Source organism: Burkholderia ubonensis, from assembly GCF_001718695.1.
Classification (GTDB): domain Bacteria; phylum Pseudomonadota; class Gammaproteobacteria; order Burkholderiales; family Burkholderiaceae; genus Burkholderia; species Burkholderia ubonensis_B.
Genome location: NZ_CP013420.1, coordinates 967,122 through 1,197,807, shown reverse-complemented (window position 1 = coordinate 1,197,807; position 230,686 = coordinate 967,122). Strand labels below are relative to the sequence as shown.

The following is a 230,686-nucleotide window of genomic DNA, read 5'->3' as shown; positions in this document are numbered from 1 at the left end:
CCGCAGCTCGCGCGGGAATCACGGTCATCAATCGCGATGGTAGTACTAGGCGAATACGTGGTGCCACGGCGTCGGTCGGAACATCGGTGGTCGATGTCTTTTTCGATCCAGAACTCGGCACGTACGTATGGACAGTCGACGGGATCGAGCGAGGCGTCGAGTGGGTGCGATGGTTTCTAGAGGCTGAGTAGCGCTTTTTGCCTTGCCGGAGCGCGCGAGTCTGGCGATGCACTAGGTCGCCGCCGTCTAGGTGGTTCGACGGTCTGTCGTTGCGGGTGATGATCGTTCGGTTTCGCTGCAAAAAGAGAAGGTTAGGATACGGCGGCGTGCCTTCCGGCACGCCCCATCCTTTATTGGATCGTCAGTTGCAGTTGCGCAGATCCTGTTGATCGAAGTCCGACAGCTTTGCCCAACCGATGACTTTGCCGGCGACGCTGTTCGGATTAGGCAGATCGTAGTTTGGCACGGTGACGAGCTTAACGAAGCCGCCGGGCGCTTCGGCCTTCACGGTGAAGGCCGCGAACGCGGTTAGTGCGCGTTTCTGGGCAGTGGCATTTGGCGCATCGAGGACATAGATCGGATGCTTGAAGACGAGGTTGCCATTGGCTCCGACCTTGGTTTTCGGATAAACACACTGACCGATGTTGTTCGCCGCGTATACGGGCAGCGAGAGCAGAAGAGCGATCGAAAGGGCGACAGCGGATTTTTTCATTCTAGGGCTCATTGAAGATGGGCGGCTCGTGTCACAAGGACGGACCGACCGGGTTGTGCGCACGTGATGAGCGCAGGAAAAGACAGCGGATTGAGGTCAGTGGAACGTGAAATTGAACGTGCCGTCGTCCGTGGTAATCGCAGCCTTCGAGACGCGTTCACACGACGACAGGATGTCGACGGTATCGCTCGTGCCTTTCGTGATGGTTCGCGGAAAGCGTTCCACCATGTTCAGCGGGCAATCCCCATCATTGATCTCGACACCGTTGACGGTCACGTTCTGATCGACGGCCGTGAGTCGCAGGCGTGGAATATCAGGAAAGGCAGGGTTGTTGGTCAGCTTGATCTTCAGGTGACTGTCCGAGCAGCCGGCCAGTGCGAGTACGGCGCACAGCGAGGCAATAAGCTTTTTCATGGGGCTTCCTTGGTTGACGATTGCGAAGTACGTGGATTGCGGGACGAGATCGGCCCACGGAATAAAAAGGGCCGACCGGCGAACCGGCCGACGAAATGGTTCTGGCGATCCGAGGGTGATGTTTGCCAGAACCAAAGGCACTAAATGGTGCGCAAGCATGCGGACAGGCGGCCATGACCACCGGTCAGCGACGCAGGAGCGGCAGGAACTGCTTGGCGACGAGCCCGTTTCCGTAATCGGACAGGTGATCGCCGTAGCTGTAGAGGTAATGCCCGTCCATCGTCATCGGGCAGACACCGCGCTTCGCGTCGCACAGCGCGGCCGCCGGGTCGTAGACGAGCAGTGCCGGATGGCGACGTTTCAGGTCGTCGACGAGCGCCGTGAACGGGGCCATGCGCGTCACGTGGTCGCGGTAGCCGATCGCGCAGCGTTGTGCTGCGCTCATGTCCGTCACGCCGAGAGCGTGTCGCACGAAGGGCCACGCGAGCGGGCGGCGGTCCATGCACTGTCGCGGATCGCGTAGACGCGGGTTGTCGAGCACCAGCGCCACGCGCCGGCCGGCGTGTTCGAGCGCCGTCACCACCTGGTCGACGCCATCGAGCGCGGCTCTGGGGCTGGCGCTGGATTGCCCGTCGACGGCGAACGTCTGCCCGATCACGTCGCGGTCGGTCATCACGAGCACGACGGTCTTGAGTTCGGGCGTGCCCAGCAACATGCGCAGCGCCTCGTCGTTGGCGGCGCGACACAGCGCCGGATCGTCACCGGCGTTCGACGACGTGCGCCAGACGCCCGCCATCGGTGCGCAGCTCGGGCGCGCAATCAGCGTCCAGCCTTCGCCGGGTGCCGATTCACGCACGAGGCCCCAATACAGCGCGTCGGCTTTGCTGTCGCCCCACACGGCGAAATGGGAGCGCACGCGCTTGTCGGTCGCGCAGAACGGAAACAATCGCTGGTCGTCAGGTGACACGCCGCACATGGCGTTGACGAACTCATGACCTGCGCCGAGCTTGGCAGTCGTCACGTCGGCATCCGGGCTGTAGCCCTTGCGAAAGCCCAGACCGCCGCGCACGTACGTCATGCCGCCGAGATAGGCGATGCCGAGCATTAATAGGCACGGCGCGGCGATCTTCCACACCCTTGCCGGACCGAAGCGCACGGGGCGCTCGACGATCATAGTCGTCAGCCATGCCAGCACGACGGCGGTAATCAGTAACGTGCCTCGCACGGCCGACGAGGGCGTCCGACCCGCCACGATGAACGCGAACGACAGCAGCGGCCAGTGCCACAGATACAGCGCGTAGCTGATCCTACCGAACCAGACCGATAGGGGATGCGCGAGCACGTACCGGTTGAACCAGCCATCTCGACCGGCGGCAACGAGCCCGACTGTGCCGGCGACGGGTAACAGCGCCCGCCAGCCGGGGAACGCCGCCTGGGAATTCACGAACGCGAACGACGAAAGACACAACAGGGCGCCGGCACCCGACAGCACATTGGCCCAGCCGCCAATAATCCGGACGTGCGCGGCACTGATCGCCAGCGCTGCGCCGGCCAGCAGTTCCCACATGCGCGTGATCGGCCAGTAGAAGGCGGCAGACGGATGGTGGCCGACAAGCGCGACGTTCATGACGAACGATGCCAGCCCGATGGCGGCACACACCCATCCGATGCGTCTGGCCTTGTAGGCTGCCCACAGCAGGAGCGGCCAGACGATGTAGAACTGTTCCTCGACGCCCAGCGACCACAGGTGCAGCAGCGGCTTGGCTTCTGCCGCCTGATCGAAATACCCGGCTTCAGTCCACGATGCCCAGTTGGACACAAACCCTGCGCCAGCGACGATGTGTTTGGCGAGCTCGCGATATTCGTCGCCGTACAGGCTGAACCAGCCCATCCCATAGGTCGCGAGCAGCACCACGATCAGTGCCGGGAAGATCCGACGAATCCGCCGTGCGTAGAAATGGCGGAAGGAGAATCGGTCTGTCCCTAGATCGGCGAGCAGGATGCCGGTGATCAAGTAGCCGGAAATGACGAAGAAGACGTCGACGCCGACGAAGCCGCCCGGTAGCACGGACGGAAATGCATGGAAGACGACAACAGCGAGCACCGCGAAGGCGCGCAGGCCGTCAATGTCCGGCCGATAGACGAACGTGCTGGCCGCCGCCGTGGCCGGTACTGAAAGGGTTTTGGTCATGGTTGTTCTTGTCAGGTGCCGCGTGTGGTTTGTAGTGTCTACTCGACAATGGGGGGCGTGACGATGCGCTCGGCCACGAGTGGCAGAGGACGATCCGGCATCCCGGCGATCAATTACCGGGGAATTGTAGAGTAAACACGACCAGTAACGTTGTGTATACTACGTCGTGAATCAGTCGACGGCGCGGCATCCTGCACGCCATGACTGTGAAGCGCTCAACCCCTTCTGCAACACGACCGGCCCCGATCTCGATTGCCCTGGGCAAACGGATCAAGGAGTGCCGGCATGCGGCCGAAAAGTCTCAGGAAACGCTTGCCTTCGAGGCGCTCGTTGACCGTACGTACATTTCTGCGATTGAACGGGGCATCGCGAACCCGTCCATCGAAACGCTCGCGAACATCTGCTATTCGCTGAACGTGACGCTGGCGGAACTGTTCGCGCCACTGAATGGGGTGTCACTGAAGCCGACCGGCGAGCGCCGCGCGAACGCGGCGACGCCGCCGGAGATCAAGCGTCAGCGGTTGCGTTGATCGAGACCGTTGCTACGGGCTTGTTGAGGGCCAGATCCGATGCATGACGGGCAACTGAAGGTCGCTTGCCGGCCATTTACAGACTTCCGCGTACGCTGTGACATGGACGTGGAAACGTCCGCTATCTCTCGGGTGGCGGTCTGTCGCACGCCAGAAATTACTAGGGCACCAGGGACGCAGCTATCGAGTCCGCCCCGCTGCACGCCTAAAGTAAGCATAGGTTCTGGGAGACAGGAAATGTGGACACCCCTTACAATCGCGGGCAACGGCCCTGACTCTCTGGGTGGAACTCGGAATGCTCAAGTGTATCGCCTTCTTTTCTCCACACTTCCATGTTGATATCGTCCCTGTTGCTACCGCCAAACGACTTTCCCGAACTTGGCCTTCAAGAAATACGAATGACTCGTCTCGGTCGTATGGTCGCGATAGCCGGACAGAATGGCGCGGGGAAATCACGATTGCTTCGTGCGCTAGAGGCCGTCGTTTCTCTACGTACCGCGGACAACCTAAAAAATCCCGAAGGGCATCGTTCTCAGGCCGAATTCTGGCAAGCTGCTATCACGAAAGACCCATATTCTGAAAATGTCGGGTTTTGGACGCAGCAACGCCGCAAAGAACGGCTGATCTACGCCGCCTGTACCGAACTCGTGGGAACACCCGAGGTGGAACCATTTCGAGCAGTCAGATTCGTGCCGAAAGTGTTGCAATTGGATGATCCTCGAAATGAGAAGCATGGTGAAATCGTCAAGCGCTCGCAGGATGCGACCGACGTTGGGCATAACACATTTCACTCCACCACGCTTTTCTACATTCAGCGCCTCCTCAATGAATATCACGACGTAACGCACTCGGATTTTGATGGATCAAGTGAGGAAAGAACTCGACTTCAGGATAGACATAGTTCCTTCCAAGAGATTGTGGTGCAGATGTTGGGGCAGCCAATTCGTCGGCAAGTGTCCACTGGTTATCCACTCATCTTTGGCATGGTGCTGGGAGATGCAAATCTTTCTGATGGGCAAAAAGTCCTGTTGCAGTTGTGTGTCGCCCTGCATGCCCAAAGTCAGAACCTTGAGCGCACCGTTCTGATCTTTGACGAGCCGGAGAACCATTTGCACCCGTCAGCAGTGGTCGATGTCGTCAAGGCAATATACAACAGCACAACTTCCACCCAGATCTGGGTGGCGACCCATTCCGTTCCACTGCTTGCATATATGTCTGGGGTTGATTCCAAATGCCTTTGGTATATGGATAAGGGAGCAATCGCACATGCCGGGAAGAATCCTGAGATCGTTCTGAAAAGCCTGCTAGGTGGTGAGGACGGGATCGCTGAACTCAGTGCGTTTGCCAGCCTTCCCGCGGAATTGGCTTCAGTTAAATTCGCAAGTGAAAGTCTTCTGCCGCCGCAAGTGATTGGTGACGGGGTGGGCGACCCTCAAGTGACACAGGTCCAACGACAGCTACAGTCGTTGAAAAGTGAGCAGCCGCTTTCGATTCTAGATTTTGGCGCTGGCAGAGGGCGGTTGTTGGATGGGCTGGCAGCGATGATTTCTGAAAAAAATCAATCGCCAGAAGACATCCTCGATTATTATGCTTTCGATGAATACACAGACAATCACAACCAATGCATTAATGTTATTGCTGAGTATTTTGAGGGGAAAAATCGTCTCTTCCACAAAGAAGATGATTTTTTCGCTGCAAAAGACAAGGGTTGCATCTCAGTCGTCGTGATGACTAATGTATTACATGAGATACCTCCAAGAATGTGGGCTGGCCTTTTTCGGAAGGATTCCCTTATTGAGGGATGTCTGGCCGAGGACGGTTATTTACTCATTGTTGAGGATCAGAGGATCCCAACAGGCGAAAAGGCACACGAGCACGGGTTTCTTGTGCTTGACACCGTACATTTAAAAACCATGTTCGGTGCAAACGAGCAAGATCTTCTTGAAAAACGCTTTCTCGTTGACGATGCACGCGGCGATGGAAGACTGAAAGCTCATCTAATCTCGAAAAAGCTCTTCGCTAATGTCTCAGCGGCTAGCGTGAGGGATGCAATCGAACAACTTCGAAGCACGTCGAAAAGGGAAATTCAGCGACTGAGACGTTGTGAACCGTCGTATCACAATGGTCAGCTCCACGGATTTTGGACTCAGCAGTTTGCGAATACGGCGCTGGTACTTGAAGAATAGTTCGCCGAAACCCTAAGCTCAGACTTTCCGCGTAGTTCCCGGCATCAACGACGCTTCGCTCAGAGCTCGCCCGATGGTCGTCCGTTTGACGCCGGAAACCGCCCTTGACCTTTGCGCGTTTTGGCGGACCGCTATGGGTCGACTTCGGAAATCCGATAGATTGTCGCGTGCCGGGGGGCACCGCGCGAACACGGCGCCCGTCCACGATCATGCAGCAGCGGTGGCGTCTTCAGTCACGATTTCGCCCATCGACACGGCGCCTTTCAGGCAGATGGCTCGTGCGGCGTAAGACGACCGGTAAATCACGCCTTCGTCGCCATGCCGGTCCAGTCTCGCATTGAAGCCTGCGAGTGCGGGCGCATCACCCGCCGGATCCAGCAGCAGGAGCGAATGCGGTTCGAAGGGTTGCCCGTTCTGGCGTCCTTCGATGCCCACGACGAGCGCCGCATGTGCGCTTACCGGATGCGGCTGGTTCCAGCCCACGATCACTGGGTTGCCGGCGGCGAGTTCCCTCTCGCTGAAACGCGGGATCGCTGGAGCGTTGCCGCTGCACAGCACAGGCCGCACGCCAATATTGAGTTCGGCGATGAAGCTTGCCAGCTCCGACAGCGTGAGCCCGTGCAGGTAATGCTGCCACGCGTGGTCCCACACGCTACGTTCTGCGCCTTCCTTGTGATACGGCAGCCACACCGGATCACCGATCCTGCCGAGCAGCGTGAGCGCCATCGCGACACAGTGCAGGGTACTGCCGCCGTCCCAGTGACCCTGACGGCTGAAGAGCTTCGCGCCGGTCGCGGCGACCGCAGGCGACTCGCCGGGATACAGCGCGGCATGGAATTTTTGGATCAGCATGTCAGTAGTCTCCCGGCAGGAGGAAGGTGGTCGCGGAGCGGTCCCACTCGGTAATGACCCATACAGTGTGGCTGTTGGGCAGCACGTAGCTCGACAGCAGACGCAGTCCTGCGTCGACCGACAGATCGTTCTGTTGGCGATCGGATTCGGACAGGTCGCCCCAATCGCCACGCATATGGCGGATCAGCAGGTCGATGATCGAGATGCGCGCGCCGGCGATGACCTCCAGCGCGGCGGGCGTGGCGAAGATCCGGCCGAGCTTGAAGCGCGGGCCGGCGTGAACGGTGGATGGCAGATTCACGAAATTCTCCAGGTATTGGACGAACACGAGCCTCCGGATAAGCCGGATACCGAGTTCGCTGAATGGATAAGGGGAAGACGAGACGCAGGACGCGTCCCGGACCTACCGGGCTTCGGACGCGAGGGCGTTCGGGTAGTGCTTCGCGAGAATCAGGTTCATTCTGTCGACCAGATCAGCGCGTTTGAACGTCAGGTGGCCGTTGCCGTTCTTGAACCAGCGCAGGTGGAAATAGCCGTGCTCGGCCTCTGCCTTCCGTTGACGCTGCGCCTCTGAAATGAGCGTCGACATGCCATGCCGATGATCCGGCTCCGGCTTGCCATCGAGCACGCTGAACACTCGCATCAGATCGTCCAGTTCGTTTGTCACGTGGTAGTTGGAGCTGCCTTGCGAGAGCAGATACCGGACGATGATGCGTTTGCCGAACTTGAAAGGCTGATTGGTCTTGTAGTCCCACGACAGCCGCTGGAAGCATTGCAGCACGCCGCGTTCGAACATGTCGCCGCGTGCTCCGTAGAGCTGCGCGAAGGTGGCTTCGATGTTGGCGACGGTCAGTTCGGGCACTTCGCCTTCGGCAATTTGGTGACTCCACTGGTCGCGAGCTTTCGCATCCATGAAGGTACGTAAGCCCGATTCCGACAGCAGGTAATCCCAGCCGCGTATGTCGACAATGCGGATCATCGCGGCTTCGGCCTCGTCGCGTTTCGCGTAGTCACCGGTCACGGTCGGCCGGCCGCGACAGCCGTAGCTTTCGTCAAGGACGAGCCGGGGGACGCCGAGATGCGCAGCTTTGGCAAGCCGCTGGGCTTCGCCGAGCAGGTCGAGTGCGGCGCGCACGCGCTCGACGACGGCGACGCGCTGGTTGGCGAGGTTCACGATGCTGATACTTGGAACGAGTGTGGTCGAGTCCATGGCGCATGACAGAAATGAAGTGGAATGAGGCGACAAGAAAAAGCCGGGCGCGAGGCCCGGCTTTATGCCGTTGAGGTGAGTTCTGCAAGCTGGCGGCGCAACTCTGCCGCGCGTGATTGCGAACAGCCAAAATGGCGGCGTATATCCGCTACCGTGGGACGGACGAGTCCGGCCGCGACATCTCGGAGTAGTCGAGAGAGATGGTCGTCAATGGGAGCCGTCACCGGTAACGCCGTGCTCGGCGCGTCGCGTGGCGCATGACCGCCGCTCGTCCGGTCGTGACTCGGCGTTACGGAATTGCGACTAACGGTCTCGGCGTCGTGACTCACTGTGACGGGCATGACTACCGGCTGAGTCATGTCGGTGGCGTTCGTGACTGGCACCTCGCCAGGTGGAGTCGCGGCTGGCGTTGCCGTGACTGCCGATGGCGAAATGTCAGTCACGTTGGGTAACGGCTTCGGTAACGGCAACCGAAGCGCGACGGTCCACAACAGACAGGCGACGCCTTCGAGCACAGCGGCGAATGCAAGCCCGGTCAGCAGATCGATCCTGGTCGCGGTCGTACTGAGTAACGCGGCGAGTCGCGACGTGACTGGATCGACGCGTAACGCGTCACGTTGTACCGTGACGCGATCCGCAGCGGCCTGCTGGCGCCGCACCTCATCGGCTTCGACGTTCAGCGCATCGAGTCGCGCACCGAGCGTCGTTCGGCGCGCGTCCAGCGTTGCGCAGTTGCCGACGCAGTAACGGGCGTTCGCCGTGGCAAGTTGCGCGGCGATGCGCGCGCGCTCCGCCATGACGACCGTCAGGCTACGCGACGGTACCGGCGCCGGTACTGTAACCGCCGCCGCGCGTTGCTCCCCGGCATGCTGCTGTGCCATTACGAAAAACTGCGCGTGACCGAAGCAAGCCGTCGCCAGACACGCGCCCCATAACACGCTACCTATACAACGCACGACGATCGGCGTGTCCCGGAGGAGTGCGGGTAACAGGTGCACGCTCGAGACGAGCACCAGACCAATCGCGACCCAGACGAGCCGCTCGGGGAGCAATCCGTCGCGCTGCCAGCCGGCGAGCACCGACAGGCAGAGCGCAGTGGAGGTCGCGCCGGTTGCCAGGGCGAGCGCCAAGCGACGCGAACTCATGCCGCTTTGCCGCCGAGCAGCACGGCCTTGCGTTCGAGCTTGTCTCGCAGTGTTGACTGAGGCGTACCGGCTGTTTCGTCGGCACCCCCATCGCCAGCACTCTGACGATTCGGCGTCGGCTCGGGATAGAACTCTTCCGCGACGGCCGCTCGTTCATCGGGACTATCCTCAAATGCACCGTTGGCGAAGCCGCGCCGCGCTGCCGCGTCGAGCGCAGCTTGATCGAATCCGGCCGCACGGCGGCGCGTGTCCAGTTCCTTTGCCTCGATCAACGCTTGTTCGAGCTTGTTTCCCGAACGTACACCGAGGTCGACGTAGTAGATGGCGGACCGAAAGCTTTGTGTAGTCGACTTCCCACGCAGCTTCAGTTCCAGCGGGAGGCAGGCGAGCAGGTTGCCGGACACCGCGCGGAAGTAGTGCAGACGGGCTGCGAGCGTCCGGATACTGTTGTAGGACGTGGTGCGCAGGATGAACGAGCCCATCTCGTCATCGTCCCCGACAATGACATTCAAGCGTCCATAGGGCTTGCAATTACCCTGACGGCCGAACGTGCAGCCATCCGGCGAGGGGCAGGGCAGTGCTTCGATGCCGGCGTCCGTTACACGCCGACACGTTTCGCCATTGCCGACACATACGGGCCGTCCGGTATCGCGGTCGAACAGGGAATATTCCGACCGGAGGTTCAGGTCCGGATCATTGAACAGCACGCGGACCGGAATTGCGCGCAGCTTGCCCGAGGTGGCCTTGCGCAATGTCTCGTTCAGCGGGTGCAGCATCCACTCGCCGCGCTGCTGTACCTGGGTCGTGAGCGTGAACTGATCGTCTTTCTCGGGGAGGCGTTTGCCGTTCTTCTCGACAATTTTTCCAATAGTAATGCGGCCGATGACGGGCGGCGTGATGGCGAGTCCTTTGAGCATGGTGGTCCTCAAAATAGAAATGGGGGGAAGAGAACTGCGAGCGGTGCGGCGGCTACCGGGAAAAGTGCGCTTCGAGCTTGTCGTGGATCTCGCGGGCGACGCCCTGCCACGCGTGGACGCTGACGAGCGGGTGAGCGCCGAATTGCTCTTGCAATTTTTCGGAGGGCGCGGTGGCAACACGTTCGGCGTGCTTGCTCAGCGCATCCATCACGAATGCTTGTGCGAGCGCGCCGTATCGGGAGAACGTCATGATCTCCGTGAGACATTCGAGGTTGGTCATGGGGAACGAAATCAGGTGGAAATGAGAAAGCGACGGGAACCCGGCTTCGAGGTGGCGTACTGCGTTTCGAACTCGGGGTGATCGGCCAACAGTCGAGCCAGGTCGACCCCGGACGAATCCTTGCTACGCTTGAACGACACGGAGCCGGTTTCGAATACGGCCCGGATTGCGTCACCCATGGCCTCCTGGATCATCTGCTTGAACTGCGCTTCGAGTTGCTGGCGCGTCTCGATCTCGACACGCACGGCGACCAGATCGGCGAACGTGGCTGACAGCAAGCGGTCGTTGCTGAAGTTGATCGTTTCGCCATTGCCCGGATACAGGTGGCGCAGCGCACGATCGGCCGATTCCGATCCGTCGGCGGGCGGCGGTGCATCGGTCTCCACGTATCGCCAGAACCGCGCTTCGAGTTCGATCAGCCGACCGATCAACGCGTCGTCGCGCTCGATCCGATGGACTTCGAGCGCTTGACCACAGAGCAGCACGGCGACGTGCGCCGCAGACTTGCCCGTGACGGCCAACTAGTGCTGTACCTAAATCTGCACGTACTCGGGCACGCCATCGCGCCAGAGTCGCGCGCCGAACTCGCCGGCTGTCTTGCACTCGAGAACCTGCACGTCGCGTGCGTCGACGATTTCCCGGTCGATATTCGCCAACATAAACGGCACTGTTGGATGCCGCAGCACGGCATTGACCCGCCGCACGCGATTCCCCGTCTGCTTCGTGTACGAGGCGGCGACGATGGGTTCGAGCAGCGTGCCCCAGTACGTCGGCAACGTCGTATCGTCCGGATCGGGGCGGGGAAGGCCGTCGGCACGACCGGTCTTGTCAAGCCACAATTCCAGTGCGCTCATGTATGGGTTGAGGCTGACCGCAGCAGCAGCATCCGATCCGCCGATGCCGGTTCGGCGCACGGCTAGCCAGTCGTCGCGACTCAGCTCTTGCGTCTTGACGAGCTTCAGTGCGGGCTTGCGAACGCGCCGTGGTTCGGGATGAGGGGTATTCATGGAGTCTCGCAAAATAAGAAAGCCCGGCAGACGAATCTGGCCGGGCCACAGGTGAGGGAATATGGGGGCTATGTCGAACGGGCACGTCGGAATGCGTCTTGCAGTGCGTCGCCTGCGAAGGTTACGAGCTTGCCGTTTCCGAGGTGGACAGTCGTACCCTGAGGTTTGATTTGCAGGATCGTGGCGTAACGGTCGCCGAACCGTAACCCTGCTCCGCGCGGAATCTGAATTCGCATGTCGACTGCCAGAGGCGGGATCGGATTGGTCATGCGACAAGCTTCATCGCCTCGCCCCACGCGCGCTCTTTGAGTGTTGCGCCAGCACCGAACCAGGCTGCATCGAGGCGATGGTCATCGCTACGGGCACGGCGGTGGTGATCGACGTATTCCGTGACAGCGTTCAGCAATCCCCACGCGGTGCCCGACGCAGAAGCCAGATCTGAACCCTTCCCGCGTCCGGCATAGAGCTGGCCCACTGCCTTGATCGCGCGTTCGTTGACGGCGACCGTTTCGCGATCCGGAAGATTGGCGGTCGAGTAGGTCAGCACGCGGCGCAGGAACGCTTCGGCCGCGGAGTCCGTCACCTTGCGTTCGGACACCGCCTTGGTGCGGGCCATAAAGGCATCCCAGGTGGAAACGGCGATACCGAGCTGCCGTTTGACAGCGGCTGCATCAAACTGCGAACGGTGCGAGACCTTGATCGCGCCAGCACTGTTTCCCAAGGCGATTTGCAGTGTGTTGTTGCAGACGACTCTGATCGACGTGAACTGCGCCGTCGTCGCGAGCGTGCCATCGCATGCCGTGGCGAGCAGCAGGTAGCCATTCGCCTCGTCTTTGCCTTTAAGCATGCCGGACTGACCGGTGCGGGCGAGCGCCCAGAGCTTGCGGCCCTGCCGTCTCGAGCTGGAAGCCGCCGATCTCCGTGAGGTCTCGATAAAACTCCAAAATCTCTTCGGGCTGCACGACCTGATAGCGTGCGGAGACGACGGACAAGGGTGCTTTGGTGTCCGATCGGTACAGCACCTTCTGTTCGGGAAATGCGTGAATTGAGCCGAGATTTCGATTGCCGGCGGCGACGAACCGGACTTCAGCTTCCTCGATGGTCCAGTCCATGCCGGCGGCACGCTTCCAGACTTCGAGCGGTTGTTTCGGAGCTAGTTTGTTTCCGAGGCCGTGCCAGGGTTCGGCGCCGGAGTAGGCCATCGTTTGGACGAGATGCATGAGCGAAACTCCTATTCAAAAATTACAGTGCATAAAGCCCGGCCGAGGCCGAGCGGAACGAAATCAGTGAGGGGAATGACCCGAACGGCGAATTAGCGGGGCTGGATGCTGAAGGTGCGCCCGCACGCAAGACAGCGCCAGTTGTCGAGGATCTTTTGGTCGACGGCTTCGCCAAAGGCGGCCCCAGTTGCACACCCAGCCGCGCCGGCGATCAGGCTGGCGAGAATCGCACCGGCCACACCACCGCATGCCGAGCCGATCGGACCTGCGATCAATCCAGCCGTTGCACCGGCTTCCGCGCCAGACAAGGCGATAGCGACGGCGCCGGTTGCGCCGGCCGCGGCCCCGATAGTCCCACCGATGCGACGGGCGACATGGCGAGGCTCCGTTCGGGGTGACTGGCATGTCGGACACGGATAGATTGGCCCTGCGCCCGGACGGTAGTGTGCGGATTCAGTGGCGTCCGATCGTGACGAGTGGGTAGCGCCGAATTCCTCGTCGTCGAACGGGGAATGATCATGCATGGGCCGAGACCTCCTTGCGGATCTTTCGGATGTGTTTGCAGTGGCACGCAGCCACGAGTGCGCCGCCCACGAATGCGAGTGCAAAGGCGGCGAGGTAATCGAGGGGAGAGGGCATGGTTGATTTCCTGAGAATGGACGAACGCGACGCGATACATCGGCATACCGACGCTGACCGATGGTTCGGTAATTGAGCGCTTTCGGCCGGTTGTGCGGATCAGACGGCACGGACGGGGCTCAGCGAATGGTGGAGCCGAAGCTGTGGTCGCATGTCAGACATCGATAGTTGTCCAACACGTTGTCGTCGAGCACTGCGCCGATAGTGGAGCCGGCGACGGAACCGGCTGCGCTGCCCAGCAGGCCGGCTACGACCGCGCCCGCTAGTCCGCCGAATACAGCGCCGACCGGTCCGCCGATTGCGCCAACAGCTGCGCCAGCTTCGGCACCTGACAACGCCATGGCGAAACCGCTCGTTGCGCCGGCGACGCTGCCGATCGTGCCGCCGGTCTTGCGACCGACATTGCGCGCTTCGATATGCGTCGAGCCGCACTGCGGACAGCTGTGTGCATCCGGTTGGGACGGTGTGGCGTCTGTCGTCGGTGACGGTGCGTAGGAGAAGTAGTCGGAGGGCGACGACATTGGCGGCTCGCGCGGCGTCTCTGGGGAAGGAAATACAGATTGGAAAGGGCGCTCGTCATACTCTGGTGAAGCGAACGATGCGCAAGACGACCCGATAGAACTCGACGATGCCGGTGCGAAATCATGAAGGGCTTCAAGTGCATGGTCGGGATACGGTGCATGGGCTTCACATTCGTCATGGCCACCATCGATGGGCGTGAACGAGCGCGAGGGCGGGGGCGGTGTTTGGTGCGTGGATCGTCGGTCCTTGGTAGCGAGCCAATAGAAACCGAACCCGAACATGGCGACGAGGACGAGTCCGAGGCAAATCTGGAGGGCGAGGTAGAGGGTGGGATTCACGCAGACTCCTGAGCGAAGTGCGCCGATGCGGAAGTGCATCGGCGGAGCGGCCAGCATGGGCCGTGCTCAGATAGGTCATATATGTCTGAAATTTTCTTGAATCTGCAGGAAGAGCGGCTTATCCGGGGGCACCGCAGATCAGCGGACCTTGTATGACGTGAATTCCGCCGAGCCCCACGCTGCACATGCATGGAATGTCTTCCATGACGGGACACTTCTGGGTACGCGTCATCAGAACGAGCAATGAAACCGTAGAGTGTTGCATATTGGCAACATGGTCAGATGATGCCCGACGTTTAGATATACGAGACAGCCAATTTTCATTTGTTTACGACTCGGTCTTTGTGGGTGATGTGGGGAATGTTAAATAAAATGTTTTGCAGTGTTGATAATTGTTCTTGGAGGTGATGAGATTGATTTATAAATAAACTCGCTTCTATTTTCCTGCATGTGCTCACGCGAGAAATGGCTGGCACTAATCGATGCGTGCGCTGCGCGACTGGATAACGTTCTGAGAGGTTGATGCGTACGGACCCATGCGCAGCAAGGTGTAGCGGTATGGAACCTATTGATTCGGCCGTCGTATGGGGCGGGCATTGTTAGGCCGGAATTCGAATGTTTGCCAAATGTCGTTTTTGAGACGGGTGTTGTATTTATTGAAATATTTCGTTGGTGGCTGGTGAAGATAATGGCCTCACTCCTTTCATTTTTTACGATGCGCTATTGCGTGGCACCTGACAATTATTGACGGTGCATCGGTTTGGCTTGTGTTAGACTCCGCCAAAATTCCGAGAGAGACCTGCCATGCGCCGCATCACGCGCGATATAGAGGCTCGGCTTGTTCAACGGGGGACAGCCAAGCAAACGATTATTTTTGACAATGCTTCGCTAACAAGTGAAGGGCATGCGCTGTGGGTTAAGGCCACGGCTTGGATTATGACGGTCGTGATGTACTTTGCACCGACCGTCTTGCTCGCGGATCAGACTGCACACGCAGCGCCAATCATCGATCCTCGTGCACCGATCACGTTCCAGCCGTCGGTAACGCAAACCAGCACGGGCATTCCCGCTATCAATATTCCCGCAGCGAACGCGAATGGAATAAGCGTTGGGCAGTATCAATCGTTCGGAGTGGGTCCCGAGGGCCTGGTACTCAACAACAGTACCGTGGCTGGTTCCCCATTGCTCGGCGGCACACTGGGCGCCAACCCGAACTTGAACGGGCGGCCGGCAACGACAATCATCAATCAAGTTACGTCCAACGCGATTGCTACGCTTAACGGGCCTCTTGAGGTTTTCGGATCTCCTGCATCCGTCATCGTGGCTGCGCCAGGGGGCATCTCCGTAAACGGGATGGCGCTCACGAACATTCCCGGCTTGACGTTGACGACCGGGACGCCTCAGTTTCTGATGGGTGTCGGAGGCGCATCAACCGATTTTGCGCACGCAGGTGCGGTGGCCTTCGATGTGCGCTCGGGCAACATTTCGATCGACGGCCCGGCGGGTGTGAATGGTCCGGGTGCTGGCATCGAAGGGACTGTCGGCAACATCGACTTAATCGGACAAAGCGTCAGTTTGGCGGCGCCGCTGCGGGCGGATCAGCGCCTGAACGTAGTAACCGGTAATCAGATCGTGACGCCGACCGCGATGGGCGTGAGCGGCAACACGTATGCGACGAACTCCAGCGGCGCGACCAACACGGCGGCTGTCATTGGGAAGGCAGTTGCCGTCGATGCAAGCCAGTATGGGTCGGTCACAAGCGGTACGGTGTATATCGTGTCCACAGCGGCTGGCATGGGCGTAAACATGCAGGGCACGCTGTCGGCGACGGCGGGCAATGTAGTCGTCAATTCGAACGGCGACATTGCAGTCGGACAAACTTTTGCCAATCAGAACGTCGCCGTGGCGAGTGCAGGCAATTCGACGATCAGCGGTACCGGACTCGCGAACCAAAACTACACCGTCAATGCGAACGGCGACATCAACGCGATGGGTTCGGTGTCGGCTGGTCAGAACGTTGCGATGACGGCAGGCGGCAACCTGAATGCGGCATCGGTTGCTGCGAATGGTTCCGCAAATCTGACGGCGGGGCAGTCGATGACGATTGGCTTGCTGTCCGCGCACGACATCGCGTTGCAGACGACAAACGGTGATCTGACGGTGGCTGGTCTGAGCGCACCCGGTGCCGTATCGGCTAAGGCAGGGCGCGATCTGACCGTCGACGGCGCGGTGCAGGGCGGCAGTACGGTTGCGCTGACGGGCGGTCGAAACGCCACCGTGAACGGCTCCGTTTCCGGCGTCGGCAACACGACGATTGCTGCACAAACCGGCTCGGCGCAAATCAATGGCGATGCAGTTACCAATGCAGTGCTTTCGATTGCCGCCGGACAAAGTACAACCGTTGGCGGCAACGTATCGGCCCAAGGGCCGCTGTCGCTCACGTCGAGCGCGGGCGATACCACGATTTCAGGTACGGCCGTCACGCCCGATGCGCTGACGGTTCAAGCAGGCGGGACGACAACGCTCGGTGGACAGACGCAGGCTGCAACAGCCAACGTGTCCGGCGGCAACGTCGCGGTGAACGGGGCGTTGACGACGACCGGTGACGCGACGCTGACGGCGACGAATGGCAACCTGACTGGTACCGGTGCGATTGGCACGACACAGGGCAACGTGAGCCTGTCGGCGAGCCAAAACATCGCCTATAACGGTGGCGTGCAAAGTGGCGGCGCGGTGACGGCCACGGCCGGTCAAGATGCGACGCTGGCGAATGTCTCTGCACCGGGCGCGATCACGATTCAGGCGGGCCGCGACGCAACCGAAACGGGCAATCTGGTCGGCGGCAGCACGGTGCAAGTGACGGCTGGCCGCAATGCGTCGGTCGATGGTTCCGTCGCCTCGGTTGGCAATACGACGATCACGGCACAGAGCGGATCAGCTACCGTAAACGGCAACGCGCGATCCAACTCGGCACTGACAGTTTCCGCCGCGCAGGATGCGACGATCGGCGGCACGGCGCAGGCGCAAGGGCCTGTGACGATCGCCACGCAAGGCGGTTCGATCACGGGGCAGGGTAACGTGACGTCCTCGCAGGGCGCGGTGAACCTTAATGCCGGACAAGCCATCGCCCTGAATGGCGCGGTGCAGAGCGGCAGCACGATCGATGCGACGGCGGGCACCAACGCGAGCTTCGGCGGAACGGTTACGGCACCGGGTGCGGTGACGATTCAGACTGGGCAGAACACGACCTTGGGCGGTGACGTCACGAGCGGCGGCCATCTCAGCGTGACCTCGGGCGGTAGCACGCAAGTGAATGGCAATGCCGCGTCGATTGGCGACATGACGCTTGCCGCAAACGGTGGCACGCTCAGCACGACGGGCAACGCCGTGTCGATGGGCGCATTGAACGCGACGGGCCAGCAGGGCGTGAACCTGGGCGGTACCGTCTACAGCGGTAGCAATACGTCGATCGGATCGAGCGCAGGCAGCGTCTCAGTCGCCGGAGCGGTTTTGACGCCGGGCGCGCTGAACATCAATGCCGGACAGGATGCAACCGTCGCCGGTTCCGTACAGAGCGGCCAGAACACGACGATTTCGGCGGGGCGTGACGCGAATCTGAATGGCGGTTTGTCGGTTAGCAATGTCGGTAACGCGGGAGTGACAGCGGGCCGAGACGTGAACGGCACGGGCGTAATTAGCGTCGCGAACGACACGACGCTCAAGGCCGGCAACAACATCAATGTCTCCGGGACAATTCAGACCGGCAATACCCTCTCCGCGACGGCGAATAACAACCTGTCGGTTGGTGCGACGACCGCCGTCGGTTCCAGCACGCTGACTGCCACGAACGGCAGTGCGACGTTGGTGGGTGACGCACTATCGGGCGGGGCGATGACGATCGCGGCCGGGACGGATGTGAGCGCGCAAGGTAGCGTCAAGAGCCTGGGCGACCTGGCGATCGATGCGACGTCGGGCAACGTGACGGCCGCCGGCGCGGTTGCAAGTGCAGGCAACGCGACGCTGAATGCCGGCCAGAATCTGACGCTGTACGGTCAAACCACGGTGTCGAAGGGCGCGACGCTGACCGGCAACAACATCACGACGCAGGGCGTCGCGGTGGGCGGCAACCTGACGGCCACGGCAACGAACAACCTCGATACATCCGCCGGTCAGCTCCACGCACAGTTCGACGCGAGCGCGCCTGCACTGTCGGTGAATGGTAACGCCTCGCTGAAAGGGGCGAATGTCACGACCGCAAACGCGGTGGTTGGTGGCACGACTCAGATTGCGGCATCGCAGAACCTTACGACAGGCGGCACAGCCGCGTTCAGGGGCGACGCCAGCCTGAGCGGCAACACGATCACGAACGTCGGCACGCAGATGGCCGGCGGCAATCTGAACGTCTCGGGCTTTAACGTCACGAACACCGGAAGCCTGTCGTCGCTGCAAACCGCGACGGTCAACACGACGGATCTGAACAATGGCGGATCGATTTACGGTCCGACTGCGAACATCACTGTCGGCAACGCGACGATCAACTCGGGTTCGTTGCTCGCCGCGAACGCGTTGAACCTGACGACGAGCAGTCTCAGCAATTCCGGGTTGATCTTCGCGGGAGATGTCCGGAATCCAACGACCGCGACAGGCGACACCACCGTCACGGTCACTGGTGGCAACGGGTCATTCGACAATACTGCGGGCAAAATCCTCGCCCAGAACATCGCGACGCTGAATCTGCCGAATCAGACGCTTGATCCGTCGACCGGAATCCTTGGGACGATCGACGGTACGAACGGCGTTAATCTGTCCGGGCTGTCGGTGAATAACTCAGGTACGTGGACGTTACCCGCCAGGGCAGTAACCGTTACGGCTGCTCAGGGCATCACGAACGCAGGGACGATCAATCAGGGCACGGGTTCGCTGACGCTGAATAGCACTGTTGGCAACACTGGCACGATCAACGGTAACGACCTGACGATCAATGGATCGCTGGTGAACGCGGCAAGCGGAACGGTTTCAGCCAACGCACTGAGGCTGAACGGATCGGGAACAAACGCCGGTCTCGTGCAGGCGAACAACACGCTGGCGATCTCGGGTACGAGTTACGACAACTCTGGCGGCACGACGCGGGTTGGCACGAACAATGGTCCGGCCGGTAGTGGCAACGCGACCATCAATCTGTCGGGTGATCTCGGCAACGCAGGCGGCACGCTGACTGCAACGAACGATCTGACGATCGCTGCGAACAACGTTAACAACTCAGCGGCAGCCAACATCTCGACGACTACAAGTACATCGACAGTCATCAACTCGCCGCTGCTGATGTCGACGGTGATCGGCACGGAGGACTTCTATTACATTGATTCCGGAGCGGACGGGACGCTCAGCTGGTATGTATATCCGCTGACCTCTACACTTGGCGGGTTGCTGTCTCCAGGCGGTAATTCGACGATGGTGCCGGACCCGCATCCGTCATGGATTGTGCAGCTCGCCCATGCAGCGGGGGCTCCGCTTCCGACGGTCAATCTTGCAACCTATTATTCCCCGGCACCGAACGCCAACCATATCGCATCAGGGCCGACTGCCTTTCAACCCGTGGCCACCTCGGGGACCGTGACGTTCGTACGCCTGCCGTACGCCGTCAATAGCGGTGGCGGTGCTGGACCGCTCTATACGTGGGTAGTGCAAGACGGCACTGTCCCGACAGGGGGTTCGGACGGCCCGTATCAAACGCAGACGTTCTCGATTCCGACCGTCACGGAGACGCGCACGAGTGTGTCGGGCAGCAATACGCCCTCGGTGATCGCGGCTGGTAACAACCTGAGCCTGACTGCGAACACGCTCAATAATCAGGGAGGCACGATAAGCGCTGGTCATGACGCTAACTTGAACGTTCAGACGTTGAACAATGGCGGGGTGACCTATACGTCGAGCGTAACCGATACGGTCGACAGTGCGTCGTTGCAGGCATTCATGAGCGGCATCATCGCGTTGAAGTCAACTTTGCCAAGTTGGAGTGGATTGCCCACAGAACAAGTGTCGGTACGCGGCAGCGGCAACATGTATGGGACGTATTGCGATAGCTCGGGTTGCGACGTTGGGTCACCGAATCCGCCCGCGAAGTTCAACTTCCTTGCACCGAGTGCGGTGACGGTGCAATCCGTATCGTCGAGCACGACGCTTCAGACGCCTGCCGGTCAGGTGCTCGCCGGTCATGACATCAATCTGTCGGGCGGCAATCTGGTCAATGCGGGCTCGCTGACGGCGGGCAACAACGTCAACATCAATTCGTCGAGCTTTACGAATCAGGGTGTCAACAACGGCTCGAAGACCGTCACGGCAGGGTGCCCGTCGGGCTTTGCTGGGTGTAGCTCTGCGACGACGACGAATGGGAACTCGGAGACCTACAGCTATCAGCAGACCAACAGCAGCGTGACAGCTGGGAACGACCTCGTCATCGCTGCAAATCAGGTCAGCAATACCTACGGCAATCTGGTCGCGCGGAATAATGTCGTGATCGGTGGCGTAGGAACGACTGAGACCGCGCCGACGCAGGCATCCAGTGTGACCAATACCTCGGGCGCGATCGAGGCGGGTAACGACGTCACGATCAATGCTGCGACGCTCACGAACACGATCGCAGTGCCGGCACAGGTACATCAGAACTACGGCACGGCTGCGCCGTTCACTGGCTGCACGAGCAACTGTGAAGCGTATGTCGATGTGAAGTCGGCCGATCCGGGCACGATCACCGCGAACCACAACGTCAATTTGACGGCAGGTGCGTTCAGTAATATCGGTAGTCTTGTTACCGCGCAGAACGCGGTGACGATCAATGCAAGCCAGTCAGCGTCGAATGGTAACCAGTATCTGAATGCGTACTGGCGTTCGAGCGTGCCGTTCCAGGGCTCGAACTATGTCGCGTGGGGCTGCGCAAATAATCCGTCGTTGTGTGCGAACCTGTACGGCAGCGCCTACAACGCCGGCGATGCGCAAGACCCGGCAGGGCTGCCGTCATCGGTCGGTATGTCGGATTTCGTGCCGGGCACGATCCAGGCAGGTAACACGTTGGTGGTCAACTCCCCGACCCTGACAACCACGGGGAATGTGATTGGGCCGAATGTCGCCTTGACCGGTGCCACGCTCGTCAACGGCCTCACGAACCCGAATGTCTACACGCCGCCGCCAGCCGTATCGGGGCAGGTGATTTCGCTCGGGCCGGTGTCTGTTTCGAGCTACGTTGCATCGACGGTCGATGCTGCGGGATTCGTGACGAACGCGAGCGGCCAACGCACGTCCGTGACCGGTGCGGCGGGGCTGCCGTCGAATTCGCCGGTTGGGGTGCAGACGGTTGGTAAGCCGACACTGCCGGTTATCACGACAACCAGCTCCCCGTCCGGCTCCGCGGCAGGTAACGCCTCCGCGGGCACGGTGAGCACGCCGACGACTACGACTGTTAAGACGATCGCGGGCGAAACGGTGCAGGTCAACTATTTGACCAACAATCCGGCCGGGCAACTCGTCGATTCCGTGTCATCCGCGTCATTGATTGCCGCGCTGCCGGCCACTTTGCGTCCGGCAGGCGTGCCGTTCTATTACGACCCATACACCGAGAATCAGCAGATCGAGCAGGCCGCGCAGGTAGCGACGGGCAAGAGCAGTTTCTATAGCACGCCGAGCGCGACTGACAGCACGAGCCAAGCATCGGTAAGCAATCGGGACAAGATGGCGTTGTATGGCGCTGCGCTCGAATATGCCGAGAAAAACAATGTCGCGCTCGGTACGCAACTGAGCCAGGCGCAACTGGCTCAGATCAATGCACCGATGCTGTGGTACGTGGAGCAGACCGTGCCTGAGCCGGGCTGTACGGCAACGGGGAATGGATCGTGCCCGACGGTGCGGGCATTGATGCCGGAGGTGCTGCTGCCACAGAACTTTGCGGTGGTGAATGCGGACGGTGAAATCACTGGAACCAACGTTGCGCTGAACTATGCGAACAGCATCCTCGATACGGGGACGATCACCGCACAGAATCTCAGCGTTCATACGAGCAGCCTGACGCTCGAGCAGCGCTCGACCAACGTCGGGACCATCTATGACGCGCTCACGGGGGGCGAGGGCGTGACGGCCACGAGCGGCACGCTGGTGCAGCAGGGCGGCTTCATGACTGCCGCCAGTTACGACATGGATGTGCAGTCGATCAACCAGATCGGCGGTGCGTTGCAGCAGGTCGGCGCGGATGGCATCGTCGATGCTGCTGGTACGCAGGCCATGCTGGCGAATCTCAAGAGCCAGCTCGGTAGTGATTTCACTCAGTCGACCGTCAGCAACAATTTGCACACCAGCACGGTGGCGAGTGCCGATGATGGATTCGGCCTGCAAATCATATCGATTGCTATCGCTGTCGTTGCGGCAATCATGATGCAGCCGGAAATTTCGGTTGGTATCGCTTCAATGACAGGTGCAACGGAGGCCGCTGCTGACGGTGCGTTCATGGCTGCTGCTGCGGGGGCAGAGGGAGTTGGCATTACGGCGGCAGCGAGCGTGGCAGGAGGAACGCTTGCGGTTGGAGGTCTCGCCAATACGGCACTGTCGGTTGGTTTGAGCAGTTTCTTGTCAAGCGCTATTGGACAAGTTGTTGGAACAGGACAAATTGATTTTGGTTCTGCGCTGCGCAACGGACTGATCGGTGCCGTGACGGCCGGGCTGACAAACGGCATTACGTTTGACCCGAATACACAGACGATCGGCTTTAGCGTCGATGCGTCGGTGCAGGGCGTCACTGCGCCGAGTCTGTCGCAACTGGCGGGTGTTCAGAACGTCGGGAATACAGTCGTACCCCAGGCAGGGGCGTCAGTAGCAGCGACGTTACCGCAGCAGGCTCTTGCGATTGCTGGCGAGGCAACTCTCCAGGCTGGCGTTCAGACGGCGTTGCAGGGCGGAAGCTTCCTGACGAACCTGCGCAACAGCGCAGCGACGAATGCTGCGGCGTCCATTGCCTACACAATCGGTAACCTGAGTCAGGACGGCACGCTGACAGGTGCGGCGTACGTGGCGGCACATGCTGCACTCGGCTGCGCTGCGGGCGCCGCAACGGGTCAAGGGTGCGACGGAGGGGCGATTGGCGGGGCGATCAGCGCTGGACTGAATCCGATCATCGATGCGAACGGCAATATCCCGGCTCCTGCACTGACGGCGATCGAAACGCTGGTGAGCGGTAGCGTTGCCGGCGCGCTTGGATTCAATGTGCAGGGCGCGATGACGGCGGCTCAAAACGAAACGCTGAATAACTGGCTGAATCACGTTCCCCCGAGCAAGATGCTCCTGTCGGAACAGCAGCGCTACGACAACGCAGTGGCAGCGTGCAACAACGGCGATTCGCAGGCATGCGACACGAAGACTGCCCTCCAGACGTTGTCGCAGAAGCTTGATGCCGCGCTGGCCGGCGCATGCGCCGGAGGCTCGACCAGTCCCGCGTGCAAGGCAGCGGTGACGGCTGCCCTTGCCGGTGGAAACACGGTGCAGTTCATCAACGGGACGGCCTATGCGTTTGATCCGAACGCGCCGGCGATCAAGGCGGTCGGCGACCCGTATCAGATAGCCTATGCAAATTCGCTCGACGGCCAACTAGCCCAAAGCACGGCTGATGCCTTGCAGTTTGCGCCAATCGAGATTCCCGGCGTTGCCGCTGGGGTTGGCGCAATCAGCAACGTAGTGCGGTCGCTGATTGGCGACAGCGGCATCATCGATGCAGGAATCCAGTGGGGTAAGGGCATCGCAGCGCAAGGTATGCCGTGGGAGGATTACCTCGCGACTCAGCTACCTGCCGGATCGAGACTGCCACCGGGTTTTAGAACCTTCGATTTTTACGATGAAGCTACGGGCGTTGCCGTGAGTGCCAAGACGCTGGATACCACGACCGCAGCTAAGATAGCCAATCCGGCGCAGGTCTATTCGTCACTTAAGGGTAATATTGACGCAGTGGCGAATTTTATGGAAGCCAGCCTTGGAACCAGGACGTTGACAGCGGATGAAATTACTGCGCGACAACTGCAAGTGGCCGTGCCTTCTGACACGACGCCGGCACAGTGGCAGCAAATCAACCGAGCGATTCAGTATGGTCAGAGTCAGGGCGTCAAAGTTATCGTTACACCGGTGAAGTGATGGCGAGTGAACCAAATTGGAAGAGCCGGGTGACGGCTAAAATCACTGAGAAATTTATTTGCCTTGTGCCTCAATCTGGCTATCGGTTGGCTATGTCGGAGCCGACGGCTACGGAGTACCTGTTGGCTCCTGATGTCTCGGACGATGTATTAGGCGAAGCGATTCGAAGTGCACTAACTGAAAGTAGATTCTTGTCTCTGGAAGAGGCAAATGCGCTGCGGTTGACGGCTGATTCACGCTACACGGAGTGGGTGCGATCGTTGACAGATCGTTATGGGTACAAAACCAAGCAGGCGCTGTTCAGAAATATGCGGAGTTGTAGCATTGCGCTGTCTGGGGATGAGTTGGTTCTATCCCCAAGTCACCACGATAAGTTGGATAGCTGGAGCCGAACCAAAGGCGACGGAATTGAGGATGTAATCATTTCATTTCGCAGTTCTTCTGGTGAGCTTGGCGCGGCGTTGCGTTTGGCCTTCAGCCGTTGCACTGGTTAGACCCATTACCATGACGACAGCAGCAGCAGCAGGATAGGCCCGTGGTGCCAAATGTATGACACCCCCTGCGCGTGTGGGATGTGTTTCTGACGTGCATGGAATATGCCGGCGACGTTCCTATGTGCCGGCCACGGTGTTCCTTCGGCGTACCGACCGGGCTCACCCGACGTTCGTGCAAGGTTCCGTCAGCGCGTGCCTGTTGGCGATTCGATCTGCAAACTTAACGATAGTTGACCGACGGGCACGGCAGGCAGCGCTACATTAAGCGCATTCGCGCGTAATAACCGCTGCGCCTAGTTATTTAAAGAAGTGCGTGCGTCGAGTTGAAGAGCGCACCTTGGCGAAAACTGAGATAACGAACTGCATCTTAGCGGCCGCTGCCGGAGCCGCACCCCGTCTAGGGTTGCGGGTGTGTTGATAGCGCGAGCGCCTAAGGTGCTGGAAGCGGCGCTATTGGCAGGGTGACAAATACCGTTCTGTCGCCGATGGAGCGAATCAGAAGAATGCGAATTTTCAATCCCCATTTAATCGTAGGGGCTATGCAGCCGACAAGACTCTCCCAGTACTTGATCGTTGTTTGGGCAAGCCTTGCAGGAGCGGCCTACGGGGCTGGCGTCGTACCGGACGGAGGCACCGCGACGGCAGTGTCGATCGGTGCGGGCGGTCGACAAACGATCAACATCGCGCCAGCAGTCGGCAGCGTCTCGAACAACACCTATTCGTCGTTCAACGTTTCGAAAGCCGGTGCCGATTTGAACAACATCGGCATCAACGCGCGCACGATCGTCAACCAGGTCACAAGCACAAACCCGACATTGATCCAGGGCAACATCAACGTCCTCGGCCCACGCGCGAACGTGATCCTGGCGAACCCAAACGGTGTGACGGTCGACGGCGGCAGCTTCACGAACACCGGTCACGTCGTGCTGTCGACCGGTCAGGTGAGCTTCAATGACATTACGACCACGCTGAACGAGATTCAACGGAACATCACGCTGACGACGAACCGTGGGGCCATCACCATCGGTCCGGGTGGCTTGTCCGGTACGTTGGTCAACCTCGATCTGCTTGCCAAACAGTTGAACGTCAATGGTCCTGTTACGAATCCCTATACCTCGTCAACTGGAGGTATTCGAGCGATCGTCGGCGACAGTACGGCAAGCTACGATACTCACTTCTCCCCGGAGGACAACGGCCACGATTGGCTGATCGGTACCTCGACGCCCGGTACGAAGAGCGATGCCGTTGCCATCGACATCACGGTCGCAGGCGGGTTGACCGCCGGCCGCGTGCAACTGATTGTCACCGATCAGGGTGCTGGCGTGCGCAGCCTTGGCAAGATCTACGCAAGCGCTGGCGATGTTGTTCTTACGTCAACCGGAGACGTGACTGTCGTAGACGGTTCCATCAAGGGCGAGCGAGATGTCTCGATCGCAACGTCTGGCGCCGTCACGCTGCAAGGGGCGCAACTGAGCGCAGCGAACAACACCACGGTCCAGGCCGGCAGCATCACGCTGTCCGACGATGCATCGGGTCGTTCCTTTGTGAGCGCCGGCAATACGGTCAGCCTGACGAGTAGTGGAGCAATCTCCAACACCGGCAGCCAGATCCAGGCGGGTACGACGGGTACCGACGGTACGGTGAGTGGCGGAGATGTTGTCCTTAAGGCGGGCGGTGACATTACGAATCGTTCGACTGAGAGCAACGTCGCGGCCGTTGTTGCCGATAATGGCAATACAACGCTGGACGCCGGTGGCAGCATCGTCAATAGCAATGCTCGCGTGCAAGCGAACGGAACCGCTGCCCTAACTGCGGCAGGCGATGTCAGTATTGCGGACGGCTCGATCAAGGCAGGCGCTGACATTTCGATCAAGACTCCCGGAGCGCTGTCGATTCAGGGGGCGCAACTGGGCGCTGGCCACAATGCGACCGTTCAGGCGGCCAACGTAGTCTTGTCCGAGGACGCATCTGGTCCGTCGACCCTCAGCGCAGCGAATACAGTGTCTGTTATCAGCAATGGCGCAATCACCAATACTGGCAGCCTGATCCAGGCGGGTTCTGTCGCAAGCGATGGCTCGGCTATTGGCGGCGATGTGATACTCAACGCCGGAGGCGATATTACCGACCGTTCGACGCCGAGCAACCTGGGTATTGTCTTCACAGCCCATGGAGATACCAAGCTGACTGCCGGCGGCAACATCATCAACGACAACGCTCGCTTCCTGTCGAATGGCGCCATCGAGATGAATGCGGCCGGTGACGTGCAGAACATCATCGACCACACGGACGGCGCGAACGGTGGCCAGCCCACTGCATACTCGAATCGCGGCGGCAGCTTTCTCTTTTTCACGCACACGAATAGCGGCTTCAGTGTCGACTATGGCACCGTGGCGCAACCGAATCAGCTCGCGTACATCGCGGCCACGCACGGCCCGGTGACGATCAACGCACGCAATTTCAACAACTCGGGCGGCATCGTCCAATCGAACGACTCCGACGTCACGATCACGGCGCAGAACGTGTTCACGAACGCTGCGGTATTCAGCGGGCAGGCGAGCTACACGCGTAGCTGCTGGATTTTCTGTCATGCCGATGCGTCGAGCAACGTCACGCCGCACGGCGGAACGATCCAAGCCGGTGGCAACATGAATATCAAGGCCGGTACCGTCGCTCGCAACATTGGCGGCAATGTGTTCGCGACGGGCGACATCAAGGTCGACGCGCCGATCACTTACGCACAAGGAGTGACAGGCTATTCGGCAATCAATCAGCATCGTGGCCTCAAGGCATTCTTTGGCAGCACATGGGCACAGATCATCGCGATGGACATCGGCGGCGGCTTTACCGCGAATGGCAGTGTGACTCTGACGGGCGACGGCGTAATCGACGGCGGGAGCTTCAGCGGCGGGAAGGGCGTAACGGCAGCCGGTGGCATTACGACCGTGCGAGCGCCGTCGCGTACGCCGGTGCAGATCGACCAGCATCTCGGCTTGACGACGTGGTGGTGGCGATGATGAGTCGTGATGTGATGGCTGTACTGTTCTCGATGTCTGCGGCATCGCTCGCGACGCTCTTCATCGTACGGGTGATCACTGGGCCGCTGACTGTGAAGCCCATCGCGTCGGCTGGCGCGCATCACCACGTCGGCCAGGAGTGACGATGCGAGTTTCGTTCAAACGGTGGCTGGGCGCGCTCCCGGCAGTCGCGGTAATGCATGCGCCGGTCTTTGCGCAGACATCCCCGGCACCGGCAGGGCGGCCGGTTCAAGACCCGGCGCAACTGATCATCGAACAGCAGCGCGAACAGGCGCGGCAACGTCAGCTCGAACAGCCGCCAGCCTCGATTACGGTCGCACCACCTGCGTCGGACGTGACGCTCGACTACCCATCCAATACGCCGATCAGCGCCATCAACGAATCTGGCCCGACCTTCGCGGTGAAGCAAGTCGTACTTGTGATGCCGAACGGCCAGCCGTTCGAAGCGCCCAGGGGAATGCCGAGCGAGCGCCTGGATGCTGTCGTGGCACCATTCATTGGGCAGGACCTGGGCTCCCACCGCATCAACGTGCTGCTGAAGCGGCTGACGGATGTGTTCGTTGAACGCGGTTTCGTGACGACACGTGCATTGCTCGGTCCGCAGAATCTGAGTATGGGTTTGCTCAAGGTCACGATCCAGATGGGCCTGATCGAGGCATACACCATCAACGGCAAGCCGATCCGTCGGCTTAAACCCAACGAAGCCTCATCCGGAGGGGGCTGGATTACTGACGCTGGTTACGAGAACGCATTCCCGACTTCTTCTGGCGGCCCGCTGCGCTTGTCTGACATTGACCAGGGCGTCGCACAAATCAACCGCTTGCGCCGCAATCAGGCAACGGTGCAAATCCTCCCCGGTCAGAACGCGGGCGAGTCGGTCGTTGATGTTGCAAACAAGCCAGGCGATCGCCTGTACTACAACCTCGGCGTCGACAACTATGGCAGTTCCGCCACGGGCGCGACGCGCTATCGCGCAGGCGTTGAAGCCGACAACGTGCTCGGACTACAGGAAGCGCTGAGCATCAATTTTCTGGATAGTCTCGATAGCAACGCGATCGTGGGCTCGTTCGCGGTGCCGTTTGGCCGTCACACGTTCAGCTACACGATCTCCGACTCCGAATACCAGCAGGTGATCGGTACGACCGCACTGGAGTACGGACGCACGCTGTCGCACATCTTCGGCTGGAATTATCTCGTAAGCCGTAGCGTCAGCGACATCACGAGTGTCGACGCCACTCTGTCGTGGCGGCGCACCGACCGGGAAGTCAATGGGATCGATCTCGATCCGCAGCGCCTGGCTGTGTTCCGTCTCGGCGCAAACTGGCTGCACAAGTTCGTGATGAATGACGCGCAGGGCAACTTCACGATCAGCGCCGGACTGTCGCAGGGGTTGCCGTGGCTGGGCGCCCATCACGACATCCATGGCATTGCTCGCGAAGATGCTCATAGCCAGTTCACCAAGATCGACGCGACCGCTGCATTCACTTTGCCGCTGCCGAAGCTTGGGCAAGCAATGCTGGCCTACCGAGGTGTGCTGGGCGGCCAGTTCACGAACGCAGCGCTGTTTGGCTCCGAGCAGCTGTATCTCGGGGGGATGGACACCATCCGTGGTTTCCGGTCCGGCGAAATCGCGGGCGATCGTGGTTTCTACTCACGCAACGAACTCGCATGGCTCAACGCACCTGCCTGGAAGAACGGCCGCATCGAGCCTTACATATTTGTTGACGCAGGCAAAGCTAACCTGATCGCGGTAGCGGGGTTCCCAACGTTGGCAGGCGCGGGTGCGGGTGTGCGTGTTCAATGGCAATGGGGAAAGCAACTGTTGTCTGGCGAGTTGCTGGTGGGTCGTGCGCTGGTGCAGCCCGCAGCCCTTGGCTCCAAGCCCACGCTGGTGCTCGGGACAGCGAATTGGTGGTACTGAAATTTCCTCGTGTCATGACTATTCCGCTAGGTCTAGGCACTTTGCGTGGCGCTCTTTGGTGCCGCGCGCTTTTATTGGGTCGTATCTGGCTTTCTCTCGCCAGGTACTTTTTTGCGTGGCGGATCAAGTTGCCACGCCATTTTTCTTCAGGATGCTTGAGCTTCTTAGCTTGAGTCATCTGGAGCAGCGCTAATGCTTGATGAACCGTCCAATCTTCAAAGGAACGCCACGATGAAATTCTCGATTAACCGAGTCCTGATCGCTACGGCACTGGCCTGGCAATTGTCGGCGCCGGCTCACGCGGACACCACTGTCAACGGTACACCGATCACCGATGCCGAAGTCAACGCGGTGCTGCAGGCTTCAAAGCAGCCCGATACGCCGCAGATCCGCCAAGCGATCAAGAACCAACTGATTGCACGCGTGCTGATCCAGCAAGCAGCCGAAAAAGCGAACTATGGCGATAAACCCGAAGTGCAGGCTGCCGCGCAAGCGGCGAAGTCCAATGCCGAAGTGCAGCTGTATTTGAAGGACAACATCAAGCCGATGCCGGTGACGGATGCGCAGGTCAGGTCACGCTATGACGAGATCGTCGCGTCGCTCGGCAAGGATGAGTTCAAGCCGCGCATCATTGTGACGAAGGACGCGGCGACCGCGACGACCGTGCTGGCGCAACTCAAGTCGGGCCAGTCATTCGAAACATTGGCGCGGCAGTACAGTCAGGCGCCGACCGCTGCGGCTGGCGGCGAACTGCCGTGGGTAAGCTTCAAGACGCCGGTGACTGAAGGGAAGACTCAGGGCTTGCCACTTGCGGTTGCGCAGGCCATTACGCAGTTGCCGGCTGGTGGTGTGACGCCGCAATCGATCGCCCTTGGCAGCGATGTGAATGGCCCGCGCGCAATCGTCAAGGTCGATGCGAAGCGGCCCACGCAGGTGCCGTCTTTTGACGCGGCGAAGCCGACGATCCAGCAGCAGTTGCAGGTGCTCGCGCTGGAGAAGGCCACGGCCGACTTTGTCGGCGGCTTGATGAAGGGCGCGAAGATTCAGCAGTGAGGAATGCCACAGTGAAAGAGGAAGTATGCAATCCGGAGAAAGATGACGAGGTACAAGTGCCGCCTCAATTGGCACGGTTGAAGGCTGCGGCGGAGTCACTTGGTTGGCGTACCACGGCGAGTACCTGGTCGGGATATGCAGCCCACTATGAATTTGTCTGTGCTCACGGCCATCATTTCAAGCGGCAAAGGACGTATATGCTGTACGGAGAGCGAGCAAGCATGCTGTGTCCACGGTGCCGCTTGGTCCAACAGTACAACATGGCCATTGATGAATGACGGAGATTCGAGTGGTACGTAACCTGCGTATGAGACAGCGCTACGGTGTTTATTTGCGAAAACTGTCACGAGCGTCCCAGGTGTCATTCCAGGGCGTTCGCGCCAGCCATCGGAAAGTACGTAGCGTGGTGATCGGGAGCTTGTTGATGCTGTCCGCTACTTCAGCGTTTGCTGAGTATCGCGAGTCGTGGGTAAGTCCTGCCGAGTTGAAGAATCTGGACGCAGAGCAGAAGAAATCGAGCGCGAAGGCATCCACCAAACCTCCAGTAAAGCCGAAATTGATGTCGCAGCGTCCTGGTGATCAAAAAGCTCGCGCATCGGAGAAGTTGTCGTCAGATCCGATCGCCGCTTTTGCGCATGATGGCGGCGGTGCTATCTTGCCTCGGAAATCACGCGCGGCGCCGCCACCACATAGGACGAAGATAGCGCGGCAGAAGGTTGGGGAGCGTGCTGGCAATATCCATCACATGAAGACTGCTACCGCGTCGATGGTGTGATGGATGATGAAGTGCGAGACAGGTCCGTTGTCGGTTCAGTTGGTTGTCGTGGGGTGCGACGCGGTACAACCATTGGTTGCCATTGGCTACTCGGTCACGTTGCTGAACACGCAAGGAATTAGCGATGTCGTGGTGTTGTGATGTCGCTGATAGCTGAGGGTAGGCGAGCACGCGCTCGCCCCGATTCCTCCGTGAGTATTCCTGGGCAGGGAGATAACAGAAAGAAGGGCGAACGTGTCTGAGACTGACAAACCACCGCTCGCAGGAATGCGCCGCGCCAATTGTGAGGCAACGGCGGTACGACGCTTTGATGCTACGGTCGGTGCGATCACCGCCAAGGAACCGGTCGATGATGCGCAGACCGAAGACCGGGATCTGACAGATTACCTAATGCGGGCATGGTACGACCTGATTCAGCCCTCGCCGACGCCGGTGCCGCGTTGTCCGCATTGTGATGGGCTTCATATTCGGGCCGAGCGGCCGTCGGGTAAGAGCAAGCTACCGACCTATTTTTGCCATACGTGCAAGAAGAGTTTCAACCGTTTGACCGGCACGCCATTTGCGAGGCTCCAGAATCTGCCAAAGGGCACGGAGATGATTCCGCTGCTGTCGAGGCAGATGTCGTTGCTGCAGGCGGGCGAACGGTTGGGTCGCACACAAAAGGCGATACTGTCGTGGTTGCTGGCGTTTCGACGCTACTTGCTCGATCTCGATCCATCGGGCCAATGGGAGGCTCGTGTCCGGCTTGGCGTGCGGGTCGCACCACGAGCACGTTGTGCGAGATGCAGCTTTGAGGGCGGGTTCTCGGCTGGCGGATTTGATGCTCAGCGGCGGCGACGGATTCGTTGCCCGAAGTGCGGACGTAGCCGACTCCTGGATGTATTGCAGGATCAGGGGCAGGGCGTCGAGGGTGAAGTGACGCATGACGCGATCGACACGGCAATTCGAGCGCGTCAGAAGGTGCATCCGAAGATGGCGGTGCCGGTCGTGGCGCGCGCGGCTAGTGTCAGTGATGCAGCGCTGGAAGTGAAGGCGCAGGATCGGGCTCTCTGGAGGGATCTGGAACTGCCTGAGCGTCGATTGCCTCCCGGCCCCGTCGAAAGAGTCGAAGACGCAGTGCTATCCACGTTCTTGATCGAGCGGATCGAGGAGGTACTTTGCCAGAGTACAGCCGCAGTGCCATGCCCTTGGTGTAGTAGCGAGCACACTGAATACTATCCTCAACAGCGTCCCAACGGACTGCCGGGCTTTCGGTGTCGCGCATGTTTGTCGTACTTCACGCGAATATCGAACACACCGTTGAATGGCCCGCACATGCGCAAGCATGCTCTGCAACTGGCGCGGATGCTGGGATGGCGGGAGACTGCTAAGGCTGCTGCCCTTGAGCTCGGCGTTGAATCGGCTGTTGCCAATCGTTGGGTGTATGGGTTACGTCAATGGTTGCTGGTGCTCGATCCGACTGGTCGTATGGAAGCACGGGTACGGCTGGGCATTGGGCGGAAACCTATCGTGCGAATGTGCGAGAAATGCCGGCACACCGGACCGATCCTGCTACTGGGACCGACGAATCGCCCGTTGGCGACGAACGGGGATCGCCAATACAAATTCCGGTGTGGCAGTTGTTTACGCCATAGTCGGACGTGGCTGTCGTCTACTGACAGTGGGGCTGCTCCAGCTGCATCGTAGAGCGTAAGCAAGAGCTAACTGATCCGGCGTATGTTGCTATCCGCGAAATCGGACACGACCAAGGCGATACGGTACGCGCTGACCCGCTGGCCGTCGCTGATCTACTACTGCAGCGACGGGCGTGCAGAGATTGACAACCTGATTGCTGAGCGAGCGCTGCGTGGTGTCGCGATCGGGAGGCGCAACTACTTGTTCGCCGGCGCCGACACTGGCGGCGAACGCGCGGCTGCGATGTATAGCCTGATCGGCACGGCACGCTTGAACGGCCTCGATCCGGAGGCGTATCTCGCTTACGTGCTCGAGCGCATTGCCGACCATCCGATCAACCGCATCTGCGAACTGCTGCCGTGGAACGTGGCGTCGTCACTGCCGTCTACTGCCCACGTCGAGCCCATCCGCTAGCATCCGCCAATGTGGCCATCAACGAATAGCGGATGGAAGCGGAACTACGTGTGGTGCATACATCATGGGGCGTACCTTCCATCCCTTTGCGGTTGCCACAAGTTCAATTGAACGCAACTCCTTGTTTTGTCCCGCAACGACAGGCCAAATATGGCCTCCTGAATATGTGCTGTCTTCAGCGGCTTGGCGGAGTTCTGGATCCTGTGCCCATTTTGCGAGATTGTCGATCCGATAGGTAAAGAAAACTCTCGTAACCTTCTCATTGGTGGGCGAAGTAAACTCACTCGAACCTTGGACCTGAATGAGCCGAAGTCGCCCGTATTGGTAGCAGCCGTGGATGGTTCGCGGCGAAGACGAACGAAATGGAACGAATGACGGATCGTTTTCATGGGTCAGCCGCCAGAGCTTGAATGAATTGCCTGATGGGGACACTGTACCTCTCTCGACAGGATCCGGACCATTGTAGGATTCGACGATCCCCGCTCGCGCCATTGCATGAAGCTCCGCGTAATTTTCGGCCGGGTATGGGCTATCGGGGTACGGAAGCTCGTCGACCATCGCACAAAGGCGCCCGCTATCGCCAGCAAGTTCTCGCTTGATGATTGATGCGAACTCGCGAACTTGATCTCGGTGGGAGGGCACGCACGCGGCAAGCATCGATACAATAATGCAAGCCGATACGCCGGGAACTGTCAAAACGGGCCGATTTACCAGCACCTTGGTATCCGAAACGAAGTAAGGTGCCGGCAAGTTTATCTCGATGTAGTCGACAGGTCCGCAGAACAACGTCAGAAGGAGACGAAAAATTCCAGTGGTGCACTGACCAGCCGGTACGACCGCGGCCGGTTCGGTAAAGTCGTGGCACATCGCGTCGTTGATGTTGATTTTACCGTCACGAGCCCCTTCCCACACCGTCAACCATTTGCGCAATCAACGCTATTTCCTACGGTATTGATCGCGCGCTTACGTTTGTCTCATCGGCCGCGAAAATTGCGGCCGTGCGCTAACCGCTGAATGCATACCTCTAAATATGACGATGCCCTATCAGATCATCGACGACCTAGCGGCCACACTCGCCAAGTTGTCGGACGCCGAAGTGCTGGACAAACTGGTCGCCGTTCCACCACTGGCCGATGAGGCCGGCCCATGTTGGAATGACAAAGAGTATTGGCACCAGGTCGCTTACCCGTACGCGGCATTGTGGAGCGTGGCAGCGGAACGGAAGCTGCGGGCCGCCGTTCCGCTGATTCTTGATCGGGCTTGTTTGGGCGACCCTGGCGAGGTTATGCGAAACCTGTGCCATGCGCTCGAGGCAATCGTCAGCCAGACTGGCCGGCACTCACGTCCCCGTGTGTTGCTGCACTTGTGTCGCCACGGCCCGGCACTCGGTACTGGGCTGCATTCGAGTTGGGGCGACTGCGGGACCCGGCGGCAATCCCGGCTTTGGAACGAGCATCCGGGGATTCTGTGTCGGAGGTGCGGGAGGAGGTAGCGTCAGCGCTAAAGCGCACACGAAACTGAGCGCCATAGCGCTCTCGGGCTTGCCAATCGATATTGAACTGGGCAAGACGGTCTCGATCGGGTGCTTACGCAGGCCCAACTGACGGACCAACAGAACGCCGAAGACTAACATTGCCTTTGGCACTGAAAACCGGGACCGTTCAGAAAACGAACTTTACTAGACTCCGGCTCGCTCTGTTTGCAGGGGAGGGCAGGTCACTTGCTCAATTGCGGAGGGGCGTTTGTGCCTCGAATGCGCTGTCAGTGCGCGACGTCTAGTCAACAGCTGGCTTGAAGAGTATCGCGCTATCTCGAGTGCGTCCAAGCGATTCTGACGTCGAGAGCCTCAGGTAGCTCTATAGCTAGCAGCGATACCGATCCTTGATGAAGTTGTTGTAATAGCTACCCATAGAAGGCGCGCTCATTAATCCCCCGTGGACGTTGGCGGGAACGCGACAGAAGTCGTAGCTATGTCCTTGCATGAAAAGAATCCTCAGCCGCATGGTGCTTGGGTCGTAGCCCACTGCGCGAATAGCGCTGGACCTTACTGGAATCATTTCCATTGCTACCCCGATTCTCGATGGAGTTGTCTAGGCTGCCAATTTGCTTTACTTTCGGGGATAGCATACTTCATCTCACGTCTTGGATGGCTCGAACCTGATCTTCGCTTGCTCTAGCATCCACGATTCAATTTTGTCGTGCCACATGCGCAGAAGATCGAGCGGCCGACGTCGATAGTGTTTCTCGGCCAACGCGGACGGTTTGTGCCCTTGGATCTGCGCGACGACGCCAACAGGGACTTCAACCCATTCCGAAAGCGTACCGAACGATCGTCGCAGTCCGTGTAATGTCAGGGGAGGCAGAACGGCGGCCTCGAGTGCGCCGTTGTGGGCCTTTCTGGGCTCGGCGAGCTTTCCGTCCTCCGATCTGTTGCTGGTGAACACCCATTCAGAGGGCGACCAAGATTTTCCCTTTTCGGCGAGGCTGGCCAACTGCCGTCTGTTCGGCGGTATCTCGTTCATCTGCTTGAGATTCGTCAGGAGGCTCGCTAGGTACGGTGTAAGTGGGATAGTGCGGCCGCCGGTCCCCTCGATCTTGTCGTTCATGGTCAGGCTGCGCCAGCGGAAGTCCACGTCCTTCCAGCGCAATGCGGCGAGCTCTTCACGGCGAGCACCAGTAAGGAGGAGCCCCTGCAAGTATGCGCTGATAACCGGATTGCCTATCTGACGCACGGCCGTGAACCACGCAAGCAGCTGCTCTCGCTGTAGGCAGTCACTTTTTGCCTTGGTGCGCGGTACTGCTGCGCGCACGGCCCGAGCGGCATACGCAGTTGGAGCAATAGATCCTGAGTATTCCGGCTTGTCGTTGCACCACCGAATGAATGCGCGCAGTTTGCGGTAACTCTGCTCAGCGTTCGTAGGCCGCTTTTCTGCTTCGGCTTCAAGCCAGGTAGCCACTCGCTCGGCGTTGAGATCTGTCAGCTTCAGCGGCATTAGTGTCGCCAGCGGCCCAGGAATCGTAGTCCCACGTCCACGCTTCCAAGGAAGGCCGCCCGCTTGTGCGAGCTTCTCGTGATCGTAGTAGTGTCGATCGCTCCATTTGCCGCGGTGTGCGTTCAGATAGGCGGACCATGCTTCCGATACAGTCGCGTTTTGCCTGAGGGATTCGAGTTTGCGGGCTTCATGCTGAGCGCGCTGTTCTGCTCTTTCTTCACGGGGATCAATGCCGCGATCCATCAGCGCTTTGAGTCGGGCCGCTTCCTGTCTCGCTCCGAGGCGCTCGATCGTTTTTCCCGTTGCTGCGTCGGTCGTGGCGTGTCGCTCCAGCAGCCACGCGTTCGGCGAGCCAATGGTGATGCGAACGGTCTTGCCAAACAAGCGGCCCTCGAATACATAGGACTTCACGCCCGAAGCCGTCACGCGAAGACCGAGTCCTTGCTGCTTCTTGTCCCAGTAGATCGTCTGTTGTCGTCCGGGTACGCACTCGTAACCCGCCACACGTTCGGTCGTGAAATTTTCCTTGATCACCTGTAGTCCCCGTTTGTAGCGTAGCGCCGTGTAGGCACCATGTAGGGGAATTCTACGGATGTCAGTCAATTCGAGTCAACATCGAAGTGCTATGATTGACAAAAATATCGTTTAATTTCAAGTTGATATGGGTGTATCGGGATGTCGATCAATCTCGATCCGGCCGATAGACTGCGGCCTTCTAAGCCGTAGGTCACACGTTCGAATCGTGTAGGGCGGGCCAGTCAAATCAAGCACTGGCGAAAATCCCCCTTGAGTCAATGCCGTCGAGCCGTAGACCATGTAACCATGGTGTAACCGGATTTGGTCAATTCGAGATAGCCGCGTTGCTACTTCGGCGAAGCAAAGCCAAGAATCACCCAGGCGACCGCTTTTGCCTGCGCCTCACGATACGGGAGGGAGGTGTCCATACCATTTCTCGAAAGAGTTGGGACCTCCACGAAACGTGAGATGGTTCGGCCTGTCGCCGATTGAGTTTGAGCGACGCCATGCGCTAAACGGCTTGCGATTGTCGATGAAGCTCCGGCCGGGCCAGTTTGAACGCGCGAAGGCCGCTGCCACCAGATCGCTCGAGCATCTCTCCCGATGCGCTGTACCGGCTGGGTACATGGCACGACTTGACGGTCACGGCACGGACCGAAAAAAGCTCGGCGCGTCCCCCGCGCCATCGCGCTCCACTGCACGCATGTCCGGACGCGCATGCGCATGTGCTCGCCGATATTCGATCGGGGTCTTGTCGAAGTGCTGGCGAAACAGGCGCGCGAGATGCTCGCCGCTGCCGAGCCCGCAACGTCGAGCGATCGAGTCTGCTGGGAGCGCGGTGAAGGCGAGCATCGCACACGCGCGTGCCAGCCTGACACGCATCAAATAGGCGCTGGGTGCCATGCCGATCTCGCTCGTAAAGTGACGCAGCAGGGTGCGCTCGCTCATCGCGACGAGATCGGCGGCCTGTCGAACCTTGACGGGCTTGTCGAAGTTGCACGCGATCCACTTGGCCACATGCTGCATTTTCTCGGACATGGGCCGCTCGTTCAGCGGAATTTTCATGGCGGCGTGGTTGATTGCCCCGTCATTGAAGTCGAGGTCGTCAATCAGCGGCTGGCCGCGCGCTGCATCGACGCGAACCTGTACTTTGTTATCGGAATCGTCTTTCGCGAGGCGGTTCTCGGCCTGAAACGTCGAGCGCCGCATGTCCGAAGAGAATGGCATCGAGAATATCGTCCTGTGGTTGTCGAACGGGTATTGTCGACGCCCGTTCGGACATACGGTGTCTTGATGCCGCATGAGGTCATGCATCCCCGGCGCGGTCGTGACGATCGTTGCATGCACATCGATGTTCACGCCGCCGCGGAAGTGAATCCGTCATCGGGACACCAATTGTCCGAACCGCACGGCACACTCGCGTCCGGCACGAGTTCGTCTGCGTGAATATCCGATTCGGCATGCGCTGGCACCGGCCTGAGTCTGCGCCCGATGGGTCCGCTCGAGCACGTGCTGTGTCACCTGAAGGGCTTGCTTCGCGCGAAGCGTGGAGGCGAGGCGCTCAAGAATGGCCATCGCCGGTCGATATACCGTGATCGACTCTTTGCGAGCAACGCTTACCCATCATGTCCGATCTCGATCGCGAAATCATGCGCGCGCTTCCCGACGCGGCAACGCACGACGACTACATCAGCACCCCCGATATCCACCGCTGGCTGTCGCGGACCGCGCTCGACACGCCAACCGTCAGGACGATCAACCGGCGCCTCGCGAAGCTCGAGCGCGACGGGCTCGTCGAGGTGCTCGAACGAGGCACCGCGCTGGTGTGGCGCAAGAAGGCGGGTGCGAGCGGCATGGCCGCCAAGGCTGGCTCGATGATGACGTTCGACGAGGCGCTCGCGCTGCAGACGTTGCGGCGCTTTTCGTCGCGCCAGATTCCGGAACTGGTGGCCGAATCACTGTCGTCGATGTTCGACGTCGCGGAGGCACGGCTGCAGCGGACGAGCAATGAAACCGAGCGGCGCTATTCGCGCTGGGCGAGCAAGGTCGCGGTCGAAAGCGGCGGCTTCTCGCTGCATTACCCGGTAATCGACCGGGAACTGTTCGGCATCGTGTCACGCGCACTCTTTGAAGAGCGCAAGCTCGAAATCGTCTATCGCCCGCGTCACAACACCGACAACGACCGGGCCAGGATCATTCTGCCGCTCGGGTTCGTGGAGGTTGGCGGGCTCGTCTACCTGGTCGGCGGTACGCCGGGCAAGACCGAACCGACGATGTACCGCATGGACCGTTTCACGCGTGCCAGCGCGCTGCTCGAAACGTTTGACTATCCGCCGACCTTTTCGCTCGATGCCTATGTGAAGCAACAGCGTCGCTTCGACTTCATGGTCGAGAAGGAGGTGATGCTCAAGCTCAAGTTCCTCAACGGTGCCGGCGAGCATCTGCTCGAAGCGCCGATGTCGAAGGATCAGGCACATACCCGCGACGGCGACGCACTTTTCGTCAAGGGCACCGTGCTATTGAGTCAGCGCTTGCGGTGGTGGTTGCGCTCGTTCGGGCCGAACGTCGAGGTGCTTGCGCCCGCCGGCTTGCGTGCCGAGTTCGTGCGAGAGGCGAATGAGCTTGCACGCATGTACGGCAAGCCGGCGGGTGCAAGCCGCGCCGATGAAGCGGGGCGTCCGGAATGACCGCCTGACGTGCGCAGGCATTCGCCGCAGGAGTAAAAGCAATCGGGCGGCGGTGCGGCGTTCCGTCCGCGACCGCCGCGCGAGGCCGTTCATGCCATGTCGAGATCATGCGAGATCAGGCGCATCAGCGCGCGTCGCACCGGCGGCTGCGTCTGCCGCTGCGGCGCGGCACAGGCCGCGATCAACCGGCCGAGCCTTGCAAGTGCCGCGGCCGGCGGCAATGCCCCGGCGGCGACCCAGTGACCGACGCGCTCGGCCGGCATCTGCTCCGAAGCGCCGATCAGAAGAGCGAGCTCCGTGCCGCAGGCCGCAAGCGATTGCCTGAGCGCATAGTTTGCACCGATGCCGTTCCAGCAGAACTGCCCGCGCGCTGCCGGCGCCGGCCTGACGACGTGGACCACGATATCCGCGCCGGGCGCCCGTCGATCGGTCGCGAGCTCCCACGCGATAGCCCGATCCAGTGTAGGCAGTGCGTTGATCCACGACTGGACGACGCAGGCATCGAATCCCCACGGGCGCAATGCGATACGCAGCGTTGCGGAATCGTTGCGGAGGCAACGAGATGATCGTGCCAGGTAGGCGCGCTCGTGGCTCGCCGGTTTCGTCATGCGGGTATTCACGTGTGCATCTCCTGTTCCTGTTCCTGTTCCTGATTCTGATGGACAGTGTGCAACGTGCTTGAGACATACCCTGTCGCGAATCACGCAATCGCTTTCCGTTCGGTTGGACATGGGGCTGTCGGCGAGAGGCGGCATGGGTTCGCTGACGGCCCGTCACCCGGACCCTTCGGAAATTCCGTGCACCAACGTCCGCTTAGAAACCTCATCCACCTCACCCCGGCAACGAAATCACGAACCGCGCGCCGCCGAGCGGCGAATCCTCCAGCCGCACGTCGCCGCCGTGCACGAGCGCGACGCGCCGCACGATCGCCAGCCCGAGACCGAACCCGCCCGTCTGGCGGTCGCGGCTCGAATCGAGCCGCTGAAACGGCTCGAACACGCGCGCGCGGTCGGCCGCCGGAATCCCCGGGCCGTCGTCGTCGACGGTCAGCACCAACGCGCCCGACGCATCGCTCGCCGCCGACAGCAGCACCGTACGCGACGCGTAGCGCGCGCCGTTGCGGATCAGGTTCAACAGCGCCCGCGCGACGAGCTTCGGGTCGCATACGTGCGAGGCGGGCGCCCCCGTGGTCGACACGTCGAGCGCGAGCCCGCGGTCGGCGACGTCGTTCGCGATGCTGCCGGCGATGCTGTCGATCAGGTCGGCCACGGCGACCTGCATCGGCGCGAGTTCGCTTCGTCCCTGCTCGAGCCGGCCGATCGTCAGCAGCTCGGTGACGAGCTCGTCGAGTTCCCGCACGTCGCGTCGCAGCGCGTCGCAACGTGTCTGCATCCGGCTGCTGTCGTCGGCGTCCGCGAGCAACGCGAGCCCGAATTCGAGCCGCGCGAGCGGCGTCTTCAATTCATGCGAGATGCCGTGCATCATCTCGCGCTGCTGCTGGATCGATGCTTCGATCCGCTGCGCCATGTCGTTGAACTGCTGCGACAGCTCGTAGACGTTCGACCGTGCGGACAATCGCACGCGCGTCGACAGCTCGCCCGCGCCGAACGCGTGTGCGGCAGTCTGCAGCTTGCGCAGGTCGCGCCAGTGATGTGACGTCCACAGCGCAACGGCGAACAGTGCGGCGAGCGCGATCATCCCGTTCGCATAAATCTTGACGTCGAGCATGGCCGGCTGAATCGGACGAGCATGCAGCACCGAACCATCGGCGAGCGGCATGTAGTAGTTCCTGCGGTCGTAGCTGATCGCAATCCGGCCGGCGTCCAGATCGCGCAGCGGCGCGTCGGACAATTGCGCGCGGGCGTCGGCCATCGACATGAAACCGAATCGCTCGTTGCCGTGCTGGCCGAGTTCGCTGAGCGCGAGCGTACGCTTCGCACCCGGATGGCGTTCGAGGTAATCGTTCAGCACGAACGCGTAGGTGGTCAGCGAATCGCGTGTCGCCTGCGCGCCGCGCTCGTAGAAGATCCGGTCGAACGACCATTGAACGAATACGACCGCCGCGGCACAGCTGACGATCACGATCAGATAAAGCCTGATCAGGGAGCGCAGCATTCACGCATCCCACGCGGAAGGGCTGAACAGATAGCCGCGGCCCCAGATCGTCTTGATCTTGTGCGGCTCCGACGACGCGTCCTCGAAGCGGCGGCGCAGCCGCGAGATGCCGGAATCGACCGAGCGGTCGAGCCCGTCGAACTCGATGCCGCGCAATTGCTTCAGGATGTCGTCGCGGCTCAGCACGGTGCCGGCGGCGCGCGCGAGGATCAGCAGCAGGTTGAACTCGGCGGTCTTCAGGTCGACCGGCTCGCCGCGCCACGTGACCGTGCGGTTCGGCGGCGAGATCGTCAGCTCGCCGAACTGCAGCGCCTGCACGGGCGCAGCGTCATCGGTCCGCGGTTCCGCAGGCTGCGCGCGCCGCAGCAGCGCGCGGGCGCGGGCGACGAGCACGCGCGGCTCGATCGGCTTCGTCACGTAGTCGTCGGCGCCCGTCTCGAGGCCGGCGACCTGGTCGTACACGTCGGCGCGCGCGGTCATGATCAGCACCGGCACGTTCGAGAATGCGCGAATCCGGCGGCAGACTTCCATGCCGTCGAGATTCGGCAGCATCAGGTCGAGTATCACGAGCGACGGCTGGTGCTCGCGCACCGCCGCAATGGCGAGATCGCCGCGCCGCACGACCGTCACCGCGAACTCGTAGCCGTCGAGATATTCGCGAACCAGCTGCGCAAGGCGGTCGTCGTCCTCGATCAGCAGGACACGGTATTTGAGCGGGTCTTCGTTCATGGTCTCCTCGGAATGCGCGCCTTCTCTTTCAGGCCAATGCGGGCGTGGCGCGGCACGCGAATTCTATCCGGCGTTGTAGCGGCCCGCGAGGCCTCACGACAATCGGGAACACTCGAACACAATTGAGCACACATTTTCCGCAGATTGCGGACAGTCGTGCCGCGCGGGCGCTCCTAGACTTCGGGCTCCGTCACTCTCGTTCCGATATCGTGCGTCCCTCCATTCGTTCGTTGCGCTATTGCATGCCGCTTGCCGGCCTGACCCTTGCCGCCGCTGCTCATGCGGAGAACGAATACACGATCTCGCTCGGCGGCGGCTTCGCGCCGCGCTACCAGGGCAGCAGCCAGTATCGGGGTGTCGTCGCGCCGTCGTTTTCCGCGACGTTCGACAACGGCTTCTTCGTCGACAGCAGCGCCGGCGCCGGCTATCGCCTCGCGCTGCCGAACGGCGCGTTCGTGTCGGCCGCGCTGGGCTACGACGCGGGTCGCACCGACGACGATCGCTTCGGTCGTGCGGGCTCCGATCATCTGAAGGGAATGGGCAGGGTGCCGGGCTCGGTGCTGTTCGCGATGCACGCAGGCGTGAAGCTGCCGGACGGCGGCGAGCTGAGCCTTGCGATCGATGCGCCGGTCACGCATGGGTCGCGCGGCGTGTCCGGGCAGGTCGATCTCGCGGTGCCGGTGTTCGAGCGCGGACGGCACGCGCTGGTCGCGACGGCCAGCGTGCATGCCGGCACGGGGCGCTATATGCAGACCTTCTACGGTGTGACCGATGCGCAGTCGCGGGCGAGCGGGTTCGGCCCGTATTCGACGAGCGGCGGCGTGGACAGCGCGACGCTGTCGCTCACGTGGAACTGGGACCTGTCGCGGCATTGGGCAGTGCGCGCGACGGGCGGCTTCACGCGCCTGCTGGGCCGCTACGGCGACAGCCCCATCGTGCAGACGCGCAGCAACTACTACGGGATGGCCGGCGCGACCTACCGGTTCTGACCGAACCGCAAGCGACGCCTGCACTGCACGATTTGCCTGCGGTAACATCGGCGCGAAGCCGGCACACTGGCCGGCCGCAACAAGGAGAAGCGGATGAATAAGACGATCACGATGCTGGCCGCGCTCGTTGCGAGTGCAACCATTGCCGGCTGCGCGGATACGGCCACACAGCATCGCAACGCCACCGCCGGCGGCGCGGTGCCGATCGCCGTGCCATCGGGCGCCGCGAACGCATGCAAAGCTGACGCGATGCCCGACGACGCGCTGATCGGCAAGACCGAAGTCGATGCGGCCGCGCTGCTCGACGGCTGCCTGTGGCGCGTGCTCGAACGCGACGGCCGCTCTCTGCCGGGCACGATGGATTACCGCGCGGTGCGGCGCGATCTTGGCGTGCGCGACGGGAAGGTGATCTGGGTCCGGCGTGGATGACGGACGGCGCGTGCGCGGCGCAGCCGTAGCGCGCCGGCCCGCTGCGCTACTTCGAGATGTACCAGAGCGCGTCGGCGCTCGCGCGCGAATCCTGCGTAGCCGCAGCCGGGGCTTGCGGCGCGGCGGCCGGCGGCGTGTTCGACGTGACGGCAGTCGGCCACGTCGCGGGTGTGTTCGACGCGGTCGACACCGCGGGATTGTTCGCGCTGCTGCCGGTCGATGCCGAACCCGACGTGCCCGGCGTGTTCAGATACCACAGCGCGTCGGTGGAAGCCGTCCGCGCGGTCGGCGCCTTTGCCGGCTGTTTCGTTGCCGGCGCCGCGCCCGGGCGCGTCGTTGCCGCGCTTGCCTGCGCAGTCGTCGCGCCGCCGCCACGTTGCGCGCGCGCCTCGAACGGCCCGAGCTGGAAGATCAACGTTTGCGCGGAACGCGTCACGACGGCATACGGAAACTGCAGTTCCCACGACATCAGGACGCGCCCCGACGAAGTCTCCGTGAAGATCGCCGGCACGCGCTTCATGTCGCTGAACTGCACATAGACCTTCGCGCCGTCGTCGAACACCTGGATCGGCTTCGCCTGATCCGCGCCGGTCACCGTCCAGCCGAAATTGTACGCGCCGGCCGGCCCGGCGGGGCCGCCCTGCGAAGCAGGCGGAGCGGCCGGCGCGAGCGTGCGCGTGCGCGCGACCGGCGGCGCCGACACGCTCAGGCTCGCGAACGGGTTGTACGACTGCGGCGGCGTATAGGACGGCGGAAGGATGGGCATGGGAGAGTCCGGCGTATCCGGAATGGTTTGGATCGCATCATAGACCTTGCGCGCATACGCAAGGCGCTTGTCGGGCGACGCCGAGTTGTACGCACCGATGGCGTTCCAGGTCGGCCCGAGCTGACGGATGTTCTGCGACAGGATCCACGCGCCGACGAACGCGTTGGTGCACGGGTCGTACAGGCTCTGCTCGCTGATGCCCTCGCGCGAGAGCGTCGGCAGCCACGAGCTGTTGATCTGCATGAGCCCGATGTCGGTCGTGCCGTTGGTGTTGGTGTTCACGGCGTTCGTCTTCATGCCGGACTCGACCATTGCGATGCCGCGCATCAGGCTGACGTTGACATGATGGAACGCGGCGGCGTCGTCGAGACAGTCCGCGTGCGCAAGCGTGGGCAGCGCGCACGACAGGGCGAGCGCCGCGGCGAGCGTCGGCATGGCGTGGCTGATCGAACGGTTGGTCTGACGCGGCATGGCAGGTTGGGGCACATTCCGGGCGCCCGGTGCAAGGAAATCACGCAAACGCGAAGTGTGCCATAGCATTCGGTCAAATGGTTCGCGTCAAACTTTCCTTTGCAATTGTGCGGGCATTTTGGCCCGAATTTCCCCGCGTTTTCGTGAATTCCGCCCCGCTGAAATCGGTAAAAAAGACGATCTGGCGCATCTATGCCGACGAGCCGTTGCTGCCGCGCACGGAGATGACGCGGCGCGTCAATTCACCACAAAATGCGGCCATGAAAGACGGCAGCCCAAGGCTGCGGCCAATGGGCCTTGGTAAATGGCGGCGGCGCGCGGCCCGTCGTGCCCCTCAGAAGCGATGGCGCAGCCCGAGATTGACGATCGTCTGCGAACTGGTGCCTGCGTAGCCGTACGAACCGATCGATGCCTGCGCGGCCATCGATTCGCCGTTGCCGTCGCCGGTCTGGCCGCTCGCGTGCTGGTAGGCGGCGGTCAGGTAGACGTCGGTGCGTTTCGACAGGTTGTAATCCGCGCCGACCGACACCTGGTGATAGGTGGCCGACGTATCGCCGCCCGAACGCGTATAGCTGTAGCCGAGGCCGACGAGCAGCGCATTGGTCGCCTGATAGTTCACGAAGCCCTGACCGGTGTTGTAGTGCTCGTTCGAGCCGAACACCGAGCTCGCATCGCGGCGGTATTGCGCGTTGCTGTAGCCGACGCCGAAGGTGAACGGGCCCGCGACGTACTGGCCCGCGATGCGTGCGATGCCGATCGAATGCGCGCTCGCGTAGCCGCTGTTGACCGGGCCGTCGAAGGTGCCGTCGGACGAGCTGGTCCAGCCGTTGCGCAGCCCGTTCGACGCCGCGCTGTTGGTCGCATGGAAGTAGCCGCCCGCGACGCTGAACGGTCCGTTGCCGTAGGTGACCGCCGCCGAGTACGACTGTTGCGCGCCGGTGCTGCCGGCGATCCCGCCGAACGAGTACATCGCCGCGAACTGCAGGCCCGAATAGACGGCCGACGTGTATTTCACCGCGTTGTCGACGCGGAAGCTGTTGTCGTAGTTGTCGAGGTCGCCCGGCGTCGAGAACACGCCGCCGAAGTAGCCGTCCTCGGTCAGGCCCTGCACGAGATCGACGACCGGATCGTACTGGCGGCCGAACGTGAGCGTGCCGTATTGGTCGCTGGTCAGCCCGACGAACGCCTGGCGGCCGAACAGCCGGTTGCCCTGGCCGAGCCGGCCGTTGCTCGGATCGAAGCCGTTCTCGAGCTGGAACAGCGCGGAGAGGCCGCCGCCGAGATCCTCGATGCCCTTCACGCCCCAGCGGCTGCCGGCGAGATTGCCCGCGCTGCTGTTGCCGAGCATCCACGCGTTGTCCTTGCCCTGCGCGTGATTCACGTAGGTGACCGACGTATCGATCACACCGTACAGCGTCACGCTCGATTGCGCGTGCGCGGCGGGAATCGCCGCGAACGACGCGAGCGACATCAGCGAAAGGGCCGTGCGTTTCATCTCATCTCCTTGCGTATTGGTTTTTTCACGAAAAGCGGAATGGCAGGAGACTACCGAGCGCATCGCGCATCGGCAAAAACGAAATACTCCGATGTGACCTAAAGCCGACATGTGCATTCTGCGGCAAGGTGCATTGAGAGATTCAGATTATTGATAAACGTGAGTCAATCTCGGTGAAATAGGCGCGCATATAAGGTTTGCGTTGCCGGATTTGCGATAATTCCACGCGAATTTCACACCGAAACGCGTTTGTCGCCGATTCGTCAATTAATTATTTAATGAATCGAATGCCGGAAAGCGTACGGGATGTGTTATTTGCACGCCGCATTCGCGCCGGCCGGTGCGCGCCGCATCGGCACCGATCGCCCGCAACAGCTCGCAACCCGCTCCGAGAACACCATCATGACCGTCCCGTCTCCAAAGTCGCGCCTGCAGCTGTTCGCAGCAGCCTTGGCACTCCTGTCTGCCCTCTGCGCGGTTGCACCCGCATACGCATACGCGGACGCGCCGGCTGCGCTCGAGCGCGGGCTGCACGCGTTCATCCGCGACACCTACGGCGCGTGGCGCGCCGACCGCAAAGGCTGGCAGCCGGCTGCCGGCGACTCGATCTATTCGGCACGCGGAACGTTGCGGGTCGCGACGGCCGACGGTCCACGCATGCTGCTCGCGATGTGCGGCGAGACCGACGCGGCCGTCGCCAACGGGATGCCGGGCATGGGCTCGGACGGCACGCCGGGCACGGTGCGCATCGAGCGGCTCGGCCCGCATCTGTTCGGTTTCGTGATCGGCGACGGCACCACGTTGCAGGGCTATACGCAGACGAGCCAGTCGATCCGGCTGCCGTACCGCAACGCGCTCGTCGAAGCCGCGCCGCGCATCAACGAAGCGCTCGACAACGGTGGCTCGCTCGATTGCGCCAACGCGAAGTCGCACTGCGAGCGCCGCACGTTCGCGATCGCGCCCGACACGACGGCCACGGACGACGTCTATCCGTTGACGGTCATCGAGACGGGCCGGCGCGGCAGCCGCGAGATCCATGCGCGCTACACGGTGAAGTTCGACGCGGCGCGCGGCCGCTACGTCGTGCCGAAGGCGCTGCAGGAAGGGTATTGAGCCGGGGGCGCGCATCACGCGAGGCGGCACGTCGTGCGCCCGCGCGTCACACGTACAGATACCGGACGAGGTGGAAGAACACCGGCGCAGCGAAGCAGATCGAGTCGACGCGGTCGAGCATCCCGCCGTGGCCGGCGATCATCGAGCCCCAGTCCTTCGTGCCGAGCGAGCGCTTGACGGCCGACAGCACGAGCCCGCCGACGAAGCCCGCGATCACGATCGCGAGCGAGATGCCGAATGCCGCGCCGAAGCTGAACGGCGTCACGCGATACAGCGACGCGCCGCACAGCGTCGCGAGCAGGCCGCCGCCGACGAAGCCCTCGACCGTCTTCGACGGCGACAGGCGCGGCGCGATCTTGCGGCGTCCGAACAGCTTGCCGACCACGTACTGCAGCACGTCGCTGATCTGCACGACGACGAGGAAGAAGAACAGCAGCAGCGCGTTCTGGCCGGCGTAGCGCGGAATGTCGAGGATCAGCACCGCGGGCGCATGGCTCAGCCCGTACACGCAGACCATCAGCGCCCAGTTGATCTTCGCGTTGCGGCTCAGGAACTCGCGCGTGTCCTGCGTGAGCGCGGACACGAGCGACATCGCGAAGAACAGGTGCACGGGCACGAAGATCGAATACATCCCGTACCAGTCGATCGCGAGCAGCAGGTACTGCACCGGAATCGCGACGAAGAACGCGATGAACAGCGTCGTGTGGTCGCTCGCGGTGGTCGGCGTGAGCGTGATGAATTCGCGCAGCGTCAGGTACGACAGCAGCGCGAACACGAGGTAGGTGACGTTGTTGCCGAGGCCGATCGCGATCACCATCACCGCGATCATCGCCCACCACGCGCGGATGCGCTGGTTCAGGTTGACGATGGTCGCGCTCGCGCCGCCGCTGCGCGCGCCGAGGATCGCGCCGATCACGGTCGCGACGGCCAGGAGGGCCGTGACGCCCGCGACCAGTTCCCAGAAAAGAGTTCGCATGTCGATGTCCGGATGAGGAGGGTGGCGCCGCGTTCAGCCCGCGGGCCGGTGCGGCGCGAGCGCGACGATCGCGTCGCGCATGCGGGCGAGGAACGACGCCTTGTCTTCCTGGTCGGCAAGCGCCTCGTTCGCGCCGAAGTGCACCTTGCAGATCAGCGGCACCGGCCAGATCGCGCCTTTCGGCATGATCCGCTGCAGGTTCTCCAGGTAGACCGGCGCAAGCGCGACGTTCGGGAACTCGCTCGCGAGATGGAACAGCCCGCTCTTGAACGGCTGCGGCAGCGCTTCGGCGCTGCGCGTGCCTTCGGGGAAGATGATGATCGAATGGCCCTGCGCGAGCGCGTCGCGTACGGGGTCGAGCGGATCGCCGCCGGTTTCGCGGTGGCGGTCGATCAGCACGACGTTCAGCAGCTTCTGCGCGATGTGGCGCTTCAGGTCGCTGCTGTCCCAGTAGTCGCGCGCGGCGACCGGCCGCACGACCGCGCGCACGTCGCGCGGCAGCGCGGCGAGGATCGCGAGCGTGTCGATGTGGCTCGTGTGGTTCGAGAAGTAGATTTTCTGCGTCGGCGAGGGCGGCGCCTGATGCCAGACCGGATACGCGCCGGCGACGAGGCGCACGATCGACAGCAGGAAATCGCGTTGCCACGCATGCAGGATGTTCATCGGCGACGCGCCTCCTGTTCGCATGCCTGCCGCGCCGCATCGCTGCGGCGGGCAGGTTCCCGGAATGCCGGCGTGCTGCGTGGCGCGCCGGACGGCCCATATTTGACTATTTTCAAATTTGTGAATGCCTGTCGCGGGTCCGCGATGATCGGCGGAGGCCGCGATGAACGGCGTGAATGACCGCTATTGGACAGGTGCGCGAATGCGGCGGGCACGAGGTGGCGCGGCATTCGGGCCAGCGGATTATCGCGAGTTTCCGCGAAAAACACCAGAATGCCGCGCCGCGGCCCGCGGCGTCGGGCGTCGCGTGACACCTTTCGGCATGCTTGACGCACGATGGCCGCTCGGCGACGATTACGACCGTCCATTGATGCGACGTCTCAGCCGTCCGGGGCATGACCGGCGAAGACGTCCCGCAAGCCGTGCGAATAAAACGATGAGCCTCTACGCACTCAAACCCAAATTCCAGAACTGCCTGCGCCCGCTCGCGGATTCCCTTGCCGAACGCGGCGTCACCGCGAACCAGGTCACGCTGTTCGCCGCCGGCGGCTCGATCGTCGTCGGCGCGCTCGCCGGGCTCGGCGGCTTCGCGAAAGCGCTGTTCCTGCTGATCCCGCTGTGGCTGTTCTTGCGCATGGCGTTGAATGCGATCGACGGCATGCTCGCGCGCGAGCACGGGCAGAAGAGCACGCTCGGCGCGTACCTGAACGAGCTCGGCGACATCGTGTCGGACGTCGCGCTCGTGCTGCCGTTCCTCGCGGTGCCGGCGTTCGCTCAAGCGGACGTCTGGCTGTTCGCACTGCTGGCGGTCGTCGTCGAAGGCGCGGGGCTGATCGGGCCGCTCGCCGGCGCGAGCCGCCGCTACGACGGGCCGTTCGGCAAGAGCGACCGGGCGCTCGCGCTCGGCGCGTTCGCGCTGTGGATCGGCGTCGGCCTGCCGGTCGGCGGCATCGCCGCATGGCTGTGGCGGCTCCTGATCGTGCTGTCGGTCGTGACCGTCGTGCGGCGCGTGCGGGCCGGCGTCGCCGAAGCGGGCGGCTGATGGCTGATGGCTGACGATTGACGGCACGCGCGTGAGACCGGCGCCGGGGGCGGCGCCGCATGATTCGAATAACGAAACGAGAGAGATCGCATGAGCGCACGCATCGCCCGCGAAGCGGACTTCACCACCCACGACGGCGAAACGCTGTTCTACCGTCACTGGCCCGCGACGCTCGCACGCTGCCGCGGCGCGATCGTGCTGCTGCATCGCGGTCATGAGCATTCGGCGCGCGTCGCGCACCTCGTCGACGAACTCGACCTGCCCGAATTCGCGTTCTTCGCGTGGGACGCGCGCGGCCACGGCCGCTCGCCGGGCGCGCGCGGCTACAGCCCGAGCGCGGCCGCGTCGGTGCGCGACCTGCAGACCTTCGTCGAGCACATCCGCGACGCGCACGGCATCGCGATCGAGGACATGGCGGTGGTCGGCCAGAGCGTCGGCGCGGTGCTCGCGGCGACCTGGGCGCACGACTACGCGCCGCCGATCCGCTGCCTCGTCGTCGCGTCGCCGGCGTTCCACATCAAGCTCTACGTGCCGTTCGCGCGGCCCGGCCTGCGGCTGATGCACAAGCTGCGCGGGCTGTTCTACGTGAACAGCTACGTGAAGCCGAAATTCCTCACGCACGACCCCGAGCGGATCGCGAGCTACACGGCCGATCCGCTGATCACGCGGCCGATCGCGGTCAACATGCTGCTCGACCTGCACGACACCGCGCAGCGGATCGTCGCGGACGCCGCGGCGATCACCGTGCCGACGCAGCTGCTGATCTCCGGCGCGGACTGGGTCGTCCATCGCGGCCCGCAGGACCGCTTCTACGAGCGCCTCGGCGCGGCGCGCAAGGAGCGCATCGTGCTGCCGGGCTTCTATCACGACACGCTCGGCGAGCGCGACCGCGCACAGGCGCTCGCGCCGCTGCGCACGTTCGTGCTGCGCGAATTCGATGCGCCGAGCCCGCGCGTGTCGCTTGCCGACGCCGACCGGCGCGGCGCGTTCCACGACGAATACGCGGCGCTCCAGCGGCCGCCCGCGAATCCGCTCGCGCGCGCGTACTGGGCGATCACGCGTGCAGGGTTGAAGGCGGGCGGCGCGCTGTCCGACGGCATCGCGCTCGGGCTGAAGCTCGGCTTCGATTCGGGCTCGACGCTCGACTACGTGTATCGCAATCACGCGCAGGGGCGCCTCGGCGTCGGCCGGCTGATCGACCGCACCTATCTCGATTCGCCGGGCTGGGCCGGCATCCGCCAGCGCAAGGTGCACCTGCAGGAACTGATCGGCACGGCGATCGCGCGGCTGCGCGGCGCCGGCGCGCCGGTGCGGATCGTCGACATCGCGGCCGGGCACGGCCGCTACGTGCTCGACGCGATCGCGTCGGCAGCCGAGCGCGACGGCGCCGCGCCCGACGACATCACGCTGCGCGACTACAGCCCGCCGAACGTCGAGGCAGGGCGCGTGCTGATCGCGCAGCGCGGCCTCGAGCCGATCGCGCGCTTCGAGCGCGGCGACGCGTTCGACGAGGCGTCGCTTGCGACGCTCGAACCGCGTCCGACGCTCGCGATCGTGTCGGGCCTCTACGAGCTGTTCGGCGAGAACGCGCTGATCGAGCGCTCGCTGCGCGGGCTCGCGCAGGCGGTGCCGCCGGGCGGCTATCTCGTCTACACGGGGCAGCCGTGGCATCCGCAGCTCGAGTTCATCGCGCGTGCGCTGAACAACCACCGCGGCGACGCGACCTGGGTGATGCGGCGCCGCTCGCAGGCCGAGATGGACGAGCTCGTCGCGCGCGCCGGCTTCCGCAAGCTCGACCAGCGGATCGACGAGATGGGGATCTTCACGGTCAGTCTCGCGCAGCGGGTCGACGCGTGATGCGCGAGCTCGGCGGCAGCGCACGCGGCCTTTCTGCACCTGCACCGGCGGCGGCCGGCGCGCGTGGCGCGTCGTTCGCGCTGCGCCTGCGCTGGCTCGCGGTGATGGGCGCGGTGTTCTTCTCGACCTACGGCTTCGCGAACTGGCTCGCCGCGCGTCGCGCCGCAGTGCCGACCTTCGCGTTCGGCTGGGAGCATGCGATCCCGTTCGTGCCGTGGACGATCGTGCCGTACTGGTCGATCGACCTGCTGTACGCGCTGTCGTTCTTCTTCTGGACCCGCCGCGACGACCTGCTCGATCACGTGAAGCGATTGCTGACCGTGCAGCTGATCTCGGTCGCGTGCTTCATCGCGTGGCCGCTGCGCTTCGGCTTCGAGCGGCCCGACGCGGGCGGCGTGGCAGGCGCGTTGTTCACGCTGCTGATGGGCTTCGACAAGCCGTTCAACCAGGCGCCGTCGCTGCATATCGGCCTGCTCGTCGTGCTGTGGGCCGTCTATGCGAAGCACCTGCGCGGCACGCCGGCGCGCGCCGCGCTGCATCTGTGGTTCGCGGCGATCGGCGTGTCGGTGCTGACGACCTACCAGCATCACGTGATCGACGTGCCGACCGGCGCGGCGGTCGGTTGTCTCGCGCTGTTCCTGTTCCCGCTGCGCGACGCGGCGGGCCACTCGCGCAGCGGCGACGCTGCGCCGTGCGCGGCGAGCCGCGCGCTGGCGCGCCGCTACGCGCTCGGCGCGGCGACGTTCGTGCTGGTCGTACTCGGCTGTGTGCCGCGCGCGCCGGCCGCGGCGTTGCTCGCCGGGTGGGTCGCGCTGGCGCTCGCGTGCGTCGCATGGATCTATTGGCGCGGCGCGCCGGGCGCGTTCCAGAAGGACGCCGACGGCCGGTTCCCGCCGTTCATGCAAGGGCTGCTCGCGCCGACGATCGCCGGCGCGTTCGTCAACTCGCGCGCGTGGACGTTCCGGCGGCCCGCGCCCGCGCGGCTCGACGAGCGCGTGTCGATCGGCCGCACGCCGACCACGCGCGAGCTGCGGCGGCACGGCTTTACCGGCGTCGTCGACCTGACCGCCGAGATGCCGCGCTGGGCCGCGACGGACGCGTCGTGCGCGTATGCGACGGTGCCGCAGCTCGATCTGGTGGTGCCGAGCTGCGCGCAACTCGCGGCGGCGGTCGAGGCCATCGAGCGCCTGCATGCGCAAGGCCGCGACGTGCTGGTTCATTGCGCGCTAGGCTACGGGCGCAGCGTGCTGTGTGCGGCCGCGTGGATCGCGATGCGGCGCGGGCTGCACGATGCGCGCGACGCGCTGGCCGCGGTGCGGGCGGTCCGGCCGCGCGCGGTGTGGCCGGATGAAGCGGTGGCCGTGCTGCAGGACTGGATCGACCGCCGCGCGGCGGGGCGCGCATGAGCGGCGCTTCGTCGGCGCCGTACCGGATCGCCGCGGCTCGCGGCGCGCTCGATGCGGGCGCGTGGGCGGTCGCCGTCGCGCTCGTGGCGGCGGGCGCGGGCGGATGGATCGCATCGGGCTGGCCGCCGGCGAGCATCGCGCGCGCGGTGCTGGCCGTCGTCAGCGCCGGCTCGGCGATCGCCGCGCTGTGGTACGCGGTGCGCATCGAGATCGATCGCCGCTTGTTCGCCGCGCTCGCGCACGCGACGTCGGACGACGGCGACGACGAGCTCGGCCACGCGCTCACCGCGCTCGATCGCGCACTGGCCGACCTCGGCTGGATCGATCCACGCAGCGCCGCGCGCGGGCTCGACGCGCGCGTGCGCGGCGCGGTCCGGTTATGCCGGGCCGGCATGCTCGTCGCGATCGTGCAATGGGTCGTGGTGGCGGTCGCGATCGCGGTGCCGGTGGGCCATTGACGGCCATCTCGGCGCATTAGCGGCCCGTTAGCGACCCATTAGCGCCCGGCCGCGCCACACGATCGCGGCGCCGCCCGCGACGCAGCGCAGCAATGGCCCGAACCGCGTGACCGAACCGCGGAATCGATTTGATATAAATCAGCTTTGCGCGAAGAAATCCCGACGTGCGGCGCACGCTTGCGGTAGCATACGCGCCGCCTACGCGGCAGCGCACATTTCGGGCGGCCCGCAAGGAGCCGCAATCCGTCTCCACGCACACCTGCCGCACCGACTCGATGCTGGCAGGCCGATCGCCAGCCCTCGTGCAAGTTTTGCCATTCAATCGCTGCACGCAGCATTTCCGACCGAATTGAGTTTTTTTCGCTTCGGCATTGCTGAATCGTGCGGCTTTCGTCCTATTTTTGAGATAGTGTGACGAATGGGGTAGCGCCGGTGCCAGGCGCTCGCGTAGACGTGCGACCGGACAAAGAAGCCGCGTCGCCGTTCAGATAAATGAATTCAGGCCAGATAGATTATTGAGGGGAAGCAGTGGGGATGTGCACTTACGGGCATAGCTGCTTTGCGCGCGCCGGTCGCGGCGCGCTGGATCACCGGACGTTCGAAACGATGCGGGGCCGAGCATGAGGCCGGCCGCGTCGTTGTTCATGCTGTCCGCTGCGCTGTTCGGCGCATTGCATACCGCCGCGCTGTCCGCCGCGCCGATGCCGGTCGCGTCGGTGGCGTCGGCCGGGGCGGCCGTGCCTGCGGTTGCCGGCGCCGCGTCCGCGCCCGCCGATGTTGCGCGCGCGCTACAGGTTGCCGCCGCATCGGGCGCGGCCAGCGCGGCCGCCGCCGCGGCCGGCGGGCCGGCCATCACCGTGCGCCTGCCGTTCTCGACGGTCGGCGCGTTCGATCCGCTGCGCCTGCGCGGCGCCGACGACGCGCGCACGATCAGCGCCGGCGTGCGGCTCGACCGCGTGGTGACCGCCGCGCGGCTGCGCCTGACCTACGCGTATTCGCCGTCGCTGGTGTTCCCGCTGTCGCACCTGAAGGTGTCGATCAACGGCGAGGTGGTCGCCACCGTGCCGTTCGACCCGCCGCGCGCGGGCCGCACGGTTACGCAGGAAATCCCGATCGATCCGCGCTATTTCTCCGACTTCAACCAGATCGGGCTGCGGCTGATCGCGCACTACTCGCTCGATCACTGCGAAGACCCCGCGAACTCGGCGCTGTGGGCCGACGTGAGCCCGACCAGCGAGCTGATCCTCGACGAGACGCCGGTGCGCCTGCCGAACGATCTCGCGCTGCTGCCCGCGCCGTTCTTCGACCGCCGCGACAACGGGCGGGTGCGCCTGCCGTTCGTGCTGCCCGCGTCGCCCGATACCGCGACGCTGCGCAGCGCGGGTGTGCTCGCGTCGTGGTTCGGCGCGCTCGCGGACTACCGCCATGCGCGCTTCCCGGTGTCGTCCGCGCTGCCGGCGAACGACCACGCGGTGCTGATCGGCCCGGTCGCCGCACTGCCGCCGGGCCTCGCGCTGCCGTCCGTCAACGGCCCGACGCTCGCGGTCGTCGACAATCCGGCCGCGCCGGAGCGCAAGGTGCTGGTCGTCACCGGCCGCACGGCGGCGGAAGTCGACGACGCGGCCGCAACGCTGGTGCTCGGCCGCGCGGCGCTGTCGGGGCCGTCGGCGACGGTCGCGCATGTCGACGTCGGCGCGCCGCGCAAGCCGTACGATGCACCGCGCTGGCTGCCGGTCGACCGGCCGATCGCGTTCCGCGAACTGGTGGCGGACCCGCGCGAGCTGGAAGTGCGCGGCACGTCGCCGGACGCGATCCGGCTGAACCTGCGGGTGCCGGCCGACCTGCATTCGTGGAACGGCGCGGGCGTGCCGATCACGCTGCGCTACCGCTACACGGCGCCGACCGTGCAGGACAATTCGACGCTCGCGGTCGAGATCAACGACCAGCTCGTGAAGTCGTACCGGCTCGGGCCGTCCCACGCCGAGGACGCGCGCGGCCGCATGCAGCTGCCGTTGCTGTCGGTGCCGGAAGGGCGCGTGACGAGCGACGTCGACATTCCGGCGTTCCGCGTCGGCAGCGGCAACCAGCTGCAGTTCCGCTTCACGCTCGATTCGCAGAAGACGGGCCTGTGCTCGAGCACCGCGACCGAGCCGCAGCGCGCGGCGATCGACCCGGATTCGACGATCGATTTCTCGCACTTCGTCCATTACGCGCAACTGCCGAACCTCGCGTACTTCGCGAACAGCGGCTTCCCGTTCACGCGCTTCGCGGACCTGTCGCAGACCGCGGTCGTGCTCGCCGACCGGCCGTCGCCGCAGGAGCTCGAGGCGTACCTGACGATGCTCGGCCACATGGGCGAGTGGACCGGCTACCCGGCGCTGCGCGTGCAGGTCGCGCGCCCGGGCGACATGGCCGCGCTGCGCGACAAGGACCTGCTGGTGATCGACGGCGCGCCGTCGTTCCCGCTGCTCGCGCGCTGGCGCGCGGCGCTGCCGCTGTCGTTCGGCGAGCAGGGCGGCGCGGGCGGCGCGCGGGTCGCGTTCACGGTCAAGGAGCGCTGGCGCAACGGCGTCGGCATGGCCGAGGGCGGCGCGCACATCGAGCAGACCGGCTCGCTCGCGGCGCTCGTCGGCTTCGAGCTGCCGGACAGCCGCGGCCGCAGCGTCGTCGCGCTGACGGCGACCGGCCAGCCGCAGCTCGGCACGCTGCTCGACGTGTTCGAGAACGCCGGGCTCGTGTCGCAGCTGCAGGGCGATCTCGCGGTGGTGCGGCCGGGCACGGTCGACAGCATGCGCGTGGGCGAGCCTTACGTGGTCGGCTTCGTGCCGTGGTATGCGCGGCTCTGGACGCATGCGGCGCGGCATCCGGTCGTGCTCGGCGCGGTCGGCGTCGTCGCGGGCCTGCTGCTCGCGCTCGGCGCGTTCAGCGTGCTGCAAAGGATTGCCGCGCGGCGACGGGGGATGTGACGGATGGCGCAGGCAACGGCAAGGCGGCGGGCGAGCCGGACGGCGTGGCGCGCCGGCGCGGCGCTGGCGCTGGCGGTTTCGACGGCCGGCATGGCCGCGAGCGCGCCGGCCGCGGGCAAGGACGCGGCCGACGGGGCATGCGCGGCCGCGTGGCCGCGCTGGGACGCGTTCAAGCGCGATTTCGTGTCGGCCGACGGCCGCGTGATCGACGTCGGCTCGGACGATGCGCGCACGGTGTCGGAAGGGCAGGGATACGGGCTGTTCTTCGCGCTGGTCGCGAACGACCGGCCCGCGTTCGACCGGATGCTCGCGTGGACCGAGAACAACCTCGCGCAGGGCGACCTGAGCGCGCACCTGCCCGCGTGGCTGTGGGGGCGCGCGGCCGACGGCGCGTGGCGGGTGCTCGACGCGAACGCCGCGTCGGACGCCGATCTGTGGATCGCCTATGCGCTCGTCGAGGCGGGCCGCCTGTGGCGCGAGCGCAGCTATACCGCGCGCGGCGCGCTGCTCGCGAAGCGCGTGCTCGACGACGAGACGGCCGCCGTGCCGGGGCTCGGGCTCACGCTGCTGCCGGGGCCGGTCGGCTTCCGGCTCGCGAACGACCTGTGGCGGGTCAACCCGAGCTATTCGCCACCGCAGGTGATCCGCGGCCTCGGCGCACGGCTGCCGGACGACCGCCGCTGGGCCGCGCTCGCGGCCAGCACCGGGCGCGTGCTGCTCGACACCGCGCCGAAGGGCTTCGCGCCGGACTGGGCGCTGTTCCGCGCGGGCGCGGGCTTCGCGCCCGATCCGGCCACGCACGCGCAGAGCGCGTACAACGCGATCCGCGTGTATCTGTGGGCCGGCATGCTCGATCCGGCCGATCCGCTCGCCGCGCCGCTGCTCGCGCGCTTCGCGCCGTTCGCCGAGCACATCGCCGCGCACGGCGCGCCGCCGGAGAAGGTCGACACGACGACCGGCGCCGCCGGGCCGAACGACGGCAACGGCGGCTTCTCCGCGGCGGCGGTCCCGTTCCTGGACGCGCGCGGCCAGCATGCGCTCGCGGACGCGCAGGCGGCGCGTGTCGACACGCTCGCGCGACGCTCGCCGCCGGGCTACTACACGAGCGTGCTGACGCTGTTCGGCCTCGGCTGGCGCGACGCGCGCTACCGTTTCGCCGCGGACGGCACGCTGGACGTGCGCTGGGAGGGCCGTCCATGCGCGGCACGATGAAACGCGCGGCGCCGCGCGTCGCCCGGTTCGCGTGGCTCGCGTCGTCGATCGGTGCGGCCGTGCCGGCCGCCGCCGCTGTCACCGTGGCTCCGGCGCAGGATGTCGTGACGTCCCAGCCGGCCGCGACGCTGAGCGCGGCCGATCGCTCGGACGCGCGGCGGCTGCTGGCGACCGCGCGCATGTGGGGCGTCAAGCATCGCGACGATCTCGCGCGCGACGCGATCCGCAAGGGGCTGCTGATCGCGCCCGGCGATCCGGCGCTGCTCGCCGAGCAGGTGCGCGTGCTGCTGCGCCTGGGCGATGCGAAGGGCGCGCAGGCGGCGCTGGCGCGCCTGAAGGCGCAGGCGGGCGGCGCGCCCGCGACGCGGCGCGCCGACGACGAATACCGGGTCGCGACGAGCGGGCGCGAGGAGATGGCGCAGATCCGCCTGCTCGCGCGCAGCGGCCGCGCGGACGAGGCCGCCCGGCGGATCGTCGCGCTGTTCCCGAACGGCGCGCCGTCGGGCGCGCTCGGCGCCGAGTACTACCAGATCGTCGCGAACGGGCCGGGCGGCCGGGACGCGGCGATCGCGGCGCTGCGCCGCGCGGTCGCGGCCGATCCGGACGACGTCGACGCGGCGCTCGGGCTCGCGAAGCTGCTGAACCAGCGCGGCGAGACGCGCGCGGAAGCGAACCGGCTCGCGTGGGCGCTCGTGCGGCGCACCGACGCCGATCATGCGGAAGCGATGGCGGTGTGGCGGCGCGTGCTGCAGTCGGCCGATGCGGACCCGGCCTACCTCGACGCGATGCGCGCGTACCTCGCGCTCGTGCCGGACGACACCGAATTCCGCGACAAGGCCGCGGGGCTGGAGCGGCAGCGCGACGCGCAGCTGCGCCTCGAACGCGACCCGAACTACATCGCGCAGCAGCGCGGCCTGCAGGCGCTCGCGCGCGGCGATCTCGCCGCGGCCGAGCCGCTGCTGACGCAGGCCGCGCGCGCGCGGGCCGGCGACGCGGACGCGGTCGGCGGGCTCGGGCTGCTGCGCCTGCGGCAGGGCCGGCACGACGACGCGCGCGCGCTGTTCACGCGCGCCGCGGCGCTCGCGCCCGACCGGCGCGGCAAATGGGACAGCCTCGTGCGGACCGCGCGCTTCTGGGGCACGCTCGCGCAGGGCCGCGCGGCCGCGGCGGCGGGGCGGCCGCAGGACGCGGAACGCGCGGCGCGCGCCGCGCTCGCGATGCAGCCGGACAGCCCGGACGCAACGCTGCAGCTTGCCGACGCGCTGCTCGCGCAGCGCGACTGGGCGCGCGCGGAGCCGCTGCTGCGCGGCCTGCTGGCGGCGCGCGCGCCGAGCGCGTCGGCGGTGCGCAGCACGGCCACGCTGTACGAGAACACCGGCCGCGCGGATCAGGTCGGCCCGTTGCTCGACGCGCTGCAAGGCCGGGTCGCGGGCCGCGACGACCGGCGCGCGCTCGACGGCCTGCGCGCCGACCTGCTCGCGCGGCAGGCGCGCGCGCTCGCGGACAAGGGCGAGCGCGGGCCGGCCGCGCAGCGCTACGAAGCGGCGGTGCGCGCGGCGCCCGACGCGGCGTGGACCCGCTTCGCGCTCGCGCGCCTGTATCGCGACATGGGGCTGCCGCAGCTCGGCCGCACCGTGATGGACGAAGGGCTCGCGCAATCTGATGAGCCGGAGATGCATTACGCGACGGCGCTGTACCGCAATTCGATCGACGACGTCGCGGGCGCGCAGGCCGCGCTCGCGCCCGTTGGCGACGCGCGGCGCTCGGACGGCATGCGCGCGCTCGCCCGCAAGCTGGACGCGGAAAGCGCGCTCGCCGACGCGCGCGGCGCGCTGGTGCGCGGCGACAGGGCGGCGTGTGCAGCGGCGCTCGCGCACGCGCAGGCGTTCGCGCCGGACGATCCCGACATGCTGGCCGCGATCGGCGCGCAATGGATCGACGCGGGCGAGCCCGAGCGCGGCCTCGCGCCATTGCGCGACTGGATCGCCGCGCATCCGCGCGACGCCGATGCCGACGTGCGGCTGCGCTACGGCGACCTGCTCGGCGGCGCGGGCCGCGACGGCGAACTCGCCGCGTGGCTCGACGCGATCCGCCGCGAGCCGCCGCTGACGGCCGCGCAGACCGCGCGGCTCGAAGACCAGTCGCTGCGGCTGATCCTGCGCCGGGCCGACGACGCGATCGCGCAGCAGGACTACGCAGCGGCGCGCCGGCTGCTCGACCGCGCGAGCCCGGCGGCCAAGGCGGACCCGCGCCACGCGCTCGAAGCGGCCGACCTCGAGCGCGCGCAGGGCCGCTACGACGCGGCGCGCGCCGCGCTCGCGCCGGTCGTCGCGCGCACCCCGGACGACGCCGATGCGCAGCTCGCGCTCGCGCGGATCGACGAGGACAGCGGCGACCGTGCCGGCGCGCTGGCGCGCGTGCAGGCGGTGCTCGCGCGCGCCAGCGCCGACGACGTCGACACGCAGCTGTCGGCGGTGCGCCGCCTCACCGCGCTGCGCCGCGCGGACGACGCGGCGGACGTCACCGGCCGGCTGCAGGCGGCCTATCCGGCGCGCGCGGACGTGACGGTCGCGGCGGGGCGGGTGGCCGAGGCGCAGGGGCGCTACGACGACGCGGCGTCGCTGTACCGGCTGTCGCAGTCGCAGGAGCGCGCGAGCGGCGTGAGCCCGCGCCGTGACGGCCGCACGCCCGCGCAGGCCGCGTTCGCCGATCTGGAGCAGCGCCGCGACCCCGAACTCGAGATCGGCTGGCTGCCCGCGTACAAGTCGGGCGACCAGGGCGTGTCCGCGTACCGCGCGCAGCAGGTGCCGATCTACGTGCAGATGCCGGTCCGCTACGACGGGCATGCGTTCCTGCAGGTCGACACCGTGCATCTCGACGCCGGCACGCTCGACACGAGCAATCCGGATGCGTATGCGCTCAAGACATTCGGCCTGCATTCGGCGCTGAGTTCGCCGAGCGCGAATCCGCCCGGCTCGCTGCATCAGTCGGCGACGGGCGTCGCGCTCGGCGCGGGCTACCGGTCGGATGCGTGGCGCTTCGACGTCGGCACGTCGCCGCTCGGCTTCCCGGTGCACTACGTGGTCGGCGGCGTGCGCTACCGGTTCGACGCCGGGCCCGCGAGCGTCACGATGAACGCGTCGCGGCGGCCGCAGACGAGCAGCGTGCTGTCGTATGCGGGCATGCGCGACCCGTGGACCGGCGCGGTGTGGGGCGGCGTGCGCCGCGACGGCGTGGACCTGCGCGCGGCGCTCGACGTCGGCCGCGCGAACCTGTTCGCGGAATTCGGCGCGGGCGTGCTGACCGGCCGCAACGTCGAGCGCAACACGGCGGTCACGCTGCGCACCGGCTTCACGATGCCCGTGTACGAGCGCGCGACGATGCGCGTGCGCACCGGCCTCGTCGGCAGCGCGTGGCATTACGCGCAGAACCTGCGCTACTACACGTACGGCCAGGGCGGCTACTACAGCCCGCAGCGCTACCTGTCGCTCGGCGTGCCGGTCGAGTGGGAAGGGCGCCGGGACGCGCTGTCGTGGGACCTGACCGTGACGGGCGGGATCTCGAACAGCTACGAGCGCGATTCGCCGTATTTCCCGATCGGCGTGCCGAACGTCGCCGGCCTGCGGCCCGCGTCGGATTACGCCGGGCAGGCATACGGCGGCAGCTCGACGCGCGGCGTGTCGTTCTCGTATGGCGTGAACGGCCTCGTCGAGTACCGGATGAACCCGCACCTGAGCGTCGGCGCGCAGTTGAAGATCGACCGTTCGCACGACTACGCGCCGAGTTCGGCGATGGTGTACCTGCGCTACGCGTTCGACGCGCGCGCGCCGCGCACCGGCCTCGTCACGCCGACGCCGGTGCGGCTCTATTCGGATTTTTAGCGTGAAGGGGATGCGTTAACGTGAACACCGACTTCGAAGCCACTCGTCCCGCGCTCGGCGCCGCCGGCATGTTCGCTCGCCTGCGCGCGCTGCTGCGCATGGGGCCGGCCGACGGCCGCGTGTCCACGTTGAGCCGGCTCGCGATCGACGGCCTGCCGGACGAATGGACGCAGCTCGAGGCGGGCGGCCTGTATGCGGTCTATGCGGCCGCGCGCACGCCCGCATGCGACGCGCTCATGTGGGAAAGCGCGCGCCAGGCGCGCACCCGCGACGTGACGGTCGTGCTCGCGCGCGACCACGCGAGCGTCGCCGCGCAACTGGGCGAGCGGGGCTTCGCGGGCGCCGCGCTCGCGCCCGGCTGGCCGCGCAACCTGAACGTGCTCGCGATGCCGCCGGCCGCCGCCGACGCGCAGCCGGACGCCGCGCACGCCGCGCCGGGCCCGTTCGCGCGCCTGACGGGCGGGTTCCGCGCGATGAAGCGCTTCGGTTTTCACGCCCGCTCGCTGTATTTCGTCGAGGGCGCGGAGCGCTGGTTCAGCTGGAACGATCCCGCCGCGCTGGCGGAAGAAGGGCGCGCGTTCGCCGACTGGTGCCGGATGCACCGGATCGCGGTCGTGCTGCTGATGAACCCCGACGCCGGCCACGCGGGCGCGGACGACGCGGGCGCCGACGACCTGCCGCTCGTGCGCGATGCGCGCCGCACCCGGCGCAGCGCGTTCCACAGCGTCTGCGCGGGCGTCGCGCAACTGCAGCGCACCCACGGCGAGCTGCTGTGGGTCGTCGATTTCTGGCGCGCGGGCGACACGCTCGCCGCGGGCGAGGTGCGGCCGCTGCGCTTCGCGCCGAGCGGCCGGCTGTCCGCGATCTTCGATGCCGATGCGCTCGCGCAGCCGCGCCAGATGAAGCTCGCGAGCGACGAGGACCGGGTGGTCGTGAGCCGCGCGGTGGTCGACGGCGAGCGCTGGGTGCCGAACGACTGGGAGATCGTCGACGACAACGCCGCGGTGGTGGCCGCGTGCGCGAAGGCGCAGGCGGCGACCGCCGTGCTCGCGTTCCGCACCCGCACGCAGCTCGAGGCGCTGTGCGCGGACGTGCACACGCTGCGGCGGCAGTGCGGCGGCGCGCTGAAGATCGCGATCGTCGAGCGCGGCGAGGTGCTGCGCCATCAGTTCGAGATGCTGGTGCTGAGCCTCGGCGCGAACAGCGTGATCGGGCGCGACCTGCCGTTCTCGCGGCTGCAGGCCGCGGTGCGCTCGCTGCACGGCCAGCTGCAGGCGCGCCCGGTCGCGGCCGATTACCGCGCGGCGCTCGCCGCGGCGCTCGGCGACACGGTGCTCGGCTACCTGCCGGTCGGCGCGTTCTGCCTGCGGACCCGCGCGGTGCTCGATCGCGGCGCGGTGCTCGCACTGTCGCACACCCTCGTGAAGATGACGCTGCTGCCCGGCGTCGCGCACGTCGACGCGCTCCGGCACTGCCTGCCGCGCCGCGCGGGCGACGTGGTGACGGCCGACGCGGAGCACCTGTACGTGTTCCTGTTCGCGTGCGAGCCGGCCGACGCGGACGAAGCGCTCAAGCGGATCTTCGACGTGCCGGTCGACACGCTGTCCGACCGCGTCGTGCACCTCGCGCACGGCAGCATCGACGCGGAGCTGAACGCGCTGAAGGCGGAGAACCGGCGCGCGCCGATCGCCGACTACAGCGACCTGTTCGCGGCCGTGCATCCGGCGGGCGGCGCGGGGGCGGATACGGCGACGCCGACGCAGGCAATCGATGCCGCCGGCGACGCGCCGGCACAGTCCGCCGTTGCCGCACCGCCGCCGGACGATCCGTCCGCCGCGCCGGCCGCGCCCGGCCCGCACCCTGTCGTTGCCGCGCGCGCGCGCGGCGCCACCCGCAGCGCGATGCCGCTGCGCAAGCCGGAGGCCCCATGATTGCCGACATCGTCATCGGTTTCGTCGTCGGCATCGCGATCGCGGTGCCGGTCTGGATCATCGCGCGGCACCTGGGCCTCGGCCGCGGCTTCCGCGCGCCGCGCCGGATCGACCCGCACGACGTGGTGCCGTGCGAGATCGTGCCGGTCGCGCTGCGCGGCCGGCTCCTGCCCGGGGCCGCCGACGTCGCCGCCGCGGGCCGCGAGGAGGCGCGATGAAGACGATCGCCGTCACGTCGACAGCCGGCGGCGCGGGCCGCACGACGCTCACCGCCGCGCTGGCCGTGCTGCTCGCGCGCCGCGGCCGGCCGGTGGTCGCCGTCGAGTTCGATCCGCAGAACCTGCTCGGCGCGCACCTCGGCCTCGACACGCTGTCCGGCGGCGGTCTCGCGCAGAGCCTGCTCGGCGACCCCGAGCCGTGGCATGCCCATACGTGGCGCAGCGCCGACGGCGTGCTGTTCGTTCCGTACGGGCACGTCGATGCGGCGCAGGCGGCCGCGTGCGACGCGCGGCTCGCCGCCGATCCGCAGTGGCTGTCGCGCGCGCTCGGCGAGATCGCGCTGCCGGATGACGGCGTCGCGCTCGTCGACGCGGCGCGCTGCCCGTCGCTGCACGCCGAGCACGCGATCCGCGGCGCGGACCTGACGCTCGTCGTCGTGCCGCCCGAGCCCGCCGCGTGCGCGACCGTCGCCGCGCGCCTCGACGCGCTGAAGGCGGGCGGCGGCGCGCTGCAGATCGTCGTGAACCGGCTGAATCCGGCCCGCGACATGCAGCGCGACGCGCTCGCGATGCTGCGCGAGGCGGCAGGCCCGGCGGCGATCCTCGACCAGCGCATCCATCTCGACGCCGCCGTGCCCGAATCGTTCGCGCGCGGCAGCTGGATCTTCGACGACGCGCCGTATTCGCAGGTGTCGCACGACCTGCACGGCGTCGCGAACTGGGTCGACGCGTGGCTCGGCGCCGCCGTGGCGGGGCGGATCGGGGGCCGGCGATGAAACCCGCCGCATACGTTGCCACATTCGCCGCCGGATTGGCCGCCGCCGCGCGTACGTTCGGCCGCCGCGCGCTCGACTGGCTCGCGCGCGGCATCGGGCTGCCCGCCGAGCGCACGCTGCTCGACTGGGTCGTGCGGCTGTTCTTCCACGCGCCGCGGCCCGGGCGGCCCGATCCCGTGGGCCGCCGTGCGCGCGCGGCGTTCCTGCGGCTGGCCGCCGACTGGGGCGTGCTGCAGCCGCTCAGCCCGCGCGAGTGGCTGTGGCGCGCGTTCGTGCGAGCGCCGCGCGCGGCCGGCAGCCGAGCGGCGCGCGATCCGCTCGCATGGTTCGACAAGACCGTCGTCCCCGTGTACGTGTTCGTCCGCGCGATCGGACGGGGCGTCGGCGCGCTCGTCGCGCGCCTGCCGTGGGACCGCTGGGGCGGCTGGATCGACGCGCGCGCGCAGCGGGTCGGCCGGCGCCGCTGGCTCGCGCCGCTGCTGCTCGCGGCCGCCGGCGCGCTGCTGTGGGCGGCGGCCGGCATGTCGCCGCTGATGCCCGGCGCGCAGTTCGCGTTCTTCGTGATCGTCGCCGTGCTCGCGCTCGGCCTGCGCCGCCTGCCGGGCCACATGCCGACGCTCGCGCTCGCGTCGCTGGCGCTGCTCGCGATGGTGCGCTACGTGTGGTGGCGCGCGACCCAGACGCTCGATTTCCGCAGCCCGCTGGAGGCGTGGGCGGGCTACCTGCTGTTCGCGGCGGAAGCCTATACGTGGCTGATCCTGCTGCTCGGCTTCATCCAGACCGCGTGGCCGCTCGACCGGCCGGTCGTGCCGCTGCCCGACGATCCGCACGCGTGGCCGACGGTCGACGTGTACATCCCGACCTACAACGAGCCGCTGTCGGTCGTGAAGCCGACCGTGTTCGCCGCGCAGAGCATCGACTGGCCGAGCGCGAAGCTGCGCGTCTACCTGCTCGACGACGGCAAGCGGCCCGAGTTCGAGGCGTTCGCGCGCGAGGCCGGCGTCGGCTACCTGACGCGCGACGACAACCGCCACGCGAAGGCCGGCAACATCAACCGCGCGCTGCCGAAAACGCACGGCGAGTACGTCGCGATCTTCGATTGCGATCACGTGCCGACCCGCTCGTTCCTGCAGACGACGATGGGCGTGTTCCTGCGCGACCCGAAGTGCGCGCTGGTGCAGACGCCGCATCACTTTTTCTCGCCCGATCCGTTCGAGCGCAACCTCGGCACGTTCCGCCAGGTGCCGAACGAGGGCACGCTGTTCTACGGGCTCGTGCAGTCCGGCAACGACCTGTGGAACGCGACGTTCTTTTGCGGCTCGTGCGCGATCCTGAAGCGCAGCGCGCTCGAGGAGATCGGCGGCGTCGCGGTCGAGACCGTGACCGAGGACGCGCACACCGCGCTCAAGCTGCACCGCCGCGGCTACACGTCGGCGTACCTGCCGACCGTGCAGGCGGCGGGCCTCGCGACCGAGAGCCTCGCCGGCCACGTGAAGCAGCGCACGCGCTGGGCGCGCGGGATGGCGCAGATCTTCCGCATCGACAACCCGTTCCTCGGGCGCGGACTCGGCTTCGTGCAGCGGATCTGCTACGGCAACGCGATGCTGCACTTCTTCTACGGCATTCCGCGGCTGATCTTCCTGACGATGCCGCTCGCGTACCTGTTCTTCCACCTGTACTTCATCAACGCGTCGGCGGTCGCGCTCGCGAGCTACGTCGTCCCGTACCTCGTGCTCGCGAACATCGCGAACTCGCGGATGCAGGGGCGCTTCCGCCATTCGTTCTGGGCGGAAGTCTACGAATCGGTGCTCGCGTGGTACATCGCGCTGCCGACGACCGTCGCGTTCCTGAGCCCGAAGCACGGCAAGTTCAACGTGACCGACAAGGGCGGCAAGATCGAGGAAGGCTACGTCGACTGGTCGACGTCGAAGCCGTACCTCGTGCTGTTCGCGGTGAACGTGATCGCGATTCTCGCCGGCCTGTCGCGCCTGATCGTCGACCAGGGCGACGAGGCGTCGACGATCCTGATCACGATGGGCTGGACCGTCTACAACCTCGCGATGCTCGGCGCCGCGCTCGCGGTCGCGCGCGAGGCGAAGCAGGTGCGGGTCACGCACCGGATCGCGATGCGCGTGCCGGCGACGCTCCTGCTCGCCGACGGCACGACGGCCGCGTGCTTCACCAGCGACTACTCGGCGGGCGGCCTCGGGCTCGAGGCGGTGCCGGGCCTGACGCTCGCGACGGGCGACACGCTGACCGTGTGCGTGACGCGCGGCGACCGGGCGTTCACGTTCCCGGTGCGCGTGTGCCGCGTGAGCGCGGCGCACGTCGGCGTGAGCTTCGACGCGCTGACGCTCGAGCAGGAGCGGCAGCTCGTGCAGTGCACGTTCGGCCGCGCGGACGCGTGGCTCGACTGGCACCAGGGCGAGCGGCCCGACACGCCGCTGCGCGGGCTGAGGGAAGTGCTGAGAGTGGGCGTCGACGGTTACGTGCGCCTGTTGAAGGGCGTGTCGCACAGCGTGCAGGCGATGCTGGCGCTCGACCGGGCGCGCGACTGACGCCGCCCACGATGGAGTTGTCTCGATGACGTTCTGGAACCTGTATTTCATCCTCAAGTTCGCGCTGTACGCGACGGATCGCCTGCAGCCGCTGTGGCTCGCGAACCTCGCGTTCGCGCTGGCGCTCGCGGCGAGCGCGCCGATCCGGCGGCGCGGCTGGCGCATCGTGCGGCAGGTCGCGGCGTTCGCGATCGCGGTGGCGCTCCTCGCGCGCGAAGCGCACGCGCCGCCGCTCGCGCGGCTCGCCGACGCGCTGCGCGAAGTGAGCACGTTCCGGCTCGAGTACTGGATGGAGCTCCTGCCGCGCCTGCTGCCGCCGATGCTGCTGTTCGTCGTGGCCGGTGTGCTCGTCGCATACTTCGTCGTCAACCGCTGGCTGCGCGTCGCGACCTTCGTGCTGATCGCGCTCGTCGCGCTGCCGCTGTGGCAGGCGGGCAACGGGCTCGTCGCGCGCATCGCGTCGAACGCGCAGGCGCAGGCGCCGTCGGCCGGCGCGGCGCGCGCCGGCCAGCCGGAGGATCACAACGCGGCGCTCGCCGCATTCCGCGCGCAGGAATCGCAGCGGCAGGCCACGTTCGGCCATCTCGGCAACGATCCGGCGACGCAGTTCGACGTGATCGTGCTGCACGTGTGCTCGCTCGCGTGGGACGACCTCGACGCGGCGAAGGTGCGCAATCATCCGATGCTGAGCCGCTTCGACTACCTGTTCACGAACTTCAGCTCGGCCGCGAGCTACAGCGGCCCCGCGGCGATCCGCGTGCTGCGCGCGAGCTGCGGGCAGGAGGCCCATGCGGACCTGTACAAGCCTGCGCCGCGGCAGTGCCAGCTGTTCGCGCAGCTCGCGCGCGCCGGCTATACCGCGCAGTCGCTGCTGAACCACGACGGCCACTTCGACAACTTCCTGGAGCTGATCCGCGACAACCTCGGCGTGCCCGGCGCGCCGCTGGTGTCGAACGCGGCCGCGCCGGTCGCGATGCACGCGTTCGACGGCTCGGCGATCAAGGACGACTATGCGACGCTCGCGAACTGGTACGCGCAGCGCGCGTCGGTGCCGGGGCCGGTCGCGCTGTACTACAACACGATCAGCATGCACGACGGCAACCGCGTGGTCGGCAGTTCGCTGACCAGCATCGACTCGTATCCGCAGCGCGCGACGAAGCTGATGAACGACTTCGACCGGCTCGCCGACCTGATCGCGTCGTCGGGCCGGCGCGCGGTGATCGTGTTCGTGCCGGAGCACGGCGCGGCGCTGCGCGGCGACAGGAACCAGGTGGCCGGCCTGCGCGAGATCCCGACGCCGCGCATCGTGCACGTGCCGGTCGGCGTGCGGCTCGTCGGCTTCCCGGGCAACCACGGCACGACGACCGTGATCGACCAGCCGTCGAGCTTCCTCGCGCTCGCGCAGCTGCTGTCGAACCTCGTGTCGAACAGCCCGTTCAAGCCGGGCGCGACGCTCGCGCAATACGCGGCCGACCTGCCGCGTACGCGGCTGGTCGGCGAGAACGAGGGCACCGTGACGATGCAGACGGCCGCGGGCTACGCGGTCAAGACTCCGGATGGCGTATGGATCGACGAAAAGTGACCGCACCCGACGGCGACGACGCGCGCCTGTCGCAGCCCAACGACGTGATCGGGCTCGCGCGCCATCTGCCGGCGCTCGATCCGGATCGCTACGTCGACGAGCAGGCGCGCCGCGCGTATCTCGACGCGCTCGACCGGTGGCCGGCGCTCGCGAAGCTGATGGGGTTGCGGGACTGACGCTGCGGCCCGCGCAATGAAAAAGGGCGGCCGAAGCCGCCCTTGCCACGCCGCCGGCATGGCCGGCGGTGCGCCGGCCGATTGCGCCGTTACAGGTTCGGCGACAGCGTGAGCGCGTTGGTCAGGTCGCCCATCGGCTGCGCGCCGTTCTGCTTCAGCGCGTCGTCGCGCTGCTGCAGGCCCGCGAGGCGCGGCAGCGCGTAGCGGCGCGTGATGAAGCGCAGGATCGAGCCCGTGTCGTACTGCGTGTGGTCGACGAAGCCCTTCTTCGCGAACGGCGACACGATCAGCGCCGGGATGCGCGTGCCCGGGCCCCAGCGGTCGCCGGTCGGCGGCGCGGCGTGATCCCAGAAGCCGCCGTTCTCGTCGTACGTGACGATCACGACCATGTTGTTCCACTGCGGGCTCTTCTGCAGGTGCGAGATCACGTCGGCGATGTGCTGGTCGCCCGACGTGACGTCCGTGTAGCCCGGGTGCTCGTTCAGGTTGCCCTGCGGCTTGTAGAACGTCACCGCCGGCAGCGTGCCCGCGTCGATCGCCTGGATGAACGCCGCGCCGTTCGCGCCGCCGTCGAGCAGGTGCTGCGCGCGGCTCGCGGTGCCCGGCGCCTGGTTCGCGAAGTAGTTGAACGGCTGGTGGTGCGGCTGGAAGTTCGGCGTCGACAGGTCCGGGCCGTAGATCACGCCCGACGTGCCGCTCTGGCTCGCCGCGAGCGCCTGGCCCCACGCGCCGCCGTACCACGCCCACGACACGTTCGCGTTGGTCAGCAGGTCGCCGATGTTGGTCGCCGTCTGCGGCGGCATCGTCGACGCGTTGGCCGGGTCGGCGAGCAGCGGGTCGCCGCCCGCTGCCGGCTTGTTCGCGCTCGGCTGGTACGGCGGCTGCATCGTGTTGACCGCGTAGAAGTCGGGCGTGAGCGCGCCGTCGTTGACGAACTTCGGCGGGCCGCTCAGCGCGGAGGCGGGCGAGTTCGCGGCGACCTTCAGCGACTTGCCGTCCGCGTTCAGCACCGCGATCTTGCCGGCCGCCGGGCTCGTGTTCGCATTCGCGTAGAACGGCGCGCATGCGCAGATCAGGTACTGGTGGTTCAGGAACGAGCCGCCGAACGCGCCCATGAAGAAGTTGTCGGCGAGCACGTACTGCTGCGCGATCTTCCACAGCGGCAGCTTCGACGGGTCCGGCGTGTAGTGGCCCATCGTCAGGCCGCCCGCGTCGGTCCATGCGGCGTACATGTCGTTCTTGCCGCCGTTGATCTGCATCTGGTCCTGGTAGAAGCGGTGCACGATGTCGCGCGTCGCGATGCTCATCGACTGGTTGAAGCCGTTCGGATCGTCGATCGCGAACGGCGCGTTCGGCAGGTTCGCCGTCATCGCCTCGGTGACCGCCGGCGTGATGCCGGTCGCGGTCAGGCCGCCCCAGACCTTCGGCAGCGTCGCCATCGTCGAGCCGTCGCGATCCTTCTGCGCCGAGTTCGCGGCCGTCACGTTCTGCAGGCCGTTCGCGCCCGGGAAGTTGCCGTACAGGTTGTCGAAGCTGCGGTTTTCCGCATAGATCACGACGACGTTCTTGACGGCCGACAGGCCCTGCTGCGTGACGTCGTCGCCGCCGCAGGCGGTCAGGCTGAGCGCGGCCGCGAGGGCGATCGGCGTGTAGCGAATCCAGGCGTGCTTCTTCATGCGGTGTTCTCTCTTTCGTTGTTTGTCGCGTGTGGGAACCGGGTTGTATTGGAGCCGGCGCGAAAGGTGCCGGGCGCCGACCGGCTGCGCGCATTATCTGGAACCGATTTGACACGCGGGTGTAGAGGCGCTTTCAATTCACTGTCGATGGAACGTCACGCAACGGTCACGGAACTGACATAAGCTCCGGCCGACTTCCCACCGCTACAAGAAGAACGACGATGCACAGCCTTCCGAACTCCCGCGCGTCAGCGCGATCGTTGCTGCCGGCCATGGCGGCGCTGCTCGCGGCCGGCGCGCTCGCCGCCCTGGCCGGGTGCGACGCGCGGCCCGCCGCGACTGCCGTGGCCACAGCGGTCATTTCCGCCGCCCAGGCCGCGCCGGCCGCGCCGACGCTCGCACCGGCGGTCGCGCCGGCCAGCCAGCCGCAGACGCGCGCGCAGGTGTTCGAGGGCGTGAAGCAGATGGCGGCGCTCGGCAGGCAGCTGTTCTTCGATCCGTCGCTGTCGGGGTCCGGCAAGCTCGCGTGCGCGTCGTGCCACAGCGCCGAGCATGCGTTCGGGCCGCCGAACGCGCTGGCGGTGCAGCTCGGCGGCGACGACATGCGTCGCGCGGGGTTCCGCGCGGTGCCGTCGCTGAAGTACCTGCGCGGGATTCCGCCGTTCAGCGAGCACTTCCACGATTCTCCCGACGAGGGCGACGAAAGCGTCGACGCGGGCCCGACGGGCGGGCTGACGTGGGACGGCCGCGTCGACACGCGCGACGCGCAGGCGCGCATTCCGCTCACGTCGCCGTTCGAGATGAGCAGCTCGCCCGCGAAGGTCGCGAAGGCGGTGCGCGCGGCGCCATACGTCGACGCGTTCCGCAAGGCGTTCGGCGACAAGGTGCTCGCCGACGACCAGGCGACCTTCGACGCGGTGCTGCGCGCGCTCGACGCGTTCCAGCAGCAGCCGGCGCTGTTCGATCCGTACACGAGCAAGTACGACGCGTACCTGGCCGGCCGCGCGCAGCTCACGCCCGCCGAGCTGCGCGGGCTGCAGCTGTTCAACGACGAGAAGAAGGGCAACTGCGCGAGCTGCCACCTGAGCCAGCGCACGCTCGAAGGCGGCCCGCCGCAGTTCAGCGACTTCGGGCTGATCGCGATTGGCGTGCCGCGCAACCGCGCGCTGCCCGTCAACCGCGACCCGCGCTTTTACGATCTCGGCGCGTGCGGGCCGGAGCGCACCGACCTGAAGGGGCGCGGCGAGTTCTGCGGGCTGTTCCGCACGCCGTCGCTGCGCAACGTCGCGACGCGCAAGACGTTCTTCCACAACGGCGTCTACCACTCGCTCGAGGACGTGATGCGCTTCTACGTCGAGCGCGACATCCATCCGGAGAAGTTCTATCCGGTCGTGCACGGCAAGGTGCAGCGCTTCGACGACCTGCCGAAGCGCTACTGGGACAACATCAACCGCGAGCCGCCGTTCGACCGCAAGCCCGGCGACCAGCCGGCGCTGAACGAGGCCGAGATCAAGGACGTGATCGCGTTCCTGAACACGCTGACCGACGGCTATCAACCTGCGGCCGATCACGCGGCGCGCTGAGCGCAGCGCACGCGGCACGCATGCTATGCTCGCTCGCTGACAGGCGTGGCGAGTGGCGCGTGCCGGTTCGGCGGCCGCCGGTTTGCCGGCTGGCCAGCCACCGGCGCACCGGCCGCGCGCCGCGCGGTTCGAACGATCAGCCAAGGAGAACAACATGTCGATGCGTGCATCCCTTTCCGTCGTCGCGCGCCTGCTGGCCGGCGCCGCGTGCGCAGCCGCGCTGCTGCCCGCCCATGCGCAAAGCAACCTGGGCTTTCTGAACGACACGCCGCTGACCTATTTCAGCAACGCCGACCAGGAGTCGCTGGCCGACGCCGTCGCGCACGCGCGCGACACCAGCAAGGACGGCCAGACGTCGACGTGGCGGAGCAGCAGCAGCGGCACGCAGATCGTGGCGAAGCTCACGCCGTCGACGAGCCACAGCGACGGCCGCACGTGCCGCGAGGTCGTGACGGAAATTGCCGCGAAGGGCCAGTCGATGACGCTCAAGCCCGTCTACTGCAAGACCGCCGCGGGCAAGTGGCAGCTGCAGAAGCGCTGAGCGCAGCGCAGATGACAGCGGGCAGCGCGCCGCGCACGGTGTCGTGCGGCGTCGTGATCCTCGATGGAGCGGGACGCGTGTTCCTCGCGCACGCGACGGACACCACGCACTGGGACATCCCGAAAGGGCAGGGCGAGCCCGGCGAAGCGCCGATCGACGCGGCGCTGCGCGAGCTGCTCGAGGAAACCGGGATCGTGCTCGCGCCGGAGCGGCTCGTCGATCTCGGCCGCTTCGTCTACCGCCAGGAAAAGGATCTGCACCTGTTCGCGGTGCGCGTCGCCGACGACGAGCTGGACCTGGCCCGCTGCGTGTGCACGTCGCTGTTCCCGAGCCGGCGCGACGGGACGATGATCCCCGAAATGGATGCGTTTCGCTGGACGGCGCCCGGCGACGTCGACGCGTACGCGAGCCGCAGCCTCGCGCGGCTGTTTCACACGGCGTTGCCGCTCGCGGATGTGCAGCGCCGGCTCGCGGGCGGGTGACACCGGCGGCGCGGCCTTGTGTGCAGGCAATGAAAGAACGGCCCGAAGGCCGTTTTTTTTCGATCGTGCGACATGCGTCGCGGCGATCGCGCGATGTGCGCCGCAGGCCACCGGCCCGCGCGCGCAACGGCCCGTCAGGCCGGCTTGCCCCAGCTGTCGCGCAGCCCGACGATCCGGTTGAACACCGGCTTGCCCGGCTTCGAATCGACGCGGTCCGCGACGAAGTAGCCGTGGCGCTCGAACTGGAGGCGGGTTTCCGGCGCGACGTCGCCGGCGCCCGGCTCGACGTACGCGTGCACGACCTTCTTCGAATCCGGGTTCAGCGCATCGAGGTAGTTCGCGCCGCCTGCATCCGGATGCGGCTCCTTGAACAGGCGGTCGTAGATCCGCACTTCGGCCGGCTGCGCATGCTTCGCGCTGACCCAGTGGATGTTGCCCTTCACCTTGTAGTTGTTCGCGCCGTCGGTGCCCGACTTGCTGTCCGGGAAGTAGTTGCAGTGCACGGCCGTCACGTTGCCGTCGGCATCCTTGTCGAAGCCCGTGCATTCGACCACGTAGCCGTAGCGCAGCCGCACCTTGTTGCCCGGGAACAGGCGGAAATAGCCCTTCGGCGGCGTCTCGACGAAATCCTCGCGCTCGATCCACAGCTCGCGCGAGATCGGGAACGTGCGCTGGCCGCGCTCCGGATGGTGCGGATGCACGGGCGCCGTGCACGCTTCTTCCAGGTCTTCCGGGTAGTTGTCGATCACGAGCTTCAGCGGATCGAGCACCGCGACCGTGCGCGCGGCCTTGGCGTCGAGGTCGTCGCGCAGCGCGCCTTCGAACACGCTCATGTCGATCCACGAATCGACCTTGGTCACGCCGATCCGCTCGCAGAACAGCTGGATGCTCTCCGGCGTGAAGCCGCGGCGGCGCACGCCGACGATCGTCGGCATCCGCGGATCGTCCCAGCCGTCGACGTGGCCTTCGGTGACGAGCTGCAGCAGCTTGCGCTTGCTGGTGATCGCGTACGTGAGGTTCAGCCGCGAGAATTCGATCTGCTGCGGCAGCGGGCGGGTGAACACGCCGGCGTCGGCCAGCTCGTTCAGCACCCAGTCGTACAGCGGGCGGTGATCCTCGAATTCGAGCGTGCACAGCGAGTGCGTGATGTTTTCGAGCGCGTCCGAGATGCAGTGCGTGTAGTCGTACATCGGATACACGCACCACGTGTCGCCGGTGCGGTAGTGGTGCGCGTAGCGGATCCGGTAGATCACCGGGTCGCGCATGTTCATGTTCGGCGAAGCCATGTCGATCTTCGCGCGCAGCACGTGCTCGCCTTCCTGGAACTCGCCGGCCTTCATCCGGCGGAACAGGTCGAGGTTCTCGTCGGGCGTGCGCTCGCGATACGGCGACGGCTTGCCGCCTTCCGTCAGCGAGCCGCGGTTCGCGCGCATCTCTTCCGCGCTCTGGCTGTCGACGTACGCCTTGCCGCGCTTGATCAGCAGCTCGGCGAATTCGTAGAGCTTGTCGTAGTAGTCGCTCGCGAAGTACTGGTGGTCGACCGCGTCCTTGCGCCAGTCGAAGCCGAGCCAGCGCACCGCGTCGACGATCGAGTCGACGTATTCGATGCTTTCCTTTTCCGGGTTCGTGTCGTCGAAGCGCAGGTGGCACACGCCGCCGTAGTCGCGTGCGACGCTGAAGTTCAGGCAGATGCTCTTCGCGTGACCGATGTGCAGGTAGCCGTTCGGCTCCGGCGGGAAGCGGGTTTCGACGCGGCCGGCCCATTTGCCCGTGCGGTTGTCGTCGTCGATGATGTTGCGGATGAAATTGGAAGCCGCGGGGGCGTCGTTGCGTTCGGTGCTCATGCGGATAGCGTCAGGTTGTGTCGGCGCGTCGCGCCGGTTTAATCCTGCAATTCTACCTGACCGGGGTCCGTCCCGCGCGGGTTGCGGCGCCGCCCGCGCCGGTGCGCGCCGCGCAACCCAGTATCTCGACATTGTGTCTGCTGTAACACGACGTAAATCGGATTGCCGCGCGTGTTCGGCTGTTTCTATGATGGCTTTACCGATTCGACGCCGCCATTCGTATTATTTGCCGGCGAAAGGAAGCCAACAATCATGATGAAGCAGACCACTTTTCTCGTTCGTACCGCGGTGATCGTCGCGGCCCTGTCCCAGCTCGGCGCATGCGCGATGACGCACACGCAGCGCAATGCCGGCATCGGCGCGGCCGCGGGCGGCGCACTCGGCTACCTGATCACCGGCGGCCCGATCGGCACGGTCGCGGGCGCCGCGGCGGGCGGCATCGTCGGCGCCGGCGTGCGTTGAGCGAAGCCGGCGCATGAGCGCTGACCGCTCGTGACGGCGCGCGCGGCACGCGACGCACCGGTTTCCCGCGCATCCATTCCGCAATTCGACAGGCAGCAATCAGGGAGGAACGGATGTGCGACACTTCGTCGGCTTCACATAACGATTTCATTCGTCGACGAAACCTTCATGAGCGATTCACTCGTATTCGTGTTGCCGGGCTACGGCAATTCCGGCCCGCTGCACTGGCAGAGCCGCTGGGAGCGCGATGACGCGCGCTTCGTGCGCGTCGCGATGCCCGACTGGGAGCGCGCATTCCGCAACGGCTGGTGTCTCGCGCTCGACCGCGCGGTCGAGGCGGCGCGCGCGCCGGTGCTGATCGCCGCGCACAGCCTCGGCACGCTGACGACGGCCTGGTGGGCGACGCGCTATGCGCGCCCGGCCGCGCTCGCGAAGGTCAGGGGCGCGCTGCTCGTCGCGCTGCCCGATCCGGCCGGACCGGCGTTTCCGGCCGATGCGCACGGCTTCGGGCCGGTGCCGCGCGAGCGGCTGCCGTTCCCGACCCGGGTGGTCGCGAGCCGCGACGATCCGTACGGCTCGATTTCATTCGCACGCGGTTGTGCGCAGGCGTGGGGCAGTGTGTTCCACGATCTCGGCCCGCGCGGCCACATCAACGCGGACAGCGGGCTCGGCGACTGGCCTGACGGGCGCCGCTGGCTCGACGCGCTGGGCGGTGGGGCGGAACGCGGCTGACGCGTGCGTGCCGAGTGCCGAGTGCCGGCCGTCGCGCCGGCCGGGCGCGAACGGCGGATCATCGGCTGGGGAACACTACGCGCCGCTCGCACCGCAACGGATGAGCTGGCGCTCGCCTTGTGCTTCACGCTGCGACGGGTCGGCCGGCGCTCGCCATGCGGCCACGTTGCGACGCACCGGTCGGCTCCCGCGCGCGGCTAACACTACGAGCGCCGCGCCGCGTCCGCGACATACTCAGATCGCCTGCTTCGCCTTCAGCGCCGCGATCCGTTCGTCGTCGTAGCCGAGCAGCTCGCGCAGCACGGCGTCCGTGTGCGCGCCGAGCAGCGGCGGGGCCGAGCGCGCGTCGGGCGGCGTCGCGCTCATCCGGATCGGATTGCGCACGAGCTTCACGTTCGCGCCGCACGGATGCGGCAGCTCGACCTGCATCCCGCGCGCGACGACCTGCTCGTTGTCGAACACTTCCTCCAGATCGTTGATCGGCCCGCACGGCACGCCGGCCGCCTCGAGCGCCGCGATCCACGCGTCCTTGTCGAGCGTCCTCACCATGTCCGCGAGGATCGGCACCAGCGTCTCTCGGTGGCGCACGCGCGCGGGATTGGTCGCGAAGCGCTCGTCGTCGGCGAGCTCGGGGCGGCCGCCGGCCTCGACGAACTTGCGGAACTGCCCGTCGTTGCCGACCGCGACGATGATCCAGCCGTCGCGCGTCTGGAACGTCTGGTAAGGCACGATGTTCGGGTGCGCGTTGCCCCAGCGCACGGGCGGCTTGCCGCTCGCGAGGAAATTGGTGTTCATGTTCGCGAGCAGCGCGACCTGCACGTCGAGCAGCGCCATGTCGATGTACTGGCCTTCGCCCGTCCGGTCGCGATGCGCGAGCGCGGCGAGCACCGCGATCGTCGAATAGAGGCCGGTCGCGAGGTCGGAGATCGCGACGCCGGCTTTCTGCGGGCCGCCGCCGGGCTCGCCGTCGCGCTCGCCGGTGATGCTCATGAACCCGCCGATCCCCTGGATGATGAAGTCGTAGCCCGCGCGGTGCGCATACGGGCCGGTCTGGCCGAAGCCCGTGACCGAGCAGTAGACGAGGTCGGGCTTCACCGCGCGCAGCGAATCGTAGTCGAGCCCGTATTTCTTGAGCTGGCCGACCTTGTAGTTCTCCAGCACCACGTCGCTTTGCGCGGCGAGCTCGCGCACGATCTGCTGGCCTTCGGGCGTCGCGATGTCGACCGTGACCGAGCGCTTGTTGCGGTTCGCGGCAAGGTAGTAGGCGGCCTCGGCGGTGTCCGCGCCGTTCGCGTCCTTCAGGTACGGCGGCCCCCAGTGGCGCGTGTCGTCGCCGGCGCCCGGGCGCTCGACCTTGATCACGTCGGCGCCGAAGTCGGCAAGCGTCTGCGCGCACCACGGGCCCGCGAGCACGCGGGTCAGGTCCAGCACGCGGATATGGCTCAGGGCACCCATCGTCGATTCGTCTCCTTTATGGCTTGGCCGTGCCGCGCGGCGCGGGCAAGGCGTGCGGCATGGCGAGCATCTTAAGGCGAATCGCGCGCGCGTGGCCCGGCAACCCCGCGATCGGGGCGGAATCGGACAAATGCGGCCCAAAGCGGGCCGAAACCGGGCTCGAGTCTGATGAAACGCGCGCCGGCCGGGCCCGCCGGCCGCGCACCGGGATCTATCCCGTATAATCGATCGTTTCAGAAACCTGCCGCCGTGCGCCCGCGAGGGTCGCCGGCGTTTGAAGGTCTTAGCCAGACCGTCCCCGCACGCCATGAAAGCTGCCGAAATCCGCGAGAAATTCCTCAAATTCTTCGAATCGAAGGGCCACACGATCGTCCGCTCGTCGAGCCTCGTGCCCGGTAACGACCCCACGCTGATGTTCACGAATTCGGGGATGGTCCAGTTCAAGGACGTGTTCCTCGGCACGGAATCGCGCCCGTACACGCGCGCGACCACGTCGCAGCGCAGCGTGCGCGCGGGCGGCAAGCACAACGACCTCGAGAACGTCGGCTATACCGCGCGCCACCACACGTTCTTCGAGATGCTCGGCAATTTCTCGTTCGGCGACTACTTCAAGCACGACGCGATCAGGTTCGCGTGGGAGCTGCTGACCACGGTCTACCAGCTGCCGAAGGAAAAGCTGTGGGTCACCGTCTACCAGGAAGACGACGAGGCGTACGACATCTGGGCGAAGGAAGTCGGCGTGCCGGTCGAGCGGATCATCCGGATCGGCGACAACAAGGGCGCGCGCTATGCGTCGGACAACTTCTGGACGATGGGCGACACGGGCCCGTGCGGCCCGTGCACGGAAATCTTCTACGACCACGGCCCGGACGTGTGGGGCGGCCCGCCGGGATCGCCCGAGGAAGACGGCGACCGCTACATCGAGATCTGGAACCTCGTGTTCATGCAGTTCAACCGCGACGCGCAGGGCAACATGACGCGCCTGCCGAAGCCGTGCGTCGACACCGGCATGGGCCTGGAACGCCTCGCCGCGGTGCTGCAGCACGTGCACAGCAACTACGAGATCGACCTGTTCCAGAACCTGATCAAGGCAGCCGCGCGCGTGACCGAGATCGACGACCTGAACAACAACTCGCTGAAGGTGATCGCCGATCACATCCGCGCATGCTCGTTCCTGATCGTCGACGGCGTGATCCCCGGCAACGAAGGCCGCGGCTACGTGCTGCGCCGGATCGTGCGCCGCGCGATCCGCCACGGCTACAAGCTCGGCCGCAAGGGCTCGTTCTTCCACAAGCTGGTGGCCGATCTCGTCGCCGAGATGGGCGTCGCGTATCCGGAGCTGAAGGAAGCCGAGCAGCGCGTGACCGACGTGCTGCGCCAGGAAGAAGAACGCTTCTTCGAGACGATCGAGCACGGGATGTCGATCCTCGAGGCCGCGCTCGCCGAAGTCGAAGCAAAGGGCGGCAAGGTGCTCGACGGCGAACTCGCGTTCAAGCTGCACGACACCTACGGCTTCCCGCTGGACCTGACGGCCGACGTGTGCCGCGAGCGCGGCATGACGGTCGACGAGCCGGCGTTCGACGACGCGATGGCGCGCCAGCGCGAGCAGGCGCGCGCGGCCGGCAAGTTCAAGGCCGCGCAGGGCCTCGAATACACGGGCGCGAAAACGACCTTCCACGGCTACGAAGCGATCGCGTTCGACGACGCGAAGGTCGTCGCGCTGTACGTCGACGGTTCGTCCGTCAGCGAAGTGAAGACCGGCCAGGACGCGGTGGTCGTGCTCGACCACACGCCGTTCTACGCGGAATCGGGCGGCCAGGTCGGCGACCAGGGCGTGCTCGCGAATGCGTCGACGCGCTTCGCGGTCGGCGACACGCTGAAGGTGCAGGCCGACGTGATCGGCCACCACGGCACGCTGGAGCAGGGCACGCTCAAGGTCGGCGACGTGCTGCGCGCCGAGATCGACGCGCACCGCCGCGCGCGCACCCAGCGCAACCATTCGGCGACCCACCTGATGCACAAGGCGCTGCGCGAGGTGCTCGGCTCGCACGTGCAGCAGAAGGGCTCGCTCGTCGACGCGGACAAGACCCGCTTCGACTTTGCGCACAACGCGCCGATGACCGACGACGAAATCCGTCGCGTCGAGCAGATCGTCAACGACGAAATCCTCGCGAACGCGCCCGGCATCGTGCGCGTGATGCCGTACGACGAAGCGGTGAAGGGCGGCGCGATGGCCCTCTTCGGCGAGAAGTACGGCGACGAAGTGCGCGTGCTCGACCTCGGCTTCTCGCGCGAACTGTGCGGCGGCACGCACGTGAGCCGCACGGGCGACATCGGCTTCTTCAAGATCGTCGTCGAAGGCGGCGTCGCGGCCGGCATCCGCCGCGTCGAGGCGATCACCGGCGACAACGCGGTGCGCTACGTGCAGGAGCTCGACGCACGCGTGAACGAAGCGGCGGCCGCGCTGAAGGCGCAGCCGTCGGAACTGACGCAGCGCATCGCGCAGGTGCAGGACCAGGTGAAGTCGCTCGAGAAGGAGCTGGGCGCGCTGAAGTCGAAGCTCGCATCGAGCCAGGGCGACGAGCTCGCGCTGCAGGCGGTCGAAGTCGGCGGCGTGCACGTGCTGGCCGCGACGCTCGACGGCGCGGATGCGAAGACGCTGCGCGAGACCGTCGACAAGCTGAAGGACAAGCTCAAGAGCGCGGCGATCGTGCTGGCGGCCGTCGAAGGCGGCAAGGTCAGCCTGATCGCGGGCGTCACGCCGGAAGCGAGCAAGAAGGTCAAGGCCGGCGAGCTCGTGAACTTCGTCGCGCAGCAGGTCGGCGGCAAGGGCGGCGGCCGTCCGGACATGGCGCAGGCGGGCGGCACCGAGCCGGCGAACCTGCCGGCGGCGCTCGCGGGCGTCAAGGGCTGGGTCGAAGAGCGGCTCTGATCGGCCTGGCCGGCGCGGCGCTCGCCCGAGCGTCGCGGGCCCGGTCCGGCCGTGTGATGCGCGACGGCCGCTCGGTGGCGGGGACCGAATGAAACGACCCGACCGGCACAGGCCGGTCGGGTCGTTTTGCGTTTACGCGCCGCGAGCCTGCGGGGCGATCCTTCAGGCCGTCGCCGCCGCGCGCCGCTTCCCGGCATCGGCCGGCGGCCGCGCGGCCGCCTCCAGTGCGTCGCGCAGCGCGCCGAGTGCCGCCGACGCGTAACCCTTGCGCCACGCAAGCACCGTGTCGATCCCTTCGAATTCGGCGATCGCATGCGCCGCGACGTTGTCGGTCCCGGGCTGCAGGTCGAGCACCGAACGCGGCGCGACCGCGACGCCCGCGCCGGCCGCGACGCACGCGACGATCGCGTGGTACGAGCCGAGTTCGAGCACGCGCGCCGGCTTCGTCCCGTGCGCCGCGTACCATTGCTCGACGTACTTGCGATACGTGCAGCCGCGCTCGAATGCGACCAGCGTTGGCAGGATCACGTCGCGCGGCGTGCGCACCCGAGGATGGCCGCGCGGCGTGAGCAGCATCAGGTTTTCGCGGAACACCGGCACCACCTCGAACGTGTCGGGCAACTCCTCCGGCGCGGGCGGGCGCGCGAACAGCGCGGCGTCGATCGCGAACTCGCGCACCTGCTCGATCAGGCAGCCCGTCGTGCCCGTCAGGAGTTCGAGCGACACGTCGGGCCACGCATGGTGATAGCGCGCGAGCAGGGCCGGCAGCCGGCTCGCGGCCGTGCTCTCCATCGCGCCGAGCCGCAGCCGGCCGCGCGGCCGGTCCTCGCGCACCGCATGACGGGCCTCGTCGGCAAGCGCAAGCAGGCGCTCCGCATACGTCAGCAGCGTCTGCCCGGCAGGCGTCAGCACGAGCCGCCGGCCGTCGCGCACGAACAGCGCCGCGCCGAGTTCCTCCTCGAGCTGCTTGATGCGTGTCGTCACGTTCGACTGCACGCGATTGAGCTTCTCCGCCGCGCGCGTCACGCCGTTTTCGCGCACGACAGCCCGGAAAATCGCCAGCGCCGCCAGATCCATGATTCTCTCCGAGCGATGAATCGATTCTGAATTATTCATTTTTAGAGAACGGTTGGTCAAGCTACGATGAAGGCATTCCGATTTCCGTTCAGGCCGGCGCGCCGCGCGCCGGCCGTACGCTGCCGCCATGTCCCGTTCCGATGCCTCGTCCGCCGCCCGCGCGTTTCCTTCATGCGATAGCGACCGCCGCGCCCGCACGGTCGCACTCGCCGGCATGACCGGGCTCGCGGTCGCGCTCGGCGTCGGCCGCTTCGCGTTCACGCCGCTGCTGCCGCTGATGCTCGCCGATGGCGCGATCGGCCTGAAGGCCGGCAGCTGGCTCGCGTCGGCGAACTATGCGGGCTACTTCGTCGGCGCGGTCAGCTGCGCGGCGTTGCGCGTCGCGCCCGCGCGGATGGTCCGCTTCGGACTTGCAGCAACCGTGCTGCTCACCGCCGCGATGGGCGTCGGCCATCTGCTGCCCGTGTGGCTCGCGGTGCGCTTCGTCGCGGGTGTCGTCAGTGCGTGGACGTTCGTGTTCATGTCGCAATGGGGGCTGCGCCGGCTCGCCGAGCTGCACGCGCCGGAATGGAGCGGCGTGATCTACGCGGGCCCCGGCGTCGGCATCGTGCTGACGGGGCTGATCGGGAGCGCGTTGGCCGGCCAGCGCGCGGCGTGGGGCTGGCTCGGTTTCGCGGCGCTGTCGGCCATGCTGTCGGTCGCGATCTGGCGCACGTTCGGCCGCGCGCCGGCACCGGTGGCCCCAGCCGCAGCCGCAGCCGCAGCCGCGTCGGTGGTGCCCACCGCGCACACGCCGGCCGCCGCGGTGACGCCTGCCGCAGTGCCAGCCACCGCCGTGCCGGCCACCGCCGCGCCAGCCACCGCAGTGCCAGCCACCACCGCGCCAGCCCCCACCGCGCCGCCCGACGCACGCCGCCGTCGCGCCGACGCGGCCTGGCTCGTCGTGCTGTACGCGATGCCGGGCTTCGGCTACATCATCACCGCGACGTTCCTGCCGGTGATCGCGCGCGCGGCGCTGCCGGCCGGCTCGCCGTGGCCGGACCTGTTCTGGCCGATGTTCGGCGCCGCGCTGATCGCCGGCGCGGTCGCCGCCGCGCGGCTGCCGGCGCAGTGGGACAACCGGCTGCTGCTTGCCGGCGGGTGCGTGACGCAGGCGCTCGGCATCGCCGCCGGGATCGTCTGGCCGAACGCGGCGGGCTTCTCGGTCGGCAGCGTGCTGCTCGGCCTGCCGTTCACCGCGATCACGCTGTTCGCGATGCGCGAGGCGCGGCGCCTGCACGGCGAGCGCGCAGCGGGGCTGATGGGCTACGCGACCGCGTCGTACGGCGTCGGCCAGATCCTCGGGCCGCTCGTCGCGGCGCCGCTCGCCGCGCGGTTCGGGTCGTTTTCGCCGGCGCTGTGGGTCGCGGCCGGCGCGCTGCTGGCCGGCGCCGCCGGCTTCGCGGCCCGCGGCGCACGCCCGCGCGCATGAGCGCCGCACGCTCGCCGTCGCACCCTCTGCGGCGCGGGCAAACTCGCTAGAATGAAGCCTTTCCCGCGCCGAGCGGGCGCGCGAGCCGCCTGCGGGCGGCCTCCCTGGCGTCCGCCATGTCCATATCGATGACCACCGCCGACTATCGCTTTTGCCCGCGCTGCGCGCGCCCGCTGACCGAGCGCGCCGATTCCGAACACGAAGGCGGCCGCGTTCGCCAGGTTTGCCCCGACGACACCTGCGGCTACGTGCACTGGAACAACCCGCTGCCCGTCGTCGCCGCGATCGTCGAGCTCGACGGCAAGATCCTGCTCGCGCGCAACGCGGCCTGGCCCGAAGGGATGTTCGCGCTGATCACCGGTTTCCTCGAGAACGGCGAGACGCCCGAGGACGGCATCGCGCGCGAGGTGTTCGAGGAAACCGCGCTGAAGGCCGAGCACGTGTCGCTCGTCGGCGTCTACGAATTCATCCGCAAGAACGAGCTGATCATCGCGTACCACGTGCGCGCGTCGGGCACGGTCGCGCTGTCGCCGGAGCTGCTCGAATACAAGCTCGTCGATCCGCCGCTGCTGCGCCCGTGGCGCGCCGGCACGGGCGTCGCGCTCGCCGACTGGATGCGCGCGCGCGGCCTCGATTTCGAATTCGTCGACCGGCCGGGGCAGTGACGGGCCGCGCCGCCGCCCGTCCATGCTCCGCCGCGTCGCATCGCGCCGTGCCGCCCGCGAGCGTCGCCACGTCATCCTCCCTCTGACCATCACCGCCATGTCCGACAAGCCGCAGCCGCGTTCCCGCGACGCCTACCGCCACTTCCTGCCGATCACGACCCGCTGGATGGACAACGACGTCTACGGGCACGTGAACAACGTCGTCTACTACAGCTACTTCGATACCGTCGTGAACGAGTACCTGATCCGCGCGGGCGTGCTCGACATCGAGCACGCGCCGACGATCGGGCTCGTCGTCGAAACGCAGTGCAACTACTTCGCGCCGCTCGTGTTTCCGCAGTCGGTCGACGCGGGGCTGCGCGTCGTGAAGCTCGGCACGTCGAGCGTGCACTACGAGGTCGGGCTGTTCGCGCAAGGCGACGCATCGCCCGCCGCGCAGGGGCATTTCGTGCACGTGTACGTCGATCGCGGCACGCGTCGCCCGGTGCCGCTGCCGGACGCGCTGCGCGCCGCGCTCGACCCGCTCGCCGCCTGACGACGCGCGGTGCAGGCGTTCGCGCTCCAGGCCTTCAACGGCCTCAGCTACGGCTTGCTGCTGTTCATGCTGTCGGCGGGCCTCACGCTGATCTTCAGCGTGCAGGGCGTGCTCAACTTCGCGCATGCGAGCTTCTACATGCTCGGCGCGTACGTCGGCTACAGCATCGCCGCCCGCGCGGGCTTCTGGCCGGCGCTCGTGCTCGCGCCGCTCGCGGTCGGGCTGCTGGGCGCGGGCTGCGAGCGCTGGCTGCTGCGCCGTGTGCAGGCGCACGGGCACACGAGCGAGCTGCTGCTGACGTTCGGGCTCGCGTACCTGATCGGCGAGGGCGCGAAACTCGTCTGGGGCCTCGCGCCGCTGCCCGCGCCGGTGCCGCCGCTGTTCGACGGTGCGCCGGTCACTGTGTTCGGCGTCGCGCTGCCGCGCTACCGGCTGTTCATGATGGCGATGTCGGCGGCGATGCTGGTCGCGCTGGCGGGCCTGCTGCGCGCGTCGCGCATCGGTCTCGTCGTGCGCGCGGCGCTCACGCATCGCGCGGCCGTCGAGGCGCTCGGCTACGACGTGCCGAGCCTGATGACGGGCCTGTTCGGCGCGGGCACCGCGCTCGCGGCGCTGGCCGGCGTGATCGGCGCGCCGCTCGCGGTGATCGAGCCCGCGCTGGCCGAGACGGTCGGCTCGATCGTGTTCGCGGTCGTCGTGATCGGCGGGCTCGGCTCGCTCGGCGGCGCGTTCGCCGCGTCGCTCGCGGTCGGCTTCGCGCAGACCTTCGCGGCCGCGAGCGACACGTCGCTGCGCGAGCTCGCGCAATGGGGCGGCTTCGTGCTGCCGGACAGCGTCGCCGCGGTGTCGTTCGCGCAACTCGCGCCGCTCGTGCCGTACCTGCTGCTCGTCGCGGTGCTGGTCGTGCGCCCGCGCGGACTGTTCGGCGAGCGCGCCGATGCGTAGCCGCGCGTTGGCGGGCGTCGTGCGCTGGACGCTGTTCGCCGGCAGCCTCGTGCTGCCCGCGTGGCTGTGGCCGCACGGCTGGATGCTCGGCTATCTCGCGCAGACCGCCGCGCTCGTCGTGCTCGCGCTGTCGTACAACCTGCAGCTCGGCACGACCGGCCTGCTGTCGTTCGGGCATGCGGCGTTCGCGGGCCTCGGCGCGTTCGCGGCCGCGCACTGGTTCAACCGCTTCGGCGGCCCGCTGCCGCTGCTGCCGCTCGTCGGCGGCGCGGCGGGCGCGGCCTTCGGCCTGCTGTTCGGCGTGCTCGCGACGCGCCGAGCGGGCACCGCGTTCGCGATGATCACGCTCGGCCTCGGCGAGTGCGTCGCGGCGGCCGCGTGGAGCGTGCCCGCGTGGTTCGGCGGGGTCGGCGGCGTGCCGATCGATCGCGCGAGCGGCCCGCCGCTCGGCGGCTGGCAGTTCGGCGCGCCAGCGCACGCGTATGCGCTGATCGCGGCATGGTGCATCGGGTCGGCGCTCGCGATGCACGCGCTGACGCGCACGCCGCTTGCGCGGCTCGCGAACGCGGTGCGAGACAACCCCGCGCGCGTCGCCGCGCTCGGCACCGAGCCGCGCCGCGTGCGGCTCGCGATGGTCACCTGCGCGTCGTTCTTCGCGGGCGTCGCGGGCACGCTGACGCTGATCGACGTCGAGATCGCGACGCCCGACAGCATGTCGATGGCGCGCTCGGCAACCGTGCTGATCGCCGCGGTGATCGGCGGCACCGGCGCCTTCTTCGGGCCGGCGGCAGGCGCCGTCGTGCTGACCGCGCTGAGCATCGTCGTCGCGGGCGTGTCGCGCGCGTGGGCGCTGTATCTCGGCGTGCTGTTCGTCGCGATCGTCGTGGCGGCGCCGCGCGGGATCGCGGGTAGCGCGGCGGCGCTCGTGCACGCGCTGCGCCGCGGCGCGCCGGCGGCCGAGCGGTGGCGCATGCTGTGCGGCGTCGCCGCATGCGCGTTCTGGGGCGTCGCGCTCGTCTGCGCGGCCGAACTCGGCTACGCGTGGCGCTTCGCGCAGGACGACGGCGCAAGCGCCGGCACCGCGTTCGGCGCGTGGGGCATCGACGCCGATACGCCGGCCGGCTGGGCCGTCGCATGCTCGGCGGCCGGCATCGGCGCGCTGCTGTGGGGCTGGCGCGCGCGGTTCGTGCCGGGCGGGCAGGACGGCGAGCAGAGGGGCGGGCGATGAGCGGCGACGCGATCGAGCTCCACGGCATCGTGCAGCGTTTCGGTGCGCAGACCGTGCTCGACGGCGTCGAGTTGCGCGTCGCGGCCGGCGAGCGCCATGCGCTGATCGGGCCGAACGGCGCGGGCAAATCGACGTTGTTCGGCGTGATTGCCGGCGCGACGCGGCCGACGCGCGGGCGCGTGGTGCTGCACGGCGTCGAGCTGCGCGGGCGCGGGCCGGTCGCGGCGAGCCGCCTCGGCATCGGCCGCAGTTTCCAGCAGACCAGCGCGTTCGCGCGCCTGAGCGTCTTCGACAACCTGCGTTGCGCGGCGCTGCATGCGCCGGCCGAGCGGCGGCGCTGGTGGAGCCGGCTGCGCGAATCGGCGTCAGTCGATCGTGCGGCCGCGCAAGTGCTGCGCGACATCGGGCTCGACGCGCGGCGCGACACGCCGGCCGCCGAGCTGAGCTATGCGGAGCAGCGCGCGCTCGACCTCGGGATCGCGCTCGCGAGCGGCGCCCGCACGCTGCTGCTCGACGAGCCGACGGCCGGCATGAACCGCGCGCAGGCGGCGCGGATGCTCGCGCTGATCCGTGCGACCACGCAGGGCCGTACGGTGCTGATGATCGAGCACGACATGGACGCTGTGTTCGGCTTCGCCGAGCGCATCACGGTGCTGGTGCGCGGCGCGGTAGTTGCGACCGGCGCGCCCGACGCGATCCGCGCCGATCCGGCCGTGCGCGCCGCCTATCTCGGCGAGGAGGATGTCGCGTGAGCGTGCTGCTCGACATTCGCGGCCTGCATGCGTGGTACGGGATGCAGCCCGTGCTCGACGGCGTCGATCTCGCGCTCGCGCCGGGCGAGACGCTGGCGCTGCTCGGCCGCAACGGCGCCGGTCGCTCGACGCTCGCGAAGGCCGTGATGGGGCTCGTGCGCACGGCCGGCTCGGTGCGGGTCGCCGGCGCCGAATGCGCGGGCGCGCGCACCTTCGAGATCGCGCGGCGCGGCGTGGCTTACGTGGCCGAAAGCCGCGACGTGTTCCCGCTGCTGAGCGTGCGCGACAACCTGCGGCTCGGGTTGCGCGGCGTCGGCGGCGCGGCGGAAGGAACGGGCGGCGCTCGAACGGCTGCTCGCGCGCTTTCCGCTGCTGGCCGCGCGCGCGGACGTGAAGGCCGGCCGGCTGTCGGGCGGCGAGCAGCAGGTGCTCGCGCTGGTGCGCGCGCTGGCCGGCGGCCCGCGCGTGCTGATCGTCGACGAACCGGCCGAAGGGCTCGCGCCGCGCGCGGTCGACGAGGTCGGCGCGTGCCTGGCCGCGCTGCAGGCCGACGGCGTCGCGATCGTGCTGATCGAGCAGCGGCTGCAGCTCGCGCCGCGCTTGACGCGGCGCGCGGCGGTGATGGGGCGGGGCCGGATCGTCTATGACGGCGTGCTCGACGGCTTGCGCGGCGAGATCGCCGACGCTTGGCTGAGCGCCGGCTGATCGTGCCGGCTGAGCGCGCCGGTGATTGTTCGGCTGGCCGCGCCAGTCAATTCGTGTCGAGCCGCTTTATCGTCGCCGCGCGAACCCCTACATTGCCAGTCAGGCCGGTGCGCCGCGAACGCGGCAACCGGCGCCCTCCATTGAAAGTCTTTTGAATGAGGAATGACATCATGAGCAAGCTGGCAGACAAGGTCGCGATCGTCACGGGCGGGTCCAAGGGCATCGGCGCCGCGATCGCGCGGGCACTGGCCGCCGAAGGTGCGGCGGTCGTCGTCAACTACGCGAGCAGCAAGGCCGGCGCGGACGCGGTCGTGAACGCGATCGTCGAGGCCGGCGGCCGGGCGGTCGCGGTCGGCGGCGACGTGTCGAAGGCGGCCGACGCGCAGCGCATCGTCGACACGGCGATCGACACGTATGGCCGCCTCGACGTGCTCGTCAACAATTCCGGCGTATACGAATTCGCGCCGATCGAGGCGATCACGGAAGAGCACTACCGCCGGCAGTTCGATACGAACGTGCTCGGCGTACTGCTCACGACGCAGGCGGCCGTCAAGCACCTCGGCGAGGGCGCGAGCATCATCAACATCAGCTCGGTGGTGACCAGCATCACGCCGCCCGCGAGTGCCGTCTACAGCGGCACCAAGGGCGCGGTCGACGCGATCACCGGCGTGCTCGCGCTCGAACTCGGCCCGCGCAAGATTCGCGTGAACGCGATCAACCCGGGGATGGTGGTGACCGAAGGCACGCACAGCGCGGGCATCATCGGCTCCGATCTCGAGGCGCAGGTGCTCAAGGACACGCCGCTCGGCCGCCTCGGCGAGCCCGACGACATCGCGTCGATCGCGGTGTTCCTCGCGTCGGACGATGCGCGCTGGATGACCGGCGAGCACGTGGTGGTGAGCGGCGGGTTGAACTGACCGGCGCGCGGGATCGCGCGAACGGTGCGCGTGCGCCGTTCGCGCCTTTATGCGTCGACGCGCACCGTGATGCGCGCATCGCCAGCGCGGTCGCGCCGACGTGCCGCCGCAAACATTCGACGACGCGCGAGTTCGCCGATTCGACGCGCGACGGCCGCATTGAAGTGCGGCAGCGCCGGGCTCGACGCATCGTCGTCGAACGCATCGAGCGCGTGCGATGCGAGACGAAAGCTGGTCGTCATCATGACGGCTCCGTAGCATTGCCGGCTGCGCAGGCTCATGCGCATACCGGCCGTCCCATCGTCACGGGCCGCACAGCCCACGTTCCATTCACTGCTCGGACGTTTCCGCACGTCAGCGCTTCGGTGCCGCGTCGAGCATCCACTCGTGCGCGGGGTCGTTCTTGAACGCCCACGCGCGGCTCGGCCCGGCCATCACGTTCAGGTAATACAGCTTGTAGCCGTGCGGCGCGACCACCGGGTGATAGCCGCGCGGCACCATCACCACGTCGTGATCCTCGACCGCGCACGCTTCGTCGAGGCTGCGGTCGTCCGTGTACACGCGCTGGAACGCGAAGCCCTGCGGCGGATCGATCCGGTGATAGTAGGTTTCCTCGAGCGAGGTTTCGTCGGGCGCCGCGTCGCGATCGTGCTTGTGCGGCGGATAGCTGCTCGAATGGCTCGCCGGCGTGACGACTTCGACGACCAGCAGCCGCTCGGCGGCCGGGTTGTCGCCCATCAGGATGTCGCACACGTAGCGCGTGTTGGTGCCTTGTCCGCGTACCGAGCGGCGCATCCGCTCGCCGTCGAGGCGCAGCACCGGCTTGTCGCCGGTCGCGTACGGCGCGGTGCACAGCGCGATCTCCGCGTCGCGCATCGCGCTCAACGTGACGCGCTTGCCGCCCGGCACGTACAGCGCATCCGGCGACACGTCTTCGAAGACGCTGTCGCGCTTGCCGAGCGCGTCGTAGGTCCGGCCGTCGACTTCCGCGCGCACCGTGCCGGTGAGCACGACGACGCACAGTTCGCGCGAGCCGGTATCGAGCGTTTCGGTGTCGCCGGCCTTCAGCCGCAGCGCGCGAAAACCGACATGCTTCCAGCCGGCCGACTCGGGCGTGACGTTGCAGATCTCGCGGTCGGGCGATGCCTTGACCAGCAGGGGAGAAATCGTCATGGAACAGGGCTCCGCAATAGGGTGGGGCTCAGGCGGTCGAGCATTCACGCGCTCAATCGGTCGACGATCGCGCGCAGCGATTCGTATCCCTTCTTCGCATACTGATAGCTCGGCGCGACGGCCGGGTCCTGCTCGGCCTCGACGACGAGCCAGCCTTCGTAGCCGGCGTCGCGCAGCGTGCGCAGCGTCGCGTCGTAGTCGAGCGCGCCGTCGCCGGGCACCGTGAAGGTGCCGTTGATCACGCCGTTCAGGAAGCTCCAGCCGTCGTTGCGCGCCTGCGTGACGACCTTCGGCCGCACGTCCTTGCAGTGCACGTGAACGACGCGCGCCACGTGTTTCCTCAGGAGTGCGACCGGGTCGGCCGCGCCGCCGAAATACGCATGGCCGGTGTCGAACAGCAGGAATACCTTCGCCGGGTCGGTCAGCGCCATCAGGCGGTCGACATCGTCCGGCGATTCGACGTACGCGCCCATGTGGTGATGGTAGGCGAGCTTGATGCCGTAGGTGTCGAGCAGGTGCGCGCCGAACGCGTCGAGGCGCGCCGCGTAGCGCCGCCACGCGGTGTCGTCGACGAAGCGCGGCCGCTTCGCGACCGGCGTGTCGATGCGCCCCTGGATCGTGCCCGCGCATTCGCCGTAGACCACCACCTTCACGTCGTTGTACTGCAGCTTCGTCATGTGCGCGCGGCAGCGTTCGATTTCCGCGGCCACCGCATCCGCGTCGCTCATGCCCGGCTCGACTTCCGCGAGGAAGCCCGAATACCAGCCGGACACGCACACGAGCCCGAATTCGGCGAGCTTCGCCTTCAGCTCCGGGCCCGTCTTCGGAAACTTGTTGCCGAGCTCGAAGCCCGCGTAGCCGATCTCGGCGCCTTCCTGCAGCGTCGTCTCGAGCGGCGTCTCGCCGCCGAGCGACGGCAGGTCGTCGTTCATCCACGACAGGGGGTTGATACCGATGCGAACGTTCCAGCTCATGACGTGGCTTCCTTGGTTCGAAGGTTGTTGGCGCGATGCGGGTTCTTGGGCGGACGGCGACGTCAGCGCCGTTGGCGGGTCTTCGCTTCCAGATACGCGTGGTGCGCGCGCTCGACGTCGGCGCGCGCGGACACCTGCGGCACCGCGACTTCCCACCATGCGCCGCCGTCGTCGGTGGTGCGCCGGTGCGTGGTGTCGATCACGAGCACCTGACTCGTCTTCGCGGCGCGCGCGCGCCGCATCTCGCTGCGCAGCTCGCCGACGTCGCGTACGTGCACGGCCTCGGCGCCCATCGCGCGCGCATGCATCGCGAAGTCGAGCGTCGAGCGTTCGCCGCCTTCCGGCACACAGTCGTCGAGCATGTTGTTGAAGCTCGCGCCGCCGCAGTTCAGCTGCAGCCGCTCGATGCAGCCGTAGCCGCGGTTGTCGAGGATCACGACGATGATCTTGCGGCCGAGCATCACGGAGGTCGCGAGTTCGGCGTTGAGCATCATGTACGAACCGTCGCCGACGATCACGATCACTTCGCGCTCAGGCCGCGCGAGCTTCGCGCCGAGGCCGCCCGCGACCTCGTAGCCCATGCACGAATACGCATAGTCCATGTGATAGTTGCCCGGCACGCCGCTGCGCCACAGCTTGTGCAGCTCGGCCGGCAGCGTGCCGGCCGCGCACACGACGAGATCGTCGCGCGCGCTGTCGCGTCCCGCGTCGGCCGCGGAGTCGCGCACCGCGCCGATCACCTCGGCGTCGTACGGCAGCGTGTCCTTCGGCACGCGCGTCGTGAGTGCCGCGACGCGCGCGTTCCACGCGGCGGCCTGGTCGCGGTTGGCGGCCGTCCAGGCGGCGTCCGCGCGCCAGCCCGCGAGCGCGGCCGACAACTGGCCGAGGCCGGTGCGTGCGTCGGCGACCAACTGCCGGCCGCGTTTCTTGCCCGCATCGAACGGCTGCACGTTCAGGCTCAGCAGCGTCGCGTGGCCGTACAGCGCATGCGAGCCGGTCGTGAAGTCCTGCAGCCGCGTGCCGACCGCGAACACGACGTCGGCCTGCGCGGCCGCGCGGTTCGCGGCGGGCGAGCCGGTCACGCCGATCGCGCCGAGGTTCAGCGGGTGGTCCCACGCGAGGCTGCCCTTGCCGGCCTGCGATTCGGCGACCGGCACGCCGTGTGTGTCCGCGAACGCGCGCAGCGCGTCCCACGCCTGGCTGTACAGCACGCCGCCGCCGGCGACGATCAGCGGCTTCTGCGCGGCCTTCAGCACGTCGAGCGCATCGGCGAGTTCGAGCGCGTCGGCCGGCGGACGGCGCATCCGGATCAGCGGCGGCGCAAAGAAGTCCGCCGGCCAGTCGTAGGCGAAGGTCTGCACGTCCTGCGGCAGCGCGAGGCACACGGGGCCGCATTGCGCGGGGTCGGTCATCACCTGGATCGCGCGCGGCAGTGCGACCAGCAACTGCTCGGGCGACGTGATCCGGTCGAAGTAGCGGGTGACCGGGCGGAAGCAGTCGTTCGCACTGACGTCGCCCTGTTCGAAATCCTCGACCTGCTGCAGCACGGGGTCGGGCAGGCGCGACACGAACACGTCGCCGGGCAGCAGCAGCAGCGGCAGCCGGCCGACGTGCGCGAGCGCGGCCGAGGTCAGCATGTTGGTCGCGCCGGGGCCGATGCTCGACGTCGCGGCCATCATCCGCTGGCGGAAGTTCGCTTTCGCGAACGCGACGGCCGCGTTGGCCATCCCTTGCTCGTTGTGCGCACGCAACGTCGGCAAGCGGTCGCGCTCGGCCTGCAGCGCCTCGCCGAGCCCGGCCACGTTGCCGTGGCCGAAGATCGCGAACACGCCGCCGCAGTACGGCAGGATCTCGGTGCGCCCGTCGGGCTGGACGACTTCGGCGCGCAGGGCGGCCAGATGGCGCACGAGCGCCTGGCTGACGGTCAGTCTTACGGTGGTGGTCATCGTCTGTCGATCAAGAGGAGTCGGGGGGCATCACGGGCACATGTATCAGGCTGCCGCGGCGGCGCGCGCGGCGGCCCGGCGGCCGAGCCACGCGTCCACGAGCTGCGCGAAGTTGCCCGCGACTTCGTCGATCAGCGCCTGGTCGTCGATCCGGCCGGCGAGCCAGTTCAGCGACGCATCGGCCCACAGCGAGCGCCCGACCATGAAACCCTTGACGATCGGGTCCGTCGCCGAGCGGAAGCTGTCGACGAGATATTGCAGCGGCTGGTTCAGCCCAAGGATCACCGCGCCGCGGCAATGGCGGTCGCGCTCGGCGACGAGCGCCGCGAGCCGCGCCCAGCCGTCGGCGCTCATCGGCGCGAGCTTCCACCACTCGGGCATCACGCCGAGGTTGTAGAAGCGCGCGACGGTGCGCAGCACCGCGTCGTCCTCGGTGCCGGCCGGCGTGACCGCGCGCGGCGGAATGATTTCCAGCAGCAGCTCGTTGCCGCTTGCGCGGGTGGCTTCCCACAGCTCCAGCACGCGCTGCTCCTGCGCGACGCGCAGGTCGACGTCGTCGTCGGGGTGGTAGTGCACGAGGCACTTCACGACCTGCTCGGTCGGCCAATGCGCGAGCGCGGAGCCGACCGAGCGCGTGTCGTCGAAGCGCAGCGGCCGCGAGCCCGGCAGCTCGACTGGGCGGCCGACCCACCAGCCGCGCCCGGTGGCCGACGCGAGCGCGTCGCTGCCGTAGGCGCCGCCGTCGATCAGCACGCCGACGTGGCCTTCGATCCGGCGGTCGCGCTCGACCTGCTCGGCCGCGCGCACCAGCAGGCGCTTGAGCGTCTTGATCCGCGCTTCGTCCGCGCCGGCCTGCACCGCGAGTTCGTAGAACTGGCTGCGATGGTCGAACGCCATCACGCACAGATCGTCCCATTCGCGGCGCGGCACCGTCACGCGATGCAGGTGCGCGAGCGTGCGGTCGGCGTCGACCGCGGGATGGCGGCTGCCGCCGAACCAGTGCGCGAGTTCGGCCGGCGTCGGCATCGCGGCCGAGCATGCGTGGCGCGACACGACGATCGCGCCGCACGCGTTCGCGATGCGCGTCGACTCGGCCCAGTCGCGGCCGCGCAGCAGCCCCGACAGCAGGCCCGACAGAAACGCGTCGCCGGCGCCGAGCACGTTGAGCACCTCGACGCGTTCGCCGTGGAAGGTCGGCGCATCGTCGATGCGCGCGGGAATCGCGCCTTCGATCACGCAGCAGCCGAGCGCGCCGCGCTTGACCACCAGCACCGCGCCGCTCGCGCGGCGCACGGCCTGAAGCGACGCGATCAGGTCGTGCGGCACGCCGCCCGCGATCAGGAATTCCTCCTCGGTGCCGACCAGCAGGTCGAATTCGCCGAGCACCTGTTGCAGCTGACGCGTCACCTGTGCATCCGGCACGTAGCGGTTCTCGCCCGCGCCGCGCGCGGTCAGCCCCCACAGCACGGGCCGGTAGTCGATGTCGAGGACGCGCACGACGCCGTGGCGGCGCGCATAGCCGAGCGCGGCCAGCGACGCTTCGCGCGTGCCCGGCGTGGACAGATGCGTGCCGGTGATCGCGAGCGCGCGGCAACCCGCGATGAAGTCCTCGCGGATCTCGTCGGCGCGCACGGCCATGTCCGCGCAGTTCTCGCGCACGAACAGCAGCGGGAACGTGTCGCGATCCTTCAGCCCGAGCAGCACCAGCGCGGTCAGGCGTTCGGGGTCGGTCTGCAGCTGGCTCGTGTCGCAGCCTTCGCGCTCGAGCGTCTCGCGCACGAAGCGGCCCATCTGCTCGTCGCCGACGCGCGAGATCATCGCGGTCTTCAGCCCGAGCCGGGCGACGCCGAACGCGACGTTGCCCGACGAGCCGCCGAGATACATCTGGAAGCTGCGCGCGTCCTCCAGGCGGCTGCCGTACTGCTGCGCGTAAAGATCCACGGCGACGCGGCCGAGGCAGGCGAGATCGATGGGGCGGTCACTCGGAAAGTTCAACGGGCTCATATCACGTTCACGATCGCGGCCGGCGTTCGGCCATGCCGGCAGATTGGGGGACCGGTCCTGGGGCGGGGCGGGCGCCTGTACTGCACGACACGAGGCCGCCTGCCGCAAGGAATCGGGCTACGGACGCAGTCTAGACTTTTTGGAAATACAGTTCCCTAGGTGAAATCACGTAGAAATAAATTTCCAAATTGTCGACGAAGTGTTCTACAGTTTCATCCGGATGCTTCAGTCCGTATCGGACTCGGCGCCGGCGGTGCGCAACGCGCCGTTTTCCGCCCCCCCGGAGATGAGGAGACAGATTGATCATGAAGACCAAGCTGATGGCCGCCGCGGCCGCCGCGATCCTGGCCATGCCGCTCGCGCATGCCGAGAAGATCGGCGTGACCATGGCGTCGTTCGACGACACGTTCCTGACGATCCTGCGCAACAGCATCGCCGATGCCGCGACGAAGGACGGCGCGACCGTGCAGATCGAGGATGGCGGCAACGATGTCGGCAAGCAGTTGAGCCAGGTCCAGAACATGATCGCGCAGAAGGTCGACGCGATCATCGTGAACACGGTCGACACCGACGCGACGCCGAAGATCACCAAGATGGTGACCGCGGCGAAGATCCCGCTCGTCTACGTGAACCGCAAGCCGGTCGATTTCGACAAGCTGCCGGCCGGCGTCGCGGTGGTCGCGTCCGACGAGAAGCAGTCGGGCACGCTGCAGGCGCGCCAGGTGTGCAAGCTGCTCGGCGGCAAGGGCGACATCCTCGTGCTGATGGGCGAGCTGTCCAACGAATCGGCGCGCGCCCGCACCAAGGACATCGAGGACGTGATCGCGACCAAGGAATGCGCGGGCATGAAGATCGTCGACAAGCGCGAGGGCAAGTGGAGCCGCACGCAGGGCCAGGACATCACGATGAACTGGCTGAGCTCCGGGATGAAGTTCGATGCGATCGTGTCCAACAACGACGAAATGGCGATCGGCGCGATCAACGCGCTGAAGGCCGCGCGCAAGCTGACGCCGAAGACGGTCGTCGCGGGCATCGACGCGACGCCGGACGGCCTTGCGGCGATGAAGAGCGGCGAGCTGAAGGTGTCCGTCTACCAGAACGCGGCCGGGCAGGGCGCGCAGGCCGTCGCGACCGCGCTCAAGCTCGCGAAGAAGCAGAACGTCGAGCGCTATGTGAACGTGCCGTTCGAGCTCGTCACGCCCGAGAACATGAACCAGTACGCCAAGCACTGACCGGCGATCCGCTGAACGGCGCGAGCCCGGTGTGCCCGGGCTCGCCCGCGACTTTCGAGGAACGTCCATGTTTACAGCCAGGATGGCGCGCCCGACGGCCGGCGAGCATGCGCCGGCCGCTTCCGCCGGTGCGCCCGCCGCTTCCGACTGCCTGCTCGAGGTGCGCGGCGTCGGCAAGTCCTTTCCCGGCGTCGTCGCGCTCGACGGCGTGCAGTTCCGCGTGCGCCGCGGCACCGTCCATGCGCTGATGGGCGAGAACGGCGCCGGCAAATCGACGCTGATGAAGATCATCGCCGGCGTCTACACGCCCGATCAGGGCGAGATCCTGATCAACGGCGAGCCGGTCGTGCTGAACGGCCCGCTCGACGCGCTCGATCGCGGCATCGCGATGATCCATCAGGAACTGAACCTGATGCCGTACATGACGGTCGCGGAAAACATCTGGATTCGCCGCGAACCGAAGAACCGCTTCGGCCTGATCGATCACGCGGAACTGCGCCGCCGCACCGCCGCGCTGTTCGAGCGGCTGTCGATCGACATCGACCCGCAGGCCGACGTGCGCACGCTGACGGTCGCGAGCCGCCAGATGGTCGAGATCGCCAAGGCCGTGTCGTTCGATTCCGACGTGCTGATCATGGACGAGCCGACCTCGGCGCTGACCGAGAAGGAAGTCGTCCACCTGTTCCGGATCATTCGCCAGCTGCGCGAGCAGGGCAAGGGCATCGTCTACATCACCCACAAGATGAACGAGCTGTTCGAGATCGCCGACGAGTTCTCGGTGTTCCGCGACGGCAAGTACATCGGCACGCACGCGTCGACCGACGTCACGCGCGACGACATCATCCGGATGATGGTCGGGCGCGAGATCACGCAGATGTTCCCGAAGGAGGAAGTGCCGATCGGCGACGTCGTGCTGTCGGTGCGCAACCTCGGCGTCGACGGCGTGTTCCGAGACGTCAGCTTCGAGCTGCGCGCGGGCGAGATTCTCGGCGTCGCGGGCCTCGTCGGCTCGGGCCGTTCGAACGTCGCGGAGGCGCTGTTCGGCGTCGTGCCGGCGACGTCGGGCGAGATCCTGATCGACGGCAAGCCGGTGCGGATCGCCACGCCCGCGCAGGCGATGAAGCACGGGATGGCGTTCCTCACCGAGGACCGCAAGGACAGCGGCTGCTTCCTGAATCTCGACCTGCTCGCGAACATGGAAGCGGCCGTGCTGCACAACCGCTACGTGAAGTTCAATTTCGTGCGGCAGGCGCAGCTGAAGCGCGACTGCGAGGAAATGAGCCGGATGCTGCGCGTGAAGTCGCCCGGGCTGCACGAGGAAATCCAGAACCTGTCGGGCGGCAACCAGCAGAAGGTGCTGATCGGCCGCTGGCTGCTGACCCAGCCGCGCATCCTGATCCTCGACGAGCCGACGCGCGGCATCGACGTCGGCGCGAAGGCCGAGATCCACCGCCTCGTCAGCGCGCTCGCGGGCAAGGGCGTCGCGGTGCTGATGATCTCGTCGGAGATGCCCGAAGTGCTCGGCATGAGCGACCGCATCATGGTGATGCACGAAGGGCGCATGACCGGCATCGTCGAACGCAAGGACGCCGACCAGGTCCGCATCATGGATCTGGCCTCGCGCTGAGCCGAAACAAGCATGGAGACAACTGAAATGGGCAACCTGAATCCGGCCGCGGACGCGCAGGCCATCACGATCAAGACACGGCACGCGAAGTGGCCGCCCGAGCTGAGCATCTTTCTCGTGCTGGTGGGCATCAGCCTGTTCTTCGAGGTGATCGGCTGGATCGTCGTCGGCCAGAGCTTCCTGTTCAACGCGGAGCGGCTCGAGATCATCGTGCTGCAGATGGCGGTGATCGGCATCATCGCGGTCGGCGTGAACCTCGTGATCATCACCAGCGGGATCGACTTGTCGTCGGGGTCGGTCGTCGCCGCCGCGGCCGTCGTGTCGGCCAGTCTCGCGCAGGTGTCCGACTTCCCGCGCGCGGTGTTTCCGCACCTCACCGACCTGCTGGTGATCTGGCCGGTGCTGGCCGGCGTGTGCGTCGGGCTGCTGGTCGGCTTGCTGAACGGCTCGCTGATCGCGCTGACCGGCATTCCGCCGTTCATCGCGACGCTCGGCACGATGGTGGCCGCGCGCGGCTTCGCGAAGTGGTTCACCAACGGCATGCCGGTGTCGATGCTGACCGACCCGTTCGCGGCGATCGGCGCGGGCGCGAATCCGGTGATCATCTTCGTCGCGGTCGCCGCGATCTTCCACGTCGTGCTGCGCTACACGCGCTTCGGCAAGTACACGTACGCGATCGGCGCGAACCGCCATGCGGCCGTCGTGTCGGGTATCAACGTGACGCGTCACCTGATCTTCGTGTATGCGATCGCGGGCCTGCTGAGCGGCATCGCGGGCACCGTGACGGCCGCGCGCGCGATCTCGGGACAGTCGGGCATGGGCGTGATGTACGAGCTCGACGCGATCGCGGCGGTCGTGATCGGCGGCACCTCGCTGTCGGGCGGCCTCGGCCGCGTGACGGGCACCGTGATCGGCGTGCTGATTCTCGGCGTGATGACGTCGGGCTTCACGTTCATCCGCATCGATGCGTATTACCAGGAGATGGTCAAGGGCGCGATCATCGTCGCGGCCGTGATCGCCGACCAGTATCGCAACAAGAAGTCGCGCCGCTGAACGGCGGCATGCGAGGCCGCATGCGTGCGGCGCGCCGCGCAACGGCTTCGGCGCGGCGCGCAGATCGACGATCGAACCGGCGCGGCATGGGTCGCGCCGTTGAACAACGATAGACCGGAGATAACAGGATGACCTTGCAAATCGGCGTGATCGGCTGCGGCGCGATCGGCCAGGACCATATCCGCAGGCTTACGCGCACGCTGTCCGGCGCACGCGTGGTGGCCGTCAACGACATCGATCCGCAGCAGGCGCGCGACGCGGTGACGAAGTACGGGCTCGACGCGGAAATCTACGGCGACGGCCACGAAGTGGTCGCGGCCGCCGACGTGCAGGGCGTGCTCGTCACGTCGTGGGGGCCGACGCACGAAGCGTTCGTGCTCGACGCGATCGCACACGGCAAGCCGGTGTTCTGCGAGAAGCCGCTCGCGGTGACGGCCGAAGGCTGCATGCGCATCGTCGAAGCCGAGGTCGCGCACGGCAAGCGGCTCGTGCAGGTCGGCTTCATGCGTCCGTACGACGAAGGCTATCGCGCGCTGAAGCGCGTGATCGACGGCGGCGAGATCGGCGCGCCGCTGATGCTGCATTGCGCGCACCGCAACCAGTCGGTCGGCGAGCGCTATACGACCGACATGGCGATCACCGACACGCTGATCCACGAACTCGACGTGCTGCGCTGGCTGCTCGGCGAGGACTACACGAGCGCGCAGGTCGTCTACCCGAAGAAGACGCGCCATGCGAGCGCGCATCTCGCCGATCCGCAGATCGTGCTGCTCGAAACCGCGAGCGGCGTGCGGATCGACGTCGAGATCTTCGTGAACTGCCAGTACGGCTACGACATCCAGTGCGAGGTGGTCGGCGAGAACGGCATCGCGAAGCTGCCCGATCCGCCCGCGGTCGGGCTCAAGCACGCGGCGCGGCGGTCGGTCGAGATCATGACCGACTGGAAGGAGCGCTTCATCGCGTCGTACGACGTCGAGTTGCAGGCGTTCATCGACGGCGTGCGGCAGGGGGCGCTGACCGGCCCGTCCGCGTGGGACGGCTATGCGGCGGCGGTCGCGGCCGACGCATGCGTGCGCGCGCAGCAGAGCGGGGCGGTCGAGCCGATCGCGATGGCCGAACGCCCGACGTTCTATCGCGGCTGAGCGGTGGGGCGACGCAGGCGTGACGGAGTGAGCGGCGTGCTGCTGCAGCGTCGATGTCGATGCAGGCGTTGAGGCGAGCGACTCGCGCCCGCAGTGTCGTGCCCGGCTCACCGCGCTTCAGCACAAGAACACGGACAGGAACACGACAATCATGATCGACGGACAGATTCTGCTCGGACATTCGATTCGCTGGGGCATGGTCGGCGGCGGGCTCGGCAGCCAGATCGGCTACAGCCACCGGTCGGCCGCGTTGCGCGACGGCAGCTTCCAGCTCGTTGCCGGCGCGTTCGACATCGATGCCGAACGTGGCCGGCAGTTCGGCGTGAAGCTCGGTGTCGACGCGGACCGCTGCTATCCCGACTACCGGACGATGTTCGACGCCGAGGCGAAGCGCGCGGACGGCATCCGCGCGGTGTCGATCGCGACGCCGAACAACACGCACTTCGAAATTTGCCGCGCGGCGCTGAACGCGGGGCTGCACGTCGTGTGCGAGAAGCCGCTGTGCTTCACGACCGAGGAGGCCGAGGCGCTGCAGCGGCTGTCGGTCGAGAAGAACCGCATCGTCGGCGTCGCGTACGGCTATTCCGGACACCAGATGATCGAGCAGGCGCGCGAGATGATCGCGCGCGGCGATCTCGGCGAGATCCGCATCGTGCAGATGCAGTTCGCGCACGGCTTTCACAGCGAGGGCGTCGAAGCCGCGAGCGCGGCCGCGCGCTGGCGCGTCGACCCGAAGTTCGCGGGGCCGAGCTACGTGCTCGGCGACATCGGCACGCATCCGCTGTACATCTCCGAAGTGATGGCGCCGGAACTGAAGATCAAACGGCTGATGTGCTCGCGGCAGAGCTTCGTGAAGAGCCGCGCGCCGCTCGAGGACAACGCGTTCACGATCATGGAATACGACACGGGCGCGATCGGCTACGTGTGGTCGAGCGCGGTGAACGCGGGCTCGATGCACGGACAGAAGGTGCGCGTGATCGGTTCGAAGGCGAGCGTCGAATGGTGGGACGAACATCCGAACCAGTTGCGCTACGAGATCCAGGGGCAGCCCGCGCAGGTGCTCGATCGCGGGATGCCGTACCTGCATCCGAACGCGACGCGCGAAGACCGCATCGGCGCCGGGCATCCGGAAGGGCTGTTCGAGGCCTGGTCGAATCTCTACGCGCGCTTCGCGCTCGCGATGGACGCGGCCGACCGCGGCGATACGGCCGCGCTGAAGCGGATCCGCTTTCCGGACGTCCACGCGGGCGCGGAGGGCGTACGATGGGTCGAGCACTGCGTGCGTTCCGCCGACGCGGGCGGCGTGTGGGTCGACTATCGGTGACCGTCGCAGGCCCGCGGCGGCAGCGTATCCGTCACGCGCCGCAACGGCCGCCGGCATCGGTAGACACCCTGATCTTTACGCTGCCGCCGGCGCGTCGGACAATCGTTGTCAGTCTTGCCGTGGAGCGTGTACAAGCGATGATCGAGCGCGTGGGAGCGAGCGCGCGGCGCGGGCCGCGCCGCAAACGTGATTAAATTCGCCCTTCATGCATGGTTACAGGTGAGTCCCGGGCCGCGCGCCGGCAGTGCGCGCGAGAGCAACGGGGCCGTCAACTTCGCGCTATCCGATGAGTTCATCCGAGAAACCTCCCGCCACCGTCGAGCAGTTCCTGCAGCGTCTGACGCACGAGTACGACGGCCTCAGCAATCGTCTCAAGGTCATCGCGCGCCACGTGGAAACGCATCGCGACCAGCTCGGTCTGGAAGGCATCCAGTCGCTCGCGGAGGAATGCGGCGTGCAGCCGTCGGCCGTCGTGCGCTTCGCGAAGCATTTCGGCTTCTCCGGCTTCTCCGAGATGCAGCGGCTGTTCCGCGAAGGGCTCGCGCAGCAGATCGCGCCGGGCCGTGCATACAGCCTGCGGCTGCGCGACGTGATCGAATCGGGTTCGTCGAGCCTGCAGCCCGAGCAGATCGCCGACGAATTCATCAAGGGCAGCATTGCCGGGATGCAGCAGTTGCGGCAGACGCTCGACCCGCAGGCGCTCGCGCAGGCCGTCGACCTGCTCGCCGACACGCAGGCGATCTGGATCGCCGGCTCGCGTCGCGCGTTTCCGATCGCCGTGTATCTCGACTATGCGCTGCAGCACACCGACAAGCGCATCGGGCTGTTCAGCGCGCTCGGCAGCATGCATCTCGGGCAGATCCGCTCGGTGCGCAAGGGCGACGTGATGATCGTGATCTCGTTCATGCCGTATGCGGAGGAGACGGTGCAGGTCGCGCAGCAGGCCGTGCAGCGCGGCGCGCGCCTGATCGCGATCACCGACAGCCGGATGAGCCCGATCGCGCGGGACGCGGAAGTCACATTGATGGTGGAGGAGAGCGCGACGTTCGGCTTCCGCGCGCTGACCGCGACGATGGGCCTCGCGCAGAGCCTGTTCGTCGCGCTCGCGTACCGGCTCGAGCTGTCGTACCTGCCGACCGCCGACGGCGCGCACGGCACGAAAGCCGGTTGATTCCGATTGCCGGTGCGCCGCGCGCCGTCCGCCGGACGCAGCGGCGGAGGGCGCACCGGCCGGCTTACTTCGCGGTCGGCATCGCGAATTCCGCACCCTTGCCGATGCTCGACGACCAGCGCTGCATCACCGACTTCTGGCGCGTATAGAAGCGCACGCCTTCCTCGCCGTACGCGTGCATGTCGCCGAACAGGCTCTTCTTCCAGCCGCCGAAGCCGTGCCACGCCATCGGCACCGGAATCGGCACGTTGATGCCGACCATGCCGACCTGGATGCGCCGCGCGAATTCGCGCGCGATGCCGCCGTCGCTCGTGAAGCGCGACACGCCGTTGCCGAACTCGTGCGCGTTGATCAGCGCGACCGCTTCGGCGAAATCCTTCACGCGCACGCAGCCGAGCACCGGCCCGAAGATTTCTTCCTTGTAGATCCGCATGTCGGGCGTCACGTGGTCGAACAGCGTGCCGCCGGTGAAGAAGCCTTGCTCGCGGCCCGGCACGCTGAGCCCGCGGCCGTCGACCACCAGTTGCGCGCCTTCGTTCACACCTTGCTCGATATAGCCCTCGATGCGCTTCAGCGCGTCGCCGGTGACGATCGGGCCCATCTCGACCTCGGGCGACATGCCGTCGCCGATCACCAGCTTGCGCGCGCGCTCGGCGATGGCCGGCACGATCCGGTCGGCCACGTCACCGACCAGCACCGCGACGCTGATCGCCATGCAGCGTTCGCCGGCCGAACCGTACGCTGCGCCGATCAGCGCGTCGACGGCCTGCTCGAGGTTCGCATCGGGCATCACGACGAGATGGTTCTTCGCGCCGCCGAGCGCCTGCACGCGCTTGGCCGTCTGCACGGCGCGCTGCTGCACGTAGGCCGCGATCGGCGTCGAGCCGACGAAGCTGACCGCCTGCACGTCCGGGTGGTCGAGCAGTGCGTCGACCGCGCCCTTGTCGCCCTGCACGACGTTGAACACACCGGCGGGCAGGCCGGCCTGCGTGAGCAGGTCGGCGATGAACAGCGCCGCCGACGGGTCGCGCTCGCTCGGCTTCAGCACGAACGTGTTGCCCGTCGCGATCGCGACCGGGAACATCCAGCACGGCACCATGCACGGGAAGTTGAACGGCGTGATGCCCGCGACGACGCCGAGCGGCTGGCGCATCGTCCAGTTGTCGATGCCGGTGCTGACCTGGTCGGTGTAGTCGCCCTTCAGGAGCTGCGGAATGCCGCATGCGAATTCGACGATGTCGATGCCGCGCGCGACTTCGCCTTGCGCGTCGGAGAACACCTTGCCGTGCTCGGCAGTGATGATCGCCGCGAGCGTGTCGCGGTGCTCGTTCATCAGCTGCAGGAAGCGGTGCAGCACGCGCGCGCGGCGGATCGGCGGCGTGGCGGCCCAGGCCGGGAACGCGGCATGGGCCGACGCGACGGCCTGCGCCACTTCGCTGCCGTCGGCGAGCGCGACGCGGCGCACCGCGCGGCCGAGCGCCGGATTGAGGACGTCCTGGAAGCGGCCGCTGCGGCCGGCCGCGGGCGCGCCGTCGACATAGTGGCCGACGTCGGCGTCGGACGTGTACGCGGGAACCGGATTCATCGTGTCTCCTGGGGGATGGGGGTACGACGGCTAGTCTAGGCAAAGCGGCGGGGCGGGAGAAGGCCGCGCAGCTTGATTCACTGTTCAGAATTCTGAATAATCGACGGATGAATCAGCAAAATGTCCAGGCGCTCTGGCCGCATATCCATTCGCTGACGGTGCTGGCCGCGGCCGGCAGTTTCACGGCCGCCGCGCAGCGGCTCGGCATCAGCAAGGCCGCGATGAGCCAGCGCATCGCCGATCTCGAGAAGGCGGCCGGCGTGCCGCTCGTGCGCCGCACGACGCGCAGCGTGCGGCTCACCGATGCGGGCCAGACGCTGGTCGACAGCACGCGCGACGCGTTCGAGTCGATCGGGCAGCACTTCGCGCGCGTGAAGGAGCTGGCGGGCGAGCCGCGCGGCCTGCTGCGCGTGACGGCGCCGGTCGCGCTCGGGCGCCAGCAGATCGTGCCGCACCTGCCCGATTTCCTGCGGCAGCATCCGGGCGTCCACATCGAGCTCGACCTGTCCGACCGGCTGCATTCGCTGACGCAGGAGGGCTTCGATCTCGCGATCCGCCACACCACGACCGCGCCGCAGACCCACGTCGCGTGGAAGCTGTGCGATACGCGCTCGTTGCTCGTCGCGAGCCGCGATTACCTCGACGCGCGCGGCGCGCCGCGGCATCCGAGCGAACTCGTCGACCACAGCTGCCTGTGCTACCTGCGCGAGCACGAGCCCGCCGCCTGGAGCTTCGAGCCGGACGGCCGGCGACGCCAGCGCGTGAGCGTGCCGGTGCGCGGCAGCTTCGCGGCGAACAACAGCGAGGCGATGCGCGAGGCCGCGCTCGGCGGGCTCGGCATCGCGCTGCTGCCGGATTTCAGCGCGCGGCGCGATCTCGACGCCGGCCGGCTCGTCGCGTTGCTCGACGGCTGGCGGCCGTCGGGCGCGTTCGGCGAGCACATCTTCGCGATCCGCCCGTACAGCCCGGTCGTGCCGAGCGCAGTGCGCGCGCTGGTGCGGCATCTGCGCGAGCGGCTCGCGGGCGGGTTCGGCGGCGCTTGAGGGGCGATCGGGTCGGGCCGTCGCCGGGCAGCCGGTGAGCATTCGGCGGCATACCGACGACCAACCGACCACCAGCCGACCACCAGCCGACCACCAGCCGACCACCAGCCGACCACCAGCCGACCACCAGCCGACCACCAGCCAACCACCAGCCGACCACCAGCCAACCACCAGCCAACCACCAGCCAACGGCCAGCCAACGGCCAACCGACGTGCATTCGACGGCTGAGGCCGGTCGGAAAAAATGGAAGCCAACGTTTCGTAAAATCGAGAAACGGAGGCATGGATGAATCGAATTCCAAGAGCGGTCTATACGAAGGAGCTTCGCGACGAAGCGGTCAAGTTGGCGTTGGCCGAAGGTGTGGGGGTATCGGAAGCTTCCCGGCGCTTGTCGATCCCAATCAAGACGCTGGCAAACTGGGTGCGCGCGGCGAAGGCCGGTAAGCTGAAAGATGTCGGCCGGCACCAGAGGCCACTGACGGAAATGGAGGCCGAGCTGGCGCAGGTCAAGCGCGAACTGGCCGAGGTCAAAATGGAGCGCGATCTGCTAAAAAAGTTCGCGACGTACTTCGCGAAGGAGTCGCGGTGAAGTACGGCGTGATCGAACAAATGCGACAGGACTATCCCGTGCCGCCGATGTGCCGCGTGCTGGGTGTATCGGTGAGCGGCTACTATGCGTGGCGCAAGCGCGGGCCGTCCGAAAGAACGCAGCAGGAGCCTCGCCTGGAAGCGGAGGTACTTGCGGCACATCAGCGAACTCGGGAAAGCTTCGGGCCCGAGCGCCTGAAGCAACATCTCGATGAACGTGGCGTGCGAATCGGCGTGCACCGGATCAGGCGACTGCGTAGAAAACTGGGACTGCGCTGCAAGCAGAAACGCCGGTTCAAGGCCACGACGAATTCGAAGCACGACCTGCCTGTCGCGCCGAATCTGTTGAACCAGGATTTCTCAGTGACCGCGCCCAATCAGGCCTGGTGCGGTGACATCACCTATATCGCGACCGACGAGGGCTGGCTGTATCTTGCCGGCCTGAAGGACCTGTACAGCGGCGAAATCGTCGGCTATGCGATGAGCGAACGTATGACGAAAAATCTGGTCATGCAGGCACTGTTTCGCGCTGTCGCAACCCGACGACCGCCGGCGGGCCTGATTCATCATAGCGACCGTGGGTCGCAATATTGTGCGCTGGCTTATCAAGCACTCATCGGCCAGTTTGACATGCGCGCGTCGATGAGCCGCCGTGGCAACTGCTACGACAACGCGCCCATCGAATCCTTCTGGGGAACGCTGAAGAATGAACTGGTCTATCATCAACGCTTCGCCACGCGCGAGCAGGCGCGCCTGGCGATCAGCGAATACATCGAAATCTTCTACAACCGGCAGCGCACGCAGGCGCGTCTGAACTACCAATCGCCTGTCGCGTTCACGCAGCGCTTCTATTTGAATCAGATCGCTGCTTAACCCGTTGGCCTCCACGAATTCCGTCCGACCTCAGGCCAATCGACCACCGACCGACAAGACCCTCGACAGCCACCCGCCAAACCCCCATCACCCCCACACCGCGCGAGCGCCCATTGCCGCCCCCCGCAGGCGCCCACACGCGCGCTGCGGTAAAATCCCCGCTTCCTCCAGCGCCGCACGAGGCGCGCCATTCGAAGGTCGAAAGCCGATGCAGATTCACAAGGAAGTGGATGCGCGCGGGCTCAATTGCCCGCTGCCGATCCTGCGCGCGAAGAAAGCGCTCGCTGACATGGAAAGCGGGCAGATCCTCAAGGTGCTTGCGACCGATCCCGGCTCGCAGCGCGATTTCGCCGCGTTCGCGAAACAGACGGGCAACGAGATCGTCGAATCGACGACCCAGGACAAGACCTTCGTGTTCCTGATGCGCCGCCGTTGACGGCCGCACATCACGCGCCTCTCACGGCATCCGGGGCGGGCGATGCGCCCGCGTCTCGCCGTCTCTGACAATTCTTAAACCTCGTCCCGCGGCCGCCTGCGTATACTGGCGCGGCCGGTCGTCCGTCTCGGACCGATGCGCCGGCCGCGGTACGTCGATTCGAGGCGGGCACGGGGGCCATGCCTGACGCTGCCGTCGTACACGGGGAGAGGACATGCCCTTCAGACCAGGGGCCATTCGCAGTCCATCCGGTTCGGAACGCAGCGCGCCGGAGTCGAGCCGGATCGAGCTCGACCCGCGCCGGGATCGCCACGCGCGCGCCGCGCTGGAAGCCTATGCGGATTCGGTCGCGGCGGAGATGCCGTGGCTGGCCGAATCGCTCGACGAACAACTACGCGACGCCGCACGCGGCGATCACACGGGCGCAACGTATTGCGGCGCGACGATCGAACGCGTGTTCGAGCTCGCGCACGCGTGGGCAGCGGGGCAGCCCGACTATGCATCGACGGCCTGGGAGCGCGTGCGCGCGCAGCTGCAACGGATGCTGCAGGAGCCGGCGCCGGGCGCGCCAGCCGCGTTGGCCGCCCACATGGCGGGCGCCGATTAGCCGATTCACCGACTGATTGCGCGAGCGGGCGCGCAGAACGATTATTCGAATAATGGGCCGTGGGCCGCGCAATTTCCCGGCAGATTTCGTACTACTATGACGAAATCGCCGATTGGTCCGCGCCCCATTTTCGAGATGGCGGGCAAGGCGACGCGTCTCGCGCGTTGCGCGGGCGGTCAACGGCGGTTCGCCGGCCGGAGTCCGAAGTCGCGTGTGCTACGCGGCGGGCTGAACGTGCAGAGCCGGGCTGGACGAACCGATTTGGATTTGCGGGGTGCTATGAGAATTGCTGTACTGGATGACGACCCGGCCCAGACGGACTTCGTCAGTCAAACGCTGACGGCCGCGGGCCATACCTGCTACGCCTTCAAGGAAGGCAAGGCGCTGAAGAAGCGCTTGCAACGCGAAACCTTCGATCTGCTCGTGCTCGACTGGAACGTGCCCGACATGTCCGGCGAGGAAGTGCTGAAGTGGGTGCGCGCCAATCAGACCGAGCACAGCCTGCCGATCATCTTCATGACGAGCCGCGACGACGAAGCGGGAATCACGCAGATTCTCAACGCCGGCGCGGACGATTACGTCGTCAAGCCGGTGTCCGGGCCGATCCTGCGCGCGCGCATCGGCTCGCTGCTGCGCCGCGCGTATCCGGTCAACGTCGAGGCGGCGGTGCGCGAATTCGACCAGTTCCGCTTCGACGTGAACCTGAAGCAGGCCTACGTCGGCGACAAGCCGGTGAGCCTCACGCAGAAGGAATTCGAGCTCGCGCTGCTGCTGTTCCAGCACCTGGACCGGCCGCTGTCGCGCGCGCACATTCTCGACCTCGTCTGGAAGCAGGCGACCGACATCCCGTCGCGCACGATGGACACGCACATCTCGATGCTGCGCACGAAGCTCGGCCTGCGCCCGGAGAACGGCTACCGCCTCGCGCCGATCTACGGCTACGGCTACCGGCTCGAGCGGGTCGGCCAAGGGGAATCGGAGTGATCATGGGGAGCGCCCAACGCATGTCAGGCGCGTCGAGCCTGCGCGCGGCGCGTTTGCGCGCCGCGGCCCTCGGTGCGGCGTGCCTGCTCGCGGCGGCCGTCGCGGCCCAGCCGGCGGCCGCGCAGTCGCGGCCCCGCGCGGCCGGCAAGACGGTCGTCTATACGACGCGCGCAGGCGACACGCTGTATGACGTCGCCGAGCGCTACCTGCAGGGTCCGGACGACTGGCAGGTGCTCGCGCAGATGAACGGCGTGCCTGCGCCGAAGCGCCTGCAGCCCGGCCTCGCGCTGAAGCTGCCGGTCGCGCGGCTGCGCAAGGAGAAGCTGTCCGCCCGCGTCGTCGCGGTGCGGGGGGGCGCCGAGCGCGTGTCCGGCGAGGCGTTCGCGCCGCTTGCGGTCGATGCGACGCTGACCGAAGGCGACCGCGTGCGCACCGGCGCGAACGGCTTCGTGACGCTCGAGCTCGCCGACGGCACGCACCTGAGCCTGCCGCCCGACAGCCAGCTCGACCTGAAGACGCTGCGCCGCACCGTGCTGACGGGCACCCTCGACCGCGAGTTCGAGCTGACGCGCGGAACCGTCGACAGCGAAGTTACCCACCTGAAGAAGCGCGACGACCGCTTCCAGATCCGCTCGCCGTCGGTCGTGGCCGGCGTGCGCGGCACGCGCTTCCGGGTCAACTACGACGCCGCCGGCAACGCGACGACGCGTGTCGAGGTGCTCGACGGCGCGGTGGGCGTCGCGCGCAGCCAGCGTCCGGCCGACGCGACGCTCGTGCCAGCGAACTACGGCAGCGTCGCGACATCGTCGGGCGCGATCGGCGCCCCGGTCCAGCTGCTGCCCGCGCCGGCGCTCGCGGCGCCGGCCAAGGTGCAGGACGAGCCCGACGTCGCGTTCGAGATCGCGCCGCTCGACCGCGCCCGCGCGTATCACGTGCAGCTGGCGCGCGACGCCGGGCTGCTCGACCTGTTCAGCCAGACCCGCACGGATACGCCGCGCGCGGTGTTCCGCAACGTGCCGAACGGCACGTATTTCGTGCGGATCGCGGCGATCGACGAGAACGGTCTCGAAGGGCGGCCGCGCACCTACGCGTTCGAGCGGCGCCTGATGGGGCTCGACGCGACCGCGACGCCCGGCCCCGGCGGCTACGAGTTCCGCTGGTCGTCGAACGGCGCGGCCGCGAATGCGCGCTACCGGTTCGTGCTGTCGAGGTCGAAGGACCTGAGCGCGCCGGTCGTCGACGAGGTCGGCCTGCGGGCGCGGCAGATCACCGTCGCGCACCTGCCGCCCGGCGAGTATTTCTGGGCAGTGATCGTCGAGGAATTCGACGGAGGCCGCTTCTACGAGAAGACGAGTCCGGTCGCCGCGTTCACGCTGTCGCGCTGACCCGCGGCGCATGAAACCCGACTCCGTTTCCCCGCGGCGGCGGCTTGGCCGCCGCTTCCTCATCGAATGGATCGCGATCGGCTGCCTCGGCATCGCGGTGATCCTCGCGTGCGCGCTCGGGCGCGCGTCGACGAGCGTCGACGGCCTGATTTACGACCGCCTGCTGATGCTGCGCAGCCTGCCGCTGTCGCCCGACATCGTGGTGGTCGACATCGACAACCAGAGCGTCGCGGCGCTCGGCCGCTGGCCATGGCCGCGCGACGTGCATGCGCGGCTGCTCGACGCGCTCGCGCGCGCGAAGCCGGCCGCCGTGGTTTACGACGTGCTGTTCACGGAGCCGTCGGCGGACGATCACGCGTTCGCCGACGGGCTCGGCCGGGTGCCGACCTTCCTGCCGATCCTGCTGAGCCCCGAGCGCGCGGACGGCACGCGCACCGTCGATCCGCCGGTGCCGGCGCTCGCGGCGCGCGCCGCAGGCCTCGGCCACATCAATCTCGAAGTCGATCCAGACGGCATCGTGCGCAGCGTCGCGCTGTTCGAAAGCGACGGCCGCACGCGCTGGCCGCAGCTGATGGTGCCCGTGTACGGCGCGATCCGGGCCGGCCGCCTGCCGCCGCTCGGCGGCGCACGCGGCGCGAACGTGCACGACCTCGCGCGCGACGCGGCGGACGAAGGCCGCTACCTGATCCCGTTCAGCCGCAACACGCCCGCGTATCCGACGCTGTCGTTCGACGACGTGCTTGACGGCCGCGTGAAAGCCGCCGCGCTGCGCGGCAAGATCGTCGTCGTCGGCGTGACCGCGTCGGGCCTGTACGACCGTTTCGCGACGCCGGTGTCCGGCGACTTCGGGCCGCTCGCGGGGGTCTATATCCATGCCGGCGTGCTCGACATGCTGACGACCGGCCGGGCGATCTCGCCGGTGTCGCGCGCGGGCCTGTTCGCCGCGTCGCTGCTGCCGCTCGCGGTGCTGCTGGCCGGCTTCCTGATGCTGTCGCCGTGGCGCGCGCTGCTGCTGACGCTGAGTCTCGCGGGGCTGGCCGTCATCGTGAGCGCGGCGCTGCTGTACGAAGGGCGGCTCTGGCTGTCGCCCGCGCCGGCGATCTTCGGGCTGATCGCCGTGTATCCGATCTGGAACTGGCGGCGGCTCGAGATGACGATGGCGTACCTGCGCCGCGAGCTGCAGCGGCTGGCCGACGAACCGCACCTGCTGCCGGAGGCGCCGCGCAAGCGCAGAGCGTCGGCGGCGACGTGCTGGAGCGGCAGATGGCGCTGATGGCGCAGGCCGCGCAGCGCGTGCAGGACATGAAGCGCTTCGTATGGGACAGCCTCGACAGCATGCCCGAGCCGATCTTCGTCACCGACCTGGCCGGCACCGTGCTGATCGCGAATCACGCGGCGAAGCGCTACGGGGCGCGGCTCGCGCTGCCGCTGCCGGAGGGGCGGCCGCTGCGCGCCGCGCTCGGCGAGCTGGCGTTCGTGAAGACGGTCGACGGCAACGCCGAGCACGACGCCGCGATCAGCCGGCGCTGGCCGGCCGCGCTCGACCCGACGCTCGAGGCCGACAACGACGCGATGGAGCGGGGCATCGAGGTGCGCGATCGGGACGGCCTCGATCATCTGCTACGCTACGCGCCGTGCACGAACGCGCAGGGGCGCGTGACCGGCTGGATCGCCGGCCTCGTCGACGTGACCGAGCTGCATGCGGCCGAGCGCCAGCGCGAGGAAGCGCTGCACCTGCTGTCGCACGACATGCGCTCGCCGCAGTCGTCGATCCTCGCGCTCGTCGAGATCGAGCGGCAACGCGTCGAGTCCGACGACGTGCGCCGGCTGCTCGCGCGGATCGAGCGCTATGCGCACCGCGCGCTGTCGCTCGCCGACGAGTTCGTGCAGCTCGCGCGCGCGGAATCGCAGGCGTACCAGTTCGAGGCGACGAGCTTCGTCGACGTGCTGATCGACGCGAGCGACGAGGTGTGGCCGCAGGCACAGGCCAAGCGCATCCGCATCGACACGGACATCGGCGGCGAGATGTGCTGGGTGCGCGCGGACCGTTCGCTGATCACGCGCGCGTTCGTCAACCTGCTGAACAACGCGGTCAAGTACAGTCCGACGGATACCGTGATCGCGTGTACGCTGTCGATCGGGCACGCGTCGAAGCGGATGTTCTGTACGATTCGCGATCAGGGATACGGCATTGCGCCGGAAGACCAGCGGCATCTGTTCGAACGTTTCAAGCGGTTCCATGCCGGCGAGCGGCCCGAGATTTCGGGTTCCGGGCTCGGCATGGCATTCGTGAAGACGGTCGTCACGCGCCATGGCGGCAACGTGACGGTCGAAAGCGAAGTGGGCGTCGGCACCGCGGTGACGGTGGCGCTGCCCATGATCGACGAGCCGTCCGCCTGACAGGGCCGGGCGCGGCGGCAAGCAATGGGGAATGTCATGAAACACGAATGGGCGGCGGCCGCGCTGGCGGCGGCGCTGTTGACGGGTTGCGCCGGCGTGACCACCGGCGTGAGCGCGGTCGGGCAGCCGGACGCATTCGCGTCGGGCGCGCACGGCTACGGCTTCGTGCGCACCGACGCGCAGGCGGGCGACGAGCAATACCGGCAGATCGAAGCGCTCGTGCACGACGAGCTCGCGCGGCGCGGCTTCGATGCGCAGCCGCTCAAGGACGCGCGCTACCGGCTGTCGATCGCCTATGCGACGCAGCCTGCGGCGGTCGCGGCCACGGCCGAGCGGTGCGGCGGCGCGAGCAGCGCGTGCGTCGCGGTCGACGGGCCGGCGCCGTTCGGGCTGCCGCTCGCCGGCAAGGTCTATCGGCACGTGCTGACGCTGCGGTTCGTCGACGCGAAGTCGGGCGCGGACGTCTATCGCGTGTCGGCCGCGCTGCGCGATCGCGAGCCGGGCACGCAGCGCGCCGCGCCGGCGCTCGTCACGAGCGCGCTCGCGAAGCTGCCGTTCGAAGCGGGCGGGGGCTGGCTCGTCGAGACGAAAACGAAAAAAGACGACGCGGGCGGCATGCCGGGCGTCGTCTCGGTGAAGCCGGCTGCCGCGCGCTGAACGCGCCGGCAGCCGTGCCGGGTTGCGGGGCCCGCGGCGCCGCGGGCCCGTGCCGCCGTTACGCGGCGGGCTGCGTCACGCCGCGCGTGCGCAGGTACTCGTCGAATTCCGCGCCGACTTCCGGGTGGCGCAGCGCGAATTCGACGGTCGCCTTCAGGTAGCCGAGCTTGCTGCCGCAGTCGTAGCGGGTGCCCTGGTACTTGTACGCCAGCACCTGCTCGTCGGCGAGCAGCGCCTCGATCGCGTCGGTCAGCTGCAGCTCGCCGCCCGCGCCCGGCTTCAGCGCGCGCAGGTGCTCGAAGATCCGCGGCTTCAGGATGTAGCGGCCGACCACGCCGAGGTTCGACGGCGCGACTTCCGGCGCCGGCTTCTCGACGATCGCCGACATCTTGATGATCGACTCCTCCCATTCCTTGCCGTCGACGATGCCGTACGACTTCGTCTCCGACGGCGGGATCTCTTCGACGCCGATCACCGAGCTGTGGTAGTGGTCGAACACGTCGACCATCTGCTTCATCACGGGCGGGTTGCCGTCGAGCAGGTCGTCGGCGAGGATCACCGCGAACGGGTTGTCCGCGACGAGCTTCTCCGCGCACAGCACCGCGTGGCCGAGGCCGAGCGCTTCCGGCTGGCGCACGTAGAAGCAGTCGACGTGGCTCGGCTTGATGCTGCGCACCAGGTCGAGCAGCTTCTCCTTGCCGCGCGCCTCGAGTTCCGCTTCGATTTCGTATGACTTGTCGAAATGGTCCTCGATCGCGCGCTTGCTGCGGCCGGTGACGAAGATCATTTCCGTGATGCCGGCGGCGATCGCTTCCTCGACCGCGTACTGGATCAACGGCTTGTCGACGACGGGCAGCATCTCCTTCGGGCTGGCCTTCGTCGCGGGCAGGAAGCGTGTTCCGAGGCCGGCGACCGGGAATACTGCCTTGGTGACTTTCAACATGATCGGACCCTTGTTCCTGTAATCGACACTGCGGGTTATGTTCGCGCCCGCATTATAGTGAGCGCAAACAGCCTTACGGATTGTTACGCAGGCAACCGTTCGAGCTGCGCGCGCAGTTTCTCGAGCGTAGTCTGGAATTCGGCGAGGCGCTTCTGCTCCTGCTCGACGACCGCGGGCGGCGCTTTCGCGACGAACGCCTCGTTGCCGAGCTTCGCATTGCACTTCGTGATCTCGCCCGTCAGGCGCGCGACTTCCTTCGACAGGCGCTCGCGTTCCGCCGCGACGTCGATTTCCACCTTCAGCACCAGCTTGTTCTGGCCGACGATCGCGATCGGCGCGCCGTGCGCTTGCCGGTCGAGCGCGGCTTCGTCCGCGAGGATCTGCACGTCGGACAGGCGGGCGAGCGCCTGCACGTACGGCGCGAATCCGCGCAGGCGCTCGGCTTCGCCCGCCGCGAGCAGCGGCACCTTGGTCGCCGGCGACAGGTTCATCTCGCCGCGCAGGTTGCGGCACGCGTCGATGATCGCCTTCAGGTCGGCCGCCCATTGCTCGGACGCCTCGTCGATCTTCTCGAGATCGGCGAGCGGGTAGGCCTGCGTCATCAGCGACGCTTCGCCCTCGGCCTTGCCTTGCGGATAGCGGCCCGCGAGCGGCGCGACCTTCTGCCAGAGCGCCTCGGTGATGAACGGGATGATCGGGTGCGCGAGGCGCAGCACCGTTTCCAGCACGCGCAGCAGCGTGCGGCGCGTCGCGCGCTGCTGCTCGGGCGTGCCGTTCTGGATCTGCACCTTCGCGAGCTCGAGATACCAGTCGCAATACTCGTCCCACACGAACTTGTAGATGCTGTTCGCGACGTTGTCGAAGCGGTAGTCGGCGAAGCCCTTCGCGATATCGGCCTCGGTGCGCTGCAGCAGCGACACGATCCAGCGGTCGGCCGCCGAGAAGTCGAGATAGCCGCCCGGGCCGCAGTCGCCCGCGCCGCAGGCTTCCGGCTTGTCGAGCCCGCAGTCGTGGCCTTCGCAGTTCATCAGCACGAAGCGCGTCGCGTTCCACAGCTTGTTGCAGAAGTTGCGGTAGCCTTCGCAGCGCGCGAGGTCGAAGTTCACGTTGCGGCCGAGCGTCGCCATCGACGCCATCGTGAAGCGCAGCGCATCGGTGCCGAACGCGGCGATGCCGTCCGGGAATTCCTTGCGCGTCTTCTTCTCGATCGTCGCGGCCTGCTTCGGGTTCATCAGGCCGGTCGTGCGCTTCGCGACCAGCGACTCGAGGTCGATGCCGTCGACGATGTCGATCGGGTCGAGCGTGTTGCCCTTGCTCTTCGACATCTTCTGGCCTTCCGAGTCGCGCACGAGGCCGTGCACGTACACGGTGTGGAACGGCACCTTGCCCGTGAAGTGGGTCGTCATCATCACCATCCGGGCGACCCAGAAGAAGATGATGTCGAAGCCGGTGACGAGCACCGACGACGGCAGGAAGTGCTTCAGTTCAGGCGTTTCGTTCGGCCAGCCGAGCGACGAGAACGGCACGAGCGCCGACGAGAACCACGTGTCGAGCACGTCGTCGTCGCGCTTCAGCGCGCCCGTGTAGCCCTTCGCGGCGGCCTGCGCGCGCGCGTCTTCCTCGCTGCGCGCGACGAACACCTCGCCGTTCTCGCCGTACCACGCGGGGATCTGGTGGCCCCACCACAGCTGGCGCGAGATGCACCAGTCCTGGATGTTCTCGAGCCACTGGTAGTAGGTGGTCGTCCAGTTTTCCGGGACGAACTTGATCTGGCCGTTGCGCACGACGTCGAGCGACGTCTCGGTGATCGACTTGCCGGGGGTGAACGTGCCTTCCGGCGCCGGCTTCGTCATCGCGACGAACCACTGGTCGGTCAGCATCGGCTCGATCACGACGCCCGTGCGGTCGCCGCGCGGCACCATCAGCTTGTGCGGCTTCACGGATTCGAGGAAGCCCTGCGCGTCGAGGTCGGCGACGATCGCCTTGCGCGCGTCGAAGCGGTCGAGGCCGCGGTATTGCTCGGGGCCGTTGTCGTTGATCTTCGCGTCGAGCGTCAGGATCTCGATCGGCGCGAGGTGGTGGCGCAGGCCGACCTGGTAGTCGTTGAAGTCGTGCGCCGGCGTGACCTTCACGACGCCGGTGCCGAATTCGCGATCGACGTAGTCGTCGGCGATCACCGGGATCTCGCGGTCGGTCAGCGGCAGCTTCACGAGCCGGCCGATCAGGTGCTTGTAGCGCTCGTCTTCCGGATGGACCATCAGCGCGACGTCGCCGAGCATCGTCTCGGGGCGGGTGGTCGCGACGGTCAGCGTGCCCGAGCCGTCGACGAGCGGGTAGCGGATGTGCCACAGGTGGCCGTTCTCTTCCTCGCTCGCGACTTCGAGGTCGGACACCGCGGTCAGCAGCACCGGGTCCCAGTTGACGAGGCGCTTGCCGCGGTAGATCAGGCCCTGTTCATAGAGCGTGACGAACACGTCGCGCACGGCGGCCGACATCTTGTCGTCCATCGTGAAGTATTCGCGCGACCAGTCGGTCGATGCGCCGAGGCGGCGCACCTGGCCGGTGATCGTCGAGCCGGACTGCTGCTTCCATTCCCACACGCGCTCGACGAACTGCTCGCGGCCGAGGTCGTGGCGCGACACGCCCTGCGCGTCGAGCTGGCGCTCGACGACGATCTGGGTTGCGATTCCCGCGTGGTCGGTGCCCGGCACCCACAGCGTGTTCTCGCCGAGCATCCGGTGGTAGCGGGCGAGGCCGTCCATGATCGTCTGGTTGAACGCGTGCCCCATGTGCAGCGTGCCCGTGACGTTCGGCGGCGGCAGCTGGATCGCGAAATCGGGCCGGCCCGGATCGAACGCCGGGGCGGCGTAGCCGCGTTTTTCCCACTCCGGCCCCCATTGGGCCTCGATGGTGTGGGGCTCGAAACTCTTCGCCAGCGTGCTGTCGCTCATGGTCGGAAATCTGCTGAAAAATGCGTGAATTGGATACGTAAACCGTGAATTATAAATGGTTGCGCATCGGCCGGTCACCGCCGGGCGCGCCGACGGGGCGCGCAGCGCCGATCCCGGCAAGTCGCACGGCGGATTTATAATGGCGGGCCTACGTTCCACCGCACGCCCGTTGCCACTCCATGCCCGATCTGCTCGCGAATCTCAACCCTGAACAACATGCGGCCGTCACGTTGCCGAACGAACCGGCGCTGATCCTCGCGGGGGCGGGCAGCGGCAAGACGCGGGTGCTGATCACGCGGATCGCATGGCTGATCCAGCAGGGCTACGCGTCGCCCGCGACCGTGCTCGCCGTCACCTTCACGAACAAGGCCGCGCGCGAGATGATGGCGCGCCTGTCGGCGATGATGCCGATCGATACGCGCGGGATGTGGATCGGCACGTTCCACGGCCTGTGCAACCGGATGCTGCGCGCGCACTACCGCGACGCGGGCCTGCCGCAGACCTTCCAGATCCTCGACACGTCCGACCAGCTGTCCGCGATCAAGCGGCTGATGAAGGGCGCGAACATCGACGACGAGAAATATCCGCCGAAGAACGTCCAGTACTTCATCAACAACGCGAAGGAGCAGGGGCTGAGGCCCGACAAGGTCGACGCGACCGACAGCTTCAACCGCAAGTTCGTCGAGATCTACCAGGCGTACGACCAGCAGTGCCAGCGCGAAGGCGTCGTCGATTTCCCCGAGCTGCTGCTGCGCTGCTACGAGCTGCTCGCGCACAACCCGCCGCTGCGCGCGCATTACCAGGCGCGCTTCAAGCACATCCTCGTCGACGAGTTCCAGGATACGAACAAGCTGCAGTACGCGTGGCTCAAGCTGCTCGCGGGCGGCCAGAACGCGATCTTCGCGGTCGGCGACGACGACCAGTCGATCTACGCGTTCCGTGGCGCGAACGTCGGCAACATGCGCGACTTCGAGGACGAGTTCCGCGTGCGCAACCTGATCAAGCTCGAGCAGAACTACCGGTCGCACGGCAACATCCTCGACGCGGCGAATCACCTGATCTCGAACAACGCACACCGCCTCGGCAAGAACCTGCGCACCGACGCCGGCCACGGCGAGCCCGTGCGCGTGTACGAGGCGACGACGGATTCGCAGGAAGCCGGCTGGATCGTCGAGGAGGTCCGCTCGCTGATCAATACCGGGATGGCGCGCAGCGAGGTCGCGATCCTGTATCGCAGCAACGCGCAGTCGCGCGCGATCGAGCACACGCTGATGACGGCCGGCATCCCGTACCGCGTGTACGGCGGCCTGCGCTTCTTCGAGCGGCAGGAAATCAAGCACGCGCTCGCGTACCTGCGCCTGATCGACAACCCGAACGACGACACCGCGTTCGCGCGCGTCGTGAACTTCCCGGCGCGCGGCATCGGCGCGCGCTCGATCGAGCAGCTCGCCGACGCGGCGCGCCTGTACGGCTGCGCGATGGCCGCCGCGATCCCGTACGTGACCGGCAAGGCCGGCACGAGCCTCGGCGCGTTCGCGAACCTGATCGCGAAGATGCGCGCCGACACGCAGCAGATGAGCCTGCCGGAGACGGTCGAATACGTGGTGCGCGCGAGCGGCCTCGCCGATTTCTATCAGGGCGAGCGCGAAGGCCAGGACCGCCTCGAGAACTTGCAGGAACTCGTCAACGCGGCGACCGCGTTCGTCAGCGAGGAAGGCTACGGGCTCGACACGCCGGCCCGCTCGATCCCGCTGCGCGCGGGCGCGATCGCGGCGCCCGAGCTCGGCGCGGCGCCGGACGGCGCCGTCGTCGACGTGCTCGACCCGGCGGCCCCGGGCGACCCGGCGCAGAACCCCGACACGATGACGCCGCTTGCCGGCTTCCTGTCGCACGCGTCGCTCGAGGCCGGCGACAACCAGGCGCAGGCCGGCCAGGACGCGGTGCAGCTGATGACGGTGCATGCGGCGAAGGGCCTCGAATTCTCGGCGGTATTCATCACCGGCCTCGAGGAGGGGCTGTTCCCGCACGAGAACAGCGTGCTCGAATCCGACGGCCTCGAGGAGGAGCGCCGCCTGATGTACGTCGCGATCACGCGCGCGAAGGAGCGGCTCTACCTGTCGTTCGCGCAGAGCCGGATGCTGCACGGGCAGACGCGCTACAACGTGCGCTCGCGCTTCTTCGACGAGCTGCCGCAGCACGTGCTGAAGTGGCTGACGCCGAAGGTCGAGGCGGGCGCGCGCTGGGGCGGCGGCCGCAGCGACAACGCGGGCTGGGGCCGCGACTGGTTCGCGCGGCCGGGCGCCGGGCGCGAGCAGATCGTCGACGCGGCCGTGTCGGCGCCGCTGCCCGCGTTCGCGAACCAGCAGCGCGCGGCCGACACCGGCTTCCGGGTCGGCCAGCAGGTGTTCCACACCAAATTCGGCGAAGGCACCGTCACCGCGCTCGAAGGCAACGGCGCGGATGCGAAGGCCCAGGTGAAATTCAAGCGGCACGGCGAGAAATGGCTCGCGCTCGCGGTCGCGAAACTGCAGGCGGTGGAATGAGCATGGATATCAAGGCTTCGTCGCCGGGCAAGCCGCTCGGCATTCTCGCCGCGCTGCCCGAGGAACTCGGCGACCTGATCGCCGCGATGCGCGCCGAGGGCGCGGTCGAGACGGTCACGCTCGGCCGCCGCGACTATCACGTCGGCACCGTGCACGGCGCGGCGTGCGTCGTCACGCTCGCGCGGATCGGCAAGGTCGCGGCTGCCGCGACGGTCAGCGCGCTGATCCACGTGTTCGACGTAGCAGGCGTCGTGTTTACGGGCGTCGCGGGCGGCGTGGCCCCGGCGGTGCGGGTCGGCGACGTCATCGTCGCGGATACGCTGCTTCAGCACGATCTCGACGCGTCGCCGCTGTTCCCGCGCTACGAGGTGCCGCTGCTCGGCGCCACGCATTTCGATACCGACGCCGAACTGTCCGCGCGCCTGAAGGCCGCGTGCGCGCAGTTCATCGCGGAAGAGGGCGGCGCGCTTGCCGGGCGTTTCCGGCTGGCCGGCGCGCAGTTGCGCAACGGGCTCGTGATCAGCGGCGACCGCTTCGTGTCGAGCGAGCGTGAGGTCGTCGCGCTGCGCGACGCGCTGCCGGACGCGCTCGCGGTCGAGATGGAAGGGGCGGCGATCGCGCAGGTGTGCGTCGAGCACGGCGTGCCGTTCGCGCTCGTGCGCACGATCTCCGACACCGCCGACGATCACGCGACCCAGTCGTTCTCGCATTTCCTGTCGGAAATCGCGAGCAGCTATTCGTCCGGCATTCTCAAGCGTTTCCTGACGCTGCACGCGGCGACGGCGGCCTGAGCGCCGCCGTCGCCCGGTCTCCCGCGAGGCCGGCGCGCATCGCCGCGCGCCGGCCTCGCGCATTTCACGTCACGCCTGCTATGCGCGCCGGCTGCCTTCGAGGTTCGGCAGGAACACCGTCAGCACGCCGATGAGCGGCAGGAACGAGCACACCTTGTAGACGAACGCGATGCTCGTCGCGTCGGCGAGCTGGCCGAGCACCGCCGCGCCGACGCCGCCGAGCCCGAACGCGAGGCCGAAGAACAGCCCCGCGACCATGCCGACCTTGCCGGGCATCAGCTCCGTCGCGTACACGATGATCGCGGCGAACGCGGACGCGAGCACGACCCCGATGATCACCGTCAGCACGCTCGTCCAGAACAGGTTCGCGTACGGCAGCAGCAGCGTGAACGGCGTGACGCCCAGGATCGACACCCAGATCACGTACTTGCGGCCGATGCGGTCGCCGATGGGCCCGCCGATCAGCGTGCCGGCGGCCACGGCCGCGAGGAACACGAACAGGTGGAACTGCGCGGCCTGCACCGACAGGTGGAACTTGTCGATCAGGTAGAACGTGAAATAGCTGTTGATGCTCGCGAGATAGAAGTACTTCGAGAACACGAGCAGCACCAGCACGCCGATCGCCGCCAGCACGCGCCCGCGCGAGAGCGTCGGATGGCCGGCGGCCGCCGCTTTCTTCTTCATCGACGGGTGCTTCCTGTACCAGTGGCCGATCCGCGTGAGCACGACCATCGCGACGAGCGCGGCGGCCGAGAACCACGCGATGCTCGGCTGGCCGTGCGGGATCACGACCAGCGCGGCGAGCAGCGGCCCGAGCGCCGCGCCCGCGTTGCCGCCGACCTGGAACACCGACTGCGCGAGCCCGTGCTGGCCGCCCGACGCCATCCGCGCGACGCGCGACGATTCCGGATGGAACACCGACGACCCGCAGCCGACGAGCGCCGCGGCGACCAGCAGCGCGCCGAAGCTCGGCGCGACCGACATCAGCAGCAGCCCCGCCAGCGTGAAGCCCATGCCGACCGGCAGCGAGTACGGCTGCGGGCGCTTGTCGGTGTAGAGGCCGATGAGCGGCTGCAGCAGCGACGCGGTGATCTGGTAGGTCAGCGTGATCAGGCCGATCTGCGCGAACGACAGCGCGAACTGGCTCTTGAGCATCGGATAGATCGCGACGATCAGCGACTGGATCATGTCGTTGAGCAGGTGCGAGAAGCTGATCGCGCCGAGCACCGGATAGACGGTGCGGGCCGCGGGGGCGGCAGGCGCCGCGTGCGGCAAGGGGGCGGCCGGCGCGGCCTGGCCGGCAGCGCGCGTGTCGAGGCTGGTTTCCATGTGAGCTGAGCGGGTTGGGGTGGCAGGACGCGCTCGGTGCGAGACGGCGCGTTTGGATCGTTGCAGCGTCAAGCGAGTGTAATGTGGCGCGTTGTGAATGTCCGGCCAAGTTTTGTCGCAAATCAGACATTGAGGGGCGCATCGCCGCTCGCGCGCCTTTTTGGCCGGGTATAACGCTGGCGGTGTGCGCCGTGTCGGGCTGCGTCGTGCCGGATGCGCGTTTCACCGGACTCAAGGAATGCCGCCGGCTGCCGTAGAACCGACGAAGCAACCAGACGGGCGCGCCGCCCCGGACGCCGGCCACGAGCCGCGCCGGGGCGGACGCGCGGGCGCGACAGCCATCGCGGTGACGCCGGAGCGCCGGCCGCCGGAACCGACCTTTCCGGCAGCGTGATCAAAATGGGGACTCTATCGATGAATGCAGCTTCACTGCGTCCGCAGGCGGGCGCTCCTGTCGACGCGCCAAGCGACGGCGCCAAGCGTGCCGCCCGGCGTGCGCGCCAACCCTGGAGCGTCAAGGCGACGCTGCGCGCCGCGTTCGCGGTGCTGCTGGCCGGCACGCTCGCGATCGGGGTGTTTTCGCTCGCGCAGATCAGCCGCCTGAACGGCTCGATCGCGTCGGTCTACGAGCAGGGGCACGTCGCGAGCCGCGCGGCGCAGGAAGTGCGGGCCGAAGTGCTGCGCGCGAGCCGCGCGCAGAAGATGCTGCTGACCGCGACGACCGCGAAGGAGCGTGACGAGCTCGGCGCCGAGATCGACGCGGGGCTCGCGTCGATCGGCAAGGCGCTCGGCGCGCTGCAGCGCGACGCGGACCCGGCGGACGCGGACGATTCGGCGCGGCTGCGCGCGTTCGCGTCGGCGGTCGGCGGCTGGAGCGGCCATCTGCGCGACTTCGTCACGCTGGTGCGCGCGCAGCCGCTCGACCTGTCGCAGATGAACTGGCAGGTCGGCACGCAGGACGTGTCGCTGCTCGTCGAGACGGGCAAGCTCGAAAAGCTCGTCGCCGAACTCGTGAAGACGCGCGGCACGAAATCGAAGGCGACGCTCGATGCGTCGTCGACGATCTTCTCGTCGTCGTTCGCGATGATCGCGGCGTCGACCGTCGCGCTGATCGTGCTCGCGATCGTGATCGCCGAGCGGGTCGTGCGCCGCCTCGTCGCGCAGCTCGGCGGCGAGCCCGCGTACGCGAAGGCGATTGCCGCGGACATCGCACGCGGCGACCTGACGCAGTCGATCGCGCTCGACAGGCGCGACCGCGACAGCATGGTCCGCGCGCTGTCCGACATGCAGGCCGGGCTCGCGACGACGGTCTCCGAGATCGCCGTCAGCGCCGAGGCGATCGCGGCCGCGTCCGGCGAGATCTCGATGGGCAACCTCGACCTGTCGCAGCGCACCGAGCAGCAGGCGGTCGCGCTCGAGAAGACCGCGGCCAGCATGGAGCAGCTGACGTCGACGGTGCGCCAGAACGCGGAGAACGCGCGGCAGGCGAGCGCGCTCGCGGAGAACGCGTCGACGGTCGCGGAGGCGGGCGGCGAGGTGGTCAACCGGGTCGTCGCGACGATGAGCGAGATCGACGAGAGCGCGAAGAGCATCCGCGACATCATCGGCGTGATCGAGGGCATCGCGTTCCAGACCAATATCCTCGCGCTGAACGCGGCGGTCGAGGCGGCGCGCGCCGGCGAGCAGGGGCGCGGCTTCTCGGTGGTGGCGGGCGAGGTGCGCTCGCTTGCGCAGCGCGCGGCGACCGCGGCGAAGGAAATCCGCGCGCTGATCGGCGCGTCGGTCGAGCGCGTCGCGAACGGCGCGGCGCTCGCGCACGACGCGGGCCGCACGATGGGCGACGTGGTGCGCGCGGTGAAGCGCGTGACCGACATCATCGGCGAGATCTCGGCCGCGTCGAGCGAGCAGAGCGCGGGCATCGACGAGATCGGCCGCGCGGTCACGCAGATGGACGCCGGCACCCAGCAGAACGCGGCGCTCGTCGAGCAGGCGGCTGCCGCGGCGCGCGCGCTCGACGATCAGGCGCAGGCGCTGAAGGCGCTGGTCGGGCGCTTCCGGTTCACGGCGCCTGCCGGCGCCTGACGCGCGCCGGCAGGGTATTGCGGCGGCCCGGCGGGCCGCCGCGCGTTACGACTTCTTCCGCTTGTCCGGATCGATGATGACCGTGCAGGTGGTGCCGGCCGACAGCAGCACGCCGTCCGGCACTTCGTCGATCTTGATCCGCACCGGCACGCGCTGCGCGAGGCGCACCCAGTTGAAGGTCGGGTTCACGTCGGCGACGAGGTCGCGGCTTTGCGGATTGTCGCGGTCGTAGATGCCGCGTGAGATGCTTTCGACGTGGCCCTTCAGCACGCCGCCGCTCATCAGCCGCATTTCGGCCGGCGCCCCGACGGTCACGCGCGGCAGCTTGGTTTCCTCGAAATAGCCGTAGACCCAGAACGACTGGCTGTCGACGATTGCGAGCTTGGCCTGGCCGGCCACCGCGTAGTTGCCCTTGAACGTCTGCAGGTTCGTGATGTAGCCGTCGACCGGCGCGACGACGCGCGTGCGCTCGAGATTGAGCTTCGCGGCGTCGAGCGCGGCGAGCGCCTGCTGATACTGCGCGTCGGCGCTCGTCGCGCTGTGCGCGGCGTTCTCGCGGTTTTCCTTCGACACGACGAGCGCGTCGAGGTCCGCGCGGCGGGCCGCGTCGTCGCGGCGCATCTGCAGTTCCGCGCGGCGGGCGGCGACGGCCGCCTGCGCCTGCTCGACCGCGATCCGGTAGTGCGACGGGTCGATCTGCATGATCAGGTCGCCTTTCTTCACGAGCTGGTTGTCGTGCACCGGCAGCTCGACGATCGCGCCCGACACGTCCGGCGCGACGTTGACGATCTCGGCGCGCACGCGCCCGTCGCGCGTCCACGGATCATCCATGTAGTGCACCCACAGTGAGCGCCCGATCAGTATCGCGACGATGAGGATGACGGCCGTCGCGACGAAGCCGAAGAGTTTTCGCAGGATCATGATGGTTGTGGTTCAACGGTAAACGGCGAGGCTCAGCCCGCCGCAGATGCAGACGAGAAGGCAGGCCCGGAACAGCGACGGGTGCCAGACGAGACGGTAGAGCCCGGTATAGGCGAGCAGCCGGTCGACGGCCCACGTCGCCAGCGCGCCGATGACGAACATCAGCACGACCGTGGGCATGTAGGCATCGAGGATGGCGAGTTCACGCGGCATCATGACGAGGTTCCTTGTTGGGGGCGCGGCCGCGGTTCAGCGACGCGAGCGGCGATTCGGGATCGAGCAGCGCGGTGCGCACGAAATGCAGCTGGCTCAGGATGCGCTGCAGCCGGTGGCGTTCGTCGCGCGGCGGCGCAAGCGCGATCAGTGCGGCGAGCGCCTGCCGGGTCGCGTCGATCGCCGCGTTGGTGGCCGCGAGCGACGCGTCGAAGCGGTCCGCGGCCGGTTTCTCGAACAGCGCGGAAAGGGTGTCGCGCATCGTGTCGATCGCGCGGCGCCACGGCGTTTCCGGCGCGTAGTGCGGGTCGGCCGGCAGCGCGACGAGTTCGTCGCGCAGGTCGATCGCCGCATTGCCGGCCTCGAGCACCGTGAACATCCAGCGCAGCGCGTCGCGCTGCACGTCCGGCTGATCGGCCGACAGCGTGTGCGCCTGGTGCATCAGGTCGCGCGCGCCGCTCTCGAAGCGCGTGCGCAGGCCCGCGAGCCGCGCGTGGCAAGCCGCGACGGCCTGGTGCCGCAGGTCCGCGAACAGGCGCTTCTTCAGCCACGGCGCGGTCGGCGGGAACAGCACCGCGAACGCGATCGCCGACACCAGCATCGACAGCACGAGCGCGAGCGCGTCGTTCATGAAGCTCGACGGGTCGTAATGCGTGATGCTGTCCGGGCCGGCAAGGAAACAGAAGAAGATCAGGTAGCCCATCCCGTAGCCCGCGAGCTTCGGTTTCAGCGTCATATAGATGCCGATCGCGAGCAGCGGCGCGAGCGCCGCGCACAGCAGGACGAAGCCGTCGATCCGCGGGTAGATCCCGAACATCAGCAGAAAACCCGTGCAGACCGCGAGCGCCGTGCCGATAGCCATTTGCGCGGACATCGCGGTCGGGCGCGGCGTCGACGACGCGAGTGCGCAGGTCGCCGCTGCCGTCAGCACCAGCGTGACGCCGTTCGGCCAGGCGCTCTCGATCCAGAACCAGCCGAGCGCCAGGATCACCGTCGCGGTGCGGATGCCCGCGATCACGGCGGCCGTCAGATTGGTGCGCGGCTCGTAGCGCTCGATCCAGCGTTCGCGCTCGTGCGTCGCGGTCGCGAGCGACGCATAGGTCGCCGCGTACTCCTGCAGGTCGGTGATGAAGCGGTACAGCAGCTCGGCGGCCGTGTCGAAGTCGAGCAGCGGGAAGTCGGGCTGCGTTTCGAGTTCCGCGCGCGTTGCGCGGATGCGGCGCGGCAGCGCATCGCGCCACGCGAGCAGTTGCTCGGCCGAGTGCGCGGCGTCGGCCGACGTGCGCACGGGGCTGCCGTTACGCGTGAGCAGCGGTGCGATCTCGCGGAAATACGGTTCGATCGCAGCGATCGCGGCCTGCGCACCGGCCGCGTGCAGCCGGTTCATCAGCTGGTGCAGCGCGTGAAAGCGGCTCGATGCGCTCATGAACTCGCTGTTCAGCCGCGCGAGGCGGCCGCTGCGCATGCGCGTGTCGGGATCCTCGAACACGGCCATGCTGCGCGCGGCCTCGAATCCGACCACGTCGGCGACGAAGCGGGTATGGATGGTTTCGATGTGCGCGCGGTCGAGCTGACCGGACAGCGCCGACGCGACGTAGTCGACGAAACTTCCGAAGCGCTTGCGTACCGTCGTGCGCATCTGCTCGCCCGTGTACTGCGGAAACACGAGTGCGCTGACGACGCCGGCCGACACGATCCCGACGATCACCTCGGAGACGCGCGTCATCGCGCTCATGAATGCGCCGTCCGGGTGTTGCGATGCGGGCAGGCCGATCAGCGCGGTCGTATAACCGGCGAGCAGGAAGCCGTAGCTGCGGAAGTTGCGGTTGCGCGCGGCGCCGGCCGTGCACAGCGCGATCCACAGCGCGATGGACAGCAGGAACAGCTGCGGCTGCTGCGGAAACAGCGAGACGAACGTGAGCGTCGCGAGGAGTCCGAAGATCGTGCCTGCGACCCGGTAGAAACTCTTCGCGAACACGGCGCCGCTTTGCGGCTGCATCACGATGAACACGGTCGTCATCGCGGTCTTCGGCGCCGGCAGGTCGAGGCGCATCGATACGCCGAGCGCGATGAACGCCGCGAGCAGCGCCTTGACGAGATAGAGCCAGGCGACGCCGTCGGTGCGGGCCCAGTCGCCGAGCGCGGCGAGCCACGCGGACGGCGGATGGCCGGCGGGCGGGGAGGCGGAGGAGGTGGCTGGCATGACGAGCGCTCCGCGTTACCGGGCCGCCGGCGCGTGGGCCGCGTCGGCGCGCGCGAGCGGCGCGGCGCCGGCGGCTTTCGGATTCGACGCAGCGGCAGCCGGCGCCTTGGCGCCTGAGGTGGTGGCCGATGCTTTGGGGCCCGACGTAGCGGCGCCCGACGCTCCGGCGCCCGGCACATCCTCACCCGTCTCGACGCCGCCGCCGAGCGCGGCCATCAGCGCCGCGTGCGCGGACAGGCGCTCCGCGTCGATCCGCGCGGCCGTTTCCTGCGCACGCAACAGCTGCTGCTGCGCGACCAGCACGTTCACGTAATCGGTCAGGCCGCGGCGGAAGCCTTCGCGCGACAGCTGATAGCTGCGGTCGTTCGCGGCCACCGAGCGTGCGGCATCCTTCTTCTGCGTATCGAGCGAGCGGATTCGCACGACCTGGTCGGCGATGTCCTTGAGCGCGCCGACGATCGTCTGGTTGTAGCGCTCGACCGCCTGGTCGTAGCCGGCCGACGCCGCGCCGAGCTGCGCGCGCAGCCGGCCGCCTTCGAAGATCGGCAGCGACAGCGCCGGGCCGGCGGTCCAGCCGCCGTTCATCGCGCGCAGGAAGTCGGCGAACGGCGCGGTCACGCCGAAGCCGCCGACGGTCGCGAGCAGGTCGATGTTCGGATAGAACGCGGCCTTCGCGACGTCGATGCCGCGCGCTTGCGCGTCGACCGTCCAGCGCGCCGCGACGACGTCCGGCCGGCGGCCGAGCAGGTCGGCCGGCAGCGCGGACGGCAGGCCGGCCGGCGCGTCGAGCGCGAGCTTCGGCCGCGCGATCGAGTCGCCCGCGCCCGGCCCCTTGCCGGCGAGGGCGGCGAGCTGGTGGCGGGCGAGCTGGATCGCTTCCTCGTACGTATCGATCTGGCGTTCGTAGTCGGGCAGCGTCGATTCCGCCTGGCTGACCTCGAGCTGCGTGCCGAGGCCGGCCTGCAGCCGCTTGCGCGCGAGATCCGCGAGCGCGCGCTGGCGCTCGAACGTGTCGTGCGCGAGGTCGAGCAGCGCGTAGTTCATCGACAGCCCGACGTAGGCGCGCACGACGTTGACCTCGAGTTCGAGACGCGCCGCGCGGGCGTCGGCCGCGCTCGCGTGCGCGACGTCGAGCGCGCGCTCGGTCGCGTTCTTGTCCTTGCCCCACAGGTCGAGGTGATACGACAGGCCGAGCGTGCCGGTGTTGTTCCAGGTGTCGGCGTTCGCGAGCGGCCCCGGGCCGTAGAACACGTTGTCCGGCCAGTGCTGGCGCATCAGCGACAGGTTGCCGTTGATCTGCGGCAGTTCGGCCGAGCGGGCGACGCGGGCCATCGCCTGCGCCTCGCGCACGCGCGCCTGCGCGGCGGCGAGCGTCGGGTTGCCGGCCTGCGCGGCGGCGATCCACGCGTCGAGCTGCGGATCGCGATACGCGCGCCACCAGTCGGCCGCGGGCCAGCCCGCGTCGCGGTCGGCCGCACGGATGGCCGCCCCGGCGTCGAGCGCGCCCGGGTCGACCCCTGCGTGGACTGCGGCTTGTTGTCGCCCATGCTCGCGCATCCGGCCATTGTTAATGAGACTGCAAGAACCGCGAGTGCGAGCGTCCCTTTTATTGCCGGAGACTGCACGATTTTCTCCCTTTCGGATATAGATGAGCCGACAAGGATTATATTTTTAGGCAATTGCTGAATATACGGACAACGGTGCAAGTCATTTTTACAAAAGCTGAGATAATATTTGTTGGCGAGCGTGTAACAATCCTCCCCGATTCTCACGGGTAATGGCATGGATACGTTACAAAACATGCGGGTATTCATGCGCGTCGTCGATGCGGGCAGTTTCACCGCGGCCGCGCAGCAGATGAATTCGACGACCGCCTATACGTCGCGCGCCGTCTCGGACCTGGAGGCGCACCTGCGCACCCGGCTCCTGAACCGGACCACGCGCCGCATCGCGCTGACCGAGGCCGGCGAACGCTATCTGCAGCGCTGCGAACAGATCCTCGCGTATGTCGACCAGGCGGAAGCGGAGGCGAGCGATGCGCATGCGCGCCCGTCGGGCAAGCTGAAGGTGCACTGCTTCACGAGCCTCGGCCAGCACTATACGGTGCCGGCCGTGTCACGCTATCGCGAGCGCTATCCGGACGTGCACGTCGACCTGACGCTCGCGCAGCGGATGCCCGACCTGCTCGACGAGGGCTACGACGTCGCGATCGTCGTCGGCCGCGACCTGCCGGATTCCGGGCTCGTGTCGCAGCGGCTCGGCGAATCCTACAGCGTCGTCTGCGCGTCGCCGCGCTACCTCGAGCGGCACGGCGTGCCGCAACAGCCGCAGGATCTCGCGCGTCACACCTGTCTCGGCATGGTTGCGCCGGGCTTTCACTACGACGACTGGACGCTGTCCGGGCCGAACGGCGACGAGCACGTCGCGCTGTCGGCGCCGCCGTTCCGCGTGAACGTCGCCGAGGCGCTCGCGGTGGCCGTGCGGGAAGGGATGGGCATCGGCGTGCTGCCGATCTACTCGGCGATCGCCGGCCTGCGCAACGGCCATTTCGTGCGCGTGATGCCCGAGTACCGGTCGCACGTGATGAACATCTACGCGCTGTATCCGTCGCGCCAGTATCTCGACGCGAAAATCCGGACCTGGGTCGATTTCCTGCGCGACGAGCTGCCGGCGACGCTCGACGCCGACGAGGCCGCGCTGGAGCAGTTCACGCGCGCGACATGACGTCGCGGGATCGCGAAATCTGACGAGATTTGTCGTTCGCGCAACACTTTTTTACGGTCGTCCGGCGGACAGTTTGATACTGTCTGGCTCAGAGTGATCTGCAGCAATACGGAGAAGCAATGGATACGCACCTGATGATCGGCCTTGGAATCCTGTTCGGCGTGATCGGCGCCGTCGCGTCGCGCGACCTGCTGCGCGCAATGAAGGCGCGGCTGCAGCCGGCGCCGGTCCGGGTGCGGTCGGCGTCGGAAGCCGCGCGCCGCCTCGGACGCTGAAGCGGCGGGGCGGTCTAGTGGTTGGCCGCCTCGCGGTCGGCCGCCCCGTCAAGCACCACGACCTTGTCCCACGCGAACGCGGTGTTTTCCAGTTCGCCGGTGCGCCGGCGAATGTAGCCGCGCGGATTGCAGACGACGCGCGTGCCGCCTTCCGTCACGTAATCGAATGAAGTATGCGTGTGGCCGTGCGCCCAGAGCGCGACCGGCGCGCGCACCAGCCCCGCCAGATCGTTGACGAACCCGGCCGACACCGGATCCTGCGCATAGCGCTCGGCGAGCGAGCGCCGGTGCGGCGCATGATGGGTCGCCACGATCGTCGTGCCGGCGAACGGCGCAGTCAGCTGCGCCTCGAGCCACCCTCGCGAGCGGCGATGCAGCGCGAGCGCATCGGCCGGCGTGAAATCGCGTTCCGCGCCCCGTGCCGGCGCGTCGCCGCCCGCATGGACCGCCGCGTCGTGCGGCCACGTCACCTGGATCAGTCCCTTGAAATCGAGCATCACGCGCGACGCCGCATCGATCGCGCGCGCGACGCTCGCGTCATCCGCGCCGAACAGCGCGAAGTCGGTCCACAGCGTCGTGCCGAGCACCCGGAAGCGCCCGGCCGGATCGACGTAGGTGTCGTTGTTCAGGTAATGCACGTTGTCGAGCGCGCGCGCCGCGTCGCGCATCGCCGCCTCGAGCGCGCCGAACTCGCCGTCGTAGTACTCGTGGTTGCCGGGAACGTAGATCACCGGCACCTCGGGATCGAACGTCTCGGCGGCCCAGCGCAGGCCCTCCGCGTGGTTGTGGATGTCGCCGGCCAGCACGACGAGATCCGCGTCGGCATGGGGGATCACGTCGGGCAGGTTGCTTTCGAGATGCAGGTCGGACAGCACGCGGATCTTCACGAACGTCGCTCCGAAACAAGTGGCTTCAGCGTAGCACTTTGCCGGGGTTCATCAGGCCGCGCGGATCGAGCGCGGCCTTCAGCGCGCGCATCAGCCCGATCTCGACCGGCGACTTGTAGCGCTGCGCATCGTCGATCTTCAACTGACCGATCCCGTGTTCCGCGCTGATCGTGCCGTGATGGCGGTGCACGTTGTCGTAGACGATCCGGTTGACCGGCGCCTGGTATTCGGCGAGGAACGCCTTCGGGTCGCCGCCTGCGGGCGTCTGCACGTTGTAGTGGAGGTTGCCGTCGCCGAGATGGCCGAACGTCACCATCCGCGCGCCCGGCGCCGCCTGCTGGATCGCCGCGTCGGTCTCGTCGATGAAGCGCGCGATCGACGAGATCGGCACCGCGATGTCGTGCTTGATGTTGAGCCCTTCGTCGGCCTGCGCGAGCGGGATGTGCTCGCGCAGGTCCCAGAACGCGCGCGACTGCGCGAGGTTCTCCGCGACCACCGCGTCGACCACGATGCCGGCCTCGAACGCCTCCTCCATCAGCTTCTCGAACAGCGCGCGCGCGTGCGCTTCGCTCTCGTTGTCCGACAGTTCGAGCAGCACCGTTTGCGGATGCGTGCGATCGAACGGGTAGCGCAGCTGCGGATAATGCTTGCCGACGAGCTGCATGCAGAAATCCGACATCAGCTCGAAGCCCGTCAGCAGCGGCCCGGCCGCGCGCTGCGCGAGCGCGAGGAAGTCGAGCGCCGCATGTGGCGATTCGAGCGCGGCGAGCGCCGTGACCTGCGCGGCCGGCAGCGGGTGCAGCTTCATCACGGCGGCGGTGATGATGCCGAGCGTGCCTTCGGCGCCGATGAACAGGTCGCGCAGGTCGTAGCCGGTGTTGTCCTTGCGCAGCCCGCGCAGGCCGTCCCAGATCTCGCCCTGCGGCGTCACGACCTCGAGCCCGAGGCACAGCTCGCGCGCGTTGCCGTAGCGCAGCACCGCGGTGCCGCCGGCGTTGGTCGCGAGGTTGCCGCCGATCGTGCAGCTTCCCTCGGCCGCGAGGCTCAGCGCGAACAGCCGGCCGGCGTCGCGCGCGCGGGCCTGCACGTCGGCGAGGATCACGCCGGCCTCGACGGTGATCGTGTTGTTGTGCGGATCGAGCGCGCGCACGCGATTGACGCGCGCGAGGCTCAGCACCGCCTGCCCGCCGCTCGCGTCGGGCGTCGCGCCGCCGGCCAGGCCCGTATTGCCGCCTTGCGGCACGAGCGCGATGCCGTGCGCGTCCGCGAGCTTCACGAGCGCCGCGACTTCGGCGGTGCTCGCCGGTCTCAGCACCGCGCACGCGGACCCTTTGTAGCGGCGGCGCCAGTCGGTCAGGAACGGATCGGTGTCGTGCGCGTCGGTCAGCACGTAGTCCGCGCCGATCGCGTCGCGGCAGGCTGAAACGAAAGCTTCGGAAGAATTCATGGCGGTCGGTCGCGTAAGGATCAGGGCGCGGCGCGCGATTTTTTCGCCGCGCGTTTGAACGGCGCGACGTACGCAAGCGCCGCCGCGAAGAAGCCGGCGGCAAGCGCGGTCTCGCACCAGCCGAGCGTCGCGGACAGGCCGCGATCCGACATGCCGCGCACGACGCCTTCGGCGAAATAGACGAGGATCAGCATGCTCGCCCATTGCATCGTATAGATGTTACGCCGCCAGACGCCGGGCAGCGCGAGCGCGAGCGGCACCGCCTTGAGCATCAGCGCGGACCCGCCGGGCCGCAGCGGCGCGAGCCGCAGCTCCCACGCGAGCGACAGCGCGATCAGCGCGACGAGGCACGCGGCGGCGGCCAGTGCATAGCACGGCCGGGCGGCCGGAGCGGGGCGGGCGGCGGATTCGGGCGGATTCATGCGGCGGCCTGCGCGTCGGCGAGGGCGCTGGCCGTGCGGGCCAGCCGGGCGCCGAGCGCGGCGGCGAGCGCCTTTTCGTCGGCGGACAGCCCGCCGGGCGCGGCGCGCTCGTGCCGTGACACGTGCGACGCGCCGTACGGCGTGCCGCCCGTCTGCGTCGTGGTGAGCGCGGATTCGGTGTACGGGATGCCGACGATCATCATCCCGTGATGAAGCAGCGGCAGCATCATCGACAGCAGCGTCGATTCCTGGCCGCCGTGCAGGCTGCCGGTCGATGTGAACACGCACGCGGGCTTGCCGGTCAGCGCGCCGGACAGCCATTGCGGCGTCGTGCCGTCGAGGAAATACTTGAGTGACGCGGCCATGTTGCCGAAGCGGGTCGGCGAGCCGAGCGCGAGGCCCGCGCATTCCTCGAGATCGCGCAGTTCGGCGTACGGCGGGCCGTCGTCCGGGATCTCGGGCGCGGTCGCCTCGCACACGGCCGACACGGGCGGCACGGTGCGGATGCGCGCCTGCATGCCCGGCACGCTGTCGATGCCATGCGCGATCGCGAGCGCGAGGTCGCGCGTCGCGCCGTGACGGCTGTAATAAAGCACGAGGATGTCTTTCATGGGCAAAGGGGCGTTCTCGCGGCGGCGCATGTGCGCGCCGTGCGCGAACCGCCCCTGCCGGATTGAGCGGCTATTATAGGGGCTGAAGCCGTCGCGCGAAGCGACGGTGCGCGCCCGCCGTATGGCGCAGCGCATGTCGAAGGAGGAAAACCGTTTGCCGAAGTTGAGCGTCGATCTCGACACCATCAAGCGCCTCGCGCGCTTCGCCGCGAAACGCAGCGCCGAGGACCGCATCCCGCAGGTGGCGGGCAGTCTCACGTTCACGACGATGCTGGCGCTCGTGCCGCTCGTGACGGTGGCGTTCGCGCTGTTTACCGCGTTCCCGATGTTCGCGTCGTTCCAGATCGCGCTGCAGGGGTTCCTCGCCGATCACCTGATGCCGGCGCAGTTCAACATCCAGATCTTCAAGTACCTGAACCAGTTCGCGTCGAAGGCGAAGGGCCTGACCACGGCGGGCCTGATCGTGCTCGTCGTCACGTCCGTGATGACGATGATGACGATCGAATCCGCGTTCAACCTGATCTGGCGGGTGCGCAAGCCGCGGCCGTTCGCGCAGCGGGTGCTCGCGTACTGGGCGCTGATCACGCTCGGGCCGCTGCTGTTCGGCGTGAGCCTGTCGATCTCGTCATACCTGTTCACGCAGTCGCTCGCGTTCACCGGCGCGGCGCCGACGACGTCGGTCGTCGAATGGCTGCTGACGTTCGCGTCGCTGCCGCTGACGGTGCTCGCGTTCACGCTTCTTTACGTTTATCTGCCCAATTGCACGGTCGCGTGGCGCGACGCGGTGGTCGGCGGGCTGTTCGCCGCGATCGCGTTCGAGCTCGCGAAGCGCGGCTTCGGGTACTACGTGAGGCGGATTCCGACCTACACCGCGGTGTACGGTGCGTTTGCCGCGCTGCCGGTGTTCCTGCTGTGGGTGTATCTGAGCTGGTTCATCGCGCTGCTCGGCGGGATGGTGACGTCGGCGTTGCCGGCGATCCGCGTCGGTCAGTTCCACCGCATCCACTATCCGGGCAGCGACCTGCTCGATGCGCTGGAACTGCTTGCGCGGCTCGCGGAGGCGCGCGCGGCAGGCAAGCCGGCCTATTCGGCGCTGCGGCTCGCGGCAATGCTGCGCTGCGACATCGAGACCGCGCAACGCTTGCTGGCGCTGCTGGAGGAGCGCGAGTGGGTGGCGCGGCTGGAAGGCGGCGACGGCGCGCAGCGCTACGTGCTGCTCGCGAATCCCGAGCAGCTGACGCTCGCGCAACTGTTCGACGTGCTGGTGATCGACCGGACCGAGCTGACCTACCAGCTGCAGCGGCGCCGCACCCATGTCGACGGCGCGGCCTTGCTCGCGGTGCTGTCGAGCGACCGCTTCGATGTGTCGCTCGCGTCGCTGATCGCCGCGCGCGCGGCCGATGGCGCGCAGCCGGCCGCGCCGGCGTCCGGCTCGCTCGCCGGCGCGGCGCCCGACCCGCACGCGCGTCCGCCGAAAACGGCGTGACGCCGCGCCGGAAGGCGTGCGTTACAGCGGGATCTTGCCGGTGCAGATGTCCCTGAACATCACCCAGTCGCCCATCAGGCTGTAGATCGGGTGGCGGAAGGTGGCGGGGCGGTTCTTCTCGAAGAAGAAGTGCCCGACCCACGCGAACGCGTAGCCGCACACGACGGCGGCCGGCAGCCAAAGCCAGTCGCCGGTCGCGATCGCCATCGCGACGCAGCCGATCACGCCGAGCGAGCCGATGAAGTGCAGCCGCCGCGACGTCAGGTTCTGGTGTTCGTTCAGGTAGTACGGGTAGAAGTCAGCGAAGCTGGCGAAATGCTCCGTATGCGAATGCGCCATGGCCGTCTCCTCGGGCCGCTGTCCATGAAGCCATTGTGCGGCGAGCGGCGGGCGGCCGCAAGCGTGCCGGCTGGCCGGCCTCCGCTTTCCTTTTGACAGGCTTTCCGATAGGATCGAAAGCCGGTTTTGCATATATGCATGAGGGGACTACGATGCGCGTCAGCGATATTCTGAAAGTCAAGGGCAACACGCTGTTCACGGTGACGCCCGATACGCCGCTGCGCGAAGCGGTTGATACGATGGCCGAACACGACATCGGTTCGCTCGTCGTGATGGAGTACGGCGATCTCGTCGGGATGCTGACGTTCCGCGAGATCATTCTGCGCCTGCGCGAAAACGGCGGCGCGATCGGCGAGGTCCAGGTCCGCAAGGTGATGGACGAGCCGCTCACCTGCACGCCCGAAACGGACGTCAACGAAGTGCGCCGGATGATGCTCGAGCGTCACGCGCGCTACATGCCGGTGCTCGACAAGAAGGTGCTGATGGGCGTCATTTCGTTCTACGACGTCGCGAAGACGGTCGTCGAGGCGCAGAGCTTCGAGAACCGGATGCTGAAGGCATACATCCGCGACTGGCCGGAGCCGGAATCCGAAGCCCGCAAGCCGGTCGCCGGCTGAACGCCGCGCCCGCGCCGTCCCGTCCGGCGCGGGTGCCTCCGTCCAGCGCGGCGGCGCGGGCCAGGCCTGCGCCTGCGGCGCTGCCTTTCCTCCGATAACCAGGGCCCGCGCAGCTTCGCCGAGACGACGCGCGCGTATTCCGCATGAGCGATCACACGTCAGTCTCGTCAGAGCGCCGCAGCGAACGGCGCGCGCACGCCTCCCAGTTCGACCTGCTGCGCGAACGCCGCTTCGCGCCGTTCTTCACGACCCAGTTTCTCGGCGCGTTGAACGACAACGTCTTCAAGATCGGCTTCACGTCGCTCGTCACCTATCACACCGCGCGGTTTTCCGGCGTCGACGCGAAGACCGCCGCGTTCCTGATCTCCGCGATCTTCATCCTGCCGTTCGTGTTGTTCTCGGCGACGTCCGGGCAGATCGCCGACAAGTACGACAAGGCGCGCCTCACGCGCTTCGTGAAGTCCTTCGAGATCGTGCTGATGCTCGTCGGCGCCGCCGGCTTCGTCACGCACAGCGCGGCGCTGCTGTACCTGTGCACGTTCATGATGGGGATGCACTCGACGCTGTTCGGGCCGGTCAAGTATTCGTACCTGCCGCAGCACCTGGGCGAGCACGAGCTGGTCGGCGGCAACGGCCTCGTCGAGATGGGCACCTTCATCGCGATCCTGATCGGTACGATCATCGGCGGCGCGGCCGCGGGGCTGGCCGGCCGCGGCGAGCTCGTGCTCGCGGTCAGCTGCGTCGCGATCGCGCTCGCGGGGCGCGTCGCCGCGCAGCGGGTGCCGCCGACGCCCGCGCCGCAGCCCGATCTCGTGATCAACTGGAATCCGGTCAGCGAAACGTGGCGCAACCTCGGGCTCGCGCGCCAGAACCGCACCGTGTTCCTGAGCCTGCTCGGCATCTCGTGGCTGTGGTTCGTCGGCGCGACGTTCCTCACGTCGTTCTTCAATTTCGCGAAGGACGTGCTGTCCGCGAGTCCCGACGTCGTCACGATCCTGCTCGCGACGTTCTCGGTCGGCATCGGCATCGGCTCGCTGCTGTGCGAGCGGCTGTCGCAGCGGCGCGTCGAGATCGGCCTCGTGCCGCTCGGCTCGATCGGCATCAGCGCGTTCGCGATCGAGCTGTATTTCGCGAGCCATGCGCTGCCCGCACCCGGGCACCTGCTGTCGGTCGGGGAATTCCTGGCCGGCGCGCGCCACTGGCGCATCCTCGCCGACCTGTTCCTGCTCGCGATGTTCGGCGGCTTCTACAGCGTGCCGCTCTACGCGCTGATCCAGAGCCGCAGCGCGCCGACGCACCGCGCGCGGATCATCGCCGCGAACAACATCCTCAACGCGCTGTTCATGATCGTGTCGGCGGTGATGGCGATGGCGCTGACCAAGGCGGGCGTCGGCATCCCGGGCATCTTCCTCGTCACCGCGCTGCTCAACGTCGCGGTCGCGGCCTACATCTACCTGCTCGTGCCCGAATTCCTGCTGCGCTTCGTCGCGTGGGTGCTCGTGCATACGTTCTACCGGATCCGGCTCGTGCACGCGGAGCGGATTCCGGAAGAAGGGGCGGCGGTGCTCGTCTGTAATCACGTCAGCTATGTCGACGCGCTGGTGCTTGCGGCCGCGAGCCCGCGTCCGATCCGCTTCGTGATGGATCACCGGATCTTCAGGACGCCGTTCGCGAGCTGGGTGTTCCGGCACGCGAAGGCGATCCCGATCGCGCCGCGCCACGAGGATCCCGAGATGCTCGCGCGCGCGTACGACGCGTGCGTGGCCGCGCTGCAGGAAGGGGAGCTGGTCTGCATCTTCCCCGAGGGCAAGCTGACGAAGACGGGCGACATCAACACGTTTCATCACGGCGTGACGGAGATCCTCCGCCGTACATCGGCGCCGGTGATTCCGATGGCGCTGCGCGGCCTGTGGGGCAGCGTGTTCTCGCGGCACGCGGACGCGCGCTGGCCGCGGCCGGTGAAGCGCGGCGTGATGAGCCGGCTGACGCTTGCGGTCGGCGAGCCGGTGCCGGCGGTGCTCGCGACGCCGGAGGCGCTGCAGGCCGCGGTGGCCGAATTGCGGGGCGCGCGCAAGTAGCGGCGGGCAGGGCGGGGTCGCATCGCGCGGCCCGCTCCGCCGGGACGGCTGGCATAATAGCGGTTTAGCTAAACCTTTCGACCGGCGAACGATCGATCTGCCCGCGTTCCGGCGGGCGGCGCATCAGTTTGCCTATCTCTCTTTGGGCGGTTCCACCATGTCCGGCAATACCCTCGGCACGCTTTTCACTGTCACGACCTTCGGCGAGTCGCACGGCCCCGCGATCGGCTGCGTGATCGACGGCTGCCCGCCGGGCATGGGGCTGACCGAGACCGACATCCAGCACGAGCTCGACCGCCGCAAGCCCGGCACGTCGCGGCATGTCACGCAGCGGCAGGAGGCCGACGAGGTCGAGATCCTGTCGGGCGTGTTCGAAGGCGTCACGACCGGCGCGCCGATCGCGCTCCTGATCCGCAACACCGACCAGCGCAGCAAGGACTACGGCAACATCGTCGAGACGTTCCGGCCGGGTCATGCCGACTACACGTACTGGCAGAAATACGGTGTCCGCGACTATCGCGGCGGCGGCCGCTCGTCCGCGCGCCTGACCGCGCCGATCGTCGGCGCGGGCGCGGTCGCGAAGAAGTGGCTGCGCGAGCGGTTCGGCGTCGAGGTGCGCGGCTGCATGAGCGCGCTCGGCGAGATCGACGTGCCGTTCGTCGACTGGTCGCACGTGAGCGAGAACCCGTTCTTCGCGCCGAACGCCGACGTCGTGCCGCAGCTCGAGGCGTACATGGATGCGCTGCGCAAGGACGGCGACTCGATCGGCGCGCGCATCGACGTCGTCGCATCCGGCGTGCCGGTCGGCTGGGGCGAGCCGGTGTTCGACCGTCTCGACGCGGACATCGCGAAGGCGATGATGAGCATCAACGCGGTGAAGGGCGTCGAGATCGGCGCGGGTTTCGAGAGCGTCGCGCAGCGCGGCTCCGTACACGGCGACGAGCTGACGCCGGACGGCTTCGTCGGCAATCACGCGGGCGGCGTGCTCGGCGGCATCTCGACCGGGCAGGACATCACGGTATCGATCGCGATCAAGCCGACGTCGAGCATCCGTACGCCGCGCCGGTCGATCACGAAGGCAGGCGAGCCCGCGATGGTGGAAACGTTCGGGCGTCATGATCCGTGCGTCGGCATCCGTGCGACGCCGATCGCGGAATCGATGCTCGCGCTGGTGCTGATCGATCATGCGCTGCGCCATCGCGCGCAATGCGGCGACGTCGAAACGCAAACGCCGAAGATCGCCGGCAGCGCGACCTGATACGACTCGGGCGCCGCTGCGCAGGAGGCCGGCCGTCGAATCCATGTAAAACGGGGTGCTGCGTCGAGCAGCACCCCGTTTCGTTTGAGCGGCGAAAAAAACGCCGCTCGAGGCGGCGTTTTCCGGCACGTCACATGTTCGGGTAGTTCGGCCCGCCGCCGCCTTCCGGCGTGACCCATACGATGTTCTGCGTCGGGTCCTTGATGTCGCAGGTCTTGCAGTGCACGCAGTTCTGCGCGTTGATCACGAGGCGATCGCTGCCGTCGTCGTTCTTCACGAACTCGTACACCGCCGCCGGGCAGAACCGGCTTTCCGGCCCCGCGTACGTGCGCAGGTTCACGTTCACCGGCACGTTCGCATCCTTCAGCGTCAGGTGCGCCGGCTGGTTCTCCTCGTGGTTCGTGTTCGAGATGAACACCGACGACAGCCGGTCGAACGTCAGCTTGCCGTCCGGCTTCGGATACTCGATCGGCTCGCACTGCGACGCCGGCTTCAGCATCTCGTGGTCCGCGTGCTTGTGGTGCAGCGTCCACGGCACGTTGCCGCCCATCACCTTCTGTTCGAGGCCGACCATCAGCGTGCCGAGATACAGCCCCTTCGCCATCCACTGCTTGAAGTTGCGTGCGCGGTACAGCTCGGTGTACAGCCACGACTGCTTGAACGCATCCGGATACGCGTTGAGCTCGTCCGCCTGGCGGCCGGCCTGCACCGCGTCGAACGCGGCGTCGGCCGCCAGCATCCCGGTCTTGATCGCCGCGTGGCTGCCCTTGATCCGCGACGCGTTCAGGAAGCCCGCGTCGTCGCCGATCAGCGCGCCGCCCGGGAACACCGTCTTCGGCAGCGACAGCAGCCCGCCCGCGGTGATCGCGCGCGCGCCGTACGACACGCGCTTGCCGCCTTCGAGGAACGCGCGGATCGACGGATGCGTCTTGTAGCGCTGGAATTCCTCGAACGGCGACAGGTACGGGTTCGTATAGCCGAGGCCGACCACGAAGCCGACCACGACCTGGTTGTTGTCCATGTGGTACAGGAACGAGCCGCCGTAGGTGTCGGCCTTCAGCGGCCAGCCGGCGGTGTGGATCACGAGGCCCGGCTTGTGCTTGGCCGGATCGATTTCCCACAGCTCCTTGATGCCGATCCCGTACGCCTGCGGATCGGCGTTCGCATCCAGCTTGAACTTCGCGATCAGCTGGCGGCCGAGGTGCCCGCGGCAGCCTTCGGCGAACAGCGTGTACTTCGCGTGCAGTTCCATGCCGAGCTGGAAGTTCTCGGTCGGCTCGCCGTCCTTGCCGATGCCCATGTTGCCGGTGGCGACGCCCTTCACGGAGCCGTCGTCGTTGTACAGGATCTCGGCGGCCGGGAAGCCCGGGAAGATCTCGACGCCCAGCGCCTCGGCCTGTGCCCCAAGCCAGCGCGTGACGTTGCCGAGCGAGATCACGTAGTTGCCGTGGTTCTTGAAGTTGTCCGGCAGCGCCCAGTTCGGCGTCTGCATCGCGCTCTTCTCGGACAGGAACAGGAAGCGGTCCTCGGTCACCTCGACGGTGAGCGGCGCGCCCCGTTCCTTCCAGTCGGGGAACAGCTCGCTGATCGCGCGCGGGTCCATCACCGCGCCCGACAGGATGTGCGCGCCGATTTCCGAGCCCTTCTCGAGCACGCACACGCCGATCTCGGCGCCTTTTTCAGCGGCGAGCTGCTTGAGCCGGATCGCCGCGGACAGCCCGGCAGGGCCGCCGCCGACGATCACGACGTCGTATTCCATCGATTCGCGCGGGCCGTATTGCTCGATGAGGCTTGCGGGGGTCATTGGCGTTCCTCTAACCGTTAGAATGCTTTTATTCGGGAGCGTATTGTCTGCGAAACGAAACGCTTGCCGCAACAGCATATGCGGATAGATTAGCACGATCGTTCTATTTTTGTGCTAGGGTTATGCCGCGTGAGCCAGGCCGTCCGCGGCGGAGAAACGACATCGAAAGGGGTGTGCAATGGGTCGGTCGATCAATCTGGAAGGCAAGGTCGCGTTGGTGACGGGCGCTTCGAGCGGGCTCGGCCAGCGCTTTGCGCAGGTGCTGTCGCAGGCGGGCGCGAAGGTCGTGCTCGCGAGCCGGCGCGTCGAGCGGCTCAAGGAGCTGCGCGCGGAGATCGAGGCGGCGGGCGGCGCGGCGCACGTGGTGTCGCTCGACGTCACCGATGTCCAGAGCATCAAGGCGGCCGTCGCGCATGCCGAAACGGAAGCGGGCACCATCGATATCCTCGTCAACAATTCGGGCGTGTCGACGATGCAGAAGCTCGTCGACGTGACACCCAGCGAATTCGAGTTCGTGTTCGACACGAATACGCGCGGCGCGTTTTTCGTCGCGCAGGAAGTCGCGAAGCGGATGATGATGCGCACCAACGGCAACGGCAAGCCGCCTTACCGGATCATCAACATCGCATCGGTGGCCGGCCTGCGCGTGTTCTCGCAGATCGGCCTGTACGCGATGAGCAAGGCCGCGGTCGTCCACATGACGCGCGCGATGGCGCTCGAATGGGGGCGTCACGGCATCAACGTCAACGCGATCTGCCCGGGCTATATCGATACGGAAATCAATCACTACCTGTGGGAAACCGAGCAGGGCCAGAAGCTGCAGTCGATGCTGCCGCGCCGGCGCGTCGGCAAGCCGCAGGATCTCGACGGGCTGCTGCTGCTGCTCGCGGCCGACGAGTCGCAGTTCATCAACGGCTCGATCATCTCCGCGGACGACGGCTTCGGCCTCGCGTGACCGGACGATTCACAGCAACAGCAACACTCAGCAACAAAGATGACTGCAATGAGCGATTACTCCCCTGTTTTCGAGATGTCGATGCCGATCCGCTGGGGCGACATGGACGCGTTCGGACACGTGAACAACACGGTCTATTTCCGCTACATGGAGCAGGCGCGGATTTCCTGGTTCGAGACGCTCGGCGTTGCCGGCGGCAACGGCGAAACGCAGGGGCCGGTCATCGTGACCGCGTCGATGGAGTTCCTCAAGCAGCTGCATTACCCGGGCGACGTGATCGCGAAGATGTCGGCCGCGAAGCCGGGGCGCAGCAGCTTCGACACCGGCTTCGAGCTGACCCGCGCCGATGATCCGCACCACGTCTACGCGCGCGGCAGCGCGCGCTGCGTGTGGGTCGACTATGCGCTCGGCAAGTCGGTGCCGTTGCCGCAACTGCTGCGCGACACGATCGAGCGCGCGCTCGCCGCCAGCATCGGCTGAAGTCCGGGCGCGACGGCCGTTGCGTCGCGCCGCTCAATGGCCGAGCAGACGCTGCAGCAGCTCGGCCGTATTCCCCGTCCCGTACTTGCGCATCAGCCGCGCGCGATAGATGTCGACCGTGCGCGAGCTGATGTCGAGCACCCGGCCGATCTGCTTGCTCGTCTTGCCGGTCGCGAGCTGCGCGGCGATCTCGCGCTCGCGCGGCGTCAGCGCGACGGCCACCGGGCGGGTCGCGCTCAGGTCCTCGAACGTCCAGACGCCGGCCGCGAGCGGCGCGGTGCGATCCAGCGCGCGGCCCGTCACGTGGCACCAGAACAGCTCGCCGTCGGCGCGCTTCATGATCCGGTCGTCCGCGTAGCTGCCGTTCACGACCATCACCCGCGAAATGCGCTCGCCGATCCGCTGGAATTCGTCCGGCGACGGGTAGAGCACCTCGTACGATTTCCCGATCAGGTCCGCGCGCGCGCAGCGGAAGATCGCCGCGACCGCGTCGTTGCAATCCTCGATCACGCGGTCGCGCGACATGACGAGGCCGATCGGCGCGAGATGGAAGGCGGTCTGGTAGTCGAGGGCGGGCATGGCAGCGGGCGAGCGATGGCAAATGCTTATGTATTTTTGCGTATTGTGCCGCATCCGCGCCGCATCGTACCCTTTCAGGCATCTCGCGGCGCTTGCCGCGGCACAAGAAGAAGCGCGTCGTCACGGCAGGCCTTGCCGTGCATGCATAGAATGATGCGGCGGGCCCGCGAGCCACGCCGGCGCGCGAACCCGGTTTCGCTGGTTTCCATAGAGGAAGGGACATACAGATGAATAAAGTCTATCCAAGCGCGGCGGCCGCGCTGGAAGGGATCGTCCAGGACGGACAGACCTTCGCGGTGGGCGGCTTCGGCCTGTGCGGCATTCCCGAGGCGCTGATCGGCGCGTTGCGCGATTCGGGCGTCAAGGGCATCACCTGCATCAGCAACAACGCGGGCGTCGACGGCTTCGGTCTCGGCCTGCTGCTCGAAACGCGCCAGATCAGGAAGATGATCTCGTCGTATGTCGGCGAGAACAAGGAGTTCGAGCGCCAATACCTGGCGGGCGAGCTGGAGCTGGAATTCACGCCGCAGGGCACGCTCGCCGAGAAGCTGCGCGCGGGCGGCGCGGGCATCCCCGCGTTCTTCACCAATACCGGCTACGGCACTGTGATCGCGGAAGGCAAGGAAACGCGCCAGTTCGGCGACCGCCACTACGTGCTCGAGCCGTCGCTGACGGCCGACGTCGCGCTCGTGAAGGCGTGGAAGGCCGACAAGTCGGGCAACCTGATCTATCGCCGCACGGCGCGCAACTTCAATCCGATGTGCGCGATGGCGGGCCGGATCACCGTCGCCGAGGTCGAGGAGATCGTCGAGAACGGCGAGCTCGATCCGGACCAGATCCACACGCCGGGGATTTTCGTGCAGCGGCTCGTGCTGAACGCGACGCCCGAGAAACGCATCGAACAACGCGTCGTGCGCGCGAAAGGAGACTGACATGGCTTGGAATCGTGACCAGATGGCCGCGCGCGCGGCGCAGGAACTGCAGGACGGCTTCTACGTGAACCTCGGCATCGGCCTGCCGACGCTCGTCGCGAACCACGTGCCGGAAGGCGTCGAAGTCTGGCTGCAGTCGGAGAACGGCCTGCTCGGCATCGGCCCGTCGCCGACCGAGGACGAAGTCGACGCCGACCTGATCAACGCCGGCAAGCAGACCGTCACGACGCTGCCGGGCTCGTCGATCTTCTCGTCTGCCGACTCGTTCGCGATGATCCGCGGCGGCCACATCAACCTCGCGATCCTCGGCGCGATGCAGGTCAGCAAGCAGGGCGACCTCGCGAACTGGATGATCCCCGGCAAGATGATCAAGGGGATGGGCGGCGCGATGGATCTCGTCGCCGGCGTGAAGCGCGTCGTCGTGCTGATGGAGCACGTCGCGAAGGGCGACCAGCACAAGATCCTCGAGGAGTGCACCCTGCCGCTGACGGGTGTCGGCGTGGTCGACCTGATCATCACCGATCTCGGCGTGATCGAAGTGACGCCGGCCGGCCTCAAGGTGATCGAGCTCGCCGACGGCGTCAGCGTCGACGAGATCCAGGCGAAGACCGGCGCACCGCTCGACGTGAGCGCGGTCGCGTAAGCGCGTCGCGCGCGTCCGGCGCACCCTTCGGCGCCCCGCATTCCCGACGGAATGCGGGGCGCTTGTCGTTCGGGCGCAGCGAATGAGCGGCCCACCGGCCGCGGCGTGCGTCACGCAATCGTGCCGCCGCCGTCGACCAGCACGGTCGAGCCGGTTGCGTAAGGCGTCGTCGCCAGATAGACGATCGCGTTCGCGACGTCTTCCGGCCGGCCGACGCGGCGGGCGGGCAGGCGTTGCGCGGCGTTCGCGAACAGTGCGTCGCGCGCGTCGGGGGCGAGCTTGTCCCACATCGGCGTCGCGATCAGGCCCGGCGACACGGTATTCACGCGCACCGGCGCCAGTTCGAGCGCGAGGCCGCGGGCGAGCGCCTCGAGCGCCGCGTTGATCGCGCCCTGCAGCACGGACGACGCGCTCGGCCTTGCGCTAAGGAAACCCGACACGAACGTCAGCGAGCCGCCCGGCGCGATGTCGATCGCGCGTGCGACGCGATACGCGCCCCAGAACTTGCTGTTCATCGCGGCTTGCGCGTCGTCGAACGGCAGCGACCGGACCGGGCCGGAGGCCGTCCGGGCGGCGGAGATCACGACGTGGTCGAACTGGCCGGCCCGCGCGCAGAACGCGTCGACGGCCGCGGTATCGGTGACGTCCAGCGTTTCGCGGCGCACCGCAGCGCCTGGCGCGGCCGCCGCGCCGGCCCGCTCGGGGTGGCGCGACGCGATCGTCACGGTCGCGCCGCGTTGCGCGAAGGCTTGCGCGGCGGCGGCGCCGATGCCGGAGCTGCCGCCGACGACGAGGACTGTCCTGCCATTGAGTGAATCGTTCATGATGGTCGGTTCGGATGAGAAAGGGCGGTCGCTCAGATCGTTTCGGTTTCGCGCAGCGTCGACGGGCTGCTCAGCGCGTAGCGCGCGATGTCGTCCTTGCGCATGAAGGCCACGCCCGGATGCGAGCGGGCGTAGCGCAGGAACGCGTCCCACGCGCGCACCATCTGCGGCGTGCCGCTGATCCGGTCGTGCGCGCTGATCGACATCAGCCGGCGCCGTTGCCCGGCTTCCGCGTACAACTGGTCGAAATCGAGCTTGATCTGTTCGAGGAACATCGACGGCGAATAATTGCGGCCCTCGATCAGCAGGATGTCGTTGTTGCGCAGCGTGTACGGCACGACCACGAAGTCGCGTCCGTTGACCGCCTCGATGAACGGCTCGTCGCGGCTGACGTCGTCGATGTGATAGACGTAGCCGAGTTCCTGCAGCAGCGACAGCGTGTTCGGGCCGCGCCGCAGCCAGTTGCAGTTGTAGCCGATCGGCCGCTGGCCGGTCGCGGCTTCCACCATGTCGCGGGCGTCGAGCAGGAAGCGCCGTTCGTCGTCGCGGTTCATCGCGAATTGCGAGCGCCAGCTCGGCCCGTGCGCCGAGGCCTCGTGACCGCGCGCGACGATCTCGCGCGCCAGCTCGGGGCGGCGATGCCGGACCGCCTCGCCGATCATGTGCGACGTGACCTTGACGTCGTGCCGGTCCCACAAATCGAGCAGGCGCGGGATGCCTTCGCGGTAGCCGTACGCGAACCAGGTGCCGGACGCGAGGTCGGCGGGCACGGATGGCGGGAACGCGACGGGCGGAAACGGGCTGTCCGCACCCTTGGGCGGCTGGCCGCCCGCTTCGAACTGCATCGAGATCGAGATCACGAGGCGGATGCCGTCGGGCCAGAACGGTCCCGCGCCGTGCGGCGCGGCAGGGGCCGTGCCGGCGGTCGCGGTGCCGGCCGGCGTGGCGGCCGCGCCGAGCGCGAGGCCGGCGGCCAGTCCCGCGCCGGCGCCTGCCTGTGCGAGAAACGTGCGCCGTCCGGGGCGCATGGAGGGATCGATGGGCGTCATCGCGGCATCCTCAGTTGGCGAGGCCAAGCTGGCGCATCAGCGTCAGGTTGTCCTCGATGTGCCAGTTGTCGGCGATGCGGCCGTCCGCGATCCGGTAGATGTCGGTCGCGATGAAGTCGACCGGCTGGCCGTGCCCGGCGGTGCCGTTGAAGGTCCCCGTGAAGTGTCCGCGAAAATGCAGGTGAACGACGACGCGATCGCCGGCCACGATCATCTGCTCGATCTCGCAACGCAGGTCCGGCACCGCCGCGCGCATCGTGCGGGAGGCGGCGAGCGGGCCCGGCAGCCCCTGGGCGCGTCCGGCAGGCAGCGTGCGGTCGGTGAAATCGGGTGCGAGCGCCGCGCGGGCGAGCGCCGCGTCGCCGGTGTCCCAGAACGTGCCGTAACGGCGCGCGGCGAGAACCTGTGCGCTTGCCTGCGCGGCGGGCAGGCCGGCGGCGACCGTCAGGTCGCGCGGCGTGACGAGTTCGTCGGCTTGCGCAGCCGTGGGCGGCAGCGCGGCCGCGACCAGCGCGGCGGCGAGCAGGCGGACGGTCAGGCGGCCGGCCGGGGGGAAAAGGGCGGACATCGGATTCTCCTGTTCGTGAAGAGGCGTCGGGTCAACGCGTGATGGTCATGGTAAGTTTCCGTTTTGGATGTAAATACGGGCTGATCGCGAATGGATTATTCGAAAATTGGAAAGGTGAGCGAAATGCGAGGGCAGTGGTGCTGATCGACGACCTGCCGGCGCTCGAAACCTTCGCGCGCATCGTGTCGGCGGGCAGCCTGTCGGCGGCCGCGCGAGAACTCGACCTGTCGCTGTCGGTGGTCAGCAAGCGGCTCGCGCACCTCGAGTCGCGGCTCGGCGTGCGCCTGCTGCACCGCACGACGCGGCAGCAGACGCTGACCGACGAAGGCGCGCAGTTCCACGCGCAGGTGCTGCGCATCCTGGCCGAAATCGAGCAGGCCGAAGCGCTGATGCAGGATCGGCGCGGCACGGTGAGCGGCCTGCTGCGCGTGACGGCGCCGGGCGAGCTCGGCCGCCTGCGGCTTGCGCCGCTCGTCGCTGAATTTCAGCGGCGGCATCCGCAGGTGACGGTGCAGCTGATGCTGACCGATTCGGTCGTCGACCTGCTCGCGCACGAGATCGACGTCGCCGTGCGGATCGGCAGCCTGGCCGACTCGTCGATGATCGCGCGCGCGCTCGCGCCGAACCGCCGCGTGCTGTGCGCAGCGCCGAGCTACGTCGCGACGCACGGGCTGCCGGCCCATCCGGCCGACCTGCGGGCACACCGATGCATCGTGCTCGGCGATCAGCCGCGCACCGAATGGCGGTTCGACGGCGCCAACGGCAGCGTGGCCGTCGACGTCACGGCCGCGCTGCTCACCAACGACGGCGGGGCGGCCCGGTCGTTCGCGCTCGAAGGCGCGGGCATCGCGCTGAAATCGATCTGGGACGTCGACGCCGATTTCGACGCCGGCACGCTCGTGCGCGTGCTGCCGGCGTTCGCGGCGCCGGCCGCGCCGTTGCACGCCGTGTATCCGGGCGGGCGGCACGTGCCGTTGCGCGTGCGCGCCTTCGTCGAGTTCCTGCGCGAGCAGTTGCGCGACGCGTGGCAGCCCGGCGCGTGAGCCGAGGCGGGGCGAGCGATGCGCGCGAGGGTCGCGGCTTGCGCGACGCGCCGCCGCGGCGAAGCGGTTTACAATCGATCGCACCGGCCGGCACGCGCCGCCCGCGCTCGACAGGATGCCCACGATGCCCATCATTTCAGCGAATCCACCGGTTCCCCGCCAGCGGCGCGTGCAGTGCGCGAGCGCTGCCGGCCTTCACCACGTCGCGTACACCGAATGGGGCGATCCCGCCAATCCGCGCGTGCTGGTCTGCGTGCACGGGCTGACCCGCTCGGGGCGTGATTTCGACCGGCTCGCCGCGGCGCTTGCCGATACGTATCGCGTCGTGTGCCCGGACGTCGTCGGGCGCGGCCGCTCGGACTGGCTCGCGGATCCGCGGCTCTACGCGATTCCGCAATACGTGGCCGACATGGTTACGCTGATCGCGCGCCTCGACGTCGAATCGGTCGACTGGTTCGGCACGTCGATGGGCGGCCTGATCGGGCTCGCGCTTGCGGGGCTGCCGGGCTCGCCGGTGCGGCGGATGATCGTCAACGACGTCGGCCCGCGGATCGAGCCGGATTCGCTCACGCGCATCGGCGAATATCTGGGCGTGCAGCCGCGCTTCGCGACCGAGCAGGAAGGCATCGATTACCTGACGTCGCTGTCGCTGCCGTTCGGCGCGCTCACCGGCGACGAATGGCGCGAGATCAACGCACCGCTGCTGCGCGAGCTGCCCGAAGGCGGTTGGACGATCCGCTACGACCCGCGGATCGCGGAGCCGTTCAAGGCGACGACGCCCGAGCTGGCCGCGCTTGGCGAGGCCGCGCTGTGGCGCGCGATCGAAACGACGGACGCGACGCTGCTCGTCGTGCGCGGCGCGGCGTCCGATCTGCTGTCGCGCGAGACGGTCGCGGAAATGACGCGGCGCGGCCGGCATGTGTCGCACGCGGAAATTGCCGGCGTTGGCCATGCGCCGGCGTTCATGAGCGCGGACCAGATCGCGCTCGCGCGCGGGTTTTTCCTCGAAGAGGGCGCAACCGCGTCATAATATATGGTTCGGCGGCGCGGGCCGTGCCGCCGGGCGAATCATCCATTCTTTCAAGCGGAACATTCCATGGCAGTTACTCGTCACCACGTCGGCGCCCGTCTTTCCGAAATCGCGATTCACAACGGCACCGTGTACCTTGCCGGCCAGATCGCCGAAGACACGACCCAGGACATCAAGGGCCAGACGCGCGAAGTGCTCGGCCACATCGACCGCCTGCTCGCGGAGGCGAACAGCGACAAGGCGCATCTGCTGTCGGTGCAGATCTATATTTCCGATCTGGCGAACTTCGCGGGCATGAACGAAGAGTGGGACGCATGGGTCGCGCCGGGCAACACGCCGCCGCGCGCCACCGTCGAGGCGAAGCTCGCGGATCCCGCGCTGCTCGTCGAAATCGTCGTCGTTGCTGCGCAGCGGAGCTGACCTGAACCGAGTGTCGTCGCTGACGACCATGCTTCACCGGGCTGCATGATGACCGCCGATACCGTTTCCGCTTCCTCCGCCGCGTCGCCGTCGTTCGACGACGTGCTCGCGTTCGTGCGCGAGCATGCGGGCGACGCGCGCCTGTCGTCGGGCGAGCTGCTCGCCGACCACGCGGCCGGCACGGCGTCGATCATGGGCAAGCTGAACGTCGATCCACCCGCGGTGCAGGCGGCGGCGCTGTTTGCGCTGACGCCGCACCTGAACGATCCGGAGCGCGAGCTTGCCGCACGGTTCGGCGACGAAGTCGCACGCCTCGTGTCCGACGTGCGCAAGCTGCTGCGGCTCGGCACGGTCAGCCTGCGTGTCGCCCAGAACGCGGCGCCGGAGGCCGGACGCGACGCCGCGGCCGAGCGCCGCGCGCAGATCGAGGCGCTGCGCAAGATGCTGCTCGCGTTTGCGCAGGACATCCGCGTGGTGCTGATCCGGCTCGCGTCGCGGCTGCAGTCGCTGCGCTACTACGCGGCCGCGAAGGTCGCGCCGCCGCCGGACGTCGCGCGCGAAACGCTCGAGATCTACGCGCCGCTCGCGAACCGCCTCGGCATCTGGCAGCTGAAATGGGAGCTGGAAGATCTGGCGTTCCGCTTCGAGGATCCGGTCACGTACAAGCGGATCGCGAAACTGCTCGACGAGAAGCGCGTCGAGCGCGAGGCGTATGTCGCGGAGGCGATCGGGCGCCTGCAGCGCGAGCTGGCGGCCGCACACATCCAGGCCGAGGTGAGCGGCCGGCCGAAGCACATCTACAGCATCTGGCGCAAGATGCGCGGCAAGGAGCTCGACTTCTCCGAGCTGTACGACGTGCGCGCGTTCCGCGTGATCGTGCCGGACATCAAGGATTGCTACACGGTGCTCGGCATCGTGCATCACCTGTGGCAGCCGGTGCCGAAGGAGTTCGACGACTACATCTCGCGTCCGAAGCCGAACGGCTACAAGTCGCTGCACACGGTCGTGATCGGCGACGACGGGCGCGCGTTCGAAGTGCAGATCCGCACGCACGAGATGCACAGCTTCGCGGAATACGGCGTCGCCGCGCACTGGCGCTACAAGGAGGCCGGCGCGCGCGGCTACGGCGGCCAGTTCTCCGCGAGCGACAAATACGACGAGAAGATCGCCTGGCTGCGCCAGCTGCTCGCGTGGAAGGACGATGTCGAGGACGGCGGGGGCGCGGCCGGAGGCAAGGCATGGGCGCAGCTGCGCGAGACGACGCTCGACGACGACCACATCTACGTGCTGACGCCGCAGGCGCGCGTGATCGCGCTGCCGCAGGGCGCGACGCCGGTGGATTTCGCGTATCACCTGCACAGCGAGCTGGGCCACCGCTGCCGCGGCGCGCGCGTCGACGGCGCGATGGTGCCGCTCAACACGCCGCTCGCGAACGGCCAGACGGTCGAGATCGTCGCGGTGAAGGAGGGCGGGCCGTCGCGCGACTGGCTGAATGCGCAGCTCGGCTACCTGAAGAGCCCGCGCGCGCGGCAGAAGGTGCGCGCGTGGTTCAACGCGATCGAGCACGAAGAGAACATCGCGCACGGCCGCGCGCTCGTCGAAAAAACGCTGCAGCGCGAAGGCAGGACTTCGGTCAATCTCGACAACCTGGCGGCGAAGCTCGGCTTCAAGACGCCCGACGAGCTGTTCTCGGTCGTCGGCAAGGAGGAGTTCAGCCTGCGCAACGTCGAGCAGGCGCTGTCCGATGCGCCGCCGCCCGAACCCGCGCCCGAGGCGCCTGCCGATTTCGAGAAGCGCAGCAGCGGCGCGAGCGTCGCGCACGGCGCGTCGACCGGCGTGCTGGTGGTCGGCGTCGATGCGCTGCTGACGCAGCTCGCACGCTGCTGCCGGCCCGCGCCGCCCGATCCGATCAGCGGCTTCGTCACGCGCGGCAAGGGGATGTCGATCCATCGCAGCGATTGCGCGACGTTCCGCCGGATGGCGGAGCGGGCGCCGGAGCGCGTGCTGCAGACCACCTGGTCCGCCGACGTGCTGGGCGGCCGCGGCGCGTCGGTCTATCCGGTCGACCTGATGATCGAGGCGACCGACCGGCAGGGGCTGCTGCGCGACATCTCCGAAGTGTTCGCGCGCGAGAAGCTCAACGTCGTCGGCGTGAAGACGCAGACTCGCCGCAATGCGGCATTCATGCAGTTCACGGTGGAGATCTCGAACTCGGCGCAGGTGCAGCGCGCGTGCACGCTGCTCGGCGAGGTGCAGGGCGTCGTCCGGGCGGGCCGGAAGGCGTGATGCCGGGGCCGGATCGGTATTATTTTGCTGCGATTGCATAAAAACACTTGCCAAGTGAATTACAGCTCCATATAATTTCAGCTTCTTCAGGCTCGTAGCTCAGCTGGTTAGAGCACCACCTTGACATGGTGGGGGTCGTTGGTTCGAGTCCAATCGAGCCTACCAACGAACAGGAGCATCCGGTTTTCGGATGTTCGAAGCAGTAAAAACTCAACGCGTACAAGGCGAATACGGTTATGACACCGCGAACGTTGACCGAAACCACTTCGGAGCGACGCTAGTCGAGGAACGTTTTCGCCCTTGCGGTTTGAGTGAAGTATCGAATGCGGCCCCTCGAAAGCGGGGCCGCATTTTTTTTGTCGCGAAAATTTCGCGCGTGACTTTCATCGCGTGCTTGGTCTGCCGCCCACTGACGGCATCACGGAGATTGCTATGGTTTCGATACGCTTGCCTGACGGCTCAGTTCGACAATACGAGCATCCGGTGACGGTCGCCGAAGTGGCGGCCTCGATTGGTCCCGGTCTCGCAAAGGCTGCGCTCGGCGGCAAGCTCGACGGCGAACTCGTGGATACGTCCGCGGTGATCGACCGCGACGCGTCGCTCGCGATCGTCACGGACAAGGACGCTGACGGTCTCGACATCATCCGCCACTCGACGGCGCACTTGCTTGCCTATGCGGTCAAGGAGCTGTATCCGGACGCGCAGGTGACGATCGGGCCGGTGATCGACAACGGCTTCTACTACGACTTCTCGTACCACCGGCCGTTCACGCCGGAAGATCTGGAAAAGATCGAAAAGCGCATGCAGGAGATCGCGAAGAAGGACGAGCCCGTGACGCGCCGCGTCGTGTCGCGCGACGAGGCGGCGGGGTACTTCCGCAGCATCGGCGAGAAGTACAAGGCCGAGATCATCGAGTCGATTCCGCAAAGCGACGAGATCAAGCTGTATTCGCACGGCGGCTTCACGGACCTGTGCCGAGGCCCGCACGTGCCGTCGACGGGCAAGCTGAAGGTCTTCAAGCTGATGAAGGTCGCGGGCGCGTACTGGCGCGGCGACTCGAAGAACGAGCAGCTGCAGCGCATCTACGGCACGGCCTGGACGAAGAAGGAAGATCAGGACCAGTACCTGCACATGCTCGAGGAAGCGGAAAAGCGCGACCACCGCAAGCTCGGCAAGCAGCTCGACCTGTTCCACATGCAGGAAGAGTCGCCGGGCATGGTGTTCTGGCACCCGAAGGGCTGGGCGCTGTGGCAGCAGGTCGAGCAGTACATGCGCCGCCGCGTGAACGAGGCCGGCTACCTCGAGATCAAGACGCCGATGATCATGGACCGCTCGCTGTGGGAGGCGTCCGGCCACTGGCAGAACTACCGCGAGAACATGTTCACGACGGAGTCGGAGAAGCGAGACTACGCGATCAAGCCGATGAACTGCCCGGGGCACGTCCAGGTGTTCAAGCACGGCCTGCGCTCGTACCGCGACCTGCCGCTGCGCTACGCCGAATTCGGCTCGTGCCACCGCAACGAGGCGTCGGGCGCGCTGCACGGCCTGATGCGCGTGCGCGGCTTCGTGCAGGACGATGCGCACATCTTCTGTACCGAAGATCAGTTCATCTCGGAATCGATCGCGTTCAACACGCTCGCGATGAGCGTGTACAAGGATTTCGGCTTCGATCACATCGACATCAAGCTGTCGCTGCGCCCTGACCAGCGCGCGGGCACGGACGAGACGTGGGATCGCGCCGAGCAGGGCCTGCGCGACGCGCTGACGGCCTGCGGCCTCACGTGGGAAGAGCTGCCGGGCGAGGGTGCGTTCTACGGCCCGAAGATCGAGTACCACATCAAGGATGCGCTCGGCCGCTCGTGGCAGTGCGGTACGCTGCAGCTCGACATGGTGCTGCCTGAGCGCCTGGGCGCCGAGTACGTCGCGGAAGACAACAGCCGCCGCCGGCCGGTGATGCTGCACCGGGCAATCGTCGGCTCGATGGAGCGTTTCCTCGGCATCCTGATCGAGCACCACGCTGGTGCAATGCCGGTCTGGCTCGCGCCGTTCCAGGCAATTGTGCTCAATATCGCCGAAAGTCAGGCCGAATATGCGCAATCTTTAGCCCAAACGTTGCAAAAACAAGGGGTTAGGGCGGCGGCCGATTTGCGCAACGAGAAGATTAGCTATAAAATACGCGAGCACACGCTGGAAAAGGTGCCTTATCTGCTCGTCGTGGGCGACAAGGAGCGTGATGCGCAAACGGTAGCCGTGCGTGCCCGTGGCGGCGTCGATCTTGGCGTGATGCCGGTCGAAGCCTTCGTTGAGCGTCTGCAGGAAGACCTGCGCTCGTTCAAGTAACCGCCCTGGCAGCGCGGCTCGTTTTTTTAATTTTTAGAGGAAACGTAACATCGCTACTGATAAGTCGTCGCATCGCATCAACGGTGAAATCACTGCGCCGGAAGTGCGTCTGGTCGGGATCGAGAACGAACCGCTCGGTATCGTAAAACTCGCTGATGCTTTCCGTAAATCGGAAGAACTGGATGTTGACCTGGTGGAAATCGCGCCGCAGGCGGTTCCCCCGGTTTGCCGTCTGATGGATTACGGCAAGTTCAAGTACCAGGAATCCAAGAAGCAGCACGAAGCGAAGCTGAAGCAGAAGGTCATCCAGGTCAAGGAAGTCAAGTTCCGCCCGGGTACCGATGACGGGGATTACAACGTCAAGCTGCGTAACCTCGTGCGCTTCCTCGAGGAAGGCGACAAGACGAAGATCACGTTGCGTTTCCGCGGCCGCGAAATGGCTCACCAGGAGATCGGCATGCGGATGCTCGAGCGTCTGCGCACGGATCTCGAGGAAGTCGGCCAGGTCGAGCAGATGCCGAAGATGGAAGGGCGCCAGATGATCATGGTGCTCTCGCCGAAGAAAAAGAAGTAACGGGCCGGCGCGCGACGCGCGCGCGGGTTTCGAAGTGGTTCGGCGCGTGGCCCGGTCAGGGCGGCGCGCCAACGATGACGGCGGCTGCGCAAGCGGTTCGCCGTACACAAGTGGACTGGGTTTCGAAGGGCGGGTCAAGGGCGCAAGCCAACCGCACACCCATCGCCATCTAATAAACTGGAGTTGTTCGTCATGCCTAAGATGAAGACCAAGAAGAGCGCTGCAAAGCGCTTCGTGGTGCGTCCGGGCGGTACCGTCAAGCGCGGTCAAGCCTTCAAGCGCCACATCCTGACCAAGAAAACCACGAAGAACAAGCGTCACCTGCGCGGCGCCACGGCAGTTCATGATTCCGATCTGAACTCCGTCCGCGCGATGCTTCCGTTCGCGTAACCCCTCAATCGATACTCAAAGGAGAGAAACATGCCTCGAGTCAAACGTGGGGTAACCGCACGGGCCCGTCACAAGAAGATCATCAACCTGGCCAAGGGTTATCGCGGCCGCCGCAATAACGTCTACCGCATCGCCAAGCAGGCGGTGATGCGCGCTGGCCAGTACGCGTACCGCGATCGCCGCAACAAGAAGCGTGTGTTCCGCGCACTGTGGATCACGCGTATCAACGCGGCAGTTCGCCAGCACGACATGACCTACAGCGTGTTCATCAACGGCCTGAAGAAGGCGTCGATCGAACTCGACCGTAAGGTGCTGGCCGACATGGCGGTGTTCGACAAGGCTGCTTTTGCTGCGATCGTCAAGCAGGTGAAAGCCGCCGTTGCAGCCTAATTGCGAAATTAGCACTGCGTGGTTAGTTGCAGCGATGTTCCGGTAGTCTCGGCCGCTGCAGCGAAAACGGGGCTCTTCCGAGCCCCTTTTTTGTTTGGTGGAGCGATTTCGCTCGCCAAGACCGAATGACGTTGGAAATGATGGGATCTATGGATCTGGACCAGATTGTCGCCGACGCGCAGCAGTCCTTCGAACAGGCTGCCGACATCACCACGCTCGAAAACGAGAAAGCCCGCTTCCTCGGCAAGTCGGGTGCGCTGACCGAGTTGCTGAAGGGCCTCGGCAAGCTCGATCCCGAAGCACGCAAGACCGAAGGCGCACGCATCAACGTCGCGAAGCAGCAGGTCGAAGCCGCGCTGACCGCGCGCCGCCAGGCGCTGGCCGACGTGCTGCTGAACCAGCGCCTCGCCGCCGAGTCGATCGACGTCACGCTGCCGGGCCGCGGCGCCGGTGCAGGCAGCCTGCACCCCGTGATGCGCACGTGGGAGCGCGTCGAACAGATTTTCCGCACGATCGGCTTCGACGTGGCCGACGGTCCCGAGATCGAGACCGACTGGTTCAATTTCACGTCGCTGAACAGCCCGGAGAACCATCCGGCGCGTTCGATGCAGGATACGTTCTACGTCGACGGCAAGGATGCCGACGGCCGTCCGCTGCTGCTGCGCACGCACACGAGCCCGATGCAGGTGCGTTATGCGCGCATGAACCGCCCGCCGATCAAGGTGATCGCGCCGGGCCGCACGTATCGCGTCGACAGCGATGCGACCCACTCGCCGATGTTCAATCAAGTCGAGGGGCTTTGGATCGACGAAAATATCAGCTTTGCCGACCTCAAGGGCGTCTATACCGACTTCCTGAAGAAATTCTTCGAGCGCGACGATATCCTCGTGCGCTTCCGTCCGTCGTATTTCCCGTTCACGGAACCGTCGGCCGAGATCGACATGATGTTCGAGCACGGCAAGAACGCCGGCAAGTGGCTCGAGATCTCCGGCTCGGGGCAGGTGCATCCGACCGTGATCCGCAACATGGGCCTCGATCCCGAGCGCTACATCGGCTTCGCATTCGGCAGCGGCCTCGAGCGCCTGACGATGCTGCGCTACGGCGTGCAGGACCTGCGTCTGTTCTTCGAGAACGACCTGCGTTTCCTGCGCCAGTTCGCGTAACGCGAGCCCGCCGCGCCGACTTGTGCCCGTGCGCGCTTCGCAGCGAGCCGGGCGTCGATCCAACCCGTTTCGAACGTAGACATCCATGCAATTCCCTGAATCCTGGTTGAGAACCTTTGTCGATCCGCAGCTGACGACCGACGAGCTGTCGCATGCACTGACGATGGCAGGGCTCGAAGTCGAGTCGCTGAGCAAGGCCGCGCCGCCGACGTCGAAGATCGTCGTCGGGCGGGTGCTCGAAGTCGTCAAGCATCCGGATGCGGACAAGCTCAATGTCTGCCAGGTCGACGCCGGTACGGGCGCGACGCTGAACATCGTCTGCGGCGCGCCGAATGTCGCGCCGGGCATCAAGGTGCCGGTCGCACTGGTTGGCGCCGAGCTGCCGCCGGCCGAAGAGGGCGGCAAGCCGTTCGCGATCAAGCTGTCGAAGCTGCGCGGCGTCGAGAGCCAGGGGATGCTGTGCTCGGCGCGCGAGCTGAAGCTGTCCGAAGACCACAGCGGCCTGCTGATCCTGCCGGAAGACACGCCGGTCGGCCAGGACATCCGCGACACGCTGAACCTCGACGACACCATCTTCGAAATCAAGCTGACGCCGAACAAGGCCGACTGCCTGTCGGTGTTCGGCATCGCGCGCGAGACGGCAGCGATCACCGGTGCGCCGCTCACGCCGGTCGACATCCGTCCGGTGCACGTCGAGCTCGACGAGACGCTGCCCGTGCGGATCGCCGCGCCGGACCTGTGCGGCCGCTTCTCGGGCCGCGTGATTCGTGGCGTGAACGCGCGCGCGAAGACGCCGCAGTGGATGGTCGAGCGCCTCGAGCGCGCCGGCCAGCGCAGCGTGTCGGCGCTCGTCGACATCTCGAACTACGTGATGTTCGAGCTCGGCCGCCCGTCGCACGTGTTCGATCTGGACAAGATCCACGGCGGCATCGAGGTGCGCTGGGGCAAGCGCGGCGAATCGCTGAAGCTGTTGAACGGCAACTCGGTCGAGCTCGACGAGACGGTCGGCGTGATCGCCGATGACGCCCAAGTGGAGAGCCTCGCGGGCATCATGGGCGGCGATAGCACGGCCGTCACGCTCGACACGGCCAACATCTATCTCGAAGCGGCGTTCTGGTGGCCGGACAGCATCCGCGGCCGCGCGCGCAAGTACAACTTCTCGACCGATGCGGCGCATCGCTTCGAGCGCGGCGTCGACTACGCGACGACCGTCGAGCACGTCGAGCGCATCACGCAGCTGATTCTCGATATCTGCGGCGGCAAGGCCGGCCCGGTTGACGACCAGGCCGTCAACCTGCCGCAGCGCGCGCCGGTCAAGATGCGCGTATCGCGCGCGAACCGCATCATCGGCGTGAAGATCGATGCCGACGAGATCGCGAACATCTTCACGCGCCTCGGCCTGTCGTTCGAGCGCGACGAGGACGTGTTCTCGGTCGCGCCGCCGTCGCACCGCTTCGACATCGAGATCGAGGAAGACCTGATCGAGGAAGTGGCGCGCATTTACGGCTTCGAGAAGATTCCGGCGCGTCCGCCGGTCGCGACGAGCGAAATGCGCGCGACCAACGAGACGCAGCGTTCGATCCACGCGATTCGTCACGCGCTTGCCGCCCGCGATTACGCGGAAACGGTCAACTTCAGCTTCGTCGACGCGGAGTGGGAGCGCGATTTCGCGGGCAACGACAACCCGATCCGTCTGCTGAATCCGATTGCGAGCCAATTGTCGGTGATGCGCACGACGCTGTTCGGCAGCCTGATCGCCGTGCTGCGCCACAACCTGAACCGCCGCGCGGACCGCGTGCGCGTGTTCGAGACGGGCCGCGTGTTCCTGGCCGACTCGTCGGTCACGTCGGGCGAACTGGCGGTCGCGGGCTACGCGCAGCCGAAGCGCGTCGGCGCGCTGGCCTACGGCCCGGCGCTGGACGAGCAGTGGGGCGCGCCGACCCGCGCGGTCGATTTCTTCGACGTGAAGGGCGACCTCGAGGCGCTGCTCGCGCCGACGTCCGCCCGTTTCGTGAAGGCCGAGCATCCGGCGCTCCATCCGGGCCGCAGCGCGCGCATCGAAGTCGACGGCCGCGCGGTCGGCTGGATCGGCGAGCTGCACCCGCGCCTGATGCAGAAGTACGAGCTGCCGCACGCGCCGGTGCTGTTCGAGATCGACGCCGACGCGCTGATCGCGCGTGCGCTGCCGGCGCCCACCGATGTGTCGAAATTCCCGCCGGTGCGCCGCGACATCGCGGTCGTGGTCGATCAGGCGGTCGAGGTCCAGGCGCTGTTCGACGAGATGAAGAAGGCGCTGGCCGACGACGCCTGCCGATTCGTTCAGAAGGTTGTACTCTTCGACGAATTTCGTGCAAAATCAAATACTTCCGGTGGACTCGCCGCGCACGAGAAGAGCCTTGCCTTCCGCGTGACGCTGCAGGACGCGGCCGGCACGCTACAGGACGAGGTCGTCGATCAGGCGATCCAGACGCTTGTCGAGCGGATGGTTCGTGTGGGAGCGCGCTTGCGCGGCTAAGGAGCCCAGGTTGCCCGGGTGCGATGTCGCCCGGGCGGCCGGCTCCCCATCGTGAGTTTTGATTTAACGCGCTGTATGGCAGATATGAACGACATGACCTCGAGTGAATTCGAAGCCCTCCTGACGGCGCAACGCAGCGCCATGAACCGCGACGTTTCGGCGCCGGCGTCCACGGAGACGCCGACCCTGACGAAGGCGGAGCTGGCGGAGCTGCTGTTCGACAGCGTCGGGCTGAACAAGCGTGAAGCGAAGGACATGGTCGAGGCGTTCTTCGAAGTGATCCGCGACGCGCTCGAGAACGGCGAAAGCGTCAAGCTGTCGGGGTTCGGCAACTTCCAGCTGCGCGACAAGCCGCAGCGTCCCGGCCGCAACCCGAAGACGGGCGAGGCGATACCGATCGCCGCGCGTCGAGTGGTCACGTTCCACGCAAGCCAGAAGCTCAAGGCACTGGTCGAAAACGGCGCGGAGCCAAGCCCCGCGCGCTGACGTCTCCCGCGCGGCCGCCGCGCACCTTTACCGATGGTTGACTGACGATGACCACGACGGTTGAGAAAGTCGTCTTGCCTCCGATTCCCGCGAAGCGCTACTTCACGATCGGTGAAGTCAGCGAACTGTGCGGCGTGAAGCCGCATGTGCTGCGCTATTGGGAACAGGAATTCACGCAGTTGCGGCCGGTGAAGCGGCGCGGCAACCGGCGGTATTACCAGCACCACGAGGTGCTGCTGATCCGGCGGATCCGCGAATTGCTGTACGAGCAGGGTTTTACGATCAATGGTGCGCGCAACCGGCTCGATGCGCCGGGCGGCGAACGCGGCGCCGGGGCAGCGCCCGCGGGCGACGAGCGCGTCGCCGACGTACAGGCTGCGGGTGAGGCCGGTGGGGCGGTCGACGTTGCCGCGTTGCGGCAGGCGCTGCTCGACGTCATCGACGGACTGAAACACGACTGACCGCAGATTGGTCGGCAAATGAAATGCCCGGTTGGCGCTGCGTCACCGGGCATTTTTCATGGCCGCCGCCCGTGCGTGTCAGCGCGCGGCGAGCGGATTCGGCTTGCCCATGTCGACGACCAGCGTGCCGTCCGGCAGCATCCGCACCGAGCCTTGCGCGACCTGATTGCGGTAGCCGTACAGGTCGAAACGCATCGGGCCGGCGTCGGCCGAATTCTGGATCAGCGCGCGCATGTTCAGTTCGAGCACGTTGAACATCTTCATGTCGCCGCCTTCCATCCACATGTAGCTGGGCGCGGAGATAGGCGGGCGCTTCGGCGCGGGCGCGTCCGGCACGCGCCGGAACGTGAGGCGCAGGCCATCGCGCTCGACGGCGGCCGTAGCGAGCTTGCCGTTCAGCACCGGCGGCGGGAACACGGTGTACTGGTCGAGCACGAGCGAGTCGCCGCGCAGCTCCGCACCGCGCCGCCGCAGCGGCGTCAACGACGCGAGCTCGATGCCGAGCGAGCGCAGCAGCTTCGCCTGCGGGATGCCGAGCACCGACACCTCGGTCGGCGAGAACGCCAGATGGCGGTCGTCGAGCACCGTGAGCGAGCCCTTCATGTCGGTCGGCAGCCAGACGCCCGGCACGTGGTTCCACAGCTTGACGCCGCCTTGCACGCGCAGGTTCCGGCCGTCGGCGCTCAATTGCAGGCGGTTGAGCGAGCGCGGCGAGTAATCGAGCAGATAGTCGTTGAAGAGCGCCGACATCGCCTTCCACGATGCCACGACCGTGCCGCCGAGAATGCGGATGTCGTACTGGTTCGGGTCGTCGAGGTCGACGGGCTCGCCGGAACGCTTCGCGACGAGCTGCACGTCGAGCTCCTCGACGTGAAAGCCGATGTCGCCGGAAAGGTTGAATTCGACGTTGCGCAGGTGGATCGCCGGACTGCGGTTCGACACGTGCCGCTCGTCGAACGGCGCGTTCGTGCCGCGGCGCATCGCGACCTTCTGCATGCCCGTCCGCGCCGCGTCGCCGGCCACGAGCGCATCGGCTTCCCAATGCTGGCGCACGTCGCGCAGCGCGCTTTGCTGCGCGGCGAGGAAGCTGTCGTTCAGGCGCGCGGCGGGATTGCCGAGCGCGGCGCCGCTTGGCGGGCCCGCATACGACGGCATCCGGATCGCCATCGCGCCGCGCTCGTCGAAATTGAAAAAGCCCGCGGAGACCTGCTCGCGGTAGTGGTACAGGTCGAAGACGAAATTCTGGCCGGTCTTGGCGGGATCGACCTGGCTGATCAGGATGTCGGCATTCATCGGCATCGAGCGCATGAACTTCACGTCGCCGCCTCGAATGTACATTGCCCGCTGCGGCGCGTTCGCCGGCATCGCGAAACCCGCGCGCGTGCCGTCGTCGAGCGTCAGGTCGAGTCCGGCGGGCGTCACGCGCAGCGCCGTGATCGTGATCTTCAGGCGCGGCGGCGGCATCAGCCTGTCGACCGACATCACGAGGTCGTCGCCGGAAAGCCGCGCGATCGGCGTGTCGACCTTGAGCAGATCGGCCATCTTTACGTTGGCGGCGCGCATCACCGGCTGCGCGTCGAGGCCCGAAACGCGCACGCCGGTCGGATGGAACACGAGCTGGCTGCCGTCGCGGATCGCGAGCGTGCCGCTCAGCGAGAACGGCACCCAGCCGTCGCGCTGCATCTCGCCCTGCAGATGGATCACGCCGTCGCCGGTCGAGACGACGAGCTTGCGCAGCGGCGCGTTGCGATATCCGAAGATGTAGGTGTTGAATAGCGCCGTCAGTTTCGCGCTGTCGAGCGTGACAGCGCCCTGATGCACGTCGATCTCGAAACTCGTCGGGTCGTCGAACACGATCGGCGCGCCGGCCTGCGTCGGTACGAGCGTCGCCGACAACTGGTGAATGAAGAAGCCGAGATTGTTGACGATGCGGAAGTCGACGTCGCGCAGGAACGTCATCGCGCCATTCTGGCCGGAGTCGCGCAGCGTGAACGGGCGCGGCTGCGCGAGCCGGATCGATGCAAGCGACGGCACCGTGCGCGCAATCTGCTGTTCGCGGGCGAGGCGCTCGGCCTTGCTGCGCTCGATTCGCGTCGAGGCGGTCGACGCATTGCCGTCGCGCTGCGTGGCCGGTTCCGCGCATCCGGCACAGACCAATGCGACGGCCAGCATTGCGCCGCCGAGCGCACGGGACGCACCGTGCAACGCACGACCGGCCGCGTGCCGCGAGCCGGACCTCCAGTCGAAAATTGCCAAAGGCGAGCGATGGCCGCGCCGGACCGCATTCCGCATCGTCTGTCTCCGTATCTTGTCTTGATCGACGAGGGCGCGCCGTCAGTGCAACGCGCGTCCGTCGATGCCGAGCAGTGTGGCATAGCTCGCTAGAGCGGCGTCACCAAACAGCGACGGCGTATGCCGCAGTGCACGATGCGCGACGGCGCAATGGATTCGGGCCGGTGGGGCGGTGCGGTCAAACGGCCGTTTGGTTTTCGGCCCGACCTGTGGGCGACCGGTGGTCCGCGTCACATTGGCGCGCGTTCGGCCGGCGCGGCGCGGTAAGATCGCGATCAGGAGCCGTAGAAATCAAAGCATGGTGGCCGACACGGGGGGCGTCATGGATTTGAAGGAACTCGACGTATTGGGAGCCGATGTCGGCGATCACTGGTACTACGCGTCGAAGGCAGCGGCGATCCGCCGCTTCCTCGGCACGCGCGACGCGAAGCGGATCCTCGACGTCGGCGCAGGCTCCGGATTCTTTTCCAGGCACTTGCTCGAACGCACGCGGGCCACGGAGGCTTGGTGCGTCGACACCAGCTACGTCGACGATTCAGACGGCGAGGCCGCGGGCAAGCCCGTTCACTTTCGGCGAGCCGTCGATCGGTGCGACGCCGATCTCGTGTTGCTGATGGATGTCCTCGAGCACGTCGACGACGATGTCGGGCTGCTGGCGCACTACGTGGCCGGCGCGCCGGGCGGCAGCCGCTTCCTGATCACCGTTCCCGCGTTCCAGTTCCTCTGGAGCGCGCATGACGATTTTCTCGAGCACAAGCGCCGCTATACGCTCGAGGGTCTCGAGGACGTCGCTCGTCGCGCCGGGCTCGACGTCGAGCGCAGCGCGTACTATTTCGGCCTGACGTTTCCGCTTGCGGCCGCGTTACGGTTGAGCGAGCGCATGCAGCGGCGCGCACGCGAACCCGCGTCGCAATTGCGCCGCCATCATCCGGTCGTCAACGGTCTGCTCAAGCTGATCTGCCGGGCGGAGTTGCCGATGTTCCCGTTCAACCGGCTCGCAGGACTCACGGTGGTGTGTATCGCGCGCAAGCGCGACGCGTGAGGCGGATCGTGTGGCAGGAAATTTCGTGCGGACTTCACAAAATGCATGCGACCCGTTCTAAACCGGGAAAGTGTCTGTTATACTTTCTTTCTTTCGGGGCGTAGCGCAGCCTGGTAGCGTACCTGCATGGGGTGCAGGTGGTCGGAGGTTCAAATCCTCTCGCCCCGACCAGGAATCAAGGCCTTACAAGCAATGCTTGTAAGGCCTTTTCCATTTGGGGCGGATTTTTTGCCCCAAGGTTTGCTTCGCAAGACGGATGGCTTTCGGGGGAGCCGCGGGGAATTGTCCGCGGGCGCGCAGCATCCGTGCCGTTTCGTTCTCTGGGTCTGCGGCCATCGCTCGGTGTCGACGCAAGCGGTTCGGTGAGCGTCATGTCGTGCTACAGAGCAGCTCACACGTACTCGACTCGTCGATCCGGCAGATTCTCTGGCGGAGGTGTGGACCGACGTCCCGAATCTGCTGTCGTTCAGTTCGCTGTGCCGCAGCGGGCCGCGGCACAGCCTAGAACGGCTGCCTCACTGACCGCGCGCCGGCCACCAGTGCGGTGCTCACTGCGATCACACCGATGCTGACATCGCGTCCATGCCGACCGCGGCAGGAGTCGCCGCTTACTGCGTCTTGCGGCGTCGTTGCCAGATTCTGCCGGGGATCCACTTATTGAGGACCGGGATTTCCAATAACCGCTTTATTTGAATATATTTTTAATATCAGAGACCCCGATAATTGCGCCAGCGTTGTCGATCGCCTTGACTTGAACATAAGCATAGCTATTCCCGGTCAAGGGAATTTTCGTCTCAAAACCGGTTTTCGCGCTGCTGGCTATGAGTCTCAAATTATTCGCGGCAGCACCGGCGTATACTTGCCAAGATCTCGTTTCCGTTGAACCGTTCCACGAAGCATATACGGCCGGGCCGCTGTTACCAGCTGCGACCGTTACGCTTGGCGGATAATATGGCGTAGCCACCCACGCCTGCCGATACGTCCGGTACGAGATATTGTCGCCAGCCATTTTTACGTCATACAGTGTGCTGGTCGCAGGCATTAATTCAGTGTTACCGGGCTGCGCAAATTCAGTGTAATACCCGTTCCCCCAGCCGATAAATTTATTGCCGTTTCCCAGCCATTGCATGTTTCCTTGCGCGGAGGAGAAGAGGTTTGGATTGTGGTAGTACGACGTCTGTGCCGTTGCGACCATGTTGTTGAAATCGAGATTCAGCACCAGGCCATGTGAAGGTGCGGTTCCTGGCGGAATTGATGCATAACAATCATCGCAAGCATCATCAAACATGCTGATTACATTATCGGAGATATAGCGGGCATCATGTTGCCATGAAAATTGCGCATTACCCGCGGGAATCTTGAAATCTCCGCTTCCGTCTCCAGCCAGCTTCCAGACAAATTCACCCGTGGGCTTGTGCAGGCGATAAACCGTCCAGGTGCTGCGGGCCGAGAACACGATATCGTTGTTATTGTTTGCCACAAGATCCAATGAATTCAGGTGGTAAGGGTCCCAGACATTACTGGTGGCGGTGGCAGTCGAGGCCGGGAGATGCGAGCTTTCCAACGCGATGTGGTCCTTCGCGTCCCAAAAAAAGACCAACTCATTTGTGGTCAGATCTACTTCCTGAATGGAAAAATCGTGGATTGCCCCATTTTTCGGTCCGCCATATGGCGTCAAATCCATGGGAACCACCTTGGTTGCCAGGAATAGTCCAGTATTGTTCGGCGTAATCAGAAATTCGTGATTGTCGGCAACAAAGCCATTGCGTGCGGAAACGGTTTTTATTGTCTGGTAACGGTTATTGACGATGTAATAACATGCTCCCGGCTCTGCTGCGCCGGACGGCAAGTTGGTGTAGGCGGGCGGCGTAGCAACGGTGCCTTGCCAGAAAGTCAAGACCGGCATGCCAAAGTATTGCTGGACGCGAAAATCAAAATTCATCAGGCTTACGCTATTCAATGCGTTAAACCACACCGGGTTTCCGGCATTGTCGGCAATTAACGCGCCATTCTGCCCATACATTGCGGTATTCGAGCCCGTATAAGGTGAATTGAAAATCAATCCCTCGGCCAGTTGCGCGGGATCGGAGTAGTTAACATTCACTTTCATCGGGTGCAGATTTGGCGCGCTAACAAAGCTCCAGACTTGAGGGGATGCCAGAATGGGGGCTGGCGTGGTAGCCCCGGTATTCGATGGATAGACGTCGGTGGCACACGAGAAAACCTGCGATGTGACATTGTCGTCACCACCACATCCGGTTATCGCGCTCGACAATAAAACCGGTAACGCCGCCCGTCCAATACCTTTAATCTTGCAATTCAGGCGCGTCAGTTTCTGGTGAAAATATTTCCGTCTCATTGAATCCCCCTTCAGTGTTTTCATGAAAATCGGAGCGTCCAATGCCTGACGGCGATGCGTACGCAAGCCGCCTGACCGCCCCGTTGTGCCATCGGCCCATCGCTGTCGCCACATGCGGGCTCTCGGTCGAGCGCCTGATAGATCAGGCGCTTATCATTGCCACGCGCACCGTATCGAATGAAACGAATTCCAACTCGCGATACGAAAAGGCCCGACGGCCTGCTTCAGCTTTTCGGCCGGTAAAGCGAGCCGGACGGGTACTCCTTGTCCGCGACCGCGAGGTACCCACGTCGAGGGTGTAGATGCTCGCGCCGGCGCGAGCCTTGCTGCCCCGGAACAGGCTCTTCATCACCGTGACGCTGGTCGCTCGCATCTGCGATGCAGGGCTGATCATGTAGACGGGGGCCGCTTGTCGCGCGCCCCGTTGGACTGGAACCGCGTCGCGTCGAACGACACGAGCGAACCGTAGTCCGCGGTAAGCTGCAGCGCCGTCGCGCGCGGCCTCGTTGCGGACGGGGGAAGAACGCTCGCGCGTTGCCATTAAGCCCCCGAGGGCGAGCGCCGCGTCATCATAGATCGCGCAGTTACCGGTGAACGCGGTGTCGACAAGCGTCAGCGTGCCCTTGCCGAAAGGGTAGATGGCCCTCGCGCATCGTTGTGCTCGAACCGCCAGTGGCGGATGGTCATGGCAAAGCCGGCCGGGTCGCTGTACGACTCGAGTGCGCGTCCGGCGCGGCGCGGAGCGCCAGTTTCTGCTCCAAGGCAACGGCATTGGCCTCAATGTGGGCTTCCTTTTTAGGTCTACCGATTCGTCTTCGCTTCAGCGGGTCTTCGCCTGAACCGATGTGGGCTCGCGCCTTATCGCGCGCTTCCCGGATCTCTCGAATTGCCCCGGTCGATCGGTCGCGCAGTGAAAACCGCACGGAGATCCCGTTCAAACCTGCGCGGACGATGCCGAAGATTCCCTGTCCGTCGGCAAGACGTCGTCGGTCGGCGGCCGGTGTCGGTGTTGCCGTTCTCTCCTCGTGAGTCCCGTCGTCGCTTTCTTCGCAAGGAACAAATTTTTGCCCCCACATTTGCTCGCACGATTTCGGAGGCCCGTCGTGCATTCTAGCGGCCCCAATTGAGCCCGTAGTGGTCAATTAGTCGTTTAAAATCAAAGAAGTGTGCAATAGTGGATCGGCGGTGATGCGGTGGGAATGACTTGGGGCCTGCATGGGGGCCGGGTGGTCGGAAGTTCAAATCCTCTCGCCCCAGCCAGATAAGAACCCGCGTCAGTTCAAGCTGACGCGGGTTTTTTCTTGTCGGTCGCTTTTTTGCACAGCCCGGCGCAGCCCCGGTAAAATACAAGGTTGATCCACGGAAAGCGCCGTGATTTAGCGGAAGAGGATTCCCAGAACATGACTGATCTTCGTCTTACCAAGCGGTTCGCTGCAGTGCTCGCCACCGGCGCGCTCGTTGCCGGTTGTAGTTCGCCGTCGCCCACGAAAGTGGACTACAAGAGCGACTCCAAATCGAAGGAGGTTTCGCTGGCGGTGCCGCCCAACATGCTCGAGGAGACGGCCGATCAGCGCTCGTTGCCGCCGCAGGGCGGCGCAACCTCCCTGTCGGCGCTCCAGCAGGTCCAGCAGGCCGCGCCGTCCACCGATGCCGTCGTGCCGCCCGTGACCGGCATGCATATCCAGCGTGACGGCACCGAAAGCTGGCTCGTCATCGACGGCAAGAAGCCGGCCGACATCTGGCCGCAGGTCCGCCGCTTCTGGCAGGAACAGGGCTTTCTGCTTGTCGTCGACCAGCGCGACAAGGGCGTGATGGAAACCGACTGGAACGAAACCCATCCGCAGATCAACGACGGCCTGATCCGCAGCGTGATCTCGAAGGCGATGGGCAATTCGTACGTGACGGCCGAGCGCAACAAGTACCGCACGCGTCTCGACGTGGCGCCGAACGGCGGCACCTATGTGTTCATCAGCCAGAAGGGGATGCGCGAGGCGCTGACCGGCCCGAACAACGATTCGAGCAAGTGGGAGCCGAAGCCGAACGATCCGGCGCTCGAGACGGAATACCTGAAGCGGCTGATGGCCGTCCTCGCGCAGAACGACCTGCGCGCGAAGAACGGCGAGCCGCCGATCGCCAACATCAAGGACAACACGGTCGTCGTGAAGGACAAGAAGGCCGATACCGACGCAGCGAAGGCCGCGGCTGCGGCGATCGCTGCGCAGAACGTCGCGCGCACTTCATCGCAGGCGAACGACGTCGAGACGAGCACGGTGCCGTCCGAAGTCACGCTCGGCGAGCCGTACGATCGCTCGTGGCTGCGCGTCGGCCTTGCGCTCGATCGCGCCAACTTCACGGTCGACGATCGCGATCGCCAAAAGGGCCTGTATTTCGTGCGATACGTCGATCCGAAGGATCTGAGCGCCGCCGAGCAGGGCTTCTGGAGTCAGTTGTTCCACGGCAAGAAGGAAAAGCAGGCGAAGCAGTACCGGGTCAACGTAAAGGCGCTCACGCAGGATCAGACGCGCGTCGCGGTCGTCGACGAGTCGGGCGCGATCGATTCGTCGCAGCCGGCACGTCAGATCATGGGGTTGCTGGTGAACCAGCTGCGCTGATCGTCGCGAGATCCCGTCTCGTAAAGCCCGCCGCTCGGCGGGCTTTTTTTATGTTCGCGCGCCGCAAGCCTGCATGCGTGCCATGACCGATGCCTGTTGGGATGTTACGTAACATCCTCGCGTTACGGCGACGCGATGGCCCACATCGTTTCCGTATGCTCCGGAATTCAGTTAAAAATCAATGGTGTGCGCGACAAATCGCGCTTGGCATGCAACCTGCTTTATAAGTTGGAATCGTTAGGGCAGGGAGGATGGCGTCAGATGCCGGGCGTGCGTCGCGAGCGCCCGACCAACGGTGTCGATGTCCGCATATGCCGGTGCAACGAGCGCCGGCGCATTCGATGATGATCTGCGCAGCGCGCGGATCTCGATGGCCCCGTCGCCTATCCTCGTAGGGCGACGGTTTTGCCCGCGCTTCCTGTGAAGCGCGGGCAATTTTTTTGGCAGCAGAAGTGACGGTGGAGGCCGCTGCGCTGCGGCTCGAGCGGCAGCGGACCGTGCTCGCCGTTTTCGCGCAATTGCGCGGCGATGGCGTGGCGGCGCGAGTGCCACCCGCGACAGCGCGCGATCAGTGAGACGCGTTGGGTACGTCGAGGATCAGGATGATCGTCCAGTCTGCGTCGCCGTCGTGATGGTACTGGCGTTCGGCGACGATGAACGGCTGCTGCTTGCCCTGCGGGCCGAGAAAGAGCACGTCGCCTTCCATCGGCAGGCACTCGATCGGCGGGAGCGCGAGAAAGGCGTCGTCCGAGCCGCGCGGCATCAGTTGCTTGATCTTGCGAGTGGCGGCTTCCGTCCACTCGATGTCGAGTTGAATGTTGCTCATGCTGTCCTCCGCACCAAGGTGCGTACGGGGTGGAAAAGTTCGGTGCGCGACTGTAGCACAGCGTACCGGCGACGCAACCAAAAAAGCCGAACCCGGTTGCCCGGATTCGGCTTTTTTGCTTATGCGGTGCCGCGGAGTTACTGGCTTGCGGCGTCGGCCGGAGCAGCCTTCTTGGCGGCCTTCTTTGCCGCCTTGTGGTGAGCTGCCTTCTTGCCATGGTGTGCTTCGTGCATCGCCGGCTCGGCTGCCTGGGCAGCTTGCTGCTGCTGCAGGGCCTGCGCGCGCTGCTCGATCTCGGCGATCTTGGCCGGATCGGTGATGGTCTTGATTTCCGTGCTCTCTTGCGCATACGCTGCGCCAGCCAGCGCCGACATCGCAATCAGGATAGCCAGGGACGTCTTCTTCATTGCTTTACCTCCGCTAAGTGGTGATGAACCCGAGCGAGTGTTGCCGTTCAGTCTGGCGACCGCAATCGAGTGCGTGTCGAGTTTAACAAAAGTGACGGATCAATGCATTGGAACGGCGGCGCGGCGCAAGGCCGCGTTGAAGTCGCGCAACACTTGCCGCGCTTCGTCACGCGCGTGCCATGCGGCGCTGTGTTGCCGAGGGGGCATGTGTGAAGGTGTCCTCAGAACCACCCGAGCCGGCTGTACACGTGAAATTGCGCGATGCCGATCAATTCGTGCAACGCATGCTCGGCGTTGATCAGATTCTGCCGGCGCGGCAGCCAGCCGGTTTGCGCGTCGCGGCGATTCGCATAGACCGGCTGCGCGTCGATGCCGAAATGCCGGAAATCGAGCAGCGCACGCCGCATCTGATACGACGACGTGACGAGGATCGTCGCATCGACATGCCGTGAGCGTAGTATAGGCGTCGTGAACTTCGCATTTTCGTAGGTCGTGCGGCTGTTTGCTTCGAGCATGAGGTCGCGCGGGTCGACGCCTCGGGCGACGAGATACGGCGCATAGGTCGCGGCTTCAGTCGCGCCGTGCCGCTCGGGATCGCCGCCGGACACGATGACCGTGCAACGTTCGGCGCGCTGTCGGCAATCGCGGTACAGCGCGGCGGTCTTGCGAATTCGGGGGAAGCCGTCCGTGCGCGGCTCGAGCCGTCCGTCGATGCGCCGCGTTCCCGTGCCGAGCAGGATCAGCACGGTTTGCCCGTGCATGTCCGGGTGTTCGACGGGTGTCACGCCCGCCTGCGACCATGCGATCAACGGCGCCGCGAGCCAGCCCGTCGCAAGCAGCCAGAACAGCGCGAAGGCGACGGCCGCGATCGTGCGTCGCCACTTGCGGCACAGCATGAAAACGACGAAGAGAAGTGCAAATGAATCGAACAGAATCAATTTGATTGGGGTATGGTGTCTTTTTATGGATGGCTGATGATCTGGCCCCGACTCGACGCCGAGCGTCCAGCCTCCTGAACCGGTGGCGGCGCCGGCGGGCGGAGACCCCGCCCGGCGCGCTGCCTGGCATTGTCGCTGCACTTTAAGAAAGAATCGAGATGGCCACGTATTCCAACGAAGCGGTGCTCGACGCGCTGAGGCGGGTGCAGTATCGCCAGGTGCCGTGGGCGCGTCGTCCCGGCGTGTTCGAGTATCTGCGGTCGCTCGGGCTGATGGACACGGTCAGGCAGAAGACCGTTGCGCCTGCACCGGGCTTTCACGCGCCGGTCGACATCGCTGTGCTGACCGACAGCGGCCGCGCCGAATTCGCGCGCCTCGAGCGCGACGAGAAATTGCCCGCTTGGACCGATCGCAGGATCGAGGATTACGCGCTAAGCGAAGCGAGCGCCGTCGCGATCCTCGAAAGCCGGCTGTAGCGCACCAGGCCCGCCGGCAACTCGGCAAAAAAAAGCCCGTATCGCGAGGATACGGGCGTACCGGATACTTTTTGCTGCTGCCACGCTGTGCTCATGGCAACGATGTTGACTCGCCACGCATTGCGCAGTTCCCGGGTGCAGGCAAATTCTTTGATGAAGACGGGCGGGGCGCCGGGTTACGGACGCCCGGTTAGGGATGGCGGCGCGAATCCTGCGACGGCAGGCCGACGCGTGCGCGGGCATTGCTGGCGATGTCGCCGCGCAGGTCGCCGCGCGGTACCGTCTGGTTGGACTGTTCGACGCCGGGCGGCGCATGCGGATTGCCCTTGTGTTCCTGCTGGCGGTGCGGCTGCCTGGCGTGGTCGTCCGCGTGCGCCGGCAAGGCAAGCGCCAGTGAAACAACAATGCCGCATGCCGCGAGCAGTGACATTGGTTTCATGGCGGACTCCCTTCAAGCCGTCGATGCGGCTCGCTGATATGACGCTAAGGTAAGCGTGGGAGTGCAGGCTTGCTGTAAATATTGGTAAATAGATGTATCGCCGCGCGACAGCGAAGCTCGGCGACGCGGCCCGTTCCGCGCGGCCGTGGCCGAAAAGAGACCGGGCGGCCGCAGCCGCCCGGTTCGGTGTCCTGTCCTTTACGCCATCTTGACCGGCGCGCGCCAGGATTCCGGATTGGTCCAGAAGGCGCCGCGCAGACGGTCGCGGCTCGGTGGCGCGGGCGGCTTGGCCGCGCTTGCGCCGATGCGGCCGCGCAGCGAGATCTGCCGGCCGCTCGTGCCGAGTCGCTTGACGATTTCGGCGAGCGTGCCGTCGGCTTGCCATTCGTCGAAGCGGCGGCGGCAGGTCGGCGGCGACGGATAGCGCCCCGGCAGCTTCGACCAGCCTTCGCCGGTCGACAGCACCCACAGCACGGCGTTCACCACCGAGCGGGCTTCCACGCGGGGACGACCGCGGCGCTCACTCCGTGCGGGTTCCGAACAAAACAGACCCTCGACCAGCGCCCACTCGTTATCTCTCAAATCGTCGAACAGCATCATGTCCTCACCTCAGCGAAGCAAACTCCGGTGCGCTGCCCTGCGCCGCGCACTCTTCAAGCACTCGATCACCGAGTGCCGGGTGGGGGCGTCCGGTCGGTCGGCAGCGGCGTTTCTGCCTTCCGCCCGACGAAACCTGCGCCCTGTACGCCATCTCACGCATGAAGCGTGCCATGTCTGGGGCGATACCCTCGAAAGCCGCTTGGCAGCGAGCTGACGGCTGCGTCAGCTAGGGGCGTATAAGACGCCAAAATAACCCGCCGGCAAATCGGGACAATCACCAATCTTGTGCAATTCGCCCGCACCGCGTGCGTTTGCGCGCATATTGCACCGCAGCGAAACATGTGCGACAGGTGCCGGATTCGCGCACTAGAATCGCGCATCGATGCCAGAGATTGATGAGGTCAGGACATGAACATTACGCTGCGCCAGCTTCGCGTATTCATCGAGGTCGCGCGGCTCAAGAGCTTCAGCCGCGCCGGCGACGAGATCGGGCTCACGCAGTCCGCGGTGAGCCGCTGCGTGCGGGAACTGGAGGCGGAGTTGGGGCTGAAGCTGATCGATCGCACCACGCGCGACGTGCAGTTGACCGACGTCGGCGGGAACCTGGTCGCGAGCGTGTCGCGTCTGATCGGCGATCTCGACGACACGCTGCGCGAGATTCGCGAAATCGGCGAGCAGCGCCGCGGGCGCGTGATCGTCGCCGCCAGCCCGACGATCGCGTGCCGGCTGATGCCGCGCGTCGTGGCGGCCTGCGAACGGCAGTTTCCGTTCGTCACGCTCGGCCTGCGCGACGACGTGCAGAGCGACGTGCTGCGCAAGGTGAAGTCGGGCGAGGTGGATTTCGGCGTCGTGATCGGGCCGCTCAGCGTCGCCGATCTCGTGAGCGAGCCGCTGATGACCGATTCGTTCTGCCTCGTGGCGCGCGCCGACCATCCGCTCGCATCGCGCGCGGAGGTGCCGTGGTCGGCGCTGAACGGCGAGCGCCTCGTGTTGCTCGACCACGCGTCGGGCAGCCGGCCCCTGATCGACGCGGCGCTGGCCGCGCATCGGGTGAGCGCGACGGTCATGCAGGAGCTCGGGCATTCGGCGACGGTGTTCGGGCTCGTCGAAGCCGGCGTCGGCGTGAGCGTGCAGCCCTGGCTGTCGCTGCCGCTGCCGGCCGGTTCGACGCTCGTCGCGCGCCCCCTCGCGCCGCGCACGGAGCGCACCGTCGAACTGGTGCGCCGCCGCGACCGCTCGCTGTCTCCCGCCGCGCAGGCGATCTGGGAGCTGGTACGGCAGATGCCGTCGAGGGCGGAGGATCTGGACTAGGCGTGGGTTGTGCGCATGTGTGTCTACGGCGTGGGTCGTGTGTTTCGACGCCGATTTTCGAGCACCGCTTGCGTGCACGCCACGCGCCGACGCCGACACTGTGCCGCATGGCCGACCCGCACCGCAGCCGGAATGGAGCAGCGTGGTATGAGGCGGAGTAGTGCGATCGGCTTATCTTTACGCACTCGGCAATTTTGCGTAAGATGGCGCTCAGTCACGCGGTTCCCTCGTTGAATCGTGCTGTTCCGTCCGGTTTGGGCCTGGCTTGAAGTTGTTTCGCCGCCCCCGGTTCGTGCTCCCATCAATATGACCGATCAGAATCGGGCGAGCGCGTCTTCTGTTCCTTTCGTCTGTTTGTTGATCCGGTTCGTTTGACCACAGGGTCTGGCCTAGCTGCATGAATACCCAAGAGGCGAAGATCGTCCTCGAGACTGCTTTGATCTGCGCGCAGGAGCCGCTGAAGCTCGGCGATCTGCGCAAGCTATTTGCCGACAGCGTGTCGGCTGACACGGTCCGCACGTTGCTCGAAGATCTGAAACAGGAATGGTCCGGCCGTGGCGTCGAGCTGGTGGCGCTGGCGAGCGGCTGGCGCTTTCAGAGCAAGCCGGCGATGCGCAGCTTTCTCGACCGCCTGCATCCGGAGAAGCCGCCGAAGTATTCGCGCGCGGTGCTCGAGACGCTGGCGATCATTGCGTACCGGCAGCCGGTCACGCGCGGCGACATCGAGGAAATCCGCGGTGTCACGGTCAACACGCAGGTGGTCAAGCAGCTCGAGGATCGCGGCTGGATCGAGGTGATCGGGCATCGCGACGTGCCGGGGCGTCCGGCGCTGTATGCGACGACCAAGCAGTTCCTCGACGATCTCGGCCTGAAGGCGCTCGACGACCTGCCCGCGCTCGAGGAGCCGGCGGCGAACATCGAGGCCGCGCTGCTCGCGCAGCATGCGATGGATTTCGACGGCGATGCGGCGGTTGCGGAAGCGGAGCCGGAGGCCGTCGAACCGGCGGCCGACGAGCCGCATGACGCACCGAATGAATTGCCGGTCGACGCTGCCACGGGCGCAGCGTCGACGCAGGAAACGCCGAATCGCGATACGCTGCAAGCTGATCGCGCCCAGGCGGAGCAGGGCGGCGCCGAAGCAGCGCCGGCCGGCGTGCAGCCCGAGTCGCTGCACGAGCAATGGAACGAGGAAGATCGCAAGCCGGCCGCCGAAGCGGCAGCCGGCGACGGAGCGGAAGCGGTCGACGACGTGTCCGGCGTGGCCGGACATGCCGACGCACCCCGTTCCCGTCCTGCGGACGACGAGATGACGGACGATGCGTCCGACAGCCTCGCGGATGCTGTACGCAGCGCCAGCGCGCCCATCGGGGCGGACGAGCTGCCGGACGACGAAGCAGAACCTGAACAGCGTCGCGCCTGATCGCGGCCGATTCCATGCCGCGCCCGCGCCGGGCGCGAGACCTGACATTTTGAGGTTGTTTTGACTGATATCCACGATATTGAATCGTCCGCGCCTGCCGTGCAGGCAGCGCGCGCCGACGATGCGCCCGACCAGGGCGGCTCGGCCGAGGGTGGCGACGAACGTCCCCGCCGCGGCCTGCGGCGCGGCCCGCGCAGCCTGATCGCGCGCCGTCGCGCGGCTGCGAAGTCGAAGGGCGCTGATGGCGAACCGCAAGGCGGCGAAGCCGCGGATGCGCCGCCGGCCGACGCTGCCGACGCGCAACCCGCGCGGGCGCCGCGCAAGGAAGGCGCGGCGAAGGGCGGGCGCAAGCCGGCGGCCAAGCGCGAAGGCGCGGCCAAGGCCGCGCAGGGCGGTCAGGGGCGGCGCGGCGGCGCGGCCAAAACCGACGGCGCCGTCGCGAATGCCGGCACCGAGGCGGCATCGCAGGACGACCTGTTCGCGTACGTGACGTCGCCTGCGTTCGACGCGGACAATTCCGCGGCGGGCAGCGGCGTGCGCGCGCCGATGCTGCGGCGCGGCCGCGGCCAGCCGGCCAACAAGCGCGTGCTGTCGCCGGACGACGACGCGCCGAAGCTTCACAAGGTGCTGGCGGAAGCCGGCATGGGCTCGCGCCGAGAAATGGAAGAGCTGATCGTTGCCGGCCGCGTGTCGGTGAACGGCGAACCGGCGCACATCGGCCAGCGAATCATGCCGACCGACCAGGTCCGGATCAATGGCAAGCCGGTCAAGCGCAAGCTGCCGAACAAGCCGCCGCGCGTGCTGCTGTACCACAAGCCGACGGGCGAGATCGTCAGTCATGCGGATCCGGAAGGCCGGCCGTCGGTGTTCGACCGCCTGCCGCCGATGAAGACGGCCAAATGGCTTGCGGTTGGCCGGCTCGACTTCAACACCGAAGGGCTGCTGATGCTGACGACGTCGGGCGACCTGGCGAACCGCTTCATGCATCCGCGCTACAGCGTCGAGCGCGAGTACGCGGTGCGGGTGGTCGGCGAGCTGTCCGAAGGCAACCGGCAGAAGCTGCTGCACGGCGTCGAGCTGGACGACGGCCCGGCCAACTTCCTGCGCATCCGCGATGGCGGCGGCGAAGGCACGAATCACTGGTATCACGTTGCGCTGGCCGAAGGCCGCAATCGCGAAGTGCGTCGGATGTTCGAGGCGGCCGGCCTGATGGTGAGCCGCCTGATCCGCACGCGCCATGGTCCGATCCCGCTGCCGCGCGGCTTGAAGCGCGGCCGCTGGGAAGAGCTCGACGACGCGCAGGTGCGCAAGCTGATGGCGACGGTCGGCCTGAAGGCGCCGTCGGAAGAGAAGGGCAAGCGCGGTAGCGGTGGTGGCCAGGCCGAGCGCCGCCAGCCCGACCCGATGCAGACGTCGATGGGCTTTATCGGCCGCGAGCCGGTGCTGACGACGCATGGCAACCTCGAGCAGCCGCGGCGTGGCCCACGGCGCGGCGCGGCGGGCGGCTTCGCCGGTCCGAGCGGCTTCGGCGGCGGCATGCCGGGCATGTCGGGCGGCTACGGCGGTGGCCAGCGTGCGGGCGGCGGGCGCGACGTCGACGGCAACCGCGCGTCGTATGGCGCAGGCGGCAACAAACGTGGCGGCGGCGCCGGCAAGGGCGGCGGCAATCGCAACCCGAACGGCAATCGCGCGGAAGGCGCAGGCAACGGCGGCGGCGGCGCGCGCGGTGGCCAGCGTCCGCAGCGGAATCGCTCGCGCGGCCGCTGAGTTGCGGATCGCGGCGCAACCTGCCGCGTCTCGCCGGCGAAATCGGTTTGAATATCCGGTTTTGCCGGCGGGCGCTTGGCGTTTGCGCCGAAAATCGCTATAATCGCAAAGTCGCTGGGCGTACGGATTCGATGTGCGGCTCAGGTGCGACCACCGGTAAAGATGGGCGTTCCGCCCATTTTTTTTTGCTGAAACGGTTAGGCATCTCGGGTAGCGCTTCCTGCGCCGGCTAAGGCGCGCGCCCGCGGGTGAATCGCGAGCGGCGGGCGCGAACACCTGAGAGGGCACTGTGCAACTGACGGAACTGATAGAAACCACGGTCACCGGACTCGGCTACGAGCTGGTGGATCTTGAGCGCACCGGGCGCGGCATGCTTTGCATCTATATCGACCAGCCTGCCGGCATTTCGCTCGACGATTGCGAAAAGGTCACGCGTCAGCTCCAGCACGTCTTGACGGTCGAAAACATCGATTACGAACGGCTCGAAGTCTCGTCCCCGGGGCTCGACCGCCCGTTGAAGAAGCTGGCCGACTTCGAGCGCTTCGCTGGCAGCGAAGCCTCCGTGACCTTGAAGAAGCCGCTGGACGGGCGCAAGACATACCGGGGCATTCTGCACGCGCCGAACGGCGAAACGATCGGTTTGGAATTTGAGAGGAACAAGGGCGAGGCAGCCATGCTGGATTTCACGCTGGCCGATATCGACAAAGCCCGCCTGATTCCGCAAGTTGACTTTAGGAGCCGCAAATAATGAGTCGCGAAGTGTTGATGCTGGTGGATGCGCTGGCGCGCGAGAAAAACGTCGACAAGGATGTCGTGCTGGGCGCCCTCGAGGCGGCGCTCGCATCGGCTTCCAAGAAGCTGTTCGACGAAGGCGCCGAGATCCGCGTCCATATCGATCGCGAAAGCGGCGAGCACGAAACCTTCCGTCGCTGGCTCGTCGTGCCCGATGAAGCGGGCCTGCAGGAGCCGGATCGCGAGATCCTGCTGTTCGAGGCGCGCGAGCAGAAGGGCGACGTCGAAGTCGGCGACTACATCGAGGAGTCGGTGCCGTCGATCGAGTTCGGCCGCATCGGCGCGCAGGCTGCCAAGCAGGTGATCCTGCAGAAGGTGCGCGACGCGGAACGCGAGCAGATCCTGAACGACTACCTCGAACGCGGCGAAAAGATCATGACGGGCACGGTGAAGCGCCTCGACAAGGGCAACTTCATCGTCGAATCCGGTCGCGTCGAAGCGCTGCTGCGCCGCGACCAGCTGATCCCGAAGGAAAACCTGCGCGTGGGCGACCGCGTGCGCGCGTACATCGCGAAGGTCGACCGCACCGCGCGCGGCCCGCAGATCGAGCTGTCGCGCACCGCGCCGGAATTCCTGATGAAGCTGTTCGAGATGGAAGTGCCGGAGATCGAGCAGGGCCTGCTCGAGATCAAGGCGGCCGCGCGCGACCCGGGCGTGCGCGCGAAGATCGGCGTCGTCGCGTACGACAAGCGGATCGATCCGATCGGCACCTGCGTCGGCATTCGCGGTTCGCGCGTGCAGGCGGTGCGCAACGAGCTCGGTGGCGAAAACATCGACATCGTGCTATGGTCGGAAGATCCCGCCCAATTCGTGATCGGCGCGCTCGCGCCGGCAGCCGTTCAGTCGATCGTCGTCGATGAAGAAAAGCACTCGATGGACGTCGTCGTCGACGAGAACGAACTGGCCGTCGCGATCGGCCGCAGCGGTCAGAACGTTCGCCTTGCCAGCGAGCTGACCGGCTGGCAGATCAACATCATGACGCCGGACGAGTCCGCCCAGAAGCAGGGCGAAGAGCGCGACCGGCTGCGTGCCCTGTTCATGGCGCGTCTCGACGTCGACGAAGAAGTTGCCGACATCCTGATCGACGAAGGCTTCACGAGCCTTGAAGAGATCGCTTACGTGCCGCTCAACGAAATGCTCGAGATCGAGGCGTTCGACGAGGATACCGTGCACGAGCTGCGCAACCGCGCGCGCGACGCGCTGCTGACGATGGCGATCGCGAACGAAGAAAAGGTCGAAAACGCGGCGCTGGACCTGAAGAGCCTCGACGGCATCACGCCGGAGCTGCTCTCGAAGCTGGCCGAACACGGTGTGGCCACGCGCGATGATCTCGCCGAGCTGGCAGTGGATGAACTGGTCGACATGACCGGGGTGGAAGAGGATGCCGCTAAGGCGTTGATCATGAAAGCACGTGAACATTGGTTCCAGTGAGAAATGACCATGGCGCACTGATTTGATGGCGGCCGTATGGCCTGACCCGATGCTAACCGCAAGGAATCGGTCCTTGCACTAAGAGGAATGAATGGCGAGTAACAACGTAGCCCAATTTGCCGCGGAACTGAAAATGCCTGCTGGTGTGCTGCTCGAACAGCTGCAGGCAGCGGGCGTCCAGAAAGCGAGTGAAGACGATGCGCTGTCCGAGGCGGACAAGGCGCGTCTGCTCGATCATTTGCGCAAGTCGCACGGCGCGACCGACGGCGACAAGCGCAAGATCACGCTGACCCGCAAGCATACGTCGGAGATCAAGCAGTCCGACGCGACGGGCAAGGCTCGCACCATTCAGGTCGAGGTCCGCAAGAAGCGCACGTTCGTCAAGCGCGACGACGTGGGCGACGTCGCGGACCAGGGGCAGGCACAGGCCGCCGAAGCGGATGACGACGCGGAACTGAAGCGCCGCGAGGAAGAGGCGCGCCGCGAGGCCGAGCTGCTCGAGAAGCAGGCGCAGGAGCTGCGCGAGCGCCAGGAGCGCCTCGAGCGCGAGGAAGCGGAACGCCGCGCCCGCGAGGAAGCGGCCGAGGCGGAGCGCCGCCGCGCCGAGGAAGAGGCGGCAAAGCGCGCCGCAGCCGAAGCGGCGGCGAAGCAGGCTGCGGCCCAGCAGGCGGCAGCGGCCGAACAGGAAGCGCGCTCGCAGTCCTCGCAGGACGACGAGCGCGCGGCTGCCGAACGTGCGGCGCAGCGCGAAGCGGCGAAGCGGGCCGAGGATGCTGCACGCGAAGCGGCGGACAAGGCGCGCGCCGAGCAGGAAGAGATCAGCAAGCGCCGCGCGGCCGCCGAGGCGGAAGCGCGTGCGATCCGCGAGATGATGAACACGCCGCGCAAGGCCGTGGTCAAGGCTGTCGAACCGCCGAAGCCGGCGGAGCCGGCCAAGCCGGCCGAAGCGAAGGGCACGCTGCACAAGCCGGCGAAGCCGGAAGGCGCGCAGGCGCGTCCGGCGGCGAAGAAGCCGGCCGGCGCAGCGCCGGCGACGACGCAGGCGCCGGCTGGCGCGGGCGACCGCAACAAGAAGCCGGGCGCCGGCAAGGGCGGCTGGCAGGACGACGCAGCGAAGCGCCGCGGCATCAAGACGCGTGGCGACTCGAGCGGCGGCGTCGACCGCGGCTGGCGCGGCGGCCCGAAGGGGCGCGGCCGTCACCAGGAAAGCGCATCGTCGTTCCAGGCGCCGACCGAGCCGATCGTCCGTGAAGTGCATGTGCCGGAAACCATCTCGGTGGCGGACCTTGCGCACAAGATGGCAATCAAGGCCTCCGAAGTCATCAAGGTGATGATGAAGATGGGCCAGATGGTCACGATCAACCAGGTGCTGGACCAGGAAACCGCGATGATCGTCGTCGAGGAACTGGGCCACCGCGCGGTTGCGGCGAAGCTGGACGATCCGGAAGCACTGCTCGTCGAAGGCGAGACCGGTACCGATGCAGAGCAATTGCCGCGTCCGCCGGTCGTCACCGTGATGGGTCACGTCGACCACGGCAAGACCTCGCTGCTCGACTACATCCGCCGCGCGAAGGTCGCAGCGGGCGAAGCGGGCGGCATTACGCAGCACATCGGCGCGTATCACGTCGAAACGCCGCGCGGTGTCGTCACGTTCCTGGATACCCCGGGCCACGAGGCGTTCACGGCAATGCGTGCGCGTGGTGCGAAGGCGACCGACATCGTCATTCTGGTGGTGGCGGCCGACGACGGCGTGATGCCGCAGACGAAGGAAGCCATCTCGCACGCGAAGGCGGGCGGGGTGCCGATCGTCGTCGCGATCAACAAGATCGACAAGCCGGAAGCGAACCCGGACCGCGTGAAGCAGGAACTGGTCGCCGAAGGCGTCGTGCCGGAAGAATACGGCGGCGATTCGCCGTTCGTGCCGGTGTCGGCAAAGACGGGCACGGGCATCGACGATCTGCTCGAGAACGTGCTGCTGCAGGCCGAGGTGCTGGAACTGAAGGCACCGGTCGAGGCGCCGGCCAAGGGCATCGTGATCGAAGCGAAGCTCGACAAGGGCAAGGGCCCGGTCGCGACGATGCTGGTGCAGTCCGGTACGCTGAACCGCGGCGACATCGTGCTCGCGGGCACCGCTTACGGCCGCGTTCGTGCGATGCTCGACGAGAACGGCAAGCCGACGAAGGAAGCCGGCCCGTCGATCCCGGTCGAGATCCAGGGTCTGTCGGAAGTGCCGGGGGCAGGCGAGGAAGTGATCGTGCTGCCGGACGAGCGCAAGGCGCGTGAAATCGCGCTGTTCCGTCAGGGCAAGTTCCGCGACGTCAAGCTGGCGAAGCAGCAGGCGGCGAAGCTGGAAAGCATGCTCGAGCAGATGGGCGAAGGCGAAGTGCAGAACCTGCCGCTCATCATCAAGGCCGACGTGCAGGGTTCGCAGGAAGCGCTCGTGCAGTCGCTGCTCAAGCTGTCGACCAGCGAAGTGCGCGTGCAGATCGTGCACAGCGCGGTGGGCGGCATCAGCGAAAGCGACGTCAACCTGGCGACGGCATCGAAGGCGGTCATCATCGGCTTCAACACGCGTGCGGATGCGCAGGCGCGCAAGCTCGCGGAAGCCAATGGCGTCGACATCCGCTACTACAACATCATCTACGACGCCGTGGATGAGGTGAAGGCAGCGATGTCGGGCATGCTGGCGCCGGAGAAGCGCGAAGTCGTGACCGGCATGGTCGAGGTGCGCCAGGTGTTCAAGGTGCCGAAGGTCGGTACGGTCGCGGGCTGTATGGTCACGGACGGTATCGTCAAGCGTTCGTCGTCGGTTCGCGTGCTGCGCAACAACGTCGTGATCTTCACCGGCGAACTCGAGTCGCTGAAGCGCTTCAAGGACGACGTGAAGGAAGTCAAGCAAGGCTTCGAGTGCGGCATGTCGGTGAAGAACTTCAACGACGTCATCGAAGGCGACCAGTTCGAAGTCTTCGAAGTGACCGAAGTCGCGCGTACGCTGTAAGCATCGCGCATCGGCTCATGGGCGGGGCAGGCGTGGGCCTGTCCCGCCCATTTTCATGGCGGCGCGCCAAGGGCCGCCGCATTGTCCTGATAAACGCATCAGGGATCGATCATGTCCAGGAAACGTACTTCTCCCAATCGCAACGTGCAGATCGCCGACCAGATTCAGCGCGACCTGTCCGAACTCATCATGCGCGAGGTCAAGGACCCGCGCATCGGCATCGTGACCATCCAGAGCGTGGAACTCACGCCGGACTATGCGCACGCGAAGGTGTACTTCACCGCGCTCACCGGCGATCCGGAAAAGACGCAAGAGGCGCTGAACCACGCGTCCGGTCACCTGCACAACCTGCTGTTCAAGCGCCTGCACATCCATACGGTGCCGACGCTGCATTTCCACTACGATCAGACGATCGAGAAGGCCGTGGAGATGTCGCGCCTGATCAAGGAAGCGAACTCGACGCGCGCGCTGGACGACGACGAAACCGGCACGCCCGCCAAGGAAGATTGAGCTCGCCCGGCCTATGACGACAGCAGCATCCCAACGTCCGCGCGTGCCCCGGCGCGCGCTGGACGGCGTCCTTCTGCTCGACAAGCCGGTCGGCCTGTCGAGCAACGATGCCCTGATTCGCGCGAAGCGTCTCTATCTCGCGAAGAAGGCCGGCCACACCGGCACGCTCGATCCGCTGGCCTCTGGCCTGTTGCCGCTATGCTTCGGCGAAGCGACGAAGTTCTCGCAGGACCTGCTCGAAGCCGACAAGACCTACGAGGCGACGATGCGCCTCGGCGTGCGCACCACGACCGGCGACGCGGAAGGCGAGGTGCTCGACACGCGGCCGGTCGAATGCGACCGGGCGGCCGTGGAAGCGGCGCTCGAGCGCTTCATCGGCGAAATCGTGCAGGTGCCGCCGATGTACTCTGCGCTCAAGCGCGACGGCAAGCCGCTCTACGAATATGCGCGGGCCGGCCAGACGGTCGAGCGCGAAGGGCGCAACGTCACGATCCACCGGCTCGAATTGCTCGCGTGCGAACTGCCCGACGTGACGTTCCGCGTGACCTGCAGTAAAGGCACGTATGTGCGCACGCTCGCGGAAGATCTTGGCGAGGCGCTCGGCTGCGGCGCGCACTTGACGATGCTGCGCCGCACCGGGGTCGGCGCATTGACGCTCGACCACGCGGTGACGCTCGATGCGCTGTCCGATGCCGACGATGCCGCGCGCGGCGCATGGCTTCAGCCGGTCGACGCGCTGCTGTCGACGTTTCCGATGGTGCGGCTCGACGATGCGTGCGCGAAGCGCTTCCTGCACGGCCAGCGCCTGAAGCTGTCGGAGATTGCGCGTATCGACGCGAGCGAAGGCGAGCGGGTGCGGGTCTACGATGCGACGCGGCTGCTTGGCGTGGCCCGCGCGGCGAACGGCGTGCTGGCGCCGGAACGGCTCGTCGTGACGGCAGCGTGAAGCCGCGCGGCGCGCCGGCATTGCCGGCGGCATGAAAAAAGGCCCGGCCGTTGTCGACCGGGCCTTTTGTCTTGTGCGCCGGCGGGCGCTGCGTTCAGTGCGCCGCCGAGGCCGCCGCACCGGCGTCGCCGCCGCCCGCGCGTTCCGGTTTCGTGATCCAGATCAGTGCGATCAGCAGCACGAAGATCGCGGCCGAGATGTAGAACAGGTCGTTCACGCCGAGCTGTGCAGCCTGCTGTGTGGCCATGTTGTTGATCAGCCCATGCGCCTGCTGCTGGGTCAGGCCGAGATTGCCCATCTGCGTGACGGCCTGGTTGAACGCCGGATTATAGGCATTCGCCTGCTCGATCAGCTGCGCGTGATGGAAATTGTTCCGGTGATCCCACGCGGTCTGGAAGATCGACGTGCCGATGCCGCCGCACATGATCCGCACGAAGTTCGACAGGCCCGACGCCGCGGGAATGCGGTGGCCGGGCAGGCCGGACAGCGTGATCGATACGAGCGGGATGAAGAAGCCGGCCATCGCGATGCCCTGCACGAGCGTCGGCAGCGTCAGCGACCATTCGTCGACGCCGGTCGTGTAGCGGGAGCGCATCCAGAAGCACAGCGCAAAGATCAGGAACGACGCAGTCGAGATATAGCGGGGATCGGTGCGCGGCAGGTACTTCCCGGTGAGCGGCGACAGCAGGATCGCGAACAGCCCGACCGGCGCCATCACGAGGCCAGCGTCGGTCGCGGTGTAGCCGATCTGCGTCTGCAGCCATAGCGGCAGCAGCACGAGGTTGCCGAAGTACAGGCCGTACCCGATCGACAGCGCGACCGTGCCGCCGGTGAAGTTCCGTATGCGGAACAGCGACAGGTCGACGACCGGATGCTCGGCGGTCAGCTCCCAGACGACGAAGAACGCGAACGCGATGACGGCGGTCAGCGCGAGCACGATGATGGTCGTCGACGCGAACCAGTCGAGATCCTTGCCCTTGTCGAGCATGATCTGCAGCGAGCCGACCCAGACGACCAGCAGGGCGAGACCCACGCCGTCGATCGGCGCGCGGCGCACGACCGATTCCCGCTGGCGGTAGATCATCCACGTCGCGATCGCGGCGGCGATGCCGACCGGGATGTTGACGTAGAAGATCCAGGGCCACGAGTAGTTGTCCGAAATCCATCCGCCGAGAATCGGACCGGCGACGGGGGCGATCAGCGTCGTCATCGCCCAGAGCGCGAGCGCCATCGGCGCCTTCGCGCGCGGGTAGCTCGCGAGCAGCAGCGCCTGCGACAGCGGAATCATCGGGCCCGCGACGGCGCCCTGGATCACGCGCGACACGAGCAGGAACGGCAGTGTCGGCGAGAGTCCGCACATCCATGACGAAATGACGAACAGGATGATCGACGCGAGGAACAGGCGAACCTGTCCGAAGCGCTCGGTGAGCCAGCCCGTCAGCGGCACGGAGATCGCGTTCGCGACCGCGAACGACGTGATGACCCATGTGCCCTGGTCGGCCGACACGCCGAGATCGCCCGAGATGGTCGGGATCGCGACGTTCGCGATCGACGTGTCGAGCACGTTCATGAACACGGCGAGCGACACCGCGATCGTCCCGATCAGGAGCTGCCCGCCCTGCAAGGGCGGGTGAGAGACAGGAGGCTGTGCCATGTCGGTGGTCTTCCGGGAACGGAACGGATTACATCATCTTCGCGATGCTGCCTTGCTTCGCCGCGGCCGGCGCCGGGGCCGAAGCGTTGCCGCCCGCGTTCTCCGCAACGATGCGCGCGATTTCGGCGTTGGCTTCGTCGCCGTACTTCGCGAACACGTCGGTCTGGTAGACCGTGTTCTGCACGTTGCCGAGCTGGTTGCCGCTCTCGTCCTTGATGTTGACGTCGACCTGCATCGACAGGCCGATGCGCAGCGGGTGCTTTTCGAGGTCCTTCGGGTCGAGCTCGATCCGCACCGGCAGGCGCTGCACGACCTTGATCCAGTTGCCGGTCGCGTTCTGCGCGGGCAGCAGCGAGAACGCGGAGCCGGTGCCGGCAGAGAAGCCGATGACCTTGCCGTGATAGACGACCGACGAGCCGTAGATGTCGGCCGTCAGCTCGACCGGCTGGCCGATGCGCATGTGGTTGAGCTGGACTTCCTTGAAGTTCGCGTCGACCCACACCGCGTTCAGCGGCACGACCGACATCAGCGGCGTACCCGGCGACACGCGCTGGCCGACCTGCACCGAGCGCTTCGCGACGTAGCCGGTGACGGGCGCGGGCAGCGTGTTGCGCGCGTTGGCGAGATACGCGTCGCGGACCTTCGCGGCCGCGGCGAGCACGTTCGGGTGCGACGCGATCGTCGTGTTCGCGGTCAGCGCGCGGTTCGACGCGAGCTGCTGCTGCGCGGTGTCGAGCGACGCCTGCGCGCCCTTTACCGCGTCACGCGCGTGCGAGATCTCTTCCTGCGACACGGCGCCGGTCTGCGCGACCGCAAGGCGGCGGCGCAGGTCGTCCTCGGCGCGCGACAGGTCCGACTGGCGCAGCACGACCTGCGCACGGTACTGGTCGTCGTTGACGAACAGGCCGCGCACCTGGCGCACCGTCTGCGCGAGGTTCGCCTCGGCCTGCTGCAGCGCGACCTGCGAATCGGCCGGGTCGAGCAGCACGAGCGAATCGCCGGCCTTGACGGTCTGCGTGTCGTCGGCCTTCACCGCGATCACGGTGCCCGTGACCTGCGGCGTGATCTGCACGACGTTGCCGTTCACGTAGGCGTCGTCGGTCGATTCGTGGAAGCGCGCGACGAGGAAGTAGTACAGCCCGTAGGCAATGGCCGCGATCACGATGACCGCGACGAGCAGCGTCATCATCCGCTTGCGCTTGCCGTTACTCTGCGCCTGGGCGCTGGCGGCGTTCTGTTGAGGGTCGCTCATGGCGATTTTCTCCGTCCGTTGTTTCGAGTGTCTGCGTAATGGTCGTGCCGAATCAGTTCGCGGCCTGTTGCGCGGCCTTGGCCTGCGCGGTGCGCTGTTCGGCATCGGGTGCGGCGAGGCGGGTGCCGGTGGCGTCGAAGCCGCCGCCGAGCGCCTTGATCAGCGCGAGCTGCATGTCGCGCCGTCGCATCTTCAGGTTGGTCACGGTCTGTTCCGATGCGAGGCGGTTGCTGTCCGCGTTCAGCACCTGCAGTTGCGGCGACAGGCCGGCCTTGTAGCGGATCACCGCGAGGTCGTATGCCTTCGTCGACGCGTCGAGCGCCCGCTGCGCGTCGTCCATCTGCCGATCGATCGCGCGGATCGACGCGACCTGCGTCGCGACGTCGTTCAGTGCACTGATCAGTGTCTGGTTGTAGTTCGCGACCGACAGGTCGAAGTCCGCATAGCGGCCCTTGAGCTGCGCGCGCAGCGCGCCGCCGTCGAAGATCGGCAGGTGGACCGCCGGGCTGAACTGCGCCTGGCGGCTCGCGAAGTTCAGGAATTTGCCCCAGCCGAACGCATCGAAGCCGAAGCCCGCCGCGAGGTTCACGTCGGGGTAGAACTCGGCTTTCGCTTCCTTCACGTCGTGCATCGCGGCTTCGACCTGCCAGCGCGCGGCGACGATGTCGGGGCGCCGCGACACGAGGTCGGCGGGCAGGTTGTCGGGCAGCACGACGGCGCCGCCCGGATTCAGCACCGGCGCGGCGATCTGCAGGCCGCGGTCCGGCCCCTTGCCGAGCAGGGCGGCAAGCTGGTAGCGCACGCTCGTGATCTGGCCGTCGAGGTCGGACAGCGACGCCTGGGTCGTCGCGATGTTGCCGCGCGCGGTCTGCCGTTCGACGTTGGTGTCGAGGCCGGCCGTCACGCGGCCGTCGGTGATCTTGCCGACCGTCTGGCGGTTGACGATCTCGCGCTGTGCGATGTCGCGCAGCGCATAGAGCTGCGCGAGCGAGTTGTAGGTGCGGGCGATCGACGACGCGAGCGTGATGCGCGCCTGCTGCATGTCGGCCTCGGCGGCCTTTTCCTGCGACACGGCGGTGTGCAGGCGCTCGCGGTTCTTGCCCCACAGATCGAGGTCCCACGACGCGCTCGCGAGCGCGTTGTTCTCGCTGTACCACTGGCCGCCCAGCGGCGGCGGGAAGAGTGCGTTGCTCGAATACAGCTGGCGATTCCACGAATAGCTGCCTTCGACCTTCGGCAGCAGCGTCGAGCGCGACGACTCGATGTACGACGACGCCTTCGCGATCCGCGCCTGCGCCTGCGCGATCGACGGATTGTCGGCGAGCGCCTCGTCGATCAGCTTCGGCAGCTGCGGGTCGCCGAACCCGGTGGCCCAGTCGAGCGACGGCCACTTGCCGCCCTGGGCGGGCAGGCTCTGCGCGGTTTCGAATTGCGACGCCGGGGCGATCTGCTTGTCGCTCTTGATGCCGAAGTAGTTCGCACAGCCCGTCAGCGCCAGCGCGGCGACCGCGGCGGCGATGGCGGACCGGTACGATCCGGCGCGCATGGACAACGGAGAGGATTTCATCGCGCTGATCCCTGACTCGGAATGAATAATGGACACTGCAAGGATTTCCTTACATTAATCTGTCAAAAGTAATTGTTATGGCAACTATTACGTGATGCTATTGCCCGCGTTCTCGCAATAATTGCCGAGAATGCGGCGCAGCATACTTTTCAGGAAGCCGACTTCCTCCGGCGTGAAGCCGTCCAGCAGCTGGTCGAGCACGCTGCGGAAGATGGCCGGCAGGCGTTCGGCGAGCGCGCGCCCTTCGTCGGTCAGTTCGAGCCGCACGACGCGCCGGTCCTCGATGCTGCGCACACGCGACAGCAGGCCGCGCTTCTCGACGCGGTCGAGCAGGCGCGTCACCGCGCTCGCGTCGATCCCGTATTCGCGGGCGAGTTCGGCGGCCGTCGAGCATTTGCCGACCGCGATCATGAACAGCATGCTGGCCTGCGTGCCGGTGATGCCGAGTTCTCCTTGCGTGCGCTGCGTGACGAGGTTGGTCATCAGCGATTTCACGCGCGACATCAGATAGCCGACGCTATCGTTGATCTGGTACGAGGACAGCGGCGAAACGGGCGATTGAGAAGGAGAATCGGACATAAAACTGTGAAACTGCAATAGTTGACTAGGCAGCAGTGTAGGCGCAAATGCTTGCTGCGGCAAATGTTAATCGAACAGGCAACGCCGCGCTGAAGGTGGGCGAATCACCTTGTCGGCGGCGGGGTTTTTGTCGCGGGTGGGCGCCGACGGCGGGTGGGCGGGACGCGTCGGCGGGGCGGCCGAAGCGGCGTTGCTTGCCGCGATGCAACGGACGGTCCGGCTTTCGACATCCCGACGTGCTATAATTTGCGGTTTCCAAGCTGCAACGCGCGCGCACGTGTCCCGGTGACTGACGAGCGTGCGCGTTTGCGCGTTCAACGATTTCAGGTTTCTATGACCCGCGCCCTTCGCAACATCGCCATCATCGCCCACGTCGACCACGGCAAGACGACGCTCGTCGACCAACTGCTTCGCCAGTCCGGCACCTTCCGCGAGAACCAGCAAGTCGCCGAGCGGGTGATGGACTCGAACGACATCGAAAAGGAGCGCGGGATCACGATTCTCGCGAAGAACTGCGCGGTCGAATACGAAGGCACGCACATCAACATCGTCGACACCCCGGGGCACGCGGACTTCGGCGGTGAGGTCGAGCGCGTGCTGTCGATGGTCGACTCGGTGCTGCTGCTGGTCGACGCGGTCGAGGGCCCGATGCCGCAGACGCGCTTCGTGACGAAGAAGGCGCTCGCGCTCGGCCTGAAGCCGATCGTCGTGATCAACAAGGTCGACCGCCCGGGCGCGCGCATCGACTGGGTCATCAACCAGACCTTCGACCTGTTCGACAAGCTCGGCGCGACCGAGGAGCAGCTCGACTTCCCGATCGTCTACGCATCGGGCCTGAACGGCTACGCGTCGCTCGACCCGGCCACGCGCGAAGGCGACATGCGCCCGCTGTTCGAGGCGATCCTCCAGCACGTGCCGGTCCGCCCGGCTGACCCGGAAGCGCCGCTGCAGCTGCAGATCACGTCGCTCGACTATTCGACGTACGTCGGCCGGATCGGCGTCGGCCGCATCACGCGCGGCCGCATCAAGCCGGGCCAGCCGGTCGTGATGCGCTTCGGCCCGGAAGGCGACGTGCTGAACCGCAAGATCAACCAGGTGCTGTCGTTCAAGGGTCTGGAGCGCGTGCAGGTCGAGTCGGCCGAAGCGGGCGACATCGTGCTGATCAACGGCATCGAAGACGTCGGCATCGGCGCGACGATCTGCTCGGTGGATGCGCCGGAAGCGCTGCCGATGATCACCGTCGACGAGCCGACGCTGACGATGAACTTCCTCGTCAACTCGTCGCCGCTCGCGGGCCGTGAAGGCAAGTTCGTGACGAGCCGCCAGATCCGTGACCGCCTGATGAAGGAGCTGAACCACAACGTCGCGCTGCGCGTGCGCGATACGGGTGACGAGACGGTGTTCGAAGTGTCGGGCCGCGGCGAACTGCACCTGACGATCCTGGTCGAGAACATGCGCCGCGAAGGCTATGAGCTCGCGGTGTCGCGTCCGCGCGTCGTGATGCAGGAAATCGACGGCGTGAAGCACGAGCCGTACGAACTGCTGACGGTCGACGTCGAAGACGAAAACCAGGGCGGCGTGATGGAAGAACTCGGCCGCCGCAAGGGTGAAATGCTCGACATGGCGTCGGATGGCCGCGGCCGCACGCGTCTCGAATACCGGATTCCGGCGCGCGGCCTGATCGGTTTCCAGAGCGAATTCCTGACGCTCACGCGCGGCACGGGCCTGATGAGCCACATCTTCGACTCGTACGCGCCGGTCAAGGACGGCTCGGTCGGCGAGCGCCGCAACGGCGTGCTGATCTCGCAGGACGACGGCGCGGCGGTGGCGTACGCGCTGTGGAAGCTGCAGGATCGCGGCCGCATGTTCGTGAAGCCGGGCGACGCGCTCTACGAGGGCATGATCATCGGCATCCACAGCCGCGACAACGACCTCGTCGTGAACCCGATCAAGGGCAAGCAGCTCACCAACGTGCGCGCGTCGGGCACCGACGAAGCCGTGCGTCTCGTGCCGCCGATCCAGATGTCGCTCGAATACGCGGTCGAGTTCATCGACGACGACGAGCTGGTCGAAGTGACGCCGCAGTCGATCCGCCTGCGCAAGCGTCACCTGAAGGAACACGAGCGTCGCCGCGCAAGCCGCGAAGCCGCGATCGACTGAGCGCGTCGAAGCGACTCCGGGCAACACGAAAAAAGCCGCCTCCGGGCGGCTTTTTCGCGTGTGCGCGGCGCGCAAGCGGGTGGCCTGCAAAACAATGTTTCAGCGGCACGCGGCAATCCGGCAAAACCCCGCCACACGGTGCTTTCAGGCACATTTCCGCGTGAACCCCGGTAACGGTTCTGTGATATGCTGCGCGCACGCAAGTTTTTAGGTCCTTCCAAGCAAGACTTGATTCGCAATCCGCTAAACGGTCAGGCCGTGTCGCGGAAGGTTGAGCAACCCGCTATTTCTCGAGAAGCTCGAAGAAAGGTGAGCGTAAAATGTCAGATGTAATGAAGCAGTTTCAGCTGAACTCGTATCTGTTCGGCGGCAATGCTTCGTACGTAGAAGAACTGTACGATGCATATCTTGATAATCCGGCGTCAGTGCCCGAGAACTGGCGAGAGTATTTCGATGCGCTGCAGAACGTGCCTGCGACGGACGGTACGAGTGCCAGCGACGTCGCGCATTTCCCGATCGTCGAGTCGTTTGCGCAGCGCGCGAAGGCCAATGCCTTCATCCCGCGCGAAAGCGGCGCCAATCTGGCCACGGCGCGCAAGCAAGTCCACGTCCAGTCCCTCATCAGCGCTTATCGCTTCCTTGGCTCGCAATGGGCCAATCTCGATCCCCTGAAGCGTCGCGAACGTCCCGCCATTCCCGAACTCGAACCCGCGTTCTACGACTTCTCCGAGGCCGATCTCGACCAGACGTTCAGCGCGAGCAACCTGTACCTCGGTTTCGACCAGGCTTCGCTGCGCGACATCGTCAAGGGTCTGCGCGACACGTACTGCGGCACGATCGGCGCCGAGTACATGTACATCAGCGATCCCGAGCAGAAGCGCTGGTGGCAGGAGCGCCTGGAATCGACCCGCGCGACGCCGAATTTCACGGTCGACAAGAAGAAGCACATCCTGAACCGCCTGACGGCTGCCGAAGGCCTCGAGCGCTACCTGCACACCAAGTACGTCGGCCAGAAGCGCTTCTCGCTGGAAGGCGGCGAAAGCTTCATCGCGGCGATGGACGAAGTCGTCCAGCACTCGGGCAAGAAGGGCGTGCAGGAAATCGTCATCGGCATGGCCCACCGCGGCCGCCTGAACGTGCTCGTCAACACGCTCGGCAAGATGCCGGCCGACCTGTTCGCCGAATTCGAAGGCAAGCACGTCGATGACCTGCCGGCCGGCGACGTGAAGTACCACAAGGGCTTCTCGTCGGACGTGTCGACGGAAGGCGGCCCGGTCCACCTGTCGCTCGCGTTCAACCCGTCGCACCTCGAAATCGTGAACCCGGTGGTCGAAGGCTCGGCGAAGGCGCGGATGGACCGTCGCGGCGACGAAGACGGCCTGCAGGTGCTGCCGGTGCAGATCCACGGCGACGCGGCCTTCGCGGGCCAGGGCGTCGTGATGGAAACGCTGAACCTCGCACAGACGCGCGGCTACGGCACGCACGGCACGCTGCACATCGTCATCAACAACCAGATCGGCTTCACGACGTCCGACCCGCGCGACGCGCGCTCGACGCTGTACTGTACCGACGTCGTCAAGATGATCGAGGCACCGGTGCTGCACGTGAACGGCGACGATCCGGAAGCCGTGATCCTCGCGACGCAGATCGCGATCGACTACCGGATGCAGTTCCACAAGGATGTCGTGATCGACATCGTCTGCTTCCGCAAGCTGGGTCACAACGAGCAGGACACGCCGGCGGTCACGCAGCCGCTGATGTACAAGAAGATCGCGCAGCACCCGGGCACCCGTGCGCTGTACGCCGAGAAGCTCGTGCAGCAGGGCGTGATCAGCGCGGAAGACGCCGACGGCTTCGTGAAGGCGTACCGCAAGGCGATGGACGACGGCCACCACACGGTCGATCCGGTCCTGTCGAACTACAAGAGCAAGTACGCGGTCGACTGGGTGCCGTTCCTGAACCGCAAGTGGACGGACGCAGCCGACACGGCGGTGCCGCTCGCCGAGCTGAAGCGCCTCGGCGAACGCATCACGACGGTGCCGGAAAACTTCAAGGTCCACCCGCTCGTCGAGCGCGTGATCAACGACCGCCGCAACATGGCGCGCGGCGACCAGCCGCTCGACTGGGGCATGGCCGAACACCTCGCGTTCGCGTCGCTCGTCGCGTCGGGCTACTCGGTGCGCCTGACCGGCCAGGACTCGGGCCGCGGCACGTTCACGCACCGTCACGCGGTGCTGCACGACCAGAACCGCGAGCGCTGGAACGACGGCACGTACGTGCCGCTGCAGAACGTTGCCGACAACCAGGCGAAGTTCACGGTGATCGACTCGGTGCTGTCGGAAGAGGCGGTGCTGGGCTTCGAATACGGCTACTCGACCGCCGAGCCGAACACGCTCGTGCTGTGGGAAGCGCAGTTCGGCGACTTCGTCAACGGCGCGCAGGTCGTGATCGACCAGTTCATCTCGTCCGGCGAAGTGAAGTGGGGCCGCGTGTCGGGCCTGACGATGCTGCTGCCGCACGGCTATGAAGGCCAGGGCCCGGAGCACTCGTCGACCCGTATCGAGCGTTTCCTGCAACTGTGCGCGGACCACAACATGCAAGTGGTCCAGCCGACGACGCCGGCGCAGATCTTCCACCTGCTGCGCCGCCAGATGATCCGCCTGTTCCGCAAGCCGCTGATCGTCGCGACGCCGAAGTCGCTGCTGCGTCACAAGGAAGCCGTGTCGGACCTGTCGGAACTGGCGAAGGGCTCGTTCCAGCCGGTGCTCGGCGAAACCGACGGCGGCATCGACGCGAAGAAGGTCAAGCGCGTGCTGGTCTGCTCGGGCCGCGTGTACTTCGACCTCGTCGCGCATCGCCGCGAAGCGAAGGCGAACGACGTGGCGATCATCCGTATCGAACAGCTGTATCCGTTCGCGCACAAGCAGTTCGAAGCTGAACTGAAGAAGTACGAGAACGCGACCGAAGTGGTCTGGGTGCAGGACGAGCCGCAAAACCAGGGCCCGTGGTTCTACGTCGAACACCACCTGAAGGAAGGCATGAAGGAAGGGCAGAAGCTGGCATACAGCGGCCGTCCGGCTTCGGCCTCGCCGGCGGTCGGCTACTACGCGAAGCACTATGAGCAGCAGAAGGCCCTCATCGAAGGTGCTTTCGGCCGCCTGAAGAGCGCATCGATCGCGAAATAACCGACGTCCAAGCGAAACGGGAAGGCGCGCGGCGCTTTCCCGAATCTTTTGGCCCGCAGGACGCGCATCGCGCCGCATCGGCCTGAAGAATCGCCAGCTCGTCATTACCCAGATTAAGCATCCAGGAAAATCACATGGCTATCGTAGAAGTCAAGGTCCCCCAGCTTTCGGAGTCGGTTTCGGAAGCCACCATGCTGCAGTGGAAGAAGAAGCCCGGCGAAGCCGTCGCGCAGGACGAAATCCTGATCGAACTCGAGACCGACAAGGTCGTGCTCGAAGTGCCGGCGCCGGCCGCCGGCGTGCTCGCGCAAGTGCTGCAGAACGACGGTGACACGGTGGTCGCCGACCAGGTGATCGCGACGATCGACACCGAAGCGAAGGCAGGCGCGGCCGAAGCAGCGGCAGGCGCTACCGAAGTCAAGCCGGCAGCCGCTCCGGCCGCTGCCGCACCGGCCGCCCAGCCGGCCGCCGCCGCGACGGCGTCGAGCACGGCGGCTGCATCGCCGGCCGCGTCGAAGCTGCTGGCCGAGAAGGGTCTCGCCGCAGGCGACGTCGCCGGCTCGGGCCGCGACGGCCGCATCACGAAGGGCGACGTGCTGTCCGCCGGCGCGTCGAAGGCCGCACCGGCCGCCGCACCGGCGAAGACCGCCGCGGCGAAGGCGTCGCTGCCGGACGTGAAGGTGCCGGCGTCGGCAACGACGTGGCTGAACGACCGTCCGGAGCAGCGCGTGCCGATGTCGCGCCTGCGTGCGCGTATCGCCGAGCGTCTGCTCGAGTCGCAGCAGACCAACGCGATCCTGACGACGTTCAACGAAGTGAACATGGCTCCGGTCATGGAGCTGCGCAACAAGTACAAGGACAAGTTCGAGAAGGAACATGGCGTGAAGCTCGGCTTCATGTCGTTCTTCGTGAAGGCGGCCGTCCACGCGCTGAAGAAGTTCCCGCTCGTGAACGCGTCGATCGACGGTAACGACATCGTCTATCACGGCTACTTCGACATCGGTATCGCCGTCGGCTCGCCGCGCGGTCTCGTGGTGCCGATCCTGCGCAACGCCGACCAGATGAGCCTCGCCGACATCGAAAAGAAGATCGCGGAATTCGGCCAGAAGGCGAAGGACGGCAAGCTGTCGATCGAGGAAATGACGGGCGGTACGTTCTCGATCTCGAACGGCGGCGTGTTCGGCTCGATGCTGTCGACCCCGATCATCAACCCGCCGCAGTCGGCAATCCTCGGCGTGCACGCAACGAAGGAGCGCCCGGTCGTCGAGAACGGCCAGATCGTGATCCGTCCGATCAACTATCTGGCGCTGTCGTATGACCACCGGATCATCGACGGCCGCGAAGCGGTGCTGTCGCTCGTCGCGATGAAGGATGCGCTCGAGGATCCGGCACGCCTGCTGCTCGACCTGTAAGCCACGCCACCTGCATTGACCCGCTCCGCACGGGCGCGCGACCTCGCGCGCCCGTGCGCACGCACAAGAAGAAAGGATTGCCATGTCCAAGGAATTTGACGTCGTCGTGATCGGCGCCGGCCCCGGCGGCTACATCGCCGCGATCCGCGCCGCTCAACTGGGCAAGACCGTTGCCTGTATCGAAAAGTGGAAGAACCCGGCCGGCGCGCTGAAGCTCGGCGGCACCTGCCTGAACGTGGGCTGCATCCCGTCGAAGGCGCTGCTCGCGTCGTCGGAAGAGTTCGAGAACGCGTCGCACCACCTCGCCGACCACGGCATCAGCGTCGACGGCGTGAAGATCGACCTCGCGAAGATGCTCGGCCGCAAGGACGGGATCGTCGAGAAGATGACGTCCGGTATCGAGTTCCTGTTCAAGAAGAACAAGATCACGTGGCTGAAGGGCCACGGCAAGTTCACCGGCAAGACCGACGCCGGCGTGCAGATCGAAGTGAGCGGCGAGGGCGACACCGAAGTCGTCACCGCAAAGAACGTGATCATCGCGACGGGCTCGAAGGCGCGTCACCTGCCGGGCATCCCGGTCGACAACAAGATCGTTTCGGACAACGAAGGCGCGCTGACGTTCGACTCGGTGCCGAAGAAGCTTGCCGTGATCGGCGCGGGCGTGATCGGCCTCGAGCTCGGCTCGGTGTGGCGCCGCCTCGGCGCCGAAGTGACGGTGCTCGAAGCGCTGCCGGCATTCCTCGGCGCGGCTGACGAAGCGCTCGCGAAGGAAGCTGCGAAGCTGTTCAAGAAGCAGGGCCTCGACATTCACCTCGGCGTGAAGATCGGCGACGTGAAGGCGACGCCGGACGGCGTGTCGATCGCGTACACGGACAAGGACGGCAACGCGCAGACGCTCGACGCCGACCGCCTGATCGTGTCGGTCGGCCGCGTGCCGAACACCGACAACCTCGGCCTCGAGGCGATCGGCCTGAAGGCGAACGAGCGCGGCTTCATCGACGTCGACGACCATTGCCGCACGGCGGTGCCGAACGTCTACGCGATCGGCGACGTGGTGCGCGGCCCGATGCTCGCGCACAAGGCGGAAGACGAAGGCGTGCTGGTCGCGGAAGTGATCGACGGCCAGAAGCCGCACATCGACTACAACTGCATTCCGTGGGTGATCTACACGTACCCGGAAATCGCATGGGTCGGCAAGACGGAGCAGCAGCTGAAGGCGGAAGGCCGCGAGATCAAGAGCGGCAAGTTCCCGTTCTCGATCAACGGCCGCGCGCTCGGCATGAACGCGCCGGACGGCTTCGTGAAGATGATCGCGGACGCAAAGACCGACGAGCTGCTCGGCGTGCACGTGATCGCGGCGAACGCGTCGGACCTGATCGCTGAAGCCGTGGTGGCGATGGAGTTCAAGGCGGCGTCGGAAGACATCGCCCGCATCTGCCATCCGCACCCGTCGATGTCGGAAGTGATGCGCGAAGCGGCGCTCGCCGTCGACAAGCGCTCGCTGAACAGCTAAGCGCGCATTGACGCGCCGGCCCGTCCTGCGGCCGGCGCAGCGGTCCTACGACGAAGGCGGGCGGGGTTTCCTGCCCGCCTTCGTCTTTTCTGGTTTGCCCGATGAACGTCACCGAATACTACGCGCGGGAGCTGACCACGCGCGGTTACCAGTCCGACCCCGCGCAGCGCGCGGCGATCGATCGCCTGCAGCGTTGCTACGATGAGTGGGTGGCCTACAAGGCGCGCCGCTCGAACGCGTTCAAGAAACTCATCATTCGTCCGGACCTGCCGCGCGGGGTCTACATGTGGGGCGGCGTCGGGCGCGGCAAGAGCTTCCTGATGGACAGCTTCTATGCGGTCGTGCCCGTGCAGCGCAAGACGCGCCTTCATTTCCACGAGTTCATGCGCGAAGTGCACCGCGAGCTCGAGGAACTGAAGGGGCAGGCCGATCCGCTCGACGAGCTCGCGCGACGCATCGCGAAGCGCTACCGGCTGATCTGCTTCGACGAGTTCCACGTGTCGGACATCGCCGACGCGATGATCCTGTACCGTCTGCTCGACCGGCTGTTCACGAACGGCGTGCAGTTTGTGATGACGTCCAACTACGATCCGGACGACCTGTATCCGGACGGCCTGCATCGCGACCGGATGCTGCCGGCGATCGCGCTCATCAAGAACAGGCTCGACGTGCTCAACGTCGATGCGGGCGTCGACTATCGCCAGCGCACGCTCGCGCAGGTGCAGATGTACCACACGCCGCTCGGCGCGGACGCGGATCGCGCGCTGCGCCACGCGTTCGCGCAGCTCGCCGCGGTGCCCGACGAGAGCCCGATCCTGCACATCGAGAAGCGCGAGCTGAAGGCGCTGCGCAAGGCCGACGGCGTCGTGTGGTTCGATTTCGCGACGCTGTGCGGCGGGCCGCGTTCGCAGAACGACTACCTCGAGCTCGCAAGCCGCTTCCATGCGATCGTGCTGTCCGAGGTGCCGCAGATGTCGCCGCGGATGGCGTCGGAGGCGCGCCGCTTCACGTGGCTGATCGACGTGCTGTACGACCACAAGGTCAAGCTGCTGATGTCCGCGGCGGTGCCGGCCGAGCAGCTGTACGTCGAAGGGCCGATGGCCAACGAATTCACGCGGACGGTCTCGCGGATCGTCGAGATGCAGTCGAAGGAGTATCTCGAGACGCCGCGCCGCATCGTCGATACTTCGTTGACCTGAGCGCGAGCGATCGGTGCGACGTGCGAAGTCGCGGCATTCAATGGTTAATTCCAGTTAAATCGATGCCATCTCGTCGCAATTTCGGATTAGTCTTATATTCAATCCCGGGTTGAGCCGATATCGTTGCGTCATGGTTCCTAAGGCTGGAGATGTCCATGACACCGTATCGCGATCTAACCGACGCCGAGTGGAAGCGCGTCACGTCGCTTCTGCCGGAATTGCAGCCGCGCACCGAATTGCGTGGCCGGCCGCTCGCCAACACACGCGCCGTGCTGAACGGCGTGCTCTGGGTGATCTACAGCGGTGCGACCTGGTCGGCGATGCCGCGCCGCTACCCGTCGTACCAGACGTGCCATCGCCGCTTCAAGGTCTGGCATGAAACCGGCGCGCTGATGCACGTGATGCGTGCGCTCTATGGCGAGGCGGGCATCAATCTGTGCAACACGCTCGCTACGCGGATGCGCAAGCACACGCAGTCGAAGGCAGCGAAAGCGCGCAGCGTGGCGATGCCGGCGCCGCGCACGTATCGGGCGGAAGCACTGAAGCGCGCAGCATGATCGCCTGCCTTGCACGCCTGTCTCGTCCCGAAATGAAATCGGCCTGCGACATTGTCGCAGGCCGATTGACGTGATGCGGCGCGTCGTCGCGCGCAGGTCGTAAGCCGTTACTGCTGGCGAACCCAGGTCTGTGACCGGCCGATCAGCGACACGCCGATATAGCCGCGCACGACCAGCTTCTGACCACCGTCGTCCAGCGTCATCTTGCACTTGTAGACCTTGCCGTTCTCCGGGTCGAGGATGTTGCCGCCATCCCAGTGGTCGCCATCCTTCTTCATCGCCTTGATGATCGTCATGCCCTTGATCAACTGATCCTTGCGCTCGTCCGTGCATGCGGTGCAGCGGCGATCAGGCGTGTCGTTCGCGCCAAGGCCCTTGACGACCTTGCCCGACAGCGAGCCGTCCGAATCCTCGGCGATCTGCACGAGCGCCTTCGGCTTGCCGGTGTTGTCGTCGATCGTCTGCCACGTGCCGATCGGGCTGTCGGCTTGCGCAAAGGCGTGCGCGGCACAGGCGAGCAGCGCGCCGGCCAGGGCCACCGCGCGCAACGGGCGGGTCAGGTGAGTCATCGTCGTCCTCCTTGTTTTGCATGTCGTTTTCGAACCGCTCGCACGACCGTCTGCATGGGACGGTGGCATGTTGCGAGCTTCCGGCAGAATACGTGAAACCACGCGCCGCGTTTGATAGAGGGGACTCTAATCGAAACGCCCCGCGCGGCGGGCCGTGCGGGGCGCAATCAATTGAGCTGGTACGAGAAGGACGCGTTCACGCGCGGGCTGCGCGATGCGCTCTCGATCGGCGCGTCGCCGACCGGTTTCGCGACGGACAGGTCGAGGCTGTAGTAGCGGCTGTCGGTCAGCCGCACGCCGATGCCGACCGACGACAGCCGGCTCGGCGACGGCGTGCCGGCATGCAGGTAGATGCGCGCCATGTCGTACGCGATGTAAGGCGTGATCGACTTCAGGTACGTCCAGCCGGGCGAGAACGCGCGATTGAGCTCGAGCGACATGCCCCATCCCGAATCGCCCGACGTCTCGCCCGGCTGATAGCCGAGCGCATAGCGCTGCGCGCCGAACGAGATCTGCTCGGACGTCGGCAGTGAATTCGGGCTGTACTGGCCCGTCAGCGAGACCGACGTGCCGATCCGGAACGGCCATTCGTTGGTTTGCGTGAACGTCGCGCCGGTGCGCACGAAGGTCAGCGAAATCGGGCTCGGCACCGACGTCGTGGTGTTGCCGGCGCTGATGTCCTGCGCTTTCGACGCGCCGAGAATGTCGAAACCCTTCGCGATGTTCACGCTCAGCTTTCGCACCTGCGTCGGGCTCACGCTCGTGTAGTCGAGCTGCATCTGCAGCACGCGAACCTGCGTCCGGTTGTCGAGCGTCGCGCCGTTGACCTGGTTCTGGTAGCGATCCTCGTTGTGCGACGCGTAGCCGGACACGGTGCCGAGCAGGCTGCGCTGGTTGTTCAGCAATAACGGGTAGGATGCCGAAAGACCCAGCTTTTCGTTTTTCACCGTGCGCTGGACGTACGACGGCAGGCCCGGGTTATCGGCCGGCTTGCCGCGGTACGTGCTGGCGTCGAGACGCGTGATGAGCCCGCTGCTGCCGACCGGCACCGCGCCGCTGAATGCGAAGTAGGTCTGCTTGTCCCGCCCCGGCGGCGCCAGCGCGGAGATGCTCAGCTGCTCGCCGAACGACGTGAGGCCGTTTTCGGTCGCGGTGATGAGGCCTTGCACGCCGGGATGGTTGAAGTCGATTCCGGTGCCGATGTTGAACGGCTTGCGGTCGACGTTCAGCTCGAGCGTCGTCGCGCCGTCGGTGCTCTGCGGCGGCGGCACGTTGGCCTTCACCGATACGCCGGGCAGCAGGCCGAACGTGTTCACGTAACGCTCGAACGTCGCGCGGCGCAACGGACGATCGGCGGTGATGTGCGCGGCGATCGCGCGGATCTTCGATTCCATTGCGCCGGGCTTGCCGGTGACCTTCACGTCCGCGACATAGCCCTCGACGACGGTCACGCGCACGACGCCGTTTTCGAAGGTCTGCGCGGGGATGAACGCGAACGACAGCGCGTAGCCGCGATCCTGGTAAAGCTTCGTCACGCCGTTGGCGGTCTCGATCAGCTCGCCGATCGTGATGTCCTTGCCGACGAGCGGCGTGAAACGGCGCGAGATCTCCTCGAACGGCACCGACTTGACGCCTTCCACCTGGAACGTGGCCGGCGTCAGGTGACGCGAGAGCAGTTCCTGCAATTGCGGCGCCTGGGGCGCGACCTGCACGGTCACGTTCGGCCCCTTCTTCGGCGCATTGATCTGGGGAAGCGAGTCGACCGGGTTGCCGGCGATGCGCGTCTGCGCCTGTGCCGCGCCTGCCGCCGCCGTCGTGATGGCGAGCAGCATCATCCATTTATCGCGTCTGGATTTCATTGTTGTTCCTCGTAGGCCTTGCTTGTCGTCTTCTAATCTCCGCGCGCGGCGCCGATGGCGCCGCGCGTGGTGTGCCGCCTTGCCGGTCGTGATCGGGACGACTGTGCGTTCGCTCCGGCCGCGAATGCGCAGGTGTCCTTACTTGCCGACGCCGCCCAGCGTGCCCAGCAATCCCGTGACCGGCGCGAGCAGACCGGTCGATCCGCCCGACGTCGACCCCGTCGCGCCGCCGGCCAGCGACGTGATCGGTGCGAGCGGGCTCGACGATCCCCCGGTGCTCGTCGCGCTGCCCGCCGCGCCTGTGACGGTATTCAGCAGACCCGTAACGGGCGCGAGCGGGTTTGTACTGCCCGTGCCGCCCGTCGCGCCGCCGAGTGCGCCGGTGACGGTCGACACGAGACCCGTGGCCGGCGCGAGCGGATTGCTCGCGCCGCCCGACGTCGAGCCGCCGAGCGCGCCCGTGAGCGGGCCGACGGGCGTCGAGCCGAGACCCGACAGCAGGCCGCCGAGCGGGTTGGTCGAGCCCGATGCCGTGCCGCTCGGCGAGCCGCTCTGCACGGTGGCCGTCGAGCCGCCGACGAGGCTCGTGATCAGGCCGGGGATCGGCGCGGCGCCATTCGGGCCGTTCGGATTGACGAGGCCGCCGGCGTTGGTCACGGTGTTGCCGACCGACGTGACGAGCTGGCCGACGTCGCCGACGAGCGGCTGGCTCGACGTGCCCGCGACCTGCTGGCCGGCCGCGCTGATCGCGCCGCCGACCTGGCCGAGCAGGCCGGAAACCGGCTGGCCGAGGCCCGTCGTCGTGCCGACCTGCTGCGTGAGCTGGCCGGCCGTGATGACGAGCGGCGTGATCGCCGAGCTGAGCGGCTGCGTCACCTGCTGCACGGGCCCCGACGACAGCGTCGAGCCGATCGTGTTGCCGGCGGCGCCGAGGCCGTTGGCGACCGTGTCGAGCACCGTGCCGACCGGGGACGTGACCGGCGCGAGCGGCGCCAGCGGGCCGGTGCCGAGCGCCTTGACCGTCGCGCTCAGCCCGGACACGGTGTTGCTCGTCGCGCCGACGACGTTGCCGAGGCCGGCCACCGTCGTGCCGACCGGGTTCTGCGTGGAGCCGATCTGGCCGAGCCCGTTGCTGACGGCGTCCGCCGCCGCGCCGAGGATCGTGCCCGTGCTCGACACGGTGCTGCCGAGTCCTTGCGTCACGCCGTTGCCGAGGCCCGGCACGCTCACGTTGCCGATCGTGCTGCCGAGATCCGAGGTGGTCTGGCCGAGCGTGCTGACGACGCCCTTGGTGCCCGTCGTCGTGCCGCTGGTGCCGCTCGTCCCGCTGCTGCCGGTGCCGCTGGTACCGCTCGTGCCGCTGGTGCTGCTCGTCGGCGGCGAGCTGACGCCGCCGCCGCCGCAGGCGGCGACCAGGCAGGCCGCGGCGAACGCGGTGAGGGGAACGCGCCACTGGCGCAGCGCGGCCGACGTGAGAGTACGTTGCTGGGACATGGTTGACTCCTCGCAGTCTTGTCGATGAATGGAACGAGCGGATTTACTTGTGGGTGCCGCCGAGCAGGCCGCCGATCAGCGACGTGACGGGCGCGAGCAGGTTCGAACCCGAGCCCGAGTTCGTGACGGTGCCCGTGGCGCCGCTCAGTGCGGGCGCGCCGGCTGCGCTGGTGACCGTGGACAGCGCGCCCGTCACCGGGGCCAGCGGGCCGCTGCCGGCAGCGCCGCCCGTCGCGCTGCCGAGCGCGCCGGTGACGGTGGAGACGAGGCCGGTGACCGGCGCGAGCGGACCGCTGCCGCCGCCCGCAGCGCCGCCGAGTGCGCCGGTGACGGTGGAGACGAGACCGGTGACCGGTGCGAGCGGGCCGCCGCTGCCGCCCGTTGCGCCGCCGAGTGCGCCGGTGACCGTGGAGACGAGACCCGTGACCGGTGCGAGCGGGCTGGTGGAGCCGCCCGTTGCGCCGCCGAGTGCGCCGGTGACCGTGGAGACGAGACCCGTGACCGGTGCAAGCGGGCTGGTGGAGCCGCCCGTTGCGCCGCCGAGTGCGCCGGTGACCGTGGAGACGAGACCCGTGACCGGTGCAAGCGGGTTGGTGACGCCGCCGCTGCCGCCGGTCAGCAGCCCGCCGACCGTCTTCACGGTATTGCCTGTCGACGACACCGTGGAGCCGAGGCCGCTCGTGACCGGGTTGCCGCCCGTCGACGCGATCATTGCGCCGGCCTGGTTCAGACCGTTGCCGAGCGTGCCGAGCAGCGTGTTGACCGGCGCGCCGAGACCGGTTGCGGAGCCAACCGTCTGGGTCGTGTTGCCGACCATCGTCGTGATCGGCGTGATCACGGAGCTGACGGTCTGCGTGACTTGCTGGATCGGGCCGGTCGACAGCACGTTCGACAGTGTCGTGCCGCCGCCCGAGACCGCGTTGCCGACCGTCTGCACGAGGCCGCCGACTGCGCCGGTCACGGGTGCGAGCGGCGACAGCGGGCCGCTGCCGAGGCTCGTGACGAGATTGCCGGTCTGCGTGACCGCGTTGCCGAGCTGATTGACTGCGCCGCCGGTGCTGGCCACCGTGACGCCGACCGGGTTGCTCGTCGCGCCGAGCTGGCCGAGCCCGTTGCCGAGGCCATTGCCGAGCGCGGTCACCGCGCCGCCGACGCTTTGCACGATGCCGCCGGCCGCTTGCGTCGTCTGCGGGTTGACGCCCGGCAGCGTCTGGCTGCCGACCACGGCGCCGAGACCCGACACGGTCGAACCGACACCGGTCACGATGTTGCTGCTGCTGGCGAGCACGTTGCCCACCGCGTTCGACGACACGCCCGACGTGCCGCTCGTGCCGCTCGACGTGCCGCTGGTCGTTCCACTCGTGGAGCCGCTGGTGGAGCCACTGGTCGAACCGCTCGTCGAGCCGCTGGTGCTACCCGACGTGCTGCCGCTGGTCGAACCCGACGTGCCGCCCGACGTGCCGCCGCCGGACGTGGAAATCGAATCGCTGCCGCCGCCCGAGTTCGAGCCGCCGAGGCCCTTGCTGATCGAACCGGAGCCGCCGCAGGCGGACAGGGAAAGCATGGCTGCCACGGTGGCCGTGATCAGAGTCGTCCGGAGCGCGCCATGAGGGATTACCTGAATGTCCATTTCGTCCTCGCATTAAAACTGATGTTGTGTTGAGTGGTGCGCGGACTACTCTGCAACTGTCGTGCCATTCCGATGGCGACGGAGTCGATGAATCGCTTAAAACGCGCCAATTCCTTGTCGCAAAAGGCATTGGCGGTAATTGAAAGATTGTTGAAACTGTTTAAAGCCGGATTGAGGCAAACGATTTCGCGCGTTTCGTAACGTAACGTGCGGTCTTTGGCGTTACGCGCGCGGCGTAACGTGGATGTGGGGCAGGTGGCACGGGTGCGCGAATTGTTTTACTGGTGGATTAGATGTGCACATCTAACCTATCGTAAATCCTATGTGTAAGTCGTACCGAAACCCCGTACAAATGGTCCTGCGGCGGAAAGTTTTTCGGCCGGCTCTTAAAAGAGGTTGGAACATAAATAGGATCGGATATAGAATCCGGATCGGTGTAAGTAAATGTACAGACTGGTACACGACGTTCGAGGAGGATCACTATCGCGAATGTTAACTTGCATCAAATCGTCGTATGCGCCCTTCGGGGTGACCTATAAAGAAAGCGCACCCGCTTGTCGTTACGGCAGGAGTAACGAATCACGCGGGGCAACGGCCGGATATGCGGGGATGTACAACGTATAACAGGCCAAAGAACGTACATACAGGCACGAGGAAATAAAATGAAAGCAATGATGATTCGCTTCCTCAAGGAGGAAGACGGGGTGACCGCGATCGAATATGGGTTGATTGCGGGTCTAGTCGCGGTCGCCATCATCGCCGGCGTGTCGTCGCTGGGTGGCAATCTCAACACGATGTTTACATCGATCGGATCGTGTGTCTCGTCGCTTGGCGGCGCGAGCGCTACCGTTGCGTCCGCATGCAAATTGGGCAGCTGAGTATTCCCAATCGTCGTTTTTAGGCGCGATGTCAGACGGCTCGCTGGTGCGAGCCGTCTGATCCATATCCGCGATCGGTCGTGGCGCGATGGCATATTTCATTTCAATCGGGGTTTTTCTGGCCTGGGCGATATTCGTCGCGGCCAGTGATATCCGCTACCGACGAATTCCGAATTCGCTCGTCTTCGGCGGCATGGCTGCCGCATTCGCAAGCGCGTTGTGTGGCGCCAGTCCGTTCGGCATAGCGCCGCTGCACGCATTGCTCGGCATGCTCGTCGGGATGGCGTGCCTTTTGCCATTTTTCGTTGCGCGCGTGATGGGCGCGGCGGACGTCAAAGTGTTCGCCGCGCTCGGTGCGTGGTGTGGCGTGCACGGACTATTGTGGCTATGGATCGCGGCGAGCCTGGTCGCTTGCCTGCATGCGCTTGCGGTCCTGTTGTTGACTCGCACGCCGCTTCGCGCGTTGCGCGGCCGCAGTGCGCCGACGCTGGCGCTGGGCCGGTATCGCGCGACGCCCTATGGGGCGTGCCTCGCGATTCCCGCGGCGCTGTGGCTCGTCTGTGTCGCTACGGCGGGAGGCGTGCGATGAAGCGGCAGGGGCGTCCGGCGCGATATCGGCGGCAGCGCGGGGCGACCGCCGTCGAATTCGCGATCATCTTTCCGCTTTTTTTCGTGATCTGCTACGCGATCATCTGCTTCGGCATGATTTTCGTGATTCAGCAGAGCCTGACGTTCGCGGCGAGCGAAGGCGCACGCGCGGCGCTGAACTACGCGCCGGACCTCGCGACCCGCACGTCGAAAGCGCAGTCTGCCGCGCAGACCGTCGTGGGCTGGCTGAATATCAGCGCGCCCAGCGTCACGGTGCAGGCACCGGCATGCAAGTACGACGCGACGCTGTATTGCCTGTCGGTCACGGTGAGTTATTCGCCTCGAGCGTGGGTGACCACCATGCCGTTTCTCGGAACCATTGTCACTCAGCCGTTGACCAGTACGGCAGTAGTCCAGATTTCGCAGTCGCTGCTTCAATGAAGACCGCGTCGTGAAGCGGCGGCTTCGCGACGCACGATGTTCCTGACCAAAATAATCGACACAGCCCCAATACCGGCACCCCAAACGACAACATGGCCAATAACGTAACGAAGATCATCGCCGGCCTGCTGATTGCGATCGCAGTCCTGCTGGGCATCTACGCATGGATGCTCGGACGCAGTGCGTCTCATTCGGTGCCCGCGCAACCGGCGGTCGCCGCCAATCCCGCACCCGTCGTGATCGCGACGCGCACGCTGCCGGCGGGCCAGCCGATCGCCGCCGACGCGGTGAAACTGCAGGCGATTGCATCGGTACCGACAGGAGCGGTGGTCGATCCCGCCACCGTGGTCGGCCGTGTCCCCGCCCGCGACATCCCCGCATCCGCGCCGATCACGCCCGACGCGCTGGTTTCCGGCCTCGCCGAAGACATCCAGCCTGGCGAGCGCGCGGTCGCGGTGCGCGTCGACGAGACCAACGCCGTCGGCAACCGGCTGCGGCCCGGCAACTTCGTCGACGTGTTCCTGAACCTGAAGCGCGAGGGCGGCGGCGCGATGTTCGACGGCGAGGTGTCCCAGACGCAGGCGCGCCTGCTGCTGTCGAAGGTGCGCGTGCTGGCGTTCGGCGATGCGACGCCGGAGCGCGACAGCGGCAGCACCACGAACGGCAGCAACGGCCAGCCGAGCAACGCCCGCATCGCCGTACTCGCGGTGCCGACCGCGCAGGTGGACGCGCTCACGCTGGCCGAGGCGAACGGCCGCCTGACGCTCGCGCTGCGCAACCCGCGCGACGACGAGCTCGCGATGCAGACCGTCGCGGTACGCACCGACAACAAGCTGTCGCCGTCGGCGCTGGCCGCTGCCGGCGTCTCGCTGCAACAGCTGTCGGGCACCCAGCGCAATGCCGCGGCGGCCAATGTCAATGTCCCGCCGCTGCCGTCGCACCTTCCGCCGGCCGTGCGGTCCGCCGCGGGGGCGACGGGCAGCGGCGGCGGCATCGAAGTGATACGCGGCGGCCGCTCGGAAACGGTTGCGTATTGAACAGCATCGATTCCTATCGATATCAGCGACGACATGTAATGGCCGTGCCACGGTACAACAATCCATGAAAAACACCCTGACTGCATTCGCGATGGCTCTGTGGGCCCTGACCTTCGCATCCATGGCAAGCGCGAGCGGGACGATCGATCTCGCCGTCGGCTCGCAACGGCAGATCGCCGCCGGGCGCGCGCTGCAACGGGTCGCGGTCGGCGATCCGTCGGTGGCCGACGTGCTGATCATGAAGGGCAGCCGCGCCGGCGCCGTGCTGCTGGTCGCGAAGGCGCCCGGCTCGACGAACGTGATGCTGTGGGAGCGCGGCCGCGACGAGCCGATGGTGTGGAACGTCAACGTCGTCGACGCGGCCGCGCACGCGGTGCTCGACGCGTCGACGCCGCAGGTGAAGGCCTATGGCGGCACGTCGGTGCTGCGCGGCACGGCCGGCTCGCTCGATGCGCACGAACGCGCGGTGGCCGTCGCGAAGAACATGAGCCCGAAGGGCGCGGTGATCGATCGTTCGACGCTGGCCGGCAAGAACGTGGTGCAAGTGGACGTGCGCGTCGTCGAATTCAGCCGCTCGGTGCTGAAGGAGGCCGGGCTGAACTTCTTCAAGCAGAGCAACGGCTTTGCGTTCGGCTCGTTCTCGCCGGGCGGCGTGCAGTCGTACAACGGCGGGTCCGGTCCCGGTACGGCGGCCTATATCCCGACGCTCGGCGCACCCGTTGCGTCCGCCTTCAACCTGGTCGTGAACGCGGCCGGGCACGGCATCTTCGCGAACCTGTCGATTCTCGAAGCGAACAATCTCGCGCGGGTGCTCGCGCAGCCGACGCTCGTCGCGCTGTCGGGCCAGAGCGCGAGCTTCCTCGCGGGCGGCGAGATCCCGGTGCCGGTGCCGCAGGCGCTCGGCTCGACGGCGATCCAGTGGAAGCAGTACGGCGTCGGCCTGACGCTCACGCCGACGGTGCTGAGCCCGCGCCGCATCGCGCTGAAGGTCGCGCCCGAATCGAGCCAGCTCGATTTCCTGCACGGCGTGACGATCAACAGCGTCGCGGTGCCCGCGATCACGACGCGCCGCGCCGATACGACGGTCGAGCTCGGCGACGGCGAGAGCTTCGTGATCGGCGGCCTGATCGATCGCGAGACGATGTCGAACGTCAACAAGGTGCCGGTGCTCGGCGACCTGCCGATCATCGGGGCGTTCTTCAAGACGCTCAACTATCAGCAGAACGACAAGGAGCTGGTCATCATCGTGACGCCGCACCTCGTCGCGCCGATCGCGAAGGGCGCCTCGCTGCCGGCCACGCCGGGCGAGCTGTCCGAGCAGCGCGACGGCCCGGTGTGGCGGTCGTACCTCGGCGGCATTGCATCGCCCGACGCGGCGCCGGGGTTTTCGAAATGAACGCGGGGCGCGCCGTCGCGCGCTGCCTGACCGGGGATGTCCCACATGAACGCGAGAACCCATTCGTTGGCTGAGCCCGCCGTGACCGATTACTTCGTATGCGCGTCGCAGCACGACCGGCATATCGGCTGGCTCGGCGAGACCCTGGTGCCGGCCGGCGCGGTGGAGGCCGCGCCGCTCGATCCGGCCGCGCTTGCACAGCGCATCGCAGGGCTCAATCCCGCGATCGTCTTCATCGATTTCTCCGGCGCGCAGGCGGCGGCGAGCGCGGCGGCCGCCGCGGTGCGCGTCGCGCATCCGGGGCTGCCGGTCGTCGCGCTCGGCATGCTCGCCGAACCGGAAAGCGCGCTCGCCGCGTTGCGGGCGGGCGTGCGCGACTTCATCGACGTGTCCGGCGCCGCGGAAGACGCGCTGCGCATCACGCGCGGGCTGCTCGAGCACGCCGGCGGCGGCGAGCCGGCGAACCGTCACGGCAAGCTGGTCGCGCTGCTCGGCGCGCGCGCCGGAATGGGCGTGAGCACGCTGGCGGCGAACCTGGCGGTCTGGCTGCACAAGCGCGGGTCGGCGGGCGCGGCAGACGGCGCCGCATTCGGTGCATCAAGCGGTGCATCAAGCGGCGGCGCCGCCGCGTCGCGCGGCCGGCAGACCGCGCTCGTCGACCTCGGGCTGCCCACCGGCGACAGCGCGCTGTTCCTCAACACGCGCTGCGAGTTCCACTTCGTCGAGGCCGTGCGCAACCTGCGCCGCATCGACCGCACGTTCGTCAATACCGCGCTGACCCGCCATGCGAGCGGCGTCGCGCTGACGACGCTGCCGCCGAACCTCGCGGACCTGCGCGAGGTGTCGTACGCGTCGTGCGTCGGCCTGCTGAACCGGCTGCGCGCATTCTTCGACCAGCAGCTCGTCGATCTCGGCGGGTTCTCGAACCGGGAATTCGTCGCGCAGATCGCGGCGGCGTCCGACGAGGCGTGGCTCGTCTGCGACCAAAACGTCGCGTCGATCGTGTCGGCGGTCGACCTGCTCGAGGGGCTGCGCGATGCGGGCGTCGACAGCGGCAAGATGCGGCTCGTCGTCAACCAGTACGACCCGGCGCTCAGCCTGACGCCGACCCAGATCGCCGACCGTCTCGGCGTCGCGCTGCTGGCGACGCTGCCCGCGCGCCGCGTGCCGATCGGCCAGGCGGCGAACCAGGGCCGGCTCATCGTCGACACGGCGGAGCGCGATCCGTACGTGCGCGCGCTCGAGCCGCTCGCCGAGCGGCTCGCGGGCGCCGCCGCCGCACCGCGCGCCGCGTCGGGTCTTTCCGCGCTCAAGCGCTTCATTCAACCTTCGTCCAGGCGATCGTAAGCGATGGCACACGACATTCAATTCGCCGACGGCGCCGCGCCGTTCTCCCAGACGCAGCAATTCCACGACATCAAGGATGCCGCGCACGAGCATCTGCTCACGCGGATCGAGGAGCTGGGCGCCGAATTCGGACGCTGGTCGCGGCAGGCGATCAACCAGTTCGTCGACCTGGAGATCGACAGCTTCGTGCGCCTGCGCCGCATCCCGCTCAACGAGAACGAGGTGCGCACGATCGCGGAGGCGCTGACGAAGGAGCTCGCCGGCTTCGGGCCGATCGAGGACCTGCTCGCCGATCCGCACGTCGAGGACATCCTCATCAACGGCTACAAGGACATCTACGTGTCGCGCCACGGCGTGCTGGCGAAGCTGCCGGTGCGCTTCACCGACAACGCGCACCTGCTGCGGATCGTGCGGCGCATCCTCGCGCCGATCGGCCGCCGCCTCGACGAATCGAATCCGATGGTCGATGCGCGGCTGCCGGACGGCGGGCGCGTGAACGTCGTGATCGAGCCGCTGTCGATCGACGGTCCGGTGGTGTCGATCCGCAAGTTCCGCAAGGACCCGCTGAAGCCGGCCGACCTGCTCGCCAACAGCACCTTCAACGAGGAGCTCGGCGCGCTGCTCGAGGCCGCGGTAGAGGCGCGCTGCAACATCCTCGTATCGGGCGGCACGAGCTCCGGCAAGACGTCGCTGCTCAACGCGCTCGCGTTCCACATTCCCGAGCCCGAGCGCGTCGTCACGATCGAGGACACGGCCGAGCTGTCGCTGAACCACCCGCACGTGGTGCGGCTCGAGAGCCGGCCGGGCGGCTTCGACGGCACCGGCGTCGTGACGATCCGCGACCTGCTGCGCAACACATTGCGGATGCGGCCGGACCGCATCATCGTCGGCGAAGTGCGCGGCGGCGAAGTGCTCGAGATGCTGCAGGCGATGAACACCGGGCACGACGGCTCGATGGGCACCGTGCACGCGAGCTCGCCGCGCGAGTGCCTGTACCGTCTCGAGATGCTGGCCGGTTTCGCCGGGTTCCAGGGCACCGAATCGAGCCTGCGCCGGCAGATCGCGAACGCGATCGACTTCATCGTGCAGATCGGCCGGCTGTCGAGCGGGCGGCGGCGAATCCTGTCGATCACAGAGGTCACGGGGCTGTCGGACAACATCATCGCGACGCAGGAGCTGTACCGCTACGAAGCGCGCGTGACGCCCGAAGGCGACGAAGTCGACCACTGGGAATCGCTCGGCATCCACCCGCATTCGCCGAAGCTCGCGCGCTTCCGCCAGACGCTGTCGGGCGGCGCGGCGGGCGGTGGATTCGGCGGCGGGTTCGGCGGTGGCGGATTCGGTCGGGGCGGGGGCTTCAATGTATAGCGCGATGGTCTGGGTGCTCGCGGTCGCGATGCTGTGCGTGGCATCGGCATTGATGCTGTGGCGACATGCAGAAACCCGGCGCGTGCGAACGGACGCGAAGCGCTTCATCGACAGCCGGCTCGAGCCGGCCGCGCGCGCGCCGGCGCAGCCGGCGGCGGCATCTGCCGGCGCGCGCACCGCGTCGCCGTCCGGTGTCGCGCGCGGCGCGATGGCCGAGGCCTTCTGGGTGCAGTGGTATGCGTCGGCCGCCGAGTACCTCGCCAATCTCGTCAACCGCGCGGGCATCGAAGGCGCTCGCGGCAAGGCGATCGGTGCGCTGGCCGTGCTGCTGGCGATCGCCGGGCTCGCGACCCATCGCGCCGGCGTGCTCGCCGGTCTGGCGGCGCTCGTGTGCGGCGGCGCGATGTTCGGCGTCTGGCTGGCATCGCGCATCCAGCGGCGACGGCTGAAGATCGTCCGGCAGCTGCCGTCGTTCCTCGACGGGATCGTGCGTCTCGTGACGCTCGGCAACAGCGTGCCGGCCGCGTTCCAGGCCGCGCTGCTGACGACCGAGGCGCCGTTGCGCGGCTGCCTCGACGTGGTGTCGCGGATGCTGCGCACGGGCGTCGAGATCGATCGCGCGATGGTGCATATCGCGAAGGTCTATCACACGCGGGAGTTCGAACTGGTCGGGTCGGTGCTGCGGCTGTCGGTGCGCTACGGCGGCCGCGCCGACGTGATGCTCGAACGCATGGCGGTGTTCATGCGCGATCTCGAGCAGGCGGAGCGCGAACTGGTGGCGATGTCGTCGGAGACGCGGCTGTCGGCCTGGGTGCTGGTGATGCTGCCGATCGCGATCGGCAGCTTTGTCGTGATGACCAATCCGAGATACCTGGAGGGCATGTGGAACGATCCGAGCGGTCGCACGCTTCTGATGCTCGCATTTCTGGCACAGGTGGCCGGCAGTCTGTGGTTGTACCGAATGGCTAGGCTCAGGTGACGCGATGACGGCAGCTCAAATCGGATCAATAGCTCTCGCGCTTGGCGCACTCGGCGTGCTGTTGCTCGGCATGGCGGCATTGCTGCGTGCGAGTGCGGCCTCGCGCGCGGAGCGTGCGCTTGCAGATGCGCTCGAGCGGCGCATGGCGGCGTTGGAGGCCGCCAGGACGCGCGCCGCGCCGGACGACGGCGCGGGCGCGCAACAGGTAGCACGCGGCCGCGAGCGTATCGAGCGCATGTTGTCGCGCTTGGCGGCGGCAGGAATGCGCTTGCTCGATACGGGGTTCGGCCGGCACATCGTCGCCGACGAGGACCGCCGGCTGCTCGAACAGTGCGGTTATGTCGACGCGCGCACGCGCGGGCTGTTCCTGAGCGCGCGGATCGTTTGCGGGATCACGGTGCCGCTGCTGTTCGCAATACTGGCGAGCGGCAGAATGAAAGGCGGGTACTGGACGATCGGCATGTTTGCCGCTTTTTCGGTCGGTTTCATGCTGCCGAAACTCTACGTACAGCGTCGTGCGGCCGCGCGACGCCAGAGCGTGATCGACGAGCTGCCGCTGCTGGTCGACATGCTGCGGCTGCTGCAGGGCGTCGGCCTGTCGCTCGACCAGAGCCTGCAGGTCGTGACGAACGATTTCAGGGGGATGATGCCGGTGCTGTCGTCGGAGATGGGCATCGCGCAGCGGCAGTTCGCGGCCGGCCGCACGCGCGAGCAATCGCTGCAGCGGCTGGCGTCGGGCTTCGACAACGAGGACCTGCGCGCGATCGTGCGCCTGATGATCCAGGTCGACAAGCACGGCGGCGCGGTGCAGGAGCCGCTCAAGCAGTTCGGCGACCGGCTGCGCGAGGCGCGCCGCGCGATGCTGCGCGAGCGCATCGGCCGCCTGACGGTGAAGATGACGGGCGTCATGATCGTCACGCTGCTGCCGGCGCTGCTGATCGTGACGGCCGGGCCGGGATTGTTGGCCGTGATGCGCGCGCTGGCCGTGCATCATTGACGGACGAAAGGAAGGACGATGAAGCGGATCGGCAGGATGGCAAAGCAGGTCGGCATGGCGACGATGGCATTGATGCTCGTTGCGTGCGCGACCAAGGAGAGCGGGTACGGTGTCGGCGCGCAGACCGAACGTGCGGCGTTGATCCAGGCCGCGGACCAGAAGCAAGCGGTGCCCGATACGCCCGCGATGTATCTCGGGCTGATCGAGCGGATGCAGGCGCAGGGCCTGTATTACGCGTCGCTCGCGCACATCGACGCGTACGAGAAGCAGTACGGCGCGTCGCCGGAGTCGACGTTGCTGCGCGCCGACGCGCTGCGCATGACCGACCAGCCGGCTGCGAGCGCGGCCGTCTATACGCAATTGCTGAACACGCCGCTCGCCGCGCGCGGGTATCGCGGGCTCGGGCTGATCGCCGGAGCGGCCGGAGATTTCGGTCGCGCGGTAGAGGCGCTCACGCAGGCTGCCGACCTGGCGCCGACCGATGCGTCGATGCTGTCCGATCTCGCGTACGCGAAATTGCGCAACGGGGACGTGGTCGGCGCGCGGGTCCCATTGATGAAGGCGGCGGAACTCGATCAGCGCAATCCGAAGATCGTCAGCAACCTCGCGCTGTATCTGCTTGCCGCCGGCCGCACCCAGGACGCGCAACGGCTGATGAATCAGCAGCGTATGCCGGCCGGGATCCGCAAGGACATTAGCAGCGATGCGGCGAAAATCGCAGCTGCCGCACGCGCGCAGCAGCGCGCGGTTGCGACGCCGCCGGTGGTGTCGCGCCGCGCTGCGACTGCCCCCATCACGCCGATGGCAAACAATGTCGGCTATGACCAGACCGTGCCGCTGTTGCAACGGTTTGCACAATGAACAGACAGGCGGGGAACGACATGAACAACAATCGTCATCGAAACATGTGGTCCGGCCGGCATGCGGCGTTGGCTGCGATCGCGTGCATCACGCTCGGTCCGGTCGGCGCACACGCACAGCAGCAGGATGCGGCGCCCGATGCATCCGTCGTCGGACGTTCGACACGGGACTGGCTGACGCTGCAGGCGCAGAACCGCGCTGCAGCGCCGACGCAACCGTTGCTCGGCGACGTTGCGTCGCTGGTCTACCAGCGCTATCTCGATTCATTCAAGAACAAGATTCCCGAGTCGATGAGCACGCAACTCGGCGCGTCCGGCGGGATGTCGGGCAGCGGGCAGGGTGCGCAGTAAGCGAGTGGCGATGCGCGCAGATCAATCACGAATGGCACGGCGCCGCGGCTCCGGCTGGCTCGCGCAGCGCCGCCAGCGCGGCTCCATTGCGATCATGGCGGCGATCTGGCTGTCGGTGGCCGTCATCGTGTTGAGCGGCATCGATATCGGCCGGTTTTATTCGGAACGACGCCATATGCAGGCGGCCGCAGACCTGGCCGCGCTGTCGTCCGTCATGAAGGCGAGCGCCGACTCGACGTGCACGGCGGCAAAGACCGCCGCCCAGCAAGTCGCGAACCCCACTGCGAATGCGGTGCCGGCGAACGCGACGCTGTCCGTGACGTGCGGTGTCTGGACAGCGCCTCAGTCGAGTAGTGGCAGCGCGCTGTTTACACCGACTGCCGGGGATCCGACCGCCGGGCAATGCGGCGGGCTGCAGGCGGGAACTGCAAACGGCCAGTCGGCCAATGCCGTATGCGTGACCGTCTCCGAGCCGGTGACCGGATTTTTCCGCAGTGGAACGACGATCAGCGCATCGGCGATCGCGAAGAGCACGCCGACGGACACCTTCACGCTGTCCTCGTCGCTTGCGTCGTTGAACGGCGGCCTCGCGAACCAGTTGCTTCAATTGCTGACGGGGTCGCCGAATGCGTTGACGCTCAACGCGGTCGATTATCAGGGGTTGGCGCAGGTCAACCTGAAGCTCGCCGGCATTCTCGCCAATCTGCCGGTCGGCTCCAGCACGTCGGTGCTCAACGGCACGGTGACGCTGGGGCAGCTTGCGAATGCGATGATTCAGGCGGCGACGCAGCAGAACGTCGCCAGCGTCAAGCTGAACGTGCTGAATGCAATCACGGCCGGACTGTGCAGCGCGGGCGCATGCGGCGGCCCCACGATCGCACTGAATCAGCTGGTGTCGGTTGCCACTGCAACGGGAAGCTCCGCGGTCGATGCGAGCGTCAACGCGTTCGGTTTGCTGTCGACCGCACTTCAGGTCGCGAACGGCACGAACGCCGTATCCATTCCGAGCATCATGGTCCAGACGCCGACCGCACTGGCACCGCTGCTGAATGCGACGGTGACGGGTTCGGTGGCGCTGACCGGAATGCCGCCTTCCACGGCGAGCGGCCCGCCCGGGCCATCCAATTGCGGGACGTCGGACTGCGTGACCAATACGTCGACCGCGCAGGGCAACGTGTTCCTGAATATGTCGATTTCGCTGCTGTCGACGTGTTCGAACGGTTCGCTCGTCTTTCCGGGTGGCACATGTCCGTCAGGCAAGGCGACGCCGTTGGCAGCCGTTCAACTGCCCGTTACCGCTTATGTCGCTCCGGCGACGGCCGGGCTCGCATCCGTCACCTGCTCCGCGAACGGCACGAAGAGCGCGACGGTAAACGTGCAGACCGGGTTACTTGCCGTCTATCTCGGCGGCTCGGCGAACACCCCGATCAACCTGAAGGCGCCGAGCGGATATACGGCGAGCGGCAGTGCGACGCCGATCACGCTGGTATCGGTCAATCTGCAGAGCTTGCTGAACCTGCTCAATCTAGGCGGATTGATCTCCGGCCTGACGACGTTGGTCGACGTGCTGACGCTGGGCGCGCTCGACCTGACCGAGATCTCGGTCAACATCAATCTCACGCCGGGACAGTTGACGATCCCCGTCGCGAATCAAAGTCCGACGCCGCTGGTGTTCACGTATCCCGGCACGCCATCGTCGCCGTACACGCTGAGCGCCGGCACCGACCAGCTTTTGTCCCCCACGGTTCAGAGCGCGCTCAACAGCGGTCTGTCGGTGCAGCTGACGGCCAACGGCGGGTTGCTGAAATTACTGGGCGACGTAACGACTCCGATACTCAACGTCGTGCTGGGGCCGCTGCTGTCGGCGTTGGGCAGTACGCTCGTTCCGATGCTCCTGCAACCCGTCGACTCGCTGCTGACTTCGGTCACCGGCCTGCTGGGCCTGAGTCTCGGGAACGCCTATGTCACCAATACACCGGACTCGATCAAATGCGGCAATCCGATGCTCGTGCAATGAAGCCCGCAGCGTTCGTGCGCAGCGGGAGGGCGGCCGGCGCGGCCGGCCGTCGCCTGCGACCGACCTGCGATGCCGCATCTTCCGTCCATAACCGTAGCCGTACTGAATCATGAGAACCACGCCCGCAATCGAAGAGCTCGACCTGTACGTCTGGGAAGGCAAGGCGGACATCGTCGACCGCGTCGCCCGGTGCATGGCGAGTTTCGACGTCGAAGTGATCCGCGCCGACAACGCGGAACTGTCGCCCGAGCGCGCCGCGATGCGCCCGTCGCTGGCGATCATCAGCGTGACGATGATCGAGACCGGCGCCGCGTTCCTGCGCGACTGGCAGGCCAACATCGGCATGCCGGTCGTCTGGGTCGGCGCCGCGCGCGACCACGACGCGTCGCAGTATCCGCCCGAGTATTCGCACATCCTGCCGCTCGACTTCACCTGCGCGGAACTGCGCGGGATGGTCGGCAAGCTCGTCACGCAGCTGCGCGCGCACGCCGCGCAGACGCTGCAGCCGTCCGAGCTCGTCGCCCACTCGGAATCGATGCAGGCGCTGCTGCGCGAAGTCGACACGTTCGCCGACTGCGACACCAACGTGCTGCTGCATGGCGAAACCGGCGTCGGCAAGGAACGCATCGCGCAACTGCTGCACGAGAAGCACTCGCGCTACCGGCTCGGCGAATTCGTGCCCGTCAACTGCGGCGCGATTCCGGACGGCCTGTTCGAATCGCTGTTCTTCGGCCACGCGAAAGGCTCGTTCACCGGCGCGGTTGTTGCGCATAAAGGGTATTTCGAGCAGGCCGCGGGCGGCACGCTGTTTCTCGACGAGGTCGGCGACCTGCCGCTCTACCAGCAGGTCAAGCTGCTGCGCGTGCTCGAGGACGGCGCGGTGCTGCGTGTCGGCGCGACGTCGCCGATCAAGGTCGATTTCCGCCTCGTCGCCGCGAGCAACAAGAAGCTGCCGCAGCTCGTCAAGGAGGGGCTGTTCCGCGCGGACCTGTATTACCGGCTCGCGGTGATCGAGCTGAGCATCCCGTCGCTCGAGGAGCGGGGCGCGGTCGACAAGATCGCGCTGTTCAAGTCGTTCGTCGCGCAGGTGGTCGGCGGCGAGAAGCTCGCGCAGCTGCCCGACCTGCCGTACTGGCTCGCGGACGCCGTCGCCGACAGCTATTTCCCCGGCAACGTGCGCGAACTGCGCAATCTCGCCGAGCGCGTCGGCGTGACGGTGCGGCAGACGGGCGGCTGGGACGCCGCGCGGCTGCAGCGCCTGGTCGCGCATGCGCGCAGCGCCGCGCAGCCGGTGCCGGCGGAGAGCGCGGCCGAGGTGTTCGTCGACCGCAGCAAGTGGGACATGAGCGAGCGCAGCCGCGTGATCGCCGCGCTCGACGCGAACGGCTGGCGCCGCCAGGACACCGCGCAGCAGCTCGGCATCAGCCGCAAGGTGCTGTGGGAAAAAATGCGCAAATACCAGATCTTCGACGAGGAGCCCGAGACCCGCGATAGTGAGTAAATAATGAGATAATGCCCCGCAGAATTACAACGACTCGGAGCGGGAATAACATTTCATGAGCCAGATGACGGGGTTGGGGCGGGCATGCGTGCTGTTCGCCATGATGGGAGGCATGCAGGGCGTGTACGCGCAGGGATTGGCAGCCGATGCGGCATCGGCGGTGCAGCAGGCGTCGGCGCCGGTCGCGGCGATTCCGGCGCTCGATGCGCAGGCGCAAACGCCGATTCAGGCCGGCGATACGACCGGTCCGAGCACGGTGGATGAGCTGCAGCGCCAGATCCAGGCGCACACGCTGACGGAAATGCGCACGAACTACAACGGCAGCTATGGCGCGAGCCTGCTGTTCAACGTGAAGGACGGCGCGTATTTCGTCGCGCTGTTCCAGCAGAAGGCGTTCTGGCGCGTGATCAAGACCTACAACGAGGTGCGGGCGGAGGCGGTCTACCGCGATTTCTCGCGGCAGGCCGAGCATCTGGCCGTCAACGAACTGCGCGCGGCGAAGCTCGAATCGCAGAAGGCGCAAACCGACCGGCAGATTCAGGCCACGCAGGACCGCGCACGTCGCCTGCAAGCCGACCTGTCGATCGCGCACGAGCAGCAGGCCGCGGTCGCCGATCACCAGAAGAACGTACGCGACGAAACGGCGGCGTTGCAGACGCAGCAGGCGCAGCTTCAGGGTCAGTTGCGCGCGTTGCAGAAGCAGGTGCGCGCGCTGCAGCGTGAGGCCAATGCGGGCTTGCCGTCGACGGCACACTGAGCGGTCATGGGGTGCGCGGTGCGGCGACATGCCGCGCCGGCCTACCAGCAAAAAGGGCAAGCCGTTTGGCTTGCCCTTTTGTTTTACTGGCCGTCCGGCACGATCCGGCGGCGGCGGGTGACGATCACCGGCCCGGTGCCGCCACGTGAATCGGACGGCGCGCTGCTGCCCGGTGCGTCGCTGGTATCGCGCGGCGCGCCGTAGCTTTCGCGCGGTGCGCCGTAGCCTTCCCGCGGCTCACGCGAGCCGTATCCTTCGCGCGGTTCGCGGGAACCGTAGCCCTCGCGCGGTTCACGCGAGCCGTAGCCGCCGTCGCCGCGCGATTCGCGGGAGCCGCCGTGCGAGCCGTACGGGCTGTGTCCGCCGCCTTCACGGCCGCCGGGACGCCCGCCGCCGCCCGGGCGCGGGCCGCGCGGGCCGCCGCCGCCGGGGCGCGAACCGCCGGTGTCGAGCTGGATGGTGGAAATCGCACGCTTGTAGATGCCCTGCAAACCCACGGGGGTGCGCAGCATCACCAGGTACTGGTCGAACGACTCGATGCATCCCGTCAGGCGAATGCCGTTGACGAGATAGATTTCAACGCGCTTACGTTCCTTGCGCGCGGAATTGATGAAGTCGTTTTGCGGATGGGATTCTGCGGGATTGGCCATTGAGATGCGGCAGGAGCCTGCGTCAGAAGTATGTTGTGCGTGTGTGTGGCGTGGAATCCACAAGGTATTTATGCGGGATTCTACCCTGTTCGATCCCGATGCGCGCGCTCACGATTGTGTCGAACCGTAACCCACTATAGACGGTTCCGGGCATTTCCGCGATTCGGCCAGACGGCCAGCGCCGTTTTGTTACGTCGCGTTACGACTCTCGCAGCGCCGTTGCACCTCGTCGTGTGCGTCCGGATTACAGTCGCGGCGAATGCCGGGCAGGCCGGCGCAACATGGAACGAAACATGAACAAGAGGGGCTTGGCGGTGTGGCTCGGCGGCGCGGCATTGGTCGCGTCCGGCAGTGCAATGGCGGGGCACGTCGACCTGTCCGTCGGGATCGGCGTGCCGGTCGCGCCGGTCTATGTCGAGCCGGCGCCGGTCTATGTCGCGCCGCAGCCGGCGGTGGTCGCGTATCCGGGCTACGGGTACGGCTACTACGGCGATGACGACGACGACCGCTACCGCAAGTGGCGCAAGCACTACTACAAGCACTGGCACAAGCACCACGACGACGATGACGATTGAGCACGGCGCGCGGCGCGGCGCGCCTGACGCTCAGAACGCGTAAGCCGGATTCTTCGGATCGAACGCGGCTTCGTCGAACGACGTCGGCGCGATCTTCTCGATGACGATCCGCTCGAACAGCCGTCCGTCGTTGTCACAGGATTCGACGGTACGGCACCACGGCTCGTGCAGATCGAGCCCCAGCACTTCCTTCTTCGCATAGAACTGCGGGCGGCCGGTCGGCGTTTCGTAGGTGAGGGCGACCACGCGTACGCCTCCGATGGTTTTCGCTTCGACGTGGGTCGGCCGCTGGACACCGGCCTCCTGGTATTTCCTGGCTTCGCTCAGGTACTGGTTCGCGATGAACTCGGTGCCGAGATCCTTCACCTGGTGATTCGACTGGGCGCGCGCCAGCGCGCCGTCGAGCGCCGTCCACAGCGGAATCTTGCCGAGCAGCCCGCCGAGATGGCCGTACATCTCGTCCTTGCGCAGCGTCGTGTCGTAGATCGTTTCCTGTCCCGCATGCGCGCCGCCCGGCAGCCATTTCGCGTACACGCGCAACGGCTCGCGCGTCGTCTTCACGAGCATGCGGTCGGGCGTGTCGGGCCACTTGCCGTTGATGCGTTCCTGCCGCGCCATCGTGAACTGGTACGACGGATAGCCATTCGGGCCATGACCGACATAGAGCGGCACCGCGAGCGGATCGAGCGCGTTGAACAGCGCGGTGAGCGTCGCGTCGTCGAGTTGCGCGAGCGTGCCGCGCTGCGCGGCCGCGCGCAGCCAGCGTGCCTGCTGCGCAGCCGGTTCGTGCGTGACCTTGTCGAGCTCGGCCGGCAGCGTCGTGGCCGCGGGCGCGCGGGCGGCGGCCGTTTCCTGTGCGTGCGGCGGTGCCAGCGTCAGCATGCATGCGACGGCGGCGGCCGCATGCGCGGCGTGGCGCATCGTTCGTGGGTTCATCGGCGGCGTCTCCGGGGGCGAGCCATCGTTCAGCGTTGTTTCGCGGCCTCGAGCTTCGCGAGCTCCTCGTCGCGCAGCGCGCGGCGCAGGATCTTGCCGACGTTGGTCTGCGGCAGCGCATCGCGGAACTCGACGAGCTTCGGCATCTTGTAGCCGGTCAGGTTCTTGCGGCAGTGCGCGAGCACGTCGTCGGCGGTCAGCGCCGGGTCGCGCCGGACGACGAACACCTTGATCCGCTCGCCGTGCACCTCGTCGGGAATGCCGATCGCGGCGGCCTCGCTGATGCCCGGGTGCATCACCAGCACTTCCTCGATCTCGTTCGGATACACGTTGAAGCCCGACACGAGGATCATGTCCTTCTTGCGGTCGATCAGCCGCACGAAGCCGCGCTCGTCCATCACGCCGATGTCGCCGGTGCCGAGCCAGCCGTCGGCGTCGATCACCTTCGCGGTTTCCTCGGGGCGCTGCCAGTAGCCGCGCATCACCTGCGGACCGTGCACGCACAGCTCGCCCGGCTCGCCGATGCCGGCCCAGGTGCCGTCCTCGCGCCGCAGGCGCACGGCGGTCGACGGCGCGGGCAGGCCGATCGAGCCGCTGAATGCGGCCATGTCCTGCAGGTTCACCGGGTTCATCGTGACGATCGGCGAGCATTCGGTGAGCCCGTAGCCCTCGATCACCGGCCGCCCTGTCACCTGCTGGAAGCGTTCCGCGACCGCGCGCTGCATCGCCATGCCGCCCGCCATCGCGAGCTTGAGCTTCGAGAAGTCGCGGTTGCGGAATTCCTCGTTGTCGAGGAACGCGTTGTACAGCGTGTTGATGCCGGTGATCCCCGTGAAGGTCTCGTGACGGATGATCTTCATCACCATCTTCGTGTCGCGCGGGTTCGCGATCAGGATGTTGCGCCCGCCGAGGCCCATGAAGATGAACGCGTTCACGGTCAGCGAATAGATGTGATAAAGCGGCAGCGGCGTGAGCACCGTCTCGATGTCGCCCGTCACCTGATCGGCGATCCACGCCTTCGCCTGCAGCAGGTTCGCGATCAGGTTGCCGTGCGTGAGCATCGCGCCTTTCGCGACGCCCGTCGTGCCGCCCGTGTACTGCAGGAACGCGAGATCGTCGCGCGTCAGCGGCACGGGCCGCGGCTTGCCGCGCGCGCCGAGCGCGAGCGCCGCGCGCAGCCGCACGGCCTGCGGCAGGTGGTAGGCCGGGACGAGCTTCTTCACGTGCTTCAGCACGAAGTTGATGAGCCGGCCCTTCAGGTTCAGGCCGTCGCCGAGCAGGTCGCCGAGCGCGGTGACGACCACGTTCTTCACTTGCGTTTGCGGCAGCGCATCCTGCAGCGTGCGCGCGAAGTTCTCGAACACGACGATCGTCTGCGCGCCGCTGTCCTGCAGCTGATGCGCGAGCTCGCGCACCGTGTACAGCGGATTGACGTTGACGACGATCGCGCCGGCCTTCAGCGTGCCGAACAGCGCGACCGGGTACTGGAACGTGTTCGGCAGCATGATCGCGACGCGGTCGCCGGGCTTCACGCCGAGGCCCTGCAGGTACGACGCGAATGCCGCGACCTTCCGCGCGAGCGCGCCATAAGTCATCGACGCGCCGGCGCTCACGTACGCGACGCGGTCGGCGAACTGCGTCGTGCATTCGTCGAAGAACTGCACGAGCGACGCGTATCGCGTGACGTCGATCTCGTGCGGCACGCCGGGCGGATACGACGCGTACCAGATGCCGTCGGTGTTCGGCGGCGTCTGCGTGGCGGCCGGCGCTGCGGGAGAGGGCATGGGGGGCTCCTGGATCTTGATCTCGAGGGCAAGGCGGACGTCGTGCGGCGCGGCCGCGAGCGGCAGCCGCGCAACGCGGCCGCCGTCAGGTTGCGTGATGCAGCGTCGTGTCGTCGGCCGGCGTGTCGGCGGGCGCGACCGGCGTGACCGGCACCGAGGGCGCCGCGGGCACGAGGTCGTTCGCGCCCGCGTCGTCGAGCACCGCCGCGAAGATCGCGAGCTGCGCGCTGTCGGGCAGCGGCGCCTTCAGCGCGGCGACAATCAGCGACGACAGCCGCGCGATCATCTGCACGTCGTTCATCTTGCGGCCTTGCGAGAACTCGTCGATCAGGCTCTCGGTCTCGGCGCCCGCGAGCGCGCCGGACAGCGCGCCGATCGCGAAGTGCAGCCGCCAGCCGAGCTCCGCGCGCGGCAGGTTCGGCAGCGCGCGCTGGAACGCGTCGAAGAAGCGGACCGCGACGCTCGCGTAGTGCGCGGTCAGGAAGTTGCGCACGAACGGCGAAGGGTCGGTGTACGCGCGGCCGATCAGCCGCAGGAATGCGCGGCCGCCGCGCTCCGGATCGCGCGATGCCTTCAGCGCGGGGATGAACATCGCGCCGAGCACGTGCTCGCACGTGACGTGCGCGCCGAGCTGCGCGTCGAAGTGATCGAGAATGCGCAGCCGCTCCTGGTTGAGCTGATCGAGCCGCCGCGACAGCATCGCGTGGATCAGCGCCTCCTTGCTGCCGAAGTGATAGTTGACCGCCGCGAGATTGACTGCCGCGCGCGACGTGATCTGCCGCATCGACATTGCCTCGAAGCCGTGCTCGACGAACAGATCCTCGGCCGCATCGAGGATGCGCGCCTTCGTTCCGCCGGTTTGCCGGTTGCCGGACGGCCGCCCCGCGGACGGCCGTCCCACCTGACCCGCTGCCATGTTCCGCCTCCCATGCCGATCGCGCGGACGCGAACCGGCGATTCGAATTTGTAATTCAAACAAGCGTTTTTATTAAGATAAAAAGGCGTGGGCCGCGCGGGCAAGCGCTGAATCTGGACAGAAACCTCTAGATCGATGTGCAGGTGCGGCAAGATCGCCGCGCGGCCTCCGCAGGCCGGGCCGCGCGGCATGGTGCGTCGCGTCATCCCGCCCGCTCAGCCGACGGCGCTACGCGTATTGACGGATTGCGTCATGTCGACGCCCCGTCGTTCCGGGCTGAACATGATCAGGACTGCGATCACGATCGCGACGGTGCCGCACACGAGCGCGAGCGCGAAGCTGTAGTTGTTGCCGTGCGAGACCGCGACCGACGCCTGCATCGTCGCGTTGCCGGACGCGAGCAGGTTGCCGAGCTGGTACACGAAGCCGGGGAACGTTGCGCGGATTTCGTCGGGAGAAATCTCGTTCAGGTGGACCGGAATGATGCCCCATGCGCCCTGGACCGAGATCTGCATCAGGAACGCGCCGGCGGCGAGCGCGAGCGGGCCGCTCGAGTAGGCCCACAGCGGCAGCACCGGCAGCGCGATCAGCGCGGCGACGAGAATCGTGCGGCGCCGGCCGAACTTCTCGGAGGCCGCGCCGAAGGTCAGCCCGCCGACGATCGCGCCGATGTTCAGCACGATCGTGATCCACGACACGGTGTGCGGATCGAAATGGTGCTGCTCGCGCAGGAAGGTCGGATACAGGTCCTGCGTGCCGTGCGAGAAGAAGTTGAACGCGGTCATCAGCACGACCGCGTAGATCGCGAGCTTCCAGTTCTGCTGCAGCGTGGTCGAAAGACGCGGGCGAGGGCGCTGCTCCATCTGCTTCCAGGCCGGCGATTCGGGCACGCTCGTGCGCACGTACAGCACGAGCAGCGCCGGCAGCACACCGACCATGAACATCCCGCGCCAGCCGATGGTTTGGTAGAGGATGCCGAACACGACCGACGCGAGCAGGTAGCCGCTCGGGTAGCCGGCCTGCAGCAGCCCCGACACCGCGCCGCGCGCATGGGTCGGCACGGTCTCCATCGTCAGCGCGGAACCGACGCCCCATTCGCCGCCCATCGCGACGCCGAACAGCGCGCGCATCACGAGCAGCGCGGCCAGGCTCGGCGCGAAGCCGGACGCGAGCTCGAGCAGCGAGTAGCACGCGATGTTGATCATCAGCGTCGGGCGGCGGCCGTAGCGGTCGGCGAGCCGGCCGAAGATCAGCGCGCCGAGCGGGCGCATCGCGAGCGTCAGCGTCAGTGCGAACGCAACGGCCGGGATGGTCGAAAATTGAACTCGGCCGCGATGTCCTTCAGCACGAAGACCATCAGGAAGAAATCGAATGCATCGAGCGTCCAGCCAAGATAGGCGGCGATCGTGACGTTGCGTTGCTCGCGGGTCCAGCTCATGGCGGACGTCTCCTGGTTCGCGTGCGCCGTGCGGATTCGCGTGCCTGCGCCGCCCGGCCGGCGCGCTGCGCGGGGGCGTCCATCGAGTGTAGGTCGCCGCGTCGCGCGACGCGGCCGAATCGGGAATAATCCCTACGAAATGGTCTGTTTCCGGCTGCGCAATGCCTGCGCGCGACGCGTCGGAACGGCCGCCGTAGTGTTTTTGCAACTCGACGGCGCACGCTTGCGCCGGCTCAGGAGTCCCGATGACCGCACGTCCCGCCGCTGCGCTGCCCGCACTCGAAACCGCCCGCCTGTGGCTGCGTCCGCGCGTGCTCGCGGATCTCGACGCGTGCCTGGCGATGGACCGCGATCCCGAGGTCACGCGCTACATCACCGGGCCGTGGCACGACCCGGTCGAGCACCGCCGCTTCGTCGAGCACCGGATCACGCGCGACTATCCGCCGGGGCTCGGCTACTGGTCGATCTTCGAGAAGGCCGCGCCGGATGCGTTCGTCGGCTGGGTGCTGCTGATCCCCGACTACGTGGGCGGCGCGCGCGACGTGGAGATCGGCTGGCGGCTCGTGCGCAACGCGTGGGGGCGCGGCATCGCGAGCGAAGCCGCGGCGGCCCTCGTGCGCCACGCGTTCGACGCGGTGCGCCTGCCGCGCGTGATCGCCGACATCGCGGCGGACAACGCCGGCTCGCTGAACGTCGCGCGCAAGCTCGGCATGCGCCGCGTCGGCGTCGTGCAGGACGGCATCCCGTACATGCGCTACCGGCTCGAGCGCGACGACCTGCGCACGTAGCGGGCGCGTATGCGCGCAGGATCGTCAGGGATCGTCAAGCCCGGGCAGGCGAGGGATGCGCGGTATTAACGCCGTGCAGGTTCAGGAGTATCGTTGCCGGAATTTGTCGACAGAGGGCTCGATCATGTCACTCGGCCGCGATGTTCATCTCATTCCCGTCAAGCTCGACGCGCTGCGTCCGACCCAGATGACGGTCGGCTATCGCGAGGTGAAAGCGAAGCGCAAGCACTGGAAGACGCTCGGCAAGCGCGAACGCAAGGCGGCGATCGATTCGCACTGGTTTCCCGCGGTCGTCGGCCCCGAAGGCCGGCACTTCATCACCGATCACCATCATCTCGGCCTCGCGCTGATCGAGGAAGGCGAGACGACCGTGAAGGCGATGCTGCTGAAGGACCTGTCTTGGCTCGACGAGACGATCTTCTGGCGGATGATGGAGCACAACCAGTGGGTGCACCCGTTCGGCGCGGACGGCGCGCGCCGCGATTACGCGGATCTGCCGAAGGTGCTCACGGGGCTCGAGGACGATCCGTATCGCAGCCTCGCGGGCGAGCTTCGCACCGCGGGCGGCTACGCGAAGGACGCGACGCCGTTCAGCGAATTCCTGTGGGCCGACTACCTGCGGCTGCACGTGACGCCCGACCAGATCCGCAAGAACTTCGACAAGGCGCTTGACGCCGCGCTGAAGCGCGCGCACGAGCAGGACGCGCGCTACCTGCCCGGCTGGTCGGGCGTCATCGTCACGAAAACCTGACCGCCGCGCGATGCCGACCGCCCGCACGCCGCCGGTCCGTCCCGACGCCGGCCCGCAGCACGCCGATCATTTCGCCGCGCTCGGCGCGGCGCCGCCGCCGCGCGCGCAGCGCATCGGCCGCGACGCGCTGGCCGGCGTGTCGATCGCGGGCCTGCTGATTCCCGAGGCGGTCGCCTACGCGGGGCTCGCGAACCTGCCGCCGCAGGCCGGCCTGATCGCGCTGCTGTCGGGGCTCGTCGTCTACGCGCTGACGGGCAGCAGCCGCTTCGCGATCGTGTCGTCGACGTCGTCGTCGGCCGCCGTGCTCGCGGCGACGGTGTTCGCGGAATCGAGCATGGGGCTCGCCGCGCAGCTCGCGCTCGCGGCCGCGCTCGTCGCGATGACGGGCGTGCTGTTCATCCTCGCGGGCGCGTTGCGGCTCGGCGGCATGTCGGATTTCGTCGCGCGGCCCGTGCTGCGCGGCTTCACGTTCGGGCTCGCGCTCACGATCGTCGTCAAGCAGCTGCCGAAGATCCTCGCGATCAAGGTGCCGCACAGCGACGCGCCGCGCGTCGCGCTCGACCTGATCGTGGGCGCCGCGCACGCGAATCTCGCGAGCGTCGCGCTCGGCGGCGGCGCGCTCGCGCTGCTGTTCCTGCTCGGGCGCCGCTCGCGCGTGCCGGCGACGCTGGTCGTGATCGTGCTGTCGATCTCGGCCGGCTACGTGGTCGACTGGCAGCGCGACGGGATCGCGATCGTCGGCCACATCGACTTCCAGCACGTCGCGTTCGGCCTGCCGATCCTCGATCGCAACGCGTGGATGCAGACCACCGAACTCGCGTTCGCGCTGATGCTGATCCTCTACGCGGAATCGTACGGCTCGATCCGCAATTTCGCGCTGAAGCACGGCGACAGCGTGTCGCCGAACCGCGACCTCGTCGCGCTCGGCTGCGCGAATCTCGTGTCGGGGCTGCTGCACGGGATGCCGGTCGGCGCCGGCTATTCGGCGACCTCCGCGAACGAGGCGGCGGGTGCGCAGTCGCGCTTCGCCGGGCTGTGGGCGGCCGGCGTGATCGCGCTGATCGTGTGGCTGCTGCTGCCGCAGCTGTCGCGCACGCCCGAGCCGGTACTCGCGGCGATCGTGATCTTCGCGGTCAGCCATTCGCTGCATCCGTCGGTGTTCCGGCCGTACTGGACCTGGCATCGCGACCGGCTCGTCGTGATCGCCGCGCTGCTCGCGGTGCTGGTGCTCGGCGTGCTGCACGGGCTGCTCGCCGCGGTCGGCGTGAGCCTGCTGCTGACGCTGCGCAAGCTGTCGGAGCCGAACGTGAGCGTGCTCGGCCGGCTGCGCGACAGTCACGACTTCGTCGACGTATCGATTCACGAGGACGCGAAGCCGGTGCCCGGCGTGCTGATCGCACGGCCGGAGGCGCAGCTGTTCTTCGCGAACGCGGACCGGATGCTGAACCGCGTGCGCGCGCTCATGAGGGCGGCGCCGGACACGCACACGGTGCTGTTGAGCCTCGAGGAGACGCCCGACGTCGACGGCACGACGATCGAGTCGCTGCGCACGTTCGCCGCGGAATGCGCAGCGCGCGGCCAGCGTTTCGCGATGGTGCGCCTCAAGCTGCATGCGCTGCACGCGCTGCATCGCGCGGCGGACGATACGCTGCGCGCCGACGCGATGTCCGAGCTGAGCGTCGACGAGAGCCTGCAATTGCTGCAGGCGCGCGGTCGCGACGGGGCGAGTGGCGGGTGATGGGGGCGGGTGGTGCGTTGAGCGGGATATGTAACGGGCAAGCGGGACGCTCGCGCCGGCGGCGTCGACGCGAAGCGCGGCGGGCGGTCGCGCTGCATGCGGCGTGACGGGCGGCGGCTAATGCAATCCGTGCCGCCAGCGCCGCTCGTGCCACCCGTGCCGCTCGTGCGATCCACGGCGCGGGGCCGCCAATGAATGCGGCCAGTGCGACTCGTGCCCCGCGACCACCCGCATCCGCCCTCAGCCCACACGCCCCGTCCGACACCGCACGCGAGCACGTACGCCGCGATCAGCGCGGGCTGGTCCAGCCCTTGTAGCTCTTCACGTTGTCGCGCGTGATGAGCGCAGGCTCGATCAGGATCATCGGATTGGCGGGCTTCTGGCCGTTCATGATCCCGTAGCCGACGTTGACGGCCTGCTGCGCCATCGCCCACGGGTCCTGGCTGGACGACGCCTGCACGAGCGTATTGCTCTTGAGCGCGGTTTCGATGTCGGGCGCGCCGTCGACCGACGTGATCACGATGCCGGTGCGGTTCAGCTGCTTCGCGGCGAGATCGCTGCCGACGGCCTGCGGATCGTTGATCGTGAACACGCCGTCGAGCTTCGGAAAGCGCGTCAGGTAGCCCTGCATCGCGTTCATCCCGCCTTCGCGCGAGCCCTTGCCGTCCTGGTCGGCGGACAGCAGCTTGATGCCCGGATTCTTCGCGAGCACGGCCTTGCAGCCGTTCACGCGGTCGACCACCGCCGACACCTGCGGGCCGTTCTCGATGATCACGTTGCCCTTGCCGTTGAGCTTCTTCGCGAGGAAGTCGCACGCGAGCTCGCCGGCCTTCACGTTGTTGGTCTGCACGGTCGCGTTCGCGCCGGCCGCCGCGACGTCGACCGCGATCACCGTGATGCCGGCCGCCTGCGCCTTCTTCACCGCGGGCTCGATCGCCTTCGGGTCGGCCGCGTTGAGCAGGATCATGTCGACGTGCGCGGAGATGAAGTTGTCGATCTGCGTGAATTGCTTGTTCAGGTCGTAGTCGGCCGACACGGCCGTGACCTTCGCGCCCGGGTTGATCTGCTTCGCGCGCGCCTCGGCGCCTTTCGCGATCGTGACGAAGTACGGATTGCCGAGCGAGCCGACCGTGATGCCGATCGACTTCAGCGGCTTGTCGGCCGCGTGCGCGGCGGCCGTCGCGAACGCGAGCGCGCAGGCGATGCCGGTCAGGACAGCTTGGGGCTTGAACATGTCGTTGTCTCCGAGAGGTCCGTTAGTTCGGTTAGGCGGCGGGCGCAGGAGGACCTGCCTGCGCCCCGATGGATGAAAGAGGGAACGTCAGGTGCGGGCCGAGTCGCGCTGGCGGTAGCGGTCGAGCGCGACCGCGCCGATGATCACGAGCCCCTTGATGATGTATTGCCAGATGTCGGACACGCCGAGCAGCACGAGCCCGTTGGTCAGCACCGCGATGATCAGCGCGCCGATCAGCGTGCCGACGATCGAGCCGACGCCGCCGACGAAGCTGGTGCCGCCGAGGATCACCGCGGCGATCGCGTCGAGTTCGTACGACTGGCCGAGTTGCAGGCCGTTGGCCGCATAGAGCCGCGCGGCCGACATCACCGCGCCGAGGCCGGCGAGCAGGCCCGACGCCGCATAGACGAACAGCTGGATCGCGCGCACGTTGATGCCCGACAGGCGCGCCGCTTCGGGGTTGCCGCCGACCGAGTAGATCCGCATGCCGAGCACGGTGCGGCGCAGGATGAACCACGATGCGACGATCACCGCGCCGGCGATCACGACGAGCCACGGCACGCCGAGGATCGAGCCGTTGCCGATGAACGCGAACGGCAGTTGCGGA

Annotated in this window: 181 protein-coding genes, 2 tRNA genes and 8 pseudogenes (1 of these 191 running past the window's edge); 119 read left to right on the top strand and 72 right to left on the bottom strand. The window is 66.7% G+C overall.

Annotation, left to right across the window (positions count from 1 at the left end; genetic code table 11):
- Positions 1-361: 361 nt before the first annotated feature.
- The 3 genes from WJ35_RS05365 to WJ35_RS05355 form a co-directional block, all read right to left on the bottom strand.
- On the bottom strand, positions 362-712 hold the full coding sequence (locus tag WJ35_RS05365; protein WP_059474368.1) for a hypothetical protein: 351 nt from the start codon (positions 710-712) through the stop codon (positions 362-364).
- Between the two features lie 96 nt (positions 713-808).
- On the bottom strand, positions 809-1,126 hold the full coding sequence (locus WJ35_RS05360) for a hypothetical protein (protein WP_059474369.1): 318 nt from the start codon (positions 1,124-1,126) through the stop codon (positions 809-811).
- Between the two features lie 184 nt (positions 1,127-1,310).
- Positions 1,311-3,317, bottom strand: coding sequence for an acyltransferase family protein (locus WJ35_RS05355; protein ID WP_069238857.1), 2,007 nt, complete (start codon positions 3,315-3,317; stop codon positions 1,311-1,313).
- Between the two features lie 200 nt (positions 3,318-3,517).
- Between WJ35_RS05355 and WJ35_RS05350 the strand changes: the two genes are divergently transcribed.
- Positions 3,518-3,847: a helix-turn-helix transcriptional regulator gene (locus WJ35_RS05350; RefSeq protein WP_059462282.1), complete on the top strand. Its 330-nt coding sequence runs from the start codon at positions 3,518-3,520 to the stop codon at positions 3,845-3,847.
- 398 nt (positions 3,848-4,245) lie between these two features.
- A complete protein-coding gene (locus WJ35_RS29590; protein ID WP_196222089.1) occupies positions 4,246-6,033 on the top strand; it encodes an AAA family ATPase in 1,788 nt (595 codons plus the stop codon).
- A 207-nt stretch (positions 6,034-6,240) separates the two neighbouring features.
- Here the strand turns inward: WJ35_RS29590 and WJ35_RS05335 are convergent, their stop codons facing one another.
- From WJ35_RS05335 to WJ35_RS32030, 9 genes and pseudogenes are all read right to left on the bottom strand, one after another.
- Positions 6,241-6,885, bottom strand: coding sequence for a hypothetical protein (locus WJ35_RS05335; protein ID WP_059559257.1), 645 nt, complete (start codon positions 6,883-6,885; stop codon positions 6,241-6,243).
- Position 6,886: 1 nt separating this feature from the next.
- Positions 6,887-7,213: a hypothetical protein gene (locus tag WJ35_RS05330; RefSeq protein ID WP_080484241.1), complete on the bottom strand. Its 327-nt coding sequence runs from the start codon at positions 7,211-7,213 to the stop codon at positions 6,887-6,889.
- Between the two features lie 75 nt (positions 7,214-7,288).
- Positions 7,289-8,095, bottom strand: a complete 807-nt coding sequence (locus WJ35_RS05325) for a DUF4942 domain-containing protein (protein WP_059474373.1) — start codon at positions 8,093-8,095, stop codon at positions 7,289-7,291.
- Positions 8,096-8,157: 62 nt separating this feature from the next.
- The gene (locus WJ35_RS05320; protein ID WP_059559259.1) at positions 8,158-9,240 is read right to left on the bottom strand and encodes a hypothetical protein; all 1,083 of its coding nucleotides are present in this window, start codon (positions 9,238-9,240) and stop codon (positions 8,158-8,160) included.
- The gene (locus WJ35_RS05315; protein WP_059474375.1) at positions 9,237-10,157 is read right to left on the bottom strand and encodes a hypothetical protein; all 921 of its coding nucleotides are present in this window, start codon (positions 10,155-10,157) and stop codon (positions 9,237-9,239) included. The genes WJ35_RS05320 and WJ35_RS05315 overlap by 4 nt, the downstream gene beginning before the upstream one ends.
- A 52-nt stretch (positions 10,158-10,209) precedes the next feature.
- Positions 10,210-10,437 (bottom strand): hypothetical protein, encoded by a 228-nt coding sequence (locus tag WJ35_RS05310; protein ID WP_059474376.1) that lies wholly within the window; start codon positions 10,435-10,437, stop codon positions 10,210-10,212.
- 11 nt (positions 10,438-10,448) lie between these two features.
- Positions 10,449-11,444: pseudogene (locus tag WJ35_RS05305) on the bottom strand (YqaJ viral recombinase family protein).
- A gap of 265 nt (positions 11,445-11,709) precedes the next feature.
- Positions 11,710-12,664 (bottom strand): annotated as a pseudogene (locus WJ35_RS05300) (DUF932 domain-containing protein).
- 758 nt (positions 12,665-13,422) lie between these two features.
- A complete protein-coding gene (locus WJ35_RS32030) occupies positions 13,423-14,163 on the bottom strand; it encodes a hypothetical protein (RefSeq protein WP_230459677.1) in 741 nt (246 codons plus the stop codon).
- 804 nt (positions 14,164-14,967) lie between these two features.
- Between WJ35_RS32030 and WJ35_RS05290 the strand changes: the two genes are divergently transcribed.
- The 9 genes and pseudogenes from WJ35_RS05290 to WJ35_RS05270 all read left to right on the top strand — a co-directional run.
- Positions 14,968-24,327 (top strand): filamentous hemagglutinin N-terminal domain-containing protein, encoded by a 9,360-nt coding sequence (locus WJ35_RS05290; protein ID WP_080484238.1) that lies wholly within the window; start codon positions 14,968-14,970, stop codon positions 24,325-24,327.
- A gap of 29 nt (positions 24,328-24,356) precedes the next feature.
- Positions 24,357-24,821, top strand: a complete 465-nt coding sequence (locus tag WJ35_RS29575; RefSeq protein WP_196222088.1) for a contact-dependent growth inhibition system immunity protein — start codon at positions 24,357-24,359, stop codon at positions 24,819-24,821.
- A 503-nt stretch (positions 24,822-25,324) separates the two neighbouring features.
- Positions 25,325-27,835 (top strand): filamentous hemagglutinin N-terminal domain-containing protein, encoded by a 2,511-nt coding sequence (locus tag WJ35_RS05285; protein WP_230459676.1) that lies wholly within the window; start codon positions 25,325-25,327, stop codon positions 27,833-27,835.
- On the top strand, positions 27,832-27,978 hold the full coding sequence (locus WJ35_RS31045) for a hypothetical protein (protein WP_155121866.1): 147 nt from the start codon (positions 27,832-27,834) through the stop codon (positions 27,976-27,978). The genes WJ35_RS05285 and WJ35_RS31045 overlap by 4 nt, the downstream gene beginning before the upstream one ends.
- 53 nt (positions 27,979-28,031) lie before the next feature.
- Positions 28,032-29,777 carry a ShlB/FhaC/HecB family hemolysin secretion/activation protein gene (locus tag WJ35_RS05280; protein ID WP_059559369.1) on the top strand — a complete coding sequence of 582 codons (1,746 nt, stop codon included), beginning with the start codon at positions 28,032-28,034 and terminating at the stop codon, positions 29,775-29,777.
- A gap of 231 nt (positions 29,778-30,008) precedes the next feature.
- Positions 30,009-30,830, top strand: coding sequence for a peptidylprolyl isomerase (locus tag WJ35_RS05275; protein WP_059474381.1), 822 nt, complete (start codon positions 30,009-30,011; stop codon positions 30,828-30,830).
- A 424-nt stretch (positions 30,831-31,254) separates the two neighbouring features.
- Positions 31,255-31,605: a hypothetical protein gene (locus WJ35_RS31040; RefSeq protein WP_155121865.1), complete on the top strand. Its 351-nt coding sequence runs from the start codon at positions 31,255-31,257 to the stop codon at positions 31,603-31,605.
- 234 nt (positions 31,606-31,839) lie between these two features.
- Positions 31,840-33,291, top strand: a complete 1,452-nt coding sequence (locus tag WJ35_RS29570) for a DUF746 domain-containing protein (protein ID WP_230459674.1) — start codon at positions 31,840-31,842, stop codon at positions 33,289-33,291.
- Positions 33,292-33,327: 36 nt separating this feature from the next.
- Positions 33,328-33,693: pseudogene (locus WJ35_RS05270) on the top strand (transposase domain-containing protein); the annotation flags it as partial.
- A gap of 18 nt (positions 33,694-33,711) precedes the next feature.
- Here the strand turns inward: WJ35_RS05270 and WJ35_RS31035 are convergent.
- Positions 33,712-34,623 (bottom strand): hypothetical protein, encoded by a 912-nt coding sequence (locus tag WJ35_RS31035; protein ID WP_155121864.1) that lies wholly within the window; start codon positions 34,621-34,623, stop codon positions 33,712-33,714.
- 366 nt (positions 34,624-34,989) lie between these two features.
- On the opposite strand from WJ35_RS31035, the gene WJ35_RS32710 reads away from it, so the two are divergent.
- Entirely contained in the window at positions 34,990-35,214 is a 225-nt protein-coding gene (locus tag WJ35_RS32710; RefSeq protein WP_420480900.1) for a HEAT repeat domain-containing protein, read from the top strand.
- A gap of 341 nt (positions 35,215-35,555) precedes the next feature.
- On the opposite strand, the gene WJ35_RS32025 is transcribed toward WJ35_RS32710, so the two are convergent.
- The 3 genes from WJ35_RS32025 to WJ35_RS05260 form a co-directional block, all read right to left on the bottom strand.
- A complete protein-coding gene (locus tag WJ35_RS32025; protein WP_230459681.1) occupies positions 35,556-35,675 on the bottom strand; it encodes a KTSC domain-containing protein in 120 nt (39 codons plus the stop codon).
- Between the two features lie 153 nt (positions 35,676-35,828).
- Complete coding sequence (locus WJ35_RS05265) at positions 35,829-37,220, bottom strand: tyrosine-type recombinase/integrase (protein WP_059474407.1); 1,392 nt, start codon at positions 37,218-37,220, stop codon at positions 35,829-35,831.
- A 624-nt stretch (positions 37,221-37,844) separates the two neighbouring features.
- Positions 37,845-38,561, bottom strand: coding sequence for a helix-turn-helix domain-containing protein (locus WJ35_RS05260; RefSeq protein WP_224056577.1), 717 nt, complete (start codon positions 38,559-38,561; stop codon positions 37,845-37,847).
- 266 nt (positions 38,562-38,827) lie between these two features.
- Here WJ35_RS05260 and WJ35_RS05255 point away from each other — a divergent pair, with 266 nt between their 5' ends.
- A complete protein-coding gene (locus tag WJ35_RS05255; RefSeq protein ID WP_059567945.1) occupies positions 38,828-39,889 on the top strand; it encodes a helix-turn-helix transcriptional regulator in 1,062 nt (353 codons plus the stop codon).
- An 89-nt stretch (positions 39,890-39,978) separates the two neighbouring features.
- Here the strand turns inward: WJ35_RS05255 and WJ35_RS05250 are convergent, their stop codons facing one another.
- From WJ35_RS05250 to WJ35_RS05240, 3 genes are all read right to left on the bottom strand, one after another.
- On the bottom strand, positions 39,979-40,509 hold the full coding sequence (locus WJ35_RS05250; RefSeq protein ID WP_224056575.1) for a hypothetical protein: 531 nt from the start codon (positions 40,507-40,509) through the stop codon (positions 39,979-39,981).
- Between the two features lie 211 nt (positions 40,510-40,720).
- Positions 40,721-42,004 carry an ATP-binding protein gene (locus tag WJ35_RS05245; RefSeq protein WP_069238855.1) on the bottom strand — a complete coding sequence of 428 codons (1,284 nt, stop codon included), beginning with the start codon at positions 42,002-42,004 and terminating at the stop codon, positions 40,721-40,723.
- Positions 42,005-42,733 (bottom strand): response regulator, encoded by a 729-nt coding sequence (locus WJ35_RS05240; protein WP_069238854.1) that lies wholly within the window; start codon positions 42,731-42,733, stop codon positions 42,005-42,007. It abuts the gene before it with no gap.
- A gap of 242 nt (positions 42,734-42,975) precedes the next feature.
- Here WJ35_RS05240 and WJ35_RS05235 point away from each other — a divergent pair, with 242 nt between their 5' ends.
- Both WJ35_RS05235 and WJ35_RS05230 read left to right on the top strand, forming a co-directional pair.
- On the top strand, positions 42,976-43,722 hold the full coding sequence (locus WJ35_RS05235; RefSeq protein WP_069238853.1) for a MipA/OmpV family protein: 747 nt from the start codon (positions 42,976-42,978) through the stop codon (positions 43,720-43,722).
- 93 nt (positions 43,723-43,815) lie between these two features.
- Complete coding sequence (locus tag WJ35_RS05230; protein ID WP_011884365.1) at positions 43,816-44,151, top strand: hypothetical protein; 336 nt, start codon at positions 43,816-43,818, stop codon at positions 44,149-44,151.
- Between the two features lie 46 nt (positions 44,152-44,197).
- Here WJ35_RS05230 and WJ35_RS05225 read toward each other — a convergent pair whose 3' ends face one another.
- Together WJ35_RS05225 and WJ35_RS05220 are read right to left on the bottom strand one after the other, a co-directional pair.
- Positions 44,198-45,388: a transglycosylase SLT domain-containing protein gene (locus WJ35_RS05225; RefSeq protein WP_069238852.1), complete on the bottom strand. Its 1,191-nt coding sequence runs from the start codon at positions 45,386-45,388 to the stop codon at positions 44,198-44,200.
- A 334-nt stretch (positions 45,389-45,722) separates the two neighbouring features.
- On the bottom strand, positions 45,723-46,883 hold the full coding sequence (locus tag WJ35_RS05220) for a porin (protein ID WP_069238851.1): 1,161 nt from the start codon (positions 46,881-46,883) through the stop codon (positions 45,723-45,725).
- 402 nt (positions 46,884-47,285) lie between these two features.
- Between WJ35_RS05220 and WJ35_RS05215 the strand changes: the two genes are divergently transcribed.
- Positions 47,286-47,996, top strand: a complete 711-nt coding sequence (locus WJ35_RS05215; RefSeq protein ID WP_069239406.1) for a topoisomerase IV — start codon at positions 47,286-47,288, stop codon at positions 47,994-47,996.
- A 46-nt stretch (positions 47,997-48,042) separates the two neighbouring features.
- Here WJ35_RS05215 and WJ35_RS05210 read toward each other — a convergent pair whose 3' ends face one another.
- Both WJ35_RS05210 and WJ35_RS05205 read right to left on the bottom strand, forming a co-directional pair.
- Positions 48,043-48,972 carry a phosphatidate cytidylyltransferase gene (locus tag WJ35_RS05210; RefSeq protein ID WP_060237631.1) on the bottom strand — a complete coding sequence of 310 codons (930 nt, stop codon included), beginning with the start codon at positions 48,970-48,972 and terminating at the stop codon, positions 48,043-48,045.
- Between the two features lie 33 nt (positions 48,973-49,005).
- The gene (locus tag WJ35_RS05205) at positions 49,006-49,635 is read right to left on the bottom strand and encodes a lysophospholipid acyltransferase family protein (protein ID WP_060237628.1); all 630 of its coding nucleotides are present in this window, start codon (positions 49,633-49,635) and stop codon (positions 49,006-49,008) included.
- A 436-nt stretch (positions 49,636-50,071) separates the two neighbouring features.
- Between WJ35_RS05205 and WJ35_RS05200 the strand changes: the two genes are divergently transcribed.
- The 13 genes from WJ35_RS05200 (at position 50,072) to WJ35_RS05140 (ending at position 69,698) form a co-directional block, all read left to right on the top strand.
- On the top strand, positions 50,072-50,677 hold the full coding sequence (locus WJ35_RS05200) for a CDP-alcohol phosphatidyltransferase family protein (RefSeq protein ID WP_010100396.1): 606 nt from the start codon (positions 50,072-50,074) through the stop codon (positions 50,675-50,677).
- 90 nt (positions 50,678-50,767) lie between these two features.
- Entirely contained in the window at positions 50,768-52,534 is a 1,767-nt protein-coding gene (locus WJ35_RS05195; RefSeq protein WP_060237627.1) for a bifunctional alpha/beta hydrolase/class I SAM-dependent methyltransferase, read from the top strand.
- A complete protein-coding gene (locus WJ35_RS05190) occupies positions 52,534-53,940 on the top strand; it encodes a phosphatase PAP2/dual specificity phosphatase family protein (RefSeq protein WP_069238850.1) in 1,407 nt (468 codons plus the stop codon). Before WJ35_RS05195 ends, WJ35_RS05190 begins: the two co-directional genes overlap by 1 nt.
- Positions 53,937-54,398, top strand: a complete 462-nt coding sequence (locus WJ35_RS05185; RefSeq protein ID WP_069238849.1) for a hypothetical protein — start codon at positions 53,937-53,939, stop codon at positions 54,396-54,398. Before WJ35_RS05190 ends, WJ35_RS05185 begins: the two co-directional genes overlap by 4 nt.
- Positions 54,399-55,018: 620 nt before the next feature.
- Positions 55,019-57,364, top strand: a complete 2,346-nt coding sequence (gene bcsB, locus WJ35_RS05180; RefSeq protein WP_069238848.1) for a cellulose biosynthesis cyclic di-GMP-binding regulatory protein BcsB — start codon at positions 55,019-55,021, stop codon at positions 57,362-57,364.
- Positions 57,365-57,367: 3 nt separating this feature from the next.
- A complete protein-coding gene (gene bcsZ / locus WJ35_RS31030) occupies positions 57,368-58,576 on the top strand; it encodes a cellulose synthase complex periplasmic endoglucanase BcsZ (RefSeq protein WP_069238847.1) in 1,209 nt (402 codons plus the stop codon).
- Positions 58,561-62,457, top strand: a complete 3,897-nt coding sequence (locus WJ35_RS05170; RefSeq protein WP_069238846.1) for a cellulose synthase subunit BcsC-related outer membrane protein — start codon at positions 58,561-58,563, stop codon at positions 62,455-62,457. Before bcsZ ends, WJ35_RS05170 begins: the two co-directional genes overlap by 16 nt.
- Before the next feature lie 20 nt (positions 62,458-62,477).
- Entirely contained in the window at positions 62,478-64,388 is a 1,911-nt protein-coding gene (gene bcsE / locus WJ35_RS05165) for a cellulose biosynthesis protein BcsE (protein ID WP_060237612.1), read from the top strand.
- A complete protein-coding gene (locus WJ35_RS05160; RefSeq protein ID WP_042583717.1) occupies positions 64,385-64,606 on the top strand; it encodes a hypothetical protein in 222 nt (73 codons plus the stop codon). Before bcsE ends, WJ35_RS05160 begins: the two co-directional genes overlap by 4 nt.
- Positions 64,603-65,382, top strand: a complete 780-nt coding sequence (gene bcsQ, locus WJ35_RS05155) for a cellulose biosynthesis protein BcsQ (protein ID WP_060237610.1) — start codon at positions 64,603-64,605, stop codon at positions 65,380-65,382. Before WJ35_RS05160 ends, bcsQ begins: the two co-directional genes overlap by 4 nt.
- Positions 65,379-67,940 (top strand): UDP-forming cellulose synthase catalytic subunit, encoded by a 2,562-nt coding sequence (gene bcsA / locus WJ35_RS05150; protein ID WP_069238845.1) that lies wholly within the window; start codon positions 65,379-65,381, stop codon positions 67,938-67,940. The genes bcsQ and bcsA overlap by 4 nt, the downstream gene beginning before the upstream one ends.
- Before the next feature lie 25 nt (positions 67,941-67,965).
- A complete protein-coding gene (gene bcsG / locus WJ35_RS05145) occupies positions 67,966-69,522 on the top strand; it encodes a cellulose biosynthesis protein BcsG (protein ID WP_060237603.1) in 1,557 nt (518 codons plus the stop codon).
- Positions 69,504-69,698: a hypothetical protein gene (locus tag WJ35_RS05140; RefSeq protein ID WP_029226735.1), complete on the top strand. Its 195-nt coding sequence runs from the start codon at positions 69,504-69,506 to the stop codon at positions 69,696-69,698. The genes bcsG and WJ35_RS05140 overlap by 19 nt, the downstream gene beginning before the upstream one ends.
- 89 nt (positions 69,699-69,787) lie before the next feature.
- Here the strand turns inward: WJ35_RS05140 and WJ35_RS05135 are convergent, their stop codons facing one another.
- Positions 69,788-71,374 (bottom strand): acid phosphatase, encoded by a 1,587-nt coding sequence (locus tag WJ35_RS05135; RefSeq protein ID WP_060237601.1) that lies wholly within the window; start codon positions 71,372-71,374, stop codon positions 69,788-69,790.
- Positions 71,375-71,595: 221 nt separating this feature from the next.
- Between WJ35_RS05135 and WJ35_RS05130 the strand changes: the two genes are divergently transcribed.
- From WJ35_RS05130 to WJ35_RS05120, 3 genes are all read left to right on the top strand, one after another.
- A complete protein-coding gene (locus WJ35_RS05130) occupies positions 71,596-72,957 on the top strand; it encodes a cytochrome-c peroxidase (protein ID WP_069238844.1) in 1,362 nt (453 codons plus the stop codon).
- A gap of 154 nt (positions 72,958-73,111) precedes the next feature.
- Positions 73,112-73,498: an RT0821/Lpp0805 family surface protein gene (locus tag WJ35_RS05125; RefSeq protein ID WP_069238843.1), complete on the top strand. Its 387-nt coding sequence runs from the start codon at positions 73,112-73,114 to the stop codon at positions 73,496-73,498.
- An 11-nt stretch (positions 73,499-73,509) separates the two neighbouring features.
- Positions 73,510-73,980, top strand: a complete 471-nt coding sequence (locus WJ35_RS05120) for an NUDIX hydrolase (protein ID WP_069238842.1) — start codon at positions 73,510-73,512, stop codon at positions 73,978-73,980.
- 134 nt (positions 73,981-74,114) lie between these two features.
- Here the strand turns inward: WJ35_RS05120 and WJ35_RS05115 are convergent, their stop codons facing one another.
- Complete coding sequence (locus tag WJ35_RS05115) at positions 74,115-75,824, bottom strand: glutamine--tRNA ligase/YqeY domain fusion protein (protein ID WP_060237592.1); 1,710 nt, start codon at positions 75,822-75,824, stop codon at positions 74,115-74,117.
- A gap of 252 nt (positions 75,825-76,076) precedes the next feature.
- On the opposite strand from WJ35_RS05115, the gene WJ35_RS05110 reads away from it, so the two are divergent.
- Positions 76,077-76,286: an ornithine acetyltransferase gene (locus WJ35_RS05110; protein ID WP_069238841.1), complete on the top strand. Its 210-nt coding sequence runs from the start codon at positions 76,077-76,079 to the stop codon at positions 76,284-76,286.
- A gap of 168 nt (positions 76,287-76,454) precedes the next feature.
- Complete coding sequence (locus WJ35_RS05105) at positions 76,455-77,018, top strand: RBBP9/YdeN family alpha/beta hydrolase (protein WP_069238840.1); 564 nt, start codon at positions 76,455-76,457, stop codon at positions 77,016-77,018.
- 234 nt (positions 77,019-77,252) lie between these two features.
- Here the strand turns inward: WJ35_RS05105 and WJ35_RS05100 are convergent, their stop codons facing one another.
- Positions 77,253-78,473, bottom strand: a complete 1,221-nt coding sequence (locus WJ35_RS05100; protein ID WP_060237589.1) for a CaiB/BaiF CoA transferase family protein — start codon at positions 78,471-78,473, stop codon at positions 77,253-77,255.
- Between the two features lie 307 nt (positions 78,474-78,780).
- Between WJ35_RS05100 and alaS the strand changes: the two genes are divergently transcribed.
- Positions 78,781-81,405 (top strand): alanine--tRNA ligase, encoded by a 2,625-nt coding sequence (gene alaS / locus WJ35_RS05095; RefSeq protein WP_060237587.1) that lies wholly within the window; start codon positions 78,781-78,783, stop codon positions 81,403-81,405.
- 162 nt (positions 81,406-81,567) lie between these two features.
- Here alaS and WJ35_RS05090 read toward each other — a convergent pair whose 3' ends face one another.
- On the bottom strand, positions 81,568-82,482 hold the full coding sequence (locus tag WJ35_RS05090) for a LysR family transcriptional regulator (protein WP_060237584.1): 915 nt from the start codon (positions 82,480-82,482) through the stop codon (positions 81,568-81,570).
- A gap of 127 nt (positions 82,483-82,609) precedes the next feature.
- On the opposite strand from WJ35_RS05090, the gene WJ35_RS05085 reads away from it, so the two are divergent.
- The 8 genes and pseudogenes from WJ35_RS05085 to WJ35_RS05050 all read left to right on the top strand — a co-directional run bounded on the left by WJ35_RS05085 (position 82,610) and on the right by WJ35_RS05050 (position 89,700).
- The gene (locus WJ35_RS05085) at positions 82,610-83,953 is read left to right on the top strand and encodes a YbfB/YjiJ family MFS transporter (RefSeq protein ID WP_069238839.1); all 1,344 of its coding nucleotides are present in this window, start codon (positions 82,610-82,612) and stop codon (positions 83,951-83,953) included.
- Positions 83,954-84,081: 128 nt separating this feature from the next.
- Positions 84,082-84,618, top strand: a complete 537-nt coding sequence (locus tag WJ35_RS05080; protein ID WP_042583747.1) for an NUDIX domain-containing protein — start codon at positions 84,082-84,084, stop codon at positions 84,616-84,618.
- A 97-nt stretch (positions 84,619-84,715) separates the two neighbouring features.
- Positions 84,716-85,153, top strand: coding sequence for an acyl-CoA thioesterase (locus WJ35_RS05075; RefSeq protein WP_060237577.1), 438 nt, complete (start codon positions 84,716-84,718; stop codon positions 85,151-85,153).
- A 9-nt stretch (positions 85,154-85,162) separates the two neighbouring features.
- Complete coding sequence (locus tag WJ35_RS05070) at positions 85,163-86,098, top strand: branched-chain amino acid ABC transporter permease (protein ID WP_060237574.1); 936 nt, start codon at positions 85,163-85,165, stop codon at positions 86,096-86,098.
- On the top strand, positions 86,091-87,326 hold the full coding sequence (locus WJ35_RS05065) for a branched-chain amino acid ABC transporter permease (RefSeq protein WP_060237572.1): 1,236 nt from the start codon (positions 86,091-86,093) through the stop codon (positions 87,324-87,326). Before WJ35_RS05070 ends, WJ35_RS05065 begins: the two co-directional genes overlap by 8 nt.
- Positions 87,323-88,078: an ABC transporter ATP-binding protein gene (locus tag WJ35_RS05060; protein WP_059802229.1), complete on the top strand. Its 756-nt coding sequence runs from the start codon at positions 87,323-87,325 to the stop codon at positions 88,076-88,078. The genes WJ35_RS05065 and WJ35_RS05060 overlap by 4 nt, the downstream gene beginning before the upstream one ends.
- Positions 88,075-88,783: pseudogene (locus tag WJ35_RS05055) on the top strand (ABC transporter ATP-binding protein). Before WJ35_RS05060 ends, WJ35_RS05055 begins: the two are co-directional and overlap by 4 nt.
- Before the next feature lie 170 nt (positions 88,784-88,953).
- Positions 88,954-89,700: a glucose 1-dehydrogenase gene (locus WJ35_RS05050; protein WP_069238838.1), complete on the top strand. Its 747-nt coding sequence runs from the start codon at positions 88,954-88,956 to the stop codon at positions 89,698-89,700.
- 47 nt (positions 89,701-89,747) lie between these two features.
- On the opposite strand, the gene WJ35_RS32020 is transcribed toward WJ35_RS05050, so the two are convergent.
- From WJ35_RS32020 to WJ35_RS05025, 5 genes are all read right to left on the bottom strand, one after another.
- Positions 89,748-89,945, bottom strand: coding sequence for a hypothetical protein (locus WJ35_RS32020; protein ID WP_224056319.1), 198 nt, complete (start codon positions 89,943-89,945; stop codon positions 89,748-89,750).
- 109 nt (positions 89,946-90,054) lie between these two features.
- Positions 90,055-90,873 (bottom strand): 5-deoxy-glucuronate isomerase, encoded by an 819-nt coding sequence (iolB, locus tag WJ35_RS05040; protein WP_060237560.1) that lies wholly within the window; start codon positions 90,871-90,873, stop codon positions 90,055-90,057.
- Between the two features lie 44 nt (positions 90,874-90,917).
- The gene (iolE, locus tag WJ35_RS05035) at positions 90,918-91,847 is read right to left on the bottom strand and encodes a myo-inosose-2 dehydratase (protein ID WP_060237559.1); all 930 of its coding nucleotides are present in this window, start codon (positions 91,845-91,847) and stop codon (positions 90,918-90,920) included.
- A 62-nt stretch (positions 91,848-91,909) separates the two neighbouring features.
- A complete protein-coding gene (iolD, locus tag WJ35_RS05030; RefSeq protein WP_060004428.1) occupies positions 91,910-93,793 on the bottom strand; it encodes a 3D-(3,5/4)-trihydroxycyclohexane-1,2-dione acylhydrolase (decyclizing) in 1,884 nt (627 codons plus the stop codon).
- A gap of 45 nt (positions 93,794-93,838) precedes the next feature.
- Positions 93,839-95,797, bottom strand: coding sequence for a bifunctional 5-dehydro-2-deoxygluconokinase/5-dehydro-2-deoxyphosphogluconate aldolase (locus WJ35_RS05025; RefSeq protein WP_060237557.1), 1,959 nt, complete (start codon positions 95,795-95,797; stop codon positions 93,839-93,841).
- Between the two features lie 305 nt (positions 95,798-96,102).
- Between WJ35_RS05025 and WJ35_RS05020 the strand changes: the two genes are divergently transcribed.
- The 6 genes from WJ35_RS05020 to WJ35_RS04995 all read left to right on the top strand — a co-directional run bounded on the left by WJ35_RS05020 (position 96,103) and on the right by WJ35_RS04995 (position 103,346).
- The gene (locus WJ35_RS05020) at positions 96,103-97,029 is read left to right on the top strand and encodes a sugar ABC transporter substrate-binding protein (protein WP_059535723.1); all 927 of its coding nucleotides are present in this window, start codon (positions 96,103-96,105) and stop codon (positions 97,027-97,029) included.
- Positions 97,030-97,096: 67 nt separating this feature from the next.
- A complete protein-coding gene (locus tag WJ35_RS05015; protein ID WP_059535725.1) occupies positions 97,097-98,656 on the top strand; it encodes a sugar ABC transporter ATP-binding protein in 1,560 nt (519 codons plus the stop codon).
- 27 nt (positions 98,657-98,683) lie between these two features.
- Complete coding sequence (locus WJ35_RS05010) at positions 98,684-99,709, top strand: ABC transporter permease (RefSeq protein WP_060237553.1); 1,026 nt, start codon at positions 98,684-98,686, stop codon at positions 99,707-99,709.
- 128 nt (positions 99,710-99,837) lie between these two features.
- Entirely contained in the window at positions 99,838-100,851 is a 1,014-nt protein-coding gene (locus WJ35_RS05005; protein WP_060237546.1) for a Gfo/Idh/MocA family protein, read from the top strand.
- A gap of 151 nt (positions 100,852-101,002) precedes the next feature.
- Positions 101,003-102,175, top strand: coding sequence for a Gfo/Idh/MocA family protein (locus tag WJ35_RS05000; RefSeq protein ID WP_060237540.1), 1,173 nt, complete (start codon positions 101,003-101,005; stop codon positions 102,173-102,175).
- A gap of 286 nt (positions 102,176-102,461) precedes the next feature.
- Positions 102,462-103,346 carry a MurR/RpiR family transcriptional regulator gene (locus tag WJ35_RS04995; protein ID WP_069238837.1) on the top strand — a complete coding sequence of 295 codons (885 nt, stop codon included), beginning with the start codon at positions 102,462-102,464 and terminating at the stop codon, positions 103,344-103,346.
- Between the two features lie 64 nt (positions 103,347-103,410).
- Here WJ35_RS04995 and WJ35_RS04990 read toward each other — a convergent pair whose 3' ends face one another.
- Positions 103,411-104,931 carry a CoA-acylating methylmalonate-semialdehyde dehydrogenase gene (locus tag WJ35_RS04990; RefSeq protein ID WP_069238836.1) on the bottom strand — a complete coding sequence of 507 codons (1,521 nt, stop codon included), beginning with the start codon at positions 104,929-104,931 and terminating at the stop codon, positions 103,411-103,413.
- Positions 104,932-105,038: 107 nt separating this feature from the next.
- Here WJ35_RS04990 and WJ35_RS04985 point away from each other — a divergent pair, with 107 nt between their 5' ends.
- From WJ35_RS04985 to WJ35_RS04945, 8 genes and pseudogenes are all read left to right on the top strand, one after another.
- On the top strand, positions 105,039-105,974 hold the full coding sequence (locus WJ35_RS04985; RefSeq protein WP_069238835.1) for a LysR family transcriptional regulator: 936 nt from the start codon (positions 105,039-105,041) through the stop codon (positions 105,972-105,974).
- Positions 105,975-106,260: 286 nt separating this feature from the next.
- Positions 106,261-107,435, top strand: a protein-coding gene (locus WJ35_RS04975; protein WP_155121863.1) for an IS3-like element ISBvi4 family transposase whose coding sequence is annotated in 2 segments (ribosomal slippage) — positions 106,261-106,522 and positions 106,522-107,435 — 1,176 coding nt in all. Because the reading frame shifts where the segments join, the coding sequence is not laid out codon by codon here.
- Positions 107,436-107,643: 208 nt separating this feature from the next.
- Complete coding sequence (locus tag WJ35_RS04970) at positions 107,644-107,871, top strand: sulfurtransferase TusA family protein (RefSeq protein ID WP_006402122.1); 228 nt, start codon at positions 107,644-107,646, stop codon at positions 107,869-107,871.
- A gap of 214 nt (positions 107,872-108,085) precedes the next feature.
- The gene (locus tag WJ35_RS04965; protein WP_069238834.1) at positions 108,086-108,478 is read left to right on the top strand and encodes a peptidase; all 393 of its coding nucleotides are present in this window, start codon (positions 108,086-108,088) and stop codon (positions 108,476-108,478) included.
- A 279-nt stretch (positions 108,479-108,757) separates the two neighbouring features.
- A complete protein-coding gene (locus WJ35_RS04960; protein WP_042583764.1) occupies positions 108,758-109,462 on the top strand; it encodes a response regulator transcription factor in 705 nt (234 codons plus the stop codon).
- Positions 109,463-109,482: 20 nt separating this feature from the next.
- Positions 109,483-110,847: a FecR domain-containing protein gene (locus WJ35_RS04955; protein ID WP_060233699.1), complete on the top strand. Its 1,365-nt coding sequence runs from the start codon at positions 109,483-109,485 to the stop codon at positions 110,845-110,847.
- A gap of 10 nt (positions 110,848-110,857) precedes the next feature.
- Positions 110,858-113,247, top strand: a pseudogene (locus WJ35_RS04950) (CHASE2 domain-containing protein).
- A 36-nt stretch (positions 113,248-113,283) separates the two neighbouring features.
- A complete protein-coding gene (locus WJ35_RS04945; protein WP_060233704.1) occupies positions 113,284-113,904 on the top strand; it encodes a DUF4136 domain-containing protein in 621 nt (206 codons plus the stop codon).
- 58 nt (positions 113,905-113,962) lie between these two features.
- Here WJ35_RS04945 and galU read toward each other — a convergent pair whose 3' ends face one another.
- Complete coding sequence (gene galU / locus WJ35_RS04940) at positions 113,963-114,847, bottom strand: UTP--glucose-1-phosphate uridylyltransferase GalU (RefSeq protein WP_059816260.1); 885 nt, start codon at positions 114,845-114,847, stop codon at positions 113,963-113,965.
- An 83-nt stretch (positions 114,848-114,930) separates the two neighbouring features.
- The gene (locus tag WJ35_RS04935; RefSeq protein WP_060233706.1) at positions 114,931-117,798 is read right to left on the bottom strand and encodes a valine--tRNA ligase; all 2,868 of its coding nucleotides are present in this window, start codon (positions 117,796-117,798) and stop codon (positions 114,931-114,933) included.
- 179 nt (positions 117,799-117,977) lie between these two features.
- Between WJ35_RS04935 and WJ35_RS04930 the strand changes: the two genes are divergently transcribed.
- Positions 117,978-120,341, top strand: a complete 2,364-nt coding sequence (locus WJ35_RS04930; RefSeq protein WP_060233708.1) for a UvrD-helicase domain-containing protein — start codon at positions 117,978-117,980, stop codon at positions 120,339-120,341.
- A 2-nt stretch (positions 120,342-120,343) separates the two neighbouring features.
- A complete protein-coding gene (locus WJ35_RS04925; protein ID WP_088580097.1) occupies positions 120,344-121,132 on the top strand; it encodes a 5'-methylthioadenosine/adenosylhomocysteine nucleosidase in 789 nt (262 codons plus the stop codon).
- A gap of 78 nt (positions 121,133-121,210) precedes the next feature.
- Here WJ35_RS04925 and WJ35_RS04920 read toward each other — a convergent pair whose 3' ends face one another.
- Positions 121,211-122,461, bottom strand: a complete 1,251-nt coding sequence (locus WJ35_RS04920; protein ID WP_069238833.1) for an MFS transporter — start codon at positions 122,459-122,461, stop codon at positions 121,211-121,213.
- A gap of 414 nt (positions 122,462-122,875) precedes the next feature.
- Here WJ35_RS04920 and WJ35_RS04915 point away from each other — a divergent pair, with 414 nt between their 5' ends.
- A complete protein-coding gene (locus WJ35_RS04915) occupies positions 122,876-124,543 on the top strand; it encodes a methyl-accepting chemotaxis protein (RefSeq protein ID WP_060233712.1) in 1,668 nt (555 codons plus the stop codon).
- A 45-nt stretch (positions 124,544-124,588) separates the two neighbouring features.
- Here WJ35_RS04915 and WJ35_RS04910 read toward each other — a convergent pair whose 3' ends face one another.
- From WJ35_RS04910 to WJ35_RS04895, 4 genes and pseudogenes are all read right to left on the bottom strand, one after another.
- Entirely contained in the window at positions 124,589-125,464 is an 876-nt protein-coding gene (locus WJ35_RS04910; protein WP_060233714.1) for an HlyD family secretion protein, read from the bottom strand.
- A 12-nt stretch (positions 125,465-125,476) separates the two neighbouring features.
- The gene (locus WJ35_RS04905) at positions 125,477-125,680 is read right to left on the bottom strand and encodes a DUF1656 domain-containing protein (RefSeq protein WP_010092591.1); all 204 of its coding nucleotides are present in this window, start codon (positions 125,678-125,680) and stop codon (positions 125,477-125,479) included.
- A complete protein-coding gene (locus WJ35_RS04900) occupies positions 125,667-127,880 on the bottom strand; it encodes an FUSC family protein (RefSeq protein WP_060233716.1) in 2,214 nt (737 codons plus the stop codon). The genes WJ35_RS04905 and WJ35_RS04900 overlap by 14 nt, the downstream gene beginning before the upstream one ends.
- A 15-nt stretch (positions 127,881-127,895) precedes the next feature.
- Positions 127,896-129,505, bottom strand: a pseudogene (locus tag WJ35_RS04895) (efflux transporter outer membrane subunit).
- A 157-nt stretch (positions 129,506-129,662) separates the two neighbouring features.
- On the opposite strand from WJ35_RS04895, the gene WJ35_RS04890 reads away from it, so the two are divergent.
- A complete protein-coding gene (locus WJ35_RS04890; protein WP_060233720.1) occupies positions 129,663-130,604 on the top strand; it encodes a LysR family transcriptional regulator in 942 nt (313 codons plus the stop codon).
- Positions 130,605-130,723: 119 nt separating this feature from the next.
- Positions 130,724-130,879, top strand: a complete 156-nt coding sequence (locus WJ35_RS31745) for a hypothetical protein (RefSeq protein WP_010092586.1) — start codon at positions 130,724-130,726, stop codon at positions 130,877-130,879.
- 14 nt (positions 130,880-130,893) lie between these two features.
- Here WJ35_RS31745 and WJ35_RS04885 read toward each other — a convergent pair whose 3' ends face one another.
- The 4 genes from WJ35_RS04885 to wrbA are packed head-to-tail and all read right to left on the bottom strand — an operon-like array spanning position 130,894 to position 134,246.
- Entirely contained in the window at positions 130,894-131,766 is an 873-nt protein-coding gene (locus WJ35_RS04885) for a metallophosphoesterase (RefSeq protein WP_060233722.1), read from the bottom strand.
- A gap of 25 nt (positions 131,767-131,791) precedes the next feature.
- Positions 131,792-133,213 carry an FAD-binding oxidoreductase gene (locus tag WJ35_RS04880; RefSeq protein WP_060233724.1) on the bottom strand — a complete coding sequence of 474 codons (1,422 nt, stop codon included), beginning with the start codon at positions 133,211-133,213 and terminating at the stop codon, positions 131,792-131,794.
- Between the two features lie 20 nt (positions 133,214-133,233).
- Positions 133,234-133,635, bottom strand: coding sequence for a DUF2069 domain-containing protein (locus WJ35_RS04875; RefSeq protein ID WP_060233726.1), 402 nt, complete (start codon positions 133,633-133,635; stop codon positions 133,234-133,236).
- A complete protein-coding gene (gene wrbA / locus WJ35_RS04870; protein ID WP_010092581.1) occupies positions 133,632-134,246 on the bottom strand; it encodes an NAD(P)H:quinone oxidoreductase in 615 nt (204 codons plus the stop codon). The genes WJ35_RS04875 and wrbA overlap by 4 nt, the downstream gene beginning before the upstream one ends.
- Positions 134,247-134,400: 154 nt before the next feature.
- Between wrbA and WJ35_RS04865 the strand changes: the two genes are divergently transcribed.
- Entirely contained in the window at positions 134,401-135,732 is a 1,332-nt protein-coding gene (locus WJ35_RS04865; protein WP_069239405.1) for a YihY family inner membrane protein, read from the top strand.
- Between the two features lie 21 nt (positions 135,733-135,753).
- On the opposite strand, the gene WJ35_RS04860 is transcribed toward WJ35_RS04865, so the two are convergent.
- Positions 135,754-136,071, bottom strand: coding sequence for an Mpo1-like protein (locus WJ35_RS04860; RefSeq protein WP_010092579.1), 318 nt, complete (start codon positions 136,069-136,071; stop codon positions 135,754-135,756).
- 152 nt (positions 136,072-136,223) lie between these two features.
- On the opposite strand from WJ35_RS04860, the gene WJ35_RS04855 reads away from it, so the two are divergent.
- From WJ35_RS04855 to aroC, 3 genes are all read left to right on the top strand, one after another.
- Complete coding sequence (locus WJ35_RS04855; RefSeq protein ID WP_010092578.1) at positions 136,224-136,688, top strand: CBS domain-containing protein; 465 nt, start codon at positions 136,224-136,226, stop codon at positions 136,686-136,688.
- A gap of 143 nt (positions 136,689-136,831) precedes the next feature.
- Positions 136,832-138,766: an MFS transporter gene (locus WJ35_RS04850; RefSeq protein WP_060233728.1), complete on the top strand. Its 1,935-nt coding sequence runs from the start codon at positions 136,832-136,834 to the stop codon at positions 138,764-138,766.
- Positions 138,767-138,923: 157 nt separating this feature from the next.
- Positions 138,924-140,024, top strand: a complete 1,101-nt coding sequence (aroC, locus tag WJ35_RS04845) for a chorismate synthase (protein WP_060233730.1) — start codon at positions 138,924-138,926, stop codon at positions 140,022-140,024.
- 130 nt (positions 140,025-140,154) lie between these two features.
- Here the strand turns inward: aroC and WJ35_RS04840 are convergent, their stop codons facing one another.
- The gene (locus WJ35_RS04840) at positions 140,155-141,828 is read right to left on the bottom strand and encodes an electron transfer flavoprotein-ubiquinone oxidoreductase (RefSeq protein WP_069238832.1); all 1,674 of its coding nucleotides are present in this window, start codon (positions 141,826-141,828) and stop codon (positions 140,155-140,157) included.
- A 178-nt stretch (positions 141,829-142,006) separates the two neighbouring features.
- Here WJ35_RS04840 and WJ35_RS04835 point away from each other — a divergent pair, with 178 nt between their 5' ends.
- Both WJ35_RS04835 and WJ35_RS04830 read left to right on the top strand, forming a co-directional pair.
- Entirely contained in the window at positions 142,007-142,783 is a 777-nt protein-coding gene (locus WJ35_RS04835) for an SDR family oxidoreductase (RefSeq protein ID WP_042583788.1), read from the top strand.
- A gap of 48 nt (positions 142,784-142,831) precedes the next feature.
- Entirely contained in the window at positions 142,832-143,263 is a 432-nt protein-coding gene (locus WJ35_RS04830) for an acyl-CoA thioesterase (protein WP_060237534.1), read from the top strand.
- A gap of 33 nt (positions 143,264-143,296) precedes the next feature.
- Here the strand turns inward: WJ35_RS04830 and WJ35_RS04825 are convergent, their stop codons facing one another.
- On the bottom strand, positions 143,297-143,842 hold the full coding sequence (locus tag WJ35_RS04825; RefSeq protein ID WP_042583789.1) for a PAS and helix-turn-helix domain-containing protein: 546 nt from the start codon (positions 143,840-143,842) through the stop codon (positions 143,297-143,299).
- A gap of 227 nt (positions 143,843-144,069) precedes the next feature.
- Between WJ35_RS04825 and WJ35_RS04820 the strand changes: the two genes are divergently transcribed.
- Together WJ35_RS04820 and WJ35_RS04815 are read left to right on the top strand one after the other, a co-directional pair.
- The gene (locus WJ35_RS04820) at positions 144,070-144,774 is read left to right on the top strand and encodes a CoA transferase subunit A (RefSeq protein ID WP_010092571.1); all 705 of its coding nucleotides are present in this window, start codon (positions 144,070-144,072) and stop codon (positions 144,772-144,774) included.
- Position 144,775: 1 nt separating this feature from the next.
- Entirely contained in the window at positions 144,776-145,417 is a 642-nt protein-coding gene (locus tag WJ35_RS04815; RefSeq protein ID WP_045566236.1) for a CoA transferase subunit B, read from the top strand.
- Positions 145,418-145,527: 110 nt separating this feature from the next.
- Here the strand turns inward: WJ35_RS04815 and WJ35_RS04810 are convergent, their stop codons facing one another.
- The 3 genes from WJ35_RS04810 to WJ35_RS04800 are packed head-to-tail and all read right to left on the bottom strand — an operon-like array spanning position 145,528 to position 147,858.
- A complete protein-coding gene (locus WJ35_RS04810; protein WP_069238831.1) occupies positions 145,528-146,241 on the bottom strand; it encodes an SDR family oxidoreductase in 714 nt (237 codons plus the stop codon).
- Positions 146,242-146,273: 32 nt separating this feature from the next.
- The gene (locus WJ35_RS04805) at positions 146,274-147,317 is read right to left on the bottom strand and encodes a polysaccharide deacetylase family protein (RefSeq protein ID WP_420480899.1); all 1,044 of its coding nucleotides are present in this window, start codon (positions 147,315-147,317) and stop codon (positions 146,274-146,276) included.
- A complete protein-coding gene (locus WJ35_RS04800) occupies positions 147,301-147,858 on the bottom strand; it encodes an ester cyclase (RefSeq protein ID WP_060237499.1) in 558 nt (185 codons plus the stop codon). Before WJ35_RS04800 ends, WJ35_RS04805 begins: the two co-directional genes overlap by 17 nt.
- Positions 147,859-147,995: 137 nt before the next feature.
- Here WJ35_RS04800 and WJ35_RS04795 point away from each other — a divergent pair, with 137 nt between their 5' ends.
- From WJ35_RS04795 to WJ35_RS04735, 13 genes are all read left to right on the top strand, one after another.
- A complete protein-coding gene (locus WJ35_RS04795; protein WP_069239404.1) occupies positions 147,996-148,901 on the top strand; it encodes a LysR family transcriptional regulator in 906 nt (301 codons plus the stop codon).
- 124 nt (positions 148,902-149,025) lie between these two features.
- The gene (locus WJ35_RS04790; protein WP_069239403.1) at positions 149,026-149,931 is read left to right on the top strand and encodes an alpha/beta fold hydrolase; all 906 of its coding nucleotides are present in this window, start codon (positions 149,026-149,028) and stop codon (positions 149,929-149,931) included.
- A gap of 66 nt (positions 149,932-149,997) precedes the next feature.
- Positions 149,998-150,351: a RidA family protein gene (locus WJ35_RS04785; RefSeq protein ID WP_042583797.1), complete on the top strand. Its 354-nt coding sequence runs from the start codon at positions 149,998-150,000 to the stop codon at positions 150,349-150,351.
- Positions 150,352-150,399: 48 nt separating this feature from the next.
- On the top strand, positions 150,400-152,637 hold the full coding sequence (locus WJ35_RS04780) for a RelA/SpoT family protein (RefSeq protein WP_060237530.1): 2,238 nt from the start codon (positions 150,400-150,402) through the stop codon (positions 152,635-152,637).
- 88 nt (positions 152,638-152,725) lie between these two features.
- A tRNA-Val gene (locus WJ35_RS04775) sits at positions 152,726-152,802 on the top strand.
- Between the two features lie 267 nt (positions 152,803-153,069).
- On the top strand, positions 153,070-154,977 hold the full coding sequence (gene thrS / locus WJ35_RS04770) for a threonine--tRNA ligase (RefSeq protein ID WP_045566232.1): 1,908 nt from the start codon (positions 153,070-153,072) through the stop codon (positions 154,975-154,977).
- A 49-nt stretch (positions 154,978-155,026) separates the two neighbouring features.
- Positions 155,027-155,551: a translation initiation factor IF-3 gene (infC, locus tag WJ35_RS04765; RefSeq protein WP_071734130.1), complete on the top strand. Its 525-nt coding sequence runs from the start codon at positions 155,027-155,029 to the stop codon at positions 155,549-155,551.
- 192 nt (positions 155,552-155,743) lie between these two features.
- Positions 155,744-155,941, top strand: coding sequence for a 50S ribosomal protein L35 (rpmI, locus tag WJ35_RS04760; RefSeq protein ID WP_004191477.1), 198 nt, complete (start codon positions 155,744-155,746; stop codon positions 155,939-155,941).
- 30 nt (positions 155,942-155,971) lie between these two features.
- Complete coding sequence (rplT, locus tag WJ35_RS04755; protein ID WP_004192938.1) at positions 155,972-156,331, top strand: 50S ribosomal protein L20; 360 nt, start codon at positions 155,972-155,974, stop codon at positions 156,329-156,331.
- Between the two features lie 149 nt (positions 156,332-156,480).
- Positions 156,481-157,494: a phenylalanine--tRNA ligase subunit alpha gene (gene pheS, locus WJ35_RS04750; RefSeq protein ID WP_060237493.1), complete on the top strand. Its 1,014-nt coding sequence runs from the start codon at positions 156,481-156,483 to the stop codon at positions 157,492-157,494.
- An 85-nt stretch (positions 157,495-157,579) separates the two neighbouring features.
- Positions 157,580-160,009, top strand: coding sequence for a phenylalanine--tRNA ligase subunit beta (gene pheT, locus WJ35_RS04745; protein WP_060237490.1), 2,430 nt, complete (start codon positions 157,580-157,582; stop codon positions 160,007-160,009).
- Positions 160,010-160,093: 84 nt separating this feature from the next.
- On the top strand, positions 160,094-160,495 hold the full coding sequence (locus WJ35_RS04740; RefSeq protein WP_010092556.1) for an integration host factor subunit alpha: 402 nt from the start codon (positions 160,094-160,096) through the stop codon (positions 160,493-160,495).
- Positions 160,496-160,542: 47 nt separating this feature from the next.
- Positions 160,543-160,956: a MerR family transcriptional regulator gene (locus WJ35_RS04735; protein ID WP_069238829.1), complete on the top strand. Its 414-nt coding sequence runs from the start codon at positions 160,543-160,545 to the stop codon at positions 160,954-160,956.
- Between the two features lie 78 nt (positions 160,957-161,034).
- Here the strand turns inward: WJ35_RS04735 and WJ35_RS04730 are convergent, their stop codons facing one another.
- Positions 161,035-163,248 (bottom strand): hypothetical protein, encoded by a 2,214-nt coding sequence (locus WJ35_RS04730; RefSeq protein WP_069238828.1) that lies wholly within the window; start codon positions 163,246-163,248, stop codon positions 161,035-161,037.
- 322 nt (positions 163,249-163,570) lie between these two features.
- On the opposite strand from WJ35_RS04730, the gene WJ35_RS04725 reads away from it, so the two are divergent.
- Both WJ35_RS04725 and WJ35_RS04720 read left to right on the top strand, forming a co-directional pair.
- Entirely contained in the window at positions 163,571-164,290 is a 720-nt protein-coding gene (locus WJ35_RS04725; RefSeq protein WP_011884563.1) for a class I SAM-dependent methyltransferase, read from the top strand.
- 94 nt (positions 164,291-164,384) lie between these two features.
- Positions 164,385-164,461: transfer RNA gene (locus tag WJ35_RS04720), tRNA-Pro, on the top strand.
- 514 nt (positions 164,462-164,975) lie between these two features.
- On the opposite strand, the gene WJ35_RS29540 is transcribed toward WJ35_RS04720, so the two are convergent.
- Positions 164,976-166,673, bottom strand: coding sequence for an arylsulfotransferase family protein (locus tag WJ35_RS29540; RefSeq protein WP_224056415.1), 1,698 nt, complete (start codon positions 166,671-166,673; stop codon positions 164,976-164,978).
- A 1,376-nt stretch (positions 166,674-168,049) separates the two neighbouring features.
- On the opposite strand from WJ35_RS29540, the gene bamC reads away from it, so the two are divergent.
- On the top strand, positions 168,050-169,261 hold the full coding sequence (gene bamC / locus WJ35_RS04715; protein WP_069238827.1) for an outer membrane protein assembly factor BamC: 1,212 nt from the start codon (positions 168,050-168,052) through the stop codon (positions 169,259-169,261).
- A gap of 568 nt (positions 169,262-169,829) precedes the next feature.
- On the opposite strand, the gene WJ35_RS04710 is transcribed toward bamC, so the two are convergent.
- From WJ35_RS04710 to WJ35_RS04700, 3 genes are all read right to left on the bottom strand, one after another.
- Entirely contained in the window at positions 169,830-170,087 is a 258-nt protein-coding gene (locus tag WJ35_RS04710; RefSeq protein WP_004191628.1) for a hypothetical protein, read from the bottom strand.
- A 137-nt stretch (positions 170,088-170,224) separates the two neighbouring features.
- A complete protein-coding gene (locus WJ35_RS04705) occupies positions 170,225-170,494 on the bottom strand; it encodes a hypothetical protein (RefSeq protein ID WP_010092550.1) in 270 nt (89 codons plus the stop codon).
- A gap of 221 nt (positions 170,495-170,715) precedes the next feature.
- Positions 170,716-171,432: a YdcF family protein gene (locus WJ35_RS04700; protein WP_029226578.1), complete on the bottom strand. Its 717-nt coding sequence runs from the start codon at positions 171,430-171,432 to the stop codon at positions 170,716-170,718.
- 158 nt (positions 171,433-171,590) lie between these two features.
- On the opposite strand from WJ35_RS04700, the gene WJ35_RS04695 reads away from it, so the two are divergent.
- On the top strand, positions 171,591-171,908 hold the full coding sequence (locus tag WJ35_RS04695) for a hypothetical protein (protein WP_010092548.1): 318 nt from the start codon (positions 171,591-171,593) through the stop codon (positions 171,906-171,908).
- Between the two features lie 190 nt (positions 171,909-172,098).
- Here WJ35_RS04695 and WJ35_RS04690 read toward each other — a convergent pair whose 3' ends face one another.
- Positions 172,099-172,347, bottom strand: coding sequence for a hypothetical protein (locus WJ35_RS04690; protein WP_060237474.1), 249 nt, complete (start codon positions 172,345-172,347; stop codon positions 172,099-172,101).
- A gap of 201 nt (positions 172,348-172,548) precedes the next feature.
- A pseudogene (locus tag WJ35_RS04685) lies at positions 172,549-172,944 on the bottom strand (transposase); the annotation flags it as partial.
- Between the two features lie 411 nt (positions 172,945-173,355).
- On the opposite strand from WJ35_RS04685, the gene WJ35_RS04680 reads away from it, so the two are divergent.
- The 8 genes from WJ35_RS04680 (at position 173,356) to truB (ending at position 184,122) form a co-directional block, all read left to right on the top strand.
- Positions 173,356-174,258, top strand: coding sequence for a LysR family transcriptional regulator (locus WJ35_RS04680; RefSeq protein WP_069238826.1), 903 nt, complete (start codon positions 173,356-173,358; stop codon positions 174,256-174,258).
- A 397-nt stretch (positions 174,259-174,655) separates the two neighbouring features.
- The gene (gene scpB, locus WJ35_RS04675; RefSeq protein ID WP_069238825.1) at positions 174,656-175,678 is read left to right on the top strand and encodes an SMC-Scp complex subunit ScpB; all 1,023 of its coding nucleotides are present in this window, start codon (positions 174,656-174,658) and stop codon (positions 175,676-175,678) included.
- A gap of 60 nt (positions 175,679-175,738) precedes the next feature.
- The gene (gene rluB, locus WJ35_RS04670; RefSeq protein WP_069238824.1) at positions 175,739-177,445 is read left to right on the top strand and encodes a 23S rRNA pseudouridine(2605) synthase RluB; all 1,707 of its coding nucleotides are present in this window, start codon (positions 175,739-175,741) and stop codon (positions 177,443-177,445) included.
- A gap of 289 nt (positions 177,446-177,734) precedes the next feature.
- Positions 177,735-178,193: a ribosome maturation factor RimP gene (gene rimP, locus WJ35_RS04665; protein WP_010092540.1), complete on the top strand. Its 459-nt coding sequence runs from the start codon at positions 177,735-177,737 to the stop codon at positions 178,191-178,193.
- Entirely contained in the window at positions 178,193-179,668 is a 1,476-nt protein-coding gene (gene nusA / locus WJ35_RS04660) for a transcription termination factor NusA (protein WP_010092539.1), read from the top strand. Before rimP ends, nusA begins: the two co-directional genes overlap by 1 nt.
- A gap of 91 nt (positions 179,669-179,759) precedes the next feature.
- Positions 179,760-182,666 (top strand): translation initiation factor IF-2, encoded by a 2,907-nt coding sequence (gene infB, locus WJ35_RS04655; protein WP_029226575.1) that lies wholly within the window; start codon positions 179,760-179,762, stop codon positions 182,664-182,666.
- 111 nt (positions 182,667-182,777) lie between these two features.
- Positions 182,778-183,176: a 30S ribosome-binding factor RbfA gene (gene rbfA / locus WJ35_RS04650; RefSeq protein ID WP_060237463.1), complete on the top strand. Its 399-nt coding sequence runs from the start codon at positions 182,778-182,780 to the stop codon at positions 183,174-183,176.
- Positions 183,177-183,189: 13 nt separating this feature from the next.
- Complete coding sequence (truB, locus tag WJ35_RS04645; RefSeq protein WP_029226574.1) at positions 183,190-184,122, top strand: tRNA pseudouridine(55) synthase TruB; 933 nt, start codon at positions 183,190-183,192, stop codon at positions 184,120-184,122.
- A gap of 94 nt (positions 184,123-184,216) precedes the next feature.
- On the opposite strand, the gene WJ35_RS04640 is transcribed toward truB, so the two are convergent.
- From WJ35_RS04640 to WJ35_RS04625, 4 genes are all read right to left on the bottom strand, one after another.
- Positions 184,217-185,776, bottom strand: a complete 1,560-nt coding sequence (locus WJ35_RS04640; protein ID WP_060237461.1) for a DHA2 family efflux MFS transporter permease subunit — start codon at positions 185,774-185,776, stop codon at positions 184,217-184,219.
- 28 nt (positions 185,777-185,804) lie between these two features.
- Positions 185,805-187,028, bottom strand: a complete 1,224-nt coding sequence (locus WJ35_RS04635) for an efflux RND transporter periplasmic adaptor subunit (RefSeq protein WP_060237458.1) — start codon at positions 187,026-187,028, stop codon at positions 185,805-185,807.
- A gap of 52 nt (positions 187,029-187,080) precedes the next feature.
- Positions 187,081-188,595 carry an efflux transporter outer membrane subunit gene (locus WJ35_RS04630; protein WP_060237455.1) on the bottom strand — a complete coding sequence of 505 codons (1,515 nt, stop codon included), beginning with the start codon at positions 188,593-188,595 and terminating at the stop codon, positions 187,081-187,083.
- A gap of 87 nt (positions 188,596-188,682) precedes the next feature.
- Positions 188,683-189,174 carry a MarR family winged helix-turn-helix transcriptional regulator gene (locus WJ35_RS04625; protein ID WP_069238823.1) on the bottom strand — a complete coding sequence of 164 codons (492 nt, stop codon included), beginning with the start codon at positions 189,172-189,174 and terminating at the stop codon, positions 188,683-188,685.
- A gap of 333 nt (positions 189,175-189,507) precedes the next feature.
- Between WJ35_RS04625 and typA the strand changes: the two genes are divergently transcribed.
- From typA to WJ35_RS04595, 6 genes are all read left to right on the top strand, one after another.
- The gene (typA, locus tag WJ35_RS04620; RefSeq protein ID WP_060237441.1) at positions 189,508-191,334 is read left to right on the top strand and encodes a translational GTPase TypA; all 1,827 of its coding nucleotides are present in this window, start codon (positions 189,508-189,510) and stop codon (positions 191,332-191,334) included.
- A 320-nt stretch (positions 191,335-191,654) separates the two neighbouring features.
- Positions 191,655-194,519 carry a 2-oxoglutarate dehydrogenase E1 component gene (locus WJ35_RS04615; RefSeq protein WP_010092530.1) on the top strand — a complete coding sequence of 955 codons (2,865 nt, stop codon included), beginning with the start codon at positions 191,655-191,657 and terminating at the stop codon, positions 194,517-194,519.
- A 134-nt stretch (positions 194,520-194,653) separates the two neighbouring features.
- Positions 194,654-195,931: a 2-oxoglutarate dehydrogenase complex dihydrolipoyllysine-residue succinyltransferase gene (gene odhB, locus WJ35_RS04610; protein WP_060237438.1), complete on the top strand. Its 1,278-nt coding sequence runs from the start codon at positions 194,654-194,656 to the stop codon at positions 195,929-195,931.
- Positions 195,932-196,013: 82 nt separating this feature from the next.
- A complete protein-coding gene (lpdA, locus tag WJ35_RS04605) occupies positions 196,014-197,444 on the top strand; it encodes a dihydrolipoyl dehydrogenase (protein ID WP_059823320.1) in 1,431 nt (476 codons plus the stop codon).
- A gap of 101 nt (positions 197,445-197,545) precedes the next feature.
- Positions 197,546-198,643, top strand: a complete 1,098-nt coding sequence (gene zapE / locus WJ35_RS04600; RefSeq protein ID WP_060237434.1) for a cell division protein ZapE — start codon at positions 197,546-197,548, stop codon at positions 198,641-198,643.
- Positions 198,644-198,798: 155 nt separating this feature from the next.
- The gene (locus tag WJ35_RS04595) at positions 198,799-199,200 is read left to right on the top strand and encodes a transposase (protein WP_060237433.1); all 402 of its coding nucleotides are present in this window, start codon (positions 198,799-198,801) and stop codon (positions 199,198-199,200) included.
- A 107-nt stretch (positions 199,201-199,307) separates the two neighbouring features.
- Here the strand turns inward: WJ35_RS04595 and WJ35_RS04590 are convergent, their stop codons facing one another.
- The 4 genes from WJ35_RS04590 to WJ35_RS04575 all read right to left on the bottom strand — a co-directional run bounded on the left by WJ35_RS04590 (position 199,308) and on the right by WJ35_RS04575 (position 204,752).
- Positions 199,308-199,769, bottom strand: coding sequence for a DUF2147 domain-containing protein (locus WJ35_RS04590; protein ID WP_029226570.1), 462 nt, complete (start codon positions 199,767-199,769; stop codon positions 199,308-199,310).
- A 167-nt stretch (positions 199,770-199,936) separates the two neighbouring features.
- Positions 199,937-201,628 (bottom strand): ShlB/FhaC/HecB family hemolysin secretion/activation protein, encoded by a 1,692-nt coding sequence (locus WJ35_RS04585; protein ID WP_069238822.1) that lies wholly within the window; start codon positions 201,626-201,628, stop codon positions 199,937-199,939.
- A gap of 138 nt (positions 201,629-201,766) precedes the next feature.
- Complete coding sequence (locus tag WJ35_RS04580; protein ID WP_069238821.1) at positions 201,767-203,122, bottom strand: collagen-like triple helix repeat-containing protein; 1,356 nt, start codon at positions 203,120-203,122, stop codon at positions 201,767-201,769.
- Between the two features lie 43 nt (positions 203,123-203,165).
- Positions 203,166-204,752: a collagen-like triple helix repeat-containing protein gene (locus tag WJ35_RS04575; RefSeq protein WP_069238820.1), complete on the bottom strand. Its 1,587-nt coding sequence runs from the start codon at positions 204,750-204,752 to the stop codon at positions 203,166-203,168.
- A gap of 662 nt (positions 204,753-205,414) precedes the next feature.
- Here WJ35_RS04575 and WJ35_RS04570 point away from each other — a divergent pair.
- From WJ35_RS04570 to WJ35_RS04505, 14 genes are all read left to right on the top strand, one after another.
- On the top strand, positions 205,415-205,630 hold the full coding sequence (locus tag WJ35_RS04570) for a Flp family type IVb pilin (protein ID WP_069238819.1): 216 nt from the start codon (positions 205,415-205,417) through the stop codon (positions 205,628-205,630).
- An 88-nt stretch (positions 205,631-205,718) separates the two neighbouring features.
- Positions 205,719-206,219, top strand: a complete 501-nt coding sequence (locus tag WJ35_RS04565; protein ID WP_059463905.1) for an A24 family peptidase — start codon at positions 205,719-205,721, stop codon at positions 206,217-206,219.
- Complete coding sequence (locus tag WJ35_RS04560; protein ID WP_011884614.1) at positions 206,216-206,659, top strand: TadE/TadG family type IV pilus assembly protein; 444 nt, start codon at positions 206,216-206,218, stop codon at positions 206,657-206,659. The genes WJ35_RS04565 and WJ35_RS04560 overlap by 4 nt, the downstream gene beginning before the upstream one ends.
- A 92-nt stretch (positions 206,660-206,751) precedes the next feature.
- Positions 206,752-207,696, top strand: a complete 945-nt coding sequence (gene cpaB, locus WJ35_RS04555) for a Flp pilus assembly protein CpaB (RefSeq protein ID WP_069238818.1) — start codon at positions 206,752-206,754, stop codon at positions 207,694-207,696.
- Between the two features lie 64 nt (positions 207,697-207,760).
- Entirely contained in the window at positions 207,761-209,092 is a 1,332-nt protein-coding gene (locus WJ35_RS04550; RefSeq protein WP_069238817.1) for a type II and III secretion system protein family protein, read from the top strand.
- 45 nt (positions 209,093-209,137) lie between these two features.
- On the top strand, positions 209,138-210,439 hold the full coding sequence (locus tag WJ35_RS04545) for a fimbrial protein (protein WP_060237409.1): 1,302 nt from the start codon (positions 209,138-209,140) through the stop codon (positions 210,437-210,439).
- Between the two features lie 3 nt (positions 210,440-210,442).
- Positions 210,443-211,807, top strand: a complete 1,365-nt coding sequence (locus tag WJ35_RS04540) for a CpaF family protein (protein WP_069238816.1) — start codon at positions 210,443-210,445, stop codon at positions 211,805-211,807.
- Positions 211,800-212,786, top strand: coding sequence for a type II secretion system F family protein (locus WJ35_RS04535; RefSeq protein WP_069238815.1), 987 nt, complete (start codon positions 211,800-211,802; stop codon positions 212,784-212,786). Before WJ35_RS04540 ends, WJ35_RS04535 begins: the two co-directional genes overlap by 8 nt.
- Before the next feature lie 4 nt (positions 212,787-212,790).
- Positions 212,791-213,783: a type II secretion system F family protein gene (locus WJ35_RS04530; protein ID WP_069238814.1), complete on the top strand. Its 993-nt coding sequence runs from the start codon at positions 212,791-212,793 to the stop codon at positions 213,781-213,783.
- An 18-nt stretch (positions 213,784-213,801) separates the two neighbouring features.
- Entirely contained in the window at positions 213,802-214,644 is an 843-nt protein-coding gene (locus WJ35_RS04525; RefSeq protein WP_069238813.1) for a pilus assembly protein, read from the top strand.
- Between the two features lie 20 nt (positions 214,645-214,664).
- Complete coding sequence (locus tag WJ35_RS04520; protein WP_011884628.1) at positions 214,665-214,994, top strand: DUF3613 domain-containing protein; 330 nt, start codon at positions 214,665-214,667, stop codon at positions 214,992-214,994.
- Between the two features lie 10 nt (positions 214,995-215,004).
- Positions 215,005-217,011, top strand: coding sequence for a pilus assembly protein TadG-related protein (locus tag WJ35_RS04515; RefSeq protein WP_230459673.1), 2,007 nt, complete (start codon positions 215,005-215,007; stop codon positions 217,009-217,011).
- A gap of 109 nt (positions 217,012-217,120) precedes the next feature.
- Positions 217,121-218,512, top strand: coding sequence for a sigma 54-interacting transcriptional regulator (locus WJ35_RS04510; protein WP_010096289.1), 1,392 nt, complete (start codon positions 217,121-217,123; stop codon positions 218,510-218,512).
- 55 nt (positions 218,513-218,567) lie between these two features.
- Positions 218,568-219,269 carry a DUF2968 domain-containing protein gene (locus WJ35_RS04505; protein WP_069238812.1) on the top strand — a complete coding sequence of 234 codons (702 nt, stop codon included), beginning with the start codon at positions 218,568-218,570 and terminating at the stop codon, positions 219,267-219,269.
- A gap of 83 nt (positions 219,270-219,352) precedes the next feature.
- On the opposite strand, the gene hfq is transcribed toward WJ35_RS04505, so the two are convergent.
- Positions 219,353-219,919 (bottom strand): RNA chaperone Hfq, encoded by a 567-nt coding sequence (gene hfq, locus WJ35_RS04500; protein WP_069238811.1) that lies wholly within the window; start codon positions 219,917-219,919, stop codon positions 219,353-219,355.
- Positions 219,920-220,212: 293 nt separating this feature from the next.
- Between hfq and WJ35_RS04495 the strand changes: the two genes are divergently transcribed.
- Positions 220,213-220,494, top strand: coding sequence for a hypothetical protein (locus WJ35_RS04495; protein WP_069239402.1), 282 nt, complete (start codon positions 220,213-220,215; stop codon positions 220,492-220,494).
- Between the two features lie 30 nt (positions 220,495-220,524).
- On the opposite strand, the gene WJ35_RS04490 is transcribed toward WJ35_RS04495, so the two are convergent.
- From WJ35_RS04490 to WJ35_RS04475, 4 genes and pseudogenes are all read right to left on the bottom strand, one after another.
- Positions 220,525-221,430, bottom strand: coding sequence for a DUF1571 domain-containing protein (locus WJ35_RS04490; protein ID WP_069238810.1), 906 nt, complete (start codon positions 221,428-221,430; stop codon positions 220,525-220,527).
- A 29-nt stretch (positions 221,431-221,459) separates the two neighbouring features.
- Complete coding sequence (locus WJ35_RS04485; RefSeq protein WP_069238809.1) at positions 221,460-223,214, bottom strand: AMP-binding protein; 1,755 nt, start codon at positions 223,212-223,214, stop codon at positions 221,460-221,462.
- A gap of 85 nt (positions 223,215-223,299) precedes the next feature.
- Entirely contained in the window at positions 223,300-224,130 is an 831-nt protein-coding gene (locus tag WJ35_RS04480; RefSeq protein ID WP_059712726.1) for a TetR/AcrR family transcriptional regulator, read from the bottom strand.
- Positions 224,131-224,345: 215 nt separating this feature from the next.
- Positions 224,346-225,568, bottom strand: a pseudogene (locus WJ35_RS04475) (MFS transporter).
- A gap of 245 nt (positions 225,569-225,813) precedes the next feature.
- Here WJ35_RS04475 and WJ35_RS04470 point away from each other — a divergent pair.
- The 3 genes from WJ35_RS04470 to WJ35_RS04460 all read left to right on the top strand — a co-directional run bounded on the left by WJ35_RS04470 (position 225,814) and on the right by WJ35_RS04460 (position 228,845).
- On the top strand, positions 225,814-226,356 hold the full coding sequence (locus WJ35_RS04470) for a GNAT family N-acetyltransferase (RefSeq protein ID WP_010092500.1): 543 nt from the start codon (positions 225,814-225,816) through the stop codon (positions 226,354-226,356).
- Between the two features lie 124 nt (positions 226,357-226,480).
- Complete coding sequence (locus WJ35_RS04465) at positions 226,481-227,107, top strand: ParB-like protein (protein WP_010092499.1); 627 nt, start codon at positions 226,481-226,483, stop codon at positions 227,105-227,107.
- A gap of 10 nt (positions 227,108-227,117) precedes the next feature.
- Positions 227,118-228,845, top strand: coding sequence for a SulP family inorganic anion transporter (locus tag WJ35_RS04460; RefSeq protein WP_069238808.1), 1,728 nt, complete (start codon positions 227,118-227,120; stop codon positions 228,843-228,845).
- 289 nt (positions 228,846-229,134) lie between these two features.
- Here WJ35_RS04460 and WJ35_RS04455 read toward each other — a convergent pair whose 3' ends face one another.
- Positions 229,135-230,079, bottom strand: coding sequence for an ABC transporter substrate-binding protein (locus WJ35_RS04455; protein ID WP_069238807.1), 945 nt, complete (start codon positions 230,077-230,079; stop codon positions 229,135-229,137).
- A gap of 87 nt (positions 230,080-230,166) precedes the next feature.
- A protein-coding gene (locus WJ35_RS04450) for an ABC transporter permease subunit (RefSeq protein ID WP_042583850.1) crosses the window boundary here: on the bottom strand, positions 230,167-230,686 show its 3' portion. 518 nt of this gene lie beyond the right edge of the window; only the last 520 of its 1,038 coding nucleotides appear in the window; the start codon falls outside the window, past its right edge — the gene reads right to left on this strand; the stop codon is at positions 230,167-230,169.

Coding starts and splice junctions, on each gene's coding strand:
- WJ35_RS05365 (WP_059474368.1), bottom strand. CDS start 712: ATGAAAAAATCCGCTGTCGCCCTTTCGATCGCTCTTCTGCTCTCGCTG.
- WJ35_RS05360 (WP_059474369.1), bottom strand. CDS start 1,126: ATGAAAAAGCTTATTGCCTCGCTGTGCGCCGTACTCGCACTGGCCGGC.
- WJ35_RS05355 (WP_069238857.1), bottom strand. CDS start 3,317: ATGACCAAAACCCTTTCAGTACCGGCCACGGCGGCGGCCAGCACGTTC.
- WJ35_RS05350 (WP_059462282.1), top strand. CDS start 3,518: ATGACTGTGAAGCGCTCAACCCCTTCTGCAACACGACCGGCCCCGATC.
- WJ35_RS29590 (WP_196222089.1), top strand. CDS start 4,246: ATGACTCGTCTCGGTCGTATGGTCGCGATAGCCGGACAGAATGGCGCG.
- WJ35_RS05335 (WP_059559257.1), bottom strand. CDS start 6,885: ATGCTGATCCAAAAATTCCATGCCGCGCTGTATCCCGGCGAGTCGCCT.
- WJ35_RS05325 (WP_059474373.1), bottom strand. CDS start 8,095: ATGGACTCGACCACACTCGTTCCAAGTATCAGCATCGTGAACCTCGCC.
- WJ35_RS05320 (WP_059559259.1), bottom strand. CDS start 9,240: ATGAGTTCGCGTCGCTTGGCGCTCGCCCTGGCAACCGGCGCGACCTCC.
- WJ35_RS05315 (WP_059474375.1), bottom strand. CDS start 10,157: ATGCTCAAAGGACTCGCCATCACGCCGCCCGTCATCGGCCGCATTACT.
- WJ35_RS05310 (WP_059474376.1), bottom strand. CDS start 10,437: ATGACCAACCTCGAATGTCTCACGGAGATCATGACGTTCTCCCGATAC.
- WJ35_RS05290 (WP_080484238.1), top strand. CDS start 14,968: ATGCGCCGCATCACGCGCGATATAGAGGCTCGGCTTGTTCAACGGGGG.
- WJ35_RS05285 (WP_230459676.1), top strand. CDS start 25,325: ATGCGAATTTTCAATCCCCATTTAATCGTAGGGGCTATGCAGCCGACA.
- WJ35_RS31045 (WP_155121866.1), top strand. CDS start 27,832: ATGATGAGTCGTGATGTGATGGCTGTACTGTTCTCGATGTCTGCGGCA.
- WJ35_RS05280 (WP_059559369.1), top strand. CDS start 28,032: ATGCATGCGCCGGTCTTTGCGCAGACATCCCCGGCACCGGCAGGGCGG.
- WJ35_RS05275 (WP_059474381.1), top strand. CDS start 30,009: ATGAAATTCTCGATTAACCGAGTCCTGATCGCTACGGCACTGGCCTGG.
- WJ35_RS31040 (WP_155121865.1), top strand. CDS start 31,255: ATGCTGTCCGCTACTTCAGCGTTTGCTGAGTATCGCGAGTCGTGGGTA.
- WJ35_RS32025 (WP_230459681.1), bottom strand. CDS start 35,675: ATGCAAGGACATAGCTACGACTTCTGTCGCGTTCCCGCCAACGTCCAC.
- WJ35_RS05255 (WP_059567945.1), top strand. CDS start 38,828: ATGTCCGATCTCGATCGCGAAATCATGCGCGCGCTTCCCGACGCGGCA.
- WJ35_RS05245 (WP_069238855.1), bottom strand. CDS start 42,004: ATGCTGCGCTCCCTGATCAGGCTTTATCTGATCGTGATCGTCAGCTGT.
- WJ35_RS05240 (WP_069238854.1), bottom strand. CDS start 42,733: ATGAACGAAGACCCGCTCAAATACCGTGTCCTGCTGATCGAGGACGAC.
- WJ35_RS05235 (WP_069238853.1), top strand. CDS start 42,976: ATGCCGCTTGCCGGCCTGACCCTTGCCGCCGCTGCTCATGCGGAGAAC.
- WJ35_RS05230 (WP_011884365.1), top strand. CDS start 43,816: ATGAATAAGACGATCACGATGCTGGCCGCGCTCGTTGCGAGTGCAACC.
- WJ35_RS05225 (WP_069238852.1), bottom strand. CDS start 45,388: ATGCCGCGTCAGACCAACCGTTCGATCAGCCACGCCATGCCGACGCTC.
- WJ35_RS05220 (WP_069238851.1), bottom strand. CDS start 46,883: ATGAAACGCACGGCCCTTTCGCTGATGTCGCTCGCGTCGTTCGCGGCG.
- WJ35_RS05215 (WP_069239406.1), top strand. CDS start 47,286: ATGACCGTCCCGTCTCCAAAGTCGCGCCTGCAGCTGTTCGCAGCAGCC.
- WJ35_RS05210 (WP_060237631.1), bottom strand. CDS start 48,972: ATGCGAACTCTTTTCTGGGAACTGGTCGCGGGCGTCACGGCCCTCCTG.
- WJ35_RS05205 (WP_060237628.1), bottom strand. CDS start 49,635: ATGAACATCCTGCATGCGTGGCAACGCGATTTCCTGCTGTCGATCGTG.
- WJ35_RS05200 (WP_010100396.1), top strand. CDS start 50,072: ATGAGCCTCTACGCACTCAAACCCAAATTCCAGAACTGCCTGCGCCCG.
- WJ35_RS05195 (WP_060237627.1), top strand. CDS start 50,768: ATGAGCGCACGCATCGCCCGCGAAGCGGACTTCACCACCCACGACGGC.
- WJ35_RS05190 (WP_069238850.1), top strand. CDS start 52,534: ATGCGCGAGCTCGGCGGCAGCGCACGCGGCCTTTCTGCACCTGCACCG.
- WJ35_RS05185 (WP_069238849.1), top strand. CDS start 53,937: ATGAGCGGCGCTTCGTCGGCGCCGTACCGGATCGCCGCGGCTCGCGGC.
- bcsB (WP_069238848.1), top strand. CDS start 55,019: ATGAGGCCGGCCGCGTCGTTGTTCATGCTGTCCGCTGCGCTGTTCGGC.
- bcsZ (WP_069238847.1), top strand. CDS start 57,368: ATGGCGCAGGCAACGGCAAGGCGGCGGGCGAGCCGGACGGCGTGGCGC.
- WJ35_RS05170 (WP_069238846.1), top strand. CDS start 58,561: ATGCGCGGCACGATGAAACGCGCGGCGCCGCGCGTCGCCCGGTTCGCG.
- WJ35_RS05160 (WP_042583717.1), top strand. CDS start 64,385: ATGATTGCCGACATCGTCATCGGTTTCGTCGTCGGCATCGCGATCGCG.
- bcsQ (WP_060237610.1), top strand. CDS start 64,603: ATGAAGACGATCGCCGTCACGTCGACAGCCGGCGGCGCGGGCCGCACG.
- bcsA (WP_069238845.1), top strand. CDS start 65,379: ATGAAACCCGCCGCATACGTTGCCACATTCGCCGCCGGATTGGCCGCC.
- bcsG (WP_060237603.1), top strand. CDS start 67,966: ATGACGTTCTGGAACCTGTATTTCATCCTCAAGTTCGCGCTGTACGCG.
- WJ35_RS05140 (WP_029226735.1), top strand. CDS start 69,504: ATGGATCGACGAAAAGTGACCGCACCCGACGGCGACGACGCGCGCCTG.
- WJ35_RS05135 (WP_060237601.1), bottom strand. CDS start 71,374: ATGAAGAAGCACGCCTGGATTCGCTACACGCCGATCGCCCTCGCGGCC.
- WJ35_RS05130 (WP_069238844.1), top strand. CDS start 71,596: ATGCACAGCCTTCCGAACTCCCGCGCGTCAGCGCGATCGTTGCTGCCG.
- WJ35_RS05125 (WP_069238843.1), top strand. CDS start 73,112: ATGTCGATGCGTGCATCCCTTTCCGTCGTCGCGCGCCTGCTGGCCGGC.
- WJ35_RS05120 (WP_069238842.1), top strand. CDS start 73,510: ATGACAGCGGGCAGCGCGCCGCGCACGGTGTCGTGCGGCGTCGTGATC.
- WJ35_RS05115 (WP_060237592.1), bottom strand. CDS start 75,824: ATGAGCACCGAACGCAACGACGCCCCCGCGGCTTCCAATTTCATCCGC.
- WJ35_RS05110 (WP_069238841.1), top strand. CDS start 76,077: ATGATGAAGCAGACCACTTTTCTCGTTCGTACCGCGGTGATCGTCGCG.
- WJ35_RS05105 (WP_069238840.1), top strand. CDS start 76,455: ATGAGCGATTCACTCGTATTCGTGTTGCCGGGCTACGGCAATTCCGGC.
- WJ35_RS05100 (WP_060237589.1), bottom strand. CDS start 78,473: ATGGGTGCCCTGAGCCATATCCGCGTGCTGGACCTGACCCGCGTGCTC.
- alaS (WP_060237587.1), top strand. CDS start 78,781: ATGAAAGCTGCCGAAATCCGCGAGAAATTCCTCAAATTCTTCGAATCG.
- WJ35_RS05090 (WP_060237584.1), bottom strand. CDS start 82,482: ATGGATCTGGCGGCGCTGGCGATTTTCCGGGCTGTCGTGCGCGAAAAC.
- WJ35_RS05085 (WP_069238839.1), top strand. CDS start 82,610: ATGTCCCGTTCCGATGCCTCGTCCGCCGCCCGCGCGTTTCCTTCATGC.
- WJ35_RS05080 (WP_042583747.1), top strand. CDS start 84,082: ATGACCACCGCCGACTATCGCTTTTGCCCGCGCTGCGCGCGCCCGCTG.
- WJ35_RS05075 (WP_060237577.1), top strand. CDS start 84,716: ATGTCCGACAAGCCGCAGCCGCGTTCCCGCGACGCCTACCGCCACTTC.
- WJ35_RS05065 (WP_060237572.1), top strand. CDS start 86,091: ATGCGTAGCCGCGCGTTGGCGGGCGTCGTGCGCTGGACGCTGTTCGCC.
- WJ35_RS05060 (WP_059802229.1), top strand. CDS start 87,323: ATGAGCGGCGACGCGATCGAGCTCCACGGCATCGTGCAGCGTTTCGGT.
- WJ35_RS05050 (WP_069238838.1), top strand. CDS start 88,954: ATGAGCAAGCTGGCAGACAAGGTCGCGATCGTCACGGGCGGGTCCAAG.
- WJ35_RS32020 (WP_224056319.1), bottom strand. CDS start 89,945: ATGATGACGACCAGCTTTCGTCTCGCATCGCACGCGCTCGATGCGTTC.
- iolB (WP_060237560.1), bottom strand. CDS start 90,873: ATGACGATTTCTCCCCTGCTGGTCAAGGCATCGCCCGACCGCGAGATC.
- iolE (WP_060237559.1), bottom strand. CDS start 91,847: ATGAGCTGGAACGTTCGCATCGGTATCAACCCCCTGTCGTGGATGAAC.
- iolD (WP_060004428.1), bottom strand. CDS start 93,793: ATGACCACCACCGTAAGACTGACCGTCAGCCAGGCGCTCGTGCGCCAT.
- WJ35_RS05025 (WP_060237557.1), bottom strand. CDS start 95,797: ATGAGCCCGTTGAACTTTCCGAGTGACCGCCCCATCGATCTCGCCTGC.
- WJ35_RS05020 (WP_059535723.1), top strand. CDS start 96,103: ATGAAGACCAAGCTGATGGCCGCCGCGGCCGCCGCGATCCTGGCCATG.
- WJ35_RS05015 (WP_059535725.1), top strand. CDS start 97,097: ATGTTTACAGCCAGGATGGCGCGCCCGACGGCCGGCGAGCATGCGCCG.
- WJ35_RS05010 (WP_060237553.1), top strand. CDS start 98,684: ATGGGCAACCTGAATCCGGCCGCGGACGCGCAGGCCATCACGATCAAG.
- WJ35_RS05005 (WP_060237546.1), top strand. CDS start 99,838: ATGACCTTGCAAATCGGCGTGATCGGCTGCGGCGCGATCGGCCAGGAC.
- WJ35_RS05000 (WP_060237540.1), top strand. CDS start 101,003: ATGATCGACGGACAGATTCTGCTCGGACATTCGATTCGCTGGGGCATG.
- WJ35_RS04995 (WP_069238837.1), top strand. CDS start 102,462: ATGAGTTCATCCGAGAAACCTCCCGCCACCGTCGAGCAGTTCCTGCAG.
- WJ35_RS04990 (WP_069238836.1), bottom strand. CDS start 104,931: ATGAATCCGGTTCCCGCGTACACGTCCGACGCCGACGTCGGCCACTAT.
- WJ35_RS04985 (WP_069238835.1), top strand. CDS start 105,039: ATGAATCAGCAAAATGTCCAGGCGCTCTGGCCGCATATCCATTCGCTG.
- WJ35_RS04970 (WP_006402122.1), top strand. CDS start 107,644: ATGCAGATTCACAAGGAAGTGGATGCGCGCGGGCTCAATTGCCCGCTG.
- WJ35_RS04965 (WP_069238834.1), top strand. CDS start 108,086: ATGCCCTTCAGACCAGGGGCCATTCGCAGTCCATCCGGTTCGGAACGC.
- WJ35_RS04960 (WP_042583764.1), top strand. CDS start 108,758: ATGAGAATTGCTGTACTGGATGACGACCCGGCCCAGACGGACTTCGTC.
- WJ35_RS04955 (WP_060233699.1), top strand. CDS start 109,483: ATGTCAGGCGCGTCGAGCCTGCGCGCGGCGCGTTTGCGCGCCGCGGCC.
- WJ35_RS04945 (WP_060233704.1), top strand. CDS start 113,284: ATGAAACACGAATGGGCGGCGGCCGCGCTGGCGGCGGCGCTGTTGACG.
- galU (WP_059816260.1), bottom strand. CDS start 114,847: ATGTTGAAAGTCACCAAGGCAGTATTCCCGGTCGCCGGCCTCGGAACA.
- WJ35_RS04935 (WP_060233706.1), bottom strand. CDS start 117,798: ATGAGCGACAGCACGCTGGCGAAGAGTTTCGAGCCCCACACCATCGAG.
- WJ35_RS04930 (WP_060233708.1), top strand. CDS start 117,978: ATGCCCGATCTGCTCGCGAATCTCAACCCTGAACAACATGCGGCCGTC.
- WJ35_RS04925 (WP_088580097.1), top strand. CDS start 120,344: ATGGATATCAAGGCTTCGTCGCCGGGCAAGCCGCTCGGCATTCTCGCC.
- WJ35_RS04920 (WP_069238833.1), bottom strand. CDS start 122,461: ATGGAAACCAGCCTCGACACGCGCGCTGCCGGCCAGGCCGCGCCGGCC.
- WJ35_RS04915 (WP_060233712.1), top strand. CDS start 122,876: ATGAATGCAGCTTCACTGCGTCCGCAGGCGGGCGCTCCTGTCGACGCG.
- WJ35_RS04910 (WP_060233714.1), bottom strand. CDS start 125,464: ATGATCCTGCGAAAACTCTTCGGCTTCGTCGCGACGGCCGTCATCCTC.
- WJ35_RS04905 (WP_010092591.1), bottom strand. CDS start 125,680: ATGATGCCGCGTGAACTCGCCATCCTCGATGCCTACATGCCCACGGTC.
- WJ35_RS04900 (WP_060233716.1), bottom strand. CDS start 127,880: ATGCCAGCCACCTCCTCCGCCTCCCCGCCCGCCGGCCATCCGCCGTCC.
- WJ35_RS04890 (WP_060233720.1), top strand. CDS start 129,663: ATGGATACGTTACAAAACATGCGGGTATTCATGCGCGTCGTCGATGCG.
- WJ35_RS31745 (WP_010092586.1), top strand. CDS start 130,724: ATGGATACGCACCTGATGATCGGCCTTGGAATCCTGTTCGGCGTGATC.
- WJ35_RS04880 (WP_060233724.1), bottom strand. CDS start 133,213: ATGAATTCTTCCGAAGCTTTCGTTTCAGCCTGCCGCGACGCGATCGGC.
- WJ35_RS04875 (WP_060233726.1), bottom strand. CDS start 133,635: ATGAATCCGCCCGAATCCGCCGCCCGCCCCGCTCCGGCCGCCCGGCCG.
- wrbA (WP_010092581.1), bottom strand. CDS start 134,246: ATGAAAGACATCCTCGTGCTTTATTACAGCCGTCACGGCGCGACGCGC.
- WJ35_RS04860 (WP_010092579.1), bottom strand. CDS start 136,071: ATGGCGCATTCGCATACGGAGCATTTCGCCAGCTTCGCTGACTTCTAC.
- WJ35_RS04855 (WP_010092578.1), top strand. CDS start 136,224: ATGCGCGTCAGCGATATTCTGAAAGTCAAGGGCAACACGCTGTTCACG.
- WJ35_RS04850 (WP_060233728.1), top strand. CDS start 136,832: ATGAGCGATCACACGTCAGTCTCGTCAGAGCGCCGCAGCGAACGGCGC.
- aroC (WP_060233730.1), top strand. CDS start 138,924: ATGTCCGGCAATACCCTCGGCACGCTTTTCACTGTCACGACCTTCGGC.
- WJ35_RS04840 (WP_069238832.1), bottom strand. CDS start 141,828: ATGACCCCCGCAAGCCTCATCGAGCAATACGGCCCGCGCGAATCGATG.
- WJ35_RS04835 (WP_042583788.1), top strand. CDS start 142,007: ATGGGTCGGTCGATCAATCTGGAAGGCAAGGTCGCGTTGGTGACGGGC.
- WJ35_RS04830 (WP_060237534.1), top strand. CDS start 142,832: ATGAGCGATTACTCCCCTGTTTTCGAGATGTCGATGCCGATCCGCTGG.
- WJ35_RS04825 (WP_042583789.1), bottom strand. CDS start 143,842: ATGCCCGCCCTCGACTACCAGACCGCCTTCCATCTCGCGCCGATCGGC.
- WJ35_RS04820 (WP_010092571.1), top strand. CDS start 144,070: ATGAATAAAGTCTATCCAAGCGCGGCGGCCGCGCTGGAAGGGATCGTC.
- WJ35_RS04815 (WP_045566236.1), top strand. CDS start 144,776: ATGGCTTGGAATCGTGACCAGATGGCCGCGCGCGCGGCGCAGGAACTG.
- WJ35_RS04810 (WP_069238831.1), bottom strand. CDS start 146,241: ATGAACGATTCACTCAATGGCAGGACAGTCCTCGTCGTCGGCGGCAGC.
- WJ35_RS04800 (WP_060237499.1), bottom strand. CDS start 147,858: ATGTCCGCCCTTTTCCCCCCGGCCGGCCGCCTGACCGTCCGCCTGCTC.
- WJ35_RS04790 (WP_069239403.1), top strand. CDS start 149,026: ATGCCCATCATTTCAGCGAATCCACCGGTTCCCCGCCAGCGGCGCGTG.
- WJ35_RS04785 (WP_042583797.1), top strand. CDS start 149,998: ATGGCAGTTACTCGTCACCACGTCGGCGCCCGTCTTTCCGAAATCGCG.
- WJ35_RS04780 (WP_060237530.1), top strand. CDS start 150,400: ATGACCGCCGATACCGTTTCCGCTTCCTCCGCCGCGTCGCCGTCGTTC.
- thrS (WP_045566232.1), top strand. CDS start 153,070: ATGGTTTCGATACGCTTGCCTGACGGCTCAGTTCGACAATACGAGCAT.
- rpmI (WP_004191477.1), top strand. CDS start 155,744: ATGCCTAAGATGAAGACCAAGAAGAGCGCTGCAAAGCGCTTCGTGGTG.
- rplT (WP_004192938.1), top strand. CDS start 155,972: ATGCCTCGAGTCAAACGTGGGGTAACCGCACGGGCCCGTCACAAGAAG.
- pheS (WP_060237493.1), top strand. CDS start 156,481: ATGGATCTGGACCAGATTGTCGCCGACGCGCAGCAGTCCTTCGAACAG.
- pheT (WP_060237490.1), top strand. CDS start 157,580: ATGCAATTCCCTGAATCCTGGTTGAGAACCTTTGTCGATCCGCAGCTG.
- WJ35_RS04740 (WP_010092556.1), top strand. CDS start 160,094: ATGAACGACATGACCTCGAGTGAATTCGAAGCCCTCCTGACGGCGCAA.
- WJ35_RS04735 (WP_069238829.1), top strand. CDS start 160,543: ATGACCACGACGGTTGAGAAAGTCGTCTTGCCTCCGATTCCCGCGAAG.
- WJ35_RS04730 (WP_069238828.1), bottom strand. CDS start 163,248: ATGCGGAATGCGGTCCGGCGCGGCCATCGCTCGCCTTTGGCAATTTTC.
- WJ35_RS04725 (WP_011884563.1), top strand. CDS start 163,571: ATGGATTTGAAGGAACTCGACGTATTGGGAGCCGATGTCGGCGATCAC.
- WJ35_RS29540 (WP_224056415.1), bottom strand. CDS start 166,673: ATGAAAACACTGAAGGGGGATTCAATGAGACGGAAATATTTTCACCAG.
- bamC (WP_069238827.1), top strand. CDS start 168,050: ATGACTGATCTTCGTCTTACCAAGCGGTTCGCTGCAGTGCTCGCCACC.
- WJ35_RS04710 (WP_004191628.1), bottom strand. CDS start 170,087: ATGAGCAACATTCAACTCGACATCGAGTGGACGGAAGCCGCCACTCGC.
- WJ35_RS04705 (WP_010092550.1), bottom strand. CDS start 170,494: ATGAAGAAGACGTCCCTGGCTATCCTGATTGCGATGTCGGCGCTGGCT.
- WJ35_RS04695 (WP_010092548.1), top strand. CDS start 171,591: ATGGCCACGTATTCCAACGAAGCGGTGCTCGACGCGCTGAGGCGGGTG.
- WJ35_RS04690 (WP_060237474.1), bottom strand. CDS start 172,347: ATGAAACCAATGTCACTGCTCGCGGCATGCGGCATTGTTGTTTCACTG.
- WJ35_RS04680 (WP_069238826.1), top strand. CDS start 173,356: ATGAACATTACGCTGCGCCAGCTTCGCGTATTCATCGAGGTCGCGCGG.
- scpB (WP_069238825.1), top strand. CDS start 174,656: ATGAATACCCAAGAGGCGAAGATCGTCCTCGAGACTGCTTTGATCTGC.
- nusA (WP_010092539.1), top strand. CDS start 178,193: ATGAGTCGCGAAGTGTTGATGCTGGTGGATGCGCTGGCGCGCGAGAAA.
- infB (WP_029226575.1), top strand. CDS start 179,760: ATGGCGAGTAACAACGTAGCCCAATTTGCCGCGGAACTGAAAATGCCT.
- rbfA (WP_060237463.1), top strand. CDS start 182,778: ATGTCCAGGAAACGTACTTCTCCCAATCGCAACGTGCAGATCGCCGAC.
- truB (WP_029226574.1), top strand. CDS start 183,190: ATGACGACAGCAGCATCCCAACGTCCGCGCGTGCCCCGGCGCGCGCTG.
- WJ35_RS04640 (WP_060237461.1), bottom strand. CDS start 185,776: ATGGCACAGCCTCCTGTCTCTCACCCGCCCTTGCAGGGCGGGCAGCTC.
- WJ35_RS04635 (WP_060237458.1), bottom strand. CDS start 187,028: ATGAGCGACCCTCAACAGAACGCCGCCAGCGCCCAGGCGCAGAGTAAC.
- WJ35_RS04630 (WP_060237455.1), bottom strand. CDS start 188,595: ATGAAATCCTCTCCGTTGTCCATGCGCGCCGGATCGTACCGGTCCGCC.
- WJ35_RS04625 (WP_069238823.1), bottom strand. CDS start 189,174: ATGTCCGATTCTCCTTCTCAATCGCCCGTTTCGCCGCTGTCCTCGTAC.
- typA (WP_060237441.1), top strand. CDS start 189,508: ATGACCCGCGCCCTTCGCAACATCGCCATCATCGCCCACGTCGACCAC.
- WJ35_RS04615 (WP_010092530.1), top strand. CDS start 191,655: ATGTCAGATGTAATGAAGCAGTTTCAGCTGAACTCGTATCTGTTCGGC.
- odhB (WP_060237438.1), top strand. CDS start 194,654: ATGGCTATCGTAGAAGTCAAGGTCCCCCAGCTTTCGGAGTCGGTTTCG.
- lpdA (WP_059823320.1), top strand. CDS start 196,014: ATGTCCAAGGAATTTGACGTCGTCGTGATCGGCGCCGGCCCCGGCGGC.
- zapE (WP_060237434.1), top strand. CDS start 197,546: ATGAACGTCACCGAATACTACGCGCGGGAGCTGACCACGCGCGGTTAC.
- WJ35_RS04595 (WP_060237433.1), top strand. CDS start 198,799: ATGACACCGTATCGCGATCTAACCGACGCCGAGTGGAAGCGCGTCACG.
- WJ35_RS04590 (WP_029226570.1), bottom strand. CDS start 199,769: ATGACTCACCTGACCCGCCCGTTGCGCGCGGTGGCCCTGGCCGGCGCG.
- WJ35_RS04585 (WP_069238822.1), bottom strand. CDS start 201,628: ATGAAATCCAGACGCGATAAATGGATGATGCTGCTCGCCATCACGACG.
- WJ35_RS04580 (WP_069238821.1), bottom strand. CDS start 203,122: ATGTCCCAGCAACGTACTCTCACGTCGGCCGCGCTGCGCCAGTGGCGC.
- WJ35_RS04575 (WP_069238820.1), bottom strand. CDS start 204,752: ATGGACATTCAGGTAATCCCTCATGGCGCGCTCCGGACGACTCTGATC.
- WJ35_RS04570 (WP_069238819.1), top strand. CDS start 205,415: ATGAAAGCAATGATGATTCGCTTCCTCAAGGAGGAAGACGGGGTGACC.
- WJ35_RS04565 (WP_059463905.1), top strand. CDS start 205,719: ATGGCATATTTCATTTCAATCGGGGTTTTTCTGGCCTGGGCGATATTC.
- WJ35_RS04560 (WP_011884614.1), top strand. CDS start 206,216: ATGAAGCGGCAGGGGCGTCCGGCGCGATATCGGCGGCAGCGCGGGGCG.
- cpaB (WP_069238818.1), top strand. CDS start 206,752: ATGGCCAATAACGTAACGAAGATCATCGCCGGCCTGCTGATTGCGATC.
- WJ35_RS04550 (WP_069238817.1), top strand. CDS start 207,761: ATGAAAAACACCCTGACTGCATTCGCGATGGCTCTGTGGGCCCTGACC.
- WJ35_RS04545 (WP_060237409.1), top strand. CDS start 209,138: ATGAACGCGAGAACCCATTCGTTGGCTGAGCCCGCCGTGACCGATTAC.
- WJ35_RS04540 (WP_069238816.1), top strand. CDS start 210,443: ATGGCACACGACATTCAATTCGCCGACGGCGCCGCGCCGTTCTCCCAG.
- WJ35_RS04535 (WP_069238815.1), top strand. CDS start 211,800: ATGTATAGCGCGATGGTCTGGGTGCTCGCGGTCGCGATGCTGTGCGTG.
- WJ35_RS04530 (WP_069238814.1), top strand. CDS start 212,791: ATGACGGCAGCTCAAATCGGATCAATAGCTCTCGCGCTTGGCGCACTC.
- WJ35_RS04525 (WP_069238813.1), top strand. CDS start 213,802: ATGAAGCGGATCGGCAGGATGGCAAAGCAGGTCGGCATGGCGACGATG.
- WJ35_RS04520 (WP_011884628.1), top strand. CDS start 214,665: ATGAACAACAATCGTCATCGAAACATGTGGTCCGGCCGGCATGCGGCG.
- WJ35_RS04515 (WP_230459673.1), top strand. CDS start 215,005: ATGCGCGCAGATCAATCACGAATGGCACGGCGCCGCGGCTCCGGCTGG.
- WJ35_RS04510 (WP_010096289.1), top strand. CDS start 217,121: ATGAGAACCACGCCCGCAATCGAAGAGCTCGACCTGTACGTCTGGGAA.
- WJ35_RS04505 (WP_069238812.1), top strand. CDS start 218,568: ATGAGCCAGATGACGGGGTTGGGGCGGGCATGCGTGCTGTTCGCCATG.
- hfq (WP_069238811.1), bottom strand. CDS start 219,919: ATGGCCAATCCCGCAGAATCCCATCCGCAAAACGACTTCATCAATTCC.
- WJ35_RS04495 (WP_069239402.1), top strand. CDS start 220,213: ATGAACAAGAGGGGCTTGGCGGTGTGGCTCGGCGGCGCGGCATTGGTC.
- WJ35_RS04490 (WP_069238810.1), bottom strand. CDS start 221,430: ATGAACCCACGAACGATGCGCCACGCCGCGCATGCGGCCGCCGCCGTC.
- WJ35_RS04485 (WP_069238809.1), bottom strand. CDS start 223,214: ATGCCCTCTCCCGCAGCGCCGGCCGCCACGCAGACGCCGCCGAACACC.
- WJ35_RS04480 (WP_059712726.1), bottom strand. CDS start 224,130: ATGGCAGCGGGTCAGGTGGGACGGCCGTCCGCGGGGCGGCCGTCCGGC.
- WJ35_RS04470 (WP_010092500.1), top strand. CDS start 225,814: ATGACCGCACGTCCCGCCGCTGCGCTGCCCGCACTCGAAACCGCCCGC.
- WJ35_RS04465 (WP_010092499.1), top strand. CDS start 226,481: ATGTCACTCGGCCGCGATGTTCATCTCATTCCCGTCAAGCTCGACGCG.
- WJ35_RS04460 (WP_069238808.1), top strand. CDS start 227,118: ATGCCGACCGCCCGCACGCCGCCGGTCCGTCCCGACGCCGGCCCGCAG.
- WJ35_RS04455 (WP_069238807.1), bottom strand. CDS start 230,079: ATGTTCAAGCCCCAAGCTGTCCTGACCGGCATCGCCTGCGCGCTCGCG.